Consider the following 230,686-nt stretch of genomic DNA (forward strand, 5'->3'; position numbering starts at 1 on the left):
TTGAAAAAGCTTTGATTAATGGGGAGATTAACGTGCAAGATTTACCTAAGCTATGGAATGAGAAAATGGTGGCTTATTTAGGAATAAACCCTCCAACTAATAGAGAAGGAGTCCTTCAGGATATCCATTGGGCAGGAGGCGATTTTGGTTATTTTCCTTCGTATGCATTAGGGTATATGTATGCTGCACAGTTGAATCACACCTTAAGACGTGAAGTAAACGTTGATGAAATTATTATGACCGGAGACTATCGTAGAATTAAACAATGGTTATCCGAAGCTGTACATCAACATGGCAAGATGAAGAAACCACTTGAAATTATCAAGGATGTTACAAACGAAGGATTAAATCCTGATTACTTAGTAAGATACTTAAAGCAAAAGTATGCAGCTATTTATCAGTTTAACTAAGTTGAGCTGTTTGCTTTCTAAAAGAAGGAGTATTCCATGACATATATTTGTTCAACAGGACTCGGTATTCCTAATTATCGTATGCCACAAGAGGAAGTAAAGCAAATTGTGCAAAAAGTATTTACGTATTCCCTTCGACAACGATCACGGCTGCTTCCGGTATTTGACAATGCGCAGGTCAATGAGCGCCAATTTGTTGTTGACTCAGAATGGTTTTTACGAGATCACTCCTTTAAGGAAAGAAACGAGCTTTATACGACCTATGCAAAAGAGTATGCCCTGCGCGCAATAGACGCTTGCTTAACGAATCAACAATTTTTAGATGAACCTGTTTTGTATGAGGAAATAGATATGATCATATTTGTGTCTAGTACAGGTATAGCAACGCCATCTATGGATATTCATCTATTTAATGAACGACCTTTTCGATCAGATATAAAGCGAATGCCTTTATGGGGGTTAGGCTGTGCTGGTGGGGCAATTGGATTATCAAGAGCTTATGATTGGTTAACAGCTAATCCAGATAAATCTGCATTGATTGTTTGCTGTGAACTATGTAGTTTGACGTTTCAAAAAGGGGATATGAAAAAGAGTAATATCATTGGAACAGCGTTATTTGGTGATGGAATAAGTGCGGCATTAGCGGTTGGTGAGAAGTCTTTAATATTACGCAAGAAAAAAGGCTCTATTCCCAAGCTTCTGCAATCTCATTCATACACAAAAAAAGACAGTATATCCGTAATGGGGTGGGATATAACTGATGGTGGCTTTGAGGTTATTTTTTCGAAAAGTATACCTGCTCTAGTAGAAACGTTTTGGCGAGAGCATTTACAAATCTTTCTGCAAGCAACACGAATAAATGAACAGGATATACATTCGTTTATTGCTCATCCAGGGGGTAAAAAAGTAATCGATTCCATGGAAAAAGTTCTACAAGCCAAGCCTGAAAAATTTAAGCATTCTATTAATGTGTTACGTAATCATGGTAATATGTCATCTGCCACCGTTCTCTATGTCCTAGGTGCCTGGATGAAGGAAGCCATTTCTAAGGGAGAAAAAAGTGTAATATCAGCACTTGGCCCAGGCTTTAGCTCTGAGTTAATACTTATGGAGTGGGTAGACTAATGCCATTATTTATGTGGGTTATACTGTGCTTTATTATCGTACAACGATTAGTTGAGCTGAACATTGCCAAACGAAATGAAGTCTGGATAAAAGAAAGAGGTGGGGTAGAAAGAGGGGAAGAGCATTATAAGTGGTTTATCCTTGTACACAGCTTATTCTTTCTCTCGCTAATTGTCGAGGTATTACTAAGGCATCCAGCTACGTTCCAATTTAACATTTATTTGTTTGTACTGTTTCTATTGCTCCAGTTCGTACGTTTTTGGTGTATTTCATCGTTAGGTAAGTTTTGGAACACGAAAATCATAATATCTCCACAGTTCCCTTTAGTGAGGAAAGGTCCATATAAATATGTAAAACATCCCAATTATATCGTAGTGGGAATTGAATTATTGGTTATCCCCTTGTTGTTTGAGGCATATATAACGGCAGTATTGTTTCCGTTGTTGCACATCCTGTTATTAACTGTTCGAATTCCAGCAGAGGAAAATGCGTTAAAAGATACAAAGTTAACAGAATAGGAAAGAGCTGTCCATAAAGACAGCTCTTTACCTATACAGCTGAAGTATACTATTGCCATGGGGCAACGACGGTTCATCCTTCTCGTGAATAAAATACTTCAGGTTAGTGACACGATATTGCTCCTTCTACAGGAGTTCTATATTCCTTTGTACCTTATGGGATACTCACTCCTAGTATATTATGAATTCCCGATTGGCCAAGCAAATGGTTCGCTACCCGTTGGAGCGTGCAGAATAATATCGATAAATGGAATGGTATATGCAAATAAGATTAACCCAATTGTAATGCCAATCCAGAGCTTCCAATTTTCTAAAAATAGCGGTGTCGGTTGAGCATTCACTTCTTCTTCAGCAATTGGGAACTCTTCCTGTCCCTTCGGTGCAAAGAAAGTTAATTGCAGAAAGATATATACCATTAGTAGAATACCGATAAATAAAATAGTGCCTCCAACCGCTTGAGCAATTTGATATCCTATCCAATCTGATGCTTGGGCAGTTCCACCATATTCAGAGAAGGCAGATCTTCGCGGTGCACCTAGCAGACCAGATATATGCATGGATCCAGACATGATAGTCATCCCTACTGCCCAAATAACGGTTTGTATTAACCCTAAATTATTGATCTTCTTTGTTAGCTTTCTACCTGTTAGGTGTGGGATCAACCAATAGCTAATTCCGAAAAAGGTAAGTAAAACAGTAGTTGCTACAGTTAAGTGGAAATGACCAGTAACCCACATCGTGTTGTGAATAACGTTGTTTAATTGATGGGATGCATTGATTATTCCTCCAGTTCCTGCTGGTATGAATGCAAGCATACCTACCATAGGAGCAAAGAAACGAACGTCCTTCCAAGGTAAATGTTTAAACCAACCAAATAATCCACGAAACCCCTTCCGTCTGCCAGTTATCTCAAACATGGCAAACATAGAAAATGCTGTCATAAGTGAAGGAATGATGACCATAAATGTAAGTACAACTTGTATAAACTTCCACGTTGGGTCAATTCCAGGTTCTGTCAGCTGATGATGAAAGCCGACTGGTATAGAGAATAATAAAAATAATACAAAAGACAATCGTGCTAATGAATCACTAAAAATTTTGCCGCCAATAATCTTCGGGATTATGGCATACCAAGCCATATATGCAGGTAGTAGCCAAAAATATACAAGTGGATGACCAAAATACCAAAACAAGGTCCTACTTACTAAAACATTAATCGTTTCCGCATATCCAAGGGACCACGGAATAAATTGAACAATGACTGCGGCTGCTACACCAAGCGTTGCAATAAACCATAATACCATATTGATAACTACCATAAAGGCAAGAAGCGGTGATTTTTCATCTTTATGAGTCTTTTTCCAAACATAGAGTTGCCGGAAGTTAACAAAACAGGCAATCCAACTACCGATAATAACCAATGCCAATCCAAAATAAAATATAGGATGTGCTTGCAATGGAGCGTAAAATGTATATAGTACACTTGCTTTACCTAATAACACCATAACGGCGGCCATGACCGTACCAATTAACATGACTATAAAACTTAACCAGGCATATAATCGCTGTTTTTTTGAAATACCAACTGTTTTGGCCATCAAAGCATATTGAAAACCGATAATAAAAAAAGTAGTTAAAACGAGTCCGAGTATTACTCCATGTACCGTTAATACTTGATAATAGGTGATTCCCCATGGAAGTGAAAGGGAACCTGATCTTACAAGTGTTTGTAACAGCCCCATTAGCCCACCAATAAATAATGAAATAAATGCAACATAGATAAAGGCCATAGTAAGTTTGGAATCAGATTTTGAAATACCAAGTTTAGTCGCAATCATTATTCATACACCTCCACAGAAGCAAACATTTGGTGATGACCCAATCCACAGTATTCATTACATACAATTGTAAATTCACCTGTCTCATCCATAACCGTTTCGTAGCGGCTAATGTAACCAGGCTCCAGCATCATATTTACATTCGTCCCAGCAACTTGATATCCATGAATTACATCTTTTGTTGTTGCTTGAAATAAAACAGTTGATCCTTTAGGAATTCTAATCTTTTTTAGCGGTTTACCATTATCATCAACACCAAAATCATAGTTAAAGGCAGAGGCAACAAAATTAACGATATACTGATCCTCTTTTACCTGTGTTACGCCTAAATTATCTGGTTGAAAGGCCTCATGACTTTCAATATTCTTTAAGTCAATTGTTTCTAAATGACTGGAAGGATGGGTACCTTTATAAAATGCACCAACCCCAATCACAAGCAAAAATAATAGAAGTGATCCAGTTCCAAATATTAACCATACCTTCTCAAACTTATGCAAATGCATGCTAACACTCCCCCCTAAATTCATTCCAATTACCTAGATAAAAATAAGGCAAATACACCAAACCAACTAACGATAATGAAGACTCCTAGTAATAACACAGATAGTAGTGTACCTTTCAGGTTTGGCGTTTCTACACGCTCTTCAGATTTCTGCTTTTCAGCATTTTCCATTCTACTCCCCCCTCATGACTAAAGTAGTGCTTCTATTTTCATCATACACAAAACACTGCCCGAATTAGCATTGTTCGTTAGTATTTTCACAATTTGTTCAATTATGTTCGAACCGCTCTGTATCAGTACTTTACTAACATTTAGGTTAGAAAAGTAATTGAAGGATTTGTGAAGAAAAAGTGGCAATTAAGTGAAAAACTACCTTGTAGGAAAGAAGTAGTAGCTGTTTAAAAACAAATCTTTAAAAAGTAAGGCACATAAACAAGCTTATCCTGCTGACTTAAGCATGGCTTAGAATACGATAATTAGGTAATTAGTAAGCCTAACAGAGCAGGGAGCATATTGATAAAAGGTAAACGGAACGAAGTCAGCATGTTTTAACTTAGCAAATTTGATTAGTGTTGAAGCATCATGCAAAAATGTCGTTTGAACTAAGAATGCAAACTGCCGCGAAACCGAAATTTAGATAGAGAGGAGGGAGAGGCATGTATGAATGAATAGTATCTTATCCTATTCCTCAAAGATGTTACAGAATAAATGTAAGTTATTTTTTAGTTGTCGAAATAAAAGAACCAGTGTGAAGGAAGCCAACGAATAAGAATTTCGTCAGGTTGGGGGTCTTTGAGTATATAGATTGAAAATCGTTTAATGAGTCTATTTATTCAGGAGATACTAATGGAAGATAAAATGACTCCAAGCTAATATACATATGTATGCATATAAAAGAGGTAACTATAATACAAGAATAAATGGGGACTTGATAAGAAAAAAAGGAAGCACAATAGTTAAATAGGTTATTGTGCTTCCTTTTGCATTAATTTGTGCTATTACTTTTTTCAACATGCATGTTCTTAGCAATATACATAAATGGTGTATCGATAATTGCCACCGCGAATTTGATAACATAGGTTGTTATAAATATTTCCAACCAAATATCGAATGGATATGTTCCATAGAATGCTATAGTACAGAAAACAATCGTATCTACAAATTGACTTATCACCGTACTCCCATTATTTCTAATCCATAACTGCCGATCACTTGGAAATAGATTACGTAATTTATCATAAATCCAAACATCAAAGTATTGACTAATCATATACGCTGCTAAGCTTCCGGCCACTATTCGTGGAATTAAACTAAATATAGTCGCCAGCGCATCATGAGCAATGTCTTCAGCACCTGGTTCAAATGCTAAGGCAATTTGCATGATGATTGTCATGGTAACTAATGTTGCAAATCCCAACCATACTGCTTTTTTCGCCTCTTTTTTACCATGTTTTTCATTAATTATATCGGTAGCTAAATAAGCAGTTCCATATAGGATATTCCCAAGAGTAGCTGTTAAGCCAATTAAATCCACTGTTTTTAACACCTGAATATTGGCTATCACTGTTGCCATTCCGATCCAAACATATAAGCCTGTTCTACCAAATAGTCGATAGAACAATAGCAATAACGAAAAATTGACCAACGCAAATAAAATCCATATAAGCTCGTTAGGCATTATTATTCCTCCTTAGTTTTGGTAACGCGGGAGTTCTCGAACCGCGAAAAACACAAAAGCTATTATACGAAGAACTAACTCGAAAAGCAAGGATATTCCTATTATAACCACCAAAAAAAGCGGTAACCATTAAGATTACCGCTTTATATATTTTGATCACTATTTATTTTTTAACAACATTAGCTGCTTGTGGACCACGCTCACCTTCAACGATTTCAAAAGAAACTTCCTGTCCTTCTTCAAGTGTTTTAAAGCCTTCTTCTTGAATTGCCGAATAATGTACAAATACGTCATTTCCTTCTTCTTGCTGAATGAAGCCATATCCTTTTTCAGCATTGAACCATTTAACTACACCATTTTCCATGAATAATCCTCCTAAAAACTTTCACGTTTCTTTAAGCACAAACGTGGTAATACAAAGCAGATAGACAGAACATAAAAATAGGCAGTTTCTATAGAAGTGTAGGATCACTATTACATCCACTTCTATAGAAGCTGCCTGCGTCATTAATGAATCCGTACATCTTCTTTGCTTGTGTCTAATATAGCTTATTTACATAAGTGAGTCAAGAAAATAAGCAAGGTTATGTCGACATTTTTTCGTTACTCGTCTATAATTTGATTAGGTGAAGCGGTATCAAGAGACATGCAAGGAGAGCATGAAGGCAAGCGGCAGAATTTGCTGTAATTACTGTATGAACGATCATGATTAACATCGAAATGTAGTAGATAGGATGAAGTTATTTCCCACCATATTTATCTAAATTTTAGGAAGGGGTACTATTACATGAAAACGGATATAGAAATAGCACAGGAAGCAAAGCTAGAACCGATACATAAAATTGCTGAGAACTTGAATTTAAGTAAAGATGAATGGGAGCCGTATGGACATACAAAAGCAAAGATATCCAATCATCTTTTACATACGTTAAAGGATAAGCCAGATGGCAAAGTTATTCTTGTTACCTCTATTAACCCAACCCCTGCAGGAGAAGGGAAATCCACAGTCACAGTAGGCTTAGGACAAGCCTTGAACCAAATAGGTAAGAGAGCAGTAATTGCATTGCGTGAACCATCATTAGGTCCAGTAATGGGAATAAAGGGTGGTGCAGCAGGAGGGGGTTATTCTCAAGTATTACCAATGGAAGATATAAACCTTCATTTTACCGGAGATTTACATGCTATTACGAGTGCAAATAATGCGCTATCGGCAATGATTGACAATCATATTCATCGAGGAAATGAACTCGATCTTGATCCGAGAAGAATAGAATGGAAACGTGTCATGGATATGAATGATCGAGCATTACGTCAAATCATCGTAGGGCTAGGAGGACCATCAAAGGGTGTTCCGAGAGAAGATGGCTTTACAATTACAGTTGCATCTGAAATCATGGCCATTTTATGTTTAGCAACCGATATAGTAGATTTAAAATCACGATTTGCAAGAATTGTGATCGGCTATACCTATAATGAGCAACCCGTTACTGTGAGTGATCTTAAAGCGGAGGGAGCATTAACGTTACTCTTAAAAGATGCATTAAAGCCGAACCTTGTTCAAACGATCGAAAATACTCCTGCGATTATACATGGCGGGCCATTTGCGAATATAGCGCATGGATGTAACAGTATTATCGCTACAAAAACTGCAGCTAAACTAGGTGATTATGTTGTAACAGAAGCGGGGTTTGGTGCAGATTTAGGTGCTGAGAAGTATTTTCATATAAAATCACGTGTTGGAAACATTGACACTGCCGCAGTTGTTATTGTTGCTACAGTTCGTGCATTAAAAATGCATGGTGGGTTGGCAAAGGATAAGCTTGCCGAAGAAAATCTAGAAGCACTTAAAGCAGGTATGAAAAATCTGAAAAAACATATGGAGACGATTGAAGCGTTTGATGTTCCATTTGTAGTTGCTATCAATAAGTTTCCAACCGATACAGAAAATGAGGTCCATTTTATTGAGAACTGGTGTGAGGAACAACATGTTGAAGTAGCATTGACTGACGTATGGGCAAGTGGTGGATCAGGCGGTATTCAATTAGCTAACAAAATTATCGCTAAGACCGAAAGCAGGAAGAAAAGCTTTAAACCACTATACGAATTAGAAGATTCTATTGAAGAAAAAATTAGAAAAATAGCTCAAACAGTTTATGGAGCGAAGGATATTGAGCTTTCAAAGCATGCATCGAAGCAAATAAAGCTATTTGAAAAGCAGGGATGGAATAACCTCCCAATTTGCATGGCTAAGACACAATATTCACTTTCAGATGACCCTGCACGTGTAGGGAGACCAGAAGGTTTTACGATCACTATTAGGGAACTACGAGCATCTATAGGTGCAGGCTTTATTGTTGTATTAACAGGTGATGTATTAACGATGCCTGGACTTCCTGAAAAACCGGCAGCGCTAAATATGGACGTAACAGCAGATGGAAAGGTGAAAGGGCTGTTTTAATGGAGGCAGCTTTACAGTTAGCAAAGATAAAAGCCTATGTTTTTACTTGTTTTACGGATGATCCTACTGGCCATGATTATTATCATATGGAGCGAGTAGCACGAATGGCTAGAATAATCGCCAATAAGGAGGGCGCAGAGCCATTTATTTGTGAAGCTGCTGCTTGGCTCCATGATATAGGTGATGAAAAATTATTTCATGATTCGATCAAATCATTGAACGAAATGGATGCTTTCCTTCATTCCATAGATTTTACAAAGAGCGATATCAAGGAAATTAGGCAAATTATGAGAAATGTTTCTTTCCGAAAAGGGAGGATTCCAACTACAATGGAAGGAAAAGTCGTGCAGGATGCTGATAGACTGGATGCGATTGGTGCGATTGGCATTGCTCGAACCTTTGCTTATGGAGGTGCAAAAGGGCAACCTATATTCCATGAAACATCGAAGCATACGTCCATCCAGCATTTCTATGATAAACTATTGAAACTGAAAGGGCTGCTTCACACAGAAACAGCCCAAGAAATTGCTAACGAACGTCATCAATTTATGGAAAGATATTTAGAACAATTTTATAACGAGTGGTAAAGGTATTGCTTTACTGTACATAAGCTAAAAAGATATCCATCGTTTGATGGGTATCTTTTTCAGTAAGACTCCCACTTTATGCTATTATTGATTAACTCGCTTTGCGCCAAGGTACCTAGCTTCCCAATAAGGATTAGTTAATTCGCTAATCTCCACGCCATTCGATTCACCTGCATGGATGAATTTTCCGTCACCGATATAAATTCCCATATGGGATGGTCCTGGTTTATATGTTTCAAAAAATACGAGGTCACCGACAGAGCGATTCGAGATGGGAGTGGAAAAATTCCAAATATCACTCACGGTTCTCGGAAGCTGCACGCCTTGTTGTTGATATACATATTGAATAAAACCACTACAATCAAATCCACTAGGTGAGGTTCCTCCCCAAGTATATGGCGTACCAATTTGTGAACGAGCTTCTTGAACTATAGTCGCTCCATCATTGCCTTCTATGCGAACTTTTTTAACTTCCTTTGCTGCTTCCTGCTTTTCTTCAACAGACTCCTCATTTCTTTGCTGCACATTTTCTGACTTCTTCTTTTTTTCTACTGGTGCATTTGAGGTAAGGTAGGTATCATCAATTAAATCCATTTTATGTTCGTCTTCAGCAATTTGTAATGCTTGCTTCGTTAATGGGCCATATATTCCGTCTAATTCACCCTCATAGTATCCAAAGTATTGTAATGACTTTTGAACGATCTTTACTTTTGCGTTGTACATTCCAGGCCGGATCTCATCTGAAAAATTTTCTAACTGATCTATATATTCTTGTTCTTCATCTTTGATTATTGCTTTTAATGTATCCTCGTTAACTTTCCCATTAATCGTTAAGCTATGTTCAGCTTGAAAGTTTTTAAGTGCGTGCTCGGTTAAGATTCCAAATTTACCATCTATATTATTATCAAAATAGGATAATGTATGAAGCTTTTGTTGTAGGATGCGAATAGCTTCGCCATGTTTGCCAAACTCTAGTTGTTCTGATTCGAATAAAAGCTTATTTTGTAGTTCAGGATATGCATCAACATAGGCTACAAGTGGTTGACTTAACACGTAGCCATAAAGTAAAGAACGTTTTACTACGTGCTCTACAGTACCATTTAGCATGCAAATACCCCTTTCTAATTTATGACTGTCTCTAACAGATTTATGAGTATTTAGCATGTTTATGAGTTACGATTGTGTTACAAACGTAAACTCTAAATCTTATTAAGACTGACAATACCTCAAAAATTGGAGTGCGCCTGTTCAAATACAGTATGTTAACGTGATGTGTAAACTGCTTAAAATTGTAGTTTGTGTTACAATTAGTTGGATAGTAGATAGTAAATGGAGGAATAGATATGGTTACAGGAGAAAGGGCATATTTAGATTTATGTAATCACATTTTACATAATGGTACTAATAAACAAGATCGTACAAATACTGGTACCTATTCTGTTTTTGGTCACCAAATGCGCTTCGATTTAGCAAAAGGATTCCCATTGTTAACTACCAAAAAGGTGCCTTTTCGTTTAGTTGCAAGTGAGCTCCTATGGTTTATAAAAGGGGATACGAATATACGATACCTGCTACAAAACAACAATAATATATGGAATGAATGGGCGTTTGAAAAATGGGTTACAAGTGATAGTTATCATGGACCAGATATGACGGATTTTGGTAACCGTTCACAGCTTGATAGCCGTTTCCATGAGCAATATAAAGAGCAAATGTCCATTTTTAAAGAGCGAATTCTCGCTGATGATGCGTTTGCTAAAAAGTTTGGCGATTTAGGAGCTGTTTATGGAAAACAGTGGCGTCAATGGAAGACATCACAAAATGAGGTAATCGATCAGCTTAAAGAAGTAATCGAGAACATTAAGTACAAGCCGGATTCAAGGAGGCACATTGTATCAGCATGGAACCCTGAAGATATACCATCAATGGCTTTACCTCCATGCCATACATTATTTCAGTTTTATGTAGCAGAAGGTAAGCTTTCTTGTCAACTATATCAACGGAGTGCGGATGTATTCCTTGGCGTACCGTTTAATATTGCAAGTTATGCTTTACTTACACACCTAATTGCGCATGAATGTAATCTACAACCAGGTGAATTTGTCCATACCTTGGGGGATGCACATATATATACGAATCATATAAATCAAGTAAAGACACAGCTAAATCGTGAAATAAGAAGCTTTCCAACATTACAATTAAATGCAGAAAAAACGTCTATATTTGATTTCGAACTTTCTGATTTTGAAATATTGGATTACAACCCACATCCAGCCATCAAGGCACCGATAGCTGTGTAAGTAACTGTTAGTTATTAGGAGGACAAAGAATGATATCATTATTATTGGCAATGGATCGCAATCATGTCATCGGTGTAGATAATGATTTACCATGGCGATTACCAAAGGACCTACGCTTCTTTAAGGAAAAGACAGTCAATCAAACTGTCATTATGGGGAGAAAAACGTATGATTCATTAGGACGTAGTTTACCCAACCGTACAAATGTTGTGCTTACGAGAGGGGATAATGATTTCCCTGACGATGTCCAAGTAATTGATAGCTTAGATCATATTAAACAGTGGAGTGAGACCCACCCTGATCAGGAATATTTTATCATTGGTGGTGGAAAAATATTTGAGCAGGCGATGATGATAGCTGATAGAATGTATATTACGTGGATTAATCATTCTTTTGATGGGGATACATATTTTCCTACATTCTCAGAAAAAGAATGGAGGCTTACTTCTAAGGTTAAAGGGGAAAGAAATGATACAAATCCTTACGAATATTACTTTTTACAGTATGATCGAATTTAAGTAGTAGGGAGGAACGAATGGATACTTGTGGGGTAATACTTTCTGGTGGTAAATCTCGGCGAATGGGAACAAATAAGTCTTTATTGAAAATTGGCAATCAAACGGTGATAAATCGTATCTTTTTTGAATTGATGAAGGTGACGAATTGCTTATCCATTGTTACACATCAGCCCCAGCTTTATAACGATTTACCAGCTCGATTTGTAACAGATAGGTATCAAGAAAGTGGACCATTAGCAGGCATAGAAGCAGCGCTTTATTATAATAAAGCGGATGTTTTTATCATCACTGCCTGTGATATGCCGTTTATCCAATATCCGATTTTACAATATATGATAGACAACTTGGAAGACTATGATGGTGTTGTACCCGTTTATCAAACATATATGCATCCTTTAGCAGCTGTTTATAAAAAATCAGTGCTTGAAGAGGTACAAAAGCAACTGGATAAGGGTGAACGAAAAGTTACTGGTTTTTTTGAGGAGATGAATATTCGCTTTATCCATGATTTTCATGGATTCCCACGTGATCAAGTAGAACGTCATTTTTTCAATATGAATACGCCAGAACAATATGAACACGCTAAGACAATGAGACTTGTTTAAGAGAAGAAAAACATGTTACACTAAAAGCGCTTTATACTTAATCATTGAACACGCTATGAATTTTTTTACAAAGGATATTTGTTTTTTGAAATTTTGATTATAATAAGATTAATTATGAAAAGAAGGTGTGAAGATGTTTTCTAGTATAGGTTTTCCTGGACTAATCTTGATTTTAATCATCGCATTAGTAATATTCGGTCCGAAAAAGTTGCCGGAGATTGGTAAAGCGGCAGGACAAACGTTAAAGGAATTTAAAACTTCTGCAAATGAATTAACTAGTGATGTTACAGATGAAATAAAGGAAACAAAAGATATTATTACTGATCAAAAAAGCAGTAAATAACATAAGGGAGTGAAGGGAATGTTCTCAAGTATTGGTGTTCCTGGGTTAATCTTAATTTTAATCATAGCGCTCGTTGTATTTGGTCCTTCTAAACTTCCAGAGATCGGTAAAGCATTTGGAAGTTCGTTAAAGGAATTTAAAAATGCTACGAAGGATATCGTCACCGATGATGATGCTAGTAAAACGGAAAAGCAAACATCTAGTAAAAGCTGATATGCGAAGGTGTAAGGTATAACCCTTGCATCTTCTTTTATGTAGGTACTATGTACAAGGTTTATGTAAGTAGGAGAGTGAAAGGATGCCTAACAACGTATCAATGGATGAAAAGGAAATGAACCTTACAGATCATCTATCGGAGTTAAGAAATAGGATAATAATTATTGCTGTTTTTTTCATTTTATTCTTTATTGGTGGATTTGTGTTCTCCAAAGATATATATTCTTTTTTTCAAAGTGATTTGGACTTTAAATTAACTGTAATAAGTCCGGGTGAAATTATCTGGATTCATTTTACGCTCGCGGGGATAGTGGCAATTGCTTGCACCATTCCAATTTTTGCATTACAGGTTTGGTTGTTTGTTAGACCAGGTTTAACACAGTCGGAAAGGAAAGCAACATTAGCATATATACCTGCCGTCTTTCTTTTATTTATTGCGGGATTAGTATTTGGGTATTATATGTTCATTGAGTTAATTCTTCCATTTCTTTTGTCCTTAAATGATGGAATGTTTAATGAAATGTTCACCGTTGATCGTTATTTTAAGTTTCTTATACGTGTTACGTTGCCATTTGCTGTGTTGTTTGAAATACCAGTAATTGCTATGTTCCTTACTGCTTTAGGAGTACTAACACCGGATTTTATGCGTAAAACGCGTAAATATGCTTATTTAATCCTTGTTATTATCGGAACAATAGTTACGCCACCGGATTTTATATTGCAGCTTGTTGTAGCAGTACCATTAATTATTTTGTATGAGATTAGTATTTATTTAGCTGCTGTTGTGTACCGGCGTAAGCTGAAAAAACATAAAGAATTCATGGAAAGTGATCGTTTAGATGGATGAGGTGAATCGGATTGCGTTCTTTTTATCATTTTTTAATGACATATCGGGGAAAGAAAAATCCAGATGAAAAAAGTCGTTTAGCAGATTGGGCCTTTGCGGATCATTATTTTCCAAAGCACGCGATGGAATATGATGAAATAAGTAGCTACCTTGAATATAATAGCCCATTTCCTACAGCAGTAACCGTGTTTGATGAGCTTTGGGATATATATAGGATACATGAACATGAGAGTCGTTAGAATTGTTTCTAGCGTCTTTTTTTGTGCAATATAAGCTAATTAATTCCTTCATGTCTTTTTTACTCTGCCTCTATATTTTCCTGCACAGTTACGAAATCTCAGTTCACATTCTAATTGGTTGATCTAAGCCATGACAGTCATTAATAAAAACTCCATATATGGTTGTCTCCAGATAAAGCTAACCAGGTATCTTTCATAGACGAGCAATCTAAATCCCCTTAGAAAAGTAATATTAGGAATTGTAACTATAATTATATTGGTAAAATAATATATAATTTACTAATTTTTTGAAAAAATGATTGACTAAACCCATTAACATCATTAGTATGTAATTTATTAAGTACTCTAAATTTTATATGAAAGAAAGGAGGAATATGTTAATAAATTAATTTACATAGTATTCATTCTTCGTAGAGTTCTAATTAACATTGAGTTTACTAGAGATTAAGAAGGAGGACTTGTTATGTACGCTGAATTATTGAAAAACAAAATTCAATTACTAAAAGAAAGTGGACAATATCGTGAATTCGTTACTATTAATCGAATACGCGGTCAATATCCCCTGGCTACGTTAAGTGGTAAAAAGAATGATCAATCCGTTGTTGTCTGGTGTAGTAACGACTATTTGGGTATGTCTCAGCATCCCCTAGTAACCGCAGCTGCTCAGGAAGCTATCCAGTTGTTCGGGGTAGGCTCAGGTGGTTCGAGGAACATAGGAGGAACCCATAAACATTATAATAGGTTAGAATCGTCACTTGCGGATTGGCACAACAAAGAGGCAGCGTTAGTTTTTCCAACAGGCTATGGATCAAATGATGCCACATTACAGTGCTTACTTCGTCTGTTGCCGGACTGCACCATATTTTCTGACGAACTTAATCATGCTTCAATCATTAATGGAATTCGTAGTACTAAGGCTGCCTGTGCAGTTTTCCGACATAATGATGTGAGTCATTTAGAAGAACTACTTGTAGAACAGCCCATTGATCAACCAAAAATTATTGTTTTTGAATCCGTTTATTCCATGGACGGAGATGTCTCTCCAATTAAAGAAATTTGCGACCTTGCAGAACAGTATAATGCTTTAACATTTATCGATGAGGTCCATGCTATCGGTATGTATGGTCCAAGAGGAGCGGGGAAAGCTGCGGAATTAGGAATAGAACATCGTCTTGATATAATTCAAGGAACTATGGCGAAAGGAATTGGTGTTATAGGTGGGTATATTGCTGCATCAAATGAGATAATTGACGTCATTCGATCTTTTGCATCCGGGTTCATTTTTACTACATCTTTGCCCCCATCTATTGTGGCAGCTTGTAATGCCAGTCTTGAGCATTTAAAAGCATCAAATCATGAGAGAGATGTTTTACATAGAAAGACGAAAATATTGAGAGAGGAACTCAATCGTGCGGGCATCCCTATAATGAAATCTAGTGAAACTCATATCCTCCCTGTCTTAATCGGTGAAGCTCAAAAGTGCAAGGATGCGGCAAAGCGCTTACTAGAAAGGCATCGTGTCTACTTACAGCCTATTAACTCACCAACCGTTCCTGTCGGAACAGAGCGCTTTCGTGTTAACGTTACTCCTAATCATACTGAGGAGCAAATCTTACAATTAAAAGATGCTTTGATTGAGGTTTTTAATCATTTTGATATTGTGTTTGTGGAACAGTCAGATGTGACTATGCAATGACTATTTTTATGTACATTTTCTGTCTCCTTGTATGGGGGTTAAACTTTATAGCTGTTAAAATTCAAGGTACACCTATCAGTCTTGAAGTGTCATTAACCTACCGTATTGCAGGGGCTGCGTTGTTATTTGTTATCCTGGCTTGTTTGTATCGGCCATCTGGCCGACCTTCACGCAGGGATACTTTACCCATTATTATATTTGGGGCTTGTAACTTTGCTTTGAGTTATCTTTTATTATATTATGGCACAATCTGGAGTTCTGCAGCGCTGGTGACTCTTATGTTTTCTATGAAAGCTATATTGACTCCTATTGCATTGCGCGTATTTCTAGGGGAGAGGTTACACCTTAGAATACTTATAGGTGGAATAATTGGTATGATTGCAGTATGTATTGTTATTTATCCTCTTTTATCCGAGCAATTTAATCTTGCTCAATTAAAAGGGGTAGGTGTCGCATTACTCGGTACCTTATTAACATCGGTAGGTGATGCAAGTTCAGCACGAAATGCCAACCGAGGAATTAATCCTGTCTACTCAAATAGTTTCGGTGGAGTAGTAGCAGCACTCCTATTATTTATTATTTGTACTTTCCAAGGTCAGGATTTCTACCTCCCAACATCAATTTCTTATCTTGGTGCATTGGTATGGTTAACAGTTTTTGCGTCCTTTGTTGCATGGATGTTCTACCTTAAACTTGTAGAACGAATCGGAGCGTCCTTAAGCAGCTACATGGTAGCTCTTTTTCCTGCTATCGGAGGGATTGCCTCCGTAATAATCGGGGACTCCCAACCAACTTTATACTTATTTTTTGGATGTCTATTCGGTTGTATTGGCGCTGCAATCGCAATGGGGCTTCGCTTTCCTTCTAATAGAAGTGATAAAAAAGTTAAACAGCATCAGTTATACTCTGATAAAAAAGTAAACTAATGAGCTGATTTTATAATTTCCTAAACTGTTAATAAACGAAAGATAATTATTTTAAAATAATTAGGTGGTTACCCCAAAAGTTAGAGTTTATACTGTGTAGCTGATTGGCTGGATTGAGTGCGATATTCATCTATATATAAGGAATAACTAAAGCTTTTTCGTTGTTAGATAATATAATGATAAGCGTATGTGGTTTTCTAGCTTCCTCCTATTTACGCTAATACTAGCATGGAACTGTATGATTTTCCTCCAGTTCGGTATTTTAATCAAACGTTTGTTTAATATTTATTATTTCAGTAAATAAACCAGAATTCGGCAAAAATGGCACTGGATTTAGGGAAACATGTTAGTTTGTGCGGTTGCCCGGGAAATATTTCACTCATATGTATGATATACAGTTCTATAAGAACTACCGCCTACACCTTTTTTCTGGGTTTACGTACAATACTATAAATGATTTAGTTAGGTATAGGGGGTAATGATATGGTATTTCCATCTAATCAGCCAGGTAATTTTCCGTTTAATATGCAGCAAGTAAATCCAGGAAATATGATGTACGGTAATCAATTTCCGAGAGCTTTTCCAGGAAGGGGGTTTCCAGGGGCATCCATACCTGGAGCTCAACAAGCTGGAGGAGGCAATTTACGAAATCTGCTTAGCTTTTTACGACCGCAATCTGCTGCTGGAACAGGTGCTGGATTTTTAAGCAATGGGGTAGGTGGTCTGTCTGGAACATTAAATAATGTTCAACAAGTTTTAAAAATGGTGCAAAGTGCTGCACCGATCGTGCAAGAATATGGGCCTATGGTGAAAAATTTACCTGCTATGTATAGAATGATGAAAGCATTCAATTCAATGGAAAGTGGAGATGGTAATCAAAATGATTCTGATGAACAGTCTACCGAAGAGGATTCCCTTATCGAAAGTAGTGCAGAACTGTCAGAAGATGCATTACAACTGACATCAACGGATCGCGTTTCCGAGCGAAATTCACAGCCTGGTCAGTCTGTTCCGAAGCTGTTTATTTAATTTTTAAGGCTCCCAGCTTGATTTTTTCTTCTATAAAAGGAAAAATAGAAGAAAATGCTGAAAAGGGAATGATATATGTGCGTAATACAACGAAAGAGTTTGCGACTTTCGCTGGGGGTTGCTTTTGGTGCATGGTCGAGCCATTCGATGAACGTCCTGGTATTATCAGCGTAACATCGGGTTATACTGGTGGCACCGTAGAAAATCCTACTTATGAACAGGTTTGCTCCAATACAACTGGCCATGTGGAGGCTGTACAAATTGAGTTCGATTCATCTATAATGCCATATAAAAAGTTAGTTGAAACATTCTGGCAACAAATCGACCCTACAGATCCATATGGTCAGTTTCATGATCGTGGAGAATCATATCAAACTGCTATATTCTATCATACTGATGAGCAAAAGCAGATAGCCGAAGCATCTAAACAAGAATTAGAAAATAGCGGAAGATTTTCAAAGCCAATCGTCACCAAAATACTTCCTGCAAAGCCATTTTATCCAGCTGAGGAAAAGCATCAAGATTATTATAAAAAGCAATCCTTTCATTATAGATTGTATAAAAAAGGATCGGGTAGGGAGGATTTCATAAAGAAAAACTGGCGAAATAAACTTGATAAAAGTAAGTTAAAAAAACAATTAACATCCATTCAATTCCATGTAACACAGGAAAATGGAACAGAGAGACCATTTCAAAATGAATACTGGAATAATGAAGAGGAAGGGATTTATGTAGATATTGTTTCTGGGGAACCCCTGTTTTCTTCTACGGATCAATATGATGCGGGATGTGGTTGGCCAAGCTTTACCAAGCCCATTGATTTGTATCAGTTGAAAAAGGAAATAGATTCGACGCATGGAATGGTAAGAACGGAAGTAAGAAGTAAAACCGCGGATTCCCATTTAGGTCATGTATTTGAGGATGGTCCAAAGGATAAAGGCGGACTTCGATATTGTATAAATTCCGCAGCCATGCGATTTATACCTAAGGACAGGCTAAGGGAAGAAGGGTATGAGGAATATCTACGTTTGTTCGAGTAAACGACAAGTTGACAATATAAATATTATGTAAACTCAAAAAGGGGAGTAACGATTATGATTCATCTAAATTGGGAAGAACGAGAGACAATCAAACGACTAAAATGCGTACATGCTGATGCAAAGAAATTTATTGTGGACAATAAGCTCACACCAGGAAAAGTATATGATGTAAAGAATGAGACGGATGAATTCTACTTTATCATTGACAACAGTGAACGAATTGCTGGATTTAGAAAAGAATACTTTGAAGAGGTAAAATAACAGGGGAATTTCCCTGTTATTTTTATACATGAATACTAATATTTCATAAAAAATGGTATACTAAAGATAATTGGTGTTATCATACTATTCTGTTTTAAATGGAGGGTAATGAATGGAACAAGCAAATTTAACAGAAAAAAAGATTTATTTGGTGCGACATTGTTCAGCTCATGGTCAACATAGAGACTCTCCATTAACAACGAATGGTTTACAACAAGCAAATCAGCTAGCTGAATTCTTTTCGAATTTAGATGAGGAAATTGATCATATTATTTCTAGCCCTTATCTACGAGCAGTCGATAGTATTAAGCCCTTTGCAAATAAAGCTCAACTTACAATACATGTTGACGAGCGGTTAAAAGAACGAATATTAAGTGAAGATCCAATAGACGATTGGCTAGATGTACTGGAACATTCGTTTCAAGAGTTGGATTTTTCACTACCTGGTGGAGAGTCCTCCAATGATGCAATTGAGCGTGCGCATGAAGTGATTGATCAGATGAATTCGACAACTTTTCGTAATATTGTTATTGTTAGTCATGGAAATCTACTTTCTCTATTACTTCACCGATATGATCAAGCTTTTGGTTTTGATACATGGAAAGCAATGCAAAATCCTGATGTTTACACATTGCAATTAGGAAGACAAATAGTCCGACCAGTACAAGTGGATTGGAAATCAGATTTATAGGTAAAGGTTTGCTAATAAAATTCCTAATGTCTCCTCGTATATCTCAGGGAATTGTTCAAACGGCAATGGATTAACACCCGTACCTAATTCAATTGTGAAACCAGGCTTTCTGAATTCTTGGATAAACCAATCCCTATAGCCTGCATAACTGTCAATATATTGCACAGGAAGGTATCCACTGACACGTGCATACTCATTAACAATTTGTTCAGATTCAGGAGGTTCAAGTCCTTCAAACCCCCAATAAATTTCTTCACCTTGTGTATGTAAAGCATTGACAATGGAGAAATTCCTTTCATTGGCCAAATCTGCCATTGTTATTGCTTCCGGCTCAGTCATGGGTTCATAACCTGGGAAATCTCGTGGTTGAGGTGAAGTTGGTTTTCTCTCTACTTCTGTTTCCCAACGTGCAGGATATTGTTTGTTTAAATCCACTCCTTTAATATTTGCTTTCCAATTTGAAAAATTAGTGTTTTGATGATTCATTTCTAATACTTTTGTTTCATAATCTCCTGCAGCTTTTGCTCCATTAATAACGAGATTAACTCCATCAGGATTTACCATTGGCACTACGGATAGTTGAGTCGTTTGGTATAAAGGTAGAGTGAACCTGCCACGAATGGGATTGTGATTGGTTAGCGATAGTGCATACTCATTAATGAATTTCATAATAACAGAAGTAGTTATCCATTCATTTCCATGGAAGGAGCCGTTTAAATGAACGTCGTTTGAACCTCTTCCAATTTGCAACTCTACAATTTCCTTTCCCATTACAGACTTCCCAATGGATTGTTGAAACATAAACGGATAAATAGCTTGTAAGTTATGTAAATCCTGTTGAAACTTTTCATACGTATACTTGTTTAAATCTGTAATAATCGCGGATCTAACTTTCTCTGGAAGTAGAATGGTTTTTCCGATCTGTAAATTCATCGGTTGGATCGTTGGGTTCAATAAAGCAATACTATCTACAGGTATATTATTGGTTATTGCTATTGTCCATAATGAATCATTTGGCTGAATAGAGTAAGTGATCGTACGGTATCCTGGTAGCAATACTTGCATGCCGGGTTGGAGTTGGTTTGCATTTACCCCACGATTTGAATCTTCGACTAGTGGTAACGGAATACCAAAAAGCTGGCTGTAATACCATAAAGTATCCCCTTGGCGAACAGTAATTTCCATTGTATTCTCTCCCTAATAGAACGAATACTAAATCCTATGTTTATATTAGTGAAAAATGTGTAGAATGATGGAATAATCCATAGGAAATTCAACAATATTACTTTTATTTTTCAACTTATATGCGTTATAATAACAATTATATCATAAGCTATTTTGTAATGAGTTTACTGATCGGAAGAAGGAGGAGAGAAACTTGGCATTTATTATTACATCACCTTGTAAAGATGAAAAAGCAGGAGAATGCGTAGAAGTTTGTCCTGTTGATTGTATAGAAGAGGGAAAAGACATGTTCTTTATCGATCCAGATATTTGCATTGATTGTGGAGCTTGTGAAGCTGTTTGTCCTGTTGAGGCCATTTACATGGAAGATGAAGTACCAGAAGAAGAAAATGAATATATTGCATTAAATCGTAAGTTTTTTGAAGAACAATAATGAACAAGCCGTATCCTATGTATTTGTAGGACGGCTTGTTTTCAATTGACATATCATGAATCCTTGAAATACAAGCCTGCTTCCTCTAATGCACGTTTAAGTATAGGTATACTGCTTGGACCTATGCCATGTAGCTTTAGAATTTCGCGCTCCGTATAATCAGAAAGTGTTTCTAGTGTAGTAATGTGTTCATTTTCAAGTGCTCTCCTTGCTGGTGCTACAAGACGTGATAGAAATCCTGTACGTGGTGCTCGTTCTGCCTCGCAAATAGGACAGCTAGGACAATCTGAGCTTTTATAGTATGTATGGCCATTGCTACATGTCCTAAGCGTTTTTTTAGAACGGGTCTTCATCTGTTAATCCCCCTTTTAACGGTAATTGCTTGTCAGGTAAACGTTATAGTATCCATTATTTGCTAAATGGATTATCTATATTAGCTTTTAATAGAAAAGTTTCTATAACCATAATTTTTATGCGTTGACGTCTGATCAATCTGCTCAACGCGAATAACAGGTGTTAATCCGTTTTTTAATGCTTGAATAAACTGATCTACTTGATCCGGGTCACCTTCAGCATCTAATTCGACCGTACCATCCTCATTATTCCTTATCCAACCAGTTATTCCTAATTCATCAGCTTTTTGTTTAGCGGTATATCGAAAACCCACTCCTTGTACTCGTCCACTTATGATAGCATGTGTCCTCAATATCATCACCTCACGTAACATTTATCCTTACATGAAAATTATACACTTAATTATATCATCATTAACTGAATAGAGTTAAATAAAAAGGAGTAGGTAGGTTAATACTATAGATAACTAAGCAATAGGAGTGGGAATATTGACGAAAACACAGATGCCTCCTGAATCACATTCGTTTTGGAGAGAAACATCATTACCGAGCTTTCCAACGTTAGAATCATCTGTACATACAGATGTTGGAATTGTTGGTGGCGGCATTACCGGAATTACTGCTGCATATATTTTAGCAAAGCAAAACATCAACGTAACACTAATTGATGCAGATGTAATCGTAAATGGCACAACTGGTCATACTACTGCTAAAATTACTGCTCAACACGGATTAATTTATGATGAATTAATCAAGCATTTTGGTTTTGATAAGGCTAAATTGTATTATAAAGCTATGATGGAGGCTAAACAATTTATTGAAGATACGATAAAACAGCTGGATATTGATTGTGATTACAAAAAAGAAGATGCTTATATATATACAAATTCTGATCAATGGAAGTTGGATTTAGAGAAAGAAAAGCAGGCGTATGACCAGTTAAATATCGAACATGAATGGTCAAAGGAAATGCCACTAGACATTCCAATTAAGTCTGTTCTGCAAATGAAAAATCAGGCGCAATTTCATCCATTAAAATATTTAAATAAGATGGTTCATGCGTGTAAGGAGCTTGGCGTACAATTTTATGAACATACGACAGCTATCGATGTTGAATATAATAAATATCCATCTATCGTGACTAAAAGGGGACATCGGATCAAGTGTAAACAGGTTATTTGTGCATCTCATTTCCCTTTTTATGACCGAAATAGCTTTTATTTTGCTAGAATGTATACGGAACGAGCTTATATACTGGCTATACAATCAAATAAACCGTTTCCAGGTGGGATGTATATTAATGCGGAGTCACCAACAAGATCGGTACGATCAACCAAGTGGAATGGGGAAGACCTATGGCTAATTAGTGGCGAAAATCATAAAACTGGACAAGGAAAATCAACACGTAGTCATTTTAAAGCATTGCAAACGTTTGCTAACGAATATTTTCATGTGGATCAGATAAAATATCGATGGTCGGCACAGGATATAACTACCTTAGACAAAGTTCCTTATATAGGGCCTATTAAAAAATCAGAAGACGCGGTTTTTGTTGCAACCGGATTTCGTAAGTGGGGGATGACTAATGGTACGGTTGCTGCAAAAATAATTAGCGATTACATCTTGAAGCAGTCAAGTCCATATCACGAATTATTTACACCGTTAAGGTTTAAAGCAGATCCATCCATTCGAAAATTCGCACAAATGAATGCAGATGTAGCAAAGCATATGATTCAGGGAAAGCTTGATAATACTAGAAATAATTCGATTGAATTGGCTAGAGACCAAGCAACTGTAACACGAATTAATGGAAATCGTACGGGTGTATATAAAGATACTGAAAATAATTTGCATGCTGTTGATACAACATGCACGCATTTAGGCTGTGAGGTTGAATGGAATTCTGCTGAGCGCACGTGGGATTGTCCTTGCCATGGTTCCAGATTTTCCTATTCAGGAGAAGTGATCGATGGGCCAGCAAAACAGCCATTAAAACAAATTGATCCATCTAAATTAAATTGAGTTAGAAACTGAATAAAATCGCTATTGGATCTCATAGCGATTTTATTTAATATCTCACTATCTTAACAATACTTAGTTTATGAGATGGAAAATAAATTTTATCTTTGACTTCCTATAATATATATTATGTAAACTAGAATTTTCAAATGAACTAAATATAAAAAAGAAACTTCTCTTTCATTACAATTGGAGTTTGCTCATGCAAGTCGTTCATGTATAATTCCGTACTTCAAATTGTCACACATAATCTATTTGAACATCTTTTTTCTTTAATATATTTCCTATTGCACATCCTTTATTTACGGCCGTAGATCTTCGATTTACTAATTGTATTTGCTCCTCTGCATATCGTAAACTGTACAATTGGCATCTTTCTTGTATCAAAAATTACGTGTCTAACAAAATATTAAATTTATTTTTAAGTATTTGATGATATTGTTGCTCTGTTATTTCTTTTTAGATTTCTTTCCATGCAAGATTTCTGTAAAACTTTGCTTAGTAAGTGCAATATGACCGTGATCAATTAATTTGCAAATAATACTCCCCTTATTTACTGGCGATTCAGGATGCTATATTACCATATTTTGTATATAATTCACTTTTTTGTCATTAATCGCGTTTAAATAAAAAGCATAACCAATAGACCAGGTGTCAGTAAGGTCTGAATCGAGAAAATGCGAGGTTTCCCCATTCTTCCCTTTTTTCATTTCTAATACATGCGTTCCTTTTTCTGTATTCATAAGGAAATAAATTTACTATTTGTAAAATAATGGTATGTAAATCTTCAAATTTCACATTTTCTTTTGGTGTAATTTGTAATTTTGAGAAAAACTTTTTTTGTAATTCAGTTAACACTATATCTCACCTTCCATTTACAGAAAAAATATGCGTTTAAATATATGACAAATAGTATGTACGGTATACAACTTGACACATGTCAGAGTCTGTGTCGCACTAATTATTAGAAGCCGATTTGAATAGAAATCGGCTTCCTGACAGCAATTGATAGAATGGAGAAAGTCCAACCTGCTGAGAGAACATTTAGTTTTTCACCTAGTTGATAATGATCCCCAGCATAAATAGGAACTCTTAAAATTTTATTTTGAGAAGCCAATTCCCACCAATCACCTTGATACGAAAGTGCTTCTTCTTTTGTAGTGGTATTTGCAACAACAAGATAGTTACCATCCACTGAAATAACATAACCAGTTACTAGTTTTTTTGTAAACATAAATGATCTCCTTTATAATGTATTTTTTTCGTACGTTTATATATTTCTTTTTAAAAGTGTATAAACCTCTTTATAATCAGAAAATTAACATTTTTGCAACTGATAATATAATATGGAGTATAATGACAGATCATCTTTTCAGACTAGTAAATAAAAAAGCCTCCATGAGGAAGCTAAGTAGTTAAGAATCTGCTTTATAGAATATATCGACATTCATTATTTTATCGTATTTAATATTTACTAAATTTATACGAAAATAGACCAACGAATCTTTTCAAGAGAATGGGAAAATAACACCATGTCAACAAATTACGTTTATTTAAAGTTATATTTTGTTACGATTTTCTCTCTGCCTGTTACGAGATCATTAAAATATTCATATAAATTAATACCAAGATAGGAGCCGGATATATTAAATACGTTAGTAAAACCAAAGTTTTGTAAGGCCATTACCATGTTATAACTACGTTGACCTGAGCGACAATGAACATAAACTGGTTTATCTTGTGGAATTTCATCAAGCCTATTTCTAAATTCACTTAATGGAATATTGATCGCATTTTTTAAATGGCCAGCATTATATTCATTTTTTTCACGAGCATCAATAATGAATGCACTATTCTCCACTAGTTCGCGAACTTGAGAGACTTTTACTTCACGATATTTTCCATTTAATTGATTTAGTGCCACTAGTGCCGCATGATTTACAACATCCTTAGCTGTGCCTAACATTGGAGAATAAGTCAATTCTAGATCTTTTAGATCATCTAATGTTCCATTTAAAGTAATCATCGTTGCAATAACATCGATTCGTTTATCAACGTTCCCTTTACCAATCGCTTGCGCCCCAAGAATTTTGCCTGTTGGTGTTTCATATACTAGCTTAAAGTGCATAACATTGCTGTTGGGCATTAAATCTACTTTGTCACCTGGCATGATATAAACAGAATCATAGCTAAACCCAGCATCTTCTGCTGTTCTTACGTTTAATCCCGTTGCTGCTGCATTTAGATCAAACAAATGAATGGAGGACGATCCTATCACACCTAAGTTTCGATTTATTATACCGCAAATATGATCTGCTACAGCTCTTGCTTGTTTTTGGGCAGGTCCTGCTAAAGCAAGACGTGTTGGTTTATGCAATAATCGATGATACACTTCAATAGCATCTCCAACTGCATAAATATTTGTATCACTTGTTAAATAATTATGGTCTACTTTTATAGCACCAGTTTCACCAATTGCAAGACCAGCATTTTCCGCTAGTTTTGTTTCTGGCCTTACGCCAATTGCTAATACCACTGCTTGTGCATCGATTTGTTTACCAGATTGCGTTTCGATAAAATTATTACCAATTTTAGCTAATCCATCATTGACTATTAAATTTATACCATGATCCACCATTTCCTTGTGAAGGATTTGTGCCATATCATAGTCATATGGTGTCATGATTTGATTAGCAAATTCTATTACGGAAACATGGATACCAGCTAAATGAAGATTTTCTGCTATTTCAACTCCAATAAAACCCCCACCTATTACGGCAACATCTTTTAGATCATTTTCTTTCACATAAGCATTAAGCCGTTGGATATCTACTACATTTCGAACCGTAAATACGTTCAACTGGTTACTTCCCTCTATTGTATTTGGCCGAATAGGTGCTGCACCTGGAGAAAGAACAAGCTTATCATAATGTTCTTCGTAGGTGTGATCAGTTGTTGTATCTTTGACTATAATCAATTTCTTATCACGCTTAATCTCGACGACTTCATTATTAACTCTTGCTTCGATATTATAGCGGTCTTTAAAGGTTTTTGGACTTGATAATACCAATGATTCGCTATCTTCAATAATGCCACTTATATAATAAGGTAAAGAACAGTTAGAAAAGGATATATGTGGACCTTTCTCAAACATAATAATTTCTGCACTCTCGTCTAATCGTCTTAGTCTTGCAGCAACTGAGGCTCCTCCAGCTACTCCTCCTACTATTAAAATTTTCTTTGCCATAATACCACTCCTTATCTATTAAAGTACGGAACTGAGAAATTCTTGTAATACTATATGGGGTATTATTTTATCAAAAAAAATTATAAGACGTCTTCTTCAATCATATCGATCACTTTAAGGATTTTAACTAATTATGTAGCACGGGAACTACTCACTCCAGAAAGACTATTAAGAATATAATACTATTCGCTCTTTTTTCATGTCTACCCAAGAGGGATAATACCAGTAGTTTATCTGCCTTTTAGAGATTTTTTTCTAAGGTTCCAGTGCTTTTACCAGTTTGTCAGCATCTTAAACACATTCAACTACATTGGAGATAATAATGAAACCATCAAAAGGGGGAATTTCTTGATGCAATAATTGCTTAATAACTGATTTGCAGCCTTTATTTCCTTAAAATTCTTCTTAACTTTCCTACAATACGTTTTATTCTAATTCTCCAATGATCGCTATCATTCAATCGTTCCCATGTTTCAATGAGTAATTATCATCTATTAAACTTATATTATACCCTTGTAGGTATGTTGTCAATTATAGTATAACAAATAAACGGCCTTAAACCCCTTGGAATAAAGAGTAAAGGCCGCCTAAGCACAATTTTTATTTCCGCTGTCTATTTTGACAGAAGGAAGTTTATAATTCTGGATCGTGTTTAGATGAAAAGTGGGTTACCCAACGCTTTAAAGCTAGATAACTATTTAATAGAATTTATCGTTTTGAGATGCTTAATTTGGCTATGTCTCAGCTTCTTCCCTAACTTTTATTCAAAGGTTTTTTCCATAATCCAATCATTAATGCTGAGACAATAGATCCTATTGCAATTGCTACAAGATACAGTAGCCAGCTACCTTCTACTGTCGGAATAACGAATATACCACCATGAGGTGCTGGTAGACCGACCCCAAACAGTAAAGCTAAACCACCTGCGATCGAGGATCCTACCACAAGGGAAGGAATCACTCTTCCTGGATCTGCCGCAGCGAAAGGAATTGCACCTTCTGTAATAAAGAAAGCACCTAGGGCATAGTTTGTTTTCCCTGCATCTCGTTCTTCCTGTGTGAATTTATTGCGGAAGAAGGTTGTCGCAAGTGCTAACGCTAGAGGAGGAACCATACCTCCAGCCATTACTGCAGCATGTGGGCCGAAGTTTCCTGCTTCAATCATGGCGATTCCAAATGTAAAAGCTGTTTTGTTAATAGGGCCTCCCATATCAACGGCCATCATACCACCGAGAATAAGCCCTAATAGCATGGCGTTCACACCGGACATACTTCCTAGCCAGCCTTCTAACCCAGACATAATCCAAGCAATTGGCTCAATGATAACGAAATACATGAGTAAGCCTGTAACAAAAACACTGATAACAGGATAAAACAGAATCGTTTTTATACCATCAAAGGATTTCGGTAAACCCGCAAGCAGCTTCTTCACTAGAACAACCACATAACCACCTAAGAAACCGGCAATTAAGCCACCAAGAAAACCTGCACCACCCATGGAGGCCATGAAACCACCAATCATAGCTGGGGCAAAACCTGGTCTATCTGCAATACTCATTCCAATAAAACCTGCTAGTACTGCTACCATTAATCCAAAGGCATAATCGCCACCTATTGCTTTTAATGCAGCGGCAAACTCGTTATACGTAGCGTGGTCTGGTTCCGCAGAATGAATACCAAAAAAGAAGGAAATAGCGATTAATACCCCTCCACCAACAACGAATGGAAGCATGTTGGATACACCATTCATTAAATGTTTATAGAAGCCTTTTCCTGTTCCGCCAGAGCTAGTACTGGAGTTATTTCTATCACCTTGATAGACAGGTGCATCACCTTTCCGTGCCATGTTAATTAATTCTTCCGGTTTACGGATACCGTCCGTTACTCCTCGTTGTAACACTTGCTTACCGGCGAAACGCTCCAATTCTACCTTTGTATCTGCGGCAACGATAATTGCTTTCGCATTTGCAATATCTTCTTCTGTTAAACGATTTTGCACACCATCAGAGCCATTCGTTTCCACCTTTATCGAAACGCCAAGCTCTTCCGCTTTATCCTTTAAAGCATCTGCTGCCATAAACGTATGAGCAATTCCTGTTGGACACCCCGTTACAGCAAGGATTTCAGGACCGCTTGTTGAAGTAGCCTCTTCTTCTTTCCCTAGCTTTTCTTTTTCCTTCGCATCAATAATGTTGATGATTTGTTCCTCCGTTTCCACTTCCATTAACCTTTTACGGAAATCTTCATCCATTAATAAAGTGGATAATCTGGATAATGTTTGCAGATGATCATTATTTGCTCCTTCACTTGCCGCAATCATAAAGAATAAGTGGGCAGGCTGAGCATCTAATGAATCAAATTCTACTCCTGCTCTCGAACGAGCAAAGGCAATAGCGGGTGTCTTCACGGCACTCGTTTTGGCATGAGGTATCGCAACACCCTCTCCAATCCCTGTACTACTTTGTTTTTCTCTATTCCATATTGCTTCGATATATGCTTCTTTGTCATTCAGTCTTCCTGCTTGACCTAAGCGATCAGCCATTGCTTGAATAACATCCTCTTTTGAGTTTGCTTTCACTTCCAAAATCATAATATCTTGCTTTAATAATTCTGTGATATTCATAGACCTCATCCCTTCTCGATGATGTTTCTTTCTATATTGCTGTTACATGAACCTCGGCTAATAGTTTCTCGACCTCATCCTTTGTACACAATGTCTTAGAAAATGCCGTGGCACTTCCTGAAGCAACAGCGTATCTAGCCGCTTCAACAGCATTAGTGGTTTGCTGCCATTTATAAAGGAAGCCTGCTACAGATGAGTCCCCTGCACCAACAGAGTGAATGGCTTGTCCTTTTGGAGCACTTAGCTTAAAGGTTCCAGCTTCCCCTACATAAATAGCCCCTTCTTTTGCCATTGATACGAATACATGATCAATTCGGTTTTCTTCATGTAATCTCTTCGCAAGTCTAACAATGTCCTGATCTGTTTCCGCTTTTTCTGAAAATAGCTCTGCAAGTTCATAGTTATTCGGCTTAATAAATGCTGGGCTTGCTTTGATAGCTTGCTCTAAAGCCAATCCACTTGTATCTAAAATGACCGAAACACCTTGTGCGTTCAGCATTGTTATGATGGAATGGTAGGTATCATCAGGAAGAAAGGTTGGCAAGCTACCTGCTAGCACAACAATATCTTCGGTTGTTAAGCCTCGTAGCTTGTTTACAAACGAGTTGTAGTTTTTTTCTGTGATGGTAGGTGATTTTCCGTTTATCTCTGTCTCTTCATTACCAGCTTTTAGCTTTATATTAATTCTTGTGTCTTCTTGTAAGGAGACAAAATCATGGGCGATGTCAACTTCTTCCAAATAATCTGTAATGAATTTTCCAGTAAAACCGCCAACAAAGCCCAAAGCCGTGCTTGTTGTTCCTAAGCGATTTAATACACGGGATACGTTAATACCTTTTCCGCCTGCTTCTTTGTAATCATCCTGACTTCTATTAATTGTTCCTTGCTCCACTAATTCAAGTTTTACAACATAGTCAACGGCAGGGTTCAAGGTTATGGTATAAATCATTGTGACACCACCTCTAAAGTTGTTAATTTTGCAATCTTTTCATGTTGTTCTGTTGATATCCCATCTGTTGTGATGATAGTGGCGTTTTCAATATTTGCTACACTTGCAAAGGATACTTCTCCGAATTTTGTTGGATCTGCTAATATAAAGCTTGCTTGTGATTGCTTGATTGCGGCTTGTTTAACATTTGCTTCCTCAGGATCTGGTGTGGTGAATCCTTGACTTGCATGAATACCATTTATACCGAGAAAGCATTTGTCAAAACGAAATTCCTTGATGGCATCAACCGCTTTTGTTCCAATCAAGGCAGCCGTCCCTTTTTTTGCCTTTCCTGAAATGACATATGTTTCGATTCCATACTCAATAAGGAGCTGTACATGTGGGATTCCGTTTGTGACAACGACAACTGACTTACCTTGTAGCAAAGGAATCATTTGCATGGTGGAGGTGCCTGCATCTAGGTAAATAGAATCTCCATCCTCAATAAAAGTGGCAGCTTTACTCGCGATCGCCTCTTTTTCTATTTGAAATTGTGCTGTCTTTTCTAAAAGTGTTGGTTCTTCTAGCTTCTTCTTTAACAGAGAAGCACCGCCGTGCACCCTTTTGATCAATTGTTTATTTTCTAATTCAGTTAGATCACGACGTATGGTTGATTCAGATGCCCCTGTTGACTCGCAAATCTGACGAACAGACACGATCTCTTTCGCTTTCAACAGTCCAATGATTAGCTCTTGACGTTCGATCGTTAACATTATAAGTATCCCTCTATTCATGAATTAATCGCTTACATAAATAATACAATCATTTTCAGTCATAGTCAATCATAAACGATCAAAACCAATCATAAAAATCCTCCTGCTTTTGTAATATAAGGTGAGACATTCGTCAGTAGAGGATTACAAACAGTGGCTATGATGACATTTAGCAATAAATTTTCTATTTTATTTTTAGTCCTAGTTATATAGCTTTATTCAAAAGCACAGATAAAACGGATATTTGAATTTCCTCTTTATCTAACTGCACATCTAAATTTGGGTAATGATTCTCTGCATACCCAGCCCTTTACTTTGTTTGTATCTCCGTAAATTGATATGCGTATATAATGTTATAATTTCACTCTCCCTACTCCAAAATTTAGACACACCAAAAAAGCGACATTTTGGTAGAGTAACTCCTTCAAAAGTCGCTTAGGTGTTCTACATATTTTATTATTACAGCATTTTGCTTACCTATAGCTAATGTGCAAAAACGGAGACATCCGTAATCTAAAAACATTTGAGATAAATACGTATATATCACACGTGATCTATTGGGCCATCATATATTTTAACTCCGATGTTTCTGTTTTTCTCATAACCCGTTGCGTTGAGGCAAAACAAGCTACCTCTCTTATCAAGCCAAATCTATCGCTTCCTCTGTTAACTACTATTCATATACATAGATGAACTACATGGATTATAGATCTTTCTTTTTTGAAGGACAACAAGCATTCATTTCCAAAGAGTGTTCATATTCGTCATGACGACGAAGCCATGTCTTCCCATTGCCATCACTGCGTCCAGATGGCTCTTCCCAATCCTCTTGCCTACCAAGAGCTGTTAAATCGAGGTAGTTGAAGGTTCCAATTAATATGTCAGTTCCACGGGCATAAGTGGTATACGTGTGAAAAATTCTATCACCATTGCGAAGAAAGGAACTGAAACCAGGAACTTCCATGGACTGTTCAGAATCGAGGGGTACGCCCTTTTCCATAAGCTCTTCTTTAGTCAAATAGTTGTATTCAATTGGAGTCACAGATTCGTCTAATGTAGCATGGAAATCATAATTAAAGTCACTATTAAAGGATGAGTACCAAGGAATGTCCCACCCCATACGCTTCTTATAATGTTGGATCTTTGAGAGTGGAGCACGGGATATCATAGCCAGTGACGTGTTTCGTGCATGTAGGTGAGACAGATGACCGACGTTGTCCGTAGCGAGAGAGCAAGCAGGACAACCTGCCTCCCAATCAGGGTCGAACATGAAGTGCTGCACAATCAGTTGCGGACGTCCTTCAAACAGATCAAGCAGACTTGTTTTACCATGCGGGCTATCAAAGACATAATCCTTATTAATCTCTACCATTGGGAGTTGGCGACGCATAGCATTCAGTCCATCCCGCGCTATAGTGAACTCCTTCTCCTTTGCCAGCAATTCCTTACGAGCGATAAGCCATTCATCTCGTGAAACAATAGGTGGTAGTTGCAAATCCTTTTGCGTTTTTTTCATATAATCTGCTCCCTTTTTTGTTTTCTTCAGTTTAACGCAGATGATGACTACAGATTTCTTCTAATTTGCTAAAAATATAATCTTATTTCTTTTCCCTTCATTTAGCCAAATTACAGAACTTAAAATGTCTAGCCTATACGAATATCATTTGATTTCGCTTCTTCCAAATCTATAGATGTACTTTTAAATATAGAAAAATATTGCCATTTACACAATATCATCAAGTCCTTATGAAAACGCTCATACTTGTTTGTTAGTTGCTTTGTTAAACATTGCGCACTTAATGCTATGCTTACAAAAATAGTATGTTGTCCCCAGCATTAACTTATGACAATCTATTACCATGACTATTGAAAAAATAAATTGCAAAAATGTCTCATTATTCTTTTCAACATGAAATATGTTACCTCATAGATAATTGGCAATAATACCTCGTCTTCAAACTATTGGTAAGTGAGGGATCGACTGCAAGGAAATGTCTGATGGGTTCAAAGGCCTTTGAGTCATCCACTTTTGGTGCTACCAATTAGTGGGGGATAAATAAAACCCCCACTGATTGAATGTACACTTTATGAAATATATATTTTATACATAAAGATTAAATTTAATGATAGCCAAGCTGTTTTAAATAAAGAGAATAACTGATATAGATTAACTTCCAAAAATAAGATTAGATGTATCTGTCTATACAATCATCCTCATTCTATAGGTTTTACTCAATAAAATGATAGATCTTCATAATCAATATCGTAGATAAGATGCTCAACAGCTTCGATCCGCTCACCATCCAACTGCTGCATAAATCCAATATAATGCATTTCCCACTCGCTCTCTGCTTCAACACCGTCAGCAACAACGAATCGAAAACCTCGAATATCCCCCCGTAATTTCTCGTAAAATACGATTTTGGCTAAAATAGCTAGTTCGACATCACCTAAGGTATCAAAAAGCGCATCATATTCATCAGCAAACAGACATCCTAAATTTAGTAAATCTAGGTAATCATGCAGTGAAACAAAATACCTTCGAATTAGTTGTACTTTTTTTTCTGTGTTGTCACTTCCAGTGATGCGATCTACTAAATTCCGCATTTGAATATCACTCATTCGATTATTCTCATTCAACATTAAGACCATTGGTTTTTTGTGCTCTTCGATTTCTCTAATAATCATTATCTCGAAACTACCGATTTTAGCTGCGTTATTTACCCTTTGAACCAATTCATTACGGTACAGATCAATATAATGGGTAAGTGCTTGATCCGTTTGTAGCTCTTTTTGTAACTGATCGATCGATTCATGAATCAACTTAGATCTTTGATCTACACAACAGGCTATTAACATGCGGTTTAACTGTTTATATTGAGTTTCAGAGATTCTAACTTGACTGGCTTTCTTACCAGCTAGAAGTGAAAAAACAGCATTGTTTACCATTAATTCAAATATGTTAAATAGCTCTACGTGATAATTAAAGTGGTATATCTTCCCAAAATTCGTTAAGACATACATTAAATCCTGATGACTAAAAAATTGGCAGAACTTTGTCTCTATTCGTAGTCGTTCTAAATATTGTTTAATATAAATAACACCCTGAAGTCGCATATCATCAATGGCTAAAGGATAGTCAATACTAGCCATTGTATTTTGCGCCCCAAAAATAATATTATACTGTTTCATAAATACAGGTAATGATTCATCAATGGTCATATTATAGGCATCCACTGGCACAGCTAATCTTATCTTTTTCATTTCTTGATACAGTTGCTTTGCGTCCTCATAGTATTGGCGAAGTAATTCAACACCTTTAGCATGTATATCCTTTATGCTCTCAAAATTTAAGTGAACAATAGCTTCTTCAGGGTTGTTAAAATGAAGGACATATACATCCATAGCGTATATCAGAGATACCATGATATCTTCCGCAGTTTCCGATGTCACCGACGTACTTTTCCCTTGAGTATACTTTCGTATCAATTGTTGCAGAACCTGCATAATCTCACCCTGTATCTGATAAGCCTTCTTACTGGTAATCGCTCCCACCCGCTGACCTTCCTGCAGAAGAGACAGTATATAGTTATTTCGTTTTAATCGAGATCGATCGATAATAATATTGGAAACTGAGCGAGAACAATCTTGTGTGTTATCTAATCCCACGCTGATTCATCACCTTCCAATAAAGAATCAAGACACATCATGTCCTTTTTGAAATTCTCTGCAAGTTCTTCCATTTTACTTCTTAATAGCTCTACAGATCCTGCGCAGGATCCATTAAAATAATCGTTCATCTTCATAATAAGTTTTATGTCCTCCGCCTTATCTTCTGATTCATTTCTAAGATAATAAAAAATCTCCTGGAGCTCATTAAGTGTATCAACATAATGATCCTTTTCCATATAAGGGGAAGAAGAAAATACCTTAATTAACTCCTGTAGCACTTCAATGCCCAGCTCAACTCTCGCATAGTCACGAAGTACTTTATTCCTGAACACAACTAATGTTTTTATATCATCTGGTGTGAGAACCAAGCCTTGTTCTTTAGTTTTTTCATTTAAACTGAGTAGTTCCATCACTGAGTTGGACTTGGATAATAATTGGAAATTCAAAATATCAGATAAATTCATAGACGCTCCCCCCTATAGACCCGTTAAAAGGTTTGATTTTTTTACCTAAGTTAAGAATTACCTTCAGGTTGTGTTTTAGTCATATAGTTTTTTTCTAGAGGCTAATATGGGATTTCGATAAAGAAGATATCCAGGTCTTAATAACGTCGTTGGTTTATAAGTACAGATGTGGCAGGAATAGCTTATATCTTATTATTTAATTCTTAACTCATTTTGTGTAATAAAAACAGGGTCAAAGCTTTACCTTTGCAACTATACCAAGGTGAAAATTCCTTTATTTAGGTAGCTCTCGAAAAAGCAAGGCAGGAAATATCCATTAAACAGGAATTTTCCCAGGAAAAGCTTGCTTGAGAGGTATTTAGTCACTTTATAGGTACCTTCTTTTAACTGGTATTAAGTATCTTTTTATATGCTTTATTTTTTTATAGCATGCATGTAATGAATGGTTTCAAAGGCTGATAGATAGTCTTTTCGATCGTTAAAATAAAGTTCATTAATTGTATCGGGTGCTAAATGTTCATTAATAAGTAAACCGGATTTTTCTAACATCCCCACAATTTCATCATAAGAAAAACATGACTTCATTGGTTCACCACTTGCTGCAGCGATTTTCACCATATTTTCGACCCTATTAAAGATGCCTTTTTCTTCAAAGAGTTTTTCGTCAGCATAATCAAAAACTATGGAACTTCCTGACGGGACTTTGGCGAATAAATTATTTATTAAATTTGAAATTTGTTCTTTCGTTAAATAATAAGAAACACCTAAAAGACTAAAGAAAGTTTTTTTAGTATCAAACCCTTCCTTTCTTAGTTGTTGATCGGAGAATGCTTTGGTAAAATCCATAGAAACAAAATGTAGATTACTTGGAACTTTAAAACCAGCTTCATCCAGTCTTTTTTTCTTAAATTCCTGTGTAGTAGAAAAATCAACTTCAAATATTTCTAAGGTGTTTTCTAGTTCTGGATGTCGAAAACAAAACGTATCTAAACCTGCACCAAGTATCACGTATTGTTCTAACTCTAACATAGCTTCATTAAGTAATACCTTTTCACAATACCTGGCACGAGCCAGGGGTGTTGGAGATAGTTGAACCTGTGTAATCCATTTTAATATTTCTTCTGTATCCCCTTTAAACTTTTTTGCGATATCATGGCTGAAGAAGTCTATACCTTGTACCATATTTTCTTTGATATTATTAAATTCTTCCTGCGAAATTAACTCTTTAGCTATATAATCGTTAAAGATTTTAGGGGTATCAAACTGACTATGATAGGATCTGCCAAACGCTGATATTAATGAAGTTAAACTTGACTCACCTTGCTTCATACAAATACACTCCTTTATTTTGAACAAAAAAATAGAGTTCCCTTGGCCAAGAGAACTCTATTATATAATTTTATTTCATAAAAGTAAATTATAGCACAATTAAACTTTTTTGTCAAGTTTTTTAACTCGATTGATACTTAAAGAACTAAGCTTTACATAAATAACAAGATGGCCCAATAATTTATAGCGCTAGCATTTACACGTCTATCCATTCCATGGTCTTAAAAAATGTCTAAAATTAGTCGTTTTCACTACTTGATAGTTGCAGGCATACAATGAAAGGGAATATTTTAGATAAATGAGGAGGTATAACATTGAGCTTTCTAGCCCCTAGTAATAAACAACAAATGCAAGTTCTGTATAGAGGTGACCCCAACATTGTCCCCCACCTACAATCGATTCGTGAGCAAATACACAATTTATGCAGGTTTCATGTTAATAAGATAGTTAGGGTGCAAACGATAGATGGAGAAGTTTATGAAGGGACTATTGTTAGCTGTGATAAGAGGCATTTATACCTTAGTATAGATAATTCAAATCGTCAATACGGATATGACCCTTACACCCCGATAATAATGTCACTAGTTCTTTATGAATTACTTTTAATTACATTATTGTCAATCTATTAAGTAGTTTAAATACATCTGATCTTTTCACCTCGTCTGACTGGAGTTAAGTCTTGATGTATAGGAGCTTGACTTTTTTAGGTCAATATTATTGAAGTGTACCAAATTTCTAAGTAATATCGTTCGCATAATCTAGTATTCCGACATATATTACTATATTCGCTCTTCTTCTTTAAATAATGACTTTTATGACTAAAATCATGACTATAGTTATCTTCCACACCTCCTCCCTGTTCTTTAAACTAATAAACATCAGTAGGAACAACGGAGGAGGATAGTTAAAAAAATGAAACAGTTAAAGAAGCGAGAAAATCTTGATATAGAATGGCTTTGGCTGATTATCACTGCAAGGAATATCGGAATTACGAAAGATGAGATCAGACAGTTTCTACGCAAACATTCATTATCCAACAATATGAAGCACTAATTATAATTCTTTTAGTAATAAAATTGCTTCTGTCCGCGTACGTACATCTAACTTTTTATAAATTTGGCTAATATAATTTTTAACAGTACCTACGGATAAGTATAATTCTTGCGCAATCTCCTTATTCTTTTTGCCGGAGATTAGTAGTTTCAAAATGTGGTATTCTGTTTTAGTGAATTCTAAATTTTTGTCTGCTAATTGATAATATAGGTAGTCTGTTGATTTGTCATAATCATTATTATTTAAGTGATCGACTAAAACGGAATGTACAGATGAAGGAATAATCATTTGACCAGATAAGCTATCACGAATGGATCTTATTATTTGATCAGTCTCTGAATCTTTAAGTAAATAACCATTCGCACCATTTTTAATTGCTTGTAAAATGTACGCATCATTAGAAAATGTTGTTAGCATTACGATAATTATATGTGGATAGGTTTGTTTGATTTCTTTTGTAGCAATAAGTCCGCCCTTATTTGGCATTCTAATATCCATTAGCACGATATCCGGCTGATATTCTTTTGCTTTTTCCACCGCTTCTTTTCCATTGTAAGCTTTTGCAATAACTCGGAAATTGTCATTAATTTCTAAAATAGCAGCAAGTCCATCACAAAAGATAGGTTGATCGTCAGCAATTAAAATATGAATAGGCTTCACTTTATCACCCCAATTTTTTGTTTTCATATTTTTGAGATTGAGATATGGATGGGAGACTAATCATTAATTCTGTACCACCATTATTAGGAAGTGATGTAATTAACCATTCTCCTTTTAATTCTCGCACTCTTTCTTGCATAGAGATTAATCCAAAACCTAGAGTTGCTTGTTTTATATCAAAACCTCTTCCATTATCTATTAACTTAAAAATTGTGTTGGAATCTTCTTTATATAGCAAGAATTCAAAATGCGTACTTAGGCCATGACGAATACCATTCGTCAAACCTTCCTGGAGAGCACGATAAATTACTAGTTCTTGTTTAGGGCTGATGTGTAGGTTAGGGGCATCGATATGATAATCAATAGTAATACCAGTTTGATCAATAGTATCTTCTAGTAATGAAGTTATACTTGGTAGAAATTCAATGAAAGACTGCTGATTATTTAACAGTTTTACTGATTTTCGCACATCATTTAAACCATTTTGAAGTTGAATTTGAATGTCATTTAACAGTTGCTTTGCTTTTTTCTTGTCATGATCTATCAATTTGTTACTGGCCTTAACACCCAGGATTGTTGTTGTTAATGTATGTCCAATTGTATCATGGATTTCTCTAGAAATTCTGGTCCTTTCTGCAAATAGCGTGTTTTCCTCTAATGACAAAGCAGCTTTTTTTATACTCTCGTACGCCTTTGCTAATTGCTGTTTTTGATTGACTATAATTTTTGCTAAGTAACTAAGTGCAAAAAATGAAACAAACTCTAAGCTTTTTGGGATAATAAAATGTAACGATTCAAACGATGGATAATTAATAAATCTACCTATAACAAAGAATGTGTACGCAAGAAAAGTAAATGGTATGCTAAATTGCTTTGTTCGATGCATCGCTGCTTCACCAACTAGCACTAGTAAATATATTTCTGAAATGAAGGAATTGTCATAAATATTAATAGCTAAAGCGATGAATAATTGGATAAAAAGTAGGATTCCTCCTTTAAGAGAATGTAAATCAACATGAAAAATAAAATTCCGGATAATGTATGTAATAATAAACAGAATGGTAAATAAATAAATTTGCAAGAAATGTTCTTGCTGATCCAATGAAAGCAATGGTAGAGTTATGATTAAACCAATGATAATAATAAGGTCTAGCTTTTTTTCAAATGATTGACTCATTATTCACTTCCCCTTTCTGACTTAGACTCTTACTAACATGTTATCAAACTTTCCACTCTCTTCATGACATTTGATTTTTTTACTTCATAACTTTTATCCTTATTTGATATTGTAAAAAAGGAAGTTTCCCTTTATGATATCAGTTCGTTATTAAAATTAGATATCCAAACCTTTACTTCTTCAGATGAAAAAGAGGCTGGAACAAAACACAACTTCTTTACTCAAAATACGAATAATTATGTTATCAATAGGAGTATCATCGCCGCACCCTGAACATATACGCGCTTTCCGAGCACGGCCACAGCTAACTTGGTAAAGAAAAACACGTTACCAAGTGTGGATCTTCGGACTGGTGCTGTTCCCGCCGGAGTCTCGCTTATTTCAGGTGCTAATTTAATTTTTCTAAAAACGAGCGATAATTAATTTCAACTAATTATCGCTCGTTCTTCATTGTTTCTTCATTCTTTTGTCTCAGCCTCTTTTTAAATTTCTTGTTTTTTTGTTGGTGTTACATCGGCAACATCATCAAAGTAAAAAAGGCGCTTTCCCTTCTTTAAAACAACCATTAGAATATGGCAAAAGAGAACTAACCACAGTATTAACATGAAAAAGAAAGCAGCAAGGCTAATCCATACATGATAATAATAGAAAGCAGATTCCATATCTAAGTTAATCAGGGATACAGCCTTTAAACCCTGATAAATAACCCATGGTATATAGAGTGCTATAAATCGCTTGAGTAGTAGCGGCCAAGCAGGATATCTCTTCTTCTTATCTATGAGTCGATATCGCATCACGGTTGTACCAATTGTTTTTCCTTTCCAAAAGACGGGTACAACAAAAAATACCACAAAAAAGGCCAACGTTTTATAAATGACTTCTATTAGATGGTCTGTTAGAAAGAAACCAGTTAAAATTTCCCAACTAATATGGACTAATAGAAAATCAATAAATATAGCAAGTAACTGCGGAATAGGTAAGACGATGTCTTTACGAAGTATTTTATCTTTTTTGGCTAACACCTTTTTCTTTGACGGAAATAAAGCAAGAATTACAGGTCCGATAAGAAAACCAAAAAGCGCACCACTACTATTCAATAGAAGATCATCGACATCAAAAATGCGATAAGGGCATGTATACAGTCCGTAAATACCCGTTAGTTGCGTAACTTCGAAAAATAATGATGTTGTAAAACCAATTAGGAGAGCACGTTTCCAATAGTACCTTTCTTGAAAATAATATCTTATATAGACACCAAGCGGAAGCAATAATAAAAAATTGAAAACAGCTTGTAAGAACGCACTTTCCTTGATAATTTGTATATAGGTTGCTGGCTGTGACCAAATTACCGCACTGCCATGTACGATATCCCAAACAAAATAAAAGGGAATAATGGAATAATAAACGGTATCCGGTGCTTGAAATGCACAGGTATCTCGAGTGCTTGGAAGTGGCAATAAAACTAGAAACAAGGCTGAGAGCATATAAAAAATAAAGGAATAAACGATAATAGATGTCCAAATGCTTAAATAGCCATATTTTCTATAGCAATAAATTAACCATGGAATGATAAGTAAAAAACCTAAAACTAAAAACATGATAAACGCTGTTTGTATTGGCATCGTATAAGAAAACAAGCTACCACCTCATTTTTGTTATGATTTAGTTTCTGAAGTTTTTTATTATCTAAACATGGTACAGAACAAAAGCGCAAGCGTCCGATTAGAAACGTAGCGACTGGAGCCAGTCAACGAATATTAAGAGCTCACGGTGAGCTTGCGAGCCGATCATGACTTATCGTAGGGCGATTTGTGAAGTCACCTAGTTTTCTGGGATTCAGGGCGCTAGAGCTGGACGCAGCTCAACACGCCTATATTTTATCCACTTGGGCAAATGTTATCATTTCCTTCATTTTCCTAGACTATAAAAAAGTGTGTACGCATCATACACACTTTTTAACGGTTATCTTATTACTTTGATCATTCAAGATATAGTAATAGCATGTTTTCCATTTAAAATCTCTATTTATTCTTAACCTGATAAAAAAGCTGTACATGTCCTGATTGAAGTGTTTGCGTGTGTATTTGCTTCATAGTGACTCTTTCTTGTACTTCTTTGAATAAAGGTTTACCTTTTCCAAGAACAACTGGTGCAACGGTAATGTGATATTCGTCAATTAATCCCGCATTTAACATATTAGATGAGAAGTCAGCACTTCCTAATATTGCTAAATCTTTACCAGTTTCTTGTTTTAACTTGCTGATTTCGTTTTCCGCATTTCGTTGTATAAGTCTCGTATTTTCCCAGGTCGCTTCCTGTAGTGTATTGGAAAATACAATCTTCGTATGAGCATTCATAAGGCGAGCGATATTTCCGGTAGCGCTAGGCCAGTAGCTTGCCATATGTTCATACGTTATTCTTCCAAATAAAAGCATATCTAACGATTCTAAAAAATTTTGAGCATACGCTTCGTATTTACTACCCACACGATGCCAATCCACTTCTCCATGTAAACCGGCAAAGAACCCATCAAGAGACATTAACTCTTGGGCGATTAATTTTCGCATCTGAACCACCCTTCTAGTATAGAATTTTAAGGAAAATGTAGTAGGATAGCTAAAAGATTAACATAATTACGAACTATGGATTTCTTCTCGATTGCTATCTTTCATCTTAACTTTATCAATTAATGTTAATTTTGGCTTCTATCCATTGATCAGCAACGTTGGCAGTGATACCTAGATGTTACCATCTTTCATTCACGCGATAGTAACGTCACCCAGCATGGTTATGTGTACTTTGAATATACATGTACGTCCTGACCGTTCAATACGAGCTTTTTATCTAATGACATCCCTATTTTTTGTGCTACATGTTGAGAGGCAAAATTATCAGGTTGGATAAGAGCAATAAATCGTTCATGCTGTAGATGTTTAGTTCCATGTTCTAATAATGTATGTGCTGCCTCTGTTGCATATCCTTTCCCCCAGTGCTCACGAGATATCCAGTAGCCTATTTCGATTTCCTCTTTACCATCAATCGTTTGTGGAACTAATCCCGCATGACCGATCAGCGTGTTATCTGCTTTATTCACTAATACCATTAAGCCCATGTTTTTATTAGACTCATACGTACGATAAATCCAACTTAAAAACTTCTTTCCCTCATTTTCATCTCTTGGCTTGCCATTCCCAATAAATTGGACAACCGCTGGATCGCTTAACAATGACATCAGAAATGGAAAATCATTATTATCATATCTTCGAAATAATAGTCTTTGAGATGATAGCAATTATATCACTCCCTTCCATTTATAATCTTATAATTGTATAATTATCTTCATTTATTTTAACATTTGGTATATAAAATCACTGAAAAATTTAGTTATTTCTATGTCGTGAAAACATGTTTCCTCTATTTCCTTCTAGGCCTCATAGATAGTCTTGGTGAATGAGATCTTAGCTTGGTCCTTTCCCCTTTACACAGGTTACGTGTTAAGTCTTTGCTTTTACTGGGATTTGTATTTCCGTTACATACTCTTCTTGGTTTCCGGTTACAGCTAAGTCAATGATCATTAACTCAATTCCATTACCTATGATTTCATAGCCGCGCTGTTGGATTTCTAATAGTAGGATCTCATAGCTCTCCGTAATATTGTCATATGGTCCAATATGATGTATGCATGCATAATTTTCAGCGCTTATTCTTGATAGATCCTCCATGTTATTAGGCACATGATGAAGTATAATGAACACATCATTGATTTGAGGTGTTTGTTGAATGCTTAATGAATCTTGTTTAATTGTTATACCTATGTCTCCTGAGAAAAGAGAAAAATCTTTCATTAATAGCTGGTTTTGCAATGAATTAATATAATAGTCGAACATTTCGTCTGATGCATCTGGAGCTACTGGCATTGAAATAATATGTCTTAAAGGAATGGTCGTAAACCAAACTGAGCGCGGAGAAGCTTGCAGTGATTGTTTAATCATCTCTGCTTTATCATTCATTTTTTCTAGCATAAATTCAATCTTATTTTTCTGTTCTTGTAAGCGTTGGGCCTGTTTTTCTAACATATGTAAAACCGTATTTGGCGTTCGATTGGCCATGAAATGCTTAATATCCTGTAGTGAAATATCTAAATTTCTTAAAAATTTTATTGTATCAAGCATGGAAAATTGGTCTAACGTATAATATCGATAATTTGTTTGCTGATCAACCATGTTAGGTTTAAAGATATCCTTTTCATCATAATAACGTAACGTAGATTCTGATATATGATGTAGTTTTGCCATCTCGCCAATCGTAAAATATTGTTTAGGCAACATGTATATACCCCCTTCTTCTCTTGTTGTTTTTTAAGTATTTTTCAGCCTAAATTCAAGTATGCCTGTATTAATAGGTATCCTTTTCATTTTTTTATTTCAAGTATGTATCGGTAATAAATAACTTTCCTTATTTCACGCTGCTGTAGTTGTATTCGGCTCTATAAAGAATAGCAAGCATTCTAAAAACTTCTTAATAATTCGATGTGATATTTTTTATATGGAATATAATCCCCTTGGAAAGTTAAGTATAGTAAATGAAAATGACAATTACATTGGGGCATCCTTATATATTCTAAAGAAGCTGTGAATAAGAAGAATACATCTAGTTGTTATTATAGTATACATTAGTCTATTCATCTTTTTCATTCATCAAATCGTAATCGTTTCTTATACTTCTATAGTACATAAAAAACGCGACCTATTACATTGTAAGCTCGCGTTTTTAACCGATATCGCAAATATATACGTTTTGTATCTTGGATCATGTTTATTATAGGGTTGAGTTCCTATCTATTTCATAACGAATAATCGATTCAAGTCGCTGTATTTCCAGCTATTTTTTTCCATCATTTAATCTTCTAGCTTCTTCGGGACTTGACATTTTTGTAGAGCCTTTATAACGTAGCCCTACATCACGATCTGATTCCACGCGTCCGCTCTCTCGTAGCTTCTTTTCTTGACGATCTTTTCCCATCGTTAACCACCTCCTAACATTTAACATGGTTGTTAGCTTCATTTTTATACATTTAGGGAAAAAGTAGTTAGAGATCGCTGTTAGCATATAGATTTCCTAAATAGCAGTGCGAAATGTACATAAACTAAAAGCATCTATTACTATTTTTGCTCGTTTAATCATAGCAATGATTAAAAGGAGGATGACACGGATGAAATCCAACTCTCTGTTGAAGGCGACTGGACTATGTTTGCTATTCGCATTGTTGCTGACCTCATATAATTGGAGCAAGGTTAAGGGCGTATCCCCTACTACTGTTTATGAAAACAGTGGACATACCATTGATATAACCAAGAAGATAACCCCTCATTCACCCATTCAAGCAACTATTGACAAGATGTCTTTAAAAGAGAAGATCGGACAACTTGTAATGGTTGGCGTCGATAGTACCTCAATGGATAGGAGAATTAAGAAGTTAATTCAACAGCAACATGTTAGTGGCGCAATTTTATTTACGAAGAACCTTGAATCCGTTCAACAGGCTAAGCAACTAATTAATAACTTAAAAAAGAGTAATGCGAACAACCCTGCTTCTATGTTTATCGGTATTGATGAAGAGGGCGGGCGTGTCTCGCGAATGCCAGAAGAGTTCCTATCAACACCTGCTAGTAGAGAGATTGGTGATTCTGCCGACTTGAATTGGGCTTATCATACTGGTCAAGTAATTGCTATGAAGGTTGCCTCACTTGGCTTTAATATCAACTTTGCTCCTGTACTGGACATCGATAGTAATTCAAATAATCCTGTGATTGGCGATCGTTCCTTTGGATCAAGTCCGGCTAAAGTAAGTGATTTTGGAATTACTCAAATGAAAGGGATGCAGTCGGAACAAGTCATTTCTGTTGTCAAGCACTTTCCCGGACATGGTGATACAACTAGCGATTCACATATTCAGTTGCCAACGATTGATCATCCTAAATCTCGATTAATGCAGGTAGAGTTACTGCCATTTCAACGAGCGATTACTAAAGGAGCAGATGCAGTTATGGTTGGTCATCTACTTGTAACAGCGTATGATAATGATTCCCCTGCTTCCATGTCAAAAACGATCATATCTGGTTTGTTACGAGAAGAGTTAGATTTTAATGGTGTAGTCGTTGCAGATGATATGACTATGGGAGCGATTCAAGATAATTACGATATAGGCGAAGCTGCAGTGCAATCGATTAAAGCAGGTAGTGATCTAATTCTTGTTTGCCACGACTATGATAATGCTGAGTCAGTGATTAATGGAATTAAGTACGCAGTACAAGCGGATGAGATCACTGAAATGCGTATTGATCAAAGCGTAGAGCGGATATTGAAGCTTAAACAAAAATATCAATTAACAGATGCGTCAATTGAACATGTAGCTATTGATGAAATAAATCAAGCTATAAAAACATGGTAACGTAACTATTTAAACGATCTTACAGGGCTTACGTTTCTTTCAATCACGTAAAATTATGTAATGAAACAAAATACATGTTTTGTTTCATTATGAAAATCAATGAAAGCTTGTTACAATAGTTAATGAACCTTTTATATAACCTATGTATAAAAATGTAATTATACATATCGAGTGGAAACGTTCTTCAAATATATGGTAATTATTTGAGAGATCTATCTAAAAAAAAGATATAAATAAAGGATTGCATGGAAGCGAATAAAGGGATTGGTCGCAAAGGTATATTTCGCTTCGTCTGAGAGTCCTTCAAATTACTTCTATTTAAGAGGAGGGGAATCACAATGGAGAAAATGAAGTTTGGAGATTATGTTTTTCTTACAAAAGGGGAACATATCTATCTTCTTGAAAAGTATGGCGAATATGAACTAAACCGAAAGATCGAGGATTTAAACAAATCAAAGCTCAGAGATCCAAGACGAATCTCTGAAATTAAATCAGATTTCCATGCTTTAATTAGTAAAGGCATGCAAACGGTTCAACCAATTCGAGATCGATTAAAAATTGAAGCGATGAAGCAAGAGTTAAAGAAGAAATCATATCGTAATTATTTTTTGTTCGTCATGGGTATCAACACAGGGTTACGTATTAGCGATATTTTACCATTACGTGTTTATGATGTTCGCGGAAAAACACACATTGTTTTGAAAGAAACAAAAACTAGGAATCGTAAAAGATTCCTATTACCAGCAGAATTACGGGGAATTATAGCAGATTATATAACAGGTAAGCACGACGAGGAATATCTATTCCCTTCTCATAAAACGGACTTACCTATTAAGCGGATACAAGCTTATAAGATCTTAAGTAGTGCAGCTAACAATATTGGTATCAAGGATTTTGGCACGCACAGTTTAAGGAAGACTTTTGGTTATTGGCATTATACAGTAAATAAAGATGTAGCCTTATTGCAAGATATCTTTAATCATTCATCACCTGACATCACGCTACGGTACATTGGGATAAACCAAGATATTGTTGATAAAAGCTTAGAGCATTTTAGTTTATAAGAAGTATGAATAACCGACTTGTTATGAAAATCGATCGTTAACCGGAATATGTTACCTTAACGATCGATCTCATATTCCCAATGACTTGGTCGATGGAGAAAAGAAGGGATTTTTGTACTTGCATCGCCATTTGCTGCATTTAGTTGAGGTTGAGTGATAAATAAGCTTTCACTTAAATTAGTACCTTGTATATTTGCATCTCTTAAGTCCGCACCTATCAAATCAGATCCTCTTAAATCTGCTTCACGGAGGTCGGCAGCAATAAATAAAGCACCTCGCAAGTTTTCACCTCTTAGATCTGCTTTATAAAAATTAGCCCCTATGAAATCAGCCCTTTGCTTATCCTTTTTTTGTGCTATTCCAAAGTTACGTTGCGCATTGGAACGAATAATTGCACTTGTCTGTTGTAGTAAATCATTAACCTTATCACGATGAGCTTGTATATCTATTGTTAATATTTCATTCGCCTCATAAAATGTAAGTTGTTCCGTTTCTGTAAACATAGTTATTAGATCACTTTTAAATGGTAATGAAGGTTCTATATCGATTGCTTGTGACAAATACCATAGCATTTCCTGAAGCTGTTGCATAATGGGGAATACGGTGAACATTTGCGAAGCTAATACTTCAGAAGAATTCCAATCAATTCCTGAGAAAGTATGTTGTGAAACCTTTTGTCCCGCCCCAAAGCATTCAAAAACAGAACATCCGCGGAACCCTTCGTTTCGTAAGGTCTTATGTATAGCGCAATTAAAATTTGAATGCAAATTGGAACAAGGTGTCCCTGCATTTTTATTCCGTGCAAAGTCTGCTGACTTTGCAAACGGTAATGCTACACAACATAGTCCAAAACAATTTTCACAATCCGATTTTAAATTGTTCTTTATTTTATCTTGATAGGTATTAACATTTATTTTTGACAAATCTTATTCATCTCCTGTTTCTACTCATCTGTTTTCGATAGCGGGAAAGCTGTAGTTGTTAGCTATTTTTGGTTAATAACTGCTTCTTACATTTATTCCAGCTTGACTATGTATTGCAATCGATAGGTGCATAGTGATATACATTTTTTAATCATTGGCTCAAGATCAGAACGTTCACCACCTGGACGCAAACCAATTCCAGGAAGAATTTTTTCTGGAGTCATGTTTATATATGTATCCATTCCGATATTTATCCATAATTCTGGTGATTTACGTTGCATAGCCTGAGCGATGCTTGTCTTCCCTGATCGAGGAGCACCGTTAAGGTTGACAATCTAACCTTTATGAAAGCTTGTCACATGTATACCGCCCTTCCTTTTAAAGGATTATATATCAACTCGTTTAGCCATATGGTGACCTGTCATATGATAGCCCATTTTCTTATAAAGAGAAATGGCGCGATGATTATGAGCAAAAACATGTAATCCGATTTGTTTAATGTTATACGAAATTGCATAAGCGTCTAGTGCCTCCATGGTAGCTTTACCTAGTCCTCTTCCTTGTTGATTATCATCCAAATGTATGTCATAAATAAAGGCTTGTTTCTCCTGCCCGTTTGTTCGAATATGAATCCATAAGATGCCGACATTTTGTTCATTATGCACGATAGAAAATAGTTTCTGATTATTTGTTTCTAAACCTGCTGGTAATAGATCTGTAAACTGATTTTCCGCTTTTTGTAAAGCATCTTCCTCTTTCCAATTTCCTGCTTGAACATGTTGATTGGCATATTCTTTCACTGAATTTTTATAGTAATGATCGAATGTTTCTTGATTCATTGGTGTTAACTGCACTTTCATGATGCTTGCCCCCTTTTCTTTATTTTGTTGTCCCGATGCGTTAATCCCCGGATAAGCAGTACACCTGTGACTATACGTAGAGCTACATTTTTAGCTTGAATGAAAAACATATAAGCTAAAAGGGAACGCTCGAACCAAGCCAATAAATAGGTTGTATAAAGACGAGTAGAGTTAATAAAATACTTGAAGGTAAATGATATGTATTTCTTTTTTTAATAATTTTCCAAAGTTAGTAACAATAGCAATACTATCATTCCAAAAGTGATATAAAGCGATAATGCAGGTTGTTGAAAAACACATATCTCTCCTCCACATTATTATTTCGTTATACTCTCTCTGTTCTCCTGCTAGATTTAGTTATTTTCAATCAGAGTAAGATTCCGTTTTTTTCTGATATGGAGCACGTGAAATAAATTGCGTTTATTGAACCGATTATTTGCTTTTGGAAAGGGAAATAATTGCTTTTGCTTGGTGAATAATTTGATCACTGAGATCTACTGGCTCCACTACTTTTATTTTATCTGCAAAACTCAAAATATAGCCAACCGCTTCATCCTTTGTATCAAATGTAAGCTTTACTCGTATCCAGCCTCCTTTTTTATTGCTTTTCGTTTCGATTTTCTTCATAAACCGATTGGTGAATGCTAGTCTAGGTAGAATGGACGGATCTACATCAACACAAACCTCATATGTAGGAAGTGTATCCATAAAAGCTTTTGTCGATGTTTCCCAATAGCTAGCGAGATGAAAGTCTTTTGGTCTACTAAATTGCACATCTAAGATTTCAGCAGAAGTTATTCGAGACACACGATAGTTACGAAACGCATCCTCATTTTTCAAGGCAACTAAGTACCATTTGCTCCCCTTTGCTACTAGTCCGAGCGGGTTGACTAGTTGATGACCAGAGGATCCATCCAGACGTTCATAACCTAATAATAATTGATTGCAATTCCATATCGCCTGTTTCAGCACATCAAAGTATGCATTTTTTTCTTGTCGGTTTCTCCACCCACTTGTATCAATATGAATACAATTCCAGATTTCTTCTGCATTTTTATGATAAATAGACGGAATGGAGGCAATAAGTTTACTTCTTGCATTTTTAGAAGTCTTTGATAATCCTAAATCCTCTAGTAGATGTGGGGATGTTGAAATAAATAAAGCGCGCATTTCTTCTTCTGTTAAACCTGTCAATGTAGTACGATAATTTTCCAATAACGACCATCCGCCATTTTGTCCTCGTTCAGCTACTACTGGTATACCTGAACTGCTAAGTGCCTCCATATCTCGATAGATGGTTCGCTCAGATACTTCAAGTCTTTCCGCCAATTCCTTTGCAGTAATCTGCCCATATGCTTGTAGTTGTATAAGAATGGATAATAGTCGATCGCCTCGCATCATAATCCCCTTTTTACTTCAATGTATATCAGAAAAATAAAGTCATTCCTATGATAATGATCATAATATCAGCACAAATGTGAATAATCCATGAAAACCATATGGTTTTATTTTTTTCATTTACTTTATGAAAAATGATCGCAATCAACCAAAGACCAATGAAGCATGCTGCAATTAAGAACTTGTTGAACCATAAAGCAATCATGGGAATGTGGTAGGATGCGAATAATAACGGGCTAATAATGTAACCGAGCTTTCGTGGAAGCTGAAAGAAAATAAACCCACGAAAAAAATATTCTTCTAATAATGAATTAATCAATGTAACGTAAATACCAACAAAAATAAACCCAGTTGCTGTGATACCTAATCGATTTGTTAAATCATGCTTTATTTCACGTATATCGAAGAATGGCTGTAGCATTAAATAAGCAAATAATACAATTCCTGCAGATAGTGTCCCTAATAAAAGTAAATGAAGCCAGTCCCGGCGACTTAGTTTCTTCATACTTAGAACGTCAGTAAAACGGAACCCTTGGAATAATTTACTATAGAGCCATATATTCAAGAAAAATAAGCTGATCTTACTAATTGTTTTTATAGTATAATTTATGGTTAAACCATGTTCGATAAAAGCGAGCGTTGCACATGTTACGAATGTACTGCTTATTAAAAAAATAATCTTCTTTGACACAAGTTCCCCCCATTAATGTATTTCGTGTTATTCTGGGATAAGTATTTATGTCAATAGATACGCAAGCAAAAATCCCAGTTCTCCTGATTTTATATTATCATATTAAAAACCAATCATCATAAACTGATGATTGGTTTTTATAAATATTTAATTAGTTAAAAAGGTTCATGCTCAAATATCGCTCACCTGAATCAGGTGCTATACAGACTACTTTCTTATTCTCTCCAAGCTTTTTAGCAACTTGGATTGCTGCATGTACGGCTGCAGCACCGGATAAACCAATAAATATTCCTTCTTGTTGAGCAATTTGCTTAAACATCGAAACGGCATCGTCATCGGCGATTTGTAAGATTTCATCATAGATATCTGTATTCAAGATATCTGGAATAAACCCAGGGCTTGTTCCGACTAATTTATGCTTACCTGGTTTCCCACCTGAAAGTACTGGTGAGCCTTTAGGTTCCACAACGGCAATGTGCAGATTAGAAATTTTTTCTTTTAATGCTTCCCCTGTTCCTGTTACCGTTCCCCCGGTTCCTGCTGTGCATACAAATGCATCTAATTCATCATTCATTTGTTCTAATACTTCGATTGCCGTAGTTGTTCGATGAATATCTGGATTAGCCTCGTTTTCAAATTGTTGAGGAATATAGCTCCCTGGATTTTCCTTTTGCAATTCTAATGCTTTTTTTATTGCACCAGGCATTTTTTCTTCACTTGGAGTCAAGACTACTTCTGCACCATAGGCACGTAAAATGTTTCTTCTTTCCTCGGTACTATTATCTGGCATTACAATGATCGCTTTATATCCTTTAGCGGCAGCATTCATAGCTAAACCAATTCCAGTGTTTCCGCTGGTTGGTTCAATTATTGTATCTCCTGGTTGAATCAATCCTTTTTCTTCGGCGATTTTTATCATATTATAGGCAGCACGATCCTTCACACTTCTACTTGGATTATATTGTTCCAATTTCACATACACATCTGCTGCACCTTTTGGTACGACCTTATTTAATTTCACCATAGGGGTATTACCTATAAGTTCACTAACGTTGTTAACGACTCGCATGTTATTAAAACCACCTTTGTATACATATACGTTTATTTGACGAAGTCTTTCTACTTCATTATGCGTAAGGCTAATAAAAGTTTTCTACAATAGGGTATTCCATTATATTATAATGGGATTGTAACCATTTTTCCAACTTTGCCTATCGGATAACCTGAATAAAAGATAACCTTATATCTTTTATATTTATTATGCACGTCGTTTATATTATTTTGAGTTATGGATAAAAGATCATGCCAATACATAAAGGTATGAACTTTGTAGCTTGGATATTTATCCTTGTTTATCTGTTTCTTATAAGGTGGTTACTCTCTACTATCTATTTATTATAATTGCGGATAACCTGTTAAATCGACTTCCCTTAAACGAAGCTGCATAATGAAAATAAGGTTCTAATTTCATTTCTTGTATTAATATAGCAAACGAAAAGAAATTAAAGCATCACTTTTATATTACAATGAAAGAATAAAAATAAAGGAGTTGCTTATATGACAGTGAAACTTAGCCCTTATCTAAATATGGAAGGTAATGTAAAGGATGCAATACAGTTTTATGAGCAAGCAATCGATGCTAAGGTCTTGAGCATTATTACTTATGGAGATATGCCGGACATACCCAATACATTTACAGATGATCAAAAGGATCTGGTGGCACACGCAAATTTACAAGTAGGTGAGACGGAGCTTATGTTTTCAGATGTGCCTGATGGTTCCACTGTTGAAAAGGGCAAACAAGTAACAATTTGTATGACAACGAATGATGTGGCAAAATCAAAACGATTTTTTGAAAATCTACAGCAAGATGGTATAGTCAATATGCCTTTTGCAGCGCAACCTTTTAGCCCAGGCTTTGGTGATGTAACCGACAAATTTGGTGTGACCTTTCAAATTAATACTGAATTATAAACAAAAATAAAAGCTGGAGTTGTAAGCATAAATGCAGGCTCCGGCTTTTATTAATTTCTTTATTCAAAAATTGCTAAATGAAACTTGACTCATATAATGCTATATTATTTATTCATTAAATGGTTTTAGCTGTGCACGGTGATTAAAAAATGTCTTATAGGCTAAATGTAAAAAGATTACAACCGTAATAGAAACGGTACCCGCCACGCCCAGCATAATCGCAATCTGGTATTTTACTGCACTAACCGGAGATGCACCAGCAATAATTTGTCCAGTCATCATTCCAGGTAAAAAAACGATTCCCATACCTACCATCGAGTTAATGGTTGGAAGCATTGCTGAATCGAATGCTTGATTAATAATGGAATCTGAAGCATCCTTTGGTGTAGCTCCTAACATTAAAGCACCTTCTACCTTCTCTCTTTGCTCTTTAATTCCGATAAGTAACTGATTGACACCTAATGTTATTCCTGTCATTGCGTTACCGATAATCATCCCACCAATTGGAATAAAGAATTGTGGATCATACCAAGGATCTAATTGTAATACGACAAATAAGAAGTAAATTAAGCTAATTACGATACCTAAAAACATCGCTAATCCTATTGTTTTCTTTATAGAAAGGCTAATGGTTACACTCGCACGTTTGTATACATTATAAATAGCAAATCCAAGCATGAATAAGACGATAATCAATGTTATGATCGGATGAGGCTGTTCAAAAACAACCATTAGTAAATATCCAACTAAAATTAATTGTACTGTCATGCGTAATGTTGAGATAATAATTATCTTCTCTCGAGGAATTCGTTTAACTCGCACAATAACCCATAATATAACAATAAATACATAGGCAAATAATAACTGCCACAGTGTTAAATCCATTGCACTGGACTCATTCATTTGGACACGCCTCCTGCAACGACAGACTTACTAAATCGATTCATATCAATCATTGTATCCGCTAGCTCTTGAGCAAGTGCTAAATCATGGGTTATCATGATTAAGGTTTTATTTGTGGTTTTAATGAAGTCAACAAAAGCGTGTATGACCTTGGAGGCTGTTGTGTGATCCAGCGCTGATGATGGCTCGTCCAATAAAAAAACTTCAGCATCTAATAGCATTGCTCGCGCTAAAGCAAGTCGCTGTTTTTCTCCCCCCGATAATTCACCTGCTTGTGCTGCCAATGTTTTATGTAAATCCAGCTGATGTAAGCACCTGTCTAATTCTTCATCAGTAGAAACACGTTGCCCGGATAACTTTTGACCGATTTGCAAATTATCTCGAACTGTTCCATCAAAGATAACAGGCGTTTGCGGTACCATTGTAATATATCGACGTAATTGTACGGGATCCATTTCTGAAAGGTTCTTCCCTTTAAAGTAAATATTACCTTCGTTTGGAGAAATTAAATGATTTACTAATCGAAGAAACGTTGATTTTCCACTACCACTTTTTCCTATAATACAGGTTACTTTATTTGCTTCAATGCTTAAATGATCTATTTCGATAATTCCATTTACTTTCACGTTTTCTATATGAAACAAGAGATGATTCCATCCTTTCCTTATATTACTCTTAGTATTTCAAATATAATCCGAATTATTTCTTTACATAAACGCTATTATAACTAAAATGGAATAAAAATAACCCACGTATTCGTGAGTTATCCTTAAGTAAACGTAACTGTAATAGTGCTTTAATGAAAAAGTTACTAGCCAGATTTCACATAAATACCGAAATGTCAATGATGCCAACGTGTCTTACACTAACTTTTCCAGATTTTTAAATTCTAATGACTGAAATTTAGTTGTAATTTTCTTTTTATCGTAATTCCATAAAGCGTCATCAAGTCCACAGCTAATCGGTACATCGCATTTGATTTCAGCAAGCTTCCTTGACAAATGGAGCATGTCCAGGTTTGCATTAATCTTCGTTTGTACCCCCTTTGGAAGCTTATCCATATTTGCTAATATATCATCGATTGAACCATGTTCTTGAATTAATTTTAATGCCGTTTTTTCACCAATCCCTTTAACTCCAGGGTAATTATCAGAAGCATCCCCCATCAATCCTTTTAGATCAATTATTTGCTTAGGTGAAATGCCTTTTTTAGCTATGAAATTACCATGATCAAAGATCTCGTAATTTCCTAGTCCTTTTTTCATGATAGCAACACGGATACCATGATCTACCAGCTGTAGAATATCTTGGTCTCCTGTCAAAATGGTTACCTCATCCTCTATGGCATATGCGCGTGCTAGCGTACCAATACAATCATCAGCCTCAAAATTCTCCATTCCTATATTAGGCATATCGAAACTATCTACAACTTCCTTTACTAAATCAAATTGTGGAATCAGTTCTACGGGTGGTTCATCACGATTCGCTTTATAGCCTTCATACATTTCTGTGCGAAACGTTTTACTTCCCATATCCCAGCAGCAAATGACATGAGTTGGTTCAAAGGTATTAACTGCATCTAGGAAATAGCGTAAAAATTGATATACTCCATTTGTCGGAATTCCTTTACTCGTTTTCATATAGTTTCCTCTAAATGCTGTGGCAAAGAAGCCGCGAAATAATAGGGCCATACCATCAACAAGTAGAATCTTTTGTTTTACCATGTCATCCTTCCCTCGTTTCAAAAAGCTCTAGTATTGATGCTAGTTTTTGTTTCGTATTCTTAAGCTCCGCTAGTGATATGTTAGAAGTCATCATTTCTAGCGAACTATTCATATAATTATCCCACTGAAGGAAAAGCTGTTTTTTCATCAAATCAATAATCTCAGCCCATTGCTCAGAATAGGATGAAACCATAACTTGTTTACTTGCTTCAAGATATTGTTTTATAAACGGTTTAAAGACACGATAAATCTCATCTTTCATCAATTCTTTTTCATTTTTCTCGAAGAAGGACTTCGTATTTTTAAATGTCGCCAATGCACGCTCGAATTCTTGCACATCGATATCTGAAAACGCCTCTAAATAGGTTGGTGTAACTAGTTCCTTTATTTCTATATTCGGAAGAATAAAGCTGTCATCGATCCCTTTACCCGTTTTACGAATTGTTGCAAAAACTTCCTTCGCTAATTTTTCGACAAGTGATTCGATTCGTAATGAAACTGCTTGTAATTCACGAATAAGTTCCTGCCCACAATAGGTTATTAGATTTTGTAGGCTGTCCCATAATTGCATTTTAGCATACTTGCCTGTTTCTGTAATCGTTGTCGGATTAAACATTTCTTTAAACATGTCGTGAAATCGAATTCCGATACGTTCGAGCACATAATAGAGCTGTTTTTCTATTTTTTGATTGATTTTATTGGTATCTGGGTTTATATTTATATGTTTCATTTCATGCTGTAATCGGTCTTTCTTTGCAAGCATAGACTGTTTCCATGCTGCCTTTTCACTTTGGTCCAGCTTCTGTGATTCTATATAGTGATTTAATTGCTGGTATGCTCGCTTCATATCCCATAGTGCTGATGCTACTGTTAAATGTGTCAAGTCATCATGAATAAAATGATAGAAAGCCGCTTCAAAATGATTCATTTTCTCATTTAGTTGGATATGCGCTTGCTTTTCTTGAAGTGATTGACGACTAGATACTGGATATAGTCTAGGGAATCGTATTCCGAGCTTAAGTAATTGCTCTTTAACGTAAGAACAAACGACTTGGAGCTCTTGTTCATCCTTTGCTAGATCAGCTGCATTTACAATAAAAAACATTTTGTCAAGCTGAAATACCTCTTTTACTCTGCCGAGCTGCATCAGAAAATCCTTATCGGCACGGTTTAAAGCATGGTTATAATAGGTAACATAAAGAATCGCATCTGCATGCTTAATATAATCAAATGCTACATTAGTATGACGTGCATTGACAGAATCAGCACCAGGAGTATCCACTAGACTAATGCCCTGTCTCGTTAGTTCACAATCATAATAAAGATCAATGGATTCTAGATAACATGCCTTCGATTCATCGGTCACGTAAATCGGAAATTCGTCTATAGATAAAGTAAGCTTTTCTCCAATCGTTGATTGTATGTCGTTAAAGCCTGTTAGCATTGCCTTTAAATAGGATTGATACGTATTGCTTAAAAGTTCGTTATTAAACAGTTCTTCTGCTCTTATCCACTCAAGAAGTTCTTCCAGCTTGGTAGCTTTAGGTGAAAACTTTTTCGTGATAGAATGGATATCTTTAATTAATGACGCTTCATCCTTCACCTTCACTAATACTGTACCATGCTTATACGTATCCGTCACTGGATTAATTCGATTTACTGTTGCAGTTGTAGGATTTGGAGATACGGGTAGTACTTGTTCACCTATCAGGGCATTTGCAAAGGAAGATTTACCAGCACTAAATGCTCCAAATAAAGCAATTGTATAAGATCTATGTTGTAAACGCTGCTTTTTTTGCTGCAAGTCATTAACTAGGGAATCAAAGCCTGGTAATCCTTGAATTGCTGCCGATGATTGGGATAATGCCTGAATCATTGTATCCATAGAATCCATGGATTTATTCATTCCAGTATTTTCATTATCTGCCTTTTCTTCTTCTCTCTCAGGTTTTTGTTCACAAATTTCCAATAACGGCTTTTTCCCTCGCTTTATTCGTTGCTCTTTCATCAGAAGCCTATCTTCAATCTCTTTAACAGCACATTCCGATTTATGATCTGCTTTCAATAAATGATGGACTGCCATTTTTTTCTTTTCAAGATCTTCTTCGATTATTACATAGTTTGCCACTATGCTTTGGGTTTCTTTCAGTTCATTTAGTTGCTTATTACAAGCATTAATTGTCTCCGTATTATGCTGATGGAGATGTGTCTCCATTGTATTCCATAATTGATTTGCTTGTTGCTTGTATTTTCGCTTTATTTCTCCTGAAAGATCATTGGTATAATTAATGACATAATCTCCGTTTATTGTAGCTCCTTGTTTAATAAGATTAACGAGATCCTTATAAGTTAGAGAAATGGAGAAATGTTGCAATTGTTCCTGTAAATCCGTATCTTCGATCTGGTAACGCTGTAATAACTCGCTCCACTTGTCACGTAATTTCCACTGCAATGACGCACTTTCGACTTTTTCTAAATTGGACAGAAAATCTGTTGCTCGCTGTTGTCGTGCTTCTTCGGTTTTTTTCTTTGAGCCAATAAGGCCAATTTTAAAATGGCTTTGTTGTGATTCCAAAAATAATTTAGCAGAATCACGTAGATTCGCTGGCATGAGATATGCATTCTTCAGTGTTTGATGTAATTCATCAAAAAAATCACGTTTTACATGTTCAATATTTTGTTGGAGATTCGTAATTTTCTGCTCTATCTGTTTTATTTTTTTAACTTCTTGTTGATGCTCAGGTGGCACGCGGTACGGTGCTAGTTTTTCTTCATATTGCAATTCAAGTAACGTCTCATGTTCTTTGACGAGTACGTGAGCAGCATGATTATGCTGCAGTAATTCACCTTTCTTTATAGTCAATAAAGAATGGAGTGTATGCTTTATATCCTCAAACTGATTATTTTGTGCAGTTGATTCTACGAGAGAGGAATAGAATATAGCGATTGGTTGAATGTCCCATAAATCAAACGTTTGTTTAATGCTTGTTTCAAATGACTGAAATGATAATTCGTTTTCATCATGTTTATCTATTTGATTAATGATGACATAGAACGGTATAGATTTCTCATGTAATCCTGCTAAAAATTGAAGATTCACTTCAGATTGTACATGGTTATAATCCATCACATAAAATAGGACATCAATTAAATGAAGCGATGATTCTGTCATTAGTCTATCTGCATCATCTGCCGCGTCGATACCTGGCGTGTCAATTAAGGCGGTTCCGTTCGGCAAAAGCTGCTCAGATGTACTTATTTCAATTTTTTTAATCTTATCTTTATCCATGGAATATTGCTTGATTAATTCCATGTCAAAGGGCTCTTGATACTCCTCTGGTGCATCATGATGAAAATGTAGCCGTACTGTCCCATTACCGGATTCTATTTTTACAATATTTGCACTTGTTGGTATGGGGCTTTTGGGTAAAATATCCTGTTTTAATAACGCATTTATCATCGATGATTTTCCAGCAGAAAAGTGACCAGCAAAGCAGATCATTAATTCTTGTTTTTTGAATTTATCGTAGAGCTCTAAAATTTTCTCGGCATGGTGTACATCTTTATGTTCAATCATTTTTTGATATATAGCTGCTAGCTGATACAAACTACGTTGTGTCGCATCTATTGTCTTCAAACTACTCATTTCCTTTCACGCTTCCCTTATCCATATACTAGCGTCTATTATACGAGATAAGCATCTATATTTCTACTTCCTATAAGGAATTATCCTTTGTTTTCTCAACTAATCGTGACGCTATATATCGTATGACATCTCCCCGGCTAATGACTCCTATGACAATCTGTTCGTCTGTTACAACGGGAATTTTCTTAAATGCATGCGCAGAAAATATTTTAACAGCTTCTTCCAAGTCTGATTCAGGTTGTACCGTAATAATTTGTTTTTTACGCATAAGTTCGGTAACAGGTTTTGATAATGCAGCATCAATATTTTGCTGGAGGTTTTGAATCTTGTCAATCATTACGTGGGCATATAAATCATATACTGTCCTCCCTCTTGGCTGCAGATATCGTATGACATCCCCGTCAGTAATCATACCTAAAAGCTTGCCAGCTGTATCTATTACAGGTGCACCACCTATTTTATTAACAGTCAATAGCTGTAATAATTCTTTCATAGTGGTATCTGGTGTAACATAGATCACATCTTTTATCATAAAGTCTTTTACCTGCATCGTAAGTACCTCCATTAAGTCGATAATCTCTTTACTGTTATTAACTTTTACAGAATAATTATACTTATTAAAAATAGCTACCCACTGTCGAGTCAGTAAGTAACTATTTTTAATAAGTATGTTAATATAGCTGGCGATAGTTACCACCATAAAAAATGACCGGTTCCCCCTCATTAGACTTTATTTCTGTTACCTCAGCTATAAAGATTAAGTGATCTCCAGCCTTAGCCGTTTCCTTTACATGACAAGCCATCGTTGCTAATGACCCTTCTATGACTGGAACATCTCCCTGCTGTATAAATGGTACTTCTCTGTCTTTTGCTTTTTGTCTGGCAAATATTTTTGATAAATCCTTTTGCTCATCAGTTAAAATACTAATTCCAAATTGCATCGTTTCCTGAAGCTTTTTATACATACTAGCTTTTTCATCAATCGAAACAGCTATTAATTTAGGATCTAAAGATACAGACATAAAAGCATTTACTGTCATGCCTACTATTTCTTCATGATAATTGGTGGATATAATTGTTATACCTGTTGCAAATTGCCCCATTACATCTCGAAAAAGTCGCTCATCCACTATACGTCCTCCCCCTTTTCTCGATTTCAGTTCCTTTTAGAATATCATCTAAACGGATAAAATTGAAAAAAGACGCTTTAAGTTTACATAATAATATTATCATAAACTCATTTCCATGATTATGTTAGTATATGCTTGAGGTAAGTCATTTGACACAGATATTCGAAAACTAAGATTAGAAGTTTTGTTGGTTAACAAAAGCATGCTTGTTTCTCATGTTCCAAGAGATATAGCGAAAACATTCAAGCAATCTATAAAAATGACAGAGAGCATCAGTCTCTCTGTCTTGATAATCTATTATACTGGGTATACACCGTGTTTTCTCTCGGTAAACGTAACGTTCTTCGAATCATAGATAGAATAACGTTTAATCAATTCTTCTCTTAATTGCTCTGGTTCAATAACCGCATCAATTACCATCTCTGAAGCAAGTCGATATATATCAATATTTTCCTTATATTCTTCTTGTTTTTCTTTGATAAATGGAGGTCGTTCCGCTTCTGGTAGCTCTTGGATTTTATTTGCATAAACCGCATTAACTGCTGCTTCTGGACCCATAACAGCTATTTGCGCGGTAGGTAGTGCTAAACAACAGTCTGGTTCAAATCCAGGCCCAGCCATTGCATATAAACCCGCTCCATATGCTTTTCGAACAATAACGGAGATTTTCGGGACGGTTGCTTCACTCATTGCTGCGAGCATCTTTGCTCCATGTCGTATAATTCCTGCTCGTTCTACTTTTGTTCCAATCATAAATCCAGGTACATCAACTAAGAATAATAATGGTATATTAAAAGCATCACAAAGCTGCATAAACTTAGCCGCCTTGTCCGCAGAATCAGGAAAGAGCACGCCACCTTTCATTCGTGGCTGATTCGCGATAATGCCAATCGATTTTCCTTGCATTCTAGCAAGACCAGTAATTATTTCTGGAGCAAACTTTTTCTTGATTTCACAGAAGCTATCCTCATCAATAATGTGCGTTATTAAATCATGCATATTGAAAGGAGCATTCTGATTTTCTGGAATCAAATCTGTAATACGCTTCTCTAACTTTTTGCTGTCTTTGGGAGTTTTGACATTTGGCTTTTTTCTAAAATTAGCAGGAAAATAATTCAAGTATTTTTGTGTGTATTCGATTGCCTCTTGCTCGCTTTTAACTAATACATCACCAACGCCAGAAACAGAGCAATGCATGTTTGCTCCACCCATTTCTTCAAGGGTTACCTTTTCTCCAATGACTTTTTCTGCCATTCGTGGCGACCCTAGGTACATGGAAGCATTCCCATCAACCATAATGACAATATCACAGAATGCGGGGATATACGCTCCTCCTGCAGCAGATGGTCCAAATAATAAACAGACCTGTGGTACACGGCCAGATAACTTTATTTGATTATGAAAAATCCTTCCAGCTCCTCTTCTGCCTGGAAACATTTCTACTTGATCTGTTATTCTCGCACCAGCAGAGTCAACTAGATAAATCATCGGAACCTCTAATTTTTCTGCCGTTTCTTGAATACGTAGTATTTTCTCAACCGTTCGCTTCCCCCATGAACCAGCTTTAACTGTAGAATCATTTGCCATCACACATACCGATTGACCATTAATCTTACCGATACCAGTAACAACGCCATCTGAAGGAAGTGATCCATCCATACAATTGGCGAAAAAAGCATCCTCGATGTCTATATCTTGATCAAATAATCGCTTTAGTCTTTCCCTAACAAACAATTTGCCATGTTGTTCATTTTTTTGATGATATTTTGCTTGACCACCTTTTTCAATTTTATTAACTCTTTCTTGAAACTCTTCCAAATACGACATTTTGTAGCCTCCTGGTTTTAGTTTCCTTTGTAATTTGGAGTTCGTTTTTCACGAAATGCTTGTAAACCTTCTAATCTATCATGCGTGGGTATGGTTTGCTGATAAGCAAGGTTTTCCAGCATTAATCCTGTTGTAATATCCGTTTGTACACCCTTATTGATCGCTGTTTTGGCTTGTTTTAGAGCAATTGGTCCGTTTTTAGAGATGGCCCTTGCCAGTTGAAGTGCAGAATTCATAAGTTCGCTTGATTTTACTACCTCTTCAACTAGTCCTATTGCTAATGCTTCGTTCGCGTTTATACGCTGAGCACTGTAGATTAATCGTTTTGCTTGTCCGATACCAATTAATCGAGGCAGTCGCTGTGTTCCGCCTGCCCCCGGGATAATCGCCAACGATGTTTCTGTGAGTCCCATATTTACATGGTTAGCGGCAATTCGAATATCCGATGCTAATGCCAGTTCTAAACCACCACCAAAGGCAACGCCATTAATCGCGGAAATAACAGGCATGGACATATTCTCAACCATTGTGACTGTTTTTCCTATATATTCCACAGCATGAATGACTTCCTGATTAGACATTCCTGATCTTTCCTTCAGATCTGCACCTGCACAGAAGGCTTTTTGACCAGCTCCGGTAATTACTGTACAAGTGACTGTTGGATCTTGTTCTATGGTATGGACGGTGGCTTGCAGTTCTTGCAATAACTTTTTCGACATTGCATTCGCTGCTTCTGGTCGATTTAGAGTCACCATAGCTACTCCGTTATTGATGTCTAAGTTGACTAGACTAGTACTCACTGAAATCCCCCCCTACGAATAATTTTTCAGATGCTATCACGGAATTATTATTCGATGATAGCAATAATATCCCCTTCATTAACAAAATCTCCTTCGGCTACTTTCATTTCCTTTATCGTGCCTGAAGACTCTGCAATAATAGGTATTTCCATTTTCATAGATTCTAGGATTACAACATCCTGTCCTTCTTCAACCGCTTCTCCGTGTGTCGCTGTAATTTTCCATACACTACCTGCCATTGATGCTTTTAATTCCATTATTTATTCCTCCTATTTTTTATTCAATTGAGTTAAATAGTTTGTTTCTACAAAATTTGTTGTTGTATTTCCTGATCTAAATGCTTGATGCTTCGTTATTGAAAGAAGCATGGGGAGATTTGTTTTAATCCCTTCAATCTTATATTCTTGAAGAGCTGTTTGAAGTAATGAAATTGCTTCGTTTCTCGTTTGACCATGTACAATTAATTTTCCAATCATCGGGTCGTAAAATGGTGTGACATCATAATTGTTACAAACCGTGATTTCATTTCTTATTTTTTCTCCTTCTGGAGGTTCAAACCTATGAATATGCCCCGGTGAAGGGAAGAAAGTAATTGGATCTTCTGCATAGATGCGTGCCTCAATTGCATGCCCGTTTAAGTGGAGATCAGCTTGTTTTATATCTAACGCTTCTCCATTAGCAATTTGAATCTGTTTCTCTACAATATCAATACCGGTTATTTCTTCTGTTATTGGGTGTTCTACTTGAATACGTGTGTTCATTTCTAAAAAGTAGAAGTTTTCTTGTTCATCTACTAAAAATTCAATGGTCCCAGCATTTGTATAACCTAATGTCTTAACCGCTTGAATGGCTTTATCTCCCATGTTTTTTCTTGTCTTTTCGGAAATAAACGGGGAAGGGGCTTCTTCAATAACCTTTTGATTTCTTCGTTGAATCGAACATTCTCGCTCAAACAGATGAACAGCATTACCATAATGATCTGCCAGTACTTGAATTTCAATGTGTCTAGCATTTTCTACCTTTTTTTCTATAAACATAGAGCCATCCCCAAAAAAATTCAGAGCACGTTTAGAATTGTTTTCAATGGCCTTTGAAAGCTCTTCCTTCGAGTGAACCATCTGCATCCCGATACCACCACCACCAGCGGATGCTTTCAGCATGATTGGATAACCGATAGCTTCTGCAATGGATGCTGCTTCTTCCGCAGAAGCTACCGCTCCTTCGGTGCCCGGTACTACAGGTACACCAGCTTGCTGCATCATGGTTCTTGCTGCTATTTTACTACCCATTTGACGAATAACCTTGCTCTTTGGGCCAATAAAGATGATATCCTCCGATTCGCATTTTTCAGCAAATATATCACTTTCACTCAAGAAACCGTAACCAGGGTGAATGGCATCTGCTTTGCATTCTTTTGCAACTGAAATAATTTTTTCGATATTTAAATAGCTCTCGTTAACTCTAGGTGGTCCTATTAAGTAGCTCTCATCAGCCATTTGTACATAAGGAGCATCTTTATCTGCTTCTGAATAGATACTAACAGCTTGTATATTTAGCTGTTTGCAAGTTCGGATTACTCTTGCCGCAATTTCCCCACGATTAGCAATAACTATTTTGTTTATCATACGGTTCCCCCTATCGTTGTAACTGTTGTAAAGCTAACTCTTTAAGCTTATATTTTTGAATCTTTCCACTTGCAGTCATCGGATACTCCTGGACAAACTCAATATATCTTGGGATTTTATGTTTCGATATTTTCCCATAACAAAATTTTTGTATGTCCTTTGCTGTGTGTACTTTACCTTCTTGTAAGATAATCCAAGCCATAATTTCTTCCCCATACTTTTGGTCTGGAACACCAACGACTTGTACATCAAGTACATCGGGATGCTGATATAAAAATTCTTCTATTTCTCTCGGATAAATGTTTTCACCACCACGAATAATCATATCCTTCATTCTTCCGGTGATTTCTAAATAACCGTTATGATGGATAATTGCTAAATCACCTGTATGTAACCATCCGTGTTCATCTATAACTTCATTTGTTGCAGCCGTATTATTATAATAGCCTTTCATGACATGATAGCCTCTTGTTAGTAACTCACCTGGTACGCCAATTTCTTGATCATCATCTGTTCCTGGTATAATTACTCTAACTTCTACATTTGGGTGTGGCTTTCCTACGGTACTTACGCGTAATTCAATAGGATCGTCTGTTTTCGTTTGTGTAATTACTGGGGAGGACTCTGTCTGTCCATAAGCAATTGTTATTTCTTTTGCACCCATCTTTTCCATTACATTTGTCATCACTTCCATTGGACAGGTAGACCCTGCCATTATGCCAGTTCTTAGACTAGATAAATTATATTGCTTGAAGTTTGGGTGATTTAATTCAGAAATAAACATCGTTGGCACGCCATGAAGTGCCGTACATCTTTCGTTAGAAACAGCGGATAAGACTTTCTCAGGATGGAATTGTTCTAATAAAACCATTGTTGTTCCTTTTGATACAGCAGCTAATACTCCTAATACACAGCCAAAGCAGTGAAAAAAAGGAACAGGAATACAAAGTCTATCTTCAGACGTCAGTTCCATACAATCAGCAATCTGCTTTCCGTTATTGACAATATTATAATGTGTTAGCATGACACCTTTAGGGAATCCAGTTGTGCCAGATGTGTACTGCATATTAATAACATCATTAACTTGTAGACTTTCTTTCCGTTCAAGTAGCATTTGCTCACTAATGATGTTTCCATATTGCATTACTTCATTCCAGTTGTAGGCAAATGAATACGTGTTCTCACCAATAACGATTATATTTTTAAGATTTGGTAAGGTTTTTGATTGAAGCATACCTTTTTCAGCCATTTCTAGCTCTGGACAAATCTTTTTAAGTATATCGATATAAGATGTGCCTTTATAACTTTCCGCGAGAATTAGCGTTGTCGATTCTGACTGTTCTAGTAAATAGTGAAGCTCGGATGCTTGATAACTGGTATTTACAGTAACTAATACTGCACCCATCTTTCCGGTTGCAAATTGAGTTGTCAGCCACTCAGGCTTATTATCTGCCCAAATCGCTACATTTTCTCCTTTTTCAATACCTAATGCCATAAATCCCTTTGCTGCTTCATTCACCATTTCATTGAATGCTTTGTAGCTTTTTCTCAAGTGTAGTTCTGGATAAATAACGGCTTCATGATCAGGATATAATTCTACTTGCTTTTCTAAAAGCTCTCCAACAGTAAAATTTAAAAGTGTCATGGACGTTTTCCTCCCCCTACTAAACTAGCAACCTAATTGTCTAGCGATAACTAAACGTTGAATTTCTGAAGTACCTTCTCCAATTTCAAGTAGTTTTGCATCCCTTAGGTAGCGTTCTACTTCATACTCACGCATATATCCATACCCACCATGAATTTGAATGGCTTGATTCGCTGCACGAGATGCTGTTTCGGATGCAAAAAGCTTTGCATAGGCTGCTTCTTTACTAAATGGCTTATCATTATCCTTTAACCAAGCTGCTTTATGAACCATGTTTCGTGACAGCTCTACTTCCATTGCCATATCAGCTAATTTAAATTGGATAGATTGGAAATTAGAAATAGATTGGCCGAACTGTTTTCTTTCCTTTGCATAGTTTAATGCTTTTTCTAAAGAAGCTTGAGCAATACCTACTCCAAGTGCAGCTATTGAAATTCTTCCACCATCTAATGTATAGAGGAATTGCTTAAACCCTTTTTCCGGATCACCCAGTAGATTTTCCTTTAGAACACGTACTTGGTCAAGTACGATTTCCGCTGTATCGGATCCGCGTACACCCATCTTGTCATAATTGCTAGTAATTTTAACTCCTTTTGTATCTGTTGGAACGATAATCGCTGAGATAATATTTTTTCCTTTCTCATTTTTACCTGTGACAGCGGTTACAATTAATGTTTTAGCAAAACTAGCGTTAGTTATAAAGCACTTCTCTCCATTAATAATATATTCATCGCCCTCTAAATTAGCAGTTGTTTTTGTTCCACCTGCATCTGATCCGGCATTAGGCTCTGTTAATCCGAATGAACCAAGTGCTTTTCCTTGAGCTAAAGGAGTTAGGAACGCTTTCTTTTGTTTTTCTGTTCCGAAATAGTAAATGGGACTTGCTCCCAATGAAACTGCAGCAGCATAGCTTAATCCTGTACTACCACAAACACGGCCAATTTCTTCTACAGCTAAAGCGTACGATAATGTGTCACCACCGGAACCACCGTACTCCTCAGGGAAAGGAATGCCGAGTATGCCAAGCTCTCCAAGCTGATCGAAGATATCAATAGGGAATTTTGCCTCCTTATCAATTTCGATTGCTCTAGGTTGAATCACATTTTCCGCAAAATCCTTTACCATTTTTTTAATCATTAATTGTTCCTTTGATAATTCAAAATTCATGTTTTCCTCCTATCCCATGCTGAAAGACCGACTGGTTGGTCTGTTCAAAGCATTATACATGTAATTATTACATATTATCGTCTATCAACGCTTCATATGCATCATCGTGTATATTTCCGTGATCTAAGACAGCATGTAAAATGAGATCTACGAAAATGTCACTGATTTCATTAATACTCTTCGCACCACCTTGCTTATACCATTTATATGTCCAGTTTACCATCCCTAATATTGCCATTCCTGTAATTTCAACCGGTAATGCCTGACGAAATTCACCAGTTTGCTTACCTTCATAAATGACTTGAAATATGAGCTGTTTAAACTGGTCACGCTTTGCTTTGATTAAAGACTCATACTCAGGTTTTAAATATACTGTTTCCTGATAAAACACGGAAATATGTGGCTTATAAATATCAAAAACCTTAACAAAATCCTTAATAATTACGCTTAGCTTCTCTGTCGGTGAATGATACATTTCATTGGCACGGATGGCTTTATCAAGTACATAAGATATAAACGTATCATGGATTAAGTATAGTAGCTCATCTTTAGAAGAGAAGTGATGATAAAACCCCCCCTTAGAAGTACCTACATCAGCGACAATTTGATTCACTGTTACTCCGTGATATCCATACTTTTCGAAATGTAGCAATGAAGATTGAATTATTTTTTCACGTAATTCCGTTCTAAATCCCTCCTCTTCATTAGATATTTTAACACTATCATATTTATCTGAAAATATAAAGTCTTGGCAAGAAATGCAAAGCGTTAGTTGAATAAAAAGGTATTTATAAATAAATCCAAACCACCAGTGAACTAGTAGCCTGCTCTGCGGCTAAAGGTTTTTATTACCGTTTTCAGCCTTCAATGTCCGCTGAAAGGGTTTCCTATCTGCATCAAAGATCTCTTACTTTTCCTGTAAATGGATCAAAAGTCACTACAATATATACGCGTGTGCTATAAATATACAATAGGAATTTAGAGAAAAGGTTCGTATCCACTACGGTTCAGAAACGATTAAAATTGCTTTATAAAGAATGGAATAGATGAGCGTATCTCCAGTAATACTTGCAGATTCCGTGTGTACTACGTACAATTCCATGCAAAATAGTGAGTCTAAGTACGGGTTGAATACTTAATTGTATGCTATTTTTGTTCTCAAAGTGAGGGATAATAATTTCGACCCTTTGTTTTAAAGTAGGCTAGCAGAGACAGGGAGACTTCTCAGCCATTAAAAAAATGACAGGCAACCTCTTGGCTTACCTGTCATATGAATAGCTAGAAAATATTACTACATTATGCTTTATTTGTATCTTCAAATGGTTTCTGATAATGAGCCTGCTTCCATACTTCTACTACCTCACCATGCGTGTCAGCATCAATAATAAATGAACCATTACTGTATCGATCACTATTGGAAAGTTCTAGTGGAAATATACTGTGTGTCGTACCGTCACTTGTTTGGAAGTCTAGTGTATCATCTTCATTAATAAGGAAAAATCCTCTAATTCGATGGGGTTTACTCTTCAGCTCACGAAGCATCAATAACCCACGCTTCGCTCGTGTCGATTTTTCAAACTCTTGCAATCTCATACGTTTGCATGCGCCTCTTTGTGTTAGAACCACCAGAGATGGATCAGAGAGATCATCAAATACTTGTCCGTTAACAACGTATTCATCTTTTTTCAGTTGAATTGCTTTAACACCAGCAGCTCGTTGCCCAACTATCGATATATCTGCTTCATGATACCAGAGGCCGTAACCTTTATTAGATGCTATGAATACATCTGTATGACCATTTGTTTTGTGGACATTCACTACTTCATCATCAGCTTTTAGGTTTAGGGCAATTAAAGCCTTCGAGTATCGCTGAGCGTCATATAACTGTAATGGACTCCTTTTAACCATGCCGTTTTTTGTGAAAAACAATAGGAAGTTATCCTCTTTAAAATCACGGACAGGTATGCATTCAATAATACGTTCATCCTTATCGATGGAAACTATATTAGATATATGCTGTCCAATATCCTTCCAACGTATATCTGGAAGTTCGTGAACAGGTAAATATAAATACTTTCCTTTATTCGTAAAGACGAGAACTTTATCCGTCGTATTTAATTCGATTAAACCAACAATATGGTCATCTTCTTTCATTGCAAAATCTTCGCCATTTGATGCACTATACGAACGAAGGCTAGTTCGCTTTACATAACCATCTCTGGTAACAGATACAAGAACATCTTCACTAGCGACCATAACCTCGATATCAATCTTTAATTCCTCTATCTCATTTTCAACAATTGTTTTTCTAGGAGTTGCAAATGTTTTTTTGATTTTTCTCAAGTCTTTTTTGATCGTTTGAAGCAGCTTTTTCTCGCTCTGTAATATATGCTCTAGTTCCTTAATTTTTTCTCGAAGTGTTTCAGCTTCTTGCTGAAGTGTAGTGATGTCAGTGTTTGTTAAGCGATAGAGCTGAAGCATTACAATAGCTTCTGCTTGTGCTTCTGTAAATCCATAGTTTGCGATTAATCGTTGTTTAGCGTCTTGCTTATCCTTAGATGATCGAATAGTTGCGATAACTTGATCAAGGATGGATATAGCTTTCATTAGCCCCTCTACGATATGTGCACGGTCCTTGGCCTTCGTTAAATCAAATACTGTTTGTCTAGTTACAACTTCCTTTTGATGTCTAATGTAGGCATCAAGCATTTCATTTAATGAAAGGAGCTTAGGGGTTTTGTCTTGAATGGCAACCATATTAAAGTGATAAGTAACCTGTAAATCTGTATTTTTGAACAGATAATTAAGAACACCTTCACTATTTACATCCTTTTTTAGTTCGACGACTACCCTTAACCCGGTACGATCTGTCTCATCACGGACTTCGGCAATTCCCTCTACCTTCCGATCGATTCTCAATTCATCAATTTTTTTAACCATGTTGGCTTTATTTACTTCATACGGTATTTCATCAATGACTATTTGCTGACGATTGCCACGTACCTCTTCTACTTTTGTTTTACCACGAACTACTATTTTGCCGCGCCCTGTTTCATACGCCTTTTTTATGCCCTCCACACCTTGAATGATTCCTCCAGTAGGAAAATCGGGACCTTTAATAACTTCCATTAATTCTTCTGTAGTGACTGCAGGCTTATCAATTTTTAATATAACTGCATCAAGCACTTCTTCTAAATTATGTGGAGGTATATCCGTAGCGTAACCTGAGGATATTCCTGTTGAACCATTAACTAGTAAATTCGGGAACTTTGCAGGAAGGACCACAGGCTCCATAATGGTATCATCAAAGTTTGGAATAAAATCAACCGTATCCCTATCAATATCACGTAATAACTCAGAAGCGATACTTGATAATCTAGCTTCTGTATAACGCATTGCAGCAGGTGGATCGCCATCGATACTACCATTATTTCCGTGCATTTCTACTAAGACATTCCTTACCTTCCATTCTTGACTAAGACGAACCATCGCTTCGTATACAGAGGAATCACCATGTGGATGATAATTCCCAATTACGGTACCAACGGTTTTTGCTGATTTACGAAAATTTTTATCATGCGTGTTTTTCTCTTCATGCATAGCATAAAGAATTCTTCTTTGAACAGGTTTCAACCCATCTCTTGCATCAGGTAATGCTCTGTCTTGAATAATATATTTACTATACCTTCCAAATCTGTCTCCAATTACTTCTTCTAACGGAAGGTCTAAATACGTTTCTGGTTGTGACAAACCAACCCCCCCTTATGGTTATACTTTAATTATTGTTGTTGTTCTGTATGAATTTTATCATTTTCTAAAATATTTGATTCATCATCTAAGCCAAACTCTACATTGCCTTCAATCCATTTTCTCCGCGGCTCTACCTTGTCCCCCATTAATGTTGTTACACGTCGTTCTGCTCTAGCTAAGTCATCAATGGTTACACGGATAAGCGTTCTAGATTCAGGATTCATGGTTGTTTCCCATAGCTGATCTGCATTCATTTCACCAAGACCTTTATAGCGCTGCAGCGTATACCCATTCTTGAACGTAAGTGTCGCTTTTTTCATTTCTTCCTCATCCCATGCATATACAACCTTCTCTTTTTTTCCTTTTCCTTTAGAGATCTTATATAAAGGTGGGAGAGCGATATAAATCTTTCCTGCTTCCACTAGCTGGCGCATATAGCGGTAGAAAAACGTTAGTAATAATACTTGAATATGTGCCCCATCTGTATCAGCATCCGTCATAATAATGATTTTATCATATTGCACATCATCTAAATCAAAATCTCCGCCTACTCCCGCACCAATGGTGTGGATGATGGTTGAGATTTCTTCATTTTTAAATACATCTTGAAGCTTCGCTTTTTCGGTATTGATTACTTTACCACGTAGAGGTAATACAGCTTGGAATTTCCTATCTCTACCCTGCTTTGCAGACCCTCCAGCCGAATCACCCTCAACTAAATATAATTCGTTACGTTTTGGATTCTTTGATTGCGCAGGTGTTAATTTCCCGCTTAATATGGTATCTTTTCTTTTTCTTTTCTTACCAGTACGTGCCTCTTCTCTCGCTTTTCGGGCAGCTTCTCTTGCTTCTTTCGCTTTGATTGCTTTCTTTATTAACAGTCCCGAGACGTCCGGATTTTCTTCAAGGAAATAGGATAACTTCTCAGAAACAATGGCGTCAACAGCTGATCGTGCTTCAGGTGTACCTAATTTTCCTTTCGTTTGACCTTCAAATTGAAGTTTTTCCTCTGGCACACGAACAGAAACGATTGAAGTAAAGCCCTCTCGTATATCTGTTCCTTCCAGATTCTTATCTTTTTCTTTAAGTAATCCTGCCCGACGCGCATAATCATTAAACGTTCTAGTAATTGCTGTGCGAGCACCAGATTCATGTGTTCCACCGTCCTTTGTTCGGACGTGATTAACAAAAGACAGCATACTTTCGGCATAGCCATCGTTAAACTGAAATGCAAAATCAACTTCTATCCCTTGTTGCTCTCCTTCAAATGCAACTACAGGATGAAGCGTGTCCTTTTCCTCATTTAAATAATGTACAAAAGCCTTGAGACCATCTGGAAATTGATATTCTTCATGTTGATTATTACGAAGGTCAGATAGTTGAATTTTTAGCCCTTTTAACAAAAAGGCTGCCTCGCGTAACCGTTCCGACAAGGTTTCAAAATCATATACAATGGTTGTAAAAATACCAGGATCTGGTTTAAAGTGAATGGTCGATCCTTTCTTTTTCGTTGTCCCCTTTTTTTCAAGGGAACCAACCGGCTTACCACCGTTTTCGAATCGTTGAAAATAGGTGTGCCCCTCTCGATGAATAGTTACCTCTAACCATTCAGAGAGTGCATTGACAACAGAAGCGCCAACCCCATGTAGTCCACCACTTGTTTTATAGCCTCCCTGACCAAACTTTCCTCCTGCATGTAATACTGTAAAAATGACCTCAGGTGTGGACTTTCCAGTACGGTGCATTCCAGTTGGTATACCTCGACCCTTATCCACTACTGAAATACTATTATCTTTATGTATGGTTACTTTTATCGTTTCACCAAATCCTGCTAAAGCTTCATCTACAGCATTATCAACAATTTCAAATACGAGATGATGTAAACCACGGAGATCTGTACTTCCTATATACATTCCAGGTCTTTTTCTGACTGCTTCTAATCCTTCAAGTACCTGTATTGAGTCATCACTATATTGCATAGGTTGTTGAGCCAATTCAAAACTGCTCCCTTCTTACGTAGATTACTTTGTTCGAATCATTACCAGTGAGTAACGCTCTGCCCTTTGCTCATGCAAAACCTAACTTTCATTTATTTAAGTCGTAGTATCTTGCATCTGTTCTCAACTAAATTCATTATGTTGCGCACATTCATCTATTAATTCTTAGTATAATATAAAAAGTATATCCAGATTTTCTCTCACTATAATAGAACGAATGTTTGTTTCTGTAAAGACTAATTATATTTTGCGTATATACTATATCCTTAAGAAAGAAAAATGATAGGTATCCCTATCTGTCATGCCGCATCAATTTTAAATTTTTACCAACTTGTAAAGCCTAAGTCTCCTCTTTACGTAGCCAACATCGCTTACCGAGGTTTTGTGCTATCTATCATATGATGAGCTGATAATGCTTTGTACTTGCCAGTATTAACCATAAGCGGTGTACTTAAGTATACTACACTTCCTTTTATCTTGCATGGGTCAACTATAGTTAAGTAGCTTTGAGACACTATTTTAACTTACTACATCTCTTTAATGGCATTATAGCATTCCAAAAGGTGTATACCTTTTTGAAAAGGAAGAGGATGGCATGAATATGCCATCCTGTAAGCTTCGTTATTTTACTAATACGGCATGTACAACTTTAATGCATAAATCCATAATAACCGTGAAATCATGTTTCTTCAAATAATCATAGGCATCCTCATTACTTATCCCTTGCTGTGCCCAAAAAACACTACAATTGGTTTGTACAGCTTCTTTAGCGATATCAAGTAAATGCTCTGGCCTACGAAACACATTAATAATATCGATCTGCTCTTCAACATCTGTTAATGAAGGATACGATTTTTCTCCAAGCACCTCACTTATTGTAGGATTTACAGGAATAATTCGATACCCTTGCTTTTGCATAATTTGAGCAATTTGATATGAGGTTCTATCTGGGTTAGAAGATAAACCTACAACAGCAATTGTTTTTGCAGTAGTCAAAACTTGCTTTAGTCTGTCATTTGATGGATTTTCCCAACGCATAAATATCCCCTTTCTACTCCGTTACAATGAGGTCATGTTCTTCTAAGAACTGTTCAGCGACCTCTTCTGGAGATTTGTCTTCATAATCTACTTGATAATTCATTTTTCTCATTTGTTCATCTGTAATTTTCCCTGCGAGCTTGTTTAATATCGTTTCTAATTCTGGGTGTTTATCTAATGTTTCATTCTTCATTAGTGGTGCTCCTTGGTATGGGGGAAATAGATTCTTCGGATCTTCTAGAGTAACTAAATCTAATTCAATCATATAGCTATCTGTAGCATAGGCATCAATGATATCTACATCGCCTGTCGTTAATGCATCTTGTCTTAACCCAGGATCCATGGTGCGTACATCGTTTATATTTAAATTATATTTGTCCTGCATACCTACATACCCGTCATATCTGTCTTTAAACTCTAATGTAAATCCTGCAGTTATATTATCCTCTATTTGTTTAAGATCACTAATATTTTTTAGACTATATTGTTCAGCTAATTGCTTGGTAGTAGCTACAGCATACGTATTATTAAATTTCATCGGTTCTAAATATGCCATATCATATTGTTCGTTCATACCCTTTTTTGCCTGTTCATAGACTTGATTTGCTTCATTACTATTCGCTTGGTCGCCTAAATGGGTTACAATGGCTGTCCCTGTAAATTCAGGAAAAATATCGATGCTCCCTTCCTTTAGTGCATCAAATACCAATGAAGTTTTCCCCAAGCCTGCTTCTAATTCTACCGTAAGATCCGTGTCTTGCTCAATTAGTAATTTATACATATTGATTAAGATAGCAGGTTCTGCACCCAGTTTACCGCCAATTACTAAATCAGCTTGTCTGGAATTACTAAAAATAAATGGAGATACAACAATTAAAACAGCTATTAATAGCATGGAAAGAAAAGCTTTAAAGCCTGCCCTTCTGGAGATGCGCTCAAACCCACGTAGTATAAAATCCAATATGATTGCTAATAAAGCTGCGGGTATTGCACCAAGTAAAATGAGGTTAACATCTGCTCCGCGATCAAGACCGAGAAGAATTAACTCCCCTAATCCTCCTGCCCCTATAAGCGCTGCAAGTGTAGTAGTACCGACAATTAAAACCATTGAAGTACGAATTCCTGCCATGATAACGGGCATTGCTATCGGAAGCTCTACCTTTGTTAATCGCTTAAACGAATTCATCCCCATCCCAGTAGCAGCTTCTTTTAATGCAGGGTCTACTTCTTTAATCCCTGTATAACTATTTCGAAGTATCGGTAACAATCCATAAGCAGTCAATGCAATGATGGCTGGTAATGTTCCAATACCAAAAAAAGGAATTAAAAAAGCAAGCACAGCTAGGCTAGGGATCGTTTGCATGACTGCAGATATGCCAATAATTGGTTCAGCAATTTTAGGATACCTTGTTAAAGCTAAACCTAATGGTACAGCAATGACAATTGCAATTATTAATGATAGTAATGAGATTTGCAAATGTTCCCAAATGGTTTCCCAAAACATATCTTGTCTGTTTTGAAATACTGTAATGAAATCGTTCATGATTGAACCACTCCATTCGCTACTACGGCTTTACTTTTTAGATATGCCACGATATCGCGATAACTAATGACCCCTACCAGTTTATTTGCTTTGACTACTGGATAAATCGTTTGATTTGATGATTCAATAATTTCCACAGCTTTAATTAAGGGCAGGTCATTCTCTAACCGAATTCCATCTGTTAGAATGCCAGATTGTAACAAGCCCACATACATATTATTTTCATCACGCACAATATAAGTTTGTAACTTAGAGTAATTACAGTTATTATAGGATGATTGAGAAAGGACGTGTTTTTGTGATGGATCAGCTATAATATCTACCGCTGTTTGCCATGGAGATTTCCTTTCACCAATAAAGTCTTTAACAAATGGAGATTGTGGATGCAAAATAATATCTTGGGGCCTATCAAGTTGGACAACTTTTCCATCCTTCATCAAACAAACCCTATCCCCTAATGCCATCGCTTCATCAATATCATGGGTAACAAAAAGAATAGTTTTTTTTATTTCTTTTTGCAATGAACGAATATCTTTTTGCAATTGCTCTCTGCTAATAGGATCTAATGCACTAAAAGGCTCGTCCATTAGAATGATATCAGGATCTGCAGCTAATGCTCTAATGACACCTATCCGTTGCTGCTGACCACCAGATAGTTCTCGCGGCATTTTGTTTTGAAAAGTTGCAGGATCTAACCCAACCATATCTAACAATTCTCGATTTCGTTGTTTAATCGCTTTACGTTTCCACTTTTTCATTTCTGGAACAACTGCTATATTCTCATCGATCGTTAGGTGGGGAAATAATGCAATTTGTTGCAGTACATAGCCTATATTCCATCTTAGTTCATGGATATTATAGGAATCAATGGCTTTGTCATTTATGTATATTTCACCTGACGTAGGTTCAATTAAACGATTTACCATTTTCATTGTGGTTGTCTTGCCACAACCACTAGGTCCGATTAGAGTCATGATTTCCCCTTTTTCCACACGAAAGGAAATATCTTTTATCGCTTCCGTTCCATCTGGGTAGATTTTTTTAATATGTTTAAATTCAATCATGGCTTCCTCCTTAGCTATTCCTTCTCTAATTATTCCCTATGTTAAAGCAATATAGTTATTTCCCCTAATGAAACGATCTCAAACATAATAAACTTATCATGAAATATGGTTCTTAAAACGCTGTGTTCGTGCTAAAATAAGAAGCAGCTTATTTTTTATGATTGGAATCAATTTCATACGTGCTCACTTCCACCAATCCCCCTTACAATTCTATAAAATGAAAGGGAGGCATAAATTAGTGGAAAGTCTCTAATCTCTCCTTACCCTCTATGGTTTTACTCGTAAGGGCCTTGTAACCAGTTAATACTGGAGAAACTCTAATAATCCGTAAATGGAGAAGAGCGGTTTCATTTTATAATCAGAAAGTAACAACAGCTGCGGAGAAAAAGTGTGTCCAGATAATAGTCTGGGGTAACGAAGCTGCTCGGAACTTTCCGTTTATAGCGTGGAAAATCAACTGTATGTATTTTCCTTATATTCATGCAAATTGAATGATGAAATTGCAGCAACAGTTTTAAAAATAAGCCTCATCTATCGTATCTCCTGTTTGTTTGATACATACATAAATGAAGAAAGAAGGAATTTATATGGAGTACATTTTGTTTGCTATTATTGCTTATTTATTAGGTTCTATTCCTTCAGCATTAATTGTTGGCAAGCTGGGATATAATAAAGACATTCGCCAACATGGTAGTGGGAATTTAGGCGCGACAAATACGTTTCGTGTATTAGGAATTAAAGCAGGAATAATCGTAACACTTGCAGATATCTTAAAGGGAACAGCAGCAACATTAATTCCGCTTATATTCGATGCTGATGTTTATCGTCTCGTAGTTGGCTTATTTGCCGTAGCTGGGCATACGTATCCTATTTTTGCAAAGTTTAAAGGTGGGAAAGCAGTAGCAACATCAGGGGGAATTATTTTAGGAATTAATCCATTATTATTTATTATTATGATCACCACATTCTTGCTAAGTCTCTATCTGTCCAAATACGTCTCCTTGTCCTCGATGATAACAGGTATCGTTACAATTGTTTTGTCGATCCTTTTTAAGGATATTGGGCTTATCATTGTTACGACAATACTTACAATTTTCGTTTTTTATAGACATAGAGAGAATATTAAGCGGATAAAGAATAAAACAGAACCGAAAATTACTTGGATGTAATTCTTTCCTATCAAAACCTATACATTGAATCTTTATAACACCTACAGTATACTTTTATTAGCAAAGAGAAAGGGGACGATGTTATGGATAATACACAGACATTCCCAAAGAAGAAATTGCCTAACAAAGAACAACGTCATAAATTATTTGGTTCTGTAATGCCGGTCCCGAGAACAAAACCTGTCGATAAAGTGCATATGGCAGATTTGCAAAATACGAAAAAGGACTTCTTATTTGATTTGGATGCAGTTGGAATTACTAAGGTAAAACATCCAATAACCATATACAGTTCCTTAACTCCAGCCAAGCAAACTACAATTGGTGAATTTACCTTTACATCTAGCTTGAAGCAATCAAACAAAGGAACAAATATGAGTCGCTTTACGGAACAGTTAGCAAATTATCATGCTAATGGGTTTGCAATGGATCTTCATACATTAAAATCGTTTGCAAAAGAATTAGCGGAACGATTAGATCAACAGGATGCCTCCCTTAAGGTGAGCTTTCCTTGGTTTTATGAGAGACATGCCCCAGATACCAGACTTGCTGGAATGAATCATGCCAATGCTACCATTAGCATTAATTATGATAGACAGCTCGGTTATCAATTGGCTGTATCTTTAGCTGCGTCGATTACAACGCTATGTCCATGCTCGAAAGAGATTAGTGAGTATAGCGCACATAACCAACGAGGTAACGTCAAGATCGAAGTATCATTATCAGAAGACTATGATGAATCTTTATCAGATTGGAAAGCCATATTATTAGAGGCTGCTGAGAGCAATGCAAGTGCAAGATTACATCCAATCTTAAAAAGAACAGATGAAAAAATGGTTACGGAACAGGCATATGAGAATCCAAGATTTGTAGAAGATGTGGTAAGGCTAGTCGCAGCGGATTTGTATGAGCTTCCATTTATAACGAAATTTAAAGTTAGCTGTCGGAATGAAGAATCCATTCATATGCATGATGCTATTGCTACAGTCAGCTATGACAAAGAAAATGAAACTTATTAGAGAAGGTCATATCTATGAAATATCTCTTCATTGGATTAATAAAATTTTATCGATCAGCTATTAGTCCATTCACACCACCAACTTGCCGGTTCTACCCTACTTGTTCGGAGTATGGACTTGAAGCATATAGACGTTTTGGCGTATGGAAGGGAACGTATTTGACCGTGAAGCGAATTAGCAAATGCCACCCGTTTCACGCTGGTGGAGTAGATTTAGTACCGGAAAAGAGAAAAAAGCAAGATGATAATAGATAGAGAAACAAAGGAGTTGTCTTCATTGAATATACAAATTAGTAAAGAAGCTGCAAAATGGTATAAAAAAGAGTTAGATATAGACGAAGATACTTCCTATGTTCGATTTTTTGTAAGATATGGTGGCATTGGAGGAAATGTGCCCGGCTTTTCATTAGGTGTAAGCAATGAAAAGCCGGAAGATCTACATACCTCCATTGAGGTTGAAGGTGTCACCTTTTTTGTTGAAACAAAAGATGAATGGTATTTTGAAGATAAGGATCTTAAGATCAGCTACAGTAGAAAAAAACAGGAGCCCACTATGAAGTATATTACGAACTAAACATAGCGGTTATTAGCAAAAGGGAACTCTCTAGGAAGTTTCCCTTTTGCTTGTTTATCTATACAAGTAAGGATGGAATTATTTCTATGTTATAATCGAAATCTTTCTATTTGTTCCCATTGCTCCTCTTTACGTAATATTTCACTTTGCTTTTCACCAAATAAGTCAAAATGGGGGTAATTTAATTTACGATCAATCCATTGAGGCATTAGACCATATGGTTCACCCCAAGAAATCAACTGATCTACATTTTTGCAGCCCACCTTTGTAACTGTAGTACATCCTGGAAAACGATTATCTATCCAATAATGAGTTAGGAATGCTATTTTTCCAGCGTTAATCTCATTTTTCCACCTCAATATTTCCTTACGATCTATTCCAAAAGCCATGATTATTCCTCATTTAATTGTTTTGTATAAGCTTCATGCCAATCAGGAAAAGCTTTTCTTAAGGATAATGGTCTAAACGTATCTTTTTTCACTATAACATGCTCTGTTGTTCCGCTTACAGCTACTTCTTCTTTATGATTTAAAATCTGATAGCCATATACCGTTCGAATACCATCGTATGTTTCTAGCCATGTCTTCACAAATGCATCCTCACCATAACGAATTGGCTTTTTAAACTGAATCGTTGCGTTTGTAACGGGAGACACGATTTGATGCTCTTCCATATCTGTATAATGAAAACCAAGAGATTCGATAAATTTTGTTCTTCCAATCTCAAACCATACAAGATAATTAGCATGGTAAACAACACCCATCTGATCTGTTTCTTGATATCTGACTGCAATTGGTGTCCTGACTGATTGCACTGATTATTCCTCCCAGCTTCTTTTTCTCTCAACATATAGCTTAACATATTTCTTCTAAATATTAAGTGACAGCGACTTAAAATCCCCCGATTCACTTTAACCTAGTATCGGGGGAATTCACTTAATTCAACTCATTATGCTCATGTTCGTCCTTTATCTCTTTTCGCATACCTTCAATGGCTTGCTCTCTTCTTTTATTTTTTGCTTTTATAGCTTCTTTCTCTTCACCGGAAGAAAATTGCATCGTTTCATGTGCTTGTTCCATATTTTCAATTGTATCCTGAACCATATCCTGTAACTTTTCTACATTATCACTACGATCATCTGGCTTTGGCTGGTATTTATCTGTCGTCATGAATAAATCCCTCCTTTCTTTTGTCTGCACCTATTATTTCTTGTGAATGCATCTATATACTAGAAAATTTATCCAAAAAAACACTTCCCACGAATGGAAAGTGATTAAACTTCTATCTATTTTATTGAACTTCTTTTTGAATAGGTTTTCTTTTTAATTCCAATTGCTTTTCGATCTTGTCCATGAGTGATCTGTCTTTTAATATTTGCTGACGATTTTCACTCACTAATTCATCAAACGTACGTTTTTTCTTTAAAGAAATGGTAATTCACTCCTTTTTAGAAGAAGCTTTACCAGTTTAGCTTAAATATATACCTTAATTAGCAGAATTAATAGTATCTTTCATAAATTCATATGTCATTGGTCCGGGCTTCACTTGATGGATTTTTCCTTTTGTATCAATAAAATAAGTTGTTGGAACACTAAATACTTGGTACATATTACGTGCCTTCGATTTTCGATCCAATGGTATAGGATATGTATAGTCATACTTATTAATATATTTGTGAACATCCTTTTCCTTTTTTTCTGAGTCAGTTAAATTAACGGCTACAACCTCTACATTCTCTTTATGTTCATTATAGAAGTCTTGCATTGCTGGCATTTCTTTACGACAAGGTGGGCACCATGTTGCCCAGAAATTAAGAATAACCTTTTTACCTCGTAAATCAGACAGTTTTAGTGTATCTCCACTAAGTGTCTCAAGTTGAAAATCAGGTGCAGTATCACCAGGTTGAAGTACTTTGTCCTTTTCTACTGAAGAAATAGCACCACCTTCAGCATCTGTATCACCGCTTACATTATATTCATTATCTTCTTTTGAAACTTCGTTTCGTTGTTGAACATAGTTAAAAAGTACAATTCCAGCTAGCACGATGATCACAGTAATTCCAACTATTTTTTTTAACATACACGATGTCTCCTTGCTAATCATTATAAATGCGATTTTCTATTCTATTTTCCTATCCTTATTAAATGGTATGTAAAATAATTGGGTTTGTAAAGCTACATACGTTATCGTTCGTAAAAAATTCACCATTATCTCTTCATAATATTATAGAAAAAAGCCTCTACAATTATGATCGTTGTAGAGGCTTTTTAAGATATAGGTGAAAATTATACTTCTAACTTGTTACGTAATACCATCTGTAAGATGCCGCCATGACGATAGTAATCAATCTCTACATCACTATCAAATCGTGCAACAGCTTTAAATTCTGTTTTCGTACCATCTTCACTTACCGCTGTTACATTTACTAAATCATGTGGTTTTACATCTTCATTAACTTCAATACTAAAGCTTTCTTTACCAGTTAAACCTAATGAATCTGCACTTTCTCCATTTTCAAATTGTAATGGTAGCACACCCATCATAACTAGATTAGAACGATGAATTCGTTCGAAGCTTTCGGCAATTACGGTTTTAATTCCTAGTAAATTTGTTCCTTTAGCGGCCCAATCGCGAGAAGAACCCATTCCATAGTCCTTACCGCCAATAACGATAAGACCAGTGCCATCTTGCTGATACTTCATTGCTGCATCATAGATAGGCATAACTTCTTCTGTTGGCCAATACGTTGTAAAGCCGCCTTCTGTACCTGGAGCAAGTAAATTACGAATACGGATATTGGCAAATGTGCCACGCATCATAATTTCATGGTTTCCACGACGAGATCCATAAGAGTTAAAGTTACGAGGTGAAACGCCTTTATCTTGTAGAAATTTACCTGCTGGCATATCTTTTGCAATAGCACCTGCAGGTGAGATATGGTCTGTAGTTACAGAATCACCAAATTTACCAATAGCACGTAAGTTATTCAGTGGCTTGACTGAGTCAGCCTCTTTCGCTAGACCTTCAAAGAATGGTGGATTTTGAATATATGTCGATTCACTATCCCATTCAAATAATGGTTCATCTGTCGTATCAATTTCATTCCAGCGTTCATTCGAACTAAACACATCTTCGTATTCTTTACGGAAAATCTCAGGTTGAACAACTTTTTCTACCTGTAACTTGATTTCTTCCATGGATGGCCAAATATCATTCATGTATATTGGATTTCCATCTTTATCGGCCCCCAAAGCATCTTTCGTAAGATCAATGTCTACCGTACCTGCCAACGCGTAAGCTACTACTAAAGGTGGAGATGCAAGGTAGTTTGCTTTTACTAATGGATGGATACGTCCCTCAAAGTTACGATTACCAGAAAGAACAGACGATACTGTAAGGTCATTATCAATAATCGCTTGCTCAATTTCTTCGCGTAATGGTCCAGAGTTACCAATACATGTTGTGCATCCATATCCTACTAGGTTAAAGCCAAGTTTGTCTAAATAAGGCATTAGTCCAGCATCCTCTAAATATCTGGTTACTACTTTTGAACCTGGTGCTAATGAAGTTTTTACGTATTCAGGTACGAGGAGCCCTTTTTCTACTGCGTTTTTCGCCAATAGACCAGCACCTAACATTACGTAAGGATTGGACGTATTTGTACAAGAAGTGATTGCTGCGATAGCAAGTGCTCCTGTTTTCATAACGGATGATTTCCCATTTGGATGCTCGACAACTGCTTCTTTTTTGAATTCAGATTTATCAAGTCCAAAGCCTTGGTTTCCAGCGGGTGCTGTAATCGCCTTATTAAATTCTTTTTTCATATTTGATAGCGCGATTAAATCTTGAGGACGTTTCGGTCCTGAAAGGTTAGGTTCTAGTTCTGATAAATTAATCTCAACAAGATCCGTGTACTCTGGATCTTTCTGATCTGCAGAATACCATAGGTTATTTAGCTTACAGTATTTTTCTACAAGATCAATTTGCTCTTCGTCTCTACCAGTTAGACGTAAGTAGTTCAATGATTCCTCATCCACTGGGAAGAAACCACATGTTGCGCCATACTCTGGTGCCATATTAGAAATTGTAGCACGATCTGCTAATGGCATATCCTTTAAACCAGGGCCAAAATACTCAACAAATTTGCCGACTACGTTTTTCTCACGTAATACCTGTGTTACTTTCAATGCTAAGTCAGTAGCTGTTGTTCCATTCGGAAAACTTCCAGTGAACTTAACTCCAATTACTTCAGGAGCAGGGAAATAAGAAGGTTGCCCAAGCATACCTGCTTCAGCTTCGATACCGCCAACACCCCAGCCAAGAACGCCTAATCCATTAATCATTGTCGTATGTGAATCCGTTCCCACAAGTGTGTCTGGGAATGCAACGTACTCACCATTTTCGTCTTCTAAGCCATGTACTACATTTGCGATATACTCTAGATTCACCTGATGCACAATTCCTGTAGCCGGTGGTACAGCACGATAATTATCGAAAGCTTTTTGCGCCCAATTAAGAAATTCATAACGCTCTGCATTTCGTTCAAATTCTAAATCCATATTGGCTTTTAGCGCATTTGCTGTACCATATTGATCTACTTGTACGGAGTGGTCAATAACTAGATCTACTGGTACTTCTGGATTAATTTTACTAGGTGTTCCACCCATATCTACCATTGCTTTGCGTAAAGAAGCAAGATCTACTACTGCTGGTACACCTGTGAAATCTTGTAAAATAACGCGCGAAGGCTTGAATGGAACATCTACACCCTTTCCTGCTTCTGTGCCCCATTTAGTTAGGCGTTCGACGTGCTCATCTTTGATTTGATGTCCATCATGTTGACGAACAAGTGATTCTAGGAGAACACGAACAGAAAATGGCAAGCGTGAAATTTCTCCTAATCCAGCTTCTTCTAAAGTTTTCAGTTGATAATAGTTGTAGGTTTTTCCATTGAGTTCAAATTGCTTTTTAGCATTAAATGAATTACTCTTCCCCATGTTTGTACCCCTTTCATCATGCATGTCATACAAATTACAACGTACGACATCTTTTTCACTTTCATTAACAATATAATATAAACCTTACCCACTTACTCTATATTAAAGGAAAATGTGACATAAAACAAACCATTGAAACAACACTTTATATAGTAAAAATTTATGTGAAGTGATAATTTTTTCTTATATAAAAATCAAGATACATCAACTACTAGTTATAAATTATAATGTAATAATGCAATTCAGTTTTATTTGTCACCAAGGCTCACCAAACTTCGCACTAATTTGTATAGTACGTATTCTTCAAAGAAAATCACTATCTGTTATTTGAACATTAAAAAACGATCGGGATTATTTATTGGATAATGGAAAAATAATGCGGAAAGTACTCCCCACTTGTTCTTTAGCTTCAATTTCTAAGAAAGCTTGATGCCTTTCGAGAATTTGTTTCGTTATCATAATACCTAGACCAGTCCCGCTTTGCTTTGTTGTAAAAAATGGTTCTCCGAGCTTATGTATGATTTCATCTGGAATACCTGGTCCTTCGTCAATTATACTGATTTCCACATGGGTATCACTAGATGTAGATGTTAAATAAATTTTACCACTCTCTTCCATTGCTTCAATTGCATTTTTCACCAAATTGATTAGTACTTGTTTAATTTGCGAGCGATCGCAAAATACGCTTTCATGCCTGGATACGGAATATTCAATATGAATATTTTTCATCTTTGCTTGAGGTTGTAGTAATACGACGACATCATGAACCATATCTAAGATGGATTCCATTTTCTTATTATCTGTCAGTGGTTTCGAGATAAAAAGTAACTCAGAAGTAATTGTCTCCATTTTTTCAATTTCATCAATCATGATATTATAATATTCTTCTTTTCTGTTTACACCTGCTTGAAGCAACTGCAAAAATCCCTTTAACGATGTTAGCGGATTTCTGATTTCATGCGCAATTCCAGCTGCTAGTTGTCCAGCAACTGACATTTTTTCTGAACGTATCATCATTTCTTCCGCTTCTTTTTTATCTCGTATATCAGCAATAGTAGATAAATAGAAAATTTCATCTTTCTGTGGATCTTGTAATTTTACTACAGAACATTCTGACCAAATATACTTGCCATCACTGTTTAGTATATTCATGGTATAAAGTTGGTTTTGTGAAAATCTTTGCTCAAAATTGTCTTTAATATAACTTGCGTCATCAGCAGAAATCATCTCATGCCAAAACTTTCCCGCTAATTCAGACGGGTGAAATCCTAGTAAATGCTCTGTTGACTTAGAACTAAATATGACTCTTCCTTCTTCATCTAAGACAGTTATGATATCATGACAATTGTTTTCTACCCATGCAAGCATAAATGAAGGCAGTGAGGATAATTGTGGGTAGCGCAATTGCACCGGCTTTGTTTCGGCAATGTGGATAGCTTCCTCATTATTTTGGGTTCCGTGATCATACCCCATCATTTTTCCCCCTTTTTTCGCAAATTTCAACAATTCCTTTCTTCTACAATTTATATTTATGATCTATTCTCTGATAGTATGACGCTTGTTTGTAAATCTGTTTCAGCTTATAATATAGTTGACTATGTATTTTCAAAAAAACATCCAATTATTGTTAATCTTACTATAAGTGATGGAAAAAATAAATTAAATAGTTAAAAATTTTGTCACATTCCTGCGAATTTTTGGTAAAAAAGAGGAGAATAAGGTGAAAATATGTCGGTTATTGTTGATTACTTAATAATCATTTGGGGATTCATTATGATTGGATTAATGGCCATTGGTGGTTTTTTTATGTTTCGTAAATTCCTCAAGCGGTTACCAAAAGAAGATGGCAAATCAATCATGGACTGGGAAGAATATTATGTTAATAAAACAAAAAATATGTGGAAAGAGGAAGAAAAGGAGCTACTTGATGAATTGGTTTCGCCAGTTCCTGAATTATTTAGAGATGTTGCAAAGCATAAGATCGCGAGCAAAGTAGGAGAAGTCGCTCTTATGAAAGATAAGACTACCATTACGCAGGATGTTTTAATAGAAGGCTACATTATTGCAACTCCGAAACGTGACCATAAGTTTTTGCGTAAAAAGTTAGCTCAAAAGAATATCGATACAAAGCCCTATGAAGAATTTTTTCAACTATCTCGAGATGACTATGAGCAAGATTGGAAACGGAAACACCAAAAATAAAAGCGTCAGACTGCTTGGTCTGACGCTTTTATGTATTCATTTTCATGTTCAACTGTTTCTCTAGCTGTAAGTACTTGTACAGCATCGATAATCGCCATGTAACAATCATGCCGAAGGCTAACAGAAAGAACATTCCGCTTGTTTCTCCAACAGATATCTGACTTCCTATCGCTAGCTTTATAATAATCCGAAAGATAAGTAAACCAAATAATATAAATACAAATGATTTCGACGGAACCAAGTATATATCCTGGTTACGAATTTCGAATTTCGATGTCTTTATCAAAAATATGGAGCAAAAAATTCCAACTCCTACAGCTTCAAGTACTTGATACCAGCTAATATGAAACATTGGAAATAGAAACATAAGTGCTCCTGTACTCATAAAAAATGGCGGTAGGATAATTTTCTTTACGGAAGCTGGTTTCTTTGATGCCTTTAACCGAATGAAAATCATTGTTATCGCCATGAATGCTGCAACTAACGTACTTGCTATGAACCAAAACATTATGTAGTCACACTCTCTCTTATCGTCTAATTACTCATTCTTTAGGTTCAACACTCTATTTACAGTGTCTAACACACGATCTTCATCAAATGGTTTTATGATAAAATCTTTGGCACCTGATTCAATCGCTTCAACCACTACCTTTTGCTGACCCATTGCTGAGCATACGATAATCATTGCATTTTTATTTATTCTACAAATTTCCTTAATTGCATCAATGCCGTTCATCACAGGCATTGTGATGTCCATTGTAACTAGATCAGGCTGCAATTCTTGATACAGCTTAATTGCCTCCTCGCCATTCTCAGCTTCCCCGACAACTTCATGCTGTTCACTTGTCAAAATGGTGGAAAGGGTTACGCGCATAAATTTAGCATCATCGACCACAAGTATTTTGGCCATAGCTTTTCCCCCTTTTAATCTTGGTCATTGGCAATTGTTAATATAATTGTCATCATTACACCAACAACTGTCAAGTAAACACCTATATCAAAGATCATTGCAGTTGCAAGTTCTATCTTCCCAAAGATCGGAAACGTATAATAATCATAGGTCTGTGATAAGAAAGGAGCTTTAAAAAGGAATGATCCAACTCCAGTACCTACAGCGATTGCAAGACCTATTGGAATTAACTTTGTAAAATCGATTGGCAACACTTTTTTTACAACATCTGCTCCATAAGACATATTCATTAATAAAATAGCGCCAGATGTCATGAGTCCACCAACGAATCCTCCACCTGGAGAATTATGTCCGGCTAATAATAAATAGACAGCGAAGCCTAAAAGAATAAAGGCAATCAATGATGAGGTAGTGCGTAATATAAGATCATTTGGTTTGTACATGGTTATTGCCCCTTTATAGCATATATACTACTTATTTTAATATAAAACATATAGAAAATCCATTAAAAGCCAGAAAATCCAAACAATCCTGCTAAATATGAGGTTAATGCCGTCATCCAATTAAAAAATAAAGCAACCCCCATAACGATCATGATGTAACCGCCTATTTTTACAAGTCTCGTACTGTACTTCTTTATCCAATTGAGCTTTCCGATAAAAAAAGATAAGACAAAAAACGGGACGGAAAAACCTAATATATAGCTTACCATCATAAGCACACCAATGTCCGGATTATTAGCTGCTAAAGTTAAGACGATACCTAGAATTGGACCAGTACAAGGTGTCCAACCTAAAGAAAATGCTAATCCAATTAAGAATGATCCAATAAAACCGGCAGGCCTATTTTTGAACGTTATTTTCTTATTTTTCATCAAAAAATCAAAATTTAATACACCGACAATAACAAGCCCGAAGAAAATAATAATAATGGCGCCTACTTGTCTTATGATATCTTGATACATAATTAAGAATTGCGAGATGCTTAAGCTTGCAAATCCCATCATAATAAAGACAGCAGAAAATCCTAATAAAAAGAATAAGGTATGTAAGATACTTTTCAGATTGAGCATTTTATTATCATCTTTTAGTTCACTTACACTCATTCCAGTAATATAAGATAAAAAAGCTGGATAAAGTGGTAACACACAAGGCGAGATAAACGAGAGAAAACCAGCCCCGAAAGCGATAAACACATTTATGTCAGACATGATATACCTCCTATTTGCATGAATGCATCTATTGTATCAAATCAAGCGATTACATAGGACTCCTATTTTTGACAATAAACCAAAAGTTTAAAGTTGTTATACGAAATTAGAATACCCCTTACCATTAGAGCAAGGGGTATGGTTGCAGCTATGAACGCTTCTAAGTATATCAATAAGTGCCTATTTTCCTGATTGATTGTTCATTGCACGCATCATTTGATTAATTTTCTTTTGTGATGGTTTTTGACCCATTTGCATCATTAATGTGCGAAGCATCTGTTCATTAATCGGTGGATTCTTTTTTAAGTAGCTCATCATATATTTTCTAGCAATGAAAAATCCAAGAGCAACACCAACAATTAACGCTGCTATAGCAATTAGTACGACCCAGATCGTGTCCATGTAAAGCTTTCCTCCTTCGTGTTGTCTCTTATACAGTATAGTAAATCAAAGAAAAGAATACAATACTTGTTCTTCCTGATTTTTGCTATGTGTAAGAATAGGAGCTAACCATCCAAAATTTTGAATATTATCTCCTATTACAAAAAGCAATCGCTGCATTTGTCTTAGAACAGGAAAAAGCAGCTCTTCTGCATCCTGTAGTGATTTACAACGAAATTTTAATTGATTTTCATTTATATGTAAAGAAATAAACGCATCCCTACTATAAATTTTCAATCCCTTCTCTTCATTTTGCTCCAAAATTCTTAAATGTCGATAGTTTGTTAAATGGTTGATAATTTCACTATAACTAAATGGATACGTAATATAATTAAACTGCATAGCTAAGTCTTTTCGATCTGAGTTCATTTGATAATCCTTTAAGAATCGATATAGAACTCCACTTTTATGGAAGTAATGGTTGGCGACCTCTTCTTTAATCCAATAGATAGAATACGTATACATAGGATCTCCCCCTCTATATAATCTATTATACGGATTCTATTTCAAAATTATGTCAGATTGTATTGTAAAAATGCACTTCTTTTGTCGATTCAGAAAAAATAAGATTGTTATATTTACTATGCGTAACGTCAAATATATTTCCTAAAAGAAATAGCAGCCAAATCGGTCGCTTTTCGTTGGACTAAAGAAGTTAGACTAGCTGGACGCGGCTTAACACGTCCATATTTACCCACATGGGCAAATTTTACAATTTCCTAGACGATAAAAAAGAGGCTCGGACAAAACACAACTTTTCTTTACTCATAATAAGCATAATCATGTTATCAATAGGAGGATCTTCGCCGCACCGTGAACATATACGCGTTTTCCGCTGGAACGCCCACAGCTAACTTGGTAAAGAGAAACACGTTACCACGTGGATCTTCGGACTCGTGCTGTTCCCGCTGGAGTCTCACTTATTTCAGGTGCTAATTTAATTTTTCTAATCAAAAAATGAGCGATAATTAATTTCAACTAATTATCGCTCGTTTTTAATTGTTTCTTCATTCTTTTGTCTCAGCCTCTTTGGCTATAAACGTGTTATATCTTATTTAAAGTTATTCCATCATTGATTCAACGTGTTTCACAACATTTTCCACAGTAAAACCATACTCTTCGATGACTTTTTCTCCTTTTGCGGATGCACCAAATGTATCAATTCCAATAACCTTACCGTGATCACCGATATATCGTTCCCAACCGAATGGGGAAGCCATTTCAATTGCAACCCGGCGTTTTACTTCAGATGGGATAATTTGTTGCTTATATGAGTCAGCTTGTACATTAAAACGATCCCATGACGGCATGCTGATAACCCGGACATCGATCCCCTTCTCTTTCAGTTCAGCTTGTGCTTGAATTGCCAATTGAACTTCAGATCCAGTTGCTAATAGCAAGGCATCAGGTGTTGCCTTCTCCGCATCACTTACAACATAAGCACCTTTTTTCACACCCTCGTAAGCATGCTCTTTTGTACCAGATAATGTCGGTAGATTTTGTCTCGTAAGAACAAGTGCTGTAGGTGTATCTGTCGATTCCAGAGCCAAGCGCCAAGCAGCTTGTGTTTCATTTCCATCAGCTGGACGAATAAGTGATAATCCAGGCATTGCGCGTAATGAAGCTAATTGTTCGATCGGTTCATGAGTTGGCCCATCTTCACCAACAGCAATCGAATCATGCGTGAAAACATACGTTACCGGTGTATTCATAATAGAAGATAGACGAACTGCCGGACGCAAGTAATCACTAAATACAAAAAATGTTCCAGCATACACATTTAATCCACCATGTAATGCCATACCATTCAATGCTGCTCCCATTGCATGTTCTCTTACGCCAAACCATATATTTCTCCCGGCATAATTGGTGCGTGAAAAATCATCTTCATCATTTATTGTAGTTTTATTCGAGCCAGCTAGATCCGCACTTCCACCAAAGAAGTTCGGTACAGCTTTTGCAATTGCATTCAGTACTTTACCTGAGGAAGCTCTTGTAGCTAGTGTATCCTTATCAGGCTCAAATACTGGAAGGTCTTTTTCCCAATCGACAGGTAATTCACCATTTAAAGCGAGTTCAAATTCGCTTGCTAATTTAGGATATCTTTCTTTATATACTTCTAGTAGTTGATTCCAATTATCTTCTACTTCAGCACCATGCTTAACAATTTTTTCGTTAAAATCTGCGTATACTTCCTGTGGTACATGAAAATCATCATGTCCCCAATTATAGAATTCTTTTGTTAATTTTACTTCATCTGTGCCGAGAGGAGCCCCATGGGAAGCAGCAGATGCTGATTTGTTGGGTGACCCATATCCAATTACTGTTTTTATCTCAATTAGTGTAGGTTGCTCACTATTCGTTTGCGCAGCTTTAATAGCATTTCGAATTGCGTTTACATCATTGCCATCCTCAACAGTTAACACTTGCCATCCATAAGCCTTGAAGCGTTGTTCTGTGTTGTCAGAGAATGAACGATTTAGATCACCATCAAGTGATATATCATTCGAATCGTATAAAGCAATTAGTTTACCTAAGCCTAAATGACCAGCAAGTGAAGCGGCTTCGTGTGAAATTCCTTCCATTAAGTCTCCATCACTTACAATGGCATACGTATAATGGTCGACAATATTTATATCTTCCGTATTAAATTTTGCAGCAAGATGAGCTTCTGCCATTGCCATTCCAACAGACATAGCGATACCTTGTCCGAGCGGTCCTGTGGTGGCTTCTACACCATCTGTATGATGAACTTCTGGATGTCCAGGTGTCTTAGAACCCCATTGACGGAATGATTTCAAGTCCTCAATGGTTACATTGTATCCTGATAAATGTAGTAAACTATAAAGCAGCATTGACCCATGCCCTGCCGATAGTACAAAGCGATCACGATTAAACCATGTTGAATGTTTAGGATTATGATTCATAAAGTCAGTCCATAATGTATATGCCATCGGTGCAGCTCCCATTGGTAATCCTGGATGTCCAGAATTTGCATGTTCAATGGCATCAATGGATAACGTACGAATGGTATTAATTGATTGTTGTTCCATATTCGACATAAGATTACTCCTTCCACTATTCCAAGCTTTTGTATACTCTTTTTATTCTATAACGAAACATAGTTTGCCACAAGCAAAACAATGTGTGTGTCAAGTACCATGACACTTACTCTTTATCTTTTTCTTGATTTTGCATGTCCTTTACCTTTTGTGGTGTTACATCATTGCCATTTGGGTCAACAACTGTCATCGATTTAAATTGATTTTTAAATGAGCTTCGAACGTTTTGCAAGTACTCTTGACGTAACTTTTCTTGCTCCTTCTTTTCAACTGCAGATAGACCTTCTTCTTTTGCTTTTTTTGCTAATACATTTATACGTTCTATTTTATCTTTAGATAGCATCTAATAACCTCCAGTTTCATATAGAAAGTTTTGAAATTGTAGTTGTACGAAAATAGAAAAGGCAAGAACATAATTAGTGTTCTTGCCTTTTTATCTTACCTCTACCATATCATATATTCAAGTATTTTGAAATTCCTGATACCTTCTATGGACCGTAGCCTTCGAAACGGAATAACCTAATCCATTTAATGTAGTGGCAATCTCTTCGAATGTCAGATTGTTTTCCCGCAGACGTACCACTTCTTCAATAGGAAAAGTCTTTCGCTCACGACCAGGTGCCTTATCTTGATTGGATAAATTGTTACTAGGATTATAGCCGTTTTTAATAGCTCTTTGAATACCTCTTTTTATTTTAGCATTATGTATTTTTCGCTGATATTCTTCCACAATGCCAACAATTTGAAGAACCATGGAATCTGCTTCAGATAGTTCTAACTTACCATCATGGTAAGAAGTATAGATGGGTATGTTTAATTTATGTAGTTGATGGAACAGCGCTATTTTTGTATTACCTCTACCTAGACGAGTTTCGTCCTGAATGAGTAAACAGTCTGCCTCTCCATCAGAAAACAGATCAAGCAACTGAAAAATGCCATCTCTATCAATCTTATAGCCACTCTCTTGTTCTTGGATGCAACAACTAACCGTTAAATGATTGTTTGTTGCTAATTCCATTAATTCATGCTTTTGTCTTGCAAGTGACGTTTCCTGTGTTTCCTTATCTGTACTAACTCTGCAATAAATAATTGCCCTCAACATACTATCTCCCTATGAAAATAATTAACTAGTGATAATAGAATAATATAAGAATCCGAGCGTTAGTGCAAAAGCAATGAGGTAGAATGCGTCTGTTTTTGTTATTTTTTGGAACATTGAAACAGGCCTCCTTATCAGTATAGGAACTTTTGTTCGCTTGTTGTTTTAAGTATTACACGAACATACGATCTTGTCAAGGTGTTTTTCGAACGAACGTTTGCATTTCCAACAACCCGATGGTAAACTAGTTATAATTAATCCTATGTGCGAGGTGATCAATACATGACTAAACTATCGAAAAGGCAGCAAATGATACTTGACTACATTAAAGATGAAGTAACAAAAAAAGGATACCCACCTTCTGTACGTGAAATTGCCGAAGCCGTTGGACTAGCATCTAGTTCAACTGTTCATGGTCATCTTTCCAGGCTAGAAAGTAAGGGTTTTATTCGCAGAGATCCTACTAAGCCTAGAGCTATAGAGGTATTAGATCTTTCTCAAGATAATAATATACCTAGAAATGAAGCGCGCTATGCACCAGTCATTGGAAAAGTTACTGCCGGTCTTCCAATAACAGCAGTAGAGAATATTGAGGAATTTATTCCATTGCCATCCAATAGTGCGAGTCCAGATGATAACTTATTTGTACTTGTCATTGAAGGTGAAAGTATGATAGAAGCCGGTATTTTGGATGGAGACATGGTAATAGTAAAGCAACAGAACACTGCTATCAACAGTGATATCGTTGTAGCGATGACAGATGAAAATGAGGCAACGGTTAAACGTTTCTTTAAAGAAAAGGATCATATTCGTTTACAGCCTGAAAATTCAACAATGGAACCACTTATTTACGATAACGTAACGATTCTAGGTAAGGTTATCGGTCTATATAGAAACATCCATTAAAAACTGCCAATTGGCAGTTTTTTTATAGTCTAGGAAATAAAATTTGTCTATGTGGATAAAGATGGGCGTGAGCCATGTCTAGCTCCTGCACCCAGAAACGAGGTGATTTCACGAATCGCCCTAAGACCGGAGAAGACCAGGGGCTAAAAAATTGCCAATCATGTGAAGTCAAATGTGACACCTGGGGATATTATTTTACTGGATGACTCTGGTGGAAATCGTAGTCAAACAGTTGAATCATTAGAGGACATATTGGCTTATTTTCAAAGATTGAATTACCAAATGGTAACGGTCTTTGAATTACTCCTCTATGGTAGTACTAATCAGTTTAATCCATTGCTCTTTTATCCATAAAATCAAGACTATTATACATAGCCTTCTGAGTAGAAGGCATATTTTTTCCTTCATAAACATGATTGTTACCGCATTTAATTGGCTATCAGACAAAATAAAACGTTTATCATAAGACACAAGCCATCTCAAATATATGAACATTGAATATATTAGCATTATATCAATGAAAAGAAGGAAATAATATGTGGAAAAATAGTAGATGTGGTGGAAGAAATGATGATGTAGCAGGTGTGACAGACGCAAACGGCGATGACTTCGGTGGTGACGTTATTATAAATGATAATGACAACGATCTAAAATCGAGGAATCGAAATGTACCTTTGCAAAAATCTCTAATAGTGGGAATCCTATGTAGATGTCAGCTCTGATGCTGATTCAAGGAGAAAGAAGAAGAAAAAGAAAAAATATAGTGGGATATATTCTTATGTATCCCACTTATCCTTTAAAAGGTGAGTGATTTTTAATGGAGAGACCTAATCTATTTTCGTTAAAACCATATGACGACGGTTTTCCAGATCAACACATTACAAATAAATCCGCTGTTAAACATAGCGGTAATTCAGATGTCGATGTAAATGTGCATGTCGACACCAAACCGATCGCCTATGCTATGCTATGTACACTATTAGCTTCTAAGCAAATATCCAATGAAGAATTTGAAGAGGCGGTTAGTAGACTAGATAAATTAACAAATCGAGAGAAACGAAAAATGAAAAATGTAGATGACTTTATCAGGCCAAAGTTAAATAAGCGATGAAATTAAGAAGACTTTCTTCTTGATTTCATCGCTAAATCTTTGACTAACTCTACAATACATATTTCATAAACTCAATTTGAATCCTTATATTATTTATCGGTTATTTTTTTATAGCTATCCATATTATAAAAAAGATACGCTATCATAATTAAAAATAAGTAGATAAAAAAGTCATAGAATGTTGACCAACCCTTTGGATTATAAAAATCAATTGCATTAAATAAATTCATTCCTCCAAATGCGGCGATTGCAGCAAAAATACTACCTTTTAATAACGGATTCCAGTTTGGCTTAATTTGTAGAACAAACATGACTGCAACGGGAGCCATTGCCAAGTGATATGGAAGAAATAATAAAGGTGATATTGGAGAGAATTTCATAGGATAAGACCATAAACCATATGATAAAGCAATAAGGTCAATTAACAATGAAAGAATGATGGTGATAAATCCCCCGATTAAAAGCCGCCCTGTACTTTTCTTATTCCTAAACAAGAACCAAATGAGCCAAGGTATGATAAATAATCCAATACCTAGCCACCATTGCCATGAAAACAAAAATGCGTTAAATACAGCATCTACCATTAAGCGATTCACTTCAACTAATTGATTATAAGCATTTTCTGTTTGTTGTAATCCTTCGTTAACTGTCACTATTATCCCTCCGTTATAAACATAGCTTGTGTAATTTATTACCATTTATGTATAGTCAAATGAACTTGATTAATTAAAAAATGCTCATAGTAATATATAAAGTAAATAAGCTCTCTTCAAATCCCCTTTTCAATTCGTCGACTCTATTCTTGCAAGATTGTAAGAATGATGTAAGGAAAATAAATACCATATTGTAAATAAAATAACTATACTTTCCTCAGAACCCTAAGGAGGAAAGTTTTATGAATCTTAATCAAATGAATATTGACTTGTTTCGAATGGTGAATAATCTAGGTAAGGAGTTTTCCATACTAAATCCAATTATGACGTTCATTGCTGAATATATGATATTTTTTTTAGTTCTAGGCATCGTCATTTTCTGGTTTAGAAGACAAAAAAACAATCAGCTTATGATTATTTGCGGCTCCATTACGTTTGTGTTAGCAGAAATAGTCGGAAAATTTGTAGGGAAATTCCATTCTAATCATCAACCTTTTGCTGAACTTGCTAATGTCCATAAGCTTGTAGAACATACGGTAGATAATTCTTTTCCAAGTGATCATACGATATTCTTCTTTTCTTTTTGTATGACTTTCTGGCTTTTCAAAAAGCAAGCGAAGGTGTTTTGGATGATGTTAGCCTTGATTTTAGGACTATCACGAATTTGGGTAGGTGTACATTATCCAGCAGATGTCTTTGTAGGAGCCATAATTAGTATTCTAGTTGCAATACTTGTGTATCAAATAGTACCGAAGCTTACTATTATAAGGAAATTGTTAGTTATTTACGAAAAAGGAGAGCGATTAATACTGCCAGCAAAAATGAAATCTAAAGAGCATTAACATATAAAAGGATAATAAAAATAAGCGATACTCCTCTTTCTTAACGTTTTTAATTTATACATAGAAATATAAGAAACAGAAGCTTACTCTCTTTATTGTGTCAGAGTTACAAGCTTCTGTTTTTCATTACTGTTTATTCTTCATATAACTGGCAGCAAGACCCCCACTTCAAGCAATAAAGTGAAAAATATTGGTAATCGATGGATCCACTTCCATTAAACGCAAAATTTTTTAAGTTATATCCTTGTGGTACTAACAACTCAGTAGTGAAAAGAAAGTCCCCCCCACTGATTGAAGTTTCACCTTCTAAGAAGTTTGGTACATATTATCAGAATAACTAAATAGATCTATTGCTAGTTAACCGAGAAATTATGGAGTTTGCAAATCCCCTAAGATAAGGGTATTCATTAATAACACAGGCTGGTATAGAAAAAGTTTGAGCTTTATCCCTATTACCAGATGATAGAATCTAGTAATTTTTACATCTATAGACTTAAAAAGCCGATTTTCCTTACTACATTGATTACGTAATTTCTCCCCCTTGCCATTAACCTCATCAAGAATATAACTGGCTTGTTTGTACAAAACCAGCACAAAAGTTCTTTCTTCTATCATCCTGCTGATTCTTAAGAATTACTATTAGGAATATATACTATTGACATTTAAAAACTAAAGATATATAGTATAAATATATGCGATATGTGATCTACGTCTTAATTGACAGAAAATTACGTTAAACAAGAAAATTCCTTAGCACTTTAATAATCTACTATATGTCAACATAGCTTTCTAACTGACTATATTGACATATGTGAGATGTATGTAACGTAATTATTTTGGTTTTACCTTATTCATTCAAAAGGCTTCTAATATAACAACGCCTGCAATAATGAATAATAGACCTCTTAATTTACGAAAAGAAAATTCTTCTTTGTATACGATTATATTAAATAAATTATTAAAGACAATAGACAGTCCTGACCATATCGCAAAAGCTATACCCATATTCATGTATTTTATAGCAATGGATAATAGCGTTATAGCTGCCATAAACGAAACTAATGCTGACAATATGTACCTTATTTTTGTCATACCATCTGTTTTTTTGACAAATATATGGCCAACAACAGCACAAATGGTTGATATCATTAAGAGAGATATTCCCATTTCTGCACCACTCCTTTTTGTTTAGGGTTTTTACTAAGGTTAACTACACCTATTAGGATCAAAATAATACCTATTAATTTAAGTGTGGAAATTTTTTCATCAAATGCAAAAAAACCTACTAAAAGGATTATAATCGTCCCAAGTCCAGCAAACAATGCCCCAACTACTCCTACTTCTTTTCCTCTAGTATTCCACATATATAATAAAATAGAGGATAAATAAAAAGTAATCGCAATGATCGTTGGGATAAGCTTGGTTAGTCCGTAGGAATAATTTAAAAAAATTACACCGATTACCTCAAAAATAACAGCTAGTCCTAAACCTATCCAAAATCTCAAATAATTACCCCCTTTATATAAAAATATATACATCTTCCAATATAACAATAGATTTAATGAATATCAATAAACGAATAAAATGTCGGAATAGTAAGCATTACATGAAGATATTTACATCATGAATTCTATCATACGCAAAAAAACCGTAAATGAAAGATATTTACGGATTTTACTATTCGCTACCAAATATCGTATTTTGATTTTCATTGCCTCGTATCCAGCATTATCACAGGCAGTAACATTCCCACTTCAAGGAAAGCCAATATTAGTAAGTGAGGGATCGACTGCCAGTAATTGTCCGATTGGTATAAGGCCATTAGGTCATACCCTTGTGGTAGGAACAATCAGTGGGGAATAAACAGAATCCCCACTGATGATAGTTTCATTTTATTTTTTTACATATAGATCAATTTGTGTAACTTGTCTTTAGATCATTTTAGTGAGCAAATCAAATTTACTTGTCAAACCACTTAGCTCCCATCAACATACCTGTGTATATTTAATAGAATGGAACTCACAGTTTTTCTTTCGCATCTTCTGGTATAGTATCATATGGAACTTCCTCCCATTCCTTTACATAACTACGTTTAGTTGTTAAGCGAATATAAGCTCCCTCCCGTAGTTTTTTACTAGCCGAAAATGTTACAGTTCGTACATCACCAGATTTTTCATACCCCGATAATGTATATTCATATCTTGGTCCTTCCACCTCTTTAGCAGTACCGTCAATTTTTACGTAAACACTCGTTTTAGGAATAAGAGGATTAAGCATATCTGCCACTTCATTTTTTACTAACGCAGTAAAGGCAAACAGAGCTATAACTATAATGGCTAGCAAAATGAATAGTATCCTCAACATATTCTTCATCTACATCACCCCACTTTTAATATCATATTTATTCATAGCTTAAAAGATCAGATAGCTACTAGCCATAGAATTACCTTTCATCTTGATGACATTATTGTAAGAATGAATGATCTACTGTCAATATTCACTCGAAATAGAACGCTTATGCTTTCCTCCTGTTCAATATACGTAAGCTCTTGTCCGTTATAGTTGGTATTTTATCCCGTATATAACTGGCAGTAACACCCCAACTGATTGAAGTTTCAATTTATCAGTATTTTGCTTTTCATTTTAGCTTTCACTTTTGCTCATGCGTACTCTTCATTGGAAAAATTGACATTTCATTCATACATGTTAAAATGTTGTTAACCGGTTAACAAAAATAAAGGAGGTACACATGAAAACTTCTGAGATAGAAAAAGCAATTGCTGCAATTGAAAATTTTATTGTACAACGTGAGAAAAAATTAAAGAGCTCTAACTATACTTCTTACAAAGATTCAATCGATGGAAATAAATGGACCTTAACACAAATGCATATTGTCTCTTTGATTAAGAATAATCCAACACGGGTTAACAATGCATTTTTAGCAAAAAGCTTAGGGATTTCTAGACCAGCTGTTTCTAAAGCGATTCACACCTTAATTGAGAAAAATATGATCATTGCAGAGAAGAAAATATCTAATCAGAAAGCCATTTATTACGCTTTAACTGATTCAGGACACAAGTTATCGATCATCCATGACAAACTACATCAAACAGCTAAAGAGCGGTATTCTAAATTACTTGATCAATTTTCTGAATCTGAATTAAAAGTTATCATAAGATTTTTGGACGCTTGGTCTGGTCAAATTATCCAAGGAGGAAAAGATGATGAATAAAAAACAAGCATATCAATTTTTTACGGAAGTTTATCAGGAAATTATTGTGAACTTAAATATTAATCAAATTCCTGAATATTTTAGTGAACAATACATTCAAGTAACCGATGGAGTGCGTACAAATATGATTGATTTCACAAATCATATCGTCACATTAAAAGAGCATGTAGCATCCATGTCAGTTTCTCCTTTTTATGATTTTCTGTTTGACAAAGCCAAACAAACAGTAACTCTCAGATATATTGTTCATGTAAATAAGAAAAACGGAGAAACGGGCGATGTTGAAGTAATAGCGATTTTTGAATTAGCTAACAATAAAATCATACGTTGTAACGAAATGACTTGTCCTTTGAGCAACAATAAAGAACTTGAGAATATTGGAACTATAAATACTAATGTACGTTAATTTATTTTTCATACCGTTCAGAAAAGCCCCGTCCATTATTGAGACGGGGCTTTTCTAAACTAAAGTAAACGTAATTCATCATTATACATTTGCTAAAATCATACTGTTTTAGTGAATATCAAAAACGATAATCAACTAGCATAATAACAGCATCCTATATTCGCAATTGAGATTTTGTTACAATAATGGTTGCAACATCAAGAATGGTATTCCTAGCTGCTAGACTGATACCAGTGAGTTGAAAAAAAACATGATTTACTCCAACGTAACATTTACAATGCGAATCTACATTTGCTTGTAATAACCTTCTATATAAATTCTCACCTTTGCTTGCGCTAATAAGCTCGTTCATTGGATGTATGCCATATTAAAAAGCAAGAAAGTATTGTAGATCTGTCATAGTTGATTACTAAATATCTAAATTTTCAAACGAGGTTAATGCAGAAACAAACGACGATTTTTTACATGACGGTTTAGCCGCGGGAGAAACGGTTGTAGATTTTTACATAGAATCCATTCCTGCAGATGCAATGATCGATTATTCTGTACCCTTTTATAATCTAAGTGAAGAAGACAAACTTGTCGATAATTTTGACCAAGATTCCATCGTTCACAAGGACAAAAAATGGTATGCTGTAAGTAAATCATATATTGGCCATAGTTACAGTGGTTGGAAATATGCTGCTGGTTCCACAATAAGTGGTTGTTTTTTAACTGCTTCCCATATTAAATCTGTTTCGAACACGTATTCTGGTTCTTTGACGGTAACTAAAAATGCGTAAACTTCATTTGTTGGTTTTAGTATTGGAAAATCTTATAGCAGAACCGTCAGTTATATATCACCTTCTTATCCTTACGGAAGATACAGATTAGAATATAGACATGTATATAAAACCTATAAGGTGAAACAAGAGCAAAAATACGCTACAAAATATGTCTATGCGAAAAAATGAGTTGAACGTCAATATCGTGTAGTTAAGTTTTAATGTATATATTACTAAGGGAGAAATAAAAATTATGAACAAAATAAATGTGGGAATTTCGTTTCTATATATGGCTACCTTTCTTTATGGAGTACGTTATATTTCAGGCGCAATGGGGGTTATAAGTTCAACAGAATGGAGCGATGAAGTATTCGCAGAACATATGTTATTTATTCCAGACGGTTTAATGATTGCTACTGTAATTACTTTAATTTTAGGTATTGTTTTTTTTGTGTGGGGATTGGTAGATAATTTCAAAAAAAATTAAATCTATTCATTTTTATGTTCTGAATTATTGTATTAATCCCGTAGATTTTAAAGTTGAATAAAATGCATAGGCTGTCTCGAAAGTTTAAAGTACACTTTAGATAATAAATTCAATGTTACATAGACAACATCCCGCACTACATTTTTAGTGATCCGGGATGTTTTTTCGGATCTAACCAACTCAGGCGAACCTTCTTGAGACAGCATCTTATAAAATAAAATGTCAGTTATGGATTCATAGAAGTGTAGATATACACTGCTGTCATTAGTGCCTGGTTGTTCTAATTTTGCATAAATTTTAATTATCCGTATCATCTCTCCTTGGTGGTACCCCATTTACTGTTTGTTTTTAAAGAAATGCCCCCTACTTAAAGGATTAGACCACAAAGCATGTATTCAAGCTGATACAATTAAACTTTAATCTTATTTCTGCACTTTTATTCGTAAAACTAAATCATATTTTTATGCTAAAATTAAGTAGCTCGATGATGCTAAATAGTAGTTTCTTTAAAGGACGACTTTTCGGTGCATCAATTGTCGGATATAGACATTCTTTTTTTTATATAGTAAGTATTGAAAGGGGAAAGAATACGTGGAATGGCTAGATAGAATGAATTATGCACTAGACTACATTGAAGATAACCTAGTTCAAGATATAGACTATAAAAAGATCGCACAAGCCGCTTGTTGTTCTGAGTATCATTTTTCTAGAATGTTTTCATCTATAGCAGGTATACCCTTATCAGAATATATAAGAAGGCGTCGTTTAACTCTCGCTGCATTTGAAATCCAACAAAGTGAGAGTCGCATCATCGATATTGCAATGAAATATGGTTATTCATCTGCTGATTCTTTTTCTCGTGCATTTCAAAAAATGCATGGAGTAAAACCTTCAGCGATAAGAAAAAAGAGCATACCATTAAAAGCCTATCCTAGAATCACCTTTCAAATAACGATTAAAGGAGATTCCGAAATGGATTATAGAATTGAAAATGTAGAATTTGATTTGAGAATTGTTGGTAGGAGTAATACTATAAAAACAAGTCGTGCGTTTAAAACAATACCATCACTCTGGAATGCCTCAAAAAAGAATGGTTTTACTAAAAAGTTAATCGATATGTCATGGGAAAATCCCAAATGTACATTAGAAGGTCTTCTAGGTATTTGTGGAAAAGAAGCTGCTATAACAGAGGAAAAGTTTAATTATTTTATGGGAGTAAGATATAATGAAGAGCCTCCCACTGAGATGGAAACGTTGATAATTCCTGCAAGTCTATGGGTGGTCTTTCCAAACATCGTAGATGCTTGGAAAAGGTTATATACAGAATGGGTCCCCAATTCAGGCTACGAACTTGCTAACCTGCCATGCATCGAGTGTTATTATGGACCAAAGCATAAACCAAGACACGAATTATGGGTTCCTATCTTAGCTAAACCACCTAAAAATTGAGTAACAGTTCTACCATAAGGAGGATAGGATCTAATAGAAGGATTAACGAAAGTATCTAATAAAAAATTCCCCGGTTTGCTAACATCACTATAGCGGTATTTATCTGAAAATAAGTAGCAACGTTTAAGGTAGAAGTCTTCTGTTTATGAAAGAACCTAAGCAAAAAGAACCCATTTTGAATAATATCCAAAATGGGTTCTTCAACTACTAGAACTATCTTTGTATGAATTATTTTTTTACAGCTTCAAAAGTAATTAATTTGGTTTGTTTCGAAGGTGGTTTTTGATAATTGTACTCTGCCGAACATGTTACTTGAGAGAATCCTATTTTCTCCAAAAGTAGTTTGAATTCTTCCACCCCATACCAACGTATGACAAACTTCTGTAATTCCGTGTCTTGTAATTCACCTTTTTTCCATTTTTCATACCTTAAGTGAGATAATGTATATTGTTCAACCCAATCAATTTCAATTGATTTGTTTTCCAATATGATACCTTCATTACTAGATAAAGAAAAAGTTGAAGTGAAAATTTCTCCTGTATTCCAATCACTTGGTATTAATAGATCAAGTATTAAGCGTCCATTTGGGATAAGATGATTATAGAAACACTTTAAAGCATTTTTAGCATCTTTTATATTCTCTATTAAACAAAAAGAACCAGTTGGAATCACAATTACCTCATATTTTAAAGGCAATGAAAAATCACATATATTAGCTTCATATAAATTTGGCTTTAATCCTCTTTTGTCACAACGTTTACGACAAGAGGCTAACATCTCGCTAGAATAATCAATACCATCAGCATGATAACCTTTTTCTAACAAAGGAATTAAGAATCGTCCTGATCCTGATGCCGCCTCTAGTATCCGTCCCTTTGTACCTTTTAGTCTCTCAAAATAGTACTCAATATCACCTTGTACGGAATGACCAACTGGTTTAGTGAAATCATAAAGCTCTGTACTTAACTTACCATAATAACTAAACAATTCAATTCCTCCGATTTTTTATGCGGAAGAATATTATTTGGTTTATTAACTCTTCCGCACCTTTATAGTATTGGTTATGTAAAAAGAGCAGACTTTCATAATGTTTCACTCACTTTCTATTAAAATATAAACTAAGTATATATTTTAATGGATGATATTACAAATATTTTCAAATAATTCGACATAGAAATAGCTTTACCAGACATGTTATCCCAACAAATATATAACAAGTATCATTTAGTGCTTGTACCCTAAATATGCGTATAAATCGAACTTAAAGACTAAGCAAATAAATTGTTACAATAAAGCAATATATAAGAAATCAAAATAATTAATTTGTTTATAACAAAGAATATTAAAATATAAGGAGATTCCTGGATTAATCTAGTCTTGAATTGAGCATAATTACGTGCTATTTATTTTAATTTATAAATCATCTGTATAATTAATAGGCAGATGATTATCAGTAAAAGATTTTCAGCTATTTTTTGAGGGATTTTAGGTAGAAGTAGAAGACCTATCTGCGAACCAATAATAGAACCAATAGCCATTGAAATTGCATAAGACCATATGATAAATCCTGTTTGAAAAAATACAATAAATCCCCCTGCACAACTTCCTAGGATTAGAACCCTCGTCATTTGGACAGCCTTCATATAAGTATGGCTGTTTTTCATATAATAAATAATACTAAATGTAGAAGAACCTGGGCCAAATCCCCCATCATAGGCAGCCACAAACAAAGGAATATATAAATTCATCTTATATGTAAGAGGCTGTTGATCAAATTGGATATTAGCTGTCCATTTCTTATTTATCAATGTCACTATTAATGCAAGATTAAGTAATAAGAATGCTACAATATTCATCGTCTTTTCATGAATATGGGAAGTTAATAACGATCCACCCATTCCTCCTAAAAATGCTACTAATAAATTACTCATTATAGACCTTATTGAAAGCTCCTTATGACGAATGAGATAAAATACACTTGAAAATGCAGCTATGCCAGAGGAGAACTTGTTCGTAGCAATACTCGTTTGAATTGGAATACCAGTTAACATCATACCTGGTATAGTAATTAAACCAGCTCCTCCCGCTAAAGTCCCCAAAAAAGAGGCTCCTAATCCAATAAGAATTAAAACGAAGAAATGATAGCTGCCTCCTTTTATTTCCCATATCCATGTTCCAATGCCAATTATTGACATAACAGTAAGGAAGGAAATGACATATATTTTTCTATGCCTCTTTTGTTTTCTCTGGTGTGTGAATTCTTCTTCACCGATTGGTGTATTCAATATTTCTCCCCCCCTTTACTACCCTTTATATAAATGGTATACATTATATAATGATAAATCTAATATATATTTTAAATTTTTTTATAAGATTTTTTTATGAAAGGGTTTTATCAATGAATCTTCACTCACTTCGAATATTTACTACTGTGGCATCTATAAGGAGTGTTACCGAGGCTGCAAGAGTTCTTTCTATTAGTCAACCTGCTGTAACCATTCAAATACGTAATTTAGAAAAAGAAACAGGATTGAAGTTAATTAAAGCAGAAGGAAGAGGAATAAAACTGACTAAAGAGGGGCAATTTTTATTTAAACACGCTGAACGTTTATTTGATATGGAAAAAGACATTGAATATAAACTGAGGCAATTAGAAAATGGAAAACAAGAAAATTTACGGATAGCATCAACTTATTTACCAGCTAATTTTTTATTACCCTTATGGCTAGCTAAACTAAAAAAAGACTCACCCCTAGTAAAAGTAGAACTATATAGTGGTAATTCAAATGAAGTAATTGAACAATTACTTCACTATAAGGCAGACATTGCTTTTGTAGTAAACGAAGATTGGAACCAATCAGACTTAAACCTCCACCACCTAGTGGATATCGATTTTTGGTTTATTGTCCCGATAGGTCACAAATACGATGGAAAAGAGATATTACTATCCGATTTAGTTCAAGAGCCATTTTTATTAAGAGAGGAAGGGAGCTCTACAAGAGAAATTCTTTTTTCATTATGTAGGGTTCACGGTGTTACACCTCCCCGTGTAGGTTTGCAGTTTCATGGTTTAAATGAATCTATTCGTTCAGTTATAGCCGGATATGGTGTAATGCTAGCACCCTCTCTCGCTATACAAGAACACTTGAATCGTAAAGAGGTGGGGAGAGTTAAAGTTAAAGGCGTTGATATTAAACGACCTGTATACCTTTGCAGTCGGAAAGAAGATAAGGAATTATCCCCCAATATAAAAAATTTTCTTGATTTAGTAAAAAAATACTATTAAAAAACTCAATTACTAAAATAACAAGCAAATAAAAGACAAAACGAAAGGGCATGCGTCCAATAAAATCCGGTGTCCATCCCCTAACTATAACTAACTATTAGATTACTTCACTAAGTTTAGAGTTTCTAATCATCATCTTTCGTTTACACTTAAAACCTTTAAGTCAGTGTATTACACATTTAGGCTTTTCTCCTTATTTTTCTGTATTTTGTGTAATTTTTCATAACAAATCGTGCCGTCGGCTGTGCAATCAAAACTTCAATCCAAAAAGCTATGAAAAAATTTCGGGCCAGGCATAAAAGAAGTTTTGAATCGGTTCTAGACTTATCTCTTTCATGCCAATCCAAGATCCGATCACTGTTAGTAAAGTAGATAAAATCGTTACACTAAACAATATATGGAATAAAACTCTAGCATTAAAATCGTCTGTTGGTTCAATAAATTTTTCTACTAGCTTATTAACAATCGGATTAAAGTATTTATCACATAATCACCTGAACAATTTCATTTGAAGAATCAGTTCAATGTATAGATTCTATCATCACTCCTTTAAAATAATACGTTTTCAGCGATGGCTTCAGTTCCTTTGGAAAGCAAGACCGCTTTTCTGCGGAATCTTCAGCTCAGCTGTTTCCGAAGGATAAGGAAGATTTCGCAGCGATACATCGCACGCAGAAAAAGCGTTCTTCTTTTTCAAGGAGTCACGTTTTTTGACTATGCTTTTTTATCGTTCAGCTTTGGGGTTAACTATGTTAGTTTCGCCCTAGACCCTACGACTATTAATTTTTAATTAATATTATTACATCATAGTCTACTTCATCTATAAAGTAGCTCCCGCTAAAACTAACTTCAAATCCGCCTGGTCCAGTTAACTTCAAATCTGTTACTATTACCATACTTCTGAATAATCTGCTAAATACTTTAAATATCGAATGATCAAAGTCAGTAATATGTAAGCTATTATCGTATTTAATATAATATCCTTCACCAAAATAACTATCACCATTTATAATAAATTCGCTAATTTGCTTAATAATATTCCCTCCCCTCATCTTCTACTATTCGACAAAAGGGAATATATTCCTGCGTAATTTTACCCAAAAATAAATTACATAACCAAATCTAACAAACTACAATGTAAAGAGAAACGGTGGTACAGGTTCTGATTAAACACATACCACCTTTTTATGGAACCATATATTTTTAAAGACTCCGATTCTAATTCTTATAAAGTAAAATCTAGTTTACTTTACACTTGTCACTGAACAGATTGGCAGTAAGCTTCCGATTAACGCAATAGCTGTAGCTGCTAGAAACATTTTTTCAAAACCAAATACTGCAATTCCCTCCCCACTGCTGAAACAGATTTAATAATAGATAGTAACGAAGTTATCGTCGCTTTTACATTTTGATGGAATGATAGCCGCAAATAACAATAGAAAGCCCTCACTGATTATAGTGAGAGCTTCAGCATAAAATGTGTTTTTCTAACTATTGCACGTAGCTTTTACCGAACATTAAACAATAAAATGAGTAAACCAAGCGATATATTTCGCCCCTGGTATAAACAACAATTGTGCAAGCAGCGTTCCTAATAGCCTCGAGATAATCATCAGCAAGGAAATGTTTTTAAGTGTTTGATAACTTCCTCTCCGGTTAACTACATCGTCAGCTACTATCGAAACCTTTGGATCTACGAAGATAACTAGCAGTATTGTTGCAATCCCATTTATTAAACCTGATGCCATAATTGCTGTGGACGAACGCTCAGGAGCCAGTAATGCTGCGTATAAGGCAGATAGCACGCCAATTGTATAAATTGCGGTTATTATCATATTTACAAAAAACAATCTAATTGGAATATCCTTGAGCGTAGTACCTTTCAAGTATGTAAATCTTGGTAAACTAACATGCTTTAATCCACGCTTCATATACTCTAAAGAAACAATTCTCTTAAATAAAGATGGAACAGAACCTCTCTCTTCAGATAGGTAAATGATTGCCCTTGAGAAGAGTGCTATAAAAGTAGGAAGTAATAGGATTCCAAATACTGTCCCAATTGTTGACGCACCTATGAGAATGCGAAATTGTGTTTCTACAAATTCTTGAGCATTATGAACTGGTGCGGTATCGATTAAACTACCTGTAAAAGGTTGCTGCATCATATTAGCTAATCTTGAAACCATTACCATTATATTAAAGAGAGATAACGCTGAAGCAATCATCTTTACTCTCGCCCCAGATAACCTAACAGCATAAGCGAGTGTTTCAATAGAATGAATGATAAAGATAAATAAAGCTATAACTATTAGTTTTTCAGTTAAAAATTCCAACTCCATACCTTCTTTTTATTCACTAGTGGTGGTTATTACATCTAGTAAAATTCTATAATATAGCATTATAACATCTTATATCACGATGTCTTTATTGATACGAAAAACATACTATGGCTAGATTTATTAACCATAAAATTAATCTTAGCACAAATATTGGTACAATCATAAATCCTTGTTTTTAAAGCGTATTTAAAGGGAAATTTAACGTATGATGATTTTATCCCACATATAACTTGCAGTAAGCCCCCCCACTGATTGAGGTTTCACTTTATAAAATATTATTTTCGAATTCTTGCAATTATCCCCTTATTAACTTCTATTAACGTTCTAACGTTTATCTTTACTAATGAATTAATGGAGCCTCCACCTGTATAAACATATTCTAATTCTGTTACTTTTGGATCGATTAAAAAGGTTGCAGCAAAACCAAAAGATGGAACTCCTCCTATTGGATAACCTGTTTGTCGTAATACCTCATCCTCATCCGCTAGACGTGGACGATCTATATGTAATGCCTTGCCTACCCTTGATGTACTTGCTCTGTCTTGACCATTGACAATTGCTACAATTAATTGACCTTCTTTACTAATCATGCAAATATTCTTAACAAACTCGCAGATTCTACCTCCTACAGCATTTGCAGCTTCCCGAACGGAGTGACAGGACTCGTTTACTTCCAGATATTCTACATCTAAATGATTATCATCAATATACTGTTTTATTTTTTGACCTGATTTCATCCGAATAGTCCCCCTTGTCATGTTAAGTTATTTTACTAATTACTAGCTATATTGTCTAGTTTCTTTACGAAGGTACAGTAAATACTGGAACATTAATCTTTATAAATGATAATTTTAATGTAGTTTTTTTCATACAATAAACTGAGGTGAAAAAATGGCAAGAGTAAATTATCGAAGTTCTGATGTTGACTTGATGGCAAGGATGATGAGAGCAGAGGCTGAAGGTGAAGGAAAACAAGGAATGTTATATGTTGGAAATGTTATCGTTAATCGTGCTAAAGCAGATTGTCTAGATTTTAGAGATGTTAAAACCATTTCACAAGTTATATTTCAAGTACAAGGAGGGAATTATTCTTTTGAAGCTGTTCAAAAAGGAAATCTCTTTTACAATAGGGCAAGATCTGTTGAAAAAAAGCTAGCAAAAAAGAATTTGGATTATTGGAGGGAACATCCAGGGAAATATGCTCTTTGGTATTTTAATCCATATGCACCGTGCCCTCCAACATGGTATGATCAACCTTTTTCTGGTCAATATAAAAACCATTGTTATTATGAACCGGCAGCGGGAAGCTGTGAAAGTGTTTATATCGGAGGCTAAGTTACATTTTCTAACTAATTTTTAACATAATATAATCAAACAAAATATTGAAGCTTTGTAATATCCTCTTAACGTTCCTTTCTATACTGTTCTTTCTCATACGGCTCACAACCTTTCGCATTATGAAAAAGCTGTTTTCCTAAAATGTACAGGAAAACAGCTTTAATGATTCCAAGCTGCTTTTTTAAACGTATTTCTTAAAGAATCTTGCCAAAAAACGCTGTTAACTTAGGTACAGCTTGATTTACATATTCAGGGATATCATACAAAGCAACATGTGTTGCACCTTCAACCCAGAATAATTCCTTTGGACCATTTGATAATTCGTAGAATTGTTCACTATAACTGCGTGTGTCAGCTTCTGTTCCATTTGTCTCTACAGTACGCTGCTTCGCAACGACTTCAAGTGTTTGCAATTGCCTTTCAGCACTATCTTCTCCACGTACCATTCACCGAAATCCACTGCACTAACAGTTGCAACTGCTTTGATACGATGTTCCGTTTGAACTGTAGCTACGGAATAACCTCTATGACATAACAAATAGGCACTATATGCATTGTGAAAAGCCTAACAATTCCTTTTCTCTTCTTTTATAAAGCTAAAATAGAAATATTTTTGCACCTTTAACTTAGGAGAAACATACAATATAAATATAGTACTAGCAACAAGTAAAAGCCCCCACCATGGTGAGGGCTAGACCGTTTTAATAATTCCAACATTTAATAATATGAGTCACAAAAGCGACATTTCTTTTTAAATTTCTTTTCAAATTTCTTTCTACAATGATCACAGCAGTCATGGCTTTCATCATGGAAATAATAAAAACATTCTTTCTTTTTGCAATGGAAACAATCACAATGGAACTTCTTTTTACACCAGTCACAAAGATGATGGTGTTTTTTATTACAAGAATGACAATAACACATAACCATCCTCCTTTCTTTTATTTCATTTTATGAACATACAAAGGAAAATGATTGGACAGGTCTCATAGTATAAATTCCACTAATTTTTAATATATTCCTAAAGTTATATCTTACGGATGAATTACCAAACGTAATAAGGATGGTTTAAATAATCTGTGTTTTTATTCCATCCATAGTTTATTAGATAAGAATAAGACTATATGATACTAGACAACAAGCCAGTTTTCTGTACGTCCAGAGATAAAATGGCTTGTTGCAATTCGTTTGTTTTCTATATAGTTCTTTAGAATGACCTCAGAATCGTCACCCAGTTAACATGGGTGGCCTTTATTTAGTTAAGCTAGTTATAAATAATCTGCTTCACTTTATAAATGGTATAATATAGCAATCGAGAAGAAGTATCGTTTAAAATAATTTGATATAGTTGACAGGATTAAGAAAAATGGTAATAAAATCGCTTAAAAGAACAACTAAATAAAGGGGGATAAATCATGAAAACAACCCGATCAAAAGATGGTACAATGCTAGCTTATGATACCTATGGTAAAGGACCTGCTCTAATTTTTATAACAGGAGCCACTTGTTTCCGCTCATTTGCACCAGTCTTGCATGATGCCAAGGTGTTTGCAGAAGAATTTACAGTCTACAATTATGACAGACGTGGGCGGGGTAACAGTGGTAATACAATGCCATACGCAATGGAACGTGAACTAGAAGACATTGAAGCGATGATAGACGTAGCTGGAGGTAGAGCTAATATATACGGACATTCTTCTGGAGCTATTCTTGCGCTAGAAGCTACAATCCGACTTGGCCAGAAAGTAAAAAAGCTGGTTATGTATGACCCTGCCTATTCAAACGATGAGGCAAACCAAGAAGAATTCAAAGCGTTAAGTCAGGGATTATATAGATTGCTTGATAGTGGTAAGCATGACCAAGCAATCCGTATTTTCTTGGAAGGGATCGGTACACCTAAAGAAGTGATTATGGGTATGCAGCAATCACCACAATGGGAAACGATGGTAGCACTTGCCCCTACCCTTGCCTACGATACTACATTAGCTTTGGATTTACCACCTGTTACACGAGCTGCTCGTCTAACTACACCAACACAAATAATTGTTGGCGAAGAAAGCCCTACCTCTATACATGATACTGCCAACCAACTTAGCAAGGCGATTCCAAACTCAGCATATTTTCAACTAGAAGGACAGGACCATATGCCTAACCCTGAGATGTTGTTACCAGTACTATCAAGATTTTTAAAACCATAGGCTTTAAATAAATTTGCCTCAGGAATAAAAGGTGGAGGATAGTAAATAGTGTTGATCAGCTATAAAAAAATATGAAAAAGTGAGTAATTTATAACAAACATGCAATAAACGTATTACGTAAACTAATACACAAGATGATTTTAAATTATCTTCTATATGTTTACCTTCTCTTTTTCCTCCTTTTTACGGGGGACTTTTTATGTTTGAAAACATGTGTAGCTTAGTTAGAAAACGGGAAAAGATTTATGAGCAGCCCCTTTCCCAAGCCATATCCACTCTCGCTGCTCTCAATCTATAATGTAATAGAGTGGATAAACTTAAAGGGCATTTTCATTACAATGTCCTTTAAGTACTACTCATCTACTATAGCCTCAGTGTTAAAGACCATACATCTATTCGAATACGAACCAAAAAATTCCTCCCCTGTTAAATTGGATATTGATAACTACTCATGTATTTAGTACTCTGTTGACAATTTGCTCCTGATTTAAAACTGTGCTTCTTTTCAATATTACTGCAATCCATTTGTATGTCATTAAGTATAAATCAGTATATGCAGCTTAAATTTAGGTATTTAGTAAATAAAAGATTGACCTTCAAGTAGCTTGAAGGTTTATACTTTCTTTTGTAAGTAGTTGTAGGAGGAATGACAGATGAGTGGAGCACATGCAAACTTGAAACAACAATCCGTTAAGAAAGTATTTTTTCAGTATTTCTTTCCTTCATTATTAGGAATGATGCTGATGTCGATAAATATCCTTATCGATGGAATATTTGTAGGTAACGGGGTCGGAGCTGAAGGGCTAGCTGGTGTCAACCTTGCCATGCCAGTTTTCTCGTTAATATTCTCGATCGCACTATGGATCGGTATTGGTGGGGGAACCATTTATTCGATCTATACCGGAGGCGAGCAGTTGACTAAAGCAAGAAGTGTATTTTCATTGGCTATTGTCAGTGCGTTATTGCTGCTATTAATCGTTGGCGTTTTCGGTTATGTTAATGTAGAGGCGATTGCAAAACTGCTAGGCGCAAATACAGATACCCTTACTCATACCGTCGAATATTTGAAGATTATGTTCTTGCTTGGTTGGCTAATTGCTTTACAACAGCTGCTCAGCATCTTTGTCCGAAATGATGGCAGCCCAACCTTGTCGATGGTTGCGCTTGGTGCGACTGCAATTATTAATATCGGGCTAAATTACTATATGATTTTCGTCTTGGAGTTAGGAGTCTTAGGCGCCGCGCTTGCAACTGCCCTTGCAAGCTTCGCTGGTTTACTCGTCCTATTGCTCCATTTCTTTAAAAAGCATTCGAATCTAAGAAGCCCTTCGTTCCAGTGGTCATGGAAAATGCTTGGAAGCATCTTCTCGATCGGCTTCCCAAGCTTTCTAGCTGAAGCGGGAACCCTTGTCTTCGTTGCTGGGTATAACTTAGCAGTCGTTGGTTTGCTTGGCACAGAAGGAGTCGCTGCTTTTTCAGTCGTCAATTATTTGCACGGCTTCATGTTCCTTTCATTTTTTGGAATAGAGTCAGCACTACAGCCATTAATTAGCTTTTACCATGGAGCAAAAGAGAAAGTGCGAATCAAAGAGAGTGTAAGGATTGGCGAGAAGGCATCGTTCACGCTGGGGGGAATCCTACTTCTCATCGGCTTGTTTGCTGCACCTTTACTCGTATCACTCTTCGGACTCGAATCTGATGAGGTACGTAAATTGGCTGTGCAGGGCATTCGATTGTTTTTCATAGGCTATATCTTCCTTGGATTTAATTTCGTTTACATGACTTATTTTCAGTCCATTGGAGAAATTCGCCCATCGATCATTATTATTTTGTTAAGAAGCTTTGTTTTTATCTTGGTTTTACTATGGTTATTACCAAAGTTCTTTGGTATTGCTGGTGTGTGGTTAGCACTTCCAATTGCTGAAATGCTCGTTGCATTGCTACTCTTTTTTATCACAAGAAAACATGTGTTAAAGCACCGGTAAAAGGCACATCTAAAATAGACGGATCAAACTAGAATTCGGCACCTTTTTAATTTTGATTCTCCTGCTTGATATTTACTACGTTACTCATCAAGCAGGAGTGAAAATTGAGTCAGTGAAATAACAGGACTTATGACTTCCTATATAGAATTATGGAGTTAAAGTAATTATATAAATAAACTTAATTATTCAGAGGTGTGAAAACAGGCAAAAAAACTGAAGAAATAAGAGACTAAGACAGCTTGCATGGAAAACACCTCACACTATAGTTACTTTAATAATGTACTAGAAAAAAAGGTACTAATAGAAGCCTAGTTGAGATAGTATGTGGTTTAGGCTGGATAGCTCAATCCATCAAGAATCACCCGTACTTTTTGCATATTTTATTCCAAAATAAACTAATGTAAGTACGAAAACCGATATCCAAATCCATTGATTTTCTACAATAAAAATAAGCATAGCAGCAATAACAATTACGGTTAAATCTAATTTCTTTTTTATATTTTTTTGAGTTTAGTGAATTTCATAATTATGAGCCTTTGCGGCTCAATGGGTTTAAGACATAAAAAATGGAGTACCTCCCCAAGTCTAGTATAATGGTAAGTGACCAAACTAACCAAAAGACTGGAGGGACTCCCTATGTCTATTATACGACAAGAGAGCTTATTTGACATCTATGACTTATTGGAAATGGAACCTACCCAACGTTATGAAGCAATCATTTCAGAAATAGATGTGGACGCAATCTTATATCAAGTGAACAAGAAATCAAGGCTTGGAGCACCGGTCAAGCTCAACTATGCCGCAATGATTATCTCATTATGCGTTCGTATAATTGAACGTATTCCAACAATTAAAGACTTGATTAAACGTCTGAAAGACGACCCACTGTTCAAATGGAACTGCGGATTTCTTGTATCTGATGAGACTCCTTCGGAGGCTGCTTATTCTCGATTGATCACTAAACTCAGTGATTCTAATACACTTGAATTAGCACAAGAGACAGTTTTATTTCAAGCGATTGCAGAAGGTTTCATTATCGATGATACCGTTGCAATCGATGCAACTCATTTTGAAGCACGTGATCAAGCTCCAGCTAAAGAAGAAAAAACAAAGACAGAACCGAAAAAACGTGGTCGTAAATCAAAGGCAGAACGAGAACAATGGTTGGAAGAACAAGCTAAAAAGGAAGCAAGCCTTCCACTTTACGAAAAAAAGATTGAAGCTCAGTTACCTGTACCACTAACAGAACTGAGGAACGAAGTTCCTCAAGATCCGAAATGGGGCATAAAGAAAAACAGTGAAGGTAAAAATGTGTTCTGGTATGGCTATAAAGGACATCTAGCAGTTGGCACATCAAGTCAATACATTTTGCAGTCTTTGTTTTCTTCAGGCAGTTTAAATGATGGAAAAGCAGCCATTCCTTTATTGAAGGGCATTCATGAACGTCTATCTCTTTCATCTTTACGTTATCAAACAATGGATGCTGGTTATGATTATGATCCTATTTATGTCCAAGTAAACCGTATGGGGCAACAATCAGTAATAGCTTACAATAAGCGAAATGAATCTGATCCCATTGGATTCGATAAACACTTTGCACCTACCTGTTTTCGAGAACATTCTTATCGTTATGATAGCTTTGATACCAAATATGAAACCTTGAAATACACACGACCAAAGGAATGTAAGGATTGTCCGCTAGCAACCGAAGGTCTATGTCAAAAGATTTACAAGGTGAAAATAACTACCAACCTTCGAAGATATACAGCACCTGCACGAGGGTCAAAAGCATGGAAATCCATTTTTAAACGGCGTACTGCTGTAGAACGTGTGAATGCTTATCTCAAGGAATATTATCAACTAGACAATATCCGTTACCGTACTGGAAAACGAGCGAAGGTTCATTTTGACATCGTAACGCTTATTTATAATGCATCAAAACTAGCCAGTGATCGTATTAATTCAATGCTTCATCAAAATATAGCTGCTTAGATTAATTTTAAAAAATATTTTTGAGAATTCTGCAGCTCTTTGATTTTATTAAAAAAGTAATTATGAAATTGAGTCGAGTTAGTATAAAAATTATTATTAAAACAGCTATAACTGAAGCAATTATATGAAGTTTCATTATTCTAGATCCCCTCCCACCTTCTATTTTTATAGTAAGCCGATTAGTGGATATTATCAACAAAAAAGAGGAAGGAAAAAATTTTAAAAAGAGGTTTTATCATTTTGGCTTGCGGTAATTTTTCATCCCCCTTACATAAATTATTTCGTTTTTCTTTAATTGAATAGTAATTCCAGAATTGCAATTAATATAAAACGTTCTCATATTACCCCAACGAGTATAAATGAATTCTTATATTATTAATTAACAACTGAATTATCAATAACATATTCATATAATTCTACCTTCTTTTTAATCAGTTCTCCACATATTTTTCTGTATACGGCGGTTATATCTAAACTTCGTTAGCAAAATGCTCCTCAAATTCCTTTATTTTCCCCTCAACATTCTTAGTATATCCCTTTAGCCTCATAGACTTTTTCAATACTCATTGGCTTTTTGGAGTCAAATAAGCCATTATAAGCAAATACTGTTAAATCCACTTTGAAGGAACACTTATTAGAATTACAATGCTTTTCTTTTTTATTTTTATGGTAATCATCTCCTATATATCTTGTCTTCTTTTATAATTAATAATGTGAGAACTTTTATTCATTTATTTATGTTTTTTAGCAAAAGTAGATAACTATGAATTTTGTGGAATCGATATTTATGCAACTATGTTTGAAGTTTTGTGAACCAACTGAAAAGACCAATTAGGTTAGTACTAATTTTAAAAAGTAGGCTTATGTCTTAAACATAGGTAGATATCCATACATATCATAAAACTGTTATGAAATTAAAAAAACTCTGGAGGAATTTATATGTACGATACAATGTTTAATCAGAATCATTTGTCCTATCAAACGGATCAGAGTCATTTGCCTTATCATAAAATTATTAAAACAATCCAACATTGTGAAGCTGTTTGTGAATCTACCATATATACAATTCTACAAATGGATAGTTCTAGCCATAGAAATGAACAATTAAGACTACTGAGGGACTGCGCTGATATCTGTACGTTAACTGCTAAGAGTATTGCACGTAACAGTTATTTTGCAAAATCTATTGCATCGTTATGCGCACAGATTTGTGAGGTTTGTGGAAATCATTGCTTACAACACCCTGATCAGCAATCACAATATTGTGGTAAAACTTGCTTACATTGTGCTCAAGAGTGCCGTAATTTTGCAATAAACATGTAGTTTTGCACATATTCTAATCAGATATCTCCTGAAGAGGGAGAGTTAAGGGTTAAGGGAAGTTTAGATAAGGAAACTGTGAACTAGACTCTGAGTATACAAAGTTATATTGAAATCCACCCTGTCAAGTCAGTCAGTGTAAATAATAAAAGTTGTCTAGGCGGCCATTGCCCTATATTCCATAGGGCTTTTTCCATTTAGTCGTTTTTGTTGATATTTTTTCGTGATAACATTGGATATAAGCATAATAGTTTTAGTCAGTGTTTCATACGTGTGATAATCCTTTTGATGTAAATAACACTTTCTACACTTTAACACCCTAACCTGTTGACGAATAGATCTTGGATAAATGTCCGATTGGTTCAAAGGCCTTTAGGTCATACCCTTGTGGTAATAACAATCCGTGGTGGATAAACAAAACTCCCAACTGATTAAAGTTTCACTTTATCATAATTAATACATAAGACGCTTGGACACCAAAATAATTAAATCCAATTCTTAACTAACGGAGCATAATTGTTGAAAAGAATAATCATGGCGATTATAATTCAATTATTCAATTAAATAGTTGAATAGATAAGAAGGTGATTTAAATTGTTAAATGAAAGAAATCTAAAAAATTTATTGTATCAAGAATTTGCAAGAATAGGTAAAAGTCTTTCGAGCCCAAAGCGCTTAGAAATTCTTGACATACTATCTCAAGGTCCTAAGTCGGTGGAAGCATTATCAAAAGCAACTACTATGTCTGTGGCAAATGTATCTCAACATTTACAAACTCTTACTAATTCCAGGTTGGTAACGTTTCAGAAAAAGGGGAACTACGTAATCTACGAATTAGCAGATGTAGCCATTTCGAACTTTTTAACTTCTCTTCATAATTTGTCAGAAAAACAGTTTGTACAGGTACAACAAATAAAAGAAGAATTTTTAAATGCTCATCTTGGTATGGATGGGATTACTCTTTCAGAACTTAAAGAGCGACTGGAAAAAGGTGAAGTAGTATTATTAGATGTTCGACCAAAAGAAGAATATGAAAAAGCTCATATTCCAGGTGCTATTTCGATACCAATTGAAGAATTAAGGGAAAAACTCTCTTCTTTACCAACCAATTATGATGTTGTTGCTTATTGTAGGGGGCAGTACTGCCTGATGTCGGTCGAAGCAGTAGAAATTTTAAAGAATAACGGTATAAATGCCCATCGTTTAGAAAACAGCGTTCAAGATTGGCATCAATTCCAAGACAAATCAACTGGGGAATTAAAATGAAAATTAGGAATCATTTTAGAAACAAAAGAATCAAAAAAATTCTGGAATGCTTTTAGGTTTGCCAATACTGAATAACAAAAGATCATAACGTTCTTTTTAATGGGTGAAGCCGTTGAATGTGAAAGCATGGAACATGGGAAATTTAATGTAAAAGAGCAAATGAATAAATTTGAAGAGTTAGATGGCGAATTATTGGCTTGTTGAACATGTTTGAAATTAAGATTTTTAGATGAAACAACTTCTTGCCCAATCTCTACGATGAATGATTGTGTAGAGCTTGTAGAATGGGCTGATAAGGTTGTGACTTTTTATGAGATAAAAATTGGAAAGAAGGTGTTTCATTTGTCTACTAAACTAAATGAATTGGCACAAGGTTGTTTAGATAATCCAGAGAACCAAAAAAAATTATATAAACGCACATTAATCATTGTAGTTATCTCTCAAATGTTTGGTGGAGCAGGATTAGCTGCTGGAATAACAGTTGGGGCGTTACTTGCAGAACAAATGCTTGGTACCAACTCATTTGCAGGGTTACCAGCTGCTTTATTTACGTTAGGATCGGCAGGAGCTGCATTAATAGTAGGAAGACTTTCAAATCGTTTTGGAAGACGTATGGGGCTTGCGTCAGGCTTTATAACGGGCGGACTTGGAGCATTAGGTGTTGTAATTGCAGCCATCATAAATAGTGTATTTTTATTATTCATTTCTCTACTCGTATATGGGGCAGGTATTGCAACTAATTTACAAGCCCGCTATGCTGGGACAGACTTAGCAACTAACAAGCAGCGCGCCACTGCTGTAAGTATAGCGATGGTTGCCACCACATTTGGTGCAGTTGCGGGACCGAATTTAGTTGATATTATGGGGGATGTTGCTGTTTTTCTTGGTATTCCAGAATTAGCTGGCCCGTTTATCTTATCCGCAGTCTCATTTATATTGGCAGGTCTTGTGCTTTTCGCTTTTTTACGTCCTGATCCATTTATTATAGCGTTACAAATAAATACGAATAAGCAAAATTCGGAACCTATTGAGAAGAAAAAAATAAATAAAAAAGGAATTACAGTTGGTGCTACCATTATGGTACTAAGTCAAATTGTAATGCTTGCAATTATGACAATGACTCCCGTTCATATGGGAAATCATGACCACAATTTAAGTGCCATCGGACTTGTGATTGGCTTTCATATCGGAGCTATGTACCTTCCTTCCCTCTTTACGGGAATTCTTGTTGATAAGATTGGTCGTCCTGCCATGGCGATTTCTGCTGGAGTTACATTACTCCTTTCGGGTGTTATAGCAGGGGTAGCACCAGGTAATTCTGTATTTCTTCTAATTGTTGCTCTTTCTTTACTTGGATTAGGATGGAATTTCGGATTAATTAGTGGAACAGCTCTGATTGTTGATTCAACAGAAGCTTCAACTCGTGCCAAGACTCAAGGCACAGTGGATGTTTTTATTGCTTTAGCTGGAGCTTCCGGTGGAGCCTTGTCAGGGATGGTTGTTGCTGGTTCAAGTTATGAAACGTTATCGTTTGCTGGAGGGATTTTCTCCTTAATACTCATTCCAATTGTGATCTTATCTCGTGAAAATAAAGAATAACCTTCCTATTTGTTTAGGAATTTAGGTGAGGAGTAGTTAGTGTCTAACCATCCTAACTAATAATGATAGACATTAACTACTTTCTAATAGTCTCGGAAATTATAAAATTAGCCCATATGGATAAATATGGGCGTGTTGAGCCACGTCCAGCTCTACCGCCTAGAAACGATGTGACTTCATGAATCACCTACTATAAGTCATCATCAGCTCGCAAGCTCACCGTGATTCCTTTATCTCCGTTGACTCGCTCCAGTCGCTACGTTTCTAATCGGGAGTTTGCGCTTTTGTTCATTATCAAAATATGCGAACCCATAATAAGTATGAGCTTTAATGTTAGTGTGAGTAATCTTATTTTTCATTTGTTGCGGAGACAATCAACATCATAGGTCTACGAAGTTCGTCTTTCATTCCTGGAACATTTATCATGTTTTCAGGAGGCATAGGCTCTACTATTCGATTAATATGAAATCCATTCTTCAGTAAACCATCTACATACGTGGTTAATGTTTTATGGTATTTAGTTACATTTTCTCCTAAAAAATTCGTCGCTCGCTTGCCTTCATAAAAATAGTTATCTACTGGAAAATGAGCAATGGAACCATCTTCACTATAAATCCAGACTTGATTCCCATCAGAAGTAAAAATAGGATGTTCCACTGAATAAACAAAAACCCCATCACCTTTTAAGTAACGATGAACATTTTTAGCTATATCAGAAAAAGATTCAATATAATGTAAAGTTAGCGAACTTAGAACAATGTCGAAGGTATTTTCCGCAAAAGATATATCTTCAATGTCTGAATGGATATACTCTACTTTTTTGGATGTTGTTTGTTTTTTAGCAACCTCCAACATTTTTTCAGACAAATCTACCCCTACTACAGAACTTGCTCCTTGTTCTAAAGCATAGATGCAATGCCAACCATAACCACATCCTAAATCTAAGACTTTCTTTCCTTGAAAATCAGGAAGTAATTTCTTTAAGGTTTGCCACTCACCCGCTCCCTCTAGCCCTCTTTTGCTCCGATCCATTTGGCTGTATTTTTCAAAAATGTTTTCATTATCGTAGTCGCTCTCTTTCATTGTTCATACCTCCATGTAATTTTTAGCTGTTTTTGGAAATTACATGGAGTACTTCTCTTTTGTGTACAATCATTAATATCACCTACTTCCTTATTTTTATGTAGATTATACCAGTTTAATATTTCAAATCAAAAGTCAAATCGTAGTTTTTATACCTAAGTTACATCATCAGCATTAATAATTTGTATACCTTCTACTTATAGTGTTAATTAATTATGTTAGTGAGCTGATTTATAGAAAAGTTTATAAAAAATTTATGTAATCTACATCATAGTCTTACAAGGAGATGTATTAAAGGTACAATAATTAGATTAAGAAAAATTCCAGTTAAAACGTTTAAGAGAATTCCTGATTACCAGGATTATCACTTTTATTCTGAAGGAACTAAGAGTGGAATACCATTATCAGCGAAACTTCACCCTATTAGGACGGCGCACATAGAAAAACTAACCCAAGCAAATTTCTGCCTGGGTTATGTTCAATCAACTATAATGTATTCCTTTCCCTAACCAAGCTGCTGCACTTTCGAATAGTGCTTCAGATACAGTTGGATGTGGGTGGATCATGGACTCCATTTCTTCCACAGTTCCTTCTAAATGTATGAACGATGTAGCTTGGCTAATCATTTCGGTTACATGTGCTCCAACCATAACTACCCCAAGAATTTCACCATACTTCTCATCAGCAATAATCTTCATAAATCCACTGTTTTCTCCTGCAGCAATCGCTTTTCCATTTGCAGCTAAATCAACTTTCTGAGTTTTAACCTTATATCCAGCCTTCTTTGCTTCTAGTTCGGTCATCCCTACGCTAGCAACTTCAGGAAATGTATAAATACATCGAGGCATCGGTAAGTCTTTTTTATGTGTAATTCCCAGAATATGATTAACAGCATATATTCCTTCTTGACTAGCTGCGTGAGCTAACTGATATCCGCCAATTAAGTCACCAACTGCATATATTCCACTAACAGAAGTTCTTAAGTTTTTATCGACTTTAACAAATCGGCCATCAAATTCAACGGACAATTCATCTAAACCGATTACATTCGGTACACGGCCAACTGATAGGAGTACACTATTCGTTTCAAGCCCAACCTTTTCTCCGTTTTTCTCCATTTCAACCACAGTAGGATGAACGTCTTTAAAACCTGTGATTTTAGTATTCGTATGGATTGTTATTCCCTTTGCAACCACCTGTTTTGTCAAGAATGCGGAAGCATCGGGGTCTTCAGTAGGTATTATTCTATCGGCCATTTCTACCAGATCAACCTTTGTGCCTAAACTATTAAACACACAAGCTAGCTCTAGGCCGATTACTCCTCCACCAACAATAACCATATGGGAAGGAACTTCTTCAATATCAAAAATAGTATCGCTCGTATAATAGTTTATTTTATCTAATCTTGGTATTTCAGGAACAAATGGTTGAGAACCAGTTGCCAAAATAACATTGCTTGCTTGGAGACTCTCCGTACCTTTACCTATATCTACCGAAATAGTTTTATCATCGCGTACCGTACCAAAACCTTGATAAAAGGTAATCTTATTCTGACTCAGTAGTCCTTTAATTCCACTGCATAATTGTTTTACAACTTTATTCTTACGGCTCACCATCTCTTCCATGGAGAAAGAAAAATCATTAACGGTAATACCGTAGCAACTAGCGTTTTTAATTTGATTGAATGCTTCTGCATGTTTTAAGAATGTCTTTGATGGGATACATCCACGGTTTAGGCACGTACCACCAAGGTCTCTTCCCTCAATAAGAGCAACAGAAAGACCTGCGTTAGCTGCACGAATAGCAGCAACATAACCACCAGGACCACCACCGACAATAACCAAGTCAAATTTTTTCATGTCGTTTCCTCCTAAACCAATAGGCTATATGGATCTTCTAAAGATTCCTTTAGCTCCGTTAAGAATGCCGCAGCCGGAGCACCATCAATTGCCCGATGATCAAATGATAGACTTAGAACCATCATTGGAAGAATCACAACTGAACCATTAGCTACTACAGGCTTCTCTACAATTCTACCAACTCCTAAAATCGCTGTTTCTGGTGGGTTGATGATGGGGGTGAATCCATCAACTGCATACATTCCTAGATTACTAATCGTGAAGGTACTTCCTCTCATTTCATCAGGAGTTAACCTGTTATCTCTAGCTTTAGCTCCTAACGTCTTACTTGTTTCTGTAAGCTCAGTTAATCCTTTTTGGTTAGCTTGTTTCACAGAAGGAACAATCAATCCATTCTTTACAGCAACTGCTAAACCAATGTTCACTTCATTGTTCATCACGATTTCGTCACCAACTACTGAAGCATTTACTTTAGGATGATTTTCAAGAACATACGCAACCGTCTTCATGATAATTTCTGTATACGAGAGACGATATCCAGTTTGACGTTCGATTATTGGTAATAATGCCTTACGCAATTCCATAGCTTTTGTCATGTCAACGTCACTTGTAAGGGTTACATGCGGAATCGTACGAACACTATCCATCATCTTATCCGCAACCGCTTTACGTAAGCCTTTTAGTTTTACACGCTCACCTGTGGCATGAGTATTTGAGCTAGATCGTGCTTCTTGAGACTCAACAAACGCTAGGACATCCGCTTTTTCAATCTTGCCACGTGGGCCCGTTCCAGTAACCTGACGGAGATTCACACCATTTCCCTTAGCAATTTTCTCTGCAAGTGGTGTTACAAATATTTTATTTCCATTCACATATGTCATAACGTCTAATTCATGTACTCTTCCTTTAGGACCAGATCCTGAAACCATGCTTAACACTACATTATTTTCATGAGCTATGCGACGAGCTGCAGGTGTCGCACGCACTCTCCTATCATTATCCACCACTTCTTCAATTTCTTCCTTAGCAGTTACACCTGAATTTGAATCAGCATCATTCCTAGTTGGCGAAGAATCCATCGTTTCATCTTCTCCTGACTCCCTACCGACAACTTCCGGAGGTGTATCAGAAACTTCTTCTCCAGCTTCACCTATATATCCAACAACCGCATTAACTGGAGCTTCATCATCTACATCGTAGTATCGCTTCAACAAAATTCCTTCTTCATAGGATTCAACTTCTATATTAATCTTGTCTGTCATGATTTCAAAAAGTGGTTCACCGACTTCAACCGAATCCCCTTCTTCTTTGAACCATTGAAGTACGGTACCAACTGCCATCGTACTACTTAATTTTGGCATAAAAACCTCTTTCGCCATGATACCCCCCCTTAAACCTTGTTTAAAGTTTCTTTTGCAGCTTGAATAATATTCGATACTTGTGGAGCATGTGCTTTTTCAAGATCTGGATGATATGGCACAGGAGACGGTGCTCCACCCAGACGTTTAATCGGAGCATCAAGATAATCGAACGCTTCACTTTCTGCAATCATACTAGCGATTTCACCACCGTATCCACCTCGTTTAACCGCTTCGTGAACCACAACCACACGTCCTGTTTTCACTACCGATTTAATAATGGTTTCTTCATCTAACGGTACTAAAGTACAAGGGTCAATCACCTCTATACTGATTCCTTCTTTTTCAAGTTCTGCTGCTGCTTCTAGTGCACGGTGTACCATGATTGCTGTTGCGACAATAGTGACATCAGAACCTTCTCGTTTAACATCCGCTTTACCTAATGGCAGACTATATGCTTCTTCAGGCACATCTGAAGAAGTTTTGTATAATAATTTATGTTCATAAAAAATAACAGGATTGTCATCATCCATTGCGGCCTTCAGTAATCCTTTTGCATCATAGGCAGTAGAAGGTTGAACCACTTTAAGCCCTGGAATATGCGTTACCCATGCTTCTAAGCTTTGAGAATGCTGTGCAGCAGCACCTGTTCCAGAGCCACTTGGAGTCCTCACTACCATTGGGACCTTTCCTTTTCCACCATACATATAACGAATTTTCGCCGCTTGGTTAACAATTTGATCTAATGCTATCGTAATAAAATCTGAGAATTGTAATTCAAGAATTGGTCGCATACCAGTTAGTGCTGAACCTACTGCAGCACCAGCGATACCTGCTTCGCTAATTGGAGTGTTACGAACACGCTCTGGGCCAAATTCCTCTATCATGCCGCGTGTAACACCGAACGCTCCACCATAAACACCGATATCCTCCCCTAAAATAAATACATCCTTATTTTTACGCATTTCTAGACTCATTGCTTCACGTACTGCCTCTAAATAAGTTATCTCTCTCATTTGATTTTCCCTCCTACGCATAAACGTCTGTTAACAAGTCATCTAAAGTTGGCATCGGACTTTCTTCTGAAAACTTAACTGCATCTTCTATTTCTTTCTTCGCAGCTAAACGAAGTTCTTCTGCTGTTTCTTCCGTAAATAAACCAGCATCAATTAAAACTTGCTTGTATCGTTTGATTGGATCTTTCGCACGCCATTCTTTTTCCTCTTCACGTGTACGATATTTCTTCGCATCACTCTTCGAATGACCTTTCCAGCGATATGTTTTGGCTTCGATAAGAGTTGGACCATCACCACGACGAGCACGTTTGATCGCATCATCTGTAACATTCATTATTTCTATAATGTCATTTCCATCAGCAACAACACCAGGAATGCCATAAGCCTTTGCTCGTGTTGCAATGTCGTCCACATTGATCATTTCTTTAACAGACCCTGACATTCCATATTGATTATTTTCACAAACAAAAATAACGGGTAAATCCCAGATAGAAGCTAGATTTACTGCTTCATGGAAGCTTCCTTCGTTCGTGGCTCCATCACCAAAAAAGCAAACGGTTACATAATTCAGATTCTTCATTTTAGCAGTTAAAGCAGAACCTACAGCCAAAGGAATACCACCTGCAACAATTCCGTTTGCTCCTAAGTTCCCCATGTCAACATCCGCGATGTGCATGGATCCACCTTTACCTTTACAATAACCAGTTGTACGACCAAACAACTCTGCCATCATTTTGTCAGCTGTTGCACCTTTAGCAATACAATGCCCGTGTCCTCTGTGTGTGCTCGTGATTTTATCATCAATATCTAATAATGCACAGACTCCGGATGCACTTGCCTCCTGTCCCACAGCTAAATGGGTGGTACCATGAATCATGCCTTTGGCAAAAAACTCATCTACTTTTTCGTCAAAATAACGAATGAGCCACATTTGTTTATACAAACCTACTAACTTTTCGTTACTAATCTTTGGAGCTAATAACTTTTCTTCTGTCAATTTCAATTTCATTCACCCCTATTTTTTACAAATGTTCTTTATGGTTACATTTGTAATAATCATAGTATGTTTAACTGCTTGCGTCAAGGGTTTTAATGCGATATCATTAATTTTTTAATTATTAGTAGTGAAAGCTTAGGTTTATCTGCTTTGTTTCTATTAATTGAAATGGTGGTTGGTATACTTCCCCACAAACAATGATGGAACAAAGCCACAATCGCTCGATTAGAAATGTAGCGACTGGAGCGAGTCAATAGAGATAAAGGAATCACGATGTGCTTACGAGCCAATAATGACTTATCTTAGAAAGATGCGTGAAGTCGTCTAGTTTAGGCGCTGGAATTGAACGTGGCTCAACACGCCCATATTTATTCACATGGTTAAAATTTATAATTTTCTTCATTTCCTAAATTAAAATAAAGCCTATTCCATAGGCTACACTGTAGCGGATCCCTCCTTGCTGTTAAGTGATATCTTTCTCCAGATTTATAAACAAAAATTACGGTACATTCTCTATCTACTACTAACTACGATTTAGCTAAACTACTAGTAAATACAAGACAATACTTGCTTAACACGAAATAAACTTCCGTTAAGGATTAACGAAAGTTTATTATTATCTTAACTATTTAATTTCTGAAGGACTTTATCATACATTTCGTCGATACCCATTCCCGTTAATAATGGTACTCCATCTATAACTTTTTCTTTAACGTTTTCTGGTACAAGTGTAGTGGAAATTATTACATCATAATCATCAATTCTTCCTAGTTCATCGCTTATTTTAGACTGATGTAGAGAAACTTTATCATCTAGATTATTGTCTTTAAGCCATTCTTTCACCTTTCCAGTTACGACAGTTGACGTTGCAATACCGGTACCACACATAATTAAAAGTTTTTTCATCATGAATACCTCCAGTTTATCTTTTATTATTGTCCATAAGATGTTAGATAAAAATCATTACATTGCTCTATGATTTCACTTGATAGAGGATCGATATTCGGTTCTTGTAATAATGCATAAAAAGCATATTCAGCAGTCTCTTCTAATATAACCGCAGCCTTTAATGCTTTGTCAATAGACTCACCAATAGTAAAAACCCCATGGTTCTTCAATAATATTGCTGGTGATTCTCCGATGTTTTGAACAATTTCTCTACCAATCTCTTTACCTCCTATAGAAGCAAACCCAGAACATGGAACACGATGTTTAAAAATGTTAGCAGCAGTTGTTGTATAACTAGGAAGGTCTCTTCCTCTTATAGCAAAGCTTGTTGCAAAAGGAGAATGCGTATGAATTACACTATGGATATTTTCCATATGTTTATAAACATATAAATGGCTTTCTGTATCTACGGATGGTTTAAGATCCCCTTCAATTACCTCTCCAGCTAAGTTGACTATAACCATACTTGCAGCAGTCAAGTCATCAAAATCTACACCACTAGGTTTTATAATTACTCGATTAATACCAGGAATACGATAACTAACATTCCCGCTCGTCCATCGTACTAAGCCATTATCCTTAAGCTTTTTGTTTGCCTGACAAATTTCTTCACGTAATTCAGAGTACACACTATGCCACTCCTTCATTAGAGGATTTTAGTTTTTGCTTCGGTTTGATTTTATTCACATAGATTAATCCTAAAAAAATAACTAAGCCTAATGCACCAATACCATACCAGCTAAATACTTTAGGTAACCAGACGAAAACAAATGTTGTCCAAACGGCACCATCTACAAGTGCAGAGATACTTGTGTTTCCTCCCATATCAAAGTTGGCAGCAACTGCTGAATTTGTAAATAGCGGTGCTACCCAAGTAGCAATATATAAACCAACAGCAATATAAACAGAACCAGCAATTACTGTACGAACGATGTTCCCTTTAAAAATAGGAACCATTAAACAGATTAAGAAAGGAATTGTTGCCAAGTCACCAAATGGCAATACGGTGTTACCTGGTAAAAATACTGCTAAGAACAGTGTAACTGGAACAATGATCAATGATGCAGATAATACAGCAGGATGACCTACAGATAACGCACTATCCATACCGATATATAAGTCTCTTCCTGGGAAACGTTTTTTAACAAAGTTCCCCGCAGCCTCAGACACTGGTGATAATCCCTCCATTAGTAATGCAACCATTCTTGGCATTAACATCATGACAGCTCCGGTTTGTACAGATAGCTGTAATACTTCCGAAACATTGTAACCTGCTAAAATACCGATAACTATACCGATTAAAACACCCATTACAGTTGAATCTCCGAAGATTCCCATTCTTTTTTGGATAGATTCTGGATTTGCTTCTAATTTATTAAATCCCGGAATTCTATCAAATAACCAGTTAAAAGGTAATGCAACTAAAAATGACGGTGCAGATGCCCCATGAGGGAAAGTAATATTTTTAAAACCATAAAATTTCTCAATATATTTTGCAAGTATATCTCCTAAGAAAAAGATCAATAGAATGTGAACGATAATCGTAAAGATACCTAATCCAAAATCTCCCGTAAGTGCATAAACTAAAGATCCAGTGAATGCACAATGCCAGTAATCCCAAACATCAACATTTAACGTTCTTGTTAAACCAATACCAAGTAGTATCACATTTGCTGCAATACCAAGTGGGATTGCTAAACTACCTAAAGCAGTACCATATGAAATAGCAGCAGCAGCAGGCCAACCAACATCAATGGTATTTAGTTGGAAGCCAAAGTTGTCAACCATGGACTGTGCAGCTGGTCCTAAACTATCCGTTAATAGTCCAATTACTAGGTTTAAACCAATAAAACCGATACCTACTGTTAATCCAGAGCGAAATGCTTTTCCTGGCTTAGAGCCTAGAACCAACGCAAAAACAAAGATAATGATTGGTAGCATAACGCTAGCTCCAAGATCCACAAACCATTGCAAGTAATCCATAATATTCCTCCTTATTCTAAAAAGAGATTAATTAACATGTACTTCTTTTGTAAAACGTTCTATCGTAGTAATTACTTGTTTCTTCGTAGAACAATTCATTAACATTTCTGAAAAACTATTATGTTGAATAAGACCTGTTATTTTCTGTAATACTTCTAGTTGATTCTCAGGTTTTTGTAGTGCAAGCATAAATACTACGTTGACTTGTACATTTGCATCAGCCATTCCCATCTGTCGAAAAGTGATTGGATTTTTCAGTATACCAATACCAATTGCTTCCTTTTTGACATGTTCAGCATCAGTATGTGGTAATGCTACACCTATGGTTTCCGTAGCTAGACCTGTCGGGTATTCAACCTCTCTTTGTTTTATTGCAGTTAAGAAGCTGCTTTTGACGAAATCTTTCTGATGCAACACCGTAAACATCCCTTCAAATAACTCATCGGTATGATTCACGTCTAGAAAGAAAACCAGGTCTTCACTAATTACGTTATTCATTTCCAATTTACTGCCTCCTTTTCCTAATTAATTGTAAACCCTTTCATAATAGAGGTAACGAAAATTACATTTGTTACAAATAGTTACATTTGTAAAAATGATACCCCTTCCTCTTTCAATTGTCAATACAATTTTCATTAGGTTTGCTAGACGATTTACAAACAAATAAACTCTTTAAAAATTAAAGAAACTTATGGTTTCGGTCTAGTTTTACCTGAGGAATTGGTTGATAACCAAGGTTTTCGGCTGTTGTGCTTAAAAGGGAATCAATAATAGCTTAAACTTTTCAAGGGATCACTAAGGGAGATGCGACACCGGTACAAGGGTCACGTCATTTTTGATTACGTCTATTAATATGTTTTGGAGAGTATCTACACTTTAGAAATATTCATTGGAAATGGCTAGGTGAGGCACACCTCATAATGAAAAACGTGTTTTTTGTTATTCTAAAATCAACAAAAAATAACATAGGAACTTTACTGTTTGAGTTATCTCATTCACATAATGCGTTCATTTGCCAGCGTCGCCAAGTTTCCTTCATGTAGGGATAGCGTCAGGAAGATGCGGATTTACAACGTTAAGCAATAGGTACTACCAGCTTTTTGACAAAAACTAACGTTAAGACACTTTTTGGAAAATAAAACCCTGATTTATCTACGCCAAGTAGAAGAATCAGGGTTTTATTTTAATTTTTTATTTTAATTTTTTATTTTCAAACTTTAGTTCCATACATTTTTCAACTTTAGATAAAAGATATAATGATCATTTAAAATTATCAAAAGTACAAAACAGATCACTTATTGGCAACGGAGACCATTAGTAATCTGTTTTATGATGTCTATTTTAAATCATCCTTTTAGTAAGTAGAGAGATTTCCATCCCGCCTTTTATCTCTTTATTTTCTAACAACAGGGATCCACATTTCACCATATACTAAGCCGTCTTGCTGTCCCATCACAACTGCTGCATTTGGACCACCAACATAGGATACATCCGTTACTTCCATCAGGACTTCACCAAAGGCAATACCAGTAAGCTTGTTACTCAACTCTTCATCTGTATTCGCTTCCCCTTTAACAACGATATATTCCCCTTTAGGAAATTGAATAAGTCTAGTTGCTTCTGGTAAGGATTCCTCCGTCATGACACCAGCATAATGCATCATCTTATTATTCACTGCTTCGTTTACAACAAAAATGTAGTCATTTGTTGCAACAGTTTTTAGTTTATCAAGCCTTCCATCTTGATTGACAGCTTGCCAAAAATCTGCCTTTTCCTTAGTAATACCAGCATAGTCTGTGTAATCACTCTTAAGCTCTGTTCCAATACCTAAAACAGTAAAACTGTCCTTTTCTTCTAAAGTATAATTTGCCATTTCAAAATTCCTCCTTTTTAATTAAACAAAAGATTTGTTTTTTTACTTGCTGAGTTTATAATAACATTGAATCATGTCAAAAAATGATACTGTTTAGGAGGTCACAATGAAAAAAGTTGAACGGATTAATACCATCATGCGGTATATTAACAACCGCTCCTACTTTACAATTTCTGAAATTATGCGGGAATTTAACATCTCTCGTTCAACTGCTATTAGGGATATCAGAGAAATTGAAGCTATGGGGATGCCACTTGAAGCAGAGGTTGGAAGAGCTGGAGGTTATTCTATCATTAACAACTCTGTTCTACCTTCTATTCACTTTACCGATAATGAAGTAAAAGCACTTTTTATTGCCTTTATGGCCTCAAGAAATCAACAACTTCCCTATTTAAAAAGTCGACAGTCTTTAGCTGAAAAATTGCTAGGCCTCATCCCAGAAAACCAACAAGAAACCCTAGTTTTATTAAATCAAATCTTGCTTTTCGAAGGTACCAATCCCAATAATCCTGATTTACTTGATCTGTCAGACCTCCCTCATCCTATGTTAGAAAAACTCATACAACTCCTTCTTTTGGATAGCCATTTATTGATTACCATCAAAGAAGGGAGGGTAATAAAGTCATATCCAATTTATCTCTTGCATCTTTATCGTGAAAAAAGCTTATGGCAAATTGAGGGATTTGACTTAAAAGAAGAAAGGAGGAGGGTTTTTCCTGTCGATCACCTCACCAATGTAAAACCATACCCCACAAAAAAAGAGTAAATAAGAAAAAGGTTTTAGAAATACTAAGTAAGCAGGAAGAAGCAATCAACCTTGTCATCGAATTTGGTCCAAAGGCAATTGCCCAGTTCAAAAAATACCATCCTTTAAAGTTTTCAATTTCCTATACGAATCCCTACCAAGCCACAGCCGTTCTGAAGACTTTTATCGATATTAATATGCCCGAAGAATTGAACGATATAACAAATTGGCTTCTTTTCCTAGGTGAGGATATTAAATTCAAGGAAGTTCCAGAAGAAGTCTTAGAAAGTTTACAAGAGAGATTATGCTTATACTGCCAATAAGCGTGGCCAGTTAAAAGCTCAGTAATTTTGAGTTTATCTAGTTCCACGTTATCTTCTATTTCAGAGCCCCTAAAGATAAGGGAGTGTAATATTAACTGTGTAAGTAAGAAATGCATACGTTTTCTTACTTACACAGCTTTTTATTTGGTAGAATACTAACTATAAAGCTAAAAGAGCGTTTTAAATGGGGAAATCTAAAAGTGATCTTAACTCCGTAGAATTAGCTAACAAGATTATTGAACAGTATCAACCTGAAACGATAAAAGATTTGCAAATGCATTCAAAGACATATTTGGTCTATGTTTGAGACGATATTAAAAGGCAAAATAGACCTCACTAAAAGCTCCTCTTATGAGGGGCTTTTTTAAAAGTTAAGAAAGTATAAAATCAGTGCAATGACTGCGTTAAGCCGAGTAGTTATTTTGAAATGTTTGATGTATATTGGCAACGCTCCGACTAATTACTTCGCTTTCCGCGGACACGGCCTCAACTAACTTTGCAAAGAAGAACACGTTGCAAAGTGGATTTTCGGCTCGCGCTATTCCCGCAGGAGTCTACGTAATTAGCCTCCGCTATGAGAAGGTGCAACAATTCTTGTCATAAGTAATAGGTTGACTTTTTTTACAATGGGTAAAGTGAAAATCGCTATCCGTGAGTATAAAAGCAGCTGTGTTACTTTATGCTAGCATTGTAGAGCCTGATAATAGCGAAGGCCGCCCACTTCAACTCCTGTCGGAATTGTTTGACCTGAAGATCCACTTTTTTGAGCGGGTTTTGCTCAAAAAAGTTAGCTGAAGGACAAACCCCACGGAAAGGGAAGTGGGCAGCCGGAGTGGTGGTCAAGCAGTAGCTATTATTCCATAATAGCTACTAGAGGAAGCGTAAATCTGAGCATGTAGTGATAAGGACTGAGCGAATTTTGCTCAGTTTTTCTAATCTATGCACATATTAATAATATTTCTAATGAAAATTATTTACTAGTTGATTTTTATGTACATACACTTTTAACTTTTAAATGATGTTTATTCAAGAAAAGTGTCAGATAATTGAAGATTGCTCCTGAGATAATTAAAAAAACGTTTGAGAAGGAATTTTTATGGGTTTTCACGAAATATTTTAATGGATGAGTTAATTTCATAATATAGAGCCCTTGGGGCTCAAGACTTTAAAGACATAAAAATTAGAGCACCTCCCCAAATCCTGTATAATGTTAGTTACCACACAAACATAAACAGAGAGGTGAGATGCCCCTATGTCTATTATACGACAACAAAGCTTGTTTGACATACACGAATTATATGAGATGGAACCTACCCATCATTTTGAAGCTGTTTTTTCAACAATCAATTTGGATCCCATCTTGAATTTATTTGATAAACCTAATAAAGTTGGTGCCCCAAGAGAACTGAATTACGGTGCCATGATCTACTCATTAATCGCTCGTGTGGTGGAGCGAATTGTAACAATCAAAGACCTGATTAGGCGTTTAAAACGTGATCCTATTTTTCGATATGACTGTGGATTTCTTCACTCTGACCAAATTCCTTCTGAAGCTTCTTATTCAAGAATGGTTACTATCATCAGTGAATCAGATGAGATGGAACATATCCATGATGAGCTGATTTTTCTTGCCATCGATGAAGGGCATATCGGCGAAGAAAACATCGCTATTGACGCTACTCATTTCGAGGCAAGAGATCGCGCTCATACATCCGATAAGAAAGAAAGGACAACACCGAAAAAGCGCGGACGCAAACCAAAAGCTGAGCGTGAACAATGGCTCAAAGAAAAACAGGCCGAGGAAGAAGCGCGTCCGATTTATGAAAAAGAAATTGTTCATCAGCTTTCTGAATCAGTGGAAGTGTTGTTGAATGAAGCCCCCATCGAACCAAAATGGGGAGTCAAGAAAAACAGTGATGGAAAAAACATCTTCTGGTTTGGCTACAAAGGTCACTTAGCCGTTAGCACAAAAAGCCAGTACATTCTTGCGGGGATGATGACGTCCGGTAGCCTCAATGATGGAAAGGCAGCCATCCCTTTATTAAAGAAAATTAATCGCGATCTTCCGTCTTTATTTACTGCTGGCCTTTTCGATGCCGGTTACGATTATGAACCAATCTATCAACAATTAATCGATCAGGATCTACAAGCTGTCATTCCATATAACCGACGTAACGAAGGAGAGACGGTTGGTTATGACGAGTACTTCGCACCGACTTGTGTCCTAGAGCATTCCTATCGCTACGACAGCTTCGATCCAAAATACAAGACATTGAAATATACACGTCCGAAGGAATGTGCAACGTGCCCATTACAACACGACTCACTTTGTCAAAAGACTTTTAAAATCAGACAATCTACAGATATCCGAAAGTACACCAATCCCGCAAGGGGATCGAAAAAATGGGATGAACTGTACAAAGAACGTACCGCTGTCGAACGTGTTAATGCCTATTTGAAAGAATTCTTTGGACTGAATAATGTCCGTCACCGAACCGGGAAAAAATCAAGGCTTCACTTCCATTTAGTGACGCTTGTTTATAATGCCTCGAGATTAGCCGCGGATCGGATTAGACTAGAAATGAAACATAAGACGCTAAAAGCTGCATAAATAAAATTGATCTTTATTAAAAAAACTTAAAAATCATCAAGGAACAACTCTATGCATTTTTAAAAACAGCAATTATGAAATTGATTCGGATATAAAAAAGGAGAGATGAGAAGTTATGGACAAACCCATTGGAAAAAGAATTAGCACTATTTTCATCCCAGTAAGTGATGTTAAAAAAGCAAGAGATTGGTATTGCAATTTGTTAGGCATTATGGCAGATGGGGAAATTGCACATGGACATATCTATGTGGTTTCTTTAGAAAACGTTAATCTTGTACTTGATAGTAAAATTTTTGAAAAGTATAAACCTGATGAAATGCCGAGATTTCACTTTGACACCACAGATATTAAGGTTGCCTATGAATACGTCAAATCAAATGGGATTGAGATACTGACCGAGATTGAAGATGGGCACTGGTTCAATATTAGTGACCCGGACGGTAATGTACTAATGGTTTGCCAGTGTTAAGCTAATTAAGTGATTGTCGGAAGTACATCAAATTAAGGTGCATACAACAAAAGTAATAAGTTGATAAAAACTAAATCGCTACATATTATGATAGCAAACATCTCCATTAGTCTATATAATGTCATTTAATACCCTTAAGGTGTCATGTTACATGAAGCCTCTCATTCTTATGAGGGGCTTTTTTTACATAGCTCTCTTCCGTACTGGTCCTGCTGAAAGGATATTTTCTAACTTAAATGTTCTCACTTTTTTACGGTAGTAACAATAAGCCAAAATACTCTTATCATTTACTTCAAGCACACGAATATAACGCTCCGTTACATTGTTATTGCTATCTATATAAAAGATAATGATTTTTTGCTTATTCTCCGCAGAACGATTAAGTAACCCTTTCATGATAAGACCACCTTTAGAACGTTTGTTCTTATTATATCACAAAACACGAACGTGTATACGTGTTTTATGTTAGTGATTTTTGGTGGTTATATTATTAATTTTTCACAACATAATATAATTGATATCTTATAAAAAGGAGATTTAAAAGTGAACTATGCAGAAATAGGTTTAACTCAACAATCACTTGGAAACTTTATAACCATTATTAGTAAAAATTTTGTGCATGAGGAATCAGATATACCAATTTTTGAAGAACATGGTATTAAAATATTAGCCAACGTTAAGGCGAGACTTTCTCCCCCCAATAGCGTGACCTTAGAGTCGCCTAGTAATATAGCAATTGAACACTTAAAGTTAGTTTTTGAAAAGTTAGAAATTGTTATATCTGTTGATTTACCGCATCGCTCAATTGACTTACCTTTCCTTCCTGATGTGTCAATATTTGGCGATAATCCTGATATTCGTTTAACTATGGGGATAGAAGAATTCATAAGACCAGATATCTCTTTAGCTGTAGGAATTAGTAGTAATTTAAATGATGGTAAGCATAACATTAATTTAGAATTGATTGAAGATAAATTTAAAATACATTCTTTTGGTGTACCTGAAGATTTAGGAAAGATAATTGAAGATAAAATTGGGGAAGAAATTAAAAGAATTATTCCAGGAAGGGTTGATGACATAATATTAGATGTGCTAGGAAATTTAACCAAAATTTTGTCTTTACCAATTCCTTTTGACAACTGGATTGTTAATAAAATAATTGATAGTGAATTTATCAAAAGGTTGGCAAAGAAGAGTATTACAAAAACATTTAAAGAGCAACATATATATTCAATTCCGCAAGAACAACCAATTGGTGAAGGTCCTTACAAAAGAAATTTAACAGTTACTGAGATTCCTATAAGTATTCATGATGGAAAATTAATTATCACCGCAAACCTTTCTGATGTAATCGTATAAAAGTTTAATAATCTAAAAAATGCTGCCAATAGTCCATTTCAGACATTGGCAGCATAACTTTATATATAGCCCACTCTCGCATACTTGCTACTAACTATCACTAGACTTACTTAACCACAGCACTAGTACCAGAACCAACATAAATATTACGCTTACCTCTTCCTGTCTTAATAGTTACTACATCTGGATATGGTTTATCTAGTATTTTATAAGTTAACCCACCATACCTAGCAGGGGTAAGACTCCAATCACTATTTTTTTTGATCGGTTTAACATTAAGCTTGTACGTTCTCCACGTTTTTGCAGATGCAGGCAAATGAACGGTACCTTTAGCTTGGCTAGGTTTAGACTTACTATTTGATTTATTCCCTTTTAAGGATCCATAAACCTCTTTACCAGCCAATCCATCTCGTTTCAACCCATAATAAGATTGATAACGTTCTACTGCATCTTCTGTCTCGTCTCCATAATATTCATCAATACCGTTGTTTTTAGCTAGCATCGTTTGTAATTGTTTAACAGGCTTACCATATTGACCATTTCTAAGTGTCTGTCCTTTCCAATCACCAATAACCTTTATCCAGTTTGTTTCTGTTTCGGAATCTACTTTTTGATCTGGTGCTGTAATTGTATCGTCTACTTTACTTGTAAGTTTGGACGTTTACCGGCTTGTAGTTGTGATAAAGTAAGACCACCAGTCATTTGTAAATGAGGATAATCCTTAAAGCTAGACCAATCCCCGCCCCATTCAAATCCTAACGATTTGCCGATTGCTGCAACCCTTTTCCACTTTGCATTAACTGTCCATATAGCTTTTTGACCATCATCGCTAACAATGAAACAGGATTTCCGCAATTTGATGGATGGGCGCAAAAGGGATTTATAGAGGCGACTTATTTATATCTGCTGGGCGTCATATGGCTTTTAATAACGCTTTAAATAGAATGATCAAAAAAGCAAAGGTGAAACGTAAACGTATTACCCCACATGGTCTAAGGCATACACATGCAACGATATTGCTCAATCAAAAAACATCAGTCATAACAGTAGCTAAGCGATTGGGAAATACTCCTGAAGAAGTTTATAAAACTTATGGTCATTCTGATGATCAAGCAGACAAAAAAGCAGCAACAGTATTCAGTTCTATGATAAGTATTTAAGGTTCACTGGGGGAGGTTTTTTAACCACCCTTTACACCCCCAGTAATAGCAAGGTTTTTAGTCTAAAACCCTCCCTCTTCTGTAAAGGGAGTTGTTACCCAGATTTTTGTAAGATTGTTTTTGCTGTTTCATCATCAGTAATCAGTACATCAATATAATTACCTTTTAACATACCTAACAAACTATCAGCTTTATAGTTTCCAGCAACAACCGCTACTACTTGTTTAATTTGTTTTAAATCGTCTAATGATAGACCTACTACTCTTTTATCTCGTGGCAGATGAACAGGCTTTCCATCCTGGTCAAAAAACCTAAATCCCATATCACCTACTACCCCTAATTTCTTAAGTTCTTTAACGTCTTCTTCCTCGAGATAACCGACACTTTTCAAGGTAGAGTGTTCATATGGATTCCCTATACTGATTACCGCCATATCAACATTTCTTCCTTCCTCGATTACTTCACTTATATCCTCCATGCTTCGTAATCGATTCATTAATTCTTCTGATTCAACAATTGCTGGAGCATATAAAAAGGAACATTCTCCTCCCATCTTTTTAGCTAATTCATATGCCAATTGATTAGCATGGATTTCTACCTTTTTTCTTCCCATACCACCTTCAAGAGGAACGACTTTCATGTTTTCTCTTAATTCATATGGATATTCCTTCACAAGGGACGTTAATGTTTGACCCCACGAAATTCCAAGACTTTGAATGTCTTTCATATTCTTTGATAAATAATATGCTGCTGATCGACCAACCGAATGTAAAGTCAATTCGGGCTTTTTATCAACAGATGGAATAACCAAAGCATCTTTCAAGTTGTATTCAGACTCTAGTCTTTTTTCAAGACTAACTGTCTGTACTGTTTCATCATTAATATAAAATTCAACAATTCCTAAATCTTTTGCTTTTTGAAGAGATTTAGAGATGATTGGCCGAGAAACAGTAAGTTTCTTAGCAATTTGTTCCTGTGTCCAGTTGTCTTCATAATAAAGATTGGCAATCTTCACCAATTGCCTTCTCTCTTCCCAATTAACCATAGCATACTTCCTTTTATATTTTTAAATTCGAATTGCTTAAATTATATATTCGTTATACTTTTACATATCCCTTCTATTTTAAACAAAATACAAAGTTTTAGAAAGACCAGAAACCTGCATTACTTAAATTAGATGTTTAGCAACTTTAAACTGCTATGATTATGGATACTTTGTAATTTTGTTTGTTAAGGACATACATATCAAACCTCATTAAGCGATTTCATTTTTCGGCTGGTACAAAAAGGGTCTTTCCTGCAGGCTGTCAACCGATGTTTCATCCAAAAAAGAGCGCCCAGTTAAAATAAAAATGGTCACGATGAAAGAGCTTGTTCCAGAAAAACATCCCTTCTGCAAAAACGGGCGATCCGAGGCCCCACAGTTTGGTTTTCACAAGGGGGATTCAGCGTTCGTCCGCCCACAAAAAAGCTTGTAGAAAACACAGGGGTTTCTCTACAAGCTAAGAGCATATGCCATTTTTACTTACCAATAGAGTTTAACGCTTCTTTGTATTCATTGTATTTATCTTCTTCTAGGTCACCATTAATTTGTACCAATACATTGTCCTTTTTCATTGTCCAAGAAAATAACATCGCACTTTCTTCACCCATTGAATCATAATACTCTTTCATTTCTTCTAAATCAGCCTGATCACTATACGTTAAAATTCTTCCTCCAGAATCTTCACCTAAAGAAGGAATGAAGAATCTAACACCTTCATCAGCTTTCATTGGAGCCATTCCATAATCATCTTTAGTCATTTCTTTAGGCTCCTCAGCTTCTAAACCTGCATCTTGAAATGCTTTAATAACATCATCAGTTGTTAATTTTTCAGCACTTTCTCCCTCGTCACCGCAAGCTGATATAATTACAACGGTAATAAATAATGTTAATAATGCAATGATTTTTTTCATTATAAATCCCCCTTTTTCTACATTTTACCATAAGATACTTGCTAATATTCTATAATTTTCACACCTAATGATTAATAATTTTTACATTTTATATATATCGAAAAATATACTCATCAATAATTAATGATCCGACGACTACAATCACTGTAGCAATTATAAATAACACTATGATTTTAATATTTTAGCTTATATGTGATAAGTATCACCATTATCGATGCAATAATCGTGTAAAATAAATAGGAGATAGGAGGTACAGTGAATGACATTATATAAATTTCTCTTATTCATTCATATATTTTCTGCCATTATTGGTATGGGACCAGGTTTGGTTATGACGTTTGTTGTTACTCATTCCAAGCCTAGTAATATGACAGAATTACGGCATGCTTTTAAGATTCGAAATTTATTACATATCTTAACAATGATAGGAGGGAGTCTACTTCTTCTTACGGGAATAGGGATGGGTTTCCTTCATAATTATTGGTTTACACAAGGATGGTATATTACTAGTCTTATCCTATTTTTAATTGCACTAGCATTTGGACCGTATCTTTTAAAACCGAGATCTGTTCCCATTAAGAAATTATTAAGTGCGTATACTGGAGAGAAAATCCCCAAAGAATACTATCAATTATCCAAGAAATTATTCCATGTAGAACATGTTGAAAATATTATTTTTATTATTATTATTGCATTAATGATTTTAAAGCCTTTTTAATAGGGGCGCTGCCATAACCTAAAATTACATAATAGCGTGCTGAGACTTAACTTCATATATTTTTTGATGGAATGTCCTTAAGAGCCTTTTCCAAGGACATTCCATCGAATAAAAAGAGAACATGTCTAATAGGCGAAGAAATATTACATCATTTGACGTGCAATATTCCTTTCTGAGCAGTTGCTCTCTGGAACAGCTTAGAGATCGACTGCCAGTAGATGTCTGATTGGTTCAAAGTAAAATTACCAGTAACTGTTGGATTTTACAAAAAAATATTAACATAGTAGCGATAATAGCTGCTGTCCAAGTAATTAAAATATTGTTTCCCGTTATACTATCAATTAACGGTCCTCCTGAGCTATTTTCCAACTAATATAATGATCCTAAATCAATCTAACATGTTATGTCTGTTTTTTATCAACTACGATATCAGTAAAATTCCTTAGCAGAGTTTTCATTTGATTACAAAATCCATTTAAAGAATACACTATTTCCAAACGGTGCAGAATAAGAAATATTATCTTTTTTTCAAGAAAAGAGATTAGTACTGCTTTTACATTATCTACTTGTTCTAATAAAGCAAGGCCCTTTCCTCTTTTTTCACTATTTTAAAGCCAATAAATTGAATAAATCTGATGAATATCAACCACCACTGACAGGAGGAATAAATGCTACTGTATCACCGGATTTTACGACATCCTCGTCCGTAGCATACTCCTCATTAATTGCAGTCATAGCCCCGTCTAATTCATTTAAATAATATTGGTCTTTCAATTTATGTTTTAACTCGCTAATTTTAATTTGATTTGTCTCTATATCCAGTTGATCTTTCCCTAGTTTTTCTTGTAAATGTGCAAACAACAAGACCTTAATCATTTTTCACATCCTCTACATTTGGTTTTCCATTCGGATAGGAAATCGTTTCTAATTGATTACCAATCCATGTTTCTCCATGTTCCCAATGTTCCCTTTTCCAAATAGGTACAATCTGTTTAATTCGTTCTATTGCATACTCATTTGCTTCATAGGCTGCTTTACGATGTGGGGAGGAAACTGCAATAACCACGGCAATATCTGAAATGTCCAAATGTCCGATTCGGTGAGTAATGGCCACCATTGTATCTGGCCACTTATCCCCTATTTCATCACCGATCTTAGCAAGCATTTTCACAGCCATGGGAATATACGCTTGGTATTGTAGATAAATTGTTCTTTTCCCTTTAGTCCATTCTCTTACCGTACCAATAAAGGTCGTAATAGCACCAGATTCTCTTCTTTCTACTTTTTTTATAAGTGATTCTACTTGAATCGGTTCTTCTACAATTTCATATAATGACTCAGCCATGTTTCTTTCGACTCCTTCTAAGCTTTTTAGCAGGATGCCATAAAGTCCTCCATTGTCGTTCCTTCTTTATCTTCTAATAAGATGACTGCAGCTTCCATTCATTTCTCATAATCATATATTCGTGAAAGAAATAGTATCCCCTTTATAGAGTTTCCGCTTTAATTGCATGTGATTTTTCCCTTGAATTATTTATTATTTTACTACTTTCAACATGAAACAGCATCACAAGTGGTAGGGATCCTCGAATTACTTTTCAAATTGGCTTCAATAGCTTAAGTTAGTTTTTGTCTGTCTACCATAACATCCCCTCATCCTGCCAATTGATTATAGATTGTTTTCGCCTTTTCCACGGAATCTGTACCATGAACTAACGTTCGACCATCACGGAAGAATACGAGACGATAGGATTCATATTCTATTGATAATAAAAAGTCATTATGTTTTACTGGGGCAATTTTTTGTAGACGACTTGCCAATATATCTAAATTTAGTTTTTTAGATGTTCGGATTTGTACGGTATTCCTTCCACAAAGGACTTCTGTTTTAGTACTAGATTCATCGTTTAAATTTGGGTAACTCGGGGTTTTCCCGCATGTTGGACAATCTGTTTTCTTGGCTCGATTAACATTTATTAGATGGTAATGATTATTCCATAGATCAAAGGTTATCAATTTAGTACGAAGTGCTTTTGTATCTTCTACTAGTATTTTTAAAGCTTCCGTAGTTTGATGTGCAACAACCATCTGTACGGCTGGTGAGATGATTCCTACAGAGTCACAAGTTGCACCTGATACCGGTATAGTACCCAGCAAACATTGTAAACACGGTGTTTTATCTGGAAAGATCGTATAACTCATTCCAGTACTCCCTACACAAGAACCGAAAATCCATGGTATACCATGCTTTTGCATTAAATCATTTAACATAAATCTTGTCTCAAAATTATCTGTTGCATCAATAACCAAGTCTATATCCTTTATAATTGGATATAGAGAATTAGAAGTAGCATCTAAGACAAAAGACTCAATTTCAACTTCTGAATTGATTTCTTGTAAGCGGGTTTTTGCTGCAAGTGCCTTTGGAATTTGGTCATGTACATTTTTCTCTGTATATAATTGTTGTCTTTGTAAATTACTTAACTCAACATAATCACGATCAATCAGGGTTAGTTTTCCTATCCCTGCACGTACTAGGTTTTCTGCATTGCCAGAGCCTAGTGCACCACAGCCAATAATTAACACATGTTTCAATACGATATTTTGCTGACCATTTTCTCCTATTGGTTTGAAAAGTATTTGACGAGAATATCTATCAAACATAACCTTTTCCCCCTATCCGCCAATATAAGACATTTCAATTTTTTTCTTGTTTTTTGTCGATTCTTCAGTCCGTTCATCCGAATAACGATCGATACGATTTCCCCAAATGTTCATTATCGCTGATTGTATTTCTTCATCGCTTTTATCGGAACGTAATAACTCTCTAAAATCAAATCCATTTGAAGCGAATAGACAGGTGTACATTTTCCCGTCTGCAGCAATTCTTGCTCTAGTACAAGTTGAGCAAAACGATGCAGATACGGAAGTGATGAAACCAACCTCGCTACCCGATCCTTTATAGCGGTAACGTTTAGCAACTTCTCCTAAATATGCAGGGTCAACGGCCACTAATTCAAAATGCTTAGAAAGCTTCTCGAAAATTTCCTTTTTTGTTATAACTTTACTAAAATCCCAGCTATTAGATTGTCCGACATCCATAAATTCAATATACCGTAACGTAATTCCTTGTTCCCGAAAATACTTTGCCATCGGAATAATTTCCTGTTCATTCATTTCTTTTTTTACAACCATATTCACTTTTACTTCAAGCCCAACTTCTTTAGCCTTTTGGATTCCCATTAAAACACGTTCTGGTCCGACTCCACTATCATTAATGGATTTGAATAATTCACTATTCAACGCATCCAAGCTAACATTTACACGCTTAAGCCCAGCATCTTTTAATTTTTGAGCCATAAGAGCAAGAAGCGAACCATTCGTTGTAAGCCCAATATCTTCTAATCCTTTTATGGCTGTTAATTTCTTAATTAATAAAGGCAAATCTCTTCTTAGAAGTGGTTCACCTCCAGTCAATCTAATTTTTTGGACACCTAAAGCTATAAAATTTCTAGCTAATCGCTCGATTTCCTCAAAGCTTAATAGCTGTTCTTTTGGCATAAATGCAAAATCTCTTCCAAAGATCTCTTTTGGCATACAGTACGTACATCTAAAGTTACAACGATCAATAACAGAGATGCGAAGATCCTTCATCGGCCGACCAAATTTATCTGTTAATAATGACATGCGGATCATCTCTCCTTTTACTTTCCTTAAATACAATATACTTTCTATATTATATAGATATCTGTTACGAATATCATAGGAATATAAAAAATACCAACAGAGTTATTCAGAATTATACTTTTGTAGTCTGCATTTTAACTAATTTATCTTCATATATTCTTCTCTTTTTCACATTCTTATTTCTCTTGAAAAATTCAATAATACCTGTAAATGCTTCTTCTAGAAGCACCTGATTTCGTGCCTTTTCAATTAATTTAAAACCCATTTCGTAATAATGCTCTGCTTGTATGATATCTTTATTTTTTATACTTTCAAAGCAATACGCCAATCGAATAGAAGTGAGTCCCTTTTCTTCCATGCAATTTTCTAGATGTTCATAGATTGATAATGCCTCTTTATAATGGTCATATGCCTCTTCTATCATTTCCTGCTCCAAATAATTAAAGGCAATAGCTTGTAATGTATTGCCATAAGCTAGAGATTTTTTTCGTCCATCCTCTTCTAAACGTTGCAAAAATTCCTGAAACACGATCAACGCATTATCATATACTTTTTCATTAGAATATAATTTCCCTAGTGCATAGAGAAATTGCATTCTGATTTTTGGAAAATGCTTGGATAATTCTAATCCCTTTTCTAGGTATTTCTTTGCTTGATTTAATTTAAATACTTTTATAGAGATGGTTCCGATCTTGGAATAAACATAAACAACTAAAAAATTATTCTCCTTATAGAAACTTGTTAACTGCTTTAAACCCTTTTTATAATAATTAATTGCTCGAGGAAAATTCCCCATATTTTCATCTATTTCAGCTAACATCAAGAGTGCTTTTGTAGTATCTAAATGGTTCATAGCATCCATTTCATCCATTAATTTTATAGATTTTGTAATCATTTTTCGGGCTTCTTTTAAATCAATATAAAAATGTATTTCACCTAACCGTAACCATATTTTTGCTAAAGCGGGTTTATCCTGTAATGTTTCATAGGTTTTTAATAATTCTTGATATAGTTCGATTGCTTTATGATAATGTTCAACTTGAATATATACATCAGAAAGGGTGTGGATAGTTGATGAGATAATTGGATGTGTCATTGGAACTGCTTGTTTAAAATAAGTTAATGCTTTTTCAAGCTGTGTAATACTACTTTCCATGTTTTCTTCATCAAGAGATATTTTTCCTAAGTTGCTGAATATAACGCCATATACATAGCCATCCTGATAATCATTGGAATCTAGAAATGCCATTAATTTTGCTAATTCCATTCTAGCAGTTGAGCGTTGTCCATACTCTCTTTCCAGTGTTGCATAGTCTAAATAGGTCTCGATAATCACTTGCATAAAGTCTACTGACATCTTTTTGGATAGCTGCAAGGCGTGACGACTATATTTACCCGCTTTATCGTAATTATTTGTTTTATGGTAGTACTTTGCCACTGTACTTAACATAAGAAATTGTTCGTTCAAGGAAATCTCTTTACTAGAGATTAAACGAGCTTCGATTTCCTCGATAGTTTCTTTTATATCAGGGTTATTTTCATTAATCATTTGTTTTCTAATTTCCTCCATTAAAGTAAGGGATTTATTTGGCTGATCCTCCGTTCTTTCTAAGTTACTAAACATGAAATACACACCCTTTATTCCTGTATTTAAATTACAAAAGTAAATGTAAAGAAATGATAAAAAATAAGGAAATCCCTAATCGTAAATGAATCTGACGCATTCGCCCTGTTGGTTTGACAAGTCTCCACCATCCAGTAAGTACCATCAAAATTAAATTTACGAATGCTAACAATCCTGCTAGCATTTTCATATTTTGAAAAGAGAAACTATACCAATGAAGAACAAATACTGCATGTAATAGTATAAAAACCAGTGCAGCAGTTCCAATCCAACGGTGATACGGCATTACCTTCTTTGAAAGATTAGCCAATTTAATTTTTGTTTTCCGTTCTGGAACATTACGAATGGTTGAAAACACTGCATTTCTGGTCCAATTAAATAGGAATAACAAAAATCCAATGAGACCAAATAAAATTGGTAATGAAAAGATCGGAAACGAAAAAGGCTTAACTACCTGCCAAATAGCCATCAGTAAAAGTACAAGATTCATATAAAACCATTTACTCATTCTGAATCTCCTTTAATCTCTAAAGAGAGAATATAGAGTATTATTAAAAACCACTCTCTTCCGTTGCCTTTCTAGGAACCCTTCTCTTATAAATAACATAATTTCTGCTTAAATAGCGAATTGGAAAACTAAACGCATGCACCAAACGGGTAAATGGCCAAACAACATATAACGCAAAGGTACAGTAAATATGAATCTTAAACCAGATAGGTACAGAGGCCATTAACTCCGGCTGTATATTAAATATAAACAAGCCGCGAAGCCAAGGTGCAATCGTTGTTCGATAATCAAATCCATGTGAATCAACATTGAATGAAGTGGCAATTAATCCAGTTATTATTGCCAATAGAATGAAAATCAAGCTGACCCAGTCACTTGGAGAGGTTGTAGCCTTCATACGTTTGATGCTTATTCTTCGATAGGTTAATAAGACTATACCGATAAATGCGGCGATACCTGCTGGAAATCCTAATATGATAGCAACAGTATGGTACATATGCTCAGTAATCCCTAGTGCATTATAAAGCCCTATTGGTATAATTAATCCAAAAATATGGCCACCAAACACGAATATTATTCCCCAGTGAAAAAGAAGAGATCCAACTCTTAATCTTTTTTTCTCAAGAAATTCACTCGATTTCGTAGTCCAGCCAAATTGATCTTTTTGATATCGATAAATATGACCACCAATAAAAATGGTTAATACAATGTAAGGTAATATCCCCCATAATAATAACTCCATTTTATTTTCCTCCTAAACTTTATTCTGTAGCAGTAAGAATTAATCCGTTATCAGACATGTGGAGAAAAAGAGCCTCAAATAATAAAAGATAGTAATTGCCACTTTCTCTCAATTTATTTTGGATTTCACCAATAGCCTTTCCATGCATGGATAACAATTCATTACTCGTTTCTACAGGAACATTTCCGCAAAACTCAAGAATCAGAGGTAAGTAATCAGGTAACTCTTTTTCTGTAACATTAAATCCATGTGCTTCGTAGTATTTTTTCAGTTTAAGTAATTCCAAACCACGTTCTCTCTGCTCTCCTAATTTTAAATATGTTACATATAAATTTGTTAATTTTCCAAAGTCAAAATGTTCGATATAGTGACTGATCCAATCATCCAAAGACATGTTTAAAGATAAACTAATGAATCTATGGATATTTTCTTTTATTACAGGATTTTCTATTTCTTCTAATTCCAATTGGAGCTCTGGTAGTATACTTACCATTTCTTTATTTGGGTAATTTAAAAGAAACGAAACCATTTGATAAATGTTTTGATTCATTATCCGTATCTCCTCTTATTGAAATCAAGATTGGTAAAACCACCTTACCAAACCGATTTCCTATTATCTAATTTATAACACTCGTTTTTTGTAAAGATTGTTACCTTGACTCTGAACGGCTGGTGAGCTCAGTGCCAACAGAATATTGACTTCGGGAGGAATACCACAACTCTTTCTGTTGGACGAGTAACCGCGCAGTTCAAAGACGTGGACGTATATAGCTTTTGTTCCTTTTTACCATGTGCATTACGGAATCTTACCGAGACCTTCCTTCGCTGGGGTAGTACTTCATAACTTTATTTCTTTATTGTTTGGTCCATTTTAAGAGCTTTGTTGAAATTCGAACACTCTGTATATAAATATTGCAATATAGTTGATTTCTACTACACGACGTCTCAGCTTTTATTCCATTCCAAGGAAATCTGTTCCATATATTCACGTACATTGAATTTTATTTAGTAAGTAACTGACAGTAAGACCCTCACTCCAATCCTACGAAGTGAAACTCAGGAGGATTCAACTGCCAGTAAATACTAGATGCTGGTCAGGGTTCTTTTAGTCATATCTTTGTGAAACTAACAATCATCAGGGGGTATAAGAACTACATCGCCATTTGAAACTATTAAGAAAGTACTCCACAGCTTCCTGGTCCACCCGTAAAGTCAAGTCCACAAGCACCTTGTTCTTCATATAAATCTGCTACTTCTTCTTTGTGACTGTGTGGGATAACAAACCTATCTTGATATTTCGCAATTGCTAATAATCGGTACATTTCTTTAATCGCTTTTTCGGTTAACCCTAAATCAGTAATTATATCACGATCAAAGTCCTTTCCAGTTTGTTCTGTACGCATATAGCTTCGCATAACAGCCATTTTCTTAAGCACTTTACGAATATGACCAGTATCCCCAGCAGTTAGTAAGTTTGCAAGATATTCAATAGGAATTCGCATTTCATCAATCGCCGGGAAAATATCTGCTGTTTCCGCATTACTCCCTTTTCCTTCAATCATATTCATGATTGGGCTAAGTGGCGGAATATACCAAACCATTGGCATGGTTCGATATTCTGGATGTAAAGGTAAAGCAATCTTCCAATCAATAATCATTTTGTACAATGGTGATGCTTGAGCAGCTTCAATCCAATCCATTGGTATACCATCTTTTTTTGCCTGTTTAATAACTTCCGGATTATTTGGATCTAGAAAAATACCAAGTTGTGCATGATACAAGTCTTTCTCATCTTCTACCGATGCGGCTTCCAATACGCGATCAGCATCATATAACATAATTCCAATATAACGGATACGTCCCACACAGGTTTCTGAACAAATCGTTGGCTGCCCGTTTTCGATTCTTGGGAAACACATGGTACATTTTTCAGCTTTGTTCGTTTTCCAGTTAAAGTAGACTTTTTTATACGGGCATGAGGTAGTACAGTATCTCCATGCACGGCATGCATTTTGATCAACTAGTACAATACCATCTTCATCTCGTTTATACATTGCACCAGATGGGCAAGAGGAAACACAGGGTGCATTGATACAATGTTCACAGATACGTGGAAGATACATCATAAACACATCTTCAAACTCTGTTTTGATGGATTCTTCCATTTGTATAACGTTCGGATCACGGAGACCTGTAATATGACCACCAGCTAAGTCATCTTCCCAGTTTGGCCCCCATTCTAAATCCATAAATTCTCCAGTTATAGCAGATTTAGCTCTAGCAATCGGTTGATGTTTTCTTTCTTTGCTATTGGTTAACGTCTCATAATCATAGTTCCACGGTTCATAGTAATCATCCATCTCTGGTTGATTAGGATTATAGAATAGATTTAAGAGGCGGTTTGTTTTCGATCCGGATTTTAACCGTAACTCCCCATCTTGAAGTTCCCAACCACCTTTATATTTTTCCTGGGATTCCCATTGTTTTGGATAGCCGATACCAGGTTTTGTTTCAACATTATTAAAATACATATATTCTGCACCCGGACGGTTTGTCCATGTATTTTTACAGGTTACACTGCAAGTATGACAGCCAATACATTTATCCAGGTTCATCACCATTCCCACCTGTGCTTTAATCTTCAAGCCAATCAACCTCCTTCATTTTTCTAATAACCACGTTTAAGTCACGCTGGTTTCCGGTAGGTCCATAATAATTAAATCCATAACTTAATTGTGCATATCCACCAATCATATGTGTTGGTTTCACATGAATTTTTGTTGGGCTGTTATGCGTACCTCCACGATTTTTCGTTAGTTTCGTACCAGGTGTATGAATATGACGATCTTGTGCATGATGCATAAATGCCATGGTTCTAGGAATACGGTGTGAAACAACCGCTCTTGCTACAACTACGCCATTACGATTGAAACATTCAATCCAATCATTATCTTTTACATCAATCTCAGCAGCATCATCTTTATTAAGCCAGACTGTTGGTCCACCGCGAAATAACGTCAGCATCGGCTGTGAATCAAAGTACATACTATGAATTGACCATTTATTATGTGGCGTTAAGTAATTTAATGTAATTTCTTTTCCTTCGACATCTGGGCGTTTAGAACTAAATGGCTTTTGATTTAAAATTGGTTTGAATATGGCAAATGACTCCCCAAATTCCTTAATTATTTCATGATCCAAAAAGTAAGATTGGCGTCCTGTAATTGTTCGAAATGGGATCAATCGTTCAACATTGGTTGTAAATGGTGAATATCTTCTTCCACCTTTTTCTGAGCCACTAAATGCTGGTGAAGTAAGAACTGTTTTCGGTTGGGTGACAATATTATCAAATGTAAATAACTCTTCTTCTCTTTCAGTAGCTAAATCCTTTAACTCTAAGTTCGTTGTCTTTTCTAATGCTTCCCACGCTTTTACGGCAACTTTTCCATTTGTCGTAGAAGAAAGCATTAAGATTGCATCACACGCATCTCTTGCACTAGTGATATCTGGACATCCATCGGCAATACTTCCGTTATCTACCGTGCCAAACGTTCGTTTCGCCTGTTCATATTCATCTTTCATCATCCAATTGATACCTTTGGTTCCATATGCTTTAGTGGCAATATTTGAACCAAGTGCTGTCATTTTATTATAAATTTGTTTGAAATCACGTTCGACAACATGAATTTGTGGCATAGTTTTACCTGGAATTGGTTCACATTCCCCTTTTGACCAGTCTTCAATTTTGCCAAGTGGCTGTGCCATCTCTCCAGGCGTGTCATGATTTATTGGTGTCGCAACTATTTCCTTGATTGTGCCCATACCGATTTCTTGAGCTATATCGGAAACGCCTTTTGCTAAAACTTTGAAAATGTCCCAGTCAGATTTTGCTTCCCATGGTGATGTGATAGCTGAACTAAACGGATGTACAAATGGATGCATATCCGTGCTTGATAAATCATGCTTTTCATACCATGTTGATGCAGGGAGGATAACATCAGAGTATAGAGCTGTTCCAGCCATACGAAAATCTAGATTAATTAATAGATCTACCTTCCCTTCAGGTGCTTCATCTCGCCATTTAATTTCTTTTGGTCGAATACTATCTTCATCAGAGTTCAAGAGCCCATTTGATGCACCTAATAAATGTTTTAAGAAATATTCATGTCCTTTTCCAGAACTTGAAATTAGGTTCGCGCGCCAAACAAACAAATTCCTTGGAAAATTAACCGAATTATCAGGATCCTCAATTGCAAATTGTAATTTCTTCTCTTTTAATTGTTTGGCAACGAAGTTTCCGATCTCTTCTGTTGTTTCATTTCCATTTGCAATTGCTTCATTATATAAATCAATACCGTTTTTATTAAACGTCGGATATGATGGTAACCACCCTAAACGGGCTGCTAAAACATTGTAATCACCAGGGTGATCATATCTAGCTTTGTCTATAGTTGCAGCAGCAAGTTCCGAAATAGGTGTTTCTTCATAACGCCATTGACCTGTTGCAAAGTAGAAAAAGGAAGTACCATTTTGCAATTTTGCCGGCCCTCCCCAGTCTTTGGCGGATTGAATCGTAGTCCACCCTTCAACGGGACGGAGTTTTTCCTGGCCAACATAGTGAGCCCAGCCACCACCATTTACACCTTGTGCGCCGATCATAAGTACAAGATTTATAATTGCACGATAAATCGTATCAGAATTGTACCAGTGGTTAATTCCGGCCCCCATAATAATCATGGAACGACCTTTTGTATCAATGGCATTCTGTGCAAATTCACGAGCAACTTTAATGATTAGATTACGATCCACACCTGTTATTTCCTCCTGCCATGCTGGTGAAAATGGTGCAATCTCGTTATAAGAACTTGCAGCTTCTCCACCAAGACCACGATCAATTCCGTAATTACCAAGCATTAAATCATAAACAGTGGCAACATATACTACTTCTCCGTTTAGTTCTACTTTCTTCACAGGTATAGCACGAGGTAGTACTTTTTTCTCCTCTGCATCGAAATACGGCATGTCTACATGAATTACTTCGTCTTCCATATCAAAGAAGCTTAAAACAGGTTCAATCTTTTCATTGGTATTTTCGTCAATAAGTCTTAAATTCCAAGTCCCTTTTTTATCCCAGCGAGAACCCATTGTTCCATGAGGGATGGAAAAACCATTTGTAGCTTGGTTATACATTGCTGGCTTAAATTGATTATTCTCGGATGCTAGGCCAAGATCTTCGGCATTTAGAAATCGGTCTGCTATAAACTTACCATTTACTTGTTTTAATCGAACTGAAAACGGAAAATCTGTGTACTGTTTTGCATAATTTTCAAAATAAGGTGTTTTATTTTTATTATAAAATTCGTTTAAAATAACATGTCCCATTGCCATTGCTGCCGCGCCATCTGTTCCTTGTCTAATGGAAAGCCAGTCATCTGCAAATTTGGTTGATTCTGCATAATCTGGACTAACTGAAACAACTTTTGTCCCTTTATAGCGAGCTTCAACTAAAAAGTGAGCATCTGGTGTACGTGTCATCGGAACATTGGAACCCCATGTCATAATATAACTGGAATTAAACCAATCAGAACTTTCTGGCACATCGGTTTGATCCCCCCAAATTTGCGGAGATGCTGGTGGTAAGTCTGCATACCAATCATAGAAGCTGAGCATTTGTCCGCCAAGCAAATGCATAAAACGACTACCGGCTGCATAGCTTAGCATTGACATTGCTGGGATTGGTGAAAATCCAACATTACGGTCAGGACCATATTTGACGATTGTATAAAGTGTTGAAGCCGCTATAAGCTTAGTTACTTCTTCCCAATCAGCTCTAACTAATCCTCCCTTCCCCCTAGCCTGTTTATAAGACTTTGCTTTTTCCTTATCTTCCACAATACTTTTCCATGCTTCTAATGGAGTGTCATTTGTAGCTAAAGCTTCTCTCCATAAAAGCAATAATTTCTTCCTGACATATGGATATTTCACGCGCAATGGGCTGTAAATATACCAAGAAAAGCTTGCTCCTCTTGGGCATCCGCGTGGCTCAAAATCTGGCATATCTGGTCCTGTCGATGGATAGTCTAAGGCCTGGCCTTCCCATGTAACGATCCCATCTTTTACGTAAATATTCCAACTACATGATCCCGTACAGTTCACACCATGTGTGGAACGAATTATCTTGTCATGCTGCCATCTTTTTCGATATACATTTTCCCAATCACGGTTCCCTTCTTGTAATTGGCTATGATTATTTGAATAAGTCTCTTTTGGTTTTATATAATTTATTCGTTGCCAAAGTGGAGATGGTTTTTTTTTCATTATTGTCCCTCCAAATAAGTTACTTTGTGAAGCCTATAACTTATTAAAACATTCAAATCTCTACTATAGTGTGAAGTATGTCACACTTTGACAGATGTCAAAATATGGTCATAAACTTATTAATATTTAAATCATCTTTTCATAATGTAATGCAAATTTAGTACAGTAACGTGTTGTGTATTGTTTGGTCAATAGTCTTGCTCTTGAGTGCCTTTTTGTGAATTCTTCCTCTCCGTACAGTTCCTATCCCCTGATTTCTGCATTTTATTCATAGAACAAAAGTGTAAGCGCCCGAATAGAAACGAACGACTGGAGCGAGTCAACGGAGATAAAGAAATCACGGTGAGCTTCGAGCCGATGATGACTTAACATGGGGCGATTCGTGAAGGCGCCTCGTTTCTGGGCGCTAGAGCTGGACAAAGCTCAACACGCCCATCTTTATTCACATGGGCTAATTTTATAATTCCCTTCATTTCCTAGACTACAAAAAAGCTAAGCATCCATCTGCTCAGCTTCTATCTATTTTTCTATAATATTCTTTCCTTTCTTACGCATTGCTCTTGGGATATATACACAATAAGGTTCACTTTCCATATAATCACCTGTTACATTGTATGCTCTGGATCTGGAACCACCACATACATGGCGAAATTCGCAGATTCCACATTTTCCTTTATATTTATCAGGGTTCCTTAAATTTTTAAACACCTCTGATTCTCTATAAATTTCTGATATTGGAGTGTGTCGTACATTACCTGCTCGAATAGGTAATAGACCACTTGGGTATACATCCCCAGTGTGAGAAATGAACACAAACCCATTTCCATCATTTACCCCTTTTGGAGCTCTCCCTAATCCATCAATTTGCCCTGTTTTTCCTGCGATGATAGCATCTTCGTAAAAGATATGTTCTTTATCACTCATACCTCTTTGTTCACGCATTTTCTGCTGTATAACCACACGCCGATAGTGCTGGCCAGCTGTTGTTTTAATATCAAAAGGAACACGCTTTGAGAGTTTGTATAACCATCTAAATACCTTCTCATGTTCAGCAGGTGAAATCATATCTGACTCTTTCCCTCGCCCAGTAGGAACAAGGAAAAACACACTCCACATTACACAATTCAAATTTTCTACTAGCTCTGCCATTTCATCCAAATGCTCATAATTATATTTAGAAATAACCGTATTAATTTGTAAAGGCATATCCAGTTCATGTAAATCGTTAATAGCGTTTATTGTTAAATCAAAGGATCCTTCCGTACCTCGGAAATGGTCATGAACTTCTTTACAATGGCCATCGATACTAAAGGCCCATCTAGCAAGTCCAATATCTTTCGCCTTTTTCATTGCTTCTTTGGTTACATTTGGTGTTGCAGATGGTGTCATGGATAAACGGACACCTTTTTTAATCGCATATTCTGCAATATCAAAAACATCTAGACGTTCCAATGGATCTCCGCCAGTGAATACAAGCATAGGATTGTCCATTTCATAGATATTATCTATTAATTTCTTTCCTTCCTCAAAATTCAATTCTAATGGGTGTCTATGATACTGTGCTTCTGCACGACAGTGTAAACAATGTAACTGACAAGCACGTGTTAGCTCCCATATTACGATAAACGGATTTTCATTATAATCTCTATTAAACATTACTGCCCCACCCTTCTTAAGTCTAGGAAAATTGTAATACAATAAAACTAAACAATTAGTGATATTTATCACATAACTAAATTATGACGTAATACGAATATTTCCAACTAGAAAATAAGAAAAGAATTGGGACAAAACTTAAGTATTTTTCTAAAAAAAAGATAATAAGAAAGTTATAATGTGAAACTTCAATCAGCGGGGCTTTGGTTTATCGGTGGCTCTCCCTATTAGTGTGGAACTACCCATATTATATTTTTAGCTAAGGAACGATATGAAAGAGTTCCATCTAAATACTCCGTGACAAACTTTACAAAACATCCCCAGAAATTAGATTATTTACTCTACTTTCGAGAGGCAGTACCATGGATTGGGTGATAGTTTGGCTTTTGCTTTAACAATCATATGTTTATCACAGCTCTTACCTTTGTAATCTATTTTTTCTCAATAGTTATCCTCCAAAGTCTCCACTACAATCTGATAAGTATGATATTCTTCACATCTTATTATAAATTGTACGTGATAATATTATGAGATGGAGCACTATATTTGAAAGGATGATAATTATGTATCCAGCATCAGTTAAAAAATTATTACAACGTTTCCCCCTTTTCAAAAGTTTAACAGACTATGAAATTGATCCGATTATAAATATTGCAAAAAATCGAACCTACCGATCGGGAGTCCATATCTTTATGCAAGATGACCTTCTCACTAATGTGTATTTTATACACCAAGGTAAAATAAAAATTTATCGAACTGATATTCAAGGAAAAGAACAAATTATCAATATTCTAAGTGAAGGTGAAATGTTTCCTCACCAAGGTTTTTTTCGTAATGATAACTACCCTGCACATGCTGAAGTAATGGAAGAAGCAGTATTATTTTACATCCCCATCCATTTATTTGAGGATTTTTTAATCAACAATCCAGAGGTAAGTATCAAGATTTTCCGTGTGCTTGGAGATAAGATAGTGGATTTACAGAATCGCTTAGAAGAAAAAATCCTACGTAATACTTACGAACAAATTATTCTTCTATTAATTCGCCTTGGAAAAAAACATGGAATGGAGCATATCAATGAAACAATGACATTGACCACCCGTTTTACGAATAGAGATTTAGCCAATATGATTGGTTCAAGTCGTGAAACAGTTAGCAGAACGATCACCCAATTAAAGAAGAAACAATTAATTCTAATAGATAGTGATGGAAATATGATACTAGATACCAATAGGTTGAAGGAAGAATTATTTCAATAAAAGGTGCATCTCAAGAGAGGTGTTCCTTTTCTAATGGACATGATTTTAATATATAGAGAGCGATCTTTTTGCTTCAATCAGTGGGGGTTTTGTTTTATCCCCCCACTGATTGTTCATACCACAAGGGTATGACCTGAAGACCTTTGAACCAATCAGACATTACTGGCAGTAACGCCCCACTTCGGGAAAAAAGTGAACCTCAGTATTGATAAGTGGAGTTAACTGTCAGTTATATATGGGATCAAACACACACGAATAGAGTATCGTCTAGGTTGTTTTAGTCGCTTTCTAACCATTGCTCATCTAACTTCAATTTTTCCTTAAAAGAGATTACTTACTTAGCAGCAGTGTAAAGAGTAGTTTAGAGTTAGAAAATTAAATTTCTTTTGTAACTGACCACTTTATTACGTCTTGATTCCATCCAAAAGTTTACCATTAATGTCAAAAATAGCATGTTCTGCATCAGTTATAGAAAAGCCTTGTTTTTCGAATAAAGCATTTAGTGAGTCCAGTCTATTCTTAAAGTTGAAAATCCTATTTGACCGATTTTCTTCTATTCTTTGTCTCCAAAAAGACATTATTTCGTTTAGTAATCTTCTGTATCATCAATAAATAGCGATTGGATAAAATAAATTATAATACATAATCCGGTTATTAAAAATGTCCAGCCTAATGCTCTTTGCTCAGTTACTAAATAGTTATTGCACAGCTGTGTAGGGGAAGCAATATAAATCCAAGCCATAATTCCTGATAATACACTAAAGAAGATATACACACTATTCTTTTCAAATTTCATAAGTTTTTGCCAGCTATCTCTTAGTGGTACTCCTGCAAGAAATGGTAAGCTTATAAATTTAAAAATCTCTACTAATGGTAAAGTAAGGGCCTCATCCATAGCACGTGGGAGCATCCAGTAACTCATAATTATCAAAAAAAGTACTATTCCAGGTATACCATTTTGATTCCAAGCTTCAAAAAATCCGGGAAATTTTTTCTTGAGGTATGGTGTAAACATCATTCCAATAATAACCAACAAAGGCATTTGCATATGCATATGAACTACCATTATAGATTCGAATAAAGTAATAACTGGTGGGAGCATCATGAAAATATACAATCCTAATCCATAGATTGCTTGTTTCATCCATTATCTCCCCTCATTTGTTTTCAATATACTTGTTATTTTTTCAACTGCTAAATCAATTTGTTGATAATCCATAACTTCTACTAGCTTGCCTTGGGGATTCACTAAATAAAAAGCAGAGTTATGAGTGAAATTGCCCATATTGTCTGGTATCACAACGACTCCAAAAGAAGTTAATAACTTTTGTAATTCTTGGTTATCAGGGATTCTTGCCATTCTCCAAGTGTTACCATCACTATTAAAATATTGGCGATATTTTTCAAGTATAGCAGGGGTATCTCTCTCCGGATCAAAACTAATACTTAAGAAAACAATATCCTCTCCGATATATTTTTCTGGTATTCGATTATAAACCTGAGCAAGATTCATTTCTAATTTAGGACAAACATCTGTACATGCAGTATAAATAAAAGTTATCATTACATATTTATCTTCAAACTCGGAGAATGCATATAGTCTTTCCTTACTATCTTCTAAGGTAACTTCAGGAAATCTCGGCATCTCTTCCACCAGCTTCATCGTTCTAGCCGTTTCAGCCGTATATGCTCGAAAGCCATCCGTTCCAATTAAGAATAAGATAAAACCAAACGTGATAACTATTACTAGTGATAATATATTACTATTTCGGTTCATTTGATCACGTCCTATTTGCAAATTTTAATAATCAAAAAGACTATGAAATTAGTATTAATCAACGAAAAAAACAAACAATTAGAAATGATGATTCGTTCAACTAACTCGCTTCGGAAATATACTTTACTTTGCTCAGGCAGCGATATATCGTACGACAAAAGCGCTCTTCTTTTTCAAGGAGTCTATGTATATTTCCGGAGACAGAGTAGTTAGTTGTTCATCATTCGAATTAACCGTTTCAGTTACACCCCATCTCTTTTTCTCAAGCGACATATAATTATGTTTAATTTTCTACCAAGTTCTAAATGGAGGAGAGCCTGGAACATTTAATATATCTGTAAGTGGCATAACATATCCCATGGCTACTATTAGAATAAGTAGTATAATGATCGTTCCCCATCTTTCCGTCCATTTTGGAGTTGATAGTACGTCTGCTTCTGGTTCTCCAATTGGAAATTCTGTGTTTCCTTTTGGCGCAAAGAACATAAGATTAACTACGATATAAACCATAAGTACAACCCCAACAATTAAGAAGGTTCCTCCAACTGCAAGGAAAATTAAGTAAGGATCCCAGCTTAAGGCTGTAGCGTTATCTCCATAAGTTGTATAAGAAGTTCTTCGAGGCGATCCTAAAAGACCAACTAAATGCATTGCTCCTGACATAAATGTCATACCAATAGTCCAGATAATGGTTTGAATGATACCTAGTTTGTTTATTTTTGGTGTTAATTTTCTCTTTGATAGATATGGAATTAACCAATATGTAATACCGAAGAAGGTTAATGCTACCGTAACACCAAGAGTTAAATGGAAGTGTCCAACTATCCAAAGTGAATTATGAACTACTTGATTTAGTTGATTATTTGTTTGTGCAATACCACCAGCACCGGCAGGGATAAATGCAACCATTGCAATAAATGGTGCAAGGAAACGCACATCTCCCCACGGTAATTTTTTGAACCAGTCTAATAGACCCTTAGCACCTTTTCTTCTACCTGCACGTTCAAACACAGCAAACATAGCAAATGCAGTCATCATAGATGGGAACCCAATGGATAAACTCATAAATACATGGATGAATTTCCAGCCTTCTGTAATACCAGGGTCAACAATTTGATGATGGAATCCTCCAGGAATATTGAGTATAACTAATAAAATAACTACTAAACGTGTGATAGCATCACTAAATAGTTTTCCACCAATAATCTTTGGTACAGCGACATACCATGCAGAAATCGCAGTTAAATACCAAATATTAACTAGAGTATGGCCGAAACTCCAAAATAATGTACGACTAAGCATAACATTGATGGTTTCCGTCCACCCTAGTGACCATGGAATTAACATTAACACTTCTATGGTAACACCGATACTTCCCAAGACTAATAAAACGAATACACCAGTTGCAAAGAATGATAACAAAGGAATATGCTGTCCTTTATGATTTCTTCTCCAATTTGCTACATTGATAAACACGCCAAATGCTGCTATCCAAATTCCCACAACAAGAAAAACTAGGCCAATGTAAAATAGAGGAGTTGCTTGCATTGGTGGGTAGAAAGTATACATAACTGATGCATTACCCATGGCAACAGTAGTTGCAACAAACACAACACCAATTACCAATAATCCAAATGCTGTCCAACCAAATTTTCTAACCTTTGGAAGTAATCCTCCCATTGTATGGGAAATTCCAGCATAGAAATACCCAATTACAAAAGTGGTGGTAAATACAAGAACTAATAAGATTCCATGCGTTGTTAGTGTTTGATAATAGTCAAACCATGTTGGCAATTCCATTAGACCTGCACGGTTTAATCCTTGAAAAAGACCTAAAAATCCACCTATTAATAACGCAATAAATGAAACAGTAAAATAGGTTAATGATAATCGTGCATCTTTAGGATTAACTCCTAGAGCCTGTTGCATCTTTCCAAATGGTTTTTCTTTAACTAACTCCATTTATTTCTCCTCCCTTTATTTAACGGTGATAGTTGTCGACATCATTTGGTGACCGACACCGCAGTACTCATTACATAAAACGAGATATTCACCTGGTTTGTCAAAGGTTTGTGAAATTTTTTGTATGTGTCCAGGAGTTACCATAGCATTAATATTGGTACCAGCCACTTGAAAGCCATGTACTACATCTCTAGAAGTCATTGTAAAATGAACGGTTGACCCTACTGGGACTTCAATTTCATTTGGTGTAAAACTAAAGGCTTGTAATATCATAACTACCTCATATTCGTTTTCGCCAATCTCAAATATCCCAGGATTATCAAATGGTGTAGTTTGATCTACTTTTTGAGGATCAATGGTTTCCATTCCACTTGGCGGTGCCATTCCTTGAGCAAATGCCTGATATCCTGTTATCACCATAGAAAGAGCAATAATTCCAATTCCAATAATTAACCAAATTTCTTCAGCACGATGTAATTTCATACAAATACCCCCCTATTAAATTCTCACCATATACAAAACCCATAATAGTAGAATAAAAGCTATAATGGTTCCTCCAACAAATACAATTGAGGAAAATAATGTCCCTTTTAGAGAATACTTTTTATTATCCTTTTCTTTTGCAATAACATTTTTATTATTCGTTTCCATTACTTACCCCTCCCTTATGTTTTTTCTTACTTACATTCTAAATTTTGCACTACTTAACATAAGTGAACTACATCACACTTCAAATGTGATTTAAAGCAAAGCTTATAGATTACGTGACAATAGTTTGAACACCCAGGTTTGAATAATTAGTGATAATAAGGTTAGTGACTATTTTTTAAAAGGTTAATGGGCACAAGCAAGCAGATCCTTCAGCTTACCTACTTCAATCCGATGGTGGATAAACGCCCCCCAACTGCTTGAGGTTCCACTTCATATGAAAAAATACATTCGTTCATAAACTATACAAAGCATCTACATAATTTCTGCAAATTTTTATCTTAGAATAACAGTACGTGTCTTTTAGATTGAAATTAATTATTGTAGGGAGGGTATATATGAGCTTGGAGGAGGCTAAAAAGAAAAAGAAGAACAAAAAAAGAAATCGCTTCATTTTTCGAACAGCTATTCTAGCTGTATTAATAGGTGCTATTGTATTTGCATTAATTTCTAACATACAAGCAGATAACAGCGTTTATCTGATCGGTGATGATGCACCCGACTTTAAATTAAAACAAATAAATAAGAATAATAAAGAAGAAATGATTCAACTTAGTGATTTTGAAGGAAAAGGTGTCATGTTAAACTTTTGGGGAACCTGGTGTAAACCCTGTGAAGAAGAAATGCCTTACATGCAAGCACTTTATCCCAAATATAAAGATAAAGGAATTGAAATTATCGCCGTTAGTTTAGATAATACAGAATTAGCTGTTGACAGTTTTATTGATAAATATGATTTAACGTTTCCGATTCCTCATGATAAAACAGGAGAAGTAATGGATCTATATAAAGTAGGACCTATTCCAAGTAGCTTTTTTATAAACCCTGATGGAAAGATAGAAAGAATAATAAATGGTGCGTTGACATTAGAAAAACTTGATGGATATTTACAAGAAATACTTCCTCAGCAATAAGTCTCTAAACAAAAGGGGGATAAGTAGTTTTGAACGAAATAAATATATTCCTAGCTTTTGGTGCAGGGTTTCTCTCTTTTATTTCACCTTGTGTATTACCACTTTACCCAGCATTTTTATCATATATTACTGGGATGAGCGTAAGTGAAATAAAAGAAGAAAATAAAAAAATAAATAAAAAAGCCCTCTTACATACCATTCTGTTTTTACTAGGATTCTCAAGTATTTTTATAATGATTGGTTTTACCACATCATATATATCCGAATTTTTGTTGACATACCAGGATATCATTAGACAAATTGGTGCCGTTTTAATTATTTTCTTTGGACTAGTGATTGTAGGTATATTTAATTTTAAATTTCTCATGAAGGATAAAAAAATCTCATTCAAAAATCGTCCAGGAGGTTATTTTGGGTCCTATCTTATAGGAATGGCATTCTCTTTAGGCTGGACACCGTGTACTGGTCCCATATTAGCTATCGTATTATCATTAGCTGCAACTAATCCTGATGTTGGTATGGTAATGATGATTAGTTATGTATCAGGTTTCTCCATTCCATTTCTTTTGTTGGCATTCTTTGTTGGTAAAATAAAGTGGATTAAAAAACACAATCAAAAATTAATACAAATTGGCGGATACATTATGATTTTTATGGGAGTTGCACTATTCTTTGATTGGATGACCAAATTAACCTCCTTTTTAGCCGGATGGTTTGGTTTTACTGGTTTTTAAAAGGCGGACAAATTGATATGTGCCTTTCTTATCTATTACATATCGTTTGTCTACATATGGTAAAATACTATCAAATTACATTTTATACTATTAAAATAGGAGTTGAATGATATATGAAAAAAGGCATTCTTGCAATGATTGGCTTCGTACTTATCTTCATCGTAGTAGCCTGTGATAACAGTGCTTCGAATGAAAAAGAAGGAAAAGATGTAAAAGAAATGGTACATAATTATAGTGTTGGTAGTACCGATGATGTGTCTGCATCCATTACTTCCGAAGAGCTTATTGTTACGGATAGTGGTAATAAAGAGACGACTTATAATCTTCCAGAAGATGAATTTTTCGTTTCCATTGCACCGTTTATTAATACCACACACCCTTGTACCAACCATAGTCTAACCGGATGTCAAGGAGAGTTGGTGGAAAAAGAATTTGATGTGTATATTCAAGATGAAGAAGGTAATGTGGTTGTTGATGAAACCATGACATCATTAAAAAATGGGTTTATTGATTTATGGTTACCAAGAGATAAAACATTTCAAGTTAAAATGGAATATGATGGAAAAACAACAGAATCAGAAATTTCCACCTTTGAAGGCGACAACACGTGTATAACAACAATGCAGTTGTCTTAGCATTATTTTTTCGTATTACTAAAAAACAAACCATTTGTCTAACAGCTTAAAAAACAGTGTAAGTATGAAGCATATGTATGCTTACTTACACTGTTTTAACATACCTACTACAAAAGAGAGGCGATGAGTAAATATTCTCTTTCTTAAGGTAATAGGGATAAACAACTTTTTATGTTCACTGCCTATTCGATATATCAGAGATGAAATGAATTGTTTATATGCTAAAGATATTTTTATAGATATTTATCAAATTCTTTTCTTACCTTAACAGCTTTAGCAGGAGTTCCATAAGCTACCTTATAATCTTCAATATCATCCAATACAGTCGATCCTGCTCCTATCACAGTATGTTGACCGATTGTTACAGCATGGATAACATTAGCTCCCATTGCTACGGTTGATCCAACTCCTACTAATACATTACCCCCTAAGGTTGCGCTTGGAGAAATGGATACATAATCTCCTATCTCACAATCATGAGCTATTGAACTTTTAGTATTTACAATACAATGTTCTCCAATCTGAGCGTCACTATTAATAATAGCTCCCGCCATTACAACAGTTCCTTCACCTATAGTAACACCTCTAGCTATAGAGGTATAAGGATGTATGACTACTGTAAACTTAAAAAATGGGTTTATTTCTTTAACTCTTTTTACAGCTTGTTTTCTTTTCCAGTTATCACCTATTCCAACGATTCCTGTATCTATGCTATTTCGCTTTACATATTCTTCATCACCTAATACTTCATAACCATATATCCTCTCACCTGGTTGTCGCTGGTTATCTATTATTCCTTTAATCTTCCTATTAGCTTTTTCTAAAGCATCAATAATTAGCTTTGCATGACCACCTGAACTTCCTGAACAAATGATAACTATCTCTTCCAATGTAAACACCTACCTCAGGATATCTAAATTTGCTTGGTTTTACTTAGAGACAACCTGTTAATTAACGTTTTCGATGTGTTCCGGCATCAGCATTCCTGTACAGTAACATAATAGAAATTTACCTTCATGGCAATTTACAATACCAATTTAGAACACTTTACTCCTTATTGGTGTTATGCGCTCGTTAATTGAAGAAGCATTCGCTATATTATCTCATCATAATACTCGGCAAGCTGTTCTTCTGAGATTACTCGTAAGCCATTTCTTTTTAGTAAGGCAGTAGTAACTCCATTTCCAGTGATTTTCTCCCCCATAAATTCACCATTATAAATCATGGAATTTCCACAGGAAGGACTATACTCCTTAAGAACAACCACTGTTGCATTAACAGCCTTAGCTTTTTTTAAAGTCGAGTAGGCTCCTTTTATGTATAGTTCTGTAACATCTCTACCTGATTTCTCGACTACTTTAGCTTTCCCATCCAATACATCTTCCCCATTACCACCTATTATTTCAGCAGGTTCTCTAGGGGTTGATAAACCACCAAGCAATTCCGGGCATACAGGTATTGCCTTATTCTCTTCTATTAATTTACTAAGCTTGTGATCTAAACTATGCGTATATCTTACCTTTAGTCCTAACAAGAACTCACTAATATCATTTACTAACTCCTCCATTTAATAGTATGACCTTGTACACCTATCTTCTTGTTAATTGAGAAGCTTCGATTTATTTACTGCTAATTTCTCCGTATTTAACTAATGTGGCTCTTATAATGGTTAACAATAATAGAAGCACGGTTGCAAATTAGCTTATTATTCTTTAACTAAAGCTACATTTAGTTGGAGAAGTATTTAAATATTTATGAATTATTTGTTTTAGATTACAGGTTTAATTCAATACATCTCTTTGTTCTTTACATTTTACTCTGCCATTTGGCTATTTTTCTTGTTATAAATTCTTGTAATTCATCTTCACTTTCAGCTACTTTATAAAACAAAGCTAAAGATACAAGAATGACATCTATACATTCTTCTTTTACATCATCAATACCTAATTGTTTATACTCACTTCCATTGGCTTTTAAATAAGATAATACTGCTTGCGAGGTTTCTCCAGCCTCTTCTGATAATTTTAATGCCATTTGCTCAATTGTTTTTGGTTCTTTCTCACTTAATAGCTTAACCTGCTTCAATAATTTCTCCATCGTCGTATATAACCTCCCTCTATATACTTTAATTATCTTCAAAATACTCTTGTTTTCTTAGAATTAATCAAGCACCATTTCATTGAATGTATTGATGGATAAAGCGTTTAATCAGAGTACAGAATATTCTAACCGGGTTTTATCCATCCTAACAGCCAAATTGTGTACATTTGGTTGAAAAGGGATATAACCATGCCCTCATTCTCCACACCGCTTATGGTAGCTCACCCTCCCATGTATCACGGGATTTTAATCCATACATTCCTTCGTCCTGCGTATCCACAAGGTGGAGGTCGGAAAAAGCTCCTATGCTGGGTCTGGTGCCCGAATGGAATAAATAATCTCCGACTCTGCATTATTGGTGTTTGTTCATTCCAAAACTTAGATGCATTTTTTCAACTACTTTGAAATAGCTTAAACTGCCTGCAATTCTTTCATTTGAGTTAAACCTTGTAATAGCTTGCTACCTTCAAATTCACATTGTTTTCTGCCAATCACAAACAGTACACGTAGTAATTTGCCGCACATTGCAATCAATGACTGTTGTTTCTTCAACGGGTTGACGGATCGGGTCGTGTAATATCTGTGCAGGGTCTTGAACGTCGAGTTACTGGCTACTAATGGCCTAACGGCCAGATATAAAGCTTTTCTCAGCTTTTTCCGCCCTCGTTTTGTTATCCTTGTTTGTCCCTTGAACTTCCCTGAACTATGCTCTCGTAACGACAAGCCTGCCATATTGACCAGCTGTTGTGGATGGTCATATTTTTTGAGGTCTCCGACCTCAGAGAGAAAGGTGGCTATGGTGATTGGCCCCAGCCCTTTAATATTCATCATTTCCTGGGCGCCTGGAATGTCTTTCATGAGATCTGTAATTTCCATGTCCAGTTCGGTTAATTGGCTCTGATAGAGCTCGTATTGGTCTAAGAGACTGTGTATTTCTTTTCTCGCGAAACGCAATCCAACTTCAATGCCGACACTCTTCCTTGCCTTCTCAATGAACTGAGTTGCACGCTTGATTCCGACGCCTCGCTTAATTGTCGTTTTCCATTGTCTAATACTTCCTCCGGAGTCACGCCTCGGAGGTCGGATGGAAACGGAAAGTTACGTAAGCTGAATAAAGCTGTCTTGCCTTCCCAGTCTTTGAATACATCATTAAACTCTGGGAAATATCGCTGAATATGGTTTTGAATGCGTCCTTCAATGATAATCAGCTGTTTGACGAGTTGATCTCGTAATTTGATCCCTTCCCGCAGTTCGGCATAAATGCCATCGAGAAGATTTGGTACGGAGTATCGTCCGTCTTTTATCAGCTGTGCAATGACACGCGCATCCTTGGTGTCATTTTTCGTTGGTGAGTTATCATCGAGTTCTTTGGACTTTTTCACGTGCATAGGGTTTACCAGCACAAAGTTAATATCTTTTGCTTTCAGATAATAAGCAAGGCTCAGCCAAAAGTGTCCTGTTGGCTCTGCACCGATGATTAATTCACTTTTACGGTGTTCTTTTTGAAGTCTGGAGACCCAGTTTAAAAGCTGTTCAAAGCCATGAACGCGATTGTCGAAGATCAGTCGTTTTCCAAATTCAAACCCTCGGTCATCCTGCGCACGTGCCACGTGTTTGTTTTTAGCGATGTCGATTCCCACAATTAATGTTTCTGGTGTGATTTGCGATAGTTTGTGATTTTGATTATAATTCATAGTGGGTCCTCTCCTTGGTATTTATTAATTTCGGTGTCAATGCGCATTGACACCCTGTACTATACCAAGGGGGCTCTTTTTTGTTCAACCCTCAAATTTCTTCATTACAGGAATGCTCCTATTATTTTTATCATCGTATTGTAATTCGAATTTTTCTTTTGGATCTTCCTATTTTATGTCTTAGCTTCGTCAAGACGAAAAACTTTAAAATTAACCTCTATTTTATATAATAACAATAATTTTTAACATTTGTATTCTTATACAAAAAATAATGCCCTATTACTTTAAGTACTATATTTCACACTCTCCTATATATCGGAGAGTGGTTCATCTATATATACTTTTACATATACCGAATACCGTTCATCCCTCTTGCAGAATACGCAAATTCAAGATCAGTTTAAAAAAGATGAATACTTCTTTATTGCCTACTTTCATTACATTAGTAAATTTGTTCCAAGTCAACTAAACTGAAATGACTCCATTCTTTCATCACCAGAAAACATATCTTTAATTTTGAACTGATTATTATTGACTTCATATTTACCAATAATTATAACATTGCGAACCTTTTCTTTATTTGCCTTTTCAAGAGCTTTTCCTATTTTTTTATTACTCATTTCATAATCCACTTTATAACCTTTCTTTCTTAGATCATTTGCTACCAATAAGGCTTCTTTTTGCGTACCTAAAGGAATTATATAATAATCTATATCAGGATTTTCTTTTAATTCGGTCTCAGATGTACGCATAGCCGTATAAATTACATCTAAGCCGAATGATATTCCTACAGTTGAATACGTTTCGTTTGTACCTATTAACCCACCAATTGCGTTATCATATCTTCCACCACTTCCGATACTTGACTTAATAGATTGGTCGGATAAGAACACTTCATAAATAGTACCTGTGTATATCTCTAATCCCCTTGCTAAGAATGGATTAAATACACATTGTTTATTAATATTTAGAAATTCCAAATAAGATTCTAACTCTTTTAATTCAGTTAAACCTTGTCTTACTTGTTCGTTTTGTTTAGAAAATGATTCAAAGTAGCTTAAACTTGTATTTCTTTCATCAGTCAAAAACTGTTTAATTGAGATAATCGTTGCCTTTGGTAATCCTTGATTATTAAGCTCAGAAAGAACAGCTTTTAACCCGACTTTTTCAAGTTTATCTAAAATTAAAATGACTTTATTGACCTTTTCCAATTCAGTACCAAATACACCAAGCATTCCGGTTAGTAATTTTCGATTATTATATTGAATCGTTACCTTTAAATCAAGCTTACTAAATGCATCCAATGCCAAGATCATTAATTCAGCTTCTGCTAATTGCGAGTCTACTCCTACAATATCAACATCGCATTGTGTAAATTCTCGAAACCTTCCTGTTTTTATTGGTCCATCTCTAAATACTTTACCCATTTCATAGCGCTTAAAAGGCATCTTCAGTGTTGGATTCATAGCTATTACTTTAGCAAAGGGAATGGTAAGGTCATATCGCAAAGCTAAATCTCTTTTACCTCTATCAGTTAATGTGTACATTTCTTCTACGATTTCCGCACCACCCCCATATTTAGAAGCTAGTAATTCCAGATAATTTAATATCGGTGTTTCCAGTGGTTTACATCCGTATTGGATAAATACATCTTCTAATGTTCTTCTAATCTCTCTTCTTAGTACTTCAACATCCGGTAAGTAATCTTGTGTACCTTTTACATTTTGATAATCCATTTTTTTCATTTGCTTTACCTCCAAATTTTTTAAAAAAGAACAAAAGCGCAAACGCCCGAATAGAAACGTAGCGACTGAAGCGAATTACCTAAGATTAATGAATTACGGTGTGCTTGGGAGACGATGACAACTTATTGTAGAGCGATTCGTGAAGTCGCCTAATTTCTGGGGGAAAGCTGGACACCGCTCAACACGTCCATATTTATCACATAGACAAATTTTATAATTTCCTAGACTAAATAAAAACCGCACCTGATTAACGTTTGGAACTTAATCAAATACGGTTTAATGATAAATAGCCTTCCTATTTGCGATTATTATAAATCAGATAGCAAGGCTACTAGATATGATGATGTAGTTGTGAAAACAAGATAATAATCTTTTTAACTGACGCCATAATACGCACCCCTAAATTTCATTAAACATATCATACTACAGTGGATTTTTCAATTACTTTTTCCAGATCCTTCTAACACTTAGAATCAACGATAATCAATCTGACGATGCTTCTTCCAGTTGCCTCTTTTAATGAAAAATAGCGCTAATTCCTATTACGGATAAACGCTCGATTGTTTTACAGACTGACAGCATAATTTATCACTTTAATAGTCGTAACAGTTGCAAGCCATCAGATGGATGACCATAATATGCTCCCATCCAACGTGGATAAGTAACGGGAGTAATTGTAGCAATGAATTGAAAAAAGTTACATATTGATGTCCACCATAGTAATGCGTGTAAATCATTTTGCTGTATCCACATCGCTATTAATCCACTCAAAAACACAAGTAATAAAGACATTATTGGTCTGCCAGCTAGAGCTGCAACATGTTGTTGCTTCTTTAAGTTTGCTTCCCAATAAACAAAACCTATATAGGACCAATATATATGAAAATAGTCTTCCCCATTTGAAATTTTCTTTATTCTCTTTATTTCAATTTCCTAAGTAAACATGTGCATGAGACTTTGAAGTAGCTATAACACCGATTCCATGTCCCACCTCATGTAATAAGACACAGATTGGGATAACCAAAATATAGAAAATTAAAAGTAATAACAACTATCCTATCTCTCTTTATCAAGTTCTCTTTTAGTCAATTAGAGCTTTTGAAGTGTTTCACCAATCATCATTTTTAAATTGAGCTTGAAACAACGTTTTTTTAATTCGGATAGAAATAAGGATTTGGATTTGGAGAAATTTTTACTGCGCCAAATCTTTTATTATAAGTTATTTCTATGCCATCTTTAGAAGTAAGGATTCGATAACCAGCCAATAGGTCTAATGTTTTAAACTGAAATGACTCTACTTTAGAAATTTTATCAAAGTGGATACGACTGCGAAATATTCCTCCTCGTAGATACAAAAAATCATCATAAAACGTATACTTGATATCGTAGGAAGTCCAAAGTAATACACCTACTGTTGTTATTAAAAGAAATGCCCATAAAAGTACGCTTAGAACGTTGAGGCTATTGAAAGAGGAAATAAAGGGTATAGATATAAAAACAATTATCAAGATAGCAGAAACCAATATGATGGTCATATAAGATTAACCTTTTTTAACTTTAAATTCCATTTTAAAAAAACTCCTCAATAAATGCGGTTATGCCATTTCCTTTACCTTTTTTCTAAACTCCGTATCTGTGGCAACACTGATTACAAAATCATTAAATATAGTTCTTATCCAATATAAATCTCCCCCCTTATCATCCTCAATAAATAGGGAAACGGATATTGTCGTATCCTGTGATTCTTTATATAAGGCAGAAGTTAGAACGTATGGTGTAGCTCCCCCCTTATACCAAAAATAGTCATCCTTGTCACTTTTTACACTTTTACCTATTACTATTTCACTAAATAACTTTTTTTCCTTTTTGGTTAAGAGTTCCTTTCCTAATCTTAACATTAGATCAGTATATTGATTTGTCGTTGAATAAGCCATTCTTTTAGTGATTAACAATTGCATTTTGCGATCTAGCATTTTAGGCGTTTTTTCTTTAAGATAATCACTCCTATTCGCTTGCATTTTTACAAATAATTCATTTGCTAATTCGTGATAGGACTGACTACTCATTGCGTCTAACTTATTTAAAGCTGGCTTCCGTTTATCTGATAAATACCCTGGCATAATAATAGGTGATGTTAAATAAGTTATTTTATCGTGATTTAGCTGGAGCACTTCGATACTTTCATTCACAACGTCTACTCCGATTTTATGTATCAAAAAGTCCGTACAGGCATTAGAACTGTATTGCATCATCCCTTTAGCTATTTCTAATAAAGATACTTCCGTAGGATAGTTTATCGAATATTTCCAATTAGGATGAGCACCTCCATCTGTATCTTTAATGTAGAATTTTTCAAGTTCGTTTAATTTAACCTTTTCAGCAATGGATATCTTGTTATTCATTGCACTCTTAACAAAGTTATATGCTATTATTATTTTCATTGTACTCGCTAACGGATACTTTTTATCCGGATTTATAGCTAGAGTATTTCGACCATTTTCTTTAATGGTTAAGGATAGAGAAACTTTATGATTTTTAAAGTAATTTAATAAGTCGTATTTATTCTTCTTCATATTATGCTTATTTACTGCAATTCCTGAAACAACAAAAGCGATAATTAGAGTTAGTAATAGTAATAAACCTATGATTAATAGTTTCATTTTCGACCGCCTTAATATATGATATTGAGGATTCATTTTTATTAGCGAAAGTTTTTTAGGAGAAGGAAATATGATGAAGCCACATTAGAATTTATGGCTGTTGAGAACCAAATGTACCTATAAAACACAAAAATTAAAAAGCCAACCCCTTAAGTTTGCTAATAATAAACGTATTCTCATATCACCTTTGATTCCAAACCACCCTGATATAATTCCTAATATTCCGAATACAAATGGTAAGATCCATAAACCTCAATCCCCATAATGGAGTAAGTGCCAATAATAAACAAACAACGGATAATAAAGAAAAACATTTTTGTATTGGCTTCGATTTACTCTTTATCAAAAAATAGTAACCAGATATGAATACGATTACTAAAATAGTCCAGATCTATGTTCTTTCCTCCGCTCTCTTTTGATAGAGCGTTATTCTCCAGTAAATCAAGCTTTGACTCTTAAGACAGCAATTTTCGGGTAATTGAAAATGATGGAAAAATTATTTATTACTAGTCTTACAGCCAAACATCGGATTACTAGAATCACGATTAGTCAAGGTTTTAAGGTTATAGTAGATTTAACAAAAAACACAGATTCTTTGATGTTTTATAAATGGAAGCATTGTGTCTTCTTTTTAATAATTATTTCCGCAAAATCTTCTCCATCGCTTTTCCTTTTGCTAACTCATCAATCAGTTTATCCAAATAGCGAATCTCCCGCATAATAGGTTCTTCAATATCTTCCACTCGTACACCGCAGATTACACCTTTGATTAACGTCCGTGAAGGATTCAGTTGAGGAGCTTCAGCGAAGAAGGTCTCAAAGTCTGTCTGTTTTTCCAGTTGCGCTTCTAACTCTTTCTGGCTATACCCTGTCAACCAACGGATGATTTCATCGACTTCTGTTTTCGTACGTTCTTTTTTCTCTGCCTTCGTAACATAATGGGGGTAGACACTTGCGACACTCATTGTATAAATTTTATGTTTGGTCATGATATATCTCTCCTTCAGGTATTTTAATGAATATCTTTTCAATTATATCATTCAATAGTTACCGAATACACATTTTAAGGATATCCTGAAATATAGTTGACCTTTCTGTATGTTCAATTATGAAGTATTTCGAGATTTCCACACATTATTCGAATACCTATCTTTTTTTACTTTCGAGTGCATCTATCCTATTTTCAAGGTTTGCAATCTTTTTCTTCACATTTACATCCCGAGTTCTGATCCGTTCTGTAATCCCTTTACTAATTGCCAAAACAGCTATTATTAAGACAATAATACCAGCTGCAAACATCAAAATTATTTCCATAAACTTCTCACCTTTCTTGGATTAATCCTGTTCCATCAACCCAAAAACAGAGCAATCCTTATTTTATCTTCGCAATTACGATTTTTCATTCATACTATAAATCACATAAGCAATAACGCCAATTAAATAGCCGATTACAGTTCCAGAAATCGTTGTAAACAGCAAGTATGGTTCAAAAACGATCCCCATAATCACACCAAGAGCACATCCAAAAATCATTCCTAATGGTATCAAACTATCCATTATATCCTCTCTTTAATGATAGCACCAATGATTAGCATAGCTATTCCTAAATAATTCACAATCAGTCCTGTAATAATTAGATCATATTTTATTTCATTAAAGAATAGACCAACAAGTAATAGACATAAACTTATTAAAAACAAAACTAGACTAATGTTAATGTACTTCATTTCTCCTCCACTTTAATCAGTTTAAAAATCTTATCCAAAAATCTGAATCTTATATATAAAGTACGCTAATCCTTATTAGGCAAAGCTTAAATAGATATTCACCCGAATATATTCGTAATATACACACTACTCATGAATACAATCCAGACTATAATGGGGGTTCCTAAGCTTTTTAAAGCATTATTCCATTTATATGTATCTTTTTTACTCAAAATATAATCAGTTATAAAATATAAAATAGATGCTAATAGGCTGTACCAAAGTAAAACTAAACCAAAAAGTATATGTAATGTTATCGTGAAGAATATGTTTAAATTTTTACTTGTGTAATTTGAAATTAAATTGGATATATAGTCGCTTACTATAGAGGTTACTGTACCGTATAATAAAATAATTGGGAAACTATATATAAGATATACAGGAACAGCTAGTACGAACGCTTGAAGGTATTCAGCGACAGAGCTAATCTCTTCACCAAATGGATGTGGTACAAATAAACCTAAAATTATAGCGAATAAGGAACCCGAAATTGTAGCAGATATAATTTTCCTGCATACCAATTGACTAATTTCGCTTTTAAAACTCAACTAAAATCTCTCCTTTATCTCACATTAGAACAGCCGGACTTCTCAATTAATATTCCTTTATATGCATGGTAAACGTTTTCTTTCGTTGAGAAATACGTCCGTTTCTTTACATGTTTTAACGTTTGGTTTTAATCATTTTCTTTCGGAAGTATCTTATCTGCAATTAAATAACCAATTAAGGCTGCTAGCGCACCAATAAAGATTGATATGAAAGCATTGGTATCAGGAAAGAAGTATTCAGAAATAAAAATGATGATTCCTACAAATAAGCCTGTAAGTAGAGCTCTGTCGATATTTCTTATGTTCATATCATCACCTCGAAAACTATAACGATAACTATAAAATACGTTAACTTATTACGCTTAAAGAGTAAAGGATATGAATTTAAATTCTTTCTCTTGAATCGTGTTTGCTTCCTGTTACAGAAAAGCTTCTCGAAAGCTAAACGTCATCCGCAGATTCCCAAAAATGAAGAATATGTTGTTCAGACGGTGCTGGCTATGGTATCTATTTTTCAAGTTCTTACCTAGTAAAAAGAATGTTTATAGGATTTCCTCACAACAATCCAACCGTTGTTAAAAATAGACAGGCATCTTATTCTGAAAATTTTGCTTTATTACGAGAGAGCAGCTATACAAATCATTGTTCTTTAGATGTTAGGGTAGAACAAACAAAGCGAGAGTTTCGTACGCTAAGTTAATTATCGGCTTCTTTCTGTTAAGTTGTCTGTAGTGGTCGTAGATAGTCTAATGGTCCAATTTCTTTTTTGTTAAATCGGTATTCTTCTAGAAAGTTAATGTGTCCCAATCCTAATGGAGAAATATGTTTTAATAATTCTTCATTAAATTTTTCTTTTTTCTTCAAAGCTTTTATTGCTTCACTTAAATAAACAGTATTCCATACACTAATTGCATAATTAAGAGGTTTAGTGCACTACTTCTTTGAAGTTGATCTTGTAGCACTCTTTCTCGTAATTCACCATGCTTTCCAAAGAAAATAGCTCAAGCATTTGAAATTCATGATAAACAGATTATGAATCTTCTGAACGATCTGTTTCTTAAATTCTTCGGTAAATGTTCAACGGTTTCGTTTAGTCATTTTTAGTCTCCTTAAGCGAGCATAATTTAGTAAAGTCTAACGGACCTTAACGAAACTGTCCAACCAAGTGTAGCCTATCCAAAATGGAAAATCGCGTGCAAATATTGCAAGAGAGTATGATATCACCCCTTTTGCGTTAGATCGTTGGATAAAAAATCACCAGGAAACAGGTTCTTTTGCAGCCAAAGATAATCGATCTGAAGAAGAAAATGAGCTTGCCCGATTACGTAAAGAAAACCAACGATTAATGATGGAAAATGATATTTTAAAGGTAAACGTCAAATAGCCCACACCTATTATTCAGGTCTGAGCTCATGCTATGATTGGTTTACTTCTTACTCGGTATACGACAATATTCGGGTATCGAGTCTGACCAAGGTAGATACTTTTGAATTACCTTATCATCTGTCAGATCCGCATTAGGAAGTTCTTCAAATAAATATTTTAAATACGCATAGGGGTTAAGCTTATTTTCCTTTGACGTTTCCACAACACTATAAATAAGAGCGCTACTTTTTGCACCCTTCGCGGTGTTGCTGAACAGCCAATTCTTCCTCCCAAGAACGAAGGGCTTAATTGCTCTCTCCGCACGGTTATTATCCAACTCTAATCGTCCATCCGAGAGAAAAGCTTCGAGTTTAGGCCACTGAGACTTGCAGTATTTTACGGCCTTCCCCAATGCACTTTTTGGTAACACCTTCGGTGCTTGTACTTTTAACCATTTAGAAAATTCTTCTAAGATGGGAAGACTTAATTTTATCCGTTCATCATAGCGCTCAACGTCATTCAAGTCTTTAAGCTGACGTTCAACTTTATAGAGCTGATCACAAAAATTTAAGCCTTCTTGTGCAGTAAGCCGTGAGGCTTTTGCTGTCTTGGGAAGTGCGGTTAAAGCGTCTTTGAAATTCCGTCGTGCGTGTGCCCAACATCCAACCAACTTCACATTCGGAATTGCGTGGTAACCGGCATACCCATCGACATGTAGATAGCCATTAAATGCTTGTAGAAACTGTTTCGGATGTTTACTGGCACGTGTTTGTTGGTAATCATATAACACCACTGGCTTATGAGCGCTACCTGTTCGAAACATCCACATGTACGAAGTGGACTGACTTTTTCGTCCAGGTTCCGATAAGACTTGAAGCGTCGTTTCATCCGCGTGCAGTATCTCTTGGTTGATCAAATAGTGATACATATGATCAAAAATAATGGATAACCACTTCTCTGCACCATACATGATCCAATTTGCCATTGCCTGTCTAGATAAAGACAACCCAAGGCGTTCCAAGGCTTTTTCTTGCCGATAAAGTGGCATGCTATCTACGTACTTTTGCGACATTAAATACGCCATCGCCGAAGGAGATGCTAAACTGCGTGGATATACAGGGGATGGCGATTTTGCGATTTGAATAGGTGTATTAATTTCATGGCGTTCACAATAACGGCACCCATAAATATACCGCACATGCTTTTTCACTTTAGCCTGTGCAGGGATAATCTCAATTTCTCTGCGCTCTTCCGTGCTCATTTCATGCAATGTTCCATCACAACTAGAACAGACCTGTTCCTCTTCTGACAAACGATACTCGATCGTCTCCGTTGGAAGGTTCTCAAGCTTCTGGTCATGTTGGCCCTTTTTCTTACGAACGTACGTAATTGTTTCCATCGTCGGCTCTTCTATATCTTTATTGGCTGTATCTTCCACTTCATTAAATAGAGAAAGTTGATCCGTATTTTGTTCACTTGAAGCACCAAATTGCCGTTTTTGACTTAGCCTAAATTGTTCCTCATACCATTTTAGCTTTGCTTCAAGTTCTTCTTTTTCAAGTTTAAGTTTCTCCGCGCGTTCTTTATAAAATTGGGTGTCTTTTTCGTTCTTTATCTTTTCCATAAAATCTATTATACGAAAAAGAATCCGCCTTGAATAGAGCGAATTCTTATGTTTTATAAAATGGTTCGTGCTTTAACTTCACGGTGCGCGGATTGTTGAATCGCCAATCCATCCAGTAACCAACGGAGTTGACGCGGGGAGATGGCTTTTGTTTGCTTCGATAATTCGCCAAGCCAAGAAAATTTACCCGTTTCTAGTCGTTTATAATAAAGCCAAAAACCATTATTGTCCCATTGTAGAATTTTTAGTTTATCTCTACTTCGATTACAAAATACAAATAGGGCAGGTGAGAATGGATGTAATACATCAGATAAAAGTTGACGATCAACTTGTGGTTTTACTTCAACTAATAGCTTATCTATCTTGATAACGAGGGATGGACACTCATCGTTATTAATCGATTGACTAATTTCAACCCAATCCGTAGATGAAGGGGTATCTCTTTGTTGATCAAACTTACGTTTCCAGTAATACATTTGATGTGTATTGATATTTTCTTTACGGCACCAAGCAGCTATGCTAAGACGGCTTTCGCGCCATTGATCCATTCTTGACTGCCATTCTAACTGCTTATCTGACATAAAAAGCCTCCTTCGAGAATTAATCTGTAAAGATTATCTCATCAGGAGGCTAGGTTGCATATGTGGGTAATATTTGACGCTTACTTTTAAAGCAAGCAGCGCTGATCATGGGACGAAAATAGATGTGATACGAAATAATGCTCACAGATATTCGGTATCAGCAATGTGTTACGTCCTACAAATTCCGAAAAGCACCTATTATTATTAAGTAGATTTGAGTAATAAGCGTAGAAAGAAAGTAAAAGATAACGATCTTTCTAACGAAATATCCCGTATTTTTAAAGAGAGTCGGAATAATTATGGAACACGTAAAATCAAAAAAGCACTAACCAAGTTAGCTGAGCCAAAACAAGTTTCTCGCCGCCGTATTGGTCAATTTATGCGTGAAATGGGACTTGTTTCAAATTACACTGTGGCGCCATAAATCATCATGTAATGAAGCTCTTATAAAGAATGAACTACAACGTCAATTTAATCAAGATGAACAACTAGCTGTTATTGTTAGTGATTTAACATACGTCCGTGTAGATAAAAAGTGGAATTATGTATGCTTATTTGTCGACTTATTTAATCGTGAGATTATTGGACATAGTGCTGGCACAAAAAAGACAGCGTATCTAGTTTATCAGGCTCTATCAAGCATTCGAGGTGATTTGAACAACTTTAAAATGTTTCATACAGATCGCGAGAAAGAGTTTGATAATAAGCTTATATCAGAAGCTCTCGAAACATTCGGTATCCAGCGATCACTGAGTATGAAGGGATGCCCTTATGATAATGCCGTAGCCGAAGCGATGTTTAAGGTATTTAAAATAGAATTCGCTAACCGAGCTCATTTCACTTCTCTTGAACAAATCGCTCTTGAACTTGATGATTATGTTCATTGGTTTAATAATATTAGAATTCATGGCACACTAGGTTATTTAACACCCGTAGAATTCAAACGACAACCCCTATAATTTTTGTCCAATTTAGTGTTGACATACCAAATTGCAATACAAAACTGATTGCCTGAGTGGGATAAGTTAAAGAAAATACTACTATCCTTAGTCTGATTTATATAGGGTTTTCCATAATAATTTGAGTGAAAAAATGATATATCTCTAGGTTGTACAGCAATATATTTGCTTAATAAGTATCTAAGTAATCCATGTCAAACCATGTAATTACGTCTATCTTTGAAAAACGGTGTTTTTTTGCTGTATTAACTTCTTCAAATGACAATTATTGTATCACCCCTTTTAACAAAGTAGATGACTCATCAAAGAAACCGTGCCAAATAGTTAAATCAGTATTTACTACATGTTTTTTTAAAATGGAATGTAGGCTTAAATCTTTCATTTTTATTCACCAACTACTTCTATATTCTAATATTATTGACCAAATTGGTTATGGCATTTTCAATTAAATCTATTTAGCACCTTCTTAAAAGGTAAGGGGAGTTAAAGTTAGTCCCCCCTTACAACAAAGATACCCTCACAAAAATGAATATTAGATTTTCAAAGTAGCTTTAACTTTGTTTAGGATATTTTGAATAACATTAGAATTATCTTGGAGGTTAGGATTAATTAACATTTCGTCATGCACTCCATAACCTTTGTACCTAATGTATTTGTTAGTTAGGGTGTCCCAATGTTGGAAATTTTCACCACTATCTTCCGCTTCAACTAAGTGGATCCTACCGTGAATCTTACCTTTATTAACTAAGCTATATATATAACTGTAATATCCTTTGATTTTGTGAAACAATTCTTCTCTGGTAATCTCGTTAAAGTAATGCGAATATTTTTGTTGGGATATAAAGTATTCTACATCTTTAGATGTTTGTTCTTCTATACTATTCTGACTTGTTATCGAGGTATTAGATTCTGCTCTAGAGTCTAACATGATAAGATCAGAAACTTCATAACCTTTACTCTCCATATACTGAGCCAATTCAAAAATTAATGGTCCCCCGGCAGAATACCCCATTAATATATAAGGTCCCTCATTTTGAATATTTAGTATGTTTTCCATATAAATACTCAAGCGATTCTCATGATCAACAAAGTCAAATGCATATAATGTGTGTGACTTTATATTTTTAGCTAGACTTGAAAAAAATGTTCCATATCCTGTGATTGGTGGAAAACAAAAAACATTGTAATCTTCTTTTTTCTTATTAAGTAAAAGTATTGGATTATCATCCTTTCCGGGATTGCTTTTAATGTATTTTGCAAACTCCTTTATAGTTGGATATTGGTAAACAGACTTTAGAGAAACTGGAATACGAAAACTCTTTTTGACTTTACCTATTAGAGAAATTGCTTTTAATGAGTTACCTCCTAAATCAAAGAAATTTTGATTGGTACCTAATCCCTTTTTATAAAGTATTTCTTCCCAAATTTCAGTTAGCCTTTCCTCTAACTCGTTATTAGCCGCCAGTGGCTCTTCATTACTTATATTAGAGCTTAGTTCCAGTAAGTTTTTATCTATTTTACCATTATGATTTAGTGGGATTTTTTCAACCTGAATTATGAAAGATGGAACCATAAAAGATGGTAATTTCCCCAATAAATATTCTTTTACTTTCGAGGTGATTAACTCATGATCTGAAGTGACAAATGCGCTAATACAAGCTTCCCCTGCCGCATCTACTTGATCTATAACAGCCACATCTTTAATTAATGGGTGCCTTAACAAAACTGTTTGAATTTCACCTAATTCTATACGATATCCCCTTACCTTAACTTGTTGATCAGCCCTTCCTAAAAACTCAATATTCCCACTCGGTAACCAGCGCCCAAGGTCCCCAGTTTTATATAGTCTGCCCCCATGAACAAAAGGGTTTGCTATAAATTTCTCCTCAGTTGTTTCGGGTAGGTTTAAATACCCTCTTGCTAAGCCAATACTTGATATACATATCTCACCAGTTACTCCAATAGGTTGTGGCTTTAATTCGTTATTTAGGATATAAACTCTGGTATTATCGATTGGCTTCCCTATTGGGATTATGTCTAGCGTATTATCTACTCCATCCCAAAGAGTTGCTTTAACTGTAGATTCAGTTGGTCCATACCCGTTGTTGTATATAGGTTGCCATTTTTCAGCCAGCTCGAGTGAACTCGCTGAACCAGCCGAAACTATCGTTTTCAAACCTCCCATCTTACTACGTCTGAGCTGTCCAAGGTAAGCCGGGGGTAGAATTAAATTTGTAACATTAAACTCGTTAACATATTGTTCAAAAAGAGTGTAATCTTGAATTACTCTTTTTGGTATAAGCACTAGTGTTATCCCCGAAATTAAAGAAGTCCAAATTTCCTCTACCGAAGCATCAAAAGAAATGCTTGCAAATTGACCAATCCGACTTTCTTCTTCTAATTTAAACACCTTTTGATTATGCATTACCAAGTTAGGTACTCCAATGTGTTCCATCATCACACCTTTTGGTTTCCCAGTTGTACCAGAGGTGTGGATAATATATGCAAGGTCGCGGGAACTATTGACCAATTTAAGGTTACTAGTTTCTTTATCGTAATTTTTACAATCTTCAGCGTCGATCCACGTACCATTATATGTGATATTCTTAATCAAATGTTCGATGTTTTTTTTATCACTGATTATTAAGTTAGATCCACTGTTATTGATAATATATTCTATACGTTCTATTGGATAATCACTTTCAATAGGTAAGTAGGCACCGCCTGATTTTAGAATAGCTAATATTCCTGTAATCATCTCGATAGACTTATCCATTATTATTCCTACAGGCTGATCAGGTCTTACTCCTTTATTTCTTAAGGTTCTAGCTAATTGATTAGCTCGCTTATTTAGAGCCTGATACGTAATCTCTTCACTATTTATAATGACAGCTGTTTTGTTAGGTACTCTTATCACTTGTTCTTCAAATAACTCTTGAAGAGTTTTATCTTCTGACACATTCTTATCCGTTTTATTAAAATCTACTATAACCTTTTCTTTCTCTTTTTCTGTCAATATGTCAATGTTTGTTAACTCTATATCAGGATTATCTGAGATAGTATATATTACATTCTTAAAGTGCTCTATAACCGAATCTATAAAATTTCCATCGTATTTATTTTCGTCATACTGGAATTTCAACTCTAATCCTTGGCCAAGGTAGAAAATCAAGTTTAAAGGATAATTGGTGTGCTCCTTCGCCTCTATGCCGCTCACATGAAACCCTAATGACTCATCCCAATCGGAAGATTTCATTTCATCACTCATTGGATAATTTTCAAAAACTAAAATATGATTAAACAATTCTTCAATAGCTGAAGCTTTCTCTTGAATCTCATACAAAGGTGAGTAAGCATATTCTTGAGATGACAAAGATGTTTTATTAATTGTTTGAACCCACTTTGAAAAAGTTGTATTCTCTGCTTTTATGCGTACAGGGATAGTATTTATAAATAAACCAACACCCTGATCTATACCATCAATATCTGGATCTCTTCCAGATACTACTGTACCAAAAACAATGTCGTCCTTGTTATTGTATTTCTGTAATAGGATAGCCCAAATACCTTGCACTATACTATTTAGTGTAACCTCATATTTTTTGGTTAAATGGAATAATTTCTCTGTCATAGACTTATCTAGACTCATTAAACTTTCCTTTAATTCCATACTATCTTCATTATTATCTCTAGAAGGTAAACCCACCAAGTCTTCATATCCACTTAAAAGATCTTTCCAGTAATCCATTGCTTCTTTTTTATCTTGTTTATTTAACCAATCAATATAGTCCGAATAAGGTAAGGAATCATTTGCAATCAGTACATTACCCTCCCTAAGGGAACGGTAAATTTGGAAGAGCTCTTTTAAAATTAGACTATTACTCCATCCATCTACGATAATATGATGAGTGCTCCAAATCACCTTATATTTTTCATGAGCTACTTTCAAAACCATTACTCTTATCAGTAAATCAGTTTTTAGATTGAAGCCTTTTTTCCTATCCTTAAGTTTGAGAGATTCTATAAAGTCATTTATTTCTCTATTAGTTAAATAAGAAATATCTTCAAACTGTACTTTAAGTTCTCTCTTATCCATTACAATTTGCTTTGCCTCTGTTAGCCCTTGATAAAAGAAGTTAGTCCTTAAGGATTCATGTTTATTTATTAATTTGTTGATACTTTTTTCAAATTTCTCTATATCTAGCTCACCATTAATATCTAGACACATTTGCAGAAAATACATAGTTGATGTTTCTTCGTATAGCACATGGTACAAAATACCTTCTTGCATTGGAGAAAGATTATATATCTTTTCAATACTGCGACCACTACTAATTGTTTTTCTAATGCTTCTTAATTCTTCAATTGAAAGCCCATTCTTTCCATAGTCACTTGGAGTCCTTTCTGGGTTACTGCAATTTAAACAGAAATGGATTAATTTCTCTAAGTTATCTTTGAACATTCTTCCTAAGTTATTAATGTTTTCTTCAGTATATTGCTTACTATTATAATTAATTTCCATCCTATATACGTTGTCTTTAATCATACTATTTAAATCAATAGCAAACGTTCTTTCAAGATTTTGACTTATCGACCGACCGTTATTAAAAGAGAGAATATTAAATTGGTTATTTTCATTTTCATGACTGAACTGGCCCAAGTAATTAAAATTAACCTCAGGTTTACTTAGTAGGTTTTTTTCTGGATTGTCTCTTTTGGACAAGTATTTATAAACTCCATAACCTATCCCTTGATTGGGGATTTTTCTTAGTGTTTCTTTAACTAAAATAAGATAAGCGGAGAAGTCATTTTCTTTGTATATAGGTTTACTAGGTAGATCTAGCATCACGGGAAATTGAGTGGTAAACCATCCCACAGTACGCGTGATATCCACATCAGCCGGTATTTCCTCTCTTCCATGCCCCTCCATGTTAAGCAGGACACGATCCCTGGAAGCCCACTCTTTTAAAGTTATTCCTAATGCTGTAATTAAAATATCATTTATTTCTGTGTTAAAAGCTTTATGAACATTTTTTAATAAATATTCGGTCTGTCGAGAGCTAAGTTCAACAACATGTTCACGACTATCTTTATAAACATCTTTGTTTATAACGTTATCTTTAGGTAAATCTTCAACTTGTTGATTTTCTATTTTTGACCAATAATCTTTTTCATCTTTAAAATTTCTACTATTTGCGTAATTTCTCAACTGTTCAGCCCACTCTTTATAAGAAGTGGTTTTAGAAGTCAACTTGATATTATTAGAAGATGAGGCCTGACTTATACCAATATTAATATCTTCTAGTAATATCCTCCAAGAAACCCCATCCACTACTAAATGATGAATTACCAAGAGTAAATAATCTCCTTCTAATGTCTTGAATTGAACAGCTTTCATTAACGGACCTTTCTCTATATCCATACTTTCTTGTAACCTATTCGCTCTTTCATTTATATGTTCCCTGACATTATTACTTGGTATCTCCTCTATCTCAAAGTCATATGCTCCTTTATCAACCCCTTTATTTAACTGCATCCACTCATCTTCTTTTAAAACATAATTCATCCTAAGGGCATCATGATGCTCCACGATCTTAGAAAGGGTTGAGTTAATTGTATTTGGGTTAACTGCCTCTTTTGAAAACAGAAGAGCAGATTGATTAAAATGATGCTTATCAGTAAAGTCCTGCTCAAAAAACCACTCTTGTATTGGGGTCATAGGCACTTCACCTGTCACAATTTCCTGATTAAGTTCTTTATTTATGACACTTAATTTTCCGCCTAATTTTTGTATAGTCGGATGCTCAAAAATAGTTTTAACCTTTAAGTCATAACCAAGAGATTTTAGTTTAGTAGATATTTGGATTGCTTTTATCGAGTCACCACCGATAGTAAAAAACCTATCATGAACGCTAATTCCCTTGATGCCCAGTATTTCTTCCCATACCTTTAATAAGACCTTCTCGTTTTCGGTTTTGGGAAGCACAACATCTACCTTCACTTTAGGCTCATTTTCTTCCAACTTCAACAAGGTTTTTCGATCTACTTTTCCATTATGAGTTAGCGGAATAGTATCTAATTGGGTTATAAATGAAGGCAACATAAAACTTGGTAACTTTTCTAATAAATAGTCATTTATATCTGAAGCTTTTAACTTTCGATGTGAAGTTATAAAAGCGCTTATATAGGTTTCTCCTGTAGTATTCATATGGTCTACAACCGCTGCATCTTTAACTGACTTATGGCTCAATAGTACTGATTCAATTTCTTCTAATTCGATACGATATCCTCTTACTTTTACCTGATGATCTACTCTTCCTAAAAATTCAATATTGCCATCAGATAGCCAGCGCCCCAGATCCCCTGTTCGATACAACCTTTCTCCAGAAATAAAGGGACTACTAATAAACTTTTCATCAGTTGTTTCCGAAAGGTTTAAATATCCTCTGGCCAGACCAATTCCTGATATACATATTTCTCCAGATACACCGATTGGTTGGGGTACCAGTGAATTATTTAGAATATATACTTTAATATTATTCATAGGTTTACCTATAGGGACATTAGAAGATTCACTTAATCCATTACGATTTTCCCAAATAGTTGCTTGAACTGTTGACTCTGTCGGTCCATATGCATTTATAAGTTTCTTCCCCCAATTTTTCGCTAAATCTGCTTTTATAGCTGAACCTGCAGAAATGATCTTTTCCAACGAACACATAGTATTTGGTTCAAGATGTCTTAAATAAGTAGGCGGCAACACTAAATGAGTAACTTTTTTAAAATTAACATACTTTTCAAAGTCTTTGTAATTTTGTATGACTTCACTCTGTATAAGTACTAAAGTACTCCCAGTTAAAAGTGCCGTCCAAATCTCATAAACTGAAGCGTCAAAAGAGATGCTTGCAAATTGACCAATCCGACTATCCTCGTTTATATTAAACACCTTTTGGTTATACATCACTAAGTTAGGTATTCCAATGTGTTCCATCATTACACCTTTTGGTTTTCCTGTTGTACCGGATGTGTGAATAATATATGCAAGATCTCGGGAACTATTGACCAATTTAAGATTGCTAGTATCCTCATTGTAATTTGTACAATTATCAGCGCTGATCCATATTCCATCAAATGAGATATTTTTAGTTAAGTATTCTATGTTTTGTTGATCACTGATTATTAAGTTAGCTCCACTGTTGTTAATTATATATTCTATACGTTCTATAGGATAATCACTCTCGATAGGGACATATGCACCACCTGACTTAAGAATGGCTAATATTCCAGTAATCATATCAATTGACTTATCCATTACTATTCCGACAGGTTGATCAGGTTTTACCCCTTTATTTCTTAAGGTTCTAGCTAATTGATTAGCTCTCTTATTAAGTGTCTGATACGTAACTTCTTTATTATTTAAAATAAGTGCCGTTTTGTTGGGTACTTTTAATACTTGTTCTTCAAACATCTGTTGAATAGTCTGATTTTCTGGCACATTCTTATCTGTTTTATTAAAATCAACTAAAACCCTATCCTTTTCTTCCACTGTCAATATGTTATATTCTTCTAGTGTCTTTACAGGGTTTTTAGTTATTTGGTCTATCAGTTCCATAAAGTGATTTGATAAGCGAATGATATCCTTTTTATTAAATAAATCATTGTTAAACTCAATTAGGCAATTTAAAGTGTCCTTTTGATCCTCAATCAACAAAGAAATATCAAATTTCGAAGTATCCATATCTATTTCTTGGGGGGTCGACCTAGTATCTTTAAGGTTAAGACTATAACTTTCAAAATCTTGCACACTAAACATAGTATCAATGATTGGGTTTCTATTTACTTCACCAGTCACACCTAACTTTTCTACCATTTTCTCAAAAGGAAACTCTTGATTCTGCAAACTAATTAAAGACTTTTCTTTTACTTCTTCTAAAAATTCACAAAAAGTTTTCCGCCCATCTGGAAAATTTCTTAGAGGCAATGTATTTACAAATACCCCCATTATTTTACTTAAATCAGCATGCGCCCTTCCAGCTACTGGAGAACCTACAATAATGTCAGTAGACTTTGTGTATTTATATAATAAAGTGTTATATATTGCTAATAGTGTCATATAAATTGTTGTATCTGATTTTTTTGTTAGTTTTTTCAGGTTCCTTGTAAGCTCCCGATTTATTGTGAATTTTACTTTATCACCTGAAAAGCCCTTAAATGAAGAACGTCTTTTAACTATTGGAAGTTCTAATGATTTATTTCCATTCAATTCTTCTAACCAGTACTTTTGTTGGCCATTTAATTTATGTGATTCTAAATTTTCATTTTGCCAAACCGCAAAATCTTTGTATTGGATAGGTAAATAATCTAACTTCTCTCCGTTATATATGTCGCTTAACTCTTTTAAAAACATTTTCAGCGATGCTCCATCAGAAATAATGTGATGAAAGTCTAAAAGAAGCACATACCTTCCTGTATCCAATGTAATTAATTCTGCTCTAAAGAGAGGAGCTTGACTTAAATCAAATGGTCTTATGAATTCTCTCTTTCTTGTTTTTAACTCGCTTTCTTCTAATTTCTTTCTTTCTAAAGAAAAATCTACATAATTAGAGATTATTTGTGTGAATTCTCCATCTTGAGCTTTAAATGATGTCCTTAAGGCCTCATGACGCATTATTAAATTGTGAAATGCTTCTTCAAGAAGTTCCTTATTTAAATCACCTTTAATATAGAAACCAACCGGAATATTGTAAGCGGTAGATAGTGGATTCATTTCATTTATGGCTATTAACCTCTTCTGTGCTGAAGAAACAGGGTAATATGATTGCTTTTTTGCACGTGGAATTTCTTCAAACCTTATAATATCTAAACTTCTAATATAGTTAGATAGTTCTCTTATAGTAGGATGCTCAAAAATAACACGTACTTGGACATCTACGTTCAGATGCTTGTGAATATTAGCCATAAGCATTAAAGCATTCAGAGAATTCCCACCCAATTCAAAGAAATTACTGTTAGCACTGATACCTTCACAATTTAATACGTCATTCCAAATAGTAATTAAAGTTTCTTCAAGATTATTTTTTGGAGGTTCATAAGTTTTTGTGAGCTTATGCTCCTCGCTTGGTTTAGGTAGTGCCGCTTTATCAGTTTTACCATTGACGTTAAGTGGTATCCCTTCTAATTGAACAATAAATGGAGGAATCATATAATCTGGTAGTTTGGTAGAAATGTATTCTTTGATTAACGAAGGGGCAATATTCTCACTAGCTACTATATAGGCGCAAAGATATGTGTCACCATGATTATTCTTGAAGTCCACTACTTTAGCATCATCTATATTTTTGTGAAGTGTGAGTACTGATTCAATTTCTCCTAACTCTACACGATGACCTCGAACTTTCACCTGATTGTCATTTCTTCCTAAGAATTCTATTTCCCCCGTTGGAAGCCACTTTGCCAAATCACCAGTTTTATACATTTTTTCATTTGAGTCAAAGGGGTTTGGAATATACTTTTCTTTAGTCAATTTTGGTTTATTAATATAACCATTAGAAACTGGCATTCCAGAAATATACATTTCCCCCGCGATACCAATCGGCTGCAGCTTTTTATATTTATTCAATATATATATTTGGGCATTAGTAATTGGCTTACCTATTGATGGCTTTTCTGGAATATCCCCCTTAGGTTCAATGGTTTTGGTAGTTACTACATGAGTTTCTGCAGGTCCATAGTGATTGTGTAGACTAATATTATTTTCAGTTAGATAATTTTTAATATTTGATGTGACGTGAAGTTGTTCTCCAGCTGTAATAATATGCTTAATACAGTTAGGCACTTGTTTCTTATAAGAATGAAACAAGCTTTTTAAAAACGCAGCAGGAAGAAATAAAACCTCAACTTGATATCTTTCAATTAGTTTTAATAGTTCCCCTACATTATGTCTGGTTTTGTTTGTTATAAGGTAAAGTGTCCCCCCACCCAATAATGCTGAAAATATTTCTTGTAGAGAAACGTCAAAACCAATAGATGTGAACTGAAGAACTCTTCCGTTTTCAGGTATATTCGTTTCTTTAAACTGAAAATTCATTAAATTTGTTATAGTACGATGTGAAACATTTATCCCCTTAGGTTTACCAGTTGTGCCAGAAGTGTAGATTGTATACGCAGTATCATACGCTGTGGTAGCTACACGAGGATTTTGTACACTTCCTTTTACTGGATTTAACTTGTCTAGGTTTATTAAGATAAGCTCTCCTAAAGAAAAAGAACTTTTCTCTGGACTAAGTGCTGTGTTATTGGTCAATAAAAAGCTTACTTGACTATCTTTTAACATATAGTTAATTCTTTCCTTAGGATACTCTGGATCTATTGGAAGGTAGACTCCCCCTACTTTTAGAATGGCCAAAATTCCGACGACCAACTCTAAGGAACGCTCCATCATTAAACCTATGGGTTGACCAGGTTGAATTCCTCTTCCTATTAATTCATGTGCAAGTAAATTTGCTCGATTATTTAATTCATCATAAGTTAATTCTTCATTTTTATACACTGCTGCTGTATTCGTACCCATTTGTTTCACTTTCTCCTCAAAAAGTGACAATACTGTATGATGTTTATGTTTAGGGCTTTCAACTATCGAACCATTAGAACTATTGAACTGATCTAAGAGTTTCGTGCGCTCTTTCTTAGTGCATAACTCTAAGTTTAATACTTGTTTATTAGGCTTTTCCAATATCTCATTTAATAGCTGGAAGTATCTATTAACAATCATTTCAGCTTCTTGATCGTTAAATATATCCAGCCTGTAGTCAAAGTGCAGGTATATTTCTCCTGTGTCCATTCTCTTTTTAAAATGAAAGTAGAATTCATTTAACTCTTGCCCTCCGAAAACGCCTTCATAATATACATTACTATCGTCCATGGGAAACTCTTGATATTCAAGGGCAATTGTATATAACTGTTTTAATTGGTGTGATTTATGCTGTCTCCTAAGCTCAGATAGCAAGTTATTATATGGAAATTTATAATGACGCATTATTTGCTTTTGCTTACTTTCAACTGCTTTTATAAAATTTAATGTAGTTTCTCCATAATCCACGGTCATTCTAAGTGGTGTAGTGCTAACGAACATTCCTAGAGAATCTTTCTCTCTTGAAGTACGGTTTGCAAAATTGGTTCCAATAACTATATCATCAGAATTAGTGTATCTAGAATAACTTATGTATAATACAGAAGTTAATAAGGTGTTTATGCTAACATTATTATCTTTACAAAAGAAATCCATTTTTTCTTGTAATTTTTTTGGTATATATTGTTCTAACCTATTAGCATTAGTACTAGTATTGTATAGCTTTTCTGTCCTTTCATCTAAGTACTCCGGAAAATCCACAAATTCATTTAGCCAAAAATCTTTATCTTTAATATATCTTCTAGATCTTTCATATTCCTCATCGGAATTTAAGTACTTGAGTGGATTTTTTTCTAATGAATCGTCTTCCGCTATAATTTTATTGTAAATTTTTAATATCGATTTAGTAGCTATAGTTGTAGATATACCATCAATTATAATGTGATGAAACTTTATGTATAATACCGTTTCCTTGTTTTTTAATTTAATTATTTTAAACTGGTACAACGGTGAATCATAAAGCTCTAACGGTTCACTTGTTTGTTCTTGTAACCATTTGTCTACACCACACGAATTTATGGATTCTTCTGATATAATTGGCACATGAATAGGCTTATATTCACTAACATATTGGTACGGCTCGTTGTTTGCATTTTCTTTTAAGCGTACCCTCATAACATCTTCTGAATATATAAACTTCTCTATTGACTCTTTTAACTTCTCTACATCAATGCTCATTTTTATGTGTATTTTAAACCCTAAGTTTGATAAGGACGTATATGGAAATAGCTTTTCTGAATACCAAACTCTTTTTTGAGCATTTGTTAAAGGATATAAATCTGTCATTAATACTTACCTCCTATTTAAACTATTTAAAATAATGCGTTTTCACATAGACCTTTGACCAACTATTCAATATTTACTTTTCAATGCTTTCAATACATGCTCAGGAACATATTCAGGTAGATCACGTCCTTTATTATAATAAATTTCTTTAATAAGGCTTGAGCTTAAGAAAGAATATTCTTCTGTTGAATGAATGAAAAACGTTTCGGCCTCTCTATGCAGCTTTTTATTTGTTAAGGCCATTTGTGCTTCATAACCGTAATCTGTAACTGTTCTTAGTCCTTTAATAATCGCCTTTATATTATTTTTTTTCATGTAGTCAACAAGTAGCCCATTAAAAGAAACTACTGATACATTGAATTTATGTAGAAATTCAGTCTCAATAAGATCTTTTCTTTCTTCTATTGAAAATAAATACTTCTTTTCAGAGTTAATCATAGCGGCTACTATGATTTCATCAAAGAAGTAACTAGCTCTATTTATGATATCAATGTGACCATTTGTAATAGGATCAAAACTACCTGGGTAGATCGCTTTCATGTTATATTCATCAACCTTTCTTAAATGTTAGTCTAAAGAAGCTCAATAAATATAAGTCAATTAATATTTTTAATTGCAAATAATAAATCCGCCTTACATACTGCCTTTTCATTAACTGTGGCAACCCCTCTTCCTCTTCCTACGGTACCTTTCAGCCGTAAAATTTCTACATCTATCTCCAAGCAATCACCAGGTAACACTTGTTCCGTAATTTTACAGTTATCTATTCCAGCTAAAAAACCTATTTGATTTTTATTTTCTTCTTTGCTCAGTGCTATAGCACTCACTTGAGCAAAAGCCTCAATTATTAAAGTCCCTGGCATTACTGAATGATTGGGAAAATGACCATTAAAAAATTCTTCGTTTAATGAGACATTTTTAATTCCTTTTGCCCTTTTACCTTCTTCTAACTCTGTAACTCTATCTACTAAAAGAAACGGATATCGATGTTTAATTAACTCCTTAATTTTATCCCCATTTATCATATATACTCCCCTTTTCAATTTATTTCTGTTAAATATAACATAAAATAGAATTAATTACCAAATTTCATACAACCTTTAGGCGATTATATAGTCACCCTATTAAATAAACTGTCGATGTTTACCTAAAAATGTACACTGTGGCTTAAATTTCACAATGTCAATAATTTATTAGTGAACGCTTTTCATTGTCCGAGAAAAGGAAAGCTTTGTCACTTTTAATTGATTACTTATTTAATTAAGATCTTCATTCCAATCTTTTTTAGAAGGGGAATCATTAAATGAAAGCGATTTAGTAAATCAATTTTTGATATTTAGTCACAAACCTTCCCGGCCTTATCATTATCTGTACAATAGATTATGCGATGCACCTTGCGACCCTCCTCCCCATTCTTTTAATCTCATCAATCATTGTCAGCCTCTTAAGTCCAGACATGGAAACTAATCGCGTATTTTGATCAGAACCCACGATCTATCCATGCTGTTTCCACTTAAACACCACATTACCCGCAATTAAGTCTTTACTATCAAGCCAATTAACAATCTTAGGGTGAATTTTCCGTTCATTCACAAGATAATCCTTAACCTTTGTCCTATCTTTCACTTCATAATTAGAAGGATATATAAGGCTCTTTAGGCTTTTGCTCTTGAAAATTGTCTTTTACTTTATAACCTTGCGCATTCAAATATATAACAGCTTCCGGAAAGCTCATTCCATAAAATGGATTGTCGAAACAAAACTAGATAATTTTATTAAGGTGTCTCTTCTTGAACTCAATCGGTCTAAGATAAGCCCAGGGTGCCATGAATTCGGATATGATTATACCAGTGAACATAATCAAATAAGGCCAGGTCCAGTTGTTCCTGGCTTTCAAATGTTTCTCCATAAACAAATTCAGTTTTAATCACGTTATATGTAGCTTCAGCTACCTCATTATCATAGGGGCAGCGCTTCATACTCAAAGAGCGATTAATTTAAAAGGTTTCTAATAACAGAGGAGTAATATTGTTCCATCTCTTACAAATACTTATTTATTATCTTAACCCAGCCAACTATTGCTAATGTGAACATAACACCCCAAAACACACTTCTGCGCCATATTCGAGGTATAGCAAACCAGTAAGCCACAATCTTCAACGATAAATTATCTTTTTTATAATTGTTCTTATCGATATGTACCACTCCAATCGTTATGTTCATACTATTAAGGGATAAAAAAGGCTATAGCTTGATCTTGCTCAGTCATTAATGGATGAACCAAGACTATTTCAATTCGAAACTTTCACCTTGTTCCGTTAAACCCCATTCTTTTAAATCTAAACGATGTTGTAGCAATAGTTGATTAAATTCACTAATAACTAAAACCGTTGAACCATCTTATAATCAAGGGACTACATCCAATGGTTTCTCTCATTGAATGGCATAATTAAATTCTAAATAGAACTGCTATCAACAATTATTTCAATACCACTTGAATTTTCACAATACGCTATACCATGCAAATAATACAGTTCCCCCTATTCAACTGTGTCCGTATACGGGAATACTGAAAATGAAGAGGAATCAAAAAGAACCTCCTAAAGCTCTCTTTCAATTAATAAGAGTCTCTTCTTGTATAAAACAATATTTAAGGAAATGATTAACAAAAAAATTCCTATTATACTTGTTGAAATAGGATATATGAAAGGAAAAAAGTGATTTGGATAACCTTTTGTAATGTCTGAGTAATATCCCATAGACATAAGTGAAGTACCAGAAAAATTTATTAGCTTAACACCTAATTTATTATCGTTTCTCTCGGAGTATTTTAAAACCTCTTCACTAACATCATTGTCTTGAGTAATAGTGATTATTTTCCATTCCCTGCTTTTCATTGGTTGGTTGTTATCTGTCAATCTCTGAACTATGTTTATCTGTTTTTTACCAGTCAATTTGTCAGTAACGATTACTATATCGAACCACGAAAAATATCTCCCCCCTCTATTACGGTTAGAAAGCCATATCTCATCAGGCTTGGAAATTTCTTCATCATTCAATAGAAGATGTATTTTCACTATGTCTCCAGGAGAAACATTCTCGTCTTGATCCCAAGAAGTTAATGGTGCCTTCTTACTCGTTTTTTCTTCTATTATTTTAATGTTTTTATCATTTATTGTCAGTTCTGGAACAGCCTCCATATCTCCAAATACTTGACTATCTTGATAAGCGTGATGTATTTCGTATCGTTCGTTTATTTGATGTTCAATCCAATATTCACGAAGGATATAAAATAATGGAATAATAGAAACTATTAATAATATAAGCGAGAAACTAATAAGCACACTGGTCTTATTCACCCATAATTCCTCCCTTTATACATAGAGATTCAAATTATATCTTAAACTATTCTACTAGTTCGTACATTTACATGAGCTTACTTTTTTAATATGTTGCTTAATTAAAATGCCCTTATAGGTAAGATGGCGCGCTGCTTTTTATTCCGTCCTTGTGCCTGTTTAATGTTCGCATTTTACTACCGTCAGGATACTGATACGCTTGAATTGAATGGCTGTTAGATTTTTAAGTAAGTATGTCCAGCGCTCATGTAGGCTTTCTAAGAGCTGTAATGAAACATTACTAGGCAACTCACAATCTATTAACCTTGCCCATTCACTTACTTCATACGTTTTAATTACCGGATTTTCTTCTGTCAAAGCTAATTTCATTCGCATATATCCGTTTAAATGGCTATCTAAAACATGGTGAATAAGTTGACGTATATTCCAGCTATTTTCTCTATATGTTTTTGTTAATTTTGATTTATCTAGGGATACAGTAACGCCTTTATACGACTAGGTAGTGTGCTCATTTCTTTAATCCACATTTGAATATCTTCTTCTCTTACTTCATTAGGACAGTTAAATGACACGGCCTTCAGCTTTATAACAATTACCTTCTTCTTTTGATAAATAGGTACAATAAAATTATAACGAGTAAGATCAGTATAGCGTAAATCACTCTTGAATAAACATCCATATAATCTACAATTGTTTCCCATGAACCACCTACTGAAGCACCTAAGCACACGAGAACAATATTCCAAATCAACGTTCCTAATGTTGTAAATAAAAGAAAGATGCCAACATTCATATTTGACATACCTGCAGGGATAGAAATCAAACTACGAATTAAAGGAACAAAACGACAAAAGAAGACCGTCCAAGGACCATATTTATCAAACCAAGCATCAGCCTTGTGAATATCGTTTTGTGTTATACGAAGAATATGTCCCCATTTACCCACGATCTTTTCTAATCTTGCTACATCAAGTTGTAAACCGATAATATATAGAACAATAGCTCCAATAACTGAACCTGCTGTTGCTGACGTTATTACACCAATAATACTAAGTTTAGAAGTGATTGTCATAAAACCTCCAAACGTTAGTATTACTTCAGAAGGTATTGGAGGGAAAATATTTTCAAAGGCAATTAACAACATAATGCCCATATAACCAAACTCATCCATAATTTCCGCTAACCAATTTTCCATACTCTTCCCCTTTGTTTCAAGATATGCTTGTGTGTATTTTCTTTGTAAAACTCGTTTCCATTCTGAACGGTATCCATATTTCTCTTTAGCATTCCCACTTCAAAACATTCCCTAATTATACCATATTTAGATAGATATATATAAAGAAGATTCAATTCAAATTTTTGTGGATTTGGATAATTTCCATAAAAACCCTATTGAAGAGGGATCCGATACCTTTACCTCCCAACCTACAATATGTACTTTTCTGGTTCACAAATCATTTAACGCAATGACTTTGCCACTGCTTGCATTCACCCCATATTGACAATCTAATTTACCACACAAAACATATTGTTTCTCTTCGAAGTCATATACATAATAAGGCTTTAACTCGTATAGTTCTTTTAATTTTTTATATGCCTCCTCCTTATCAATCGTGGCTTCATCTGATGCTTGAAATTGGTCAAAGATATCCAACATCGGTTTGTTATCTACATAATTTATGGATCGAAAGCAGTTGGCATCAATTATGACAATAAGTTTTCTTTGAAATACGTAATTAACTTGTTTTTTTGCTCTTAAAATTGCATGAATATAACCTCTGTCACGGTACAGCATTTTGAGAATCCAACTTCCTGAGCCATTTGGATACTTTTGAAGTAAAAAGTCTTTGACTGCTAATAAACACTTCTCTTGCTCTTTCTTAGTAATCGGACAAGAATCAGGACTTGGCTCAGATGAAAATGCTTGTTCTGCAGTTACCTCTTCAGTCCAGCTAATTTCTTGTCTTTTAAATGGTTTTTTAATTGTCTTATTCTTATCCAAAAAAATGGTTCTATCGATGTTTATATAGGATCTTACATCAACGATAAATTCAAATGGAATCGCCGTCATTTGATCATTGGTAATATAAACTTCTTCTACTCCATATGTAGGAATTAATCTTTTTTGTTCATGTGAAGGAAATTCAATCAACTTCAATTGTTCCTTTGCCAAATGTTCTATCTTATCAAAAGAGAGTGTATATGTTTCTTCTTTTATAATCTCCTTAGAAGGAAATTGGCCATGAACAGCAAAAAAAGTCAGCTTCCCTTCTGCGTCAAATTCTATTTCAACAGAGCCAGCCGGAGAAACACTAACCCCATCAATTACTTCTTTAAATAGAAGTCTCCCTTCCTCTTCCTTATGAAGTTTCAATTGTCTCCCATAAGTTAATCCAGTTTCCTGTTCCATCCATTTTATGATGTCGTTTGTATGAAGACCTGCAAAGCTAATTCCGTTATTTGCATATGTCTTATCCATTACAAAAATAGCGCTAACAAACTTATGAGAATAGACGTTGACTTCAATAACTGCTGTGCCTTCCGGATTAGAATCATCCTCTGGTTCTTGTACATGATCAGGAAACCATTCCATCGATAATGTATATACGGTTTCGTTGAAGATATTTACATACCGATTAAGTCCGTGTCTTTTTAAATAGTAGTTATCTAAGCCAAATTTCGTTTTTGTAATATCAATTAATTCTTTTATTTTACTATTCATTTACTTCTCCCCTACAACTTGTGTATATGGTTTTAAAAAATTATACCACTATCTGGCTCTATTAATTAACAGTTGTCGCATCGTTATATCAGATTTGCGCCCCTTTGCGGAAAAATAAATGACATTTAAGAACTTCTAACAGGTCGTGTGCGTAAATACATAACAATGTCGTAATAGTAAAAGGCTATGGTTATCCAAAATTCTACATCCAGAAAGAACCAGTGATATTTGCAATACCTATAAGTTTCATACTATCCATCCTCATTAATAATTGGAAGCAACCGATATTCCCAATGAGTTCTACATTCATTCAATTTATAATACCCTTCTGTCTCATCTTTTGAAATATATCCACATTGCTGACGCGCATTATTAAAAACGTCTTGTACTTCATTATTTGATGCTCTATAGTGACTCAAATCTGGAAAAACCTCAATCCATCCCTGCTTGGCATCTTTATCATACCTTGATTTCAAATCATAAATAAGCACACCTTTGACCCCTTCGTTCTTCACTACTCTAATTTCACTTTCACCGTTTTCTCCAGCGACTTTCATAAACGCTTCAAGTATATCTTTATTTTTTAAATGATTATTATTTAATACAATTTCATCTTCATTTGGAACATATTCTTCCAAAGGTTCTTCTTGGCTTTGTTCCCCTGTTGAGTTATTATGTTTTTTCACTTCCTGTTCAAAGTTTGTGCCATCAGCAGAATCCGTTCCTGTCTCTGGTTTGATATTTGATGCATTTTGTGTATCTTCGTGTTCAGATGAGTTGCCATTTGTATTCTGCGTTGCGTGACTATCTGTTAACTCGTTGTTTAATATAGCATTTGAATCCTCAGATGAGTTTCCGCAAGCAGCTAATATAACTAATAGTACTGTAAACATTATCATTACAAATTTATGATTATTTTTCATCATTACACTACCTTTCTTCTGTAAATCTATTCCTAAACAATAGGGAGAAAACACTTTTTGTAATGTCAACACTAAACTGGACAAAAAGTATAAGTCAGCTTCTTGAATTCTACAGACGTTACATAGCCTATGTGTTCCATAAATCCGAATGTTGTTGAACCAATAAACATAATCATCATTTCTCCTAAAAACTTGGTATTAATTTGATGATATAATTCTCATTTAATTATTTTGAGTGAGTTCTTCTAAAACGAGGCCCTATGGTTGAATGAGCCATTCGTTATTTTCAGCAATTCTTTTTAGTTCTTTAGCACGAGTATCTATAAACCTTTTCATGTATTTTTCCAAAAATAATTTGTCGGCCACCACTCCAAGAATACCGAATGGGGATTTGTATTCAAAAGTATCTATCATAAGGGTCCCTCCTGTTTCTTTTACAAATTGATGTGTATGAGTGAAGGAACTGAAAGCGCCTTTTAGTATAATATCTACAAACTCGTTAGGCTTCTTCATATCTGTCACTTTAGCTGTTAGTCTTTGTTTAATATCAAAATGAGTAGCTTCCCATGTGACAGTATCACTTTCTTCTAATAATCCTCCAGTCACCCCATCTACCACTTTTTCATTTGTTTTTGCTGTGGTTTCAAGATGTATATCTACGTTTCTTGCAAGGTCAAAGCATACTTCTACAGGCGCTTTTATAAATTGCTTATGTTTAATAGTCGACATCTATATTCCCCTTATTTAGAATGTTTCTTATTATTTCTAATAACAACGATAATGGACTATTATGTCAAAGCATCAACTTTGTACCAATCACCAATGACTGTAATTTGTAACTCATCTATAACCTTGCTCTTCATTTTAATGTTTGGATTTAGTAAAATAGTTCCATTCTGAGACAATTCATTTACTTTTGACCTTGAAATGGCAAAGATTTCTGCTATTAGTTTATCTATTCTAAGACCAAAATCATATTTATAGCAAATTCTAATAGTGACTTCGCTAGATAGTGGATTGAGCTTTTCTTTTCTTAACTCGTACCGTATATCTGTATTTACATCATTACATAGCTTTCTTAATTTGTTGATTTGAAAAGCATAGTACCAAATTGTCTCTTTATCATTATTCATAAACTTTTGAATGAGCGTAGACTCAATTTTATTGATATTTACTCTCGATAAAATAGGGTAATTCCAAGTTCCCTCACAATGTATACAGTTATAAATAAGCCAAATATCAACTAATTTCTGATTTGCATTCATCCTGAATTTCTCACTACAATAAAATTCTGTGTTCGTTTTACATTTACTACAATTTCTTTTTATATAAGGTGTTTCCAGAGCAATGATCTCATAAGTAAATAAATGATGAAAACTCATACACACGATCCTCCTAATTATTCAGAGGAACGCAACAACGGTTGAATGGAGAAAGATTTCCCATTTAAAAAAGCGGAATACCTTATAGGTATCCCGCTGGAATTAAAACAACTGACTATCCTGCGTTCCCTGTAATGGTTAAAAATAGGCACACTTCTCCCGTGATTGAACAATCATGTTCAAAAAAAGAAATGTACTATTTAGTTACTCAACCATTACAAGTATGCTGGCAAATCCAATTCCACCTTCCGTATTTCTCCTGTATATAGTATACCACTTTTATGTTTTAAATCAATAATTTCTAATATTTAAATAATAATTGAATCATCAGTATTATATTCATTGCTATATTCCTTTTGGTAAGCAGATAAAATGATGAAAAGAAAAACATAGCAAAATATAAAAATCTTAACTTATGAAAAGTTGCATGATTTTCTGGTCCAATCCATCAAGTCTAACATTAAGCATACTCAATCTTATAGCCGTTATTTACTTGTAAATGTTGTTAGCTGCATCAAAAATAAGAAGCAAAAAGTTTTAGATTAATTCTAAAACGAAAGACGACATTAATCGGGCGGCCCAACATTATCTATTTGCCGTTATCTTTAGTAAATACCTACTTAATCGGATTCTATATACTCAAAACTTTTTCAATTCAATGGCTCATTGAGGAAAATTAACTGTAAGTCCTTTCGGTATAACATTTATTAAACTGTTCAACTTTTTGGTTTTCAAATCATTTTGGTAACCAGAGCCCCTACGGGATCCTATCGTAATCCAACATACCCTGCATTAACGAACCATTAGCTGAAAGCTTCTTTTTGTCCAACCTGTTTGTAATTACCAATATACAATAAAATTATACCTACTAACAAAATCACTGATGCAAAAATTAGCGCTCCATTATAATCACTAGTACGGTATGTCAACATCCCTGCAATGATGGGACCTATAATTTGTCCGATCCCGTATGAAGCTGTTAAGTATCCAATCGTCTTGTTGCTATTTTGAAAGGATAAGCTTTCCCCTTTAGATACAGTCAAAGTAGTAATTCCCATAAATGTTCCTCCGAATAAAAAGGCTCCTAGAAAAACACCAACAGCACTGTGCGTCAGAACCGGTAGTATGACTCCAAGGATCTGGGCTGTGAATGCTCCATACAAAGCGTTACTACCATAAAAAATGCCCGACAAGGATTGACGTTTATGAGCTTCAAGCGTTTCTAACACAATTCCAGAAGCTAAAACAAATACAAGTCCACTGCTTATTCCGGAAACCAGTCTCAAGATCAACCAAAATACAGAATTGAAAGTTACCCCCATTAGGATGGTCGTGATAATGTTAATAACCAGATAGAACTTTAAATAATACGCCTTTCCTTTTTTTCAACTATAAAAGCTGGCAACCAATGCGCCGAAAAGATAACCGAGATAATTAGAGGAGGCTAAATACCCGGCCATCTTTTCGGATAAATGGACGTCGTGTTGCATAAAGGGAAGAATAGGAGTGTAAGCAATTCTTCCGATCCCCATAACAATCATTAAAGAAGCCATTCCAGCTACTAGTGCATAAACAGTTCTCATCCAATATCTCCCCTTTTTCCTTATCTGTATTTCACAAGATCATCAACTTGAGAAACGATGTCTGCAATTATGGAAGCAGCGGATTTTCGTTTGCTTAATCGAGGGCTTTGACCGCTCCAAAGATGGACCCATTCCGGTCTATTTTGTTTGGCTGCCTCACTTCGAATCTGTTTGGTCAATGTGTGTTGCACCGGGTAACCTGGGAGGGACCGTTCATATGGAGCCATTTTCGTGATAAATTCATTTTGAATCCCTCTTGCTGGTTTACCACTAAATGCCGAAGTGATGACTGGATGCTCCTCGGTGCTGGTCAAAATCGCCTCGATTTGTTGCTTATTCGCTCCACTTTCCAAACTGGTAACAAAAGCGGTTCCCATTTGAACGGCTTGGGCTCCCAGTGTAAGAGAAGCCAAAACACCTCTCCCGTCCATTATGCCTCCTGCGGCAATTACCGGAATATTGACATGATCAACTGTTTGCGGAATAAGCGCCATCGTTCCAATCATGGCCTTATCAAATGATGCCGAAAACGTTCCACGATGACCTCCAGCTTCACTTCCCTGCATAACGACCATATCTATACCGTGTTCTTCATTGATCATTGCTTCTTTAACAGTAGTTGCTGTCCCCATAACGATAGTACCTTTCTGTTTTAACTGTTGAACTTCTTCTTTAGAAGGAACGCCGAATGTAAAACTGCAAACAGGCACCCGTTCTTCTAAAATAATTTCCATTTGCTTTTCAAATAAATGGGTCAACGGTTTTGTAACTTTCGGTTCCGTTAATTTTAATTCTTTGCGAAAGGGACGCAATAATTCATTGGCTTTTTCAATTTCCTTTTCGGATACATTCGGTGTTTCAGGAATAAAGACATTGACTCCGAAAGGCCGATTCGTTAATTTTTTGATTTTCTGAATGGTTTGCTTCATATGTTTCGGGTTCATATAACCAGCACCTAGAGTCCCAAGTCCCCCAGCATTGGAAACAGAAGCTATAAGTTCCGGTGTCGTAGTCCCCCCTGCCATTCCTGCTTGAATAATCGGATATTGAATGTCTAGTTTCCTAGTAATCTCGTTCTCATGCCACAAATCATTATTCCTCCTTACAATGGTAATAATTAAAAGGGTTTCCAAAATCCTATATCTTGATTATAATTGGAGTAAAAACACACGTAAAATGATGTTTTTTATTGCTTGTCATCAAAAATATTGATATCTGAAATCAAAAGGGATGTTAGTCATGAATTTGGAAGATCTTCGTGTTTTCACGGAAGTTGCAAAGGAAGCCAATATTACGAAAGCGGCCAAGAGTCTAAATTTTGTTCAATCCAATGTGACTGCAAAAATTAAACGACTTGAAAAGAATTATGAGACCACACTATTCTATCGTCATAAACATGGTGTGAATCTAACCGCTACTGGCGAGATTCTTTTTACTTATGCAGAAAAGGTTCTACGTCTAATGAATGATGTTGAGAAAACGTTAAAGAGCAGCAATAAGCCGAATGGAACGTTGTCCATTGGTTCAATGGAAACAACAGCAGCTACTCGGTTACCAAATATTTTGTCTTCCTATCATAAACAATACCCACAGGTAGAGTTGTCTCTTCAAACCGGTACCACAGCAGATCTAATAAAAGCAACTTTGAAACGCGAAATTGAAGGAGCCTTTGTAGCAGGGGAAGTTAATCATCCAGAGTTGGAGAAAATTGAGGTTGTTGAAGAAGAGTTGGTTTTGGTTTCAAAGAAAAATATCCTCACTAGCATAGATTTTGACCAACTAAACAATCAAACATTCATTGTGTTTAAGTCGGGATGTTTTTACAGAGATATATTGGAAAACTGGCTGGATTCAAAAGGAATTAGGCCAACCAAGATGATGGAATTAAACACCTTGGATGGTGTAATAGGCTGTGTCAAAGCCGGATTAGGCATTTCGCTTCTAACAAAGCCAGTAGCTGACAAGCTTGACAAGGATGGAGATATCACACGTTTTACACTACCAGCAGAATACGGGACGATTACAACAAGGTTTATTAATCATAAAGATATCGTTAAAACATCCGCATTCCGCGAATTTGTATCAGTTATACATTCAAGCGTATGCTTAAACAAAGTCCTAACATCATCATAATTTAATTCACACCTATTAGTTTTCTTTTAAATCAATTAGCCAGTTTCTCATTTTTTCAAGAAGTTTTCCATTAACCTTTAAAATTTTTGAATGGATCCAACCTATTTATAGAATTAGAGGAAACATTGATCAGTTCAAGCATCCAAAATTCTTGTTGCCTATAGGTGGCTATCATAGCGTATGGCAAATTCGTCATTCAATGTAGCTAGAGATATATTGTGTATAATTTCTGCATCATAATATCTATCATTTTGGTCTTTCAAACCAAACGCTGCTGTAGCATTTGAAATAAGGTATGTATTAAAACCTAAATTACCACTTATTCCATATTCAGTATTACAGTTTTCGGTTTCAATCGGTTTATATACACCTACCAAGGATTTATGTATACTGCTCAGGTAAATTACTTGTTATAGTTCTTACATTTTGCATTTAGTACACCACCACACTTCCTGTTTGTTTAGCATTCTGGACCTTTTCAAAAAGAATGACGCTTTTCCTTATTTCAGATAAGCGTGTTCGATTACTTAAAAAGAACTTCTTATTATAATCCCTTGCTTTTTTGCAAATTCATTGACCAGTTTTATGAATTTATTCTTATGTATTGATACGGAATTATGAATTTCTCTTTTGTCATCAATTACATATTCATCAAATATAATAAAGTTTAAATGGTCCATTTTTTTAATAACAAATCGATTACATTCATATTCTCCACTTCTAATATTGAAGGAATATACAAAATCAATGATTCCATCATAAAATTCCTGATCAGAAATTTCATCCTCTAAGAATGATTGTAGTAACTCTTGCATCTTTAATCCCCCTTTACACGAAATGTTACTGGCTATAAGAAAAAAGACTATTGTTGAAAATTGTCATTTATTCGGGGTGCCATATATGATTTCCCACTTCACCCCCCACCTATAATAGTTTTAGTATAGCATATTCCACAATCTGGAACTTTACAGCAATGCCGTCACAGTTCTTTTCCAAACTTGGTACCGATCTCTATCTAATCTTATTTCACTTGTATCTCATACATATTTTCTTGTTCCTTATCACGTATTATTATTTTATAAGGAATCTTTTCAATTGATAATTCATTTCTACTTACTTTAACAATTTGTTTTGCATACCTAGCAATTTCTTCAGCTACCTTTTGATCTTGTTTACCTTGTGATAAAGAAGTTTTCAAAATGATTTCAAGTGGTTTTGGATGGAAGGAATAAGCAAATCCGGTCACCTCATTGAATTCTTTATGCGACTCATCCATAACGGATGTGAAAATCTGCTGCCAGCTCTCATCTCTTAATTCTGATTCGCTCTTCCGTGTTACTTCAATTTTTAAATCTAATTGCGTCTTCGCATAAATTGTATCATGTACAAGTTTTTCCATTTCGCCCTTATTTTTATTATATTGCTGCTCAGTTGCTTTAATTTCTATTTGAATACTATTCTTTGAGCTGCAGATTATTTCAAAGCAGACAAAGGAGAACAATGGGGCAATCTTATCAGCAGCACTAAAAGAATGTGTGAAAAGAAATCTTTATAGTGCGACAGATTTTAGCGATATCGTTTCATACATCAAACGACAACGCCAAGCTGATGATACAATAACCGATAACGCCCGGGCTGTATCATCAATAAATAAGATTTCAGGCTGGCTCATGGATACGGAAGCCCAAAAGAGAACAGTAAATGCCTATACTGAAATATTGGAGGGTGAGTCTAATTGAGTCAGCTGAATCAATTACAAGATTTGATGAAAACCCTCCGCCTAACCGAAACAGCTATCCATCTTCCTACACTCATAAGAGAAGCTGAGCAAAAGGACGCATCCTTTACTCAGTTTCTCCTGGATGTGGCAACCTATGAACAAAAGCGCAGAGAAGAAAAGCTATTAGAGAAACGGTTTAAATGGGCGACGTTCCCGTTTTTCAGCACTCTGGAAGAATACGATTTAAAAGAACAGAAATCATTAAGTTCAAAGAAACTAAATCAGTTGAAGGACTTAACGTGGATGGAGCAGCTATATAATATTATTTTCCTTGGGCCGCCAGGCGTCGGCAAAACCCACCTATATCTATATAAAAGTTAATAATTTTTAGTTTACTCCTCAGAGAACGGTGAAGAAATTATATGAACTTTCTTTCTAGTTCAAGGTTATTTATGGGAAATATTCCCCTTTAAAAGGTAGATTGTATCGGAAATAAAATAATTGAACAAGCGGAAGCGCCCGATTAGAAACGTAGCGACTGGAACAAGTCAATGGAGATTAAGGAATCACGGTGTGCTTGCGAGCCGTGATGACTTATCGTGGGGCGATTCGTGAAGTAGCCTGGTTTCTGGGCGCTGGAGCCGGACATGGCTAACACGCTCATATTTATCCGCATGGGCTAATTTTATAATTTCCTATACTACAAAAAAAGAATATGGAAATAAACTCCACATCCCTTACTTAACTATAAGAACAGGACAATTTACACGTTTTGCAACCTTATGACTAACACTCCCTAAAATAAAAGACTGTAAGTCATTCAATCCTCTACTCCCTATTACTACACAATCATAAGATTTTTCATTTGCAAATTCAACAATTTCTGGTCCTGGATCACCATGAAGAACATTTGTATTGTAATCCATATCTGATTTATCTAACATATCTAAAATTGGCTTCAGTTTTTCTTCTCTTTTCTTTTCGATTTCTAGTTTATTGGTTGAATGTAAAACATCTTCTTTTGCCGTTTTTCCATCAACTACATATATAATATCAGTAGTCCCTTCGAATTTATTAGCAAGTTCTATTGCATATCTAGCGGATCGTATTGAGTGCTCCGACCCATCTACTGCCAGTAATATTCGTTTAAACAATTCATCTCACTCCTTACAATATTATTAGACTTAGTGACCAGCCGCGTTTGAAATACCACCAATACGTTTTTTCAGTTGCTTACTTTCCTCATTCAAACCAATATAATTTACATTGATATTATTCTGGGCAAACTTTGCTTCTATTTTATCTAACGCCCCAATGGCAGAGTCATCCCATAGATGGGCCTGTGTTAAGTCTATTTCTACTTCGGTTATAGTGTCTCCAAAATAGAATTTACTTGGAAGATCACTTACAGATGCAAAGAATAATTGTCCTTCAATACGATAGGTTTTTTTCTGATTTTGTACTACTTGACCTTCCGTTACTTTAACTTTAGAAATCTTAGCTGCGAAGAAAATAGCACTTAATAATACTCCAGCTAATACTCCAATAGCCAAATTGTGTGTTGCTAATACAATTATTATGGTAGTCAGCATTACTGCTGAATCGGTCTTAGGAATTTTAACAAGATTTTTAAGAGAAGACCAATCAAAAGTACTTATAGAAACCATGATCATAACTCCCGCTAAGGCAGCCATAGGAATTTGAACTACAACCTCACCTAGTATAATGATCATAGACATCAAAACAACACCTGCTACAAGTGAAGATAACCTACCACTTCCTCCAGATTTCACATTTATAACTGATTGTCCTATCATTGCACATCCACCCATTCCACCGAAGAAACCTGTGACTATATTCGCAATGCCTTGTCCACGACTTTCTTTATTTTTATTACTTTCTGTATCAGTCATATCATCAACTATATTAGCTGTTAATAATGATTCTACTAAACCAACGATTGCTAATGAAAAAGAATACGGAAGAATAATCAATAGTGTTTCCATTGTTAGTGGAATATCTGGGATTAAAAATACTGGTAATTGTTGTGTTATTATTCCCATATCACCTACTGTTCCAACATTTATATTACCTATTATGACAATCGCCGTAACAACAACAATTGCTACTAAGGTTGATGGAATAGCTTTTGTAAATCTAGGTAATAAATAAATAATGGCTAATGTTAATGCTACAAGTGCATACATAATCCATGTTTCACCAACAAAATGCTGTAACTGTGAAGTAAAAATCATGATAGCTAATGCATTTACAAATCCAATCATTACAGATCGTGGAACAAACTTCATCATTCTAGCCAACTTTAATATGCCAAATAATATTTGAATTATTCCTGTTAGAATAGTCGCAGCTAACAAATACTGTAACCCATGCTCTGCAACTAAATTAACCATGAGTAGTGCCATTGCTCCAGTAGCTCCGGATATCATCCCAGGTCTACCACCGACAAAGGCAATCACTAATGCTATAGAGAAAGAAGCATAAAGACCTACCATCGGATCAACACCAGCAATAATAGAAAAAGCGATTGCTTCTGGAATTAAAGCTAATGCGACAACGATTCCGGATAAGATATCTCCTTTTACATTTCCAAACCATTCTTGTTGTATCTTTAAAATATTCATTTTTCAGCTCCTCTTTGTTGTTATTATATATATATTAATAGACTAATAGTTCAAGGATTATTTCATAGAACAGAACGAATCATACCATATATATTATAAACAGCAAAATCCCAAGAAAACGCATCCATTTTATTATTACTTCAAATTTCTCCAATTTACTTTAGATAACTTCTATATCCAATTAATTATAAAATAGTTATATTTAATATAATTATCTATAACCATATATAATTATTTAAGTTGTTTTTTTTAAAACAATTAATTATGGTATGATTAGTTACAAGGAAAAATGTTTGGAGGCATTGTAATGACTCATGAGATTATGACCGTTGCACAGGTTGCAGAATACTTACAATTAAGTGAGATGACAACATATAAATTAGTTCAAGAAGGAAAAATCCCTGGTTTTAAAATCGGAAGACATTGGAGAGTAAAAAAAGAAGATTTAAATGAATTCATCGAAAGATTAAAAAACGGAGAAAGAATCTAATATAAAAAGACCCTAAAACGATAAGCCTAGGGTCTTTTATTTTAGCCATTAGCTAGTTGAGATTTCTCTGGTTTTTTTGCAATCAGAGCACAGAACAATCCGATTAAAGGAAATAATAAAGTAGCTAACAGTACAGGAGTGTAGCTATGGAAAATATCAAAGCCTACCCCAAAAGGTAGTGGTCCAAAGGCTGATCCTAATACCCCCATCGTTACGCCTACTCCATTAATACTACCTATATATTTACGCCCGAAATAATTTGGCCAAATTATATTTAATCCAATTCGTTCTAATCCATTTGCTATCCCCCATAAGACACCAAATGCAAAAGCCACATAGACATTCGTTGTTACAAGTAACATCAATAGTAATATAATTTCTATTAAAAATATGAGTTAATTTCATAATATAGAGCCCTTGGGGCTCAAGACTTTAAAGACATAAAAATTAGAGCACCTCCCCAAATCCTGTATAATGTTAGTTACCACACAAACATAAACAGAGAGGTGAGATGCCCCCTATGTCTATTATACGACAACAAAGCTTGTTTGACATACACGAATTATATGAGATGGAACCTACCCATCATTTTGAAGCTGTTTTTTCAACAATCAATTTGGATCCTATCTTGAATTTATTTGATAAACCTAATAAAGTTGGTGCCCCAAGAGAACTGAATTACGGTGCCATGATCTACTCATTAATCGCTCGTGTGGTGGAGCGAATTGTAACAATCAAAGACCTGATTAGGCGTTTAAAACGTGATCCTATTTTTCGATATGACTGTGGATTTCTTCACTCTGACCAAATTCCATCTGAAGCTTCTTATTCAAGAATGGTTACTATCATCAGTGAATCAGATGAGATGGAACATATCCATGATGAGCTTATTTTTCTTGCCATCGATGAAGGGCATATCGGCGAAGAAAACATCGCTATTGACGCTACTCATTTCGAGGCAAGAGATCGCGCTCATACATCCGATAAGAAAGAAAGGACAACACCGAAAAAGCGCGGACGCAAACCAAAAGCTGAGCGTGAACAATGGCTCAAAGAAAAACAGGCCGAGGAAGAAGCGCGTCCGATTTATGAAAAAGAAATTGTTCATCAGCTTTCTGAATCAGTGGAAGTGTTGTTGAATGAAGCCCCCATCGAACCAAAATGGGGAGTCAAGAAAAACAGTGATGGAAAAAACATCTTCTGGTTTGGCTACAAAGGTCACTTAGCCGTTAGCACAAAAAGCCAGTACATTCTTGCGGGGATGATGACGTCCGGTAGCCTCAATGATGGAAAGGCAGCCATCCCTTTATTAAAGAAAATTGATCGCGATCTTCCGTCTTTATTTACTGCTGGCCTTTTCGATGCCGGTTACGATTATGAACCAATCTATCAACAATTAATCGATCAGGATCTACAAGCTGTCATTCCATATAACCGACGTAACGAAGGAGAGACGGTTGGTTATGACGAGTACTTCGCACCGACTTGTGTCCTAGAGCATTCCTATCGCTACGACAGCTTCGATCCAAAATACAAGACATTGAAATATACACGTCCGAAGGAATGTGCAACGTGCCCATTACAACACGACTCACTTTGTCAAAAGACTTTTAAAATCAAACAATCTACAGATATCCGAAAGTACACCAATCCCGCAAGGGGATCGAAAAAATGGGATGAACTGTACAAAGAACGTACCGCTGTCGAACGTGTTAATGCCTATTTGAAAGAATTCTTTGGACTGAATAATGTCCGTCACCGAACCGGGAAAAAATCAAGTCTTCACTTCCATTTGGTGACGCTTGTTTATAATGCCTCAAGATTAGCCGCGGATCGGATTAGACTAGAAATGAAATATAAGACGCTAAAAGCTGCATAAATAAAATTGATCTTTATTAAAAAAACTTGAAAATCATCAAGGAACAACTCTATGCATTTTTAAAAACAGCAATTATGAAATTGATTCATTCAATAAATTTTTGTCTTTTAAACGTAATTTACGGAACTTGGTTAGAGAACTTGGCTCCATCACGAATTCTTCTGGAGCCATACCAAGAAAATATTTAAAGGACATGTCATATTTGGAACGCTCTACAATGTCCACATCAGATAAATCATAGATTGTTTTTAGAAGTAAATATTTAAACATACGGATTGGATCAATGGCATTCCTACCAGTTGTATGACAGTATTTATCGTTTAATTCATCATATATAAAAGAAAAATCTACTAACTCATTAAGCTTTCGTAAAACATTATCCTTAGGTACAACCAGATCATAAATTTCCGAATATGCACTTAATATTATTGATTGTTGTTTTTGTATCATTGTATCCACCCGCTCCATCTTAGTACTTTTATTGTAACTAAAAAAAGATATGAATCCCATAATAAAATGGAAATCATATCTTTTTTGGACTTTTTCAGTGGCCTCATAAACCCCTATTCTGTTAAATTTTTATAAAAAGTAGGTATTGGGAGGTTAAATGTTGAGTAAGAGTACAAGTTCTGCGCTAATTACTGGAATGTTATTAATAGCCGGGATGGTTGTAGGTATATTTAGTGTTGTTCCTGTTATAGATGAAGCAAACTACATTGTCAATGCTTTTACATATAAAAACCAAGTACTAATAGGAGGGTTTTTCCAGTTGTTAATGATTGTTGCATACGTTGGTATTCCTATTTTAATGTATCCGATACTAAGTAAGCATAATAAAGGTTTGGCTCTTGGGTCTGTAGCCTTTGGCATTATTGCGGGTGTGTTCATTATAATTGGTGTATTCATTCTTCTGTTACTATTGACATTAAGCCATGAATTTACAAAAGTTGGAGCAATGGATATATCGTATTTTCAGTTCTTAGGTGAATTGAGACAGGACGTGATTTGGTGAACCATGTGGCAACGACCCTGGCTTTTGCTTTGGCTATGCTCTTATTTAACTGCATATTTTGCCAAACAAAACTTGTTCCACGTTGGTTGTCAGTTTGGGGTATTATTGGATCTACATTGTCCATATTGGCAAGCTTATTATTTATGATTTACTTCATCGGTTTGGATGCAACCTACATGATACTAAACATTCCAATAGCCTTTCATCAACTGGTTTTGGCTATATGGTTAATTGTTAAAGGATTCAACCCAACGGTACAGGATTCAGTATCAAGGCTCTAGACAAAGAAGTGTAACTAAAATGATTCAATCAGAAAATTTTTAAAAAAACAGCAAGTGCATATGATTAATTAGAAGGATGAACAGACTTACTCAAAATTTCCTAGAGAACTTAGTGTTGTTCCTTTTAATCTATCCGCACATCAATAATGCTTTTTATAAGTAAATATGGTCCGGCTACTTTAATGTGTTTTATTTCAATACAATGCCACCTTCTTTTAACTTCTCTCGACAGTAATTATAAGAAGATGTTTTTATGTATGTTTAAATTTTTCCAAACCATTAGTTTCCTTCCTGCTTTTCATACCACATTTGATAAACATAAATGACATTGGCAACTATTGTCATTATTAATAACATTAGGATTTCTGACAAGTTCCCTGTAACAATTTCAACTTCCCTCATCCATGGAACTAAAGCATATACAAACATCCCATCCAAAATTAAATTAGTTACAAAATATACCCAAAACTTCCGAAAAGTAAAATGAAAGATCCATATGGTTGCAACCCAATATGCGCTGAACACTAAAGGAGCAGGTGTTATTTTATCCCAAGAAAAAAGGGATTTATCGTATTTCCACCAGTTTTGTGTCAGGCAATCTCATACAAAATAACATTTATGACTGTTACAAAAAGCGCGACTGATATATATCTTCGAATAACAGAACGATCTAAAAAAATAAAGATATGAATGGCAAAATAAAAACAGCCCAAAAAGTGATTTGAATCATTAGTAAAACAACATCCTTTTCTAAATATTTGATATATAGAATGCATATACTTGCACCAATTTATGCATTGACTATAAAAAATAAAAGAGGAATTTTATGAATATGAAATAAACGATAAGAACGTTCTCGATAGGTGATTTTATGAAAGAGAAATGACTAAGATTGTTATGGAGAAGTAAATTATGAAACGAATTTTGAATTGAAGGATGGTTTCGTGGATCAGTTAAGAAGACTAGAAAATGAAAATCCTCGCTGATCCTTAGTTTTTGCACACTAATACCTTTATGTATATAATGTAAAAGCTCCTGCTGTGAGGGGTGTTTTAGTTTGTTTGATATGACGTTATATTCTTTAAAAATTTTATTCTTTAAATAGATTGGCAGGAATTTGAGAACTTTTATAGAAATATAATTTAATCATAAAAGGGCAGTAAGTTACTATAAAAGCCGTAGTGGTAAAGAACCGACAATAAATTTTTGTAAAAACAAATTCCGTTACCCAAAGAGAGGTGATAACTAATTAATATTTGGCATCCAAAGGAATATGAACATGGAGAATTCTTAGATAAAATTTCTTTATCTGAATCACCCAAAGGATTGGTTATAAAAGTTGAAAATGAAAATAGAATATTTAGCTTTATGACTCAATTTCATAATTACTTTTTTAATAAAATCAAAGAGCTGCAGAATTCTCAAAAATATTTTTTAAAATTAATCTAAGCAGCTATATTTTGATGAAGCATTGAATTAATACGATCACTGGCTAGTTTTGATGCATTATAAATAAGCGTTACGATGTCAAAATGAACCTTCGCTCGTTTTCCAGTACGGTAACGGATATTGTCTAGTTGATAATATTCCTTGAGATAAGCATTCACACGTTCTACAGCAGTACGCCGTTTAAAAATGGATTTCCATGCTTTTGACCCTCGTGCAGGTGCTGTATATCTTCGAAGGTTGGTAGTTATTTTCACCTTGTAAATCTTTTGACATAGACCTTCGGTTGCTAGCGGACAATCCTTACATTCCTTTGGTCGTGTGTATTTCAAGGTTTCATATTTGGTATCAAAGCTATCATAACGATAAGAATGTTCTCGAAAACAGGTAGGTGCAAAGTGTTTATCGAATCCAATGGGATCAGATTCATTTCGCTTATTGTAAGCTATTACTGATTGTTGCCCCATACGGTTTACTTGGACATAAATAGGATCATAATCATAACCAGCATCCATTGTTTGATAACGTAAAGATGAAAGAGATAGACGTTCATGAATGCCCTTCAATAAAGGAATGGCTGCTTTTCCATCATTTAAACTGCCTGAAGAAAACAAAGACTGCAAAATGTATTGACTTGATGTGCCAACTGCTAGATGTCCTTTATAGCCATACCAGAACACATGTTTACCTTCACTGTTTTTCTTTATGCCCCATTTCGGATCTTGAGGAACTTCGTTCCTCAGTTCTGTTAGTGGTACAGGTAACTGAGCTTCAATCTTTTTTTCGTAAAGTGGAAGGCTTGCTTCCTTTTTAGCTTGTTCTTCCAACCATTGTTCTCGTTCTGCCTTTGATTTACGACCACGTTTTTTCGGTTCTGTCTTTGTTTTTTCTTCTTTAGCTGGAGCTTGATCACGTGCTTCAAAATGAGTTGCATCGATTGCAACGGTATCATCGATAATGAAACCTTCTGTAATCGCTTGAAATAAAACTGTCTCTTGTGCTAATTCAAGTGTATTAGAATCACTGAGTTTAGTGATCAATCGAGAATAAGCAGCCTCCGAAGGAGTCTCATCAGATACAAGAAATCCGCAGTTCCATTTGAACAGTGGGTCGTCTTTCAGACGTTTAATCAAGTCTTTAATTGTTGGAATACGTTCAATTATACGAACGCATAATGAGATAATCATTGCGGCATAGTTGAGCTTGACCGGTGCTCCAAGCCTTGATTTCTTGTTCACTTGATATAAGATTGCGTCCACATCTATTTCTGAAATGATTGCTTCATAACGTTGGGTAGGTTCCATTTCCAATAAGTCATAGATGTCAAATAAGCTCTCTTGTCGTATAATAGACATAGGGAGTCCCTCCAGTCTTTTGGTTAGTTTGGTCACTTACCATTATACTAGACTTGGGGAGGTACTCCATTTTTTATGTCTTAAACCCATTGAGCCGCAAAGGCTCATAATTATGAAATTCACTATTATATATGATCAATCAGAATTCGGGAATTTTGTACTTGCAATTCGTCTTATAGATGAAATGAAAGCGAGCTATTTATTAGAAGCAGCCAGTATAGCTAGGGAAGACTATTTTGGAGATAACAAGCAAAATTGGTATCTATATAAAACAACAAAATCCGAATTTATAAAATGGTTTGATAATTTACCCGGACCAGGAACTGACATTGACAATATCGAACATCAAATTATTTCTACATCAGAAACTACATTTGAGATATTAAGTAAATATGAACCTATCGTAAAAGCGGAATTGAAATAAAACGCCATTTCATTTGCATTTAGTGCTTTCCAGAAATAATGGTGATCATATGCCTGTGAATTCACTCTTTAAGAAAAATATTAAGCCAAGCTAGATCGCCTAATTTTCCTATTCATTCTCTCAGATACACGCACATTGTTTTACTTATGGAAGCTAGAAAGACTAGGCAATGGCAGCTATCAAATTACTGCAGATGTCTCTTCTCATATTTCCAAAAAGCTAGATGAACAATCAATATGAGTCTTATTTCAATGAAATCAATACATAATTTTCAAAATAAAAGTGGGGCGTTTGTGAGTAAGGTAAAATATGAACGATTAAAAACCGTTTTAAAAAACTCCTCAACACATTATGTGCTAAGGAGTTAATCAATCTTAATACGTGCTCAAGTATTGTTCACGTTCCCAAGGATGCACTTGTGTTTTGAACATATCCCATTCGATTTCTTTTGCTTCTACAAAATGTTCGAAAAGATGTTCACCTAGAGAGTTAACAATTACTTGGTTTTTCTTCAATTCTTCTAAAGCACCTGCAAGTGTGCTTGGTAAATCTTGAATTCCATTTTCTTCACGCTCTTCCTTCGTCATAACATAAATATTACGATCTACTGCTGCAGGTGGTGTCATTGATTTTTCAATACCATCTAATCCAGCTGCCAATAAAGAAGATAGAGCTAGATAAGGATTTGCAGATGGATCTACACTGCGAGCTTCAACACGTGTGCTAATTCCTCGAGAGTTTGGAATACGCATTAGACAGCTTCGATTAGAGCCAGACCAAGCAATATAGCTAGGAGCTTCATAGCCAGGAACTAGTCGTTTATAAGAGTTTACTGTTGGATTGGTAACAGCCGTAAAGCTATTAGCATGCTTAATAACACCTGCAATAAATTGATATGCAGTCTCACTTAACTCCATATCGCCATTTTTGTCATAGAATGCATTTTCACCATTTTTGAAAAGTGACATATTTACATGCATTCCGGATCCGTTTACACCGAATAACGGTTTAGGCATGAATGTCGCATGTAGATTATGCTTTCTAGCAATGGTTTTCACCACTAACTTAAATGTTTGAATATCATCTGCATGTTTTACAGCATCAGAATATTTGAAATCTATTTCGTGTTGGCCGGGGGCAACTTCATGGTGGGAAGCTTCAATCTCAAAGCCCATCTCTTCTAACTCAAGCACGATATCTCTTCGACAATTTTCACCTAAATCAGTAGGTGCCAAATCAAAATATCCACCATGGTCATTTAATTCTAGAGAAGGTTCGCCTTTTTCATCCAATTTGAATAAGAAGAATTCCGGTTCCGTACCGATATTAAATGCATCAAATCCAAGTTCTTCCATTTTCTTCAGGTTTCTCTTTAGATTATATCTTGGATCGCCTTCAAAAGGAGTACCATCTGTCTTATAAATATCACAAATAAAACGTGCTACTTTCCCTTTTTCAGAAGTCCACGGGAACACAACAAATGTATCTAAGTCCGGATATAAATACATATCTGACTCTTCAATTCGAACAAATCCCTCAATTGAAGACCCGTCAAACATCATTTTATTATCAAGTGCCTTGTCTAGCTGACTTAGTGGGATTTCCACATTTTTAATTGTTCCAAGCATATCCGTAAATTGTAAACGAATAAAACGAACGTTTTCCTCTTTAATTTGCTTTAGAATCTCTTCCCTAGTAAAGCTTTTTCCCATTCTTTCTCCTCCTATGAACTATATTTTTTATTTGAATAGAAAAACAGTTCTATAACATACTGTTAACACACTTGTTTTCCTAAACCTTATGGATGATTGGTAAAAAATCGTGACAGCTCTCCTTGCCGTAAATTTGCTTTTCCGTGTCTGCCAGGTTCTTTTAACTCGTTTCTTAAAATTCTGCGGAGATCTTTCTCGCTTAAATCTGATGATTCAGACGATTTTTTGCCTACTTCTTTCTTTTCTTGTCCTTCACTCAATAGCAGCTTGATACCAGCGATATTTAAGCCTTTATCCAATAAATCTTTTATTTCTAATAACCTATCTACATCATGAAAAGAAAATAATCGCTGATTACCACTTGTTCTTTCTGGGTGAATTAATTCATGTTCTTCATAATATCTTATTTGTCTTGCTGTTAATTCTGTCAATTTAATAACAATGCCAATTCCAAATAAGGGCATGGAACGACGATCCTGATCATTCAATTCATGACCCCCTCATCATTAATACTATTTTATTATATGTTATGTAAAATAACATGTCAATAATATGTTAGGTTTTCTAACATAAAAAAGGCGTTTAAAACATAACGCCCTTTGCCATGGATATACCCTACTTTATAGGATTATAATCATCACTTTTTAATTTTTTTAACGATTCAACGAGTGCTATTTTAACGTGTGCATAGGTTAAACCACCCTGCACAAATGCAATATAAGGTGGGCGTAGTGGTCCATCCGCTGATAATTCAATACTGGCTCCCTGTATAAATGTTCCGGCTGCCATAATGACCTCATCTTCATAGCCTGGCATTTCACTTGGGTAAGGCTTTACATAGGAATTAACCGGCGAATTTTCTTGAATTGCCTGACAGAAGGTAATCATTTGCTCTCTATCCTGAAAGGTAACCGATTGAATTAAATCTGTTCGTTTCGCTTGGAAGCTTGGTGATGTATTATATCCAGCAAGCTCCATGATCCGTGAAGTAAAAATAGCCCCCTTTAATGCTTCACCAACAACATGTGGCGCAAGGAAAAAACCTTGATACATTTCATGTAATGTATCCAATGTAGCTCCTGTTTCTTTACCTAACCCTGGTGCGGTTAAACGATTAGCGCATTGCTGGATTAGATCACTTCTACCAGCAATATATCCCCCTGCTCTAGCTAAACCACCTCCAGGATTTTTAATAAGTGAGCCGGCAATAATATCTGCACCAACATGAAGTGGTTCTTTCTCTTCAACAAATTCCCCATAACAGTTGTCCACAAATACGATAGCATCCGAATCAATTTCTTTTATAAAATGAATCATCTCACTAATCTGAGTAAGGGTAAAGGACGGGCGATCATCATAGCCTTTTGATCGTTGAATGCCAATTACTTTTGGATTTGAAATCATAGCCTCCCTTACCCCAACAAAGTCAATACTACCGTTACTCATTAGATCCACTTTATTATAGGAAATATGAAAATCACGGAGAGAACCAGTATTTGTACCTCTTATACCAATTACTTCTTCTAACGTATCATATGGCTTCCCAGTTATGTATAATATTTCATCGCCTGGTCGCAGCATCCCAAATAGTGTAGTCGTAATGGCATGGGTCCCTGATACAATTTGTGGTCTGACGAGTGCATCTTCTCCACCAAAAACATCAGCATAGATCCGCTCTAAAACTTCCCTACCTAAATCATCATATCCATAACCGCTGGTTGAATTAAAATGTGAATCACTTACTCGATATTTTCTAAATGCATCTAAAACTCTTTTTTGATTCGTTTCTACGATATGACTAACATTTCTATGCTGCTCTGCACAGTCAAATTCTGCCTGTTTAATTAACTGTTCAATCATTTGCTGTCTTTACTCCTCTAATATACGATTTAATGGATGATCATGACGCATATATCCATAAACTTGAAATATATTTGTCATTTCATCGAATATTTTATGTTCTACAATGGTTTCTTTTTCTAATTGATGGATAAGCTTACCTTGATCAGGATCTAACTTTACGTTATACCGCTGCCACGCTTCCTTCAATAAACGTTCGATAGTTGATACTAATCGAACGACATCTGATGACTCATATGCACTTATAACAAGATGCGGCTGATTGATTGGAATAACATCCTGCTTAAGTAAATCCTTTTTATTATAAACCGTTAGCATTGGAATCGATTGTGCATTTAATTCTTTAAGCAATTGCATAACGGTATCCTGTTGTTGATCCTGATCCGGATGAGAGCCATCTACAACATGTAATAAGAAGTCCGCTTCAGTTACTTCCTCTAGCGTAGATTTGAATGCTGCAATTAAAGCTGTTGGCAAATCTTGTAGAAAGCCGACGGTATCCGTTATAAGCACTTGTAGCCCTGCAGGTAATTGGATTTTCCGCGTTAGCGGATCTAACGTTGCAAACAATTGATCTTCTTCTAAAGAATTACTATGTGTTAATCGATTAAACAAAGTGGATTTTCCAGCGTTTGTATAACCAACAATGGCTATTTGAAAGACATCCTTAGTTTTCCTCCGCTTCCGATATTGTTCACGCTGCTTTACGACCGTTTCTAAACGCTTTTTAATATCATAAATCCGCTGGCGTATATGGCGCTGATCCGTCTCTAATTTTGTTTCACCAGGACCTCTAGTTCCAATACCTGCACCTAGTCTAGACATTTCAACTCCTTGACCTCGGAGTCTCGGTAGCGCATATTCTAGCTGTGCAAGCTCTACCTGCAGTTTCCCTTCTTTTGTTCTTGCTCGCATAGCAAAAATGTCCAAAATTAATTGGCTTCGATCGATAATTCGAACACCTAATAAGCTCGCCAAATTTCTTAATTGGCCAGCAGACAGCTCATCATTTGATATAACTAAATCGATATCTAGTTCATCAATTATCGAACGAATTTCCTTTATCTTTCCAGATCCAATATATGTAGCAGGGTGGATTCGATCCCGCTTTTGCGTCATAATTTGTTTTACATCTCCACCAGCAGTATGGCTTAAAGATGTGAGTTCTTGAAGCGAAGAGGCGAACCGCTCTTCATCTTGATTTGGCTTTTTTACAGCAATTACTACGATTTTTTCATCTGCCACAAACAGAACCTCTTTCCTTTCAGCTTCTTTGTTAGATATTTTAGTGGCTGTTCACCTTTTCTATCTTACCAAACAATTCTATAATAACAAAATTACATGGCGTTAATTTGTAAATCTTTAGCAGTTAAATGAATCAAATCATCGGCTGTAAAGTGTTCATTTGCCAATAACCGCATTGCATGCATCCGAATCGAATTTTCAATCACATTTCGAACATATCTAGCATTGGCAAAGTTTCTATTGTATTCTTTCGTTTTCATATATAAATGAGCCTTTAATTCTAATTCAGCTTCCCTTGTCAATTGGTAATCTCGTTCAACAGCCATACGCTTCGCAATAGACAGCAACTGACCTGCTTCATAATTCTTAAAATCTAAAATAAAGGGAAACCTTGATTGTAAGCCAGGATTTAGAGTTAGAAAACGCTCCATCTCATATGGGTAACCTGCTAATATCAAGACAAAATCATGCTGATTATCCTCCATGTGTTTTACTAATGTATCAATTGCTTCCTTTCCGAAATCCTTCTCCCCACCTCTTGCCAGCGAATACGCCTCATCAATAAACAAAACTCCGCCTTGCGCTTTTTGGATAATGGATCGCGTTTTTTGTGCAGTTTGCCCAATATATTCCCCTACTAGATCCGCTCTTTCAGCCTCTATACAATGTCCTTTTGTTAATAAATTCATTTCAAAATACAACTTAGCTAGCTTTCTAGCTACGGTTGTTTTTCCTGTACCGGGGTTTCCTTTAAATAGCATATGCAGAACTTGCTTTGTATCTTGTAAGCCAAGCTCCCTTCTCTTTTCATTGATAACAACAGTGGCATAGATTTCTTTGATTCGTTCTTTTAATTCATTCATACCCACAAATGATGAAAATGCCTGATCAATATGTTTAAAAGGATTGTTTTTGAATCCTTTTTCTAAATTACGTTTCGTTGATACTGCAGACTTTCTTTCTTGTAAAATGATATTTACTTGCCCGTTTTTATTCCTAATCATTTGTGTTTCCATGTCATCACCCCTCAGTCATTCTAGTATACGCACATATGAAAAAGGTGTGACATTTGCCCATAAAAAGGACTGCTTTTAATCGAATAAAATATTCAACCAATAGAAAATGTTGGAAAAAAGGATTGTTTTGATTATAGTAGCATTTATGAATATAAGAGTAAATTTAGTAAACTTTGAAACCAAATCCTTGAGTTGGAAAGTTTTAAGAAAAACTGATTTGTTTATATTTCTCATGTTAACGATTCGTATTTCAACTTTCTCAGATTGTCTTTAAAAATGTAGCAATTGCATCGATACCGATATTCTTTTCCCCAGCTCTTACCACTATGTCTCATCAATAAACGATAGGGAGCTATCCCAAGAGATAGCTCCCTATCTATACAACTAGAAAATACGCCATTCACGACTACCTACCACACACGAGCAAGCCTACTCCATGCAGGTTTCAAACGAACACTCTTCCTTCAGTAGCCCCTTATAAATTCCAGTCGTTGTATTTTAATGTACCTTATGTGACATCCCAGTTTGTATTGTTATTCCTTGTCCAATTCAACATTTTTAACTGGGGAAAAGGTAGAAATAGCGTGTTTGAAAATTAATTGCTGCTTACCGTCTGTTTCCATTAAAACTGTAAAATTATCAAACGCTTTTATGATTCCTCGCAATTGAAAACCATTTGTCAAAAATACAGTAACCGAAATATGATTTTTCCTCAGCTGATTTAAATATTGGTCTTGAATATTCACGGTTTGCGCCATAATACTTCCTCCTCATTTCTGTCTATATATAATATTTTCTACCTATCTTTTAAGAATCCTGCAAGATCATCTAAAATATTTCTAAATTTTTCATTAATTGTGTCAGAAGATAACGAATACCATGTAACATTCATTTTATTTCTAAACCATGTATATTGCCGTTTCGCATATCTTCGAGAATTTCGTTTCAATAAACAAATAGCATCTTCCAATGATTGTTCTCCGCGGAGATAAGGAATAAATTCTTTATAACCGATCGCCCGCATGGCTTGTGTATCTCCATAGCCCTGTATATATAAGCGATTAACTTCTTCTAGTAACCCTTGTTCTATCATTGAATCAACACGTTGATTAATACGGGTATACAGCGTTTCTCTTTCCATTTCCAGTCCAATTAACTTTATATCATAAGGTGAGTCTAACTCCTGTAGTTCTTGATATTCAGACATTGTAGTTCCTGTTGTTTCATAGATTTCAAGTGCACGTATCACGCGTCGATGATTATTGGGATGAATTTTGGTTGCTTGTTTTGGATCGATTTTCTTTAAACGTGCATATAAAGGGTCAATTCCCTTCGTATGTAATTCGTTTTCCAGCCTTTTCGTAACTGTTTCATCTTTTTTATGTGATGGAAAGTTATAGTTATACAATGCTGCTTGAATATATAAGCCGCTCCCACCAACTATAATTGGCAGCATACCATCCGCTGTGATCGTTTCAATATACATGTTAACATGTTTCTTAAAGTCAGCGGCTGAAAATGCTTCATCTGGATTTTTTATATCAATCATATAATGCGGAATCCCTTGCATCTCTTCCGCCGTTATTTTTGCCGTCCCAATATCCATCCCTTGATAAACCTGCATGGAGTCACCGCTGATGATTGCCCCGTGATATTCTTTTGCAATTGAAATACTTAATTTTGTTTTACCTACTGCTGTAGGTCCAACAATTGCAATAACCTTTTTTTTCATTAGTATTCCCCTAATTGTATATCTTTATTCATAAGCTATGTAAGCTTTTGACATCCAAATGTATTTTTCTAATTTGGCTTGTATTGAAATCAACAGATCCTCTGTTGGTGCATCCTCGTGATCTCTAGCCTCTATTAACCCCTCTTTGCGAATTTCAGCTATCAATTGCTGAAAATCATGAATCAACTGCTCCATCATTTCATTTTCTTTGTCGTCTGCATTCGCCTCTTCTAGCGTCGCTTCCTTCACATACTTCATCATTGTTGCTAAGGGCTTTCCTTCAATCATAAGAATTCGCTCTGCTATCTTATCTAAATCTTGCGCAACATCCTCATACATTTCTTCAAACTGTGCATGTAGTTGAAAGAAATGCCTTCCTTGAACAAACCAATGGTATCGATGTAATTTTACATATAAAACAAAATAATTAGAAAGCAATTGATTAAGAAACTGTATGAGCTTTTGATTTTCCATAATACACACACCTCTCTTATTTTTTTTAGTATGAGCGAGGTGTGGTTATCTTTATACATATTACATGACACGTTTGAACATTTTTTCTAATTCATAGGTGGAAAAATGTACGATAATAGGTCTTCCATGTGGACATGTAAACGGATCCTCCGTATTACGTAAATCCTCAAGCAAATGATACATCTCATCTTGATTTAGATAGTGATTAGCTTTTATGGAACGCTTGCACGACATTAAAATAGCAGCATCTTCCCGTATCTTTTCGACATTTACTTTTTCTTCATTCATTATTTGATCAACCATTTCACGAATAACTTCTTCTTCAAACCCATTCGGAAACCAAACTGGATGTGAACGAATAATATATGTTTGATGACCAAAAGACTCAAAAAACAGCCCTGCTTGTTTTAATTCTTCCTTATATTGTTCAATCCAAATCGACTCTTCCTTCGAAAAATCAAAGGTTAATGGTATCAGAAGCTCTTGAGATTCGTTTATCGGCTTTCCAAGCTTGCGTTTAAAAAACTCATACTTTACTCTCTCTTGCGCTGCATGCTGATCGACCATGTACAATCCATTTTCATTTTGGGCTAAGATATATGTGCCTTGTAGCTGGCCAATCGGATACATAACTGGTACACGTCGAATATGTTGAGTAGCTTCAAGCCTGTCTTCTACTTCTGGAACTGTTGGCGACTTCTCTGCACTATTCTCCGCTTTCGATGTAACCTGTTCTATTTGCAAATCAGGTTGCAAGTCTTCCGTTTCTTGTTCCGCTTCAGGAGTAGATACTTGATGAATAGGTTGCTGACCTTCGTAAATTTTTTCATTACTCCAAGCTTGCTTACGCGGCTTTTCAATTTGGTCATTAAACGATAAAGAATCCTGTACTGTTTTTTCTCGTACGATCGGCTTTTGTTGGATTTCAGGAATTAAGGTAATATCTTTAAACTTACTTTTTATCGTGTTTTCAATGGCAGTAAATAATTCTTTGTCCTTACTAAAGCGAACCTCCAATTTTGTCGGGTGTACGTTTACATCGACTAATATAGGGTCCATTTGAATGGTTAGGACAACAATTGGTGATCTGCCAATCGGCAATAACGTATGATAAGCTCTAAGAATAGCCTGATTTAACGGAATGCTTCTGATATACCTACCATTAATGATGGTGGACATATAATTTCGAGATGCCCTTGTTACTTCAGGTTTAGCTATATATCCTTCAATAGAGAAATCTAATGTTTTATGATTTACATAGAGCATTTGCTTCGCTACATTCATACCATAAACTTGGGATATTACCTGTAACAAGTCTCCTGTACCTGCTGTCTTAAACAAACCCTTTCCATTATGTGTTACTTCAAAGCGAACCTCCGGGTGGGATAATGCCAAGCGGTTAAGCAAATCCGTTATATGCCCTAACTCTGTGTGAATCGTCTTCATATATTTTAATCTAGCTGGAGTATTAAAAAATAAATCACTTACTGTTATTTCTGAACCCTTTCTCGCCGCTGTTTTCTTTTTCTCCGCTACCTTCCCACCATCTAAAACTAACAAAGTACCCGCTTCATCTCCTGTGGAAGTTTGAACGGTTAGTTTACTAACAGAAGCAATACTAGCAAGAGCCTCCCCGCGGAACCCCAATGTTTTCACGTGGAATAGATCTGTTTCATTTTTTATTTTACTCGTTGCATGACGAAGAAATGCTCTTTCACAATCGGCTTCAGTCATCCCTTCACCATTATCCGTTACTTTTATTTCTTGAAGCCCTGCCTCCATAATCTCAATTTTAATCCATGTACTGTTTGCATCAATACTGTTCTCAACCAGTTCTTTCACTACAGAAGCAGGTCGTTCCACAACTTCGCCAGCAGCTATCTTATTTGCAAGTGCCTCTGGCATTTGTATGATCTTCATGCAAACAATCCTTTCTACATTATTTTTTAATCATTTTCTGTAAGCGATATAATTCATTCATTGCATCCATCGGTGTCATGTCAAACAAATCGATTGCTTTTAATTCCTCTATAACCGGACTTTCCACTTTTGCCTTCGAACTACTGGCTTTATTTGGTGCTTCCGCTTCAGTAAATAGTGATAGCTGTCCAGTAGAATTTGTTTCTTGTGCGGAGGGCAACGAAGTAGGCTTTGCCCCTTTACCTTCTAATTCGTTTAATATTTCACTTGCCCGTTCAATTAACGGGTTTGGTAAATCTGCTAATTTAGCAACATGAATACCATAGCTTTCATCTGCGGCACCTTGTTTAATCTGATGCAGAAAGACAACATTTCCTTCGTATTCCTCAGCACGTACGTGAATATTTTTCAAATTTGCTAACGTGTTCTCTAATGCAGTCAGTTCATGATAGTGCGTAGAAAATAGGGTTTTTGCATGAATATGGTTATGAATGTATTCGATAATCGCTTGTGCAAGTGCCATACCATCATACGTGCTTGTCCCACGACCAATTTCATCAAGTAAAATTAAACTTTTATCCGTAGCATTTGCGATTGCATGATTTGCTTCAAGCATTTCTACCATAAATGTACTTTGCCCTGCTACGAGATCATCAGCAGCGCCAATTCTAGTAAATATTTGATCAAATAATGTCAATTCAGCAGATTCACACGGTACAAAACAACCGATCTGCCCCATAATTACGGTTAATGCCAGCTGCCGCATATACGTACTCTTCCCTGACATATTCGGTCCCGTTATTAATAAGATATTATTTTCCTCATCAAGATCAATATTATTCGGAACAAACGAGCCTTCCTTCATGACCTGCTCGATCACGGGATGTCTACTTTGTCTAATCTGCAATTGGTGGTTCATTGCAAATGTAGGCCTCACATAGTTATTTGCTTCGCTTACCGTAGCAAACCCTTGAAGGACGTCAATATGACTGATGGCATCAGCCAAGCGCTGTAATTCCGGTATATATGCTTTCATCTGATCACGAATCTCTATAAATAGCTGATATTCCAGTTCTACGCTTTTTTCTTCTGCTTCCAGGATTAGCTGCTCTTTTTCCTTTAATTCAGGGGTTATAAATCGTTCTGCATTTGTTAATGTTTGTTTTCTATGATATCTACCTTCAGGAAGTAAATGTAAATTTGCTTTTGTAACTTCAATATAATATCCAAATACACGATTATAACCAATTTTCAATGACTTAATATTTGTTTCCTGTTTCTCCTTTTGCTCTAATGCCGCAATCCATTGCTTGCCATTTCTAGAGGCATCCTTATACGTATCTAATTGTTGGTGATAGCCATCCTTAATGATCCCTCCTTCTTTTACAGAAATCGGTGGATCATCTACTAAACTTTTATCTAATAAATCAACAATATGTGTAGGATAATAAAAGTTTTGTGCAAGCCTTTGAATCTCAGGCTGTGAAAATTGCTCCAAAAGAGCTTTAAGATGTGGTATTTTTTTCAATGATTCTCGTAATTGAATAAGATCTCTTGCGTTCACATTCCCGAATGCTATTCTTCCAGCGAGTCGTTCTAAATCGTATACGGATTTCAGTATTTCTCGCAAATCATCTCTTTCCATAAATTGCTGATACAAACCATCTACGATCTCTAAACGTTCTTCAATAAGCGTTCGATTTAATAACGGCCTTTCCAGCCATTTTTTTACCATCCGAGAGCCCATTGCTGTTACTGTCTTATCCAATACCCAGAGTAAGCTACCACGCTTTTCTTTTTTCATCATTGTTTCCGTAAGCTCTAGGTTGCGCTTTGAGTACATATCCAATGAGAGATAGTTATCTAATTCAATAAGTTCTGCTTGCTGCATGTGATCAAGCGAACGCTTTTGCGTGTGTTGAATATAATTTAACAATCTGCTAAAAGCATTTAAAAGCCGTTCATCATGAAGGTTATTACATAAATCACGATATTCCGCATTAAAGGTTACTTCATCTTGATAGGATAGCGTCACCTTTAACCTTTCACGCAATTGAGTTTGTAAATCCTCATCTAATTTAGAGGAAACTACAATTTCTCGAATTGGCTGGTTATACAATTCATGTATGACTCCACTCCAATCCGTTTCGAACAGTGCAATCCGATTCTCTCCAGTTGATAGATCACTATAAACAACAACATAGCTATTTTCAAAATGAGAAAGACTAGCAATGAAATTATTTTCCTTTTCATTTAGCATGTTTTTCTCCATGACTGTTCCGGGAGTTATTAATTGAATTACTTCTCGCTTTACAACTCCTTTAGCAACTTTCGGATCTTCTACTTGTTCACATATTGCAACCTTATATCCCTTTTCTACTAGAATTTTTATGTAATTTTCTGCTGAGTGGTATGGCACGCCGCACATCGGAATTGGATCATCACTATTCGAATCTCTTTTGGTTAGTGTAATCTCTAGCTCTCTTGCCGCTAATACAGCATCGTCAAAAAACATCTCATAAAAATCACCGAGTCGAAAGAAGAGAAATGCATCTTTATGTTCTGCTTTAATTCTTAAATATTGTTCCATCATTGGTGTTTGCTTTGCCATGTTTTATCCCCCAAAAAGCACAATTATTCTTTTGTCATTATAGCATACAATAGGTTTGCGATACGATAAATCTATTTGTATTTACATTCATGCCTAATTTAGCTATTTTACAAAAAAATTACGAGGAATATAATCCCCCGTAATTTTTTTAATCCTTCTTATCAAGAAAATCTGGCTCTACACTATCTAATTCATCATCTGTTAATTCAAAATCCCAACTATCACTGTCATCATCATCAAATTTTTCACGCTTTGGATCAACTCTTACAGCAATTTTGGTATCACCAATTACCTGCACAATAAATTCCCTTTCAATTTCCACCACAATTTTATGCCCTTTATTCGCAATATTACACTCTAAACAATTTGGTTGCTGTACGACCTTAGCAATAACATCAAAGTCATCGTTTAGGCAATGATCATCCTTTACGGAAAGAGGAATAATATCGCAATACGTTACTCTTTCTGTTATTGCTTCTGTTTTCGTATTATCATTATACGAATACCAAATATTAATGTCATAGCTACCATTAACTTCAACAGTGTCTTCTGACTTTTTCTTAGCATTGTACAGGTGGTTAATTACCCAGCACCCCAAAATACTAGAAGGTCTATGTGATGGCGAAATGGAATGTGATGCTTGCGTGAATTTGCGACCTTTTCCACATACCGCTTTCGTAATGATCTCTCTATATTCTTTATCTAGAAAAGTCATAATTACCTTTACCTCCTCTTTTTTCATAGTCATTTTATGCAAGACAAATACCTAAAGTGCATAGCTATTTATGAAAAGGAGGAAAGTTATGTAGGAATTTTACATACGAAATCAGACAGGAAATCATTTCCCTGTCTGATTGTCATTAATGACTACAGCCAGATTTGTTTTTCAATTTCGACCCTGTTTCTCCTGCCAAAATATCGCCACCAGTTGACTGAATAACATTATTCGTAACTTCTCTGGCGATGGTTCCAGTTACGAGTTGTAATACATCGTTCACGACCACTTGTGTTTCTTTGAATTCTTGAACAACTGGTATCGCATCGATTTCAGCTTGAAAGATATCGATTTGCTCTTCAACTTTCTTTAATGCTTCCTTTTTATCATAAGCCTGTAAGTTGACAGCTTGCTTCTGTAGTGCCTTTATTTTTGTAATAAGCTGCTGCACTTTCTTATTCTCATTTATTTTAGCTTCTACTTGTTTAAAGCGATCTATTTCTGCTGTATTTGCAAGCATACTTGCTAATTTTTTTGCTTCCTCAAGTACCTGTTTACGAGTATATTCTGCCATGCTATTCCACCTCAACCATTTTTTCTACCATTATACCATTTAATGACCACGTTTTCGCTTCTGTTACTTTTACTTCAACTATCTTACCAATTGCAGATTTCGGTCCTTTAAAGTTCACTAGCTTGTTTTTCTCTGTATAGCCAGCGAGAACATTTGGATCTTTCTTACTTTCACCTTCAACAAGAACCTTAACAACCCTATCTTGGTATGTTTTCATTGAAGCAGCAGATTGTTTGTTAACAAGCTCATTTAAGCGATATAAACGTTGTTTTTTCACTTCCTCAGGTACATCATCTTTTTTACGTGCTGCAGGTGTGCCCTCTCTTGGTGAATAAATAAATGTGTAGGCAGCTTCAAAGCCAACCTCTTCCACTAAACTCATCGTTTCTTCAAATTGTTCCTCTGTCTCATTTGGGAAGCCAACTATGATATCAGTTGTTAATGTAGCATTTGGCATTGCTTCTCGAATCTTACGAACAAGCTCCAAGTAAGATTCTCTTGTGTATTTTCGATTCATTTTTTTCAATATTTCACTGCTTCCTGATTGAACAGGCAGATGAATATGATCAAGCAGATTTCCACCTTGAGCAAGTACTTCGATTAATCGATCATCAAAATCTCTAGGGTGTGATGTCGTAAATCGAACTCTCGGTATGTCAATACGATGAAGATCATCCATTAAGTCTCCAAGCCCATAAGTAATATCATCAAAATCCTTTCCATAGGCATTTACATTTTGACCTAATAACGTAACTTCTTGATATCCTTGAGCAGCCAAATGACGAACCTCTTGAATAATATCCTCAGGCCTTCGACTTCGCTCCTTTCCGCGTGTCATTGGAACAATACAATACGTACAAAACTTGTCACAGCCATACATAATGTTAACCCATGCTTTAATTTTACCTTTTCTGGCCTTCGGAAGATTTTCAATAACATCTCCTTCTTTAGACCATACTTCTACAATCTTTTCTTTGCCAAACATGGCTTCTTTCACAAGGTGTGGTAGGCGATGAATATTATGCGTACCAAATATTAAGTCTACGTGCTGGTGTTTCTTTAAAATTCGGTTTACCACTGACTCCTCTTGAGACATACAACCACATACTCCAAGTATGAGATCTGGCTTTTCTAATTTTAATGGCTTCAAATGACCGATTTCACCGAACACTTTGTTTTCTGCATTTTCTCTTATTGCGCAAGTGTTAAGAAGTATAATATCCGCTTCATTTGTATCCGAAGTGGATTCATACCCCATTTCCGTTAAAATTCCAGCCATCACTTCTGTATCATGTTCATTCATTTGACAACCGTATGTACGTATTAAAAACTTCTTTCCTTCACCAATTTTCTCCATGTCTTCTGGGATAGCAAAATCATAATGAACATTAATCTTGTCCCGGCCACGTTTTCGTGCCTTATTTAGGTTAGGTGGTTCATAGGTAGTTTCAAAGTATTTTGCAAAATCAGCACTTGTTTTTTCACTTAACGGTTTATCCTGTCCGGATTTTCTGTCCGCGGCATCCAGCTGTTTAATTTGCGCTTGTTGTTTACGCTGTTCTTCGTTCATCTTTATGCTCCTCTCTATCATTCAATCATCGCAAATAAGTCCAATTATTATAGTATAATGCTTCGCACTTATTTTAACAATATCTATCCGTTTCCCGCCACTAAAAACTTCTTTCTGACAGTGAAAGATTACGAAATATGTCACTCTTTTATAGCATAGTCAAATCAAATAAAATGAAACTTCAATCAGTGGAGGTGATTTGTTCATCACTTAGTACCACAAGGGTATGACCTTAAGGACTTTGAACCAATCGGACATTTACTGGCAAACGGTCCCCCACTTACATAATGGTTTCACTTTATTCTTTGAAGTAGGATATTACTGCCAGTTATATATGAGCTAAATATGAAATCACATGAATCAAATTTCATCATGCCAAGCAGAAATGATCTGCTTGCTATTAATGGGACACAGTTGGTACCCTTCTCTCGTTCTATCTAATCTTCTTGAAAGAAAAAGTAAAACAGAACAAAAGTGAAAGCACCCGATTAGAAGCGTAGCGGCTGGAGCGAGCCGACGGAGATAAAAGAATCACGATTGAATTTGCAAGTCGATGATGACTTAGATTAGGACGATTCGTGAAGTAGCCTCGTTTCTGGGCGCTGGAGCTCAACATTCTCATAGTTATCCACATGGGCAAACTTTATAATTTCCTATAATTTTCTAGACAATAAAAAAGTGCTACGCTTTACGTAACACTCTAATCTTCGTAATTCAGCTTATCATGCTAACGAGGTTCTACGATTAATTTAATTGCTGTACGTTCTTCATCATCAATTAAAATATCAGTAAATGCCGGAATACAGATGAGGTCAACTCCACTTGGTGCAACAAATCCTCTAGCAATTGCTACTGCCTTTACAGCTTGATTTAATGCACCAGCGCCTATCGCTTGAATTTCTGCTGAGCCGCGTTCTCTTAAAACATTCGCAAGTGCACCTGCTACTGAATTGGGATTTGATTTTGCTGACACCTTTAATACTTCCATTACTAGTACCTCCTTCATTAACTATTATAGTTCTATTGCTACTATATTCCTGGAGATGTTAGCTTATTACCCTATTATGCATTAATAATTCGAAACATTCAAA

Annotated in this window: 222 protein-coding genes and 12 pseudogenes (1 of these 234 cut by a window edge); 71 read left to right on the top strand and 163 right to left on the bottom strand. The window is 35.4% G+C overall.

All coding sequences use genetic code 11. The features are described from left to right. The 3 genes in view from D9782_RS15130 to D9782_RS15140 are tightly spaced (at most 36 nt apart) and all read left to right on the top strand, a layout consistent with a single transcriptional unit that may run on beyond the window. Positions 1–410, top strand: the 3' portion of a protein-coding gene (locus D9782_RS15130) for a carboxypeptidase M32 (protein WP_121605105.1). The gene continues 1,093 nt to the left of window position 1, outside the view; the window shows 410 of its 1,503 coding nt (coding positions 1,094–1,503); the start codon falls outside the window, past its left edge; its stop codon occupies positions 408–410. A 36-nt stretch (positions 411–446) separates the two neighbouring features. Beyond that, positions 447–1,535, top strand: a complete 1,089-nt coding sequence (locus D9782_RS15135; RefSeq protein WP_121605106.1) for a type III polyketide synthase — start codon at positions 447–449, stop codon at positions 1,533–1,535. After that, entirely contained in the window at positions 1,535–2,053 is a 519-nt protein-coding gene (locus D9782_RS15140) for an isoprenylcysteine carboxyl methyltransferase family protein (protein WP_121605107.1), read from the top strand. The genes D9782_RS15135 and D9782_RS15140 overlap by 1 nt, the downstream gene beginning before the upstream one ends. A gap of 179 nt (positions 2,054–2,232) precedes the next feature. Here D9782_RS15140 and D9782_RS15145 read toward each other — a convergent pair whose 3' ends face one another. The 5 genes from D9782_RS15145 to D9782_RS15165 form a co-directional block, all read right to left on the bottom strand. Continuing rightward, positions 2,233–3,891, bottom strand: coding sequence for a b(o/a)3-type cytochrome-c oxidase subunit 1 (locus tag D9782_RS15145; RefSeq protein WP_121605108.1), 1,659 nt, complete (start codon positions 3,889–3,891; stop codon positions 2,233–2,235). Then, positions 3,891–4,394 (bottom strand): cupredoxin domain-containing protein, encoded by a 504-nt coding sequence (locus tag D9782_RS15150; RefSeq protein ID WP_026681947.1) that lies wholly within the window; start codon positions 4,392–4,394, stop codon positions 3,891–3,893. Before D9782_RS15150 ends, D9782_RS15145 begins: the two co-directional genes overlap by 1 nt. Positions 4,395–4,423: 29 nt before the next feature. Next, entirely contained in the window at positions 4,424–4,564 is a 141-nt protein-coding gene (locus tag D9782_RS15155) for a cytochrome c oxidase subunit 2A (protein WP_080668710.1), read from the bottom strand. Between the two features lie 814 nt (positions 4,565–5,378). Beyond that, positions 5,379–6,071 carry a queuosine precursor transporter gene (locus D9782_RS15160; protein WP_026681948.1) on the bottom strand — a complete coding sequence of 231 codons (693 nt, stop codon included), beginning with the start codon at positions 6,069–6,071 and terminating at the stop codon, positions 5,379–5,381. Positions 6,072–6,234: 163 nt separating this feature from the next. Then, positions 6,235–6,435, bottom strand: coding sequence for a cold-shock protein (locus tag D9782_RS15165; protein ID WP_026681949.1), 201 nt, complete (start codon positions 6,433–6,435; stop codon positions 6,235–6,237). Positions 6,436–6,858: 423 nt separating this feature from the next. Here D9782_RS15165 and D9782_RS15170 point away from each other — a divergent pair, with 423 nt between their 5' ends. Together D9782_RS15170 and D9782_RS15175 are read left to right on the top strand one after the other, a co-directional pair. Continuing rightward, on the top strand, positions 6,859–8,529 hold the full coding sequence (locus D9782_RS15170) for a formate--tetrahydrofolate ligase (protein WP_121605109.1): 1,671 nt from the start codon (positions 6,859–6,861) through the stop codon (positions 8,527–8,529). After that, positions 8,529–9,116, top strand: a complete 588-nt coding sequence (locus D9782_RS15175) for an HD domain-containing protein (RefSeq protein ID WP_121605110.1) — start codon at positions 8,529–8,531, stop codon at positions 9,114–9,116. The genes D9782_RS15170 and D9782_RS15175 overlap by 1 nt, the downstream gene beginning before the upstream one ends. Positions 9,117–9,200: 84 nt before the next feature. Here the strand turns inward: D9782_RS15175 and D9782_RS15180 are convergent, their stop codons facing one another. After that, positions 9,201–10,223, bottom strand: a complete 1,023-nt coding sequence (locus tag D9782_RS15180; protein ID WP_026681952.1) for a C40 family peptidase — start codon at positions 10,221–10,223, stop codon at positions 9,201–9,203. A gap of 236 nt (positions 10,224–10,459) precedes the next feature. On the opposite strand from D9782_RS15180, the gene D9782_RS15185 reads away from it, so the two are divergent. The 13 genes from D9782_RS15185 to D9782_RS15245 all read left to right on the top strand — a co-directional run bounded on the left by D9782_RS15185 (position 10,460) and on the right by D9782_RS15245 (position 19,827). Then, positions 10,460–11,416 carry a thymidylate synthase gene (locus D9782_RS15185; RefSeq protein ID WP_026681953.1) on the top strand — a complete coding sequence of 319 codons (957 nt, stop codon included), beginning with the start codon at positions 10,460–10,462 and terminating at the stop codon, positions 11,414–11,416. Positions 11,417–11,445: 29 nt separating this feature from the next. Next, the gene (locus D9782_RS15190) at positions 11,446–11,934 is read left to right on the top strand and encodes a dihydrofolate reductase (RefSeq protein WP_121605111.1); all 489 of its coding nucleotides are present in this window, start codon (positions 11,446–11,448) and stop codon (positions 11,932–11,934) included. Positions 11,935–11,951: 17 nt separating this feature from the next. Further along, positions 11,952–12,539 (top strand): molybdenum cofactor guanylyltransferase, encoded by a 588-nt coding sequence (locus D9782_RS15195; protein WP_121605112.1) that lies wholly within the window; start codon positions 11,952–11,954, stop codon positions 12,537–12,539. A 133-nt stretch (positions 12,540–12,672) separates the two neighbouring features. Beyond that, complete coding sequence (tatA, locus tag D9782_RS15200) at positions 12,673–12,882, top strand: twin-arginine translocase TatA/TatE family subunit (RefSeq protein WP_026681955.1); 210 nt, start codon at positions 12,673–12,675, stop codon at positions 12,880–12,882. Positions 12,883–12,900: 18 nt separating this feature from the next. Then, positions 12,901–13,095 carry a twin-arginine translocase TatA/TatE family subunit gene (locus D9782_RS15205; protein ID WP_026681956.1) on the top strand — a complete coding sequence of 65 codons (195 nt, stop codon included), beginning with the start codon at positions 12,901–12,903 and terminating at the stop codon, positions 13,093–13,095. A gap of 85 nt (positions 13,096–13,180) precedes the next feature. After that, a complete protein-coding gene (gene tatC / locus D9782_RS15210; protein WP_026681957.1) occupies positions 13,181–13,945 on the top strand; it encodes a twin-arginine translocase subunit TatC in 765 nt (254 codons plus the stop codon). Positions 13,946–13,956: 11 nt separating this feature from the next. Further along, positions 13,957–14,184 carry a YozE family protein gene (locus D9782_RS15215; RefSeq protein ID WP_121605113.1) on the top strand — a complete coding sequence of 76 codons (228 nt, stop codon included), beginning with the start codon at positions 13,957–13,959 and terminating at the stop codon, positions 14,182–14,184. A 463-nt stretch (positions 14,185–14,647) separates the two neighbouring features. After that, positions 14,648–15,880 carry a 5-aminolevulinate synthase gene (gene hemA, locus D9782_RS15220; RefSeq protein WP_121605114.1) on the top strand — a complete coding sequence of 411 codons (1,233 nt, stop codon included), beginning with the start codon at positions 14,648–14,650 and terminating at the stop codon, positions 15,878–15,880. After that, a complete protein-coding gene (locus tag D9782_RS15225) occupies positions 15,877–16,806 on the top strand; it encodes a DMT family transporter (RefSeq protein WP_026681959.1) in 930 nt (309 codons plus the stop codon). The genes hemA and D9782_RS15225 overlap by 4 nt, the downstream gene beginning before the upstream one ends. Before the next feature lie 483 nt (positions 16,807–17,289). Beyond that, positions 17,290–17,835, top strand: coding sequence for a VrrA/YqfQ family protein (gene vrrA / locus D9782_RS15230; RefSeq protein ID WP_051388355.1), 546 nt, complete (start codon positions 17,290–17,292; stop codon positions 17,833–17,835). Between the two features lie 131 nt (positions 17,836–17,966). Next, positions 17,967–18,875 carry a peptide-methionine (R)-S-oxide reductase MsrB gene (gene msrB / locus D9782_RS15235; protein WP_240455742.1) on the top strand — a complete coding sequence of 303 codons (909 nt, stop codon included), beginning with the start codon at positions 17,967–17,969 and terminating at the stop codon, positions 18,873–18,875. 54 nt (positions 18,876–18,929) lie between these two features. After that, positions 18,930–19,136, top strand: coding sequence for a DUF6501 family protein (locus D9782_RS15240; protein WP_026681961.1), 207 nt, complete (start codon positions 18,930–18,932; stop codon positions 19,134–19,136). Between the two features lie 112 nt (positions 19,137–19,248). After that, positions 19,249–19,827 carry a histidine phosphatase family protein gene (locus D9782_RS15245; protein WP_121605115.1) on the top strand — a complete coding sequence of 193 codons (579 nt, stop codon included), beginning with the start codon at positions 19,249–19,251 and terminating at the stop codon, positions 19,825–19,827. Here the strand turns inward: D9782_RS15245 and D9782_RS15250 are convergent. Then, positions 19,822–21,012, bottom strand: coding sequence for a M14 family metallopeptidase (locus D9782_RS15250; protein WP_121605116.1), 1,191 nt, complete (start codon positions 21,010–21,012; stop codon positions 19,822–19,824). The two genes, D9782_RS15245 and D9782_RS15250, sit on opposite strands and share 6 nt — an antisense overlap. Positions 21,013–21,205: 193 nt before the next feature. On the opposite strand from D9782_RS15250, the gene D9782_RS15255 reads away from it, so the two are divergent. Further along, positions 21,206–21,445: a ferredoxin family protein gene (locus D9782_RS15255; RefSeq protein WP_021291327.1), complete on the top strand. Its 240-nt coding sequence runs from the start codon at positions 21,206–21,208 to the stop codon at positions 21,443–21,445. Positions 21,446–21,498: 53 nt separating this feature from the next. Here the strand turns inward: D9782_RS15255 and D9782_RS15260 are convergent, their stop codons facing one another. Together D9782_RS15260 and D9782_RS15265 are read right to left on the bottom strand one after the other, a co-directional pair. Further along, positions 21,499–21,798 (bottom strand): RNA polymerase alpha subunit C-terminal domain-containing protein, encoded by a 300-nt coding sequence (locus D9782_RS15260; RefSeq protein ID WP_121605117.1) that lies wholly within the window; start codon positions 21,796–21,798, stop codon positions 21,499–21,501. 80 nt (positions 21,799–21,878) lie between these two features. Next, positions 21,879–22,172 (bottom strand): acylphosphatase, encoded by a 294-nt coding sequence (locus tag D9782_RS15265; protein ID WP_226983514.1) that lies wholly within the window; start codon positions 22,170–22,172, stop codon positions 21,879–21,881. Between the two features lie 115 nt (positions 22,173–22,287). Between D9782_RS15265 and D9782_RS15270 the strand changes: the two genes are divergently transcribed. Then, positions 22,288–23,820 carry an FAD-dependent oxidoreductase gene (locus D9782_RS15270; RefSeq protein WP_318279833.1) on the top strand — a complete coding sequence of 511 codons (1,533 nt, stop codon included), beginning with the start codon at positions 22,288–22,290 and terminating at the stop codon, positions 23,818–23,820. A 387-nt stretch (positions 23,821–24,207) separates the two neighbouring features. On the opposite strand, the pseudogene D9782_RS15275 reads toward D9782_RS15270, so the two are convergent. From D9782_RS15275 to D9782_RS15320, 10 genes and pseudogenes are all read right to left on the bottom strand, one after another. After that, a pseudogene (locus D9782_RS15275) lies at positions 24,208–24,557 on the bottom strand (arylamine N-acetyltransferase); the annotation flags it as partial. 224 nt (positions 24,558–24,781) lie between these two features. Beyond that, positions 24,782–25,030 (bottom strand): annotated as a pseudogene (locus D9782_RS15280) (DUF3221 domain-containing protein); the annotation flags it as partial. 336 nt (positions 25,031–25,366) lie between these two features. Beyond that, entirely contained in the window at positions 25,367–27,064 is a 1,698-nt protein-coding gene (locus D9782_RS15285; RefSeq protein WP_121605118.1) for an FAD-dependent oxidoreductase, read from the bottom strand. A 753-nt stretch (positions 27,065–27,817) separates the two neighbouring features. Further along, a complete protein-coding gene (locus tag D9782_RS15290) occupies positions 27,818–29,686 on the bottom strand; it encodes a PTS fructose transporter subunit IIABC (protein WP_026681969.1) in 1,869 nt (622 codons plus the stop codon). 31 nt (positions 29,687–29,717) lie between these two features. Beyond that, complete coding sequence (pfkB, locus tag D9782_RS15295; protein WP_121605119.1) at positions 29,718–30,635, bottom strand: 1-phosphofructokinase; 918 nt, start codon at positions 30,633–30,635, stop codon at positions 29,718–29,720. Next, a complete protein-coding gene (locus tag D9782_RS15300) occupies positions 30,632–31,387 on the bottom strand; it encodes a DeoR/GlpR family DNA-binding transcription regulator (protein WP_026681971.1) in 756 nt (251 codons plus the stop codon). The genes pfkB and D9782_RS15300 overlap by 4 nt, the downstream gene beginning before the upstream one ends. Positions 31,388–32,090: 703 nt before the next feature. Next, complete coding sequence (locus D9782_RS15305) at positions 32,091–32,903, bottom strand: DUF899 domain-containing protein (protein ID WP_121605120.1); 813 nt, start codon at positions 32,901–32,903, stop codon at positions 32,091–32,093. Between the two features lie 716 nt (positions 32,904–33,619). Further along, positions 33,620–35,056, bottom strand: a complete 1,437-nt coding sequence (locus tag D9782_RS15310) for a DUF6179 domain-containing protein (protein WP_121605121.1) — start codon at positions 35,054–35,056, stop codon at positions 33,620–33,622. After that, the gene (locus D9782_RS15315; protein ID WP_121605122.1) at positions 35,047–35,523 is read right to left on the bottom strand and encodes a DUF6323 family protein; all 477 of its coding nucleotides are present in this window, start codon (positions 35,521–35,523) and stop codon (positions 35,047–35,049) included. The genes D9782_RS15310 and D9782_RS15315 overlap by 10 nt, the downstream gene beginning before the upstream one ends. 414 nt (positions 35,524–35,937) lie before the next feature. Beyond that, positions 35,938–36,852, bottom strand: coding sequence for a class I SAM-dependent methyltransferase (locus tag D9782_RS15320; protein WP_121605123.1), 915 nt, complete (start codon positions 36,850–36,852; stop codon positions 35,938–35,940). 912 nt (positions 36,853–37,764) lie between these two features. Between D9782_RS15320 and D9782_RS15330 the strand changes: the two genes are divergently transcribed. Next, complete coding sequence (locus tag D9782_RS15330; RefSeq protein WP_080668711.1) at positions 37,765–37,905, top strand: anti-repressor SinI family protein; 141 nt, start codon at positions 37,765–37,767, stop codon at positions 37,903–37,905. On the opposite strand, the gene D9782_RS15335 is transcribed toward D9782_RS15330, so the two are convergent. The 7 genes from D9782_RS15335 to D9782_RS15365 form a co-directional block, all read right to left on the bottom strand. Beyond that, positions 37,906–38,592, bottom strand: coding sequence for a response regulator transcription factor (locus tag D9782_RS15335; RefSeq protein WP_121605124.1), 687 nt, complete (start codon positions 38,590–38,592; stop codon positions 37,906–37,908). Then, the gene (locus D9782_RS15340) at positions 38,570–39,742 is read right to left on the bottom strand and encodes a sensor histidine kinase (protein WP_121605125.1); all 1,173 of its coding nucleotides are present in this window, start codon (positions 39,740–39,742) and stop codon (positions 38,570–38,572) included. Before D9782_RS15340 ends, D9782_RS15335 begins: the two co-directional genes overlap by 23 nt. A 482-nt stretch (positions 39,743–40,224) precedes the next feature. Further along, complete coding sequence (locus D9782_RS15345) at positions 40,225–41,364, bottom strand: VanZ family protein (protein ID WP_080668715.1); 1,140 nt, start codon at positions 41,362–41,364, stop codon at positions 40,225–40,227. 399 nt (positions 41,365–41,763) lie between these two features. Further along, positions 41,764–42,309: a dihydrofolate reductase family protein gene (locus D9782_RS15350; protein ID WP_121605126.1), complete on the bottom strand. Its 546-nt coding sequence runs from the start codon at positions 42,307–42,309 to the stop codon at positions 41,764–41,766. A gap of 221 nt (positions 42,310–42,530) precedes the next feature. Then, positions 42,531–43,034, bottom strand: coding sequence for a GNAT family N-acetyltransferase (locus tag D9782_RS15355; RefSeq protein WP_121605127.1), 504 nt, complete (start codon positions 43,032–43,034; stop codon positions 42,531–42,533). Positions 43,035–43,236: 202 nt separating this feature from the next. Further along, positions 43,237–44,070, bottom strand: coding sequence for a MerR family transcriptional regulator (locus D9782_RS15360; RefSeq protein ID WP_121605128.1), 834 nt, complete (start codon positions 44,068–44,070; stop codon positions 43,237–43,239). 553 nt (positions 44,071–44,623) lie between these two features. Beyond that, a complete protein-coding gene (locus tag D9782_RS15365; RefSeq protein WP_080668712.1) occupies positions 44,624–44,764 on the bottom strand; it encodes a YpzI family protein in 141 nt (46 codons plus the stop codon). A gap of 106 nt (positions 44,765–44,870) precedes the next feature. Here D9782_RS15365 and nagZ point away from each other — a divergent pair, with 106 nt between their 5' ends. Then, positions 44,871–46,193, top strand: coding sequence for a beta-N-acetylhexosaminidase (nagZ, locus tag D9782_RS15370; RefSeq protein ID WP_121605129.1), 1,323 nt, complete (start codon positions 44,871–44,873; stop codon positions 46,191–46,193). Positions 46,194–46,714: 521 nt separating this feature from the next. Beyond that, positions 46,715–47,257: a site-specific integrase gene (locus D9782_RS15375; protein WP_121605899.1), complete on the top strand. Its 543-nt coding sequence runs from the start codon at positions 46,715–46,717 to the stop codon at positions 47,255–47,257. Between the two features lie 56 nt (positions 47,258–47,313). Here D9782_RS15375 and D9782_RS15380 read toward each other — a convergent pair whose 3' ends face one another. The 6 genes from D9782_RS15380 to cysK form a co-directional block, all read right to left on the bottom strand. Then, complete coding sequence (locus tag D9782_RS15380) at positions 47,314–48,180, bottom strand: pentapeptide repeat-containing protein (RefSeq protein ID WP_121605130.1); 867 nt, start codon at positions 48,178–48,180, stop codon at positions 47,314–47,316. Positions 48,181–48,272: 92 nt separating this feature from the next. Next, entirely contained in the window at positions 48,273–48,461 is a 189-nt protein-coding gene (locus D9782_RS15385) for a P-loop NTPase family protein (protein ID WP_240455743.1), read from the bottom strand. Positions 48,462–48,566: 105 nt separating this feature from the next. Then, positions 48,567–49,040: a GNAT family N-acetyltransferase gene (locus tag D9782_RS15390; RefSeq protein WP_034679307.1), complete on the bottom strand. Its 474-nt coding sequence runs from the start codon at positions 49,038–49,040 to the stop codon at positions 48,567–48,569. Positions 49,041–49,472: 432 nt separating this feature from the next. Continuing rightward, on the bottom strand, positions 49,473–50,438 hold the full coding sequence (locus D9782_RS15395; RefSeq protein WP_026681986.1) for a helix-turn-helix transcriptional regulator: 966 nt from the start codon (positions 50,436–50,438) through the stop codon (positions 49,473–49,475). 28 nt (positions 50,439–50,466) lie between these two features. Continuing rightward, a complete protein-coding gene (locus D9782_RS15400) occupies positions 50,467–51,129 on the bottom strand; it encodes a CPBP family intramembrane glutamic endopeptidase (protein ID WP_121605131.1) in 663 nt (220 codons plus the stop codon). Between the two features lie 151 nt (positions 51,130–51,280). Continuing rightward, entirely contained in the window at positions 51,281–52,198 is a 918-nt protein-coding gene (cysK, locus tag D9782_RS15405) for a cysteine synthase A (protein WP_026683183.1), read from the bottom strand. 488 nt (positions 52,199–52,686) lie between these two features. Here cysK and D9782_RS15410 point away from each other — a divergent pair, with 488 nt between their 5' ends. After that, the gene (locus D9782_RS15410; RefSeq protein WP_121605132.1) at positions 52,687–53,103 is read left to right on the top strand and encodes a VOC family protein; all 417 of its coding nucleotides are present in this window, start codon (positions 52,687–52,689) and stop codon (positions 53,101–53,103) included. 108 nt (positions 53,104–53,211) lie between these two features. Here D9782_RS15410 and fetB read toward each other — a convergent pair whose 3' ends face one another. From fetB to D9782_RS15500, 18 genes are all read right to left on the bottom strand, one after another. After that, entirely contained in the window at positions 53,212–54,006 is a 795-nt protein-coding gene (fetB, locus tag D9782_RS15415) for an ABC transporter permease (protein WP_026683181.1), read from the bottom strand. Further along, on the bottom strand, positions 54,003–54,632 hold the full coding sequence (locus D9782_RS15420) for an ABC transporter ATP-binding protein (RefSeq protein WP_205601736.1): 630 nt from the start codon (positions 54,630–54,632) through the stop codon (positions 54,003–54,005). Before D9782_RS15420 ends, fetB begins: the two co-directional genes overlap by 4 nt. 234 nt (positions 54,633–54,866) lie before the next feature. After that, positions 54,867–55,730 (bottom strand): 5'-3' exonuclease, encoded by an 864-nt coding sequence (locus D9782_RS15425; RefSeq protein WP_121605133.1) that lies wholly within the window; start codon positions 55,728–55,730, stop codon positions 54,867–54,869. A gap of 1 nt (position 55,731) precedes the next feature. Continuing rightward, positions 55,732–59,376, bottom strand: a complete 3,645-nt coding sequence (locus D9782_RS15430) for a dynamin family protein (protein ID WP_121605134.1) — start codon at positions 59,374–59,376, stop codon at positions 55,732–55,734. 70 nt (positions 59,377–59,446) lie between these two features. Continuing rightward, positions 59,447–60,076, bottom strand: a complete 630-nt coding sequence (locus D9782_RS15435) for a CBS domain-containing protein (RefSeq protein WP_240455744.1) — start codon at positions 60,074–60,076, stop codon at positions 59,447–59,449. Continuing rightward, entirely contained in the window at positions 60,048–60,506 is a 459-nt protein-coding gene (locus tag D9782_RS15440; protein ID WP_026683177.1) for a flavin reductase family protein, read from the bottom strand. The genes D9782_RS15435 and D9782_RS15440 overlap by 29 nt, the downstream gene beginning before the upstream one ends. Positions 60,507–60,803: 297 nt before the next feature. Next, positions 60,804–62,333 carry an acyl-CoA carboxylase subunit beta gene (locus tag D9782_RS15445; protein ID WP_121605136.1) on the bottom strand — a complete coding sequence of 510 codons (1,530 nt, stop codon included), beginning with the start codon at positions 62,331–62,333 and terminating at the stop codon, positions 60,804–60,806. Between the two features lie 17 nt (positions 62,334–62,350). Next, complete coding sequence (locus tag D9782_RS15450) at positions 62,351–63,088, bottom strand: enoyl-CoA hydratase (protein ID WP_051388477.1); 738 nt, start codon at positions 63,086–63,088, stop codon at positions 62,351–62,353. 92 nt (positions 63,089–63,180) lie between these two features. Beyond that, positions 63,181–63,390 (bottom strand): acetyl-CoA carboxylase biotin carboxyl carrier protein subunit, encoded by a 210-nt coding sequence (locus D9782_RS15455; RefSeq protein ID WP_034679970.1) that lies wholly within the window; start codon positions 63,388–63,390, stop codon positions 63,181–63,183. Between the two features lie 12 nt (positions 63,391–63,402). Then, positions 63,403–64,758 carry an acetyl-CoA carboxylase biotin carboxylase subunit gene (locus tag D9782_RS15460; RefSeq protein WP_026683173.1) on the bottom strand — a complete coding sequence of 452 codons (1,356 nt, stop codon included), beginning with the start codon at positions 64,756–64,758 and terminating at the stop codon, positions 63,403–63,405. Positions 64,759–64,768: 10 nt separating this feature from the next. After that, positions 64,769–66,403 (bottom strand): AMP-binding protein, encoded by a 1,635-nt coding sequence (locus tag D9782_RS15465; protein WP_121605137.1) that lies wholly within the window; start codon positions 66,401–66,403, stop codon positions 64,769–64,771. A gap of 24 nt (positions 66,404–66,427) precedes the next feature. Next, a complete protein-coding gene (locus D9782_RS15470; protein ID WP_121605138.1) occupies positions 66,428–67,570 on the bottom strand; it encodes an acyl-CoA dehydrogenase family protein in 1,143 nt (380 codons plus the stop codon). A 67-nt stretch (positions 67,571–67,637) separates the two neighbouring features. Further along, a complete protein-coding gene (locus D9782_RS15475) occupies positions 67,638–68,282 on the bottom strand; it encodes a TetR/AcrR family transcriptional regulator (RefSeq protein WP_026683170.1) in 645 nt (214 codons plus the stop codon). 584 nt (positions 68,283–68,866) lie between these two features. Then, the gene (gene parC / locus D9782_RS15480; protein WP_121605139.1) at positions 68,867–71,320 is read right to left on the bottom strand and encodes a DNA topoisomerase IV subunit A; all 2,454 of its coding nucleotides are present in this window, start codon (positions 71,318–71,320) and stop codon (positions 68,867–68,869) included. Between the two features lie 29 nt (positions 71,321–71,349). After that, complete coding sequence (gene parE, locus D9782_RS15485; RefSeq protein ID WP_034679985.1) at positions 71,350–73,299, bottom strand: DNA topoisomerase IV subunit B; 1,950 nt, start codon at positions 73,297–73,299, stop codon at positions 71,350–71,352. A 639-nt stretch (positions 73,300–73,938) separates the two neighbouring features. After that, positions 73,939–74,355, bottom strand: coding sequence for a CoA-binding protein (locus tag D9782_RS15490; RefSeq protein ID WP_026683167.1), 417 nt, complete (start codon positions 74,353–74,355; stop codon positions 73,939–73,941). 13 nt (positions 74,356–74,368) lie between these two features. Then, on the bottom strand, positions 74,369–75,898 hold the full coding sequence (locus D9782_RS15495) for an ABC transporter permease/substrate-binding protein (protein ID WP_026683166.1): 1,530 nt from the start codon (positions 75,896–75,898) through the stop codon (positions 74,369–74,371). Continuing rightward, complete coding sequence (locus D9782_RS15500) at positions 75,895–76,962, bottom strand: ABC transporter ATP-binding protein (RefSeq protein ID WP_121605140.1); 1,068 nt, start codon at positions 76,960–76,962, stop codon at positions 75,895–75,897. Before D9782_RS15500 ends, D9782_RS15495 begins: the two co-directional genes overlap by 4 nt. A 587-nt stretch (positions 76,963–77,549) precedes the next feature. Between D9782_RS15500 and plsY the strand changes: the two genes are divergently transcribed. The 4 genes from plsY (at position 77,550) to D9782_RS15520 (ending at position 79,720) form a co-directional block, all read left to right on the top strand. Beyond that, positions 77,550–78,131, top strand: a complete 582-nt coding sequence (plsY, locus tag D9782_RS15505; protein WP_026683165.1) for a glycerol-3-phosphate 1-O-acyltransferase PlsY — start codon at positions 77,550–77,552, stop codon at positions 78,129–78,131. A gap of 83 nt (positions 78,132–78,214) precedes the next feature. Beyond that, complete coding sequence (folE2, locus tag D9782_RS15510; protein ID WP_121605141.1) at positions 78,215–79,147, top strand: GTP cyclohydrolase FolE2; 933 nt, start codon at positions 78,215–78,217, stop codon at positions 79,145–79,147. A 14-nt stretch (positions 79,148–79,161) separates the two neighbouring features. Then, a complete protein-coding gene (yidD, locus tag D9782_RS15515; RefSeq protein WP_121605142.1) occupies positions 79,162–79,401 on the top strand; it encodes a membrane protein insertion efficiency factor YidD in 240 nt (79 codons plus the stop codon). A 22-nt stretch (positions 79,402–79,423) separates the two neighbouring features. After that, on the top strand, positions 79,424–79,720 hold the full coding sequence (locus tag D9782_RS15520) for a HesB/YadR/YfhF family protein (RefSeq protein ID WP_026683184.1): 297 nt from the start codon (positions 79,424–79,426) through the stop codon (positions 79,718–79,720). A gap of 89 nt (positions 79,721–79,809) precedes the next feature. Here the strand turns inward: D9782_RS15520 and D9782_RS15525 are convergent, their stop codons facing one another. From D9782_RS15525 to D9782_RS15555, 7 genes are all read right to left on the bottom strand, one after another. Next, the gene (locus D9782_RS15525; RefSeq protein WP_121605143.1) at positions 79,810–80,109 is read right to left on the bottom strand and encodes a hypothetical protein; all 300 of its coding nucleotides are present in this window, start codon (positions 80,107–80,109) and stop codon (positions 79,810–79,812) included. Positions 80,110–80,111: 2 nt separating this feature from the next. Then, positions 80,112–80,534, bottom strand: a complete 423-nt coding sequence (locus tag D9782_RS15530) for an acyl-CoA thioesterase (RefSeq protein ID WP_026683162.1) — start codon at positions 80,532–80,534, stop codon at positions 80,112–80,114. Between the two features lie 121 nt (positions 80,535–80,655). Next, positions 80,656–80,889 carry a small acid-soluble spore protein Tlp gene (gene tlp / locus D9782_RS15535; RefSeq protein WP_026683161.1) on the bottom strand — a complete coding sequence of 78 codons (234 nt, stop codon included), beginning with the start codon at positions 80,887–80,889 and terminating at the stop codon, positions 80,656–80,658. A gap of 121 nt (positions 80,890–81,010) precedes the next feature. Beyond that, positions 81,011–81,115 (bottom strand): FbpB family small basic protein, encoded by a 105-nt coding sequence (locus D9782_RS15540; RefSeq protein ID WP_371413959.1) that lies wholly within the window; start codon positions 81,113–81,115, stop codon positions 81,011–81,013. Between the two features lie 90 nt (positions 81,116–81,205). After that, positions 81,206–81,799, bottom strand: coding sequence for a redoxin domain-containing protein (locus D9782_RS15545; protein WP_026683160.1), 594 nt, complete (start codon positions 81,797–81,799; stop codon positions 81,206–81,208). A 206-nt stretch (positions 81,800–82,005) separates the two neighbouring features. Beyond that, the gene (gene acnA, locus D9782_RS15550) at positions 82,006–84,717 is read right to left on the bottom strand and encodes an aconitate hydratase AcnA (RefSeq protein ID WP_026683159.1); all 2,712 of its coding nucleotides are present in this window, start codon (positions 84,715–84,717) and stop codon (positions 82,006–82,008) included. Positions 84,718–85,068: 351 nt separating this feature from the next. Next, positions 85,069–86,190, bottom strand: coding sequence for an ATP-binding protein (locus tag D9782_RS15555; protein ID WP_121605145.1), 1,122 nt, complete (start codon positions 86,188–86,190; stop codon positions 85,069–85,071). A 255-nt stretch (positions 86,191–86,445) separates the two neighbouring features. Between D9782_RS15555 and D9782_RS15560 the strand changes: the two genes are divergently transcribed. Continuing rightward, the gene (locus tag D9782_RS15560; RefSeq protein WP_121605146.1) at positions 86,446–86,919 is read left to right on the top strand and encodes a DUF2621 family protein; all 474 of its coding nucleotides are present in this window, start codon (positions 86,446–86,448) and stop codon (positions 86,917–86,919) included. 28 nt (positions 86,920–86,947) lie between these two features. Here D9782_RS15560 and D9782_RS15565 read toward each other — a convergent pair whose 3' ends face one another. The 9 genes from D9782_RS15565 to D9782_RS15605 form a co-directional block, all read right to left on the bottom strand. Next, positions 86,948–87,427 (bottom strand): CcdC family protein, encoded by a 480-nt coding sequence (locus D9782_RS15565; RefSeq protein WP_026683156.1) that lies wholly within the window; start codon positions 87,425–87,427, stop codon positions 86,948–86,950. Positions 87,428–87,457: 30 nt separating this feature from the next. After that, positions 87,458–87,829 (bottom strand): response regulator, encoded by a 372-nt coding sequence (locus D9782_RS15570; RefSeq protein WP_026683155.1) that lies wholly within the window; start codon positions 87,827–87,829, stop codon positions 87,458–87,460. 14 nt (positions 87,830–87,843) lie between these two features. Further along, positions 87,844–88,272, bottom strand: a complete 429-nt coding sequence (locus D9782_RS15575) for a Na(+)/H(+) antiporter subunit B (protein ID WP_026683154.1) — start codon at positions 88,270–88,272, stop codon at positions 87,844–87,846. A 62-nt stretch (positions 88,273–88,334) separates the two neighbouring features. Next, positions 88,335–89,039, bottom strand: a complete 705-nt coding sequence (locus tag D9782_RS15580; RefSeq protein ID WP_026683153.1) for a cytochrome c biogenesis CcdA family protein — start codon at positions 89,037–89,039, stop codon at positions 88,335–88,337. 180 nt (positions 89,040–89,219) lie between these two features. Beyond that, the gene (locus tag D9782_RS15585) at positions 89,220–89,441 is read right to left on the bottom strand and encodes a YneF family protein (protein ID WP_026683152.1); all 222 of its coding nucleotides are present in this window, start codon (positions 89,439–89,441) and stop codon (positions 89,220–89,222) included. A gap of 45 nt (positions 89,442–89,486) precedes the next feature. Next, complete coding sequence (gene sirA / locus D9782_RS15590; protein ID WP_026683151.1) at positions 89,487–89,945, bottom strand: sporulation inhibitor of replication protein SirA; 459 nt, start codon at positions 89,943–89,945, stop codon at positions 89,487–89,489. A 596-nt stretch (positions 89,946–90,541) separates the two neighbouring features. Next, positions 90,542–92,542, bottom strand: coding sequence for a transketolase (tkt, locus tag D9782_RS15595; RefSeq protein WP_026683150.1), 2,001 nt, complete (start codon positions 92,540–92,542; stop codon positions 90,542–90,544). Between the two features lie 106 nt (positions 92,543–92,648). Then, positions 92,649–92,885, bottom strand: coding sequence for a DUF896 domain-containing protein (locus D9782_RS15600; protein WP_026683149.1), 237 nt, complete (start codon positions 92,883–92,885; stop codon positions 92,649–92,651). 117 nt (positions 92,886–93,002) lie between these two features. Beyond that, a complete protein-coding gene (locus tag D9782_RS15605) occupies positions 93,003–93,641 on the bottom strand; it encodes a YneB family resolvase-like protein (RefSeq protein WP_121605147.1) in 639 nt (212 codons plus the stop codon). Positions 93,642–93,923: 282 nt separating this feature from the next. On the opposite strand from D9782_RS15605, the gene lexA reads away from it, so the two are divergent. The 4 genes from lexA to D9782_RS15625 all read left to right on the top strand — a co-directional run bounded on the left by lexA (position 93,924) and on the right by D9782_RS15625 (position 95,658). After that, positions 93,924–94,547: a transcriptional repressor LexA gene (lexA, locus tag D9782_RS15610; RefSeq protein ID WP_121605148.1), complete on the top strand. Its 624-nt coding sequence runs from the start codon at positions 93,924–93,926 to the stop codon at positions 94,545–94,547. 162 nt (positions 94,548–94,709) lie between these two features. Next, positions 94,710–94,901 (top strand): polysaccharide deacetylase family protein, encoded by a 192-nt coding sequence (locus D9782_RS15615; RefSeq protein WP_026683145.1) that lies wholly within the window; start codon positions 94,710–94,712, stop codon positions 94,899–94,901. Between the two features lie 182 nt (positions 94,902–95,083). Beyond that, positions 95,084–95,269 carry a hypothetical protein gene (locus D9782_RS15620; protein WP_121605149.1) on the top strand — a complete coding sequence of 62 codons (186 nt, stop codon included), beginning with the start codon at positions 95,084–95,086 and terminating at the stop codon, positions 95,267–95,269. A 95-nt stretch (positions 95,270–95,364) separates the two neighbouring features. Then, positions 95,365–95,658 (top strand): hypothetical protein, encoded by a 294-nt coding sequence (locus D9782_RS15625; protein WP_026683144.1) that lies wholly within the window; start codon positions 95,365–95,367, stop codon positions 95,656–95,658. 89 nt (positions 95,659–95,747) lie between these two features. Here D9782_RS15625 and D9782_RS15630 read toward each other — a convergent pair whose 3' ends face one another. Further along, positions 95,748–96,311: a CBO0543 family protein gene (locus tag D9782_RS15630; RefSeq protein WP_121605150.1), complete on the bottom strand. Its 564-nt coding sequence runs from the start codon at positions 96,309–96,311 to the stop codon at positions 95,748–95,750. Positions 96,312–96,553: 242 nt separating this feature from the next. Here D9782_RS15630 and D9782_RS15635 point away from each other — a divergent pair, with 242 nt between their 5' ends. Beyond that, on the top strand, positions 96,554–97,153 hold the full coding sequence (locus D9782_RS15635; RefSeq protein WP_026683143.1) for an undecaprenyl-diphosphatase: 600 nt from the start codon (positions 96,554–96,556) through the stop codon (positions 97,151–97,153). Positions 97,154–98,008: 855 nt separating this feature from the next. On the opposite strand, the gene D9782_RS15645 is transcribed toward D9782_RS15635, so the two are convergent. Both D9782_RS15645 and D9782_RS15650 read right to left on the bottom strand, forming a co-directional pair. Further along, the gene (locus tag D9782_RS15645; RefSeq protein ID WP_026683141.1) at positions 98,009–98,320 is read right to left on the bottom strand and encodes a DMT family transporter; all 312 of its coding nucleotides are present in this window, start codon (positions 98,318–98,320) and stop codon (positions 98,009–98,011) included. Continuing rightward, positions 98,302–98,658: a DMT family transporter gene (locus D9782_RS15650; RefSeq protein WP_026683140.1), complete on the bottom strand. Its 357-nt coding sequence runs from the start codon at positions 98,656–98,658 to the stop codon at positions 98,302–98,304. The genes D9782_RS15645 and D9782_RS15650 overlap by 19 nt, the downstream gene beginning before the upstream one ends. A gap of 118 nt (positions 98,659–98,776) precedes the next feature. On the opposite strand from D9782_RS15650, the gene D9782_RS15655 reads away from it, so the two are divergent. After that, positions 98,777–99,016: a hypothetical protein gene (locus D9782_RS15655; RefSeq protein WP_121605151.1), complete on the top strand. Its 240-nt coding sequence runs from the start codon at positions 98,777–98,779 to the stop codon at positions 99,014–99,016. Positions 99,017–99,172: 156 nt separating this feature from the next. Here D9782_RS15655 and D9782_RS15660 read toward each other — a convergent pair whose 3' ends face one another. After that, entirely contained in the window at positions 99,173–99,526 is a 354-nt protein-coding gene (locus tag D9782_RS15660) for a YxeA family protein (RefSeq protein ID WP_051388473.1), read from the bottom strand. A 376-nt stretch (positions 99,527–99,902) separates the two neighbouring features. Here D9782_RS15660 and D9782_RS15665 point away from each other — a divergent pair, with 376 nt between their 5' ends. Then, on the top strand, positions 99,903–100,385 hold the full coding sequence (locus D9782_RS15665) for a MarR family transcriptional regulator (RefSeq protein WP_121605152.1): 483 nt from the start codon (positions 99,903–99,905) through the stop codon (positions 100,383–100,385). Next, positions 100,378–100,791: a nuclear transport factor 2 family protein gene (locus D9782_RS15670; RefSeq protein WP_121605153.1), complete on the top strand. Its 414-nt coding sequence runs from the start codon at positions 100,378–100,380 to the stop codon at positions 100,789–100,791. Before D9782_RS15665 ends, D9782_RS15670 begins: the two co-directional genes overlap by 8 nt. 154 nt (positions 100,792–100,945) lie before the next feature. Here D9782_RS15670 and D9782_RS22985 read toward each other — a convergent pair whose 3' ends face one another. Continuing rightward, positions 100,946–101,143, bottom strand: coding sequence for an alpha/beta hydrolase (locus D9782_RS22985; protein WP_162986407.1), 198 nt, complete (start codon positions 101,141–101,143; stop codon positions 100,946–100,948). Between the two features lie 178 nt (positions 101,144–101,321). Here D9782_RS22985 and D9782_RS22990 point away from each other — a divergent pair, with 178 nt between their 5' ends. The 3 genes from D9782_RS22990 to D9782_RS15685 all read left to right on the top strand — a co-directional run bounded on the left by D9782_RS22990 (position 101,322) and on the right by D9782_RS15685 (position 103,491). Next, positions 101,322–101,573, top strand: coding sequence for a hypothetical protein (locus D9782_RS22990; RefSeq protein WP_162986408.1), 252 nt, complete (start codon positions 101,322–101,324; stop codon positions 101,571–101,573). A gap of 235 nt (positions 101,574–101,808) precedes the next feature. Then, positions 101,809–102,042, top strand: a complete 234-nt coding sequence (locus D9782_RS15675) for a hypothetical protein (RefSeq protein ID WP_121605154.1) — start codon at positions 101,809–101,811, stop codon at positions 102,040–102,042. Positions 102,043–102,633: 591 nt separating this feature from the next. After that, positions 102,634–103,491 carry an AraC family transcriptional regulator gene (locus tag D9782_RS15685; RefSeq protein WP_121605156.1) on the top strand — a complete coding sequence of 286 codons (858 nt, stop codon included), beginning with the start codon at positions 102,634–102,636 and terminating at the stop codon, positions 103,489–103,491. Between the two features lie 228 nt (positions 103,492–103,719). Here the strand turns inward: D9782_RS15685 and D9782_RS15690 are convergent, their stop codons facing one another. Beyond that, a complete protein-coding gene (locus tag D9782_RS15690) occupies positions 103,720–104,478 on the bottom strand; it encodes a class I SAM-dependent methyltransferase (RefSeq protein ID WP_121605157.1) in 759 nt (252 codons plus the stop codon). Between the two features lie 416 nt (positions 104,479–104,894). Then, positions 104,895–105,776: a sulfite exporter TauE/SafE family protein gene (locus D9782_RS15695; RefSeq protein WP_240455745.1), complete on the bottom strand. Its 882-nt coding sequence runs from the start codon at positions 105,774–105,776 to the stop codon at positions 104,895–104,897. A 113-nt stretch (positions 105,777–105,889) separates the two neighbouring features. Between D9782_RS15695 and D9782_RS15700 the strand changes: the two genes are divergently transcribed. Continuing rightward, positions 105,890–106,777, top strand: a complete 888-nt coding sequence (locus tag D9782_RS15700; RefSeq protein WP_026683129.1) for a LysR family transcriptional regulator — start codon at positions 105,890–105,892, stop codon at positions 106,775–106,777. Positions 106,778–107,556: 779 nt separating this feature from the next. On the opposite strand, the gene D9782_RS15705 is transcribed toward D9782_RS15700, so the two are convergent. From D9782_RS15705 to D9782_RS15715, 3 genes are all read right to left on the bottom strand, one after another. Continuing rightward, a complete protein-coding gene (locus D9782_RS15705) occupies positions 107,557–107,829 on the bottom strand; it encodes a hypothetical protein (protein WP_026683128.1) in 273 nt (90 codons plus the stop codon). 465 nt (positions 107,830–108,294) lie between these two features. Beyond that, positions 108,295–109,110, bottom strand: coding sequence for a lipid II flippase Amj family protein (locus D9782_RS15710; RefSeq protein ID WP_026683127.1), 816 nt, complete (start codon positions 109,108–109,110; stop codon positions 108,295–108,297). A gap of 281 nt (positions 109,111–109,391) precedes the next feature. Continuing rightward, positions 109,392–109,853, bottom strand: coding sequence for an aminoacyl-tRNA deacylase (locus tag D9782_RS15715; protein WP_026683126.1), 462 nt, complete (start codon positions 109,851–109,853; stop codon positions 109,392–109,394). A 154-nt stretch (positions 109,854–110,007) separates the two neighbouring features. Here D9782_RS15715 and D9782_RS15720 point away from each other — a divergent pair, with 154 nt between their 5' ends. Then, positions 110,008–110,451: a cell wall hydrolase gene (locus tag D9782_RS15720; protein WP_026683125.1), complete on the top strand. Its 444-nt coding sequence runs from the start codon at positions 110,008–110,010 to the stop codon at positions 110,449–110,451. A gap of 197 nt (positions 110,452–110,648) precedes the next feature. Here D9782_RS15720 and D9782_RS15725 read toward each other — a convergent pair whose 3' ends face one another. After that, positions 110,649–110,900, bottom strand: a complete 252-nt coding sequence (locus D9782_RS15725; RefSeq protein WP_205388566.1) for an alpha/beta hydrolase family protein — start codon at positions 110,898–110,900, stop codon at positions 110,649–110,651. A 969-nt stretch (positions 110,901–111,869) separates the two neighbouring features. Between D9782_RS15725 and D9782_RS15730 the strand changes: the two genes are divergently transcribed. The 6 genes from D9782_RS15730 to D9782_RS15755 all read left to right on the top strand — a co-directional run bounded on the left by D9782_RS15730 (position 111,870) and on the right by D9782_RS15755 (position 120,814). Beyond that, positions 111,870–112,652 carry an alpha/beta fold hydrolase gene (locus D9782_RS15730; protein ID WP_026683124.1) on the top strand — a complete coding sequence of 261 codons (783 nt, stop codon included), beginning with the start codon at positions 111,870–111,872 and terminating at the stop codon, positions 112,650–112,652. Positions 112,653–113,305: 653 nt separating this feature from the next. Continuing rightward, a complete protein-coding gene (locus D9782_RS15735) occupies positions 113,306–114,637 on the top strand; it encodes an MATE family efflux transporter (protein ID WP_026683123.1) in 1,332 nt (443 codons plus the stop codon). A gap of 636 nt (positions 114,638–115,273) precedes the next feature. After that, positions 115,274–116,629, top strand: coding sequence for an IS1182 family transposase (locus tag D9782_RS15740; protein ID WP_121604341.1), 1,356 nt, complete (start codon positions 115,274–115,276; stop codon positions 116,627–116,629). A gap of 939 nt (positions 116,630–117,568) precedes the next feature. Next, positions 117,569–117,952, top strand: a complete 384-nt coding sequence (locus tag D9782_RS15745; RefSeq protein WP_026682507.1) for a four-helix bundle copper-binding protein — start codon at positions 117,569–117,571, stop codon at positions 117,950–117,952. A 591-nt stretch (positions 117,953–118,543) separates the two neighbouring features. Then, positions 118,544–119,215, top strand: coding sequence for an ArsR/SmtB family transcription factor (locus D9782_RS15750; RefSeq protein ID WP_121605158.1), 672 nt, complete (start codon positions 118,544–118,546; stop codon positions 119,213–119,215). Between the two features lie 210 nt (positions 119,216–119,425). Beyond that, the gene (locus D9782_RS15755) at positions 119,426–120,814 is read left to right on the top strand and encodes an MFS transporter (protein ID WP_240455746.1); all 1,389 of its coding nucleotides are present in this window, start codon (positions 119,426–119,428) and stop codon (positions 120,812–120,814) included. Between the two features lie 348 nt (positions 120,815–121,162). Here the strand turns inward: D9782_RS15755 and D9782_RS15760 are convergent, their stop codons facing one another. The 10 genes from D9782_RS15760 to D9782_RS15805 all read right to left on the bottom strand — a co-directional run bounded on the left by D9782_RS15760 (position 121,163) and on the right by D9782_RS15805 (position 131,931). After that, entirely contained in the window at positions 121,163–121,897 is a 735-nt protein-coding gene (locus D9782_RS15760; RefSeq protein WP_121605159.1) for a class I SAM-dependent methyltransferase, read from the bottom strand. 482 nt (positions 121,898–122,379) lie between these two features. Then, positions 122,380–123,756, bottom strand: a complete 1,377-nt coding sequence (gene lpdA, locus D9782_RS15765) for a dihydrolipoyl dehydrogenase (RefSeq protein WP_034679494.1) — start codon at positions 123,754–123,756, stop codon at positions 122,380–122,382. An 11-nt stretch (positions 123,757–123,767) separates the two neighbouring features. After that, positions 123,768–125,135, bottom strand: coding sequence for a 2-oxo acid dehydrogenase subunit E2 (locus tag D9782_RS15770; protein ID WP_026682504.1), 1,368 nt, complete (start codon positions 125,133–125,135; stop codon positions 123,768–123,770). An 11-nt stretch (positions 125,136–125,146) separates the two neighbouring features. Next, on the bottom strand, positions 125,147–126,130 hold the full coding sequence (locus D9782_RS15775) for an alpha-ketoacid dehydrogenase subunit beta (protein ID WP_026682503.1): 984 nt from the start codon (positions 126,128–126,130) through the stop codon (positions 125,147–125,149). Positions 126,131–126,143: 13 nt separating this feature from the next. Further along, on the bottom strand, positions 126,144–127,139 hold the full coding sequence (locus D9782_RS15780) for a thiamine pyrophosphate-dependent dehydrogenase E1 component subunit alpha (RefSeq protein ID WP_051388427.1): 996 nt from the start codon (positions 127,137–127,139) through the stop codon (positions 126,144–126,146). A 609-nt stretch (positions 127,140–127,748) separates the two neighbouring features. After that, the gene (locus D9782_RS15785) at positions 127,749–128,015 is read right to left on the bottom strand and encodes a PTS sugar transporter subunit IIB (protein WP_371413962.1); all 267 of its coding nucleotides are present in this window, start codon (positions 128,013–128,015) and stop codon (positions 127,749–127,751) included. Between the two features lie 44 nt (positions 128,016–128,059). Beyond that, on the bottom strand, positions 128,060–128,704 hold the full coding sequence (locus D9782_RS15790; protein WP_121605160.1) for an L-ribulose-5-phosphate 4-epimerase: 645 nt from the start codon (positions 128,702–128,704) through the stop codon (positions 128,060–128,062). 1 nt (position 128,705) lies between these two features. Next, positions 128,706–130,058, bottom strand: coding sequence for a PTS galactitol transporter subunit IIC (locus tag D9782_RS15795; RefSeq protein WP_205601737.1), 1,353 nt, complete (start codon positions 130,056–130,058; stop codon positions 128,706–128,708). Between the two features lie 27 nt (positions 130,059–130,085). Then, the gene (locus D9782_RS15800; RefSeq protein ID WP_226983657.1) at positions 130,086–130,556 is read right to left on the bottom strand and encodes a PTS sugar transporter subunit IIA; all 471 of its coding nucleotides are present in this window, start codon (positions 130,554–130,556) and stop codon (positions 130,086–130,088) included. Between the two features lie 895 nt (positions 130,557–131,451). Beyond that, complete coding sequence (locus D9782_RS15805) at positions 131,452–131,931, bottom strand: GyrI-like domain-containing protein (protein WP_026682497.1); 480 nt, start codon at positions 131,929–131,931, stop codon at positions 131,452–131,454. A gap of 106 nt (positions 131,932–132,037) precedes the next feature. Between D9782_RS15805 and D9782_RS15810 the strand changes: the two are divergent. The 5 genes and pseudogenes from D9782_RS15810 to D9782_RS15820 all read left to right on the top strand — a co-directional run bounded on the left by D9782_RS15810 (position 132,038) and on the right by D9782_RS15820 (position 136,079). Then, positions 132,038–132,999, top strand: a pseudogene (locus D9782_RS15810) (helix-turn-helix transcriptional regulator). A 184-nt stretch (positions 133,000–133,183) separates the two neighbouring features. Further along, positions 133,184–133,331 (top strand): annotated as a pseudogene (locus D9782_RS23620) (IS256 family transposase); the annotation flags it as partial. Positions 133,332–133,650: 319 nt separating this feature from the next. Then, entirely contained in the window at positions 133,651–133,794 is a 144-nt protein-coding gene (locus D9782_RS22995; protein ID WP_162986409.1) for a hypothetical protein, read from the top strand. A gap of 457 nt (positions 133,795–134,251) precedes the next feature. Beyond that, positions 134,252–135,610 (top strand): transposase, encoded by a 1,359-nt coding sequence (locus D9782_RS15815; RefSeq protein WP_121604346.1) that lies wholly within the window; start codon positions 134,252–134,254, stop codon positions 135,608–135,610. Between the two features lie 115 nt (positions 135,611–135,725). Next, positions 135,726–136,079, top strand: coding sequence for a VOC family protein (locus D9782_RS15820; RefSeq protein WP_026682757.1), 354 nt, complete (start codon positions 135,726–135,728; stop codon positions 136,077–136,079). A 183-nt stretch (positions 136,080–136,262) separates the two neighbouring features. Here D9782_RS15820 and D9782_RS15825 read toward each other — a convergent pair whose 3' ends face one another. After that, a complete protein-coding gene (locus D9782_RS15825) occupies positions 136,263–136,475 on the bottom strand; it encodes a hypothetical protein (RefSeq protein WP_026682756.1) in 213 nt (70 codons plus the stop codon). Between the two features lie 147 nt (positions 136,476–136,622). Between D9782_RS15825 and D9782_RS15830 the strand changes: the two genes are divergently transcribed. Next, positions 136,623–137,438 carry a hypothetical protein gene (locus tag D9782_RS15830; protein WP_121605162.1) on the top strand — a complete coding sequence of 272 codons (816 nt, stop codon included), beginning with the start codon at positions 136,623–136,625 and terminating at the stop codon, positions 137,436–137,438. Positions 137,439–137,544: 106 nt separating this feature from the next. Here D9782_RS15830 and D9782_RS15835 read toward each other — a convergent pair whose 3' ends face one another. Together D9782_RS15835 and D9782_RS15840 are read right to left on the bottom strand one after the other, a co-directional pair. Next, a complete protein-coding gene (locus D9782_RS15835; protein ID WP_121605163.1) occupies positions 137,545–137,940 on the bottom strand; it encodes a peptidoglycan-binding domain-containing protein in 396 nt (131 codons plus the stop codon). A gap of 134 nt (positions 137,941–138,074) precedes the next feature. Continuing rightward, on the bottom strand, positions 138,075–138,293 hold the full coding sequence (locus D9782_RS15840) for a M15 family metallopeptidase (RefSeq protein ID WP_026682754.1): 219 nt from the start codon (positions 138,291–138,293) through the stop codon (positions 138,075–138,077). Positions 138,294–138,382: 89 nt separating this feature from the next. On the opposite strand from D9782_RS15840, the gene D9782_RS15845 reads away from it, so the two are divergent. Beyond that, on the top strand, positions 138,383–138,598 hold the full coding sequence (locus D9782_RS15845; protein ID WP_240455747.1) for a tyrosine-type recombinase/integrase: 216 nt from the start codon (positions 138,383–138,385) through the stop codon (positions 138,596–138,598). A 94-nt stretch (positions 138,599–138,692) separates the two neighbouring features. On the opposite strand, the gene D9782_RS15850 is transcribed toward D9782_RS15845, so the two are convergent. Beyond that, positions 138,693–139,643, bottom strand: a complete 951-nt coding sequence (locus D9782_RS15850) for a sugar-binding transcriptional regulator (protein WP_121605165.1) — start codon at positions 139,641–139,643, stop codon at positions 138,693–138,695. Positions 139,644–140,119: 476 nt separating this feature from the next. Beyond that, complete coding sequence (locus D9782_RS15855) at positions 140,120–140,554, bottom strand: hypothetical protein (RefSeq protein WP_026682752.1); 435 nt, start codon at positions 140,552–140,554, stop codon at positions 140,120–140,122. 259 nt (positions 140,555–140,813) lie between these two features. On the opposite strand from D9782_RS15855, the gene D9782_RS15860 reads away from it, so the two are divergent. Continuing rightward, positions 140,814–141,272 (top strand): DUF2269 family protein, encoded by a 459-nt coding sequence (locus D9782_RS15860; RefSeq protein WP_026682751.1) that lies wholly within the window; start codon positions 140,814–140,816, stop codon positions 141,270–141,272. Positions 141,273–141,914: 642 nt separating this feature from the next. On the opposite strand, the gene moaD is transcribed toward D9782_RS15860, so the two are convergent. The 11 genes from moaD to D9782_RS15915 all read right to left on the bottom strand — a co-directional run bounded on the left by moaD (position 141,915) and on the right by D9782_RS15915 (position 155,807). Next, positions 141,915–142,148: a molybdopterin converting factor subunit 1 gene (gene moaD / locus D9782_RS15865; RefSeq protein WP_121605166.1), complete on the bottom strand. Its 234-nt coding sequence runs from the start codon at positions 142,146–142,148 to the stop codon at positions 141,915–141,917. Then, a complete protein-coding gene (locus D9782_RS15870) occupies positions 142,141–142,617 on the bottom strand; it encodes a molybdenum cofactor biosynthesis protein MoaE (protein WP_026682749.1) in 477 nt (158 codons plus the stop codon). Before D9782_RS15870 ends, moaD begins: the two co-directional genes overlap by 8 nt. A 308-nt stretch (positions 142,618–142,925) precedes the next feature. Beyond that, positions 142,926–143,936: a MoeB/ThiF family adenylyltransferase gene (locus tag D9782_RS15875; RefSeq protein ID WP_121605167.1), complete on the bottom strand. Its 1,011-nt coding sequence runs from the start codon at positions 143,934–143,936 to the stop codon at positions 142,926–142,928. Between the two features lie 12 nt (positions 143,937–143,948). After that, positions 143,949–144,959 carry a GTP 3',8-cyclase MoaA gene (gene moaA / locus D9782_RS15880; RefSeq protein WP_026682748.1) on the bottom strand — a complete coding sequence of 337 codons (1,011 nt, stop codon included), beginning with the start codon at positions 144,957–144,959 and terminating at the stop codon, positions 143,949–143,951. Between the two features lie 112 nt (positions 144,960–145,071). Beyond that, entirely contained in the window at positions 145,072–146,583 is a 1,512-nt protein-coding gene (locus D9782_RS15885; RefSeq protein WP_121605168.1) for a tetratricopeptide repeat protein, read from the bottom strand. Between the two features lie 31 nt (positions 146,584–146,614). Further along, a complete protein-coding gene (locus D9782_RS15890) occupies positions 146,615–147,091 on the bottom strand; it encodes a ferric reductase-like transmembrane domain-containing protein (RefSeq protein WP_026682746.1) in 477 nt (158 codons plus the stop codon). A 43-nt stretch (positions 147,092–147,134) separates the two neighbouring features. Then, positions 147,135–147,833, bottom strand: a complete 699-nt coding sequence (gene narI / locus D9782_RS15895; protein WP_121605169.1) for a respiratory nitrate reductase subunit gamma — start codon at positions 147,831–147,833, stop codon at positions 147,135–147,137. Between the two features lie 19 nt (positions 147,834–147,852). Further along, entirely contained in the window at positions 147,853–148,383 is a 531-nt protein-coding gene (gene narJ, locus D9782_RS15900; protein ID WP_034679621.1) for a nitrate reductase molybdenum cofactor assembly chaperone, read from the bottom strand. A 622-nt stretch (positions 148,384–149,005) separates the two neighbouring features. Next, the gene (gene narH / locus D9782_RS15905; RefSeq protein ID WP_026682743.1) at positions 149,006–150,478 is read right to left on the bottom strand and encodes a nitrate reductase subunit beta; all 1,473 of its coding nucleotides are present in this window, start codon (positions 150,476–150,478) and stop codon (positions 149,006–149,008) included. After that, positions 150,468–154,151, bottom strand: a complete 3,684-nt coding sequence (locus D9782_RS15910; RefSeq protein WP_121605170.1) for a nitrate reductase subunit alpha — start codon at positions 154,149–154,151, stop codon at positions 150,468–150,470. Before D9782_RS15910 ends, narH begins: the two co-directional genes overlap by 11 nt. Before the next feature lie 519 nt (positions 154,152–154,670). Beyond that, positions 154,671–155,807: a TIGR04053 family radical SAM/SPASM domain-containing protein gene (locus D9782_RS15915; RefSeq protein ID WP_026682741.1), complete on the bottom strand. Its 1,137-nt coding sequence runs from the start codon at positions 155,805–155,807 to the stop codon at positions 154,671–154,673. A 563-nt stretch (positions 155,808–156,370) separates the two neighbouring features. Between D9782_RS15915 and D9782_RS15920 the strand changes: the two genes are divergently transcribed. After that, positions 156,371–157,066: a Crp/Fnr family transcriptional regulator gene (locus tag D9782_RS15920; RefSeq protein WP_026682740.1), complete on the top strand. Its 696-nt coding sequence runs from the start codon at positions 156,371–156,373 to the stop codon at positions 157,064–157,066. Between the two features lie 586 nt (positions 157,067–157,652). On the opposite strand, the gene D9782_RS15925 is transcribed toward D9782_RS15920, so the two are convergent. The 5 genes from D9782_RS15925 to D9782_RS23000 form a co-directional block, all read right to left on the bottom strand. Further along, positions 157,653–158,210, bottom strand: coding sequence for a hypothetical protein (locus D9782_RS15925; protein ID WP_026682739.1), 558 nt, complete (start codon positions 158,208–158,210; stop codon positions 157,653–157,655). A gap of 3 nt (positions 158,211–158,213) precedes the next feature. Next, complete coding sequence (locus tag D9782_RS15930) at positions 158,214–158,843, bottom strand: SCO family protein (protein WP_026682738.1); 630 nt, start codon at positions 158,841–158,843, stop codon at positions 158,214–158,216. A 291-nt stretch (positions 158,844–159,134) separates the two neighbouring features. Then, on the bottom strand, positions 159,135–160,805 hold the full coding sequence (locus D9782_RS15935; RefSeq protein ID WP_121605171.1) for a cbb3-type cytochrome c oxidase subunit I: 1,671 nt from the start codon (positions 160,803–160,805) through the stop codon (positions 159,135–159,137). Between the two features lie 15 nt (positions 160,806–160,820). Next, complete coding sequence (locus D9782_RS15940) at positions 160,821–161,288, bottom strand: cytochrome c oxidase subunit II (RefSeq protein ID WP_026682736.1); 468 nt, start codon at positions 161,286–161,288, stop codon at positions 160,821–160,823. 15 nt (positions 161,289–161,303) lie between these two features. Then, on the bottom strand, positions 161,304–161,456 hold the full coding sequence (locus D9782_RS23000; protein WP_161629290.1) for a hypothetical protein: 153 nt from the start codon (positions 161,454–161,456) through the stop codon (positions 161,304–161,306). 395 nt (positions 161,457–161,851) lie between these two features. Here D9782_RS23000 and resA point away from each other — a divergent pair, with 395 nt between their 5' ends. The 3 genes from resA to D9782_RS15955 all read left to right on the top strand — a co-directional run bounded on the left by resA (position 161,852) and on the right by D9782_RS15955 (position 163,796). Then, on the top strand, positions 161,852–162,427 hold the full coding sequence (gene resA, locus D9782_RS15945; RefSeq protein ID WP_121605172.1) for a thiol-disulfide oxidoreductase ResA: 576 nt from the start codon (positions 161,852–161,854) through the stop codon (positions 162,425–162,427). Between the two features lie 29 nt (positions 162,428–162,456). Further along, on the top strand, positions 162,457–163,161 hold the full coding sequence (locus tag D9782_RS15950) for a cytochrome c biogenesis CcdA family protein (protein WP_121605173.1): 705 nt from the start codon (positions 162,457–162,459) through the stop codon (positions 163,159–163,161). Between the two features lie 113 nt (positions 163,162–163,274). Further along, entirely contained in the window at positions 163,275–163,796 is a 522-nt protein-coding gene (locus tag D9782_RS15955; protein ID WP_121605174.1) for a CueP family metal-binding protein, read from the top strand. Between the two features lie 233 nt (positions 163,797–164,029). Here D9782_RS15955 and D9782_RS15960 read toward each other — a convergent pair whose 3' ends face one another. From D9782_RS15960 to D9782_RS16010, 13 genes and pseudogenes are all read right to left on the bottom strand, one after another. Then, the gene (locus D9782_RS15960; protein ID WP_121605175.1) at positions 164,030–164,686 is read right to left on the bottom strand and encodes an acetyltransferase; all 657 of its coding nucleotides are present in this window, start codon (positions 164,684–164,686) and stop codon (positions 164,030–164,032) included. 203 nt (positions 164,687–164,889) lie between these two features. Beyond that, positions 164,890–165,363, bottom strand: coding sequence for a 2-thiouracil desulfurase family protein (locus tag D9782_RS15965; RefSeq protein ID WP_121605176.1), 474 nt, complete (start codon positions 165,361–165,363; stop codon positions 164,890–164,892). A 239-nt stretch (positions 165,364–165,602) separates the two neighbouring features. Further along, positions 165,603–165,893: a MazG-like family protein gene (locus D9782_RS15970; protein ID WP_026679618.1), complete on the bottom strand. Its 291-nt coding sequence runs from the start codon at positions 165,891–165,893 to the stop codon at positions 165,603–165,605. 414 nt (positions 165,894–166,307) lie between these two features. Next, positions 166,308–167,590, bottom strand: a pseudogene (locus D9782_RS15975) (IS110 family transposase). A gap of 461 nt (positions 167,591–168,051) precedes the next feature. Further along, positions 168,052–169,335: a histidine--tRNA ligase gene (locus D9782_RS15980; protein ID WP_121605177.1), complete on the bottom strand. Its 1,284-nt coding sequence runs from the start codon at positions 169,333–169,335 to the stop codon at positions 168,052–168,054. A 588-nt stretch (positions 169,336–169,923) separates the two neighbouring features. After that, positions 169,924–170,106 (bottom strand): hypothetical protein, encoded by a 183-nt coding sequence (locus tag D9782_RS23625; RefSeq protein ID WP_240455748.1) that lies wholly within the window; start codon positions 170,104–170,106, stop codon positions 169,924–169,926. Between the two features lie 380 nt (positions 170,107–170,486). Beyond that, positions 170,487–170,870, bottom strand: a complete 384-nt coding sequence (locus D9782_RS15990) for a PH domain-containing protein (protein ID WP_121605178.1) — start codon at positions 170,868–170,870, stop codon at positions 170,487–170,489. Between the two features lie 60 nt (positions 170,871–170,930). Then, the gene (locus D9782_RS15995) at positions 170,931–171,995 is read right to left on the bottom strand and encodes a serine hydrolase (protein ID WP_162986410.1); all 1,065 of its coding nucleotides are present in this window, start codon (positions 171,993–171,995) and stop codon (positions 170,931–170,933) included. A 638-nt stretch (positions 171,996–172,633) separates the two neighbouring features. Then, positions 172,634–172,984, bottom strand: coding sequence for a DUF2200 domain-containing protein (locus D9782_RS16000; protein WP_026680525.1), 351 nt, complete (start codon positions 172,982–172,984; stop codon positions 172,634–172,636). A gap of 157 nt (positions 172,985–173,141) precedes the next feature. Further along, positions 173,142–173,309, bottom strand: a complete 168-nt coding sequence (locus tag D9782_RS23005) for a hypothetical protein (protein ID WP_161629265.1) — start codon at positions 173,307–173,309, stop codon at positions 173,142–173,144. Positions 173,310–173,384: 75 nt separating this feature from the next. Continuing rightward, positions 173,385–173,552: a hypothetical protein gene (locus tag D9782_RS23010; protein ID WP_162986411.1), complete on the bottom strand. Its 168-nt coding sequence runs from the start codon at positions 173,550–173,552 to the stop codon at positions 173,385–173,387. Further along, positions 173,552–173,722, bottom strand: coding sequence for a hypothetical protein (locus D9782_RS23015; protein WP_162986412.1), 171 nt, complete (start codon positions 173,720–173,722; stop codon positions 173,552–173,554). The genes D9782_RS23010 and D9782_RS23015 overlap by 1 nt, the downstream gene beginning before the upstream one ends. 715 nt (positions 173,723–174,437) lie before the next feature. Then, positions 174,438–174,617, bottom strand: a complete 180-nt coding sequence (locus D9782_RS16010; protein WP_121605181.1) for a hypothetical protein — start codon at positions 174,615–174,617, stop codon at positions 174,438–174,440. Positions 174,618–174,847: 230 nt separating this feature from the next. On the opposite strand from D9782_RS16010, the gene D9782_RS23020 reads away from it, so the two are divergent. Beyond that, entirely contained in the window at positions 174,848–175,009 is a 162-nt protein-coding gene (locus D9782_RS23020; RefSeq protein WP_162986413.1) for a hypothetical protein, read from the top strand. A 17-nt stretch (positions 175,010–175,026) separates the two neighbouring features. Here D9782_RS23020 and D9782_RS16015 read toward each other — a convergent pair. After that, positions 175,027–175,310 (bottom strand): annotated as a pseudogene (locus tag D9782_RS16015) (Tn3 family transposase); the annotation flags it as partial. Positions 175,311–175,489: 179 nt separating this feature from the next. On the opposite strand from D9782_RS16015, the pseudogene D9782_RS23985 reads away from it, so the two are divergent. Further along, positions 175,490–175,684, top strand: a pseudogene (locus D9782_RS23985) (transposase); the annotation flags it as partial. A gap of 51 nt (positions 175,685–175,735) precedes the next feature. Here D9782_RS23985 and D9782_RS16025 read toward each other — a convergent pair. Both D9782_RS16025 and tnpB read right to left on the bottom strand, forming a co-directional pair. After that, entirely contained in the window at positions 175,736–177,307 is a 1,572-nt protein-coding gene (locus tag D9782_RS16025) for an IS66 family transposase (protein WP_371414015.1), read from the bottom strand. 44 nt (positions 177,308–177,351) lie between these two features. Beyond that, positions 177,352–177,879: an IS66 family insertion sequence element accessory protein TnpB gene (tnpB, locus tag D9782_RS16030; protein ID WP_162986414.1), complete on the bottom strand. Its 528-nt coding sequence runs from the start codon at positions 177,877–177,879 to the stop codon at positions 177,352–177,354. An 88-nt stretch (positions 177,880–177,967) separates the two neighbouring features. Here tnpB and D9782_RS23630 point away from each other — a divergent pair. Next, positions 177,968–178,838 (top strand): annotated as a pseudogene (locus tag D9782_RS23630) (IS3 family transposase); the annotation flags it as partial. Positions 178,839–179,370: 532 nt separating this feature from the next. Here the strand turns inward: D9782_RS23630 and D9782_RS16045 are convergent. The 16 genes and pseudogenes from D9782_RS16045 to D9782_RS16110 form a co-directional block, all read right to left on the bottom strand. Next, positions 179,371–190,812: a non-ribosomal peptide synthetase gene (locus D9782_RS16045; RefSeq protein WP_121605185.1), complete on the bottom strand. Its 11,442-nt coding sequence runs from the start codon at positions 190,810–190,812 to the stop codon at positions 179,371–179,373. Positions 190,813–190,878: 66 nt separating this feature from the next. Then, a complete protein-coding gene (gene coaD / locus D9782_RS16050; protein ID WP_121605186.1) occupies positions 190,879–191,352 on the bottom strand; it encodes a pantetheine-phosphate adenylyltransferase in 474 nt (157 codons plus the stop codon). Between the two features lie 56 nt (positions 191,353–191,408). Next, positions 191,409–191,837, bottom strand: coding sequence for a 3-hydroxyacyl-ACP dehydratase FabZ (fabZ, locus tag D9782_RS16055; protein WP_121605187.1), 429 nt, complete (start codon positions 191,835–191,837; stop codon positions 191,409–191,411). Between the two features lie 469 nt (positions 191,838–192,306). After that, complete coding sequence (locus D9782_RS23815) at positions 192,307–192,438, bottom strand: hypothetical protein (RefSeq protein ID WP_256365752.1); 132 nt, start codon at positions 192,436–192,438, stop codon at positions 192,307–192,309. Between the two features lie 136 nt (positions 192,439–192,574). Continuing rightward, positions 192,575–192,809 (bottom strand): annotated as a pseudogene (locus D9782_RS16065) (IS3 family transposase); the annotation flags it as partial. 43 nt (positions 192,810–192,852) lie between these two features. Then, a complete protein-coding gene (locus D9782_RS23025; protein WP_162986417.1) occupies positions 192,853–193,035 on the bottom strand; it encodes a hypothetical protein in 183 nt (60 codons plus the stop codon). A 377-nt stretch (positions 193,036–193,412) separates the two neighbouring features. Then, the gene (locus D9782_RS16070) at positions 193,413–194,171 is read right to left on the bottom strand and encodes a hypothetical protein (protein ID WP_121605189.1); all 759 of its coding nucleotides are present in this window, start codon (positions 194,169–194,171) and stop codon (positions 193,413–193,415) included. A 159-nt stretch (positions 194,172–194,330) separates the two neighbouring features. Next, positions 194,331–194,594, bottom strand: a complete 264-nt coding sequence (locus D9782_RS23635) for a DinB family protein (protein ID WP_240455863.1) — start codon at positions 194,592–194,594, stop codon at positions 194,331–194,333. A gap of 169 nt (positions 194,595–194,763) precedes the next feature. Then, positions 194,764–195,366: a DedA family protein gene (locus tag D9782_RS16080; protein ID WP_026680528.1), complete on the bottom strand. Its 603-nt coding sequence runs from the start codon at positions 195,364–195,366 to the stop codon at positions 194,764–194,766. 252 nt (positions 195,367–195,618) lie between these two features. Next, positions 195,619–196,893 (bottom strand): hypothetical protein, encoded by a 1,275-nt coding sequence (locus D9782_RS16085; RefSeq protein WP_121605190.1) that lies wholly within the window; start codon positions 196,891–196,893, stop codon positions 195,619–195,621. A 251-nt stretch (positions 196,894–197,144) separates the two neighbouring features. Beyond that, on the bottom strand, positions 197,145–197,885 hold the full coding sequence (locus D9782_RS16090) for a hypothetical protein (RefSeq protein WP_162986418.1): 741 nt from the start codon (positions 197,883–197,885) through the stop codon (positions 197,145–197,147). Between the two features lie 189 nt (positions 197,886–198,074). After that, positions 198,075–198,545, bottom strand: coding sequence for an SRPBCC family protein (locus D9782_RS16095; protein WP_121605191.1), 471 nt, complete (start codon positions 198,543–198,545; stop codon positions 198,075–198,077). A gap of 59 nt (positions 198,546–198,604) precedes the next feature. Beyond that, the gene (locus D9782_RS16100; RefSeq protein ID WP_121605192.1) at positions 198,605–199,198 is read right to left on the bottom strand and encodes a DUF1062 domain-containing protein; all 594 of its coding nucleotides are present in this window, start codon (positions 199,196–199,198) and stop codon (positions 198,605–198,607) included. Positions 199,199–200,001: 803 nt separating this feature from the next. Then, positions 200,002–200,427, bottom strand: a complete 426-nt coding sequence (locus tag D9782_RS23640; RefSeq protein WP_240455864.1) for a YbfB/YjiJ family MFS transporter — start codon at positions 200,425–200,427, stop codon at positions 200,002–200,004. A gap of 3 nt (positions 200,428–200,430) precedes the next feature. After that, positions 200,431–200,781, bottom strand: a pseudogene (locus D9782_RS23645) (YbfB/YjiJ family MFS transporter); the annotation flags it as partial. A gap of 20 nt (positions 200,782–200,801) precedes the next feature. Then, positions 200,802–201,869, bottom strand: a complete 1,068-nt coding sequence (locus D9782_RS16110; protein WP_121605193.1) for an NAD(P)H-dependent flavin oxidoreductase — start codon at positions 201,867–201,869, stop codon at positions 200,802–200,804. A gap of 151 nt (positions 201,870–202,020) precedes the next feature. On the opposite strand from D9782_RS16110, the gene D9782_RS16115 reads away from it, so the two are divergent. Continuing rightward, positions 202,021–202,914, top strand: a complete 894-nt coding sequence (locus D9782_RS16115; RefSeq protein ID WP_026680536.1) for a LysR family transcriptional regulator — start codon at positions 202,021–202,023, stop codon at positions 202,912–202,914. 158 nt (positions 202,915–203,072) lie between these two features. Here the strand turns inward: D9782_RS16115 and D9782_RS16120 are convergent. The 3 genes and pseudogenes from D9782_RS16120 to D9782_RS16130 form a co-directional block, all read right to left on the bottom strand. Beyond that, a pseudogene (locus D9782_RS16120) lies at positions 203,073–203,240 on the bottom strand (hypothetical protein); the annotation flags it as partial. Positions 203,241–203,441: 201 nt separating this feature from the next. Next, on the bottom strand, positions 203,442–203,729 hold the full coding sequence (locus tag D9782_RS16125) for a hypothetical protein (protein WP_121605194.1): 288 nt from the start codon (positions 203,727–203,729) through the stop codon (positions 203,442–203,444). A 206-nt stretch (positions 203,730–203,935) separates the two neighbouring features. Next, a complete protein-coding gene (locus D9782_RS16130; protein WP_162986419.1) occupies positions 203,936–204,313 on the bottom strand; it encodes a hypothetical protein in 378 nt (125 codons plus the stop codon). Positions 204,314–204,449: 136 nt separating this feature from the next. On the opposite strand from D9782_RS16130, the gene D9782_RS16135 reads away from it, so the two are divergent. Continuing rightward, a complete protein-coding gene (locus tag D9782_RS16135) occupies positions 204,450–204,653 on the top strand; it encodes a hypothetical protein (protein ID WP_121605196.1) in 204 nt (67 codons plus the stop codon). Further along, entirely contained in the window at positions 204,650–205,015 is a 366-nt protein-coding gene (locus D9782_RS16140; protein ID WP_240455749.1) for an ATP-binding protein, read from the top strand. Before D9782_RS16135 ends, D9782_RS16140 begins: the two co-directional genes overlap by 4 nt. 356 nt (positions 205,016–205,371) lie before the next feature. On the opposite strand, the gene D9782_RS16145 is transcribed toward D9782_RS16140, so the two are convergent. Both D9782_RS16145 and D9782_RS16150 read right to left on the bottom strand, forming a co-directional pair. Next, positions 205,372–205,788, bottom strand: a complete 417-nt coding sequence (locus D9782_RS16145) for a universal stress protein (RefSeq protein WP_026680548.1) — start codon at positions 205,786–205,788, stop codon at positions 205,372–205,374. Positions 205,789–205,818: 30 nt separating this feature from the next. Beyond that, positions 205,819–207,279 (bottom strand): SulP family inorganic anion transporter, encoded by a 1,461-nt coding sequence (locus D9782_RS16150; protein WP_026680549.1) that lies wholly within the window; start codon positions 207,277–207,279, stop codon positions 205,819–205,821. Positions 207,280–207,586: 307 nt separating this feature from the next. Between D9782_RS16150 and D9782_RS16155 the strand changes: the two genes are divergently transcribed. Beyond that, positions 207,587–207,769, top strand: coding sequence for a helix-turn-helix domain-containing protein (locus D9782_RS16155; protein ID WP_026680550.1), 183 nt, complete (start codon positions 207,587–207,589; stop codon positions 207,767–207,769). Between the two features lie 41 nt (positions 207,770–207,810). On the opposite strand, the gene D9782_RS16160 is transcribed toward D9782_RS16155, so the two are convergent. Beyond that, positions 207,811–208,131 (bottom strand): MFS transporter, encoded by a 321-nt coding sequence (locus D9782_RS16160; RefSeq protein WP_205601738.1) that lies wholly within the window; start codon positions 208,129–208,131, stop codon positions 207,811–207,813. A gap of 158 nt (positions 208,132–208,289) precedes the next feature. Here D9782_RS16160 and D9782_RS16165 point away from each other — a divergent pair, with 158 nt between their 5' ends. Next, positions 208,290–209,648 carry a transposase gene (locus D9782_RS16165; protein ID WP_121605197.1) on the top strand — a complete coding sequence of 453 codons (1,359 nt, stop codon included), beginning with the start codon at positions 208,290–208,292 and terminating at the stop codon, positions 209,646–209,648. A gap of 87 nt (positions 209,649–209,735) precedes the next feature. Here D9782_RS16165 and D9782_RS16170 read toward each other — a convergent pair. Continuing rightward, positions 209,736–210,098, bottom strand: a pseudogene (locus D9782_RS16170) (transposase); the annotation flags it as partial. A gap of 160 nt (positions 210,099–210,258) precedes the next feature. Here D9782_RS16170 and D9782_RS23820 point away from each other — a divergent pair. Next, positions 210,259–210,660 carry a DUF4386 domain-containing protein gene (locus D9782_RS23820; protein ID WP_256365753.1) on the top strand — a complete coding sequence of 134 codons (402 nt, stop codon included), beginning with the start codon at positions 210,259–210,261 and terminating at the stop codon, positions 210,658–210,660. Between the two features lie 35 nt (positions 210,661–210,695). Continuing rightward, positions 210,696–210,941, top strand: coding sequence for a DUF4386 family protein (locus D9782_RS23825; RefSeq protein WP_256365771.1), 246 nt, complete (start codon positions 210,696–210,698; stop codon positions 210,939–210,941). Positions 210,942–211,220: 279 nt separating this feature from the next. Here the strand turns inward: D9782_RS23825 and D9782_RS23830 are convergent, their stop codons facing one another. Both D9782_RS23830 and D9782_RS16180 read right to left on the bottom strand, forming a co-directional pair. Then, positions 211,221–211,343, bottom strand: a complete 123-nt coding sequence (locus D9782_RS23830; RefSeq protein ID WP_256365754.1) for a hypothetical protein — start codon at positions 211,341–211,343, stop codon at positions 211,221–211,223. Positions 211,344–212,386: 1,043 nt separating this feature from the next. Next, positions 212,387–213,742: an IS1182 family transposase gene (locus D9782_RS16180; RefSeq protein ID WP_121605198.1), complete on the bottom strand. Its 1,356-nt coding sequence runs from the start codon at positions 213,740–213,742 to the stop codon at positions 212,387–212,389. A gap of 112 nt (positions 213,743–213,854) precedes the next feature. Between D9782_RS16180 and D9782_RS16185 the strand changes: the two genes are divergently transcribed. After that, positions 213,855–214,166 (top strand): hypothetical protein, encoded by a 312-nt coding sequence (locus D9782_RS16185; RefSeq protein ID WP_121605199.1) that lies wholly within the window; start codon positions 213,855–213,857, stop codon positions 214,164–214,166. Between the two features lie 374 nt (positions 214,167–214,540). Here the strand turns inward: D9782_RS16185 and glnA are convergent, their stop codons facing one another. From glnA to D9782_RS16260, 14 genes are all read right to left on the bottom strand, one after another. Further along, a complete protein-coding gene (gene glnA, locus D9782_RS16195; protein ID WP_026680978.1) occupies positions 214,541–215,878 on the bottom strand; it encodes a type I glutamate--ammonia ligase in 1,338 nt (445 codons plus the stop codon). Between the two features lie 86 nt (positions 215,879–215,964). Next, complete coding sequence (locus D9782_RS16200) at positions 215,965–216,342, bottom strand: MerR family transcriptional regulator (protein WP_121605904.1); 378 nt, start codon at positions 216,340–216,342, stop codon at positions 215,965–215,967. A 151-nt stretch (positions 216,343–216,493) separates the two neighbouring features. Then, complete coding sequence (locus D9782_RS16205) at positions 216,494–217,738, bottom strand: methionine gamma-lyase family protein (RefSeq protein WP_026680976.1); 1,245 nt, start codon at positions 217,736–217,738, stop codon at positions 216,494–216,496. A 9-nt stretch (positions 217,739–217,747) separates the two neighbouring features. Next, the gene (hflX, locus tag D9782_RS16210; RefSeq protein ID WP_026680975.1) at positions 217,748–218,983 is read right to left on the bottom strand and encodes a GTPase HflX; all 1,236 of its coding nucleotides are present in this window, start codon (positions 218,981–218,983) and stop codon (positions 217,748–217,750) included. A 92-nt stretch (positions 218,984–219,075) separates the two neighbouring features. Further along, the gene (locus D9782_RS16215) at positions 219,076–219,999 is read right to left on the bottom strand and encodes an AAA family ATPase (RefSeq protein ID WP_026680974.1); all 924 of its coding nucleotides are present in this window, start codon (positions 219,997–219,999) and stop codon (positions 219,076–219,078) included. A 533-nt stretch (positions 220,000–220,532) separates the two neighbouring features. Further along, positions 220,533–220,757 carry an RNA chaperone Hfq gene (gene hfq / locus D9782_RS16220; RefSeq protein WP_026680973.1) on the bottom strand — a complete coding sequence of 75 codons (225 nt, stop codon included), beginning with the start codon at positions 220,755–220,757 and terminating at the stop codon, positions 220,533–220,535. Between the two features lie 38 nt (positions 220,758–220,795). After that, positions 220,796–221,731, bottom strand: a complete 936-nt coding sequence (gene miaA, locus D9782_RS16225) for a tRNA (adenosine(37)-N6)-dimethylallyltransferase MiaA (RefSeq protein ID WP_121605200.1) — start codon at positions 221,729–221,731, stop codon at positions 220,796–220,798. Between the two features lie 24 nt (positions 221,732–221,755). Next, the gene (locus D9782_RS16230; protein ID WP_026680971.1) at positions 221,756–222,205 is read right to left on the bottom strand and encodes a Dps family protein; all 450 of its coding nucleotides are present in this window, start codon (positions 222,203–222,205) and stop codon (positions 221,756–221,758) included. Positions 222,206–222,265: 60 nt separating this feature from the next. Beyond that, positions 222,266–224,125 carry a DNA mismatch repair endonuclease MutL gene (mutL, locus tag D9782_RS16235; protein ID WP_026680970.1) on the bottom strand — a complete coding sequence of 620 codons (1,860 nt, stop codon included), beginning with the start codon at positions 224,123–224,125 and terminating at the stop codon, positions 222,266–222,268. 19 nt (positions 224,126–224,144) lie between these two features. Continuing rightward, complete coding sequence (gene mutS, locus D9782_RS16240; protein WP_026680969.1) at positions 224,145–226,736, bottom strand: DNA mismatch repair protein MutS; 2,592 nt, start codon at positions 226,734–226,736, stop codon at positions 224,145–224,147. A gap of 148 nt (positions 226,737–226,884) precedes the next feature. Beyond that, entirely contained in the window at positions 226,885–227,451 is a 567-nt protein-coding gene (locus D9782_RS16245; RefSeq protein WP_026680968.1) for an outer spore coat protein CotE, read from the bottom strand. A 145-nt stretch (positions 227,452–227,596) separates the two neighbouring features. Next, on the bottom strand, positions 227,597–228,025 hold the full coding sequence (locus D9782_RS16250; protein ID WP_026680967.1) for a YlbF/YmcA family competence regulator: 429 nt from the start codon (positions 228,023–228,025) through the stop codon (positions 227,597–227,599). A 1-nt stretch (position 228,026) separates the two neighbouring features. Beyond that, positions 228,027–229,595 (bottom strand): tRNA (N6-isopentenyl adenosine(37)-C2)-methylthiotransferase MiaB, encoded by a 1,569-nt coding sequence (gene miaB, locus D9782_RS16255; protein ID WP_121605201.1) that lies wholly within the window; start codon positions 229,593–229,595, stop codon positions 228,027–228,029. A 727-nt stretch (positions 229,596–230,322) separates the two neighbouring features. Continuing rightward, a complete protein-coding gene (locus D9782_RS16260) occupies positions 230,323–230,583 on the bottom strand; it encodes a stage V sporulation protein S (RefSeq protein ID WP_021291504.1) in 261 nt (86 codons plus the stop codon). Positions 230,584–230,686: the final 103 nt, after the last annotated feature.

The sequence above is a fragment of the Virgibacillus sp. Bac332 genome (assembly GCF_003667785.1).
In the GTDB taxonomy this organism is placed as follows: Bacteria; Bacillota; Bacilli; order Bacillales; family Amphibacillaceae; genus Virgibacillus; species Virgibacillus salarius.

Bases quoted from the DNA above. Each gene is read 5' to 3' on its own strand.
- D9782_RS15135 (WP_121605106.1), top strand. From the start codon at position 447: ATGACATATATTTGTTCAACAGGACTCGGTATTCCTAATTATCGTATG.
- D9782_RS15140 (WP_121605107.1), top strand. From the start codon at position 1,535: ATGCCATTATTTATGTGGGTTATACTGTGCTTTATTATCGTACAACGA.
- D9782_RS15145 (WP_121605108.1), bottom strand. From the start codon at position 3,891: ATGATTGCGACTAAACTTGGTATTTCAAAATCTGATTCCAAACTTACT.
- D9782_RS15150 (WP_026681947.1), bottom strand. From the start codon at position 4,394: ATGCATTTGCATAAGTTTGAGAAGGTATGGTTAATATTTGGAACTGGA.
- D9782_RS15155 (WP_080668710.1), bottom strand. From the start codon at position 4,564: ATGGAAAATGCTGAAAAGCAGAAATCTGAAGAGCGTGTAGAAACGCCA.
- D9782_RS15160 (WP_026681948.1), bottom strand. From the start codon at position 6,071: ATGCCTAACGAGCTTATATGGATTTTATTTGCGTTGGTCAATTTTTCG.
- D9782_RS15165 (WP_026681949.1), bottom strand. From the start codon at position 6,435: ATGGAAAATGGTGTAGTTAAATGGTTCAATGCTGAAAAAGGATATGGC.
- D9782_RS15170 (WP_121605109.1), top strand. From the start codon at position 6,859: ATGAAAACGGATATAGAAATAGCACAGGAAGCAAAGCTAGAACCGATA.
- D9782_RS15175 (WP_121605110.1), top strand. From the start codon at position 8,529: ATGGAGGCAGCTTTACAGTTAGCAAAGATAAAAGCCTATGTTTTTACT.
- D9782_RS15180 (WP_026681952.1), bottom strand. From the start codon at position 10,223: ATGCTAAATGGTACTGTAGAGCACGTAGTAAAACGTTCTTTACTTTAT.
- D9782_RS15185 (WP_026681953.1), top strand. From the start codon at position 10,460: ATGGTTACAGGAGAAAGGGCATATTTAGATTTATGTAATCACATTTTA.
- D9782_RS15190 (WP_121605111.1), top strand. From the start codon at position 11,446: ATGATATCATTATTATTGGCAATGGATCGCAATCATGTCATCGGTGTA.
- D9782_RS15195 (WP_121605112.1), top strand. From the start codon at position 11,952: ATGGATACTTGTGGGGTAATACTTTCTGGTGGTAAATCTCGGCGAATG.
- tatA (WP_026681955.1), top strand. From the start codon at position 12,673: ATGTTTTCTAGTATAGGTTTTCCTGGACTAATCTTGATTTTAATCATC.
- D9782_RS15205 (WP_026681956.1), top strand. From the start codon at position 12,901: ATGTTCTCAAGTATTGGTGTTCCTGGGTTAATCTTAATTTTAATCATA.
- tatC (WP_026681957.1), top strand. From the start codon at position 13,181: ATGCCTAACAACGTATCAATGGATGAAAAGGAAATGAACCTTACAGAT.
- hemA (WP_121605114.1), top strand. From the start codon at position 14,648: ATGTACGCTGAATTATTGAAAAACAAAATTCAATTACTAAAAGAAAGT.
- D9782_RS15225 (WP_026681959.1), top strand. From the start codon at position 15,877: ATGACTATTTTTATGTACATTTTCTGTCTCCTTGTATGGGGGTTAAAC.
- vrrA (WP_051388355.1), top strand. From the start codon at position 17,290: ATGGTATTTCCATCTAATCAGCCAGGTAATTTTCCGTTTAATATGCAG.
- msrB (WP_240455742.1), top strand. From the start codon at position 17,967: ATGGTCGAGCCATTCGATGAACGTCCTGGTATTATCAGCGTAACATCG.
- D9782_RS15240 (WP_026681961.1), top strand. From the start codon at position 18,930: ATGATTCATCTAAATTGGGAAGAACGAGAGACAATCAAACGACTAAAA.
- D9782_RS15245 (WP_121605115.1), top strand. From the start codon at position 19,249: ATGGAACAAGCAAATTTAACAGAAAAAAAGATTTATTTGGTGCGACAT.
- D9782_RS15250 (WP_121605116.1), bottom strand. From the start codon at position 21,012: ATGGAAATTACTGTTCGCCAAGGGGATACTTTATGGTATTACAGCCAG.
- D9782_RS15260 (WP_121605117.1), bottom strand. From the start codon at position 21,798: ATGAAGACCCGTTCTAAAAAAACGCTTAGGACATGTAGCAATGGCCAT.
- D9782_RS15265 (WP_226983514.1), bottom strand. From the start codon at position 22,172: ATGTTACGTGAGGTGATGATATTGAGGACACATGCTATCATAAGTGGA.
- D9782_RS15285 (WP_121605118.1), bottom strand. From the start codon at position 27,064: ATGGCAAAGAAAATTTTAATAGTAGGAGGAGTAGCTGGAGGAGCCTCA.
- D9782_RS15290 (WP_026681969.1), bottom strand. From the start codon at position 29,686: ATGAATATCACAGAATTATTAAAGCAAGATATTATGATTTTGGAAGTG.
- pfkB (WP_121605119.1), bottom strand. From the start codon at position 30,635: ATGATTTATACCATAACCTTGAACCCTGCCGTTGACTATGTTGTAAAA.
- D9782_RS15300 (WP_026681971.1), bottom strand. From the start codon at position 31,387: ATGTTAACGATCGAACGTCAAGAGCTAATCATTGGACTGTTGAAAGCG.
- D9782_RS15305 (WP_121605120.1), bottom strand. From the start codon at position 32,903: ATGAAAAAAACGCAAAAGGATTTGCAACTACCACCTATTGTTTCACGA.
- D9782_RS15315 (WP_121605122.1), bottom strand. From the start codon at position 35,523: ATGAATTTATCTGATATTTTGAATTTCCAATTATTATCCAAGTCCAAC.
- D9782_RS15320 (WP_121605123.1), bottom strand. From the start codon at position 36,852: ATGAAGCAAGGTGAGTCAAGTTTAACTTCATTAATATCAGCGTTTGGC.
- D9782_RS15330 (WP_080668711.1), top strand. From the start codon at position 37,765: ATGAAACAGTTAAAGAAGCGAGAAAATCTTGATATAGAATGGCTTTGG.
- D9782_RS15335 (WP_121605124.1), bottom strand. From the start codon at position 38,592: ATGAAAACAAAAAATTGGGGTGATAAAGTGAAGCCTATTCATATTTTA.
- D9782_RS15340 (WP_121605125.1), bottom strand. From the start codon at position 39,742: ATGAGTCAATCATTTGAAAAAAAGCTAGACCTTATTATTATCATTGGT.
- D9782_RS15345 (WP_080668715.1), bottom strand. From the start codon at position 41,364: ATGCCAATACAAACAGCGTTTATCATGTTTTTAGTTTTAGGTTTTTTA.
- D9782_RS15350 (WP_121605126.1), bottom strand. From the start codon at position 42,309: ATGCGAAAATTAATCGCCCAAGAGTTAATGTCTCTTGATGGGTTCTTT.
- D9782_RS15360 (WP_121605128.1), bottom strand. From the start codon at position 44,070: ATGTTGCCTAAACAATATTTTACGATTGGCGAGATGGCAAAACTACAT.
- D9782_RS15365 (WP_080668712.1), bottom strand. From the start codon at position 44,764: ATGGGAAAAGATCGTCAAGAAAAGAAGCTACGAGAGAGCGGACGCGTG.
- D9782_RS15375 (WP_121605899.1), top strand. From the start codon at position 46,715: ATGCAAACGGTTCAACCAATTCGAGATCGATTAAAAATTGAAGCGATG.
- D9782_RS15385 (WP_240455743.1), bottom strand. From the start codon at position 48,461: ATGCAACGTAAATCACCAGAATTATGGATAAATATCGGAATGGATACA.
- D9782_RS15390 (WP_034679307.1), bottom strand. From the start codon at position 49,040: ATGAAAGTGCAGTTAACACCAATGAATCAAGAAACATTCGATCATTAC.
- D9782_RS15395 (WP_026681986.1), bottom strand. From the start codon at position 50,438: ATGCGAGGCGATCGACTATTATCCATTCTTATACAACTACAAGCATAT.
- cysK (WP_026683183.1), bottom strand. From the start codon at position 52,198: ATGCGAGTCGTTAACAACGTTAGTGAACTTATAGGTAATACCCCTATG.
- D9782_RS15410 (WP_121605132.1), top strand. From the start codon at position 52,687: ATGACAGTGAAACTTAGCCCTTATCTAAATATGGAAGGTAATGTAAAG.
- fetB (WP_026683181.1), bottom strand. From the start codon at position 54,006: ATGAATGAGTCCAGTGCAATGGATTTAACACTGTGGCAGTTATTATTT.
- D9782_RS15425 (WP_121605133.1), bottom strand. From the start codon at position 55,730: ATGGTAAAACAAAAGATTCTACTTGTTGATGGTATGGCCCTATTATTT.
- D9782_RS15430 (WP_121605134.1), bottom strand. From the start codon at position 59,376: ATGAGTAGTTTGAAGACAATAGATGCGACACAACGTAGTTTGTATCAG.
- D9782_RS15435 (WP_240455744.1), bottom strand. From the start codon at position 60,076: ATGGTGGTAACTATCGCCAGCTATATTAACATACTTATTAAAAATAGT.
- D9782_RS15445 (WP_121605136.1), bottom strand. From the start codon at position 62,333: ATGTCGTATTTGGAAGAGTTTCAAGAAAGAGTTAATAAAATTGAAAAA.
- D9782_RS15450 (WP_051388477.1), bottom strand. From the start codon at position 63,088: ATGGTGACTCTAAATCGACCAGAAGCAGCGAATGCAATGTCGAAAAAG.
- D9782_RS15455 (WP_034679970.1), bottom strand. From the start codon at position 63,390: ATGGAATTAAAAGCATCAATGGCAGGTAGTGTATGGAAAATTACAGCG.
- D9782_RS15460 (WP_026683173.1), bottom strand. From the start codon at position 64,758: ATGATAAACAAAATAGTTATTGCTAATCGTGGGGAAATTGCGGCAAGA.
- D9782_RS15465 (WP_121605137.1), bottom strand. From the start codon at position 66,403: ATGACACTTTTAAATTTTACTGTTGGAGAGCTTTTAGAAAAGCAAGTA.
- D9782_RS15470 (WP_121605138.1), bottom strand. From the start codon at position 67,570: ATGAATTTTGAATTATCAAAGGAACAATTAATGATTAAAAAAATGGTA.
- parE (WP_034679985.1), bottom strand. From the start codon at position 73,299: ATGCAATATAGTGATGACTCAATACAGGTACTTGAAGGATTAGAAGCA.
- D9782_RS15490 (WP_026683167.1), bottom strand. From the start codon at position 74,355: ATGCGTTGGGAAAATCCATCAAATGACAGACTAAAGCAAGTTTTGACT.
- D9782_RS15495 (WP_026683166.1), bottom strand. From the start codon at position 75,898: ATGAACGATTTCATTACAGTATTTCAAAACAGACAAGATATGTTTTGG.
- D9782_RS15500 (WP_121605140.1), bottom strand. From the start codon at position 76,962: ATGATTGAATTTAAACATATTAAAAAAATCTACCCAGATGGAACGGAA.
- plsY (WP_026683165.1), top strand. From the start codon at position 77,550: ATGGAGTACATTTTGTTTGCTATTATTGCTTATTTATTAGGTTCTATT.
- folE2 (WP_121605141.1), top strand. From the start codon at position 78,215: ATGGATAATACACAGACATTCCCAAAGAAGAAATTGCCTAACAAAGAA.
- yidD (WP_121605142.1), top strand. From the start codon at position 79,162: ATGAAATATCTCTTCATTGGATTAATAAAATTTTATCGATCAGCTATT.
- D9782_RS15525 (WP_121605143.1), bottom strand. From the start codon at position 80,109: ATGGCTTTTGGAATAGATCGTAAGGAAATATTGAGGTGGAAAAATGAG.
- tlp (WP_026683161.1), bottom strand. From the start codon at position 80,889: ATGACGACAGATAAATACCAGCCAAAGCCAGATGATCGTAGTGATAAT.
- D9782_RS15545 (WP_026683160.1), bottom strand. From the start codon at position 81,799: ATGTTAAAAAAAATAGTTGGAATTACTGTGATCATCGTGCTAGCTGGA.
- acnA (WP_026683159.1), bottom strand. From the start codon at position 84,717: ATGGGGAAGAGTAATTCATTTAATGCTAAAAAGCAATTTGAACTCAAT.
- D9782_RS15555 (WP_121605145.1), bottom strand. From the start codon at position 86,190: ATGGGGTATGATCACGGAACCCAAAATAATGAGGAAGCTATCCACATT.
- D9782_RS15560 (WP_121605146.1), top strand. From the start codon at position 86,446: ATGTCGGTTATTGTTGATTACTTAATAATCATTTGGGGATTCATTATG.
- D9782_RS15565 (WP_026683156.1), bottom strand. From the start codon at position 87,427: ATGTTTTGGTTCATAGCAAGTACGTTAGTTGCAGCATTCATGGCGATA.
- D9782_RS15570 (WP_026683155.1), bottom strand. From the start codon at position 87,829: ATGGCCAAAATACTTGTGGTCGATGATGCTAAATTTATGCGCGTAACC.
- D9782_RS15575 (WP_026683154.1), bottom strand. From the start codon at position 88,272: ATGTACAAACCAAATGATCTTATATTACGCACTACCTCATCATTGATT.
- D9782_RS15580 (WP_026683153.1), bottom strand. From the start codon at position 89,039: ATGTCTGACATAAATGTGTTTATCGCTTTCGGGGCTGGTTTTCTCTCG.
- D9782_RS15585 (WP_026683152.1), bottom strand. From the start codon at position 89,441: ATGGACACGATCTGGGTCGTACTAATTGCTATAGCAGCGTTAATTGTT.
- sirA (WP_026683151.1), bottom strand. From the start codon at position 89,945: ATGTATACGTATTCTATCTATTGGATTAAAGAAGAGGTCGCCAACCAT.
- tkt (WP_026683150.1), bottom strand. From the start codon at position 92,542: ATGTCGAATATGGAACAACAATCAATTAATACCATTCGTACGTTATCC.
- D9782_RS15600 (WP_026683149.1), bottom strand. From the start codon at position 92,885: ATGCTATCTAAAGATAAAATAGAACGTATAAATGTATTAGCAAAAAAA.
- lexA (WP_121605148.1), top strand. From the start codon at position 93,924: ATGACTAAACTATCGAAAAGGCAGCAAATGATACTTGACTACATTAAA.
- D9782_RS15620 (WP_121605149.1), top strand. From the start codon at position 95,084: ATGTGGAAAAATAGTAGATGTGGTGGAAGAAATGATGATGTAGCAGGT.
- D9782_RS15625 (WP_026683144.1), top strand. From the start codon at position 95,365: ATGGAGAGACCTAATCTATTTTCGTTAAAACCATATGACGACGGTTTT.
- D9782_RS15635 (WP_026683143.1), top strand. From the start codon at position 96,554: ATGAATCTTAATCAAATGAATATTGACTTGTTTCGAATGGTGAATAAT.
- D9782_RS15645 (WP_026683141.1), bottom strand. From the start codon at position 98,320: ATGGGAATATCTCTCTTAATGATATCAACCATTTGTGCTGTTGTTGGC.
- D9782_RS15655 (WP_121605151.1), top strand. From the start codon at position 98,777: ATGAATTCTATCATACGCAAAAAAACCGTAAATGAAAGATATTTACGG.
- D9782_RS15660 (WP_051388473.1), bottom strand. From the start codon at position 99,526: ATGAAGAATATGTTGAGGATACTATTCATTTTGCTAGCCATTATAGTT.
- D9782_RS15665 (WP_121605152.1), top strand. From the start codon at position 99,903: ATGAAAACTTCTGAGATAGAAAAAGCAATTGCTGCAATTGAAAATTTT.
- D9782_RS15670 (WP_121605153.1), top strand. From the start codon at position 100,378: ATGAATAAAAAACAAGCATATCAATTTTTTACGGAAGTTTATCAGGAA.
- D9782_RS22985 (WP_162986407.1), bottom strand. From the start codon at position 101,143: ATGAACGAGCTTATTAGCGCAAGCAAAGGTGAGAATTTATATAGAAGG.
- D9782_RS22990 (WP_162986408.1), top strand. From the start codon at position 101,322: ATGATCGATTATTCTGTACCCTTTTATAATCTAAGTGAAGAAGACAAA.
- D9782_RS15675 (WP_121605154.1), top strand. From the start codon at position 101,809: ATGAACAAAATAAATGTGGGAATTTCGTTTCTATATATGGCTACCTTT.
- D9782_RS15700 (WP_026683129.1), top strand. From the start codon at position 105,890: ATGAATCTTCACTCACTTCGAATATTTACTACTGTGGCATCTATAAGG.
- D9782_RS15705 (WP_026683128.1), bottom strand. From the start codon at position 107,829: ATGAGGGGAGGGAATATTATTAAGCAAATTAGCGAATTTATTATAAAT.
- D9782_RS15715 (WP_026683126.1), bottom strand. From the start codon at position 109,853: ATGAAATCAGGTCAAAAAATAAAACAGTATATTGATGATAATCATTTA.
- D9782_RS15720 (WP_026683125.1), top strand. From the start codon at position 110,008: ATGGCAAGAGTAAATTATCGAAGTTCTGATGTTGACTTGATGGCAAGG.
- D9782_RS15725 (WP_205388566.1), bottom strand. From the start codon at position 110,900: ATGGTACGTGGAGAAGATAGTGCTGAAAGGCAATTGCAAACACTTGAA.
- D9782_RS15730 (WP_026683124.1), top strand. From the start codon at position 111,870: ATGAAAACAACCCGATCAAAAGATGGTACAATGCTAGCTTATGATACC.
- D9782_RS15735 (WP_026683123.1), top strand. From the start codon at position 113,306: ATGAGTGGAGCACATGCAAACTTGAAACAACAATCCGTTAAGAAAGTA.
- D9782_RS15740 (WP_121604341.1), top strand. From the start codon at position 115,274: ATGTCTATTATACGACAAGAGAGCTTATTTGACATCTATGACTTATTG.
- D9782_RS15745 (WP_026682507.1), top strand. From the start codon at position 117,569: ATGTACGATACAATGTTTAATCAGAATCATTTGTCCTATCAAACGGAT.
- D9782_RS15760 (WP_121605159.1), bottom strand. From the start codon at position 121,897: ATGAAAGAGAGCGACTACGATAATGAAAACATTTTTGAAAAATACAGC.
- lpdA (WP_034679494.1), bottom strand. From the start codon at position 123,756: ATGAAAAAATTTGACTTGGTTATTGTCGGTGGTGGTCCTGGTGGTTAT.
- D9782_RS15770 (WP_026682504.1), bottom strand. From the start codon at position 125,135: ATGGCGAAAGAGGTTTTTATGCCAAAATTAAGTAGTACGATGGCAGTT.
- D9782_RS15775 (WP_026682503.1), bottom strand. From the start codon at position 126,130: ATGAGAGAGATAACTTATTTAGAGGCAGTACGTGAAGCAATGAGTCTA.
- D9782_RS15780 (WP_051388427.1), bottom strand. From the start codon at position 127,139: ATGAAATTGAAATTGACAGAAGAAAAGTTATTAGCTCCAAAGATTAGT.
- D9782_RS15785 (WP_371413962.1), bottom strand. From the start codon at position 128,015: ATGTGTGGTACCGGTATTGCAACGTCAACTGTCGTAACTGGAAAGGTG.
- D9782_RS15795 (WP_205601737.1), bottom strand. From the start codon at position 130,058: ATGGATTACTTGCAATGGTTTGTGGATCTTGGAGCTAGCGTTATGCTA.
- D9782_RS15800 (WP_226983657.1), bottom strand. From the start codon at position 130,556: ATGAATAACGTAATTAGTGAAGACCTGGTTTTCTTTCTAGACGTGAAT.
- D9782_RS15805 (WP_026682497.1), bottom strand. From the start codon at position 131,931: ATGGCAAATTATACTTTAGAAGAAAAGGACAGTTTTACTGTTTTAGGT.
- D9782_RS15815 (WP_121604346.1), top strand. From the start codon at position 134,252: ATGTCTATTATACGACAACAAAGCTTGTTTGACATACACGAATTATAT.
- D9782_RS15820 (WP_026682757.1), top strand. From the start codon at position 135,726: ATGGACAAACCCATTGGAAAAAGAATTAGCACTATTTTCATCCCAGTA.
- D9782_RS15825 (WP_026682756.1), bottom strand. From the start codon at position 136,475: ATGAAAGGGTTACTTAATCGTTCTGCGGAGAATAAGCAAAAAATCATT.
- D9782_RS15835 (WP_121605163.1), bottom strand. From the start codon at position 137,940: ATGCTAGCTAAAAACAACGGTATTGATGAATATTATGGAGACGAGACA.
- D9782_RS15845 (WP_240455747.1), top strand. From the start codon at position 138,383: ATGATCAAAAAAGCAAAGGTGAAACGTAAACGTATTACCCCACATGGT.
- D9782_RS15850 (WP_121605165.1), bottom strand. From the start codon at position 139,643: ATGGTTAATTGGGAAGAGAGAAGGCAATTGGTGAAGATTGCCAATCTT.
- D9782_RS15855 (WP_026682752.1), bottom strand. From the start codon at position 140,554: ATGAAAAAAATCATTGCATTATTAACATTATTTATTACCGTTGTAATT.
- D9782_RS15860 (WP_026682751.1), top strand. From the start codon at position 140,814: ATGACATTATATAAATTTCTCTTATTCATTCATATATTTTCTGCCATT.
- moaD (WP_121605166.1), bottom strand. From the start codon at position 142,148: ATGATTAAGGTCTTGTTGTTTGCACATTTACAAGAAAAACTAGGGAAA.
- D9782_RS15870 (WP_026682749.1), bottom strand. From the start codon at position 142,617: ATGGCTGAGTCATTATATGAAATTGTAGAAGAACCGATTCAAGTAGAA.
- D9782_RS15875 (WP_121605167.1), bottom strand. From the start codon at position 143,936: ATGTTTGATAGATATTCTCGTCAAATACTTTTCAAACCAATAGGAGAA.
- moaA (WP_026682748.1), bottom strand. From the start codon at position 144,959: ATGTCATTATTAACAGATAAATTTGGTCGGCCGATGAAGGATCTTCGC.
- D9782_RS15885 (WP_121605168.1), bottom strand. From the start codon at position 146,583: ATGTTTAGTAACTTAGAAAGAACGGAGGATCAGCCAAATAAATCCCTT.
- D9782_RS15890 (WP_026682746.1), bottom strand. From the start codon at position 147,091: ATGAGTAAATGGTTTTATATGAATCTTGTACTTTTACTGATGGCTATT.
- narI (WP_121605169.1), bottom strand. From the start codon at position 147,833: ATGGAGTTATTATTATGGGGGATATTACCTTACATTGTATTAACCATT.
- narJ (WP_034679621.1), bottom strand. From the start codon at position 148,383: ATGAATCAAAACATTTATCAAATGGTTTCGTTTCTTTTAAATTACCCA.
- D9782_RS15910 (WP_121605170.1), bottom strand. From the start codon at position 154,151: ATGAAAAAAAAACCATCTCCACTTTGGCAACGAATAAATTATATAAAA.
- D9782_RS15915 (WP_026682741.1), bottom strand. From the start codon at position 155,807: ATGTTTAATAGAGATTATAATGAAAATCCGTTTATCGTAATATGGGAG.
- D9782_RS15920 (WP_026682740.1), top strand. From the start codon at position 156,371: ATGTATCCAGCATCAGTTAAAAAATTATTACAACGTTTCCCCCTTTTC.
- D9782_RS15925 (WP_026682739.1), bottom strand. From the start codon at position 158,210: ATGAAACAAGCAATCTATGGATTAGGATTGTATATTTTCATGATGCTC.
- D9782_RS15930 (WP_026682738.1), bottom strand. From the start codon at position 158,843: ATGAACCGAAATAGTAATATATTATCACTAGTAATAGTTATCACGTTT.
- D9782_RS15935 (WP_121605171.1), bottom strand. From the start codon at position 160,805: ATGGAGTTAGTTAAAGAAAAACCATTTGGAAAGATGCAACAGGCTCTA.
- D9782_RS15940 (WP_026682736.1), bottom strand. From the start codon at position 161,288: ATGAAATTACATCGTGCTGAAGAAATTTGGTTAATTATTGGAATTGGA.
- D9782_RS23000 (WP_161629290.1), bottom strand. From the start codon at position 161,456: ATGGAAACGAATAATAAAAATGTTATTGCAAAAGAAAAGGATAATAAA.
- resA (WP_121605172.1), top strand. From the start codon at position 161,852: ATGAGCTTGGAGGAGGCTAAAAAGAAAAAGAAGAACAAAAAAAGAAAT.
- D9782_RS15955 (WP_121605174.1), top strand. From the start codon at position 163,275: ATGAAAAAAGGCATTCTTGCAATGATTGGCTTCGTACTTATCTTCATC.
- D9782_RS15965 (WP_121605176.1), bottom strand. From the start codon at position 165,363: ATGGAGGAGTTAGTAAATGATATTAGTGAGTTCTTGTTAGGACTAAAG.
- D9782_RS15970 (WP_026679618.1), bottom strand. From the start codon at position 165,893: ATGGAGAAATTATTGAAGCAGGTTAAGCTATTAAGTGAGAAAGAACCA.
- D9782_RS15980 (WP_121605177.1), bottom strand. From the start codon at position 169,335: ATGAAAAAAATGGATTATCAAAATGTAAAAGGTACACAAGATTACTTA.
- D9782_RS15990 (WP_121605178.1), bottom strand. From the start codon at position 170,870: ATGACCATCATATTGGTTTCTGCTATCTTGATAATTGTTTTTATATCT.
- D9782_RS15995 (WP_162986410.1), bottom strand. From the start codon at position 171,995: ATGAAACTATTAATCATAGGTTTATTACTATTACTAACTCTAATTATC.
- D9782_RS16000 (WP_026680525.1), bottom strand. From the start codon at position 172,984: ATGACCAAACATAAAATTTATACAATGAGTGTCGCAAGTGTCTACCCC.
- D9782_RS23005 (WP_161629265.1), bottom strand. From the start codon at position 173,309: ATGGAAATAATTTTGATGTTTGCAGCTGGTATTATTGTCTTAATAATA.
- D9782_RS23010 (WP_162986411.1), bottom strand. From the start codon at position 173,552: ATGGATAGTTTGATACCATTAGGAATGATTTTTGGATGTGCTCTTGGT.
- D9782_RS23015 (WP_162986412.1), bottom strand. From the start codon at position 173,722: ATGAAGTACATTAACATTAGTCTAGTTTTGTTTTTAATAAGTTTATGT.
- D9782_RS16010 (WP_121605181.1), bottom strand. From the start codon at position 174,617: ATGAACATAAGAAATATCGACAGAGCTCTACTTACAGGCTTATTTGTA.
- D9782_RS23020 (WP_162986413.1), top strand. From the start codon at position 174,848: ATGTTTATAGGATTTCCTCACAACAATCCAACCGTTGTTAAAAATAGA.
- tnpB (WP_162986414.1), bottom strand. From the start codon at position 177,879: ATGTCAGATAAGCAGTTAGAATGGCAGTCAAGAATGGATCAATGGCGC.
- D9782_RS16045 (WP_121605185.1), bottom strand. From the start codon at position 190,812: ATGACAGATTTATATCCTTTAACAAATGCTCAAAAAAGAGTTTGGTAT.
- coaD (WP_121605186.1), bottom strand. From the start codon at position 191,352: ATGAAAGCGATCTACCCAGGTAGTTTTGATCCTATTACAAATGGTCAC.
- fabZ (WP_121605187.1), bottom strand. From the start codon at position 191,837: ATGATAAATGGGGATAAAATTAAGGAGTTAATTAAACATCGATATCCG.
- D9782_RS23025 (WP_162986417.1), bottom strand. From the start codon at position 193,035: ATGAACATAACGATTGGAGTGGTACATATCGATAAGAACAATTATAAA.
- D9782_RS16080 (WP_026680528.1), bottom strand. From the start codon at position 195,366: ATGGAAAATTGGTTAGCGGAAATTATGGATGAGTTTGGTTATATGGGC.
- D9782_RS16085 (WP_121605190.1), bottom strand. From the start codon at position 196,893: ATGAATAGTAAAATAAAAGAATTAATTGATATTACAAAAACGAAATTT.
- D9782_RS16095 (WP_121605191.1), bottom strand. From the start codon at position 198,545: ATGTCGACTATTAAACATAAGCAATTTATAAAAGCGCCTGTAGAAGTA.
- D9782_RS16100 (WP_121605192.1), bottom strand. From the start codon at position 199,198: ATGAGTTTTCATCATTTATTTACTTATGAGATCATTGCTCTGGAAACA.
- D9782_RS16115 (WP_026680536.1), top strand. From the start codon at position 202,021: ATGAATTTGGAAGATCTTCGTGTTTTCACGGAAGTTGCAAAGGAAGCC.
- D9782_RS16125 (WP_121605194.1), bottom strand. From the start codon at position 203,729: ATGCAAGAGTTACTACAATCATTCTTAGAGGATGAAATTTCTGATCAG.
- D9782_RS16130 (WP_162986419.1), bottom strand. From the start codon at position 204,313: ATGGAAAAACTTGTACATGATACAATTTATGCGAAGACGCAATTAGAT.
- D9782_RS16150 (WP_026680549.1), bottom strand. From the start codon at position 207,279: ATGAATATTTTAAAGATACAACAAGAATGGTTTGGAAATGTAAAAGGA.
- D9782_RS16155 (WP_026680550.1), top strand. From the start codon at position 207,587: ATGACTCATGAGATTATGACCGTTGCACAGGTTGCAGAATACTTACAA.
- D9782_RS16160 (WP_205601738.1), bottom strand. From the start codon at position 208,131: ATGTTACTTGTAACAACGAATGTCTATGTGGCTTTTGCATTTGGTGTC.
- D9782_RS16165 (WP_121605197.1), top strand. From the start codon at position 208,290: ATGTCTATTATACGACAACAAAGCTTGTTTGACATACACGAATTATAT.
- D9782_RS23825 (WP_256365771.1), top strand. From the start codon at position 210,696: ATGCTCTTATTTAACTGCATATTTTGCCAAACAAAACTTGTTCCACGT.
- D9782_RS23830 (WP_256365754.1), bottom strand. From the start codon at position 211,343: ATGAGGGAAGTTGAAATTGTTACAGGGAACTTGTCAGAAATCCTAATG.
- D9782_RS16180 (WP_121605198.1), bottom strand. From the start codon at position 213,742: ATGTCTATTATACGACAAGAGAGCTTATTTGACATCTATGACTTATTG.
- D9782_RS16185 (WP_121605199.1), top strand. From the start codon at position 213,855: ATGAAATTCACTATTATATATGATCAATCAGAATTCGGGAATTTTGTA.
- glnA (WP_026680978.1), bottom strand. From the start codon at position 215,878: ATGGGAAAAAGCTTTACTAGGGAAGAGATTCTAAAGCAAATTAAAGAG.
- D9782_RS16200 (WP_121605904.1), bottom strand. From the start codon at position 216,342: ATGCCCTTATTTGGAATTGGCATTGTTATTAAATTGACAGAATTAACA.
- D9782_RS16205 (WP_026680976.1), bottom strand. From the start codon at position 217,738: ATGATTGAACAGTTAATTAAACAGGCAGAATTTGACTGTGCAGAGCAG.
- D9782_RS16215 (WP_026680974.1), bottom strand. From the start codon at position 219,999: ATGGAAACACAAATGATTAGGAATAAAAACGGGCAAGTAAATATCATT.
- hfq (WP_026680973.1), bottom strand. From the start codon at position 220,757: ATGGCGCAAACCGTGAATATTCAAGACCAATATTTAAATCAGCTGAGG.
- miaA (WP_121605200.1), bottom strand. From the start codon at position 221,731: ATGAAAAAAAAGGTTATTGCAATTGTTGGACCTACAGCAGTAGGTAAA.
- D9782_RS16230 (WP_026680971.1), bottom strand. From the start codon at position 222,205: ATGGAAAATCAAAAGCTCATACAGTTTCTTAATCAATTGCTTTCTAAT.
- mutL (WP_026680970.1), bottom strand. From the start codon at position 224,125: ATGAAGATCATACAAATGCCAGAGGCACTTGCAAATAAGATAGCTGCT.
- mutS (WP_026680969.1), bottom strand. From the start codon at position 226,736: ATGGCAAAGCAAACACCAATGATGGAACAATATTTAAGAATTAAAGCA.
- D9782_RS16245 (WP_026680968.1), bottom strand. From the start codon at position 227,451: ATGACTTTTCTAGATAAAGAATATAGAGAGATCATTACGAAAGCGGTA.
- D9782_RS16250 (WP_026680967.1), bottom strand. From the start codon at position 228,025: ATGGCAGAATATACTCGTAAACAGGTACTTGAGGAAGCAAAAAAATTA.
- miaB (WP_121605201.1), bottom strand. From the start codon at position 229,595: ATGAACGAAGAACAGCGTAAACAACAAGCGCAAATTAAACAGCTGGAT.
- D9782_RS16260 (WP_021291504.1), bottom strand. From the start codon at position 230,583: ATGGAAGTATTAAAGGTGTCAGCAAAATCAAATCCCAATTCAGTAGCA.